The sequence below is a fragment of the Hyalangium gracile genome (genome assembly GCF_020103725.1).
Classification (GTDB): Bacteria; Myxococcota; Myxococcia; order Myxococcales; family Myxococcaceae; genus Hyalangium; species Hyalangium gracile.
Map to the genome: position 1 here is coordinate 339542 of NZ_JAHXBG010000001.1, position 229177 is coordinate 568718.

Here is a 229177-nt window from a genome sequence, read left to right on the forward strand (position 1 = left end):
CGGGTTCTTCCAGTAGATGTGCCAGTCGGGGTCCATCCGGAAGCGGACGCCGACACGGAAGGTGTCTCCCGGCTTCACCTGGGAGGCGTCGAGCAGCAGCTCTCCCTCCACGCGCGGGTTGCCCTCATCGGGCGCGCCGGAGCCCACGGCCGAGGACGGAGGCCCCGCCCACGCCACCGCGGATGCCACCAGCCCACACAGGAGCAGTCCCCACCTCGATCGCCGCTGACGCCTCATGCGCCTCCCGTTAACCCGTCGGCTCTGCCCCCGCCACCCCTACTGTCCGGTCCCTCGCAACCCCGCGAGCGGGCAGGCATTCCCGGGAACATTGAGTGACGGGAAGGTAGCGGAAGTTTCAGCGCAGGAGGCCCGCCTTCCGCTGGGAACGGATCTCCAGCAATTGAGGCTGGTTACCGGCCGCGTCTGGCGAACAGGGCTTCCAGCGCCTCGAGCTGGGTGCTGTTCGAGCGTCCCTGCGGCTCCGAGCGGAACACGGTCTTCAGCCGGGCAAGCACACGGTGCACGGTGGCGCGTTTCCGTGTGGACTTCCATCGGGCATGAAGGACTCGGAGTGCGCTGGCGAGCTTAGTCGAGGAAGCGCCTCTCCCACCGGCGGGTGTCTTCCTCGGACTGGCCGAGCATGCGCCCATCTGGATCGCGGAAGAGCCAGGGCTCCAGGACACGGGCCAGTTCCCGGTAGGCTGGCAGCGTATCCCCGCGCTCTGTGTCGCCCGCTTCGGGCCATGCGCCCAGGGTGATGAGCACCTTGTCCCTGGCCAGCTCCTGAACGGTTGTGCCAGGACTGTGGAGCCGTGCGCGCAGCCCCTCGGCGCCACCAAGCTCTCCCAGCACAGGCTGTCCCAGGAACGTGAGCCAGGAGGGGCCTCGCACACGGGTTCCAATGTCCCAGGAGTGATCCGAGGGTGAGTCGTAGACGTCGATGCCCGGATACCGGAGCCAATACCGGGCCACCTGCTGTCGGATGCCTACCAGGGAGTACTCGGCATTGAAGGACAATCCTCCGTGCCCAGAGCAGAGGGGCAAGGGAGCCGCCCACTCCATGGCGAGCTCGCGAACACGCGCTGGACCATGCTCCTCCAGGAACTCCGTAGGGAGCCAGAAGGTGGCCGTGCAGACCGCGCCCGGATTCTTCGCGACATGAGGAGCTTGGAGCTCCTTGCCCCAGTAGTTGAAGCGATAGCGGTTGTCGTTGTCGGATCCGTCTCTCAGCGGGATGATGGGAAACTGGCGCTCGCGGAGTTCCTTCCGTGTGAGCTCCCAGCCTCGTTCATCCAGCGGCTGTGGCTCTCCCTCTTCATCCAGGTACCAGCCCAACGCTTGCGGCCCTACGGCACGGACATAGGTCTCCAGCGACTGCAAGATGTTCTCACCGAGCTCCCGATGGGAATGCCGCATGTAGAAGCTGATGCTCAACCCTTCGCGCATCAGCTCGAAGTCCTCCTGGTCGCGGAGGCGTATCCGAGGGTAATGCTCGGTCATCGGTAGACTCCCAGGTGAGGCTGAACCCGTGCAAGCTCACCACCCAAGGCCTTCTGGTACACCTCACACTGGAGTGCGAGAGCATGCTGCTCCAGGTCCAGCTGCATCGCTCGTGTGATGGGCTGCCCCTTGCTGTCGGTGCCGACGACCTCCTTGCACTCCTCATGTGTGGGGGAGCGCCCAGGATGTTTGAGCATCCCCTCGGAGCGTGCCGCTATTCGAAACGGAATCCGGGACCTGAGCATATTGGCGAGGCACTCCGTCGCTGGCTGTGCCACAGGCCGTGAAGAAGAGGACAGCGCTAAGCGCCCGCCACACCGCCTCCCAGATGGATCTTTTCGCTTCATGAAGGACCCCTTCCCAAGGCTCTCGCGCTTCTACCGAAGTGAGGGACGCCGCGATAACGAGCCTGCTGCGCACGGACGTCATGTTCCGGCCTTGAGGGGCTCGGGGAAGATAGCGGCACGGCTCAGTAAGAGGCGTCGGTCCCGCCCGCAGTGCCGCTCCTCAGCGTGTCGCAGTTGAGTGCCCCCGCATCGATGCCATCCGGACATTCTCTTGCCCGCCACAAGGTTGTAGGGTTATGCGCAAGTCTGTGTTGGCAACGGGGAGGATGACAGCATGAGCAACGGAACGCACGACCCTGCGGACAAAGATGAATACAATCGCAGAGCCGCGAACTCCGCTCCTGAACTCGTCATTGGTCTGGTGGGCGCCATCGGCACAGATCTGACGGCAGTTGCCAAAGCACTCTCCACGGCACTGATGGCGGAGGCGAACTACGATCCGCGGACCATTCGCCTCTCGTCATTGCTGCACGAAATCGAGGGCTTGGAGACCCGTCTCAGCTCTCATGGGGACAAGCACCTCTACTACAAGGAGCACATGCAGGCGGGGACCGAGTTGCGCCGGAAGATGGGATGTGCGGATGCGATGGCATGGCTGGCTTTGAGCGCCTTGCGGGCCGAGCGAAACGAGATGCTCAAGGCGGAGCGCCGCAGTACGCGCCGCGCGTTCATTCTGCATTCGCTCAAACGCCGGGAAGAGATCGAATCCCTCCGGAAGATCTACGGTCCCGCATTCTTCCTCCTGTCCGCATACGCCCCGAGAGACAAGCGCGTCGACAAGCTCTCCCGGAGCATCTCCGAAAGCAGAGGTCTGTGGCGCCCCATGGAGCTGCGCAGCGAGGCCGAGGATCTCGTACGCACCGATGAGCGCGACATGGGTGAGCCCATGGGCCAGGACGTTCAACGGGCCTTTCCCGAGGCGGATGTCTTCATCGATGCCACGAACCCCAAGGAGATGGAGCACAGCATCCAGCGCTTCGTCCGGCTCATCTTCGGCCACCCCTTCCATACGCCGACCCGGAGTGAATGGGGCATCTTCTTCGCGAAAGCCGCCGCCATGCGCTCTGCGGCACTGGGGCGGCAAGTGGGCTCGGCCATCGCCTCTCCCTCGGGAGAACTGATCGCTGTCGGTACCAACGAAGTGCCCAAGGCCGGAGGAGGCTTGTACTGGGAGGGAGACGAGCCAGATGGACGCGACTTCGTGGGCGGCGAGGACACCAGCGACCGGCACAAGCACGATCTCATCTCCGAACTGCTCCGGCTCTTGCAGGAAAAGCAGTGGCTGGCGGAGTCCTACCGCGAACTGGATGTCCAGAAACTGCGCGAGTGGGTCCTCCACAAAAAGACGGGGCCGTGGAGTGACTCCCGGGTGATGAACCTCATTGAGTTCATGCGCCCGGTTCACGCGGAGATGGCCGCGCTCATGGAAGCAGCCAGGCGCGGTGTATCGGTGCAGGGTGGTGTGATGTACGTCACGACGTTCCCCTGTCACGAGTGTGCGCGCCACATCATCGCCGCAGGCATCTCGCGGGTCGTCTACATTGACCCCTACCCCAAGAGTCTGGCCGCGGGCCTCTACTCAGACTCCATCGCCTTGGAAGGCTCTGAGGGAGGGTCCACCGGCAAGGTCATCTTTTCACCGTTCGTGGGCATCGCGCCCAGGCGGTACATGGAATTCTTCGAACTCAAGGGCGAGCGCAAGGACCAGAGCGGCAGTGTGCTTGCCTGGGTACCTACGAAGGTAGTTCCGAAGCATCCAGGAAACTACACTGTGTACAACTCCCTGGAGATTGAACATCTCGCGCGATTCGGCTCCATTGTGGAAAGCATCGGCCTTAAACTCCGAGGAGCGGTGCAACCGCGTGAGGAGGAAGCCAGTGAGAAAGCCGGGATGGCTCAAAGCGCAGATCGATGACGCCAGGGAGGAGATTCGTCACTGGCCGCAATGGCTGCGGCAGGCCCGAGGTCTTGAAACGCTCGACGATAACCGCCCGAAGCAGTCCCAGGCTTCTTCCGAGGAAAAGATCTCCAGCGAAGTTCCCGAGGGCCTGAAGGCCTGAAGAGCAGCAGGCTCGACTTGCTCGGGACTCATGCGCTCTCGCAGTGTCCCGGGAGTTCTGGAGACCGCGGTTTGCCGCGAGGCAAACGTGCAGGACCCGGCCGCGTGGGTGGCGGCGAGCGCAAACTCAGTGCACGCCCAACCGTGACAGGAGTCCGTCGACCCAATCGGCGGCTCTCACCCGGTCCAGCAGCTCGTCGACCCGAGAGGCTCCCGTCAAAAGCTCGTCGGTCAGGAGTTGCTCATCCGCGTTCTTGCCGCCCTCGAGCTTGATCTCCTCGGGCGTGCAGTCGTTGGCGCACTTGGGCACGAACGTACCGGGCGTGTCCCATTCGGAGATGTCCACCGAGCTCAACCCGTGCACCGAGCCGTTTCCAAACTGGGACCGGCAAGCCCGAGCCCACACCAGAACAGTGGCTATCGCCTCTTGCCGGCGCTCTTCTTCCGGACCGGAGCGGCCATCTTCGCCTTCGCGGCCGACTCCATCACCTTTCGTGCCTCGGTCTTCTCGCCTCGCCGCAGCGCGAGCGACGCCGCGATCCACTCCGGCGCGTAGCTCGATCCACCGCACCTGCAGCGCCTCGGCGATGGGCGCATGCACGAGCACGCGTCCGACGAGCTCGTCCACCAGGGTCGGGTTCGACAGCGGCTCGAGGAGCGCGCCCCTCCTTCTCGGTGAGCGCCGAGGGATCGAGCAGCATGCACGCGAGGATGCGCGCCTCGTGGTTGCCCGTCGCCCACGGCTCCAGGCCGAGCCCGTGGTTCGTCCCGAGCTCCTCCGCGAGGCCTCGGAGCTTGCTCGACGTCGTCTCGAGCGTGGGGCCTTGGCTCGAACTCTCGCTCTCCAGCGAACCGCATGCGACATGCACCGAAGCCACCACCACCATGATTCCTGGGATTGCTTTCACGTGAGCCCTCCATGGAGCACGGCACCTGATGGCCGCGCTCGACAGGGAGCGACTCCGCGTTAGAGCGTGGTGACACTCGCTGTGCGAGCGTCATCTCGCTCACGCAAATTTTCGGATGCCTCGGAGGGTAAGATGCTGTCCGTCCTGAGAATGCCCCCGCCCTCCTCCTCTGCCCTGCATCCGTCGACCTGGGCCGCTCTCGAGAAGTCGGGGGTCCTTCAGAGCATGGAGCACGGGCTCATCCAGGACTTCTACGGTACGCAGCGCGCCAGGCGCAGCCAGATGCCCCTCATGAGCCACATCCATGAAGGACTGGCGGTCATTCTGTACACCGGGGCGTCGCTTCAGGCCATGCGAGCGTTCTGCCTGCACCCGCTCGTCCAGAGTGACACGGACCTGAAGCGCCAGTACGCCCACATCACCCAAGCGCTGGAGCCGATTCCCGACGGGGCCTTCGTGTTGGGACTCGCGATGGAATACCGCTCCGTCGCCAACGAGTACCTCTCCCATCAGCCCATGCCCCCGGAAGGCATCCGGCTCTCGCCGCTGGAGGAAGTCAACGCCATGCTGGTGGGAGACAAGGTCCAGAACCGCAAGGACTTCGAGCTGTACCACGCGGAGACGCACGAGCGCCGCGCCCGGCTCGCAGAGTACTTCCAGCAGTGGTGCCAGGCGCTGCGGATCGAGCCGCTCTACCCACGGCTCAAGGAGATGTTGCAAGGCGCGGCGTGGTCGAACCCGTGAGCAGGGGCACCGTGTGGCAGGCTCCAAGAGCCACTACTTGTGGGGTGAGACTCAACGCGATCAACGAGCAGCAGGTTCACGCTTACCTCTTCTACCTCTGCGGGGAAGACCTCCATGCCAAGCGGGTGCTGTCGCTGGCGATGGCCACCTTCGGCGTCATCCACGCGGCGAGCCTGTCGGTATACGCCATTGGTCAGGCGCTGGCGGTGGCCCGAGGCACCAAAGGAAAACACGGTGTGAAACAGGTGGACAGGCTGCTGTCCACCGAGGGCATCGACCTGTGGCACCTGTTCTCTTCGTGGGTGCCCTACGCACTCCGCTGGTGTGGCTGACGGTCCGCTGGGGGAAGCCGGGGAGCGCCTTGGCATGGAGCGCTACCTCAAGGCCAACACCTCCAAGCGCCGCACCTGCTCTCCGTTCCGCCAGGGTTTCATGTACTACCAGGCCATTCCCAACATGCCCGAAGCTCAACTGCGCCCGCTCATAGAACTCTTCGCCCAACTCGTGCGGGAGCAGCCCGTCTTCCTCGAGGTCTTCGGTGTCATATGAGGGGAGCCTCAGATCCTCCCCAGCTGTGGAATCCGCTTCGCCGCTCGGGCCGGCTCGAAGCCTCCAGCGGCTGGACACCTCACGGTGTGCTCGTGGGGCTGGAGGTGGGCTGCCGTCCGGGTCGTAGGACTGGCATGTAGCACCTGTTCCTGAACATGCGGCCCATGTGCCCGCTGAGAGACACCGCCTCGCAGGTCTCCCGATCCAGAGACATCTCCACCCAGCAGCCCCCGTTGAGCGCCACCTGCTTCTTGTGAGGGCAGCGACCCTTGGAGTCGGGCCGGAGCTGGTTTGGAAGTGGAGCAGGCAGCGTGTCCTCCGCCACCCCTTTCGGCGCTGGAAATTCAGCAGCGGTCCTCGTGGCCATGAGCGCGGCCGCCTCGCCAAGCCCCGCCGTCCCCACAGCCAGACGGCCAGCGGCGGCAACCTCGACTTGGACGAGAGAGAACGTGTCCACCCTCGCTCGGATCCCCATCCACCCCGCCCCCACGGCCACAGCGAGTGCCGCCGCCAGGGCGAACCAGGCCAGGCTGCTTCGCGCGCTCACCATGGGCATGGTCGCCACGGTCGCTGGCGCCTCGGGTGCCCGTGATGGGCCATGAGCCCGGCTGACCTGCGGAGCGGGCGCGTCCGCGAAGCCCGGCGCTGAGTCCTGCTCCAGAGCCTCGGCCAGCTGCTCCGCCGAGCCGCGCTCCTCCGGTCGCACCGACAGCAGGCGCAGAATCCACGTGCGCAGCAGCGGCTCGATGCGCCCCTTTCTCCGCAGCGCGGCAGGAAGCATCACGGAGTCCACATGCCACAGCCCACGCTCATCCCTCCGGGGCTCACTCAGCTCCGGGTACTCGCCGGTGACGAGCCGGCACGCCGTCACGCCCAGCGCGAAGAGGTCATCGGTCGCTTGCGCCCGGTACTGCACCGAACGGTGGCGGTTGAACTCCACGCACCAGGCCTCCGGAGATCGGTAGGCGGGAGTGCCTGGGTGCACGGTGAGAGGCGTCAGGGTGGCGGCTCCCGGGTAGTGGCACGCTCCGAAGTCCGTGAGCAGCGCTCGGCCATCGGCGTAGCGCACGAGGATATTGTCGCCCTTGATGTCCCGGTGGACGGCACCCTGAGCGTGGATCTCCTGGAGTGCGCGATAGACGGCACCGTGGACACCTCGGCCGGCCCAGGCCACCACGCGCCAGCGCCCCACCACCGTGCCCGCCGGAAGCAGGGCCGGGTGCGGCGCGAAGTCAGGCGCGCGCTCCATGGTATGGACCTCGTGGGGAGCAACTCGCCCCCGGCGGACCCACGCAGCCTACTTCACGAGTAGGCTCACGTCAGCGAACGGCGGGCCACTCCTCGAGGGTGCGCAAGCTCAGGTTCGTGCGCACCATGGACATATCCTCTCTCGTTTCGACTCATTGGGGGTGTCCACGAAATCGGGGCAGGCTCACTTCCTGGCTGCCCACCGAGGGCTCCTGAGCGTGCTCCTGGCGGTACCGCCCCGGGGATACGCCGATGACCCGCCGGAACACCTTGCCGAAGGCGCCCTCGGACTCGTACCCCACGGCGGATGCGATGGCCGCCAGCTTCACGGGACGCCCCTCCCGCATCATCCCCGCGGCGCGGACCATCCTCCACTGCGTCAGATGCTCGAGGGGCGTTACCCCCACCAGCTCGCGGAACCGCGCGGCGAACGCGGACCGCGACATGGATACGCGGCGCGCGAGCCCCGGCACCGTCCAGGCATGGCCCGGCTCGGTGTGCATCAGCCGCAGCGCCTCGCCCATCCGCGGGTCGGCCAGCGCACGCAGCCAGCTCGGGCTCTCGTCCCCGTAGGGGACGCGGATCCGGCTGCGCACGGCGTGGATGAAGAGCACATCGGCCAGCCGGTCCACGACCGCGGAAGTTCCCGGCAGGTTCTCCGTGAGCTCCGCATCGATGAACTGGAGCGTTGATTGAAACCGCTGGGGCGCGTGCGCACCGGACGCAGACACGTGAATCACTGGAGGGAGCTGCCGGACCAGCCACTCACTCTCGGGTGTCGCGAACGTGAAGCACCCGGCGATCAGGGAGACGGACGTGCCGCTGCCGCCCCTGGCCCCTCCGTCGTAGGTGATTTCCCGCAGGCGCTGGAAGGTCTCGGCAGAGACCACTGACTCCATGGGACGCACGGGGGCCTCCGGAGTGCTCCGCAGGGAGTAGCTCTCCGGCGAGGACAGGAAGACGAAGTCACCGCCTACCAGAGCGACCAGCGGCTGCTGTCCGTCCACGCCCAGGAAACAGGAGCCGCGAGTCACCATCAGGCTGATGCCCTTGCCCCCGGGGAACTCGAAGCCCCAAGGAGCGGTGAACTCCAGCCGGCCATAGAGCTGCCCCTTCGTTCGGAGCAGGCTCACGGTCTCGGATAGAGCATCCATCACAGCCCTCGCTTCCTGGCGTTTTGAACCATGAATGCGGCGTATCCGACGCTGAAACTCCAATGGACATGGCGCATATCTGGAGTGCCACTTCCCATCAAGGGAAGTACAGAGGAGTCATCGATGCGCTACAGGATTTTCGGCCGGCGAACCGGCCTCAAGGTCTCGGAGCTGGCCCTCGGGGCTGGCATGTTCGGCACCGCCCTCGGCTACGGCTCCCCGCCAGACGAGGTGCACCGCATCCTCCAGGGCTACGCCGAGGCGGGTGGCAACTTCATCGACACCGCCGACAACTACCAGCATGGCGAGTCCGAGCGGCTGATCGGCGAGTTCATCCGTCCCCACCGCGACGGCTTCATCATCGCCTCCAAGTACAGCCGCGGCGCCTCGTCCCATCCCGCGCTGGCCGAGCTCGGCGCCAACCGCAAGGCGATGGTGCAGTCGGTCGAAGCCAGCCTGAAGCGACTGGGGACGGACCGCATCGACCTGTACTTCGTCCACATGGACGACGGCGTCACCCCCATGGAGGAGATCGCTCGCGGGCTCGATGACCTGGTGCGCGCCGGGAAGATCATCTACGGCGGCCTCTCCAACTACCCGGCATGGCGCGTGGCCCTGGCCGCCAACACGGCGGACCTGCGCGGCTGGGCCCCCATCACCGCCCTCCAGGCCGAGTACAACCTTCTCCAGCGCACCACCGAGCGCGAGCTGCTGCCCATGGCAGAGGGGCTGGGCCTGGGGGTCATGGCGTGGTCCCCCATGGCGGGTGGACTGCTGACTGGCAAGTACCGCCAGGGGGAGAAGGGACGGGCGACGAATTTCAAAGGGAGCGTCCTCCACCAGGAAGCGGAGAAGCGCGATGCCGTGCTCGATGCCCTGTCCGCGGTGGCCCAGGAGCTCGGAGCGACTCCTGGGCAGGTGGCGATCGCCTGGGTCCGCGCCAAGGGCGTCCTCCCGGTCATCGGACCGCGCACCCGCGCCCAGCTCGACGACAACCTCGCCTCTCTCTCGGTGCGTCTCGGCCCGGAGCAGCTCCGGCGGCTGGACGAGGTCAGCGCCGTCCCCCCGGGCTATCCGCACGAGCTCAACGCGGCTCCGGAGCAGCGCGCGATCATGACCGGTGGCCGTTGGGAGCAGCTCGAGCTCCCCCGGGGGACGGTCGCCTGACCTCCCAGGTGCCTCCCGCCCGGGACATGGCGCGGTCTGAGCCAACCGGTATGCCTGTCATACCAGTTCGGTTCATGTCCGCCCCAGGTTCAGGGCGATGAGTGCGAAGTCCTGTCGAGCCTGGCGCGCGATGTCAGCGCGCCCCCTTCGAGGCAGATGGCCTCTTGCCGGCGGTCTTCTTCCTGGCCGGAGCGGTCTTCTTCCTGGCCGGAGCGGCCTTCGCCTTCGCGGCTGACTCCATCGCCTTGCGTGCCTCGGTCTTCTCGCCTTGGCGCAGCGCGAGCGACGCCGCGATCCACTCCGGCGCGTAGCTCGACGTGCAGCCCTTCGGGATCGGTCGCGTGTCCCACCGGCCGAGGCGCTCGCCGATGGCGATGGCCTCTGCTCTGTACTCGGGCAGGTGGATGCCGATCCAGACGAGGCAGAAGTTGATGCCCTCCTTCACCCGGTACGGTGCGGGCGGCAGCTCACGCTCGATGCGCGCGAGCGTCGCGGGGACGTCGAGGTCCTTCGCGAGCCCGCGCGCGATGCGCCCGGCGAGGAGCTTCCACCCAGCGCGGCGGGGAAGCTCCTTGCTGCCGTCCATCCACCGCACCTGCAGCGCCTCGGCGATGGGCGCATGCACGAGCACGCGTCCAACGAGCTCGTCGACCAGGGTCGGGTTCGACAGCGGCTCGAGGAGCGCGCGCCCCTCCTTCTCGGTGAGCGCCGAGGGATCGAGCAGCATGCACGCGAGGATGCGCGCCTCGTGGTTGCCCGTCGCCCATAGCTCCAGGCCGAGCCCGTGGTTCGTCCCGAGCTCCTCCGCGAGGCCACGGAGCTTGCCGAGCAGCACGCCGAAGACGTTGTCCCCCGCGCCATCGCGCACGTAGCGCTGGCGCACCTTCTCGTCGGCCTGGGACTCGAGCTGCTTCATCACCTGGGACAGCGTCATCGTCTTCGGCATGAGTGTCTCCTCGGGTGCAGTCTCCTACCCGCTCGCCTTGGCGTCATGTTCGTTTTCGCGGCGGACAAGGAGTTCCCGGCGCCTCAAGGGTTCATGAGCGTCTCGACAATGCCGTCATGGATGCGGATGGGGACACCGTTGAACCGGGTGAACTGGAAGAAGGCGTCATCCTCGTTGAAGGCAAGGCTCATCTCCTGGAGCAGGCCGATGGCCACCGCCTCCCCCAGCGGGAGGGACTCAGTGTAGTCGCTGCGCCAGTGCATGCCGGCCGCGCCGCGGAACAGCGCGATGTTATCCGCCAGCTTGTTGAGCTCGCCCCCACCGTCATCTGCGTCGAGCCCGCGCCGGTGTAGCCCACCAGCGCGGCCGTTCGAGCATCCCCGCGGCTCGGGCACGGCGTGGGCGCTCCGCGGCTCCACACAGCGGGAGGAGCCGACGGAGCAGTGCATCAATCCCCGCGGCTCACGGGACGGACGGGCGATCCAGCGAGCACGCTCCCGCGCCCACCCGGGTGGCGCAGTAGTGGGGGAACTTGATGATTTCCCGGTGGCGCAGGTCAGGGTCGTTTCCGCCCAGGTAGCGCGTGCGGTGGCGCCCGTCCCCGACGCCCACCTCACGGCCGACGGCCCGGCCCTCGATGCGCAGGATGCCGGCGCTGTCCAGGTACCAGTCCTCCCGGTGCCCGCCGGTGCCAGCGAAGTCGAGGTAGCCCTGATCGCCCTCGTAGTACTTGAGGTGGAGCACCGGCCGGGCCGCGCCGGTGATGCCGGGCAGCTCGTTGCTCATGAAGATGTTGGCGTGCACGGCCCAGAGCGCGGAAACGCCGTTGCGCAGGTGGTTGACCACGATGCCCCAGCCCCGGCCGACATACTCGGGCGCGAGGATGTAGTTGCGCAGCTCCGAGTCGTTCGTCGCGGGAGCGTCGAACCAGGTGCTGGTCGCGTCGGGGCCGCTGGTGGTGCCATCCCCGTAGACGCGGATGGGCGCCTTGCCCAAGAACTGCGCGTCCGCGTTCTGCCAGGAGCCATAGAGCGGGTTGTAGTACTCGGTGGCGTTGGACCACAGCCACCGCTCTGCGGCGGGCCCGGTGTACGGCTGGACATCCTGCACCCAGAAGAGGTTGCTGGAGGCGCCCTGGCCCCACAGGGGCCCCGCGTTGTCTCCCGGCCAGTTGTAGTAGGGGTTGTGGTAGCCGTAGGCGTTGTTCTTCACGAAGTACATGACGACGCTCGCCTGCGTCGTCGGGAGCGTCTTCCCAGAGTGGAAGTAGCCCGGATCGCGATAACCCACCTCCGCGGAGAAGGCCTGGCCGTGCACGAAGTTGGTGCCTTGCAGGACTGTCGGCTCCCAGCCGTAGATGTACGAGGGCGGCGTGGTGCGCCAGAACTGGTTGGCCTGCAGCAGGCCGTAGCGCGTGTTGTAGTTGACCTGAACCCAGTCACTCCACTCCACGCCGATGGGCTGGCGGTTGGCGTCCACGGGCCGCGCGCGGAAGAGGGTGACGCTGTTGTAGACGCCCGCGCCCAGGTGGCTCAGGCTGGTCACGCTGACCGGGTAGGTGCCGTTCGTGACGCTCACGTAGAAGGTGCCCTGCAGGTTGAAGGGGTAGCTGCCGAGCGCCACGTATCCAGGAGTGTTGGATGCGTTCGTGATCGTCTTGTGCTCGTACTGCACCTGGCCGGTGAAACCCTCCACGGGGAAGCGGTCAGACAGCCCGTCCCCGTTGGTGTCCTGGCAGCGCAGGATGCCCATCGTGAAGGCATAGCGGCTGGGCACCGCCACATAGCTCTTGCTCGCCCGCATGATGAGCTTGTTGCAAGGCGGGTTGCCGGCACTGTTCAGCGCGGCCTCGGCGGAGGCCTCGCTCCCGGCGCTCGGAGCAGCGGGGCCCTCCGTCTGCGGCGCGGGGCCACAGGCCGACGCTCCCAACAGGCTGCAGAGCGTCAGGGCGACCATCGTTGTCATGCGTGTGTCTCTCATGGCTCTTCCTTTCTCCTCTTTCTCGAAGCGCGCTGCCCGCGCGGACCGCCGGCCCTGTACTGCCCGGTCCCTCGCCACGGCAGGCGCCCTGGTGACTCCCCCCGCCATGTTGTCGCATGCAGTTCGTCGGAGTTGCTGGGCGCGCACAAAAAAAGGCCGTGAATTCAGATACTTAGAAACCAATCCACCCATGTCCCAGAGAGGGGACAGCTCACTATCTCCGAACGCCTCCGACTTCGACGTGTGGAAACCTCTTTCATGCAGCGGCCACCTCTGGGCTCAAGACATCAGCTCGCTCCGGTTGAGGAGGTGGGTACCGCCCCCGGGCATTGCCCGTCTTGGTGACGAGGCCCTTCTACACGCGCCCGAATCTCTTTCGGATGCGCCAGTTCTACGAGGCCTACCGCTCGAACCGAAGGCGTTGATTCTACCGGCGCCGGTCCGGCTCGCTCCGCCCAGCCGCTTGTGTTATAGAGCAGCTACCGGTCTGCAGCTCACCGAGGCGTCGCCGCCCCGCAAGGGGAGCTAAACCTGCACTCTCTTGTGACACGCACTTATCCCCGTGCCGAGTCGTAAGCCGGCGACCACCGACATCCTGATTGGAACGGCGCATACGAGGATAAGCCATGTCCCGACTCGCCCTCCCCTTGGAGGTCGCCGATCTCTCGGCGTTCGCCCGCTCGCTCCGCGACCAGCTCGAAAAACTCGAGCACAAGCCGAGCCACGTGGAGATGCTCAACCTGCTGTGCCGCGCGGCTGGATTCCGGAACTACCAGCACTTCCGCGCCGACTCGGAGGCCAGGCAACGCCTCGCCTCGCCACAGGAAGTGAAGCCCATTCCCGACCACCAGCTCATCGAAAAGGTCGCGCGACATTTCGACGAGGAGGGGCGCCTGCTGCGCTGGCCGGCCAAGGCCCCTCACCTGAAGCTCTGCCTCTGGGCGCTCTGGGCGCGCATTCCGAGCAGCCGCGTCCTCACCGAACGCGAGATCAGCGAGCTGTTGAACCGCTGGCACCTGTTCGGCGATCCCGCCGTGCTGCGCCGGGCGCTGTTCGAGGCCGGCTTCGTCGACCGGACCCAGGACGGCCGTCAGTACCGGCGCATCGAGCAGAAGCCACCGGTCGAGCTCAGCGCGTTGCTGGCCCGTGTGAGCACCCTCGCCGCCTAGACACGTCTCCCGTCGAGCCGCGAGGACACGACAACGCCCCCGGTCGCCAGCCTGGAGGCGTTGGGTGCGAGCATGAAGATCATCAGCCCGCTGTGGCCACCTGCGGCCAGCGTGTTGTGCTCGATTGGAGACTTCGTCATTCCGGCCAGGCGGGAAAGATCTTTCGGCTTTAATCAGGCTCGCATCCGGACACGGAGCACCCCCCATGCCGACTCGAACGAAGCGTCCTCCCTCCAAGCCGCCTCCCCGCCGTACGAAAGCCACCCTTGAAGCGTCCGCCGGCAGCAAGCCTGAACCCGGTGGTTCGCGGACGGACCCGGACGTCATCGCGTTTCTGCGCGAGCTGGATCATCCGCAGAAGAAGGAGATCGAGGCGGTGCGGCAGCTCATCCTCGGCATCAGCCCGGAGATCCGCGAAGGCATCAAATGGAACGCGCCGAGCTTCCAGACGACCGACCACTTCGCGACGTTCAACCTGCGCGGCAAGGAAGGCGCCCGGCTCATCCTCCACACAGGGGCCAAGACGAAGCAGACCGCGACCACGGGGATGAAGATCGCGGACCCCTTGGGCCTGCTGGAGTGGCTTGCCAGGGATCGCTGCCTGGTGACGCTCGGCACCCTGAAGGACCTCCAGGCACGGCGGGCCGCGCTGGAGGCCATCGTGCGCGAGTGGATCGCGCAGCTGCCTTCGCCCTAGCCCAGGCTGGAGCAGAGGGGTTGTCCGTCAGCGAGGCTCGACAAGCAGATGCTCGCGCGCGCTCAGTGGGACCGACCGTCGAAGTGCTGGACGGGAATGGCCGTGAAGTCCACGCCCTCCAGGCAGCGGACGTTGATCGCGGCCATGCGGTTGCCGGACGGATCGGTGCCCTCGCCGAACGGGTGGATGCCGCACTTCGCGCAGAACCGGTGCTGGATGACATGCTTGTTGAACGTGTACGTGCTCAGCTGCTGCTCGGGCGTCTTCAGGCGCAGGCTGTCCCGGGGGACGAACCAGAGCAGCGAGCCCCTCCGCGAGCACATGGAGCAGTTGCACGAGATGACCTGCTTGATGTCCCCTTCCACCTCGAAGGCGATGCCTCCGCAGTGACAGCTTCCCTTGTAGTTCATGGCGCGTCTCCTCCCGTCTCGATGGGCCGCGGAGGGTACGCTCCACTCTCCACGTCCGCCATACTGGAGTAGGGGCGGTGCTGGGGCGTGATGTGGATTCAGACGTTGAATCGCGAGTTTGGCTGGTTCTCCGTGAAGTCAGGGGAGGCGTGGGCTGGGACATCGAGGGACGCTTCGGGGACAGGACCGGGTCGTAGCACCTTCCCTTGAACAGCTTGCCGTTGGAACCGAGCGATTCGCACTGCTCGGGAACCGCGATGAGCGCAGGTTGATACGCAGGGGCCGACTGTGTTGAGCAAGAACGAGCATGTCAGGGTCATCGGATAGGAATAGCAGCCGTTCCACTCATCCGAGCATCGTGCGTGCCCCGCTCGGCCATCTGGCTGGCGGCGCTGTCCCCAACTCCCAAGGAGTGGCTGTCCATGAGAATCCCCTGCGCCCGCGTCATTGGAATCCTGCTGTGTACCCTGGCCTTCGTGGGCTGCGGCCCCCTCGACGAGGCCCGTGCCGTACCGGAGCAGGGCACCCTCGACGAGTCCAAGGCCCTCGTCGCCCAGGGCCTGGTCGGCACTTCGGCGCTGACCGGCTCCTACAGCTACAGCGCGAGCAACACCGACAGCGCCTACCAGAACACCGTGAACCAGGTGGTGACCCTCACCGCGGGGCAGACGCTCACCGTGGCCACCTGCGGTCTGCCGGGCGCCACCTTCACGGGCGACACATTCCTGCGGCTCTACGGGCCCCTCATCCAGCTGGCCTTCAATGACGATGCCTGCGGCGGCACTGGCTCCAGCCTCACCTTCACCAGTACCGCTGGGGGCACCTACGAGATCCGCGGCGGCTGCTACGCCAGCAGCAGCTGCACCGCCACGGTCGTGTGGCAGATCACCTATGGGGGCTCGTACGCCTTCAGCGCGAGCAACACCAACGACGCCCGGCAGAACACGGTGAACCTGAACGTCCCCCTCACCGTGGGCCAGAAGATCGACGTGAGCACCTGCGGTGGCGCCACGGGCGACACCTACCTGCGACTCTATGGCCCTTCCGCCACGCAGGTTGCCGCCAACGACAACAGCTGCTTCAACGGTGAAGGCTCGAGACTGAGCTACACCACCCTCACCAACGGCACGTTCCAGATCCGCGCGGGCTGCGCCTCCTCCGGCAGCTGCAGCGGCACGGTGACCTGGTCGGTCGAGTAGCGTCCATCACACGCGGCCAGCTCGGGAAGGCTTCGCCGGCTATCTGCTCAAGAGGTGGACTGCCAGAGGTGAGGCCTACCGAAGCAGGAGCTCGGTTCAGGGGGGGTTGGTGGGTTGGGACGTCGAGGGACGCTCCGGGGTCAGGACCGGGACGTAGCACCTTCCCTTGAACAGCTTGCCGTTGCCGCCGAGTGACTCACACTGCTCGCGCGCTGCATCGAACGGAACCCAGCACGCCCCGTTGAGCACAACCTGGGCCTTGCGAGGGCATCGCCCTCTGGCATCGGGGCGCAGTTGCCCCGGTTGCGGCTCCGGGAGCGAGTCCTCCGCGAGAGGCGCTGGGGCTGAGGGCTCCGGCGCCTGGGCGGTGGAGGCGCTGGACACAGCTTCACCCAGCCCCGCCGTGCCTGCATCCCGCGGGCCCGCCACTTCGATTCTCACCTGCGCGGGGGTGGGCTTCTCCGCGAGTCGCTCGGAAACCGCCCACCCCGTCCACACGCTCAGTGCCAGCCCTGCCGTCATCGCGAGCCAAGGCCACCCCAGACGCGCGGACCCTCGGGGCCCGGTCCGCTCGAGCGGCTGGCGCGACGCTCGCTCCAAGGCCTCGGCATGCTCCGCTGCGGTGCCGCGCTGCTCGGGGCGTACCGCGAGCATGCGCAGAATCGAGGCACGCACCGTGGGCTCCACGCCACGGAGCGAAGCGGGAGTGCGCACGGTACGCACCCGCCACCTCCCATGCTCATCCTGCGCCGGGTCCACCCATTCCGGGTACTCCCCCGTGAGCAGCCGGCACGCCGCCATGCCCAGCGCGTAGAGGTCATCGGCGGGCTGGTGGACGAAGCGAACCGAGCCGTCTCCGCGGGAGTTGACCTCGAACATGCCGGCTTGGGGAGAGCGGTAGAGCGGAGTGCCAAGACACGCACCGGGAGGCGTGAGCAGCTCAGCCCCCGGAAAGGAGCCCAGGCCAAAATCCGTGAGCATGGCGCGGCCGTCGGAGGAGCGCACCAGCACGTTGTCGCCCTTGAAGTCCCGGTGGACGGCGCCCTGGGCATGGAGCGCCTCCAGCGCACGGGCGAGCTGGGCCAGCACGCGGAAACACTCCCGGGAGGAGACATCCGGGTGCCCGCCCCAGCGGTACAGGGGCACACCCTCCACCCACTCCATGGCCAGCCACGGGAAGAGCGTGCCGGCTGGAGACTGCCAGGTACCGGAGTCCCACAGCCGAGGAACACTGGGGTGGCGCACGCGGGAGATCAGCTCCGCCTCGCGAGCAAACCGAGGGTCTCCGGGCCGCAGCGCCACCTTGAGCGCCACGGGCAGGCCCTGCGCGCAGTGCCGAGGTTCGGCGCGGTACACGGCGCCATGAACGCCCTGGCCCGCCCAGGCCACCACGCGCCACGGGCCCACCTCCGTGCCCGGAGTCAGCCGTGCCGAGACCGGTGTCTCCGTCCCGCTCTGTGCATGCCCGTCAATGATGAGCGCAGGTTGATACGCCGGGGCAGGCCTTGTCGAGGGTGAGCGGTGCGGTTCGTCACGGTGCCCCTCAGGGCGTGTGCGTCTCTCGCAGCGCGTAGAACACGGGCTGGAACGTTCGAGGGACGAGGCGCTTCGCCCTCTCGGGCTGACCTCGCCTCAGTGAGGTGACCTGGAGACGATCCGCGGAAAGCGCGGGCTGTCGATCGCGCCGAGCCCGAAGTAGGACACTCGTGGGTACCCCCTCCTTTTGGACCGAGCCCCTGCCTGTCGGCCGGACGGGTTGCGAACTGGTATGACAAGCATACCAGTCGGCGGCGCGCTGGCCCGACACGGACCCCTCCCTGACAGGCGGTGGAGGCGGAAGCGGCGCGAATCCCCGCGCTGCTGGTCCGATGTGCCGACGCCCTCGGTTCCACCGACCGGGGCTGAACGCCCGAAGGCACGCGGTGGCTGCGGCGACTAAAAGGGTCTGGGAGCCACGGCCCGCCCAGCCCACCACACGCCGGTGGCCCACGAGCGTGCCCACCGGCAGCATGGCAGGGTGAAGCGAGCACGGCGGAGCACCCGGCATGCGCGACAGCCGGCCCCATGGCTCGCAGCAAGAAAGGGAATGGCATCTGATCCAGGTGTCCTCACGGCCCCGTGATTGACGTGCCTGTCACGGCGCCCGTGTAATTCCGGCGAGGCTCCCGGCACACAGGGGCCGTGGCCAGGAGGCTCCACATGAGGCGCTGGGCGGTTCTTCTGCTGTTCGCATCCCTCTCGGCGTGCGCCCCCAAGAAAGTCGTCCGCCTGAACACAGGCCAGGGTGAGCCCATCGTCCTCGTCCCGCGCCGCGACGTGGAGCCAGTGGAACTGAACGAAGAGGAGTTCCGACAAGCCGTCATGAGGCACGCTCCGTCCGTGCTGGTCACGGAGCGTCCCCTGGAGTACGCAAGGAAGCTGTTCGGCGTGCCCGAGCGAAGCGGCTGGTTCTGGTACGAGAGCAGAAACAGTCGGCTCATGGCTTCGGAGCCAGACGCCCACCCGAACGTGAGGTTGTTGCCCGAGCAAGCAGAGTTGAAGCGCTCCTACCTGCAATGGTGCGAGCGGAGATGGGGTGGCGGAGACTGTCTGCGGCTGCTGGTGGACAAGCCCTTCCTGGACAGCGACGCCAGATACGCGCTGGCCATGGCCATTGCCCACACGCGGGTGCTCGGCGCCATGAAGGAGGAGCTGGCGCAGCAGGTGAACCCTCAAGCCATCGTGGCCACAGTCGTCGGCGGCCTGACCATGTATGCGCTCCTGCTCGCGCTGCCCGAGCCGGTGAGCAAGGGTGTAGCCGCGCTGCTGACGGTGGGCGCCATGGCCTACTTGGGCTGGGACACGGTGTGGCTCCTCATCGATGGGTGGTTGGTTCTGATGGAGGAAGTGGATGCCGCCACCACCTTCGAGGCCATCTCCGCGTCCGGAGAGACGTTCGGGGACACGATGGGAGAGAAGGCGGCGCGAGCCTTCGTCATGTTGGCGATGGTGGCAATGGGGAACTCCACCTCGAGCATGGCGGCGACGCTGCCCAAGCTGCCGGGAGCTGGTCAGGCGGCGGTGGTGGCCGAGACGCAGTTCGGCATCCGTTTCACGGCTCCAGCGCTGGCTCAGGTGGAATCGGCTGCTATCAGCGCCGAGGGGATCACCCTCGCGCTGGCTCCCAACGCAGTCGCCATGGCGGCACGTGATAGCTCAGGCGGCAAGGCTGGCGCGCAGGCTCCACCGCCCAACTCCAGTGGCCCGGGGGAATGGGTCAAGGCGAACGAAGGCATGCCCGAGCAGTCGCGCCGCTATCAGGCGCAGGTGACGGGCGCACCTGAAGGCTACGTCTACCGCGTCAAGCTGGGCGACAAGTTCGTGAAGTTCGACGGCTTCGATAAAGGAGTTCTCCTCGAGACCAAGGCCACAGGCTACGCGCAGTGGATCAACAAGAAGCTGGAGTTCTTCGGGAACTTCGAGGGGCGTGACCAGATGCTCGAGCAGGCGAGACGTCAGTTCAAGGCCGCCAACGGGACCCCCATCCGGTGGATCGTCGCCGAGGAGAAACTCGCGGGCGCACTCCGAGTGCTGTTCAAGGAAGCGGGCCTCAAGATCGAGGTCACTCACGTTCCCCCCGCTCCGTGAGGAGTCGCCATTCCATGACAGATACCTACTACGCTGCCTCCTATTGGCTCGCCCGCGCGGAATCCGTCGAGGCTTGCGCCCGACGCGCGGAGCATTTCTTCCACCTCCTGGGCCGCTGCGACCCGGCATGGGCCCGCTGGTATGAGAAAGCAAACTCCTTCGAGGCGGCGCGCAAACTCCAGTTCGGCACGGATGCGACGAGCTTTCGGAAGCTGTTCGCGCGCGAGGAGAACCACTTCGATGACGACTTCTCGTTTCACTTGTGGACGGGTGACAGCCTGGAGGAAACGTCCCTGGTCGACGGAGCGTGTGGTTCGTCCTCTCTTCAGCTCCCGTCTCGCTGCGTGCTCCGGCCCTATGATGAGGGGCCCATTGGGGATCGGGTGCTGACGGCTCCCGTCATGACAGCGGTGTCGCGCGCCATGGCCCTGGCATGGGATCCGGAGTGGGGAGTGGCTACCTCTCGCGAGCACCGCGACAGCGTCACAGCGGACGCTGATCCCGGCACATTCGTCGGCTGGGTGATGTACTTCTCGCGGCTGCGCGGCACGGTGCCAGCCCTGCCTGCTCCCGTGCGTGTCGAGCCCGTGGAAGACAAGGGCTCCCTCGTCATCCTCACTCCCGAGCGATTCACTGTCTCCAACCCGGAGCACGTAGCGCTTGCCGCCCGCGTCCACGACCTGCTGGACCGGGCCAAGCTACTACGGCCTTTGCGGCCCTGGCCGGCAGGCTGACTGGAAGTGCTGGAACCTCGCGCTTTCCGAGGGTCGTCTCCAGGCTACCCGCCGCGCCCGGCGAACAGGGCTTCCAGCGCCTTGAGCTGCGTGCTGTTCGAGCGTCCCTTCAGCTCGGAGCGGCAGACGGTCTTCAGCCGGGCGAGCACCCGGTACGCGGTGGCGCGGGCCAGGCCCTGCTCGCGCGCCCAGTCCTCCACCGTGCCCTCCTCCATCAGCAGGTGGCGCAGCAGGTGGCGCTCCTGCGGCCTGAGCACCTCGAGGAGCTGGCGCGCCAGCTGCTGCGCGTCCATGCGACGCCGCAGCGCCTCGGGCGGATCATGCAGCCCGGTGTCCTCATGTGTCGGCGTGGGAGCGTCCAGCGCGTAGCGGCGCATCAGCTCGCGCAGGGCCTCCGCGGGCTGGGGCCAGCGTCCCAGCTCCGCGGCGTAAGCGCGAAGGGCCTCCTCGACGAGGGCGCGACTGAAGCGCTCGCCCTGGGTGAGGAGCGCGGGCCAGGCCACCGACTCGGGTGCGGCGCTCGCGACGCGGCCGAGCACCTCGCGCACGTGCGCCCCGAGCGCATGCGCGACGTCGTGGTCGTCCCGCTCGTCCGCGACCACCTGGCGGAAGCGATGGCGCAGGGCTCGCGTCAGCGCCTCGTCCTCCATGGCGAGCAGCTCCCGGCGGCGCGTGCCGTGGAGGATGTGGCGCTCGAAGAAGAGGCCGAGCAGGCCGTCCACCAGCTCACCGGGAGCGGTGCCGGCCAGCAGCGTGCGGAGCGCGTCGAAGGCGGGCTCGGAGAAGGCTCCACTGGCGTCGAACTCGCGCAGGGCGTCGCGCACGATGGCCAGCGGTGCTGCCATGACGTCAGTGCTCCACCTTCTTCTTGGGATTCACGGGCATGCGGATGACCTGACTGACGGAGGTGCGCGCCCCCTCGGCCTTCGCGCGGCGGAGCATGAGGGCGGGCAGCTCGGCCACGCGGCGCTCCACGGCCAGGCGCAGGTCCGCGAGGCGCTCCAGGTGACGGCGCGCGGGCACCTCGTCCACGGCCAGGCGGACCAGCTCGTGCAGCGCGGCCTCGGCCTCGTTGAGCGAGCGGCCGGCGGCCTCGACATCGCGGCGGGAGAGGGCCTTCCAGGCGGCGCCTTCGGCGGCGACGAGATCCAGCTCCACGGTGACCGCGCGCACCAGCTTGCCCTGGGGGCTGTCGGGGAGCACGCGCGTGACGGGCACGGTGGGACGGCGCGTGTCGCCGCGCTCGAGGAAGGAGGCGGAGACGGTGAGGTTCCAGTCGGCGGAGGCCAGGCGCCCGGTGAAGAGGGCGCGGCGCAGACAGGCCTGGGAGATGGCGCCGAGCAGCACGCTCATGGCGTCGCCCTCGACGCGAGCGGGGTAGCGGTGGCGGCAGCGCAGCTCGTTGAAGCCGGAGGGCAGCACGTGAATGCGGGCCTCGGAGGCCACCTCGCCGAACAGCTCGGTGACGATGCCGGCCACGGTGGTGGGCAGGGCCTCGGCGTCATCGGCGTGGGAGAAGCCGGTGCCGGAGGGGCTGGTGAGGGCCTCGAGGATGTCCGGCATGTAGTGCCGACCGAGGCCGAGCGCATGGAGCGTCAGCCCGGACTCGGCGACCTTGGAGCCGAGCTGGCGGAAGTCCAGGACGGAGGCCAGGCCGACGGAGGGCTCGCCATCGGTGAGCAGCAACAGCTTGGGGCGGGCGCCGGGGATGAGCACGCGACGCAGCGAGGCGGCGCCGAGGTCCACGGCTTCATGAAGCGCGGTGCCGGAGCCGGTCTCGAGGGCGGAGAGGCGCTCGGCGAGCTCGGCCTTGGCATCGGGCTCCATGGCGCGCACGGGGAGGATCTGCTCGGGCATGCCATCGAAGGCGAGCAGGCCGATGTAGTCGCGAGGACCGGCCTGGGCGACGAGGGCCTGAGCGGCCTCGACGGCGGCGACGAGGGGCGCGCCGCGCATGGAGGCGCTGCGATCGATGAGGAGATTGATGGCGACGGGAGCGCGCGGGGCATCCGCATCGGCCTCCAGGGTGACGAGCAGGGAGACTTCCCTCCCCTGCTCGTTGTCGCGCTCCACCGCCCAGGCCATCAGCTTCATTCAGTTCCCCTCGCCGGATGAGGGCTATTCTGCCGTGTTCCTAGACAAGACGGCAGGTCCACCCACCGCGTCTCACTGCCTGATGCGCTTCAAGAATTCCAGGGGGTTGCGGTACCGCGCGGAAGAGCCCGGCCGACCCGAGACAGGGAAAACGCGAGGAATATGAACCTCGCCTCAGGTTGGAGCGCCACAAGCGGCACAGTGCCGAGCCTGAGGGGTGCGCAGCGGCTTGCCGCAAGCGGCGCACGGCGGTCCGTAGAGGGACAGCCGATGGTGCACCACCGCATTGGGGTTCGTCTCGGCCATGCCCGTGAGCCGCTTGTACTCCTCGAGCATGGGGAGGAACCGTTCCCGAAGAGGCGAGTTCTCCTCTTGTCGGAGCCCGTTCGCCCCGGGCGCACGCTCCGAATACAGGCGCCACATCGCCTGGAACTCGTCCTCATCGAGCATCGGGACATCCATCTGGCAGCGCCAGCACCAGAGCACCTTCATCGACGACTCTCCTGATTCACGCCACGAGCCTGCCTTGCGCGCGGCTTTCGCACCACCGGGCGTGGACGCCGGAACGCGTCTCTGTCTGAGGGAAGGACGGGGAGCTCTCCTGGAGCTACGACCCGGGTACGACGCTTCTTTCGACGACTCGACTTCGGGGGCCCCCGCGCGAGCACGGCCGCGGGGGCACTCGACACTATTCTGGATCCCAGCCGCCCCACGATTCTTCGCTGTACGTCCACTGCCGGCCGCCAGCCGTGACGGTCACGGGAAGCACACCCTCGCTCTCCCCGTCATCCCCCAGGACGACAAAGCCCATGCTGTCGTCGTCCACGTACGTCGTGTCGTCGTGCCTCATGGTGCACCTCCGGACGCTCCGCATTCATGGATCGGGTAGACGGCGGTAGACCGCTCGCCCCCCGGCGGGCGCCCCCCTGTTCGGTCGACGGAGGCCCGCCCCATGCGGTACCTCCACAGCGCGTTGACCGATTTACCGCCAAGGTGGGCATGTACCCCGGCCATGTAAACCGGTTGAGCTATCCGGCCTCCAGGCACGTCGGGCAGCGCACGGCCGCCCGGTCGCTCTCGTCCGCTGCCGGATGCTTGATGGCCCTTCAGGGCGGGTCGAACCCGCGCGGGATCAGCAGCCGCAGTCGCAGTTGGCCAGGTAGCTGGCCGCCAGCGGAGAGCCGTCCTCGCGCACGATGGCCGTCCGGCCCTGGCTGTCGCCCGAGTCCAGCGTGAGCAGCTCCACGCGCCCGTCGCCCTCGAGGTCGATGACTGCCTGGACGCTCTCGCCTTTGACTTCTCCAGCGACGAGGGACTCCTGGCCGCCCTCTACCACCACCGCCACGCGCGACACCGTGGCCGTGAAGTCCGGTCCTCCACACACGTCGTTGCCCTCGCCCGTGTAGAAGTGCGCGAGCCCCACCACCACCTGGCGCCCAGCCGCGGAGAACACGCGGAACTCCACGGACTCCTGCAGCGGCAGGCCCTGCTCACGGGCGTGGGACTCCCCCTCCGCGCGCGTCTTCGCGAAGGCCGGCAGGGCCCGAAGCGCCGCCTCCTGGGAAGCCCTCAGCGGCTCGGGCAGCGAATCCGAGCGGGCGAAGTACCGGGGCGCCGGAGCTCCTCCGGGCAGGACGAAGGCGATGGCGTCCGACTGCATCGCCCGAGTCTCCACGAGCGAACAGTCCAGCTCGGCCACGGGCCACGCGCCGCCGCACCCCGGCTCCTTCGGGGGCTCCGCGTCCTGGAAGTAGCCGAAGTGCGGGATGCCCCGGTTGAGGGAGGCAAAGCCCTTCACGCGGCACCCGGACTTGAGCAGCCCCTGCCTGTCATACACGTCGACAGTGGCGCCCTTCTGGAAGGCCCCGTTGGGGTCCTCGCGGAGTGTCGCCATCCAGAAGCCGCGGTCCTCGCCCACCTGGCGCAGCGTGGCGCCCGGCGTGTCCTTCGGCTCGCTGCTCAGGAGCACGAAGCTCTGGGGCCCGCGCAGGTCCATGAGGCGAGGCTCCCCAGGCGAGCCAGCCCGAGCCGCCACCGCCGCCTGAGCCTGAAGCTGGCGCTGGCAGTCGGCCTCGCGCCGCGCCCGGTCCTGGGCGAGCGCTCCCGCGTTCTTCAGGTAGTGCTTCACGCCCGCCTGCTTCAGGCGCCCGGCCAGGGCGATGGCCGCCTCCTTCTCGGCGAAGGCCCCGGCCACCACCACCTCCAGACAGGGCTTCAGGGAGGCGAACGGAGTGCTCGACAGCCGCTTCACCCCCGAGCCGAGCCCGGCCGCCCCCAGCTTCTCGATGACGTCCTTCCCCTCGCCGGGCATGGGAGAGGAGTGGACGATGACGAGGTACTTGCTGGCGAAGTCCGCCTCGAGCGACGCGGCGGAGTCCTTCGAGCCGGAGGCCGAGGGAGACGTGGCGGAGGCCGGGGTAGCAGCGGGAGCGGAGGCCGAGCCGCCACACCCCTTCATCGAGCCACAGCCCGCCAGCAGAACGAGCACCAGGAAGGAGACCAGGGAGCGCATGACCCCGGCTGCTTACCACGAGCCCCCTACCCTCCTGTGCCGGGTAGCCGACGGTTGCCCCGGGGGCAGGCACGCACGCGGTGTCGGGCTCGGTCGCGGCAGCCACCTCCGTGCTTGATTCGCGAGTCAACCTTGTTAGGTTTGGAGCCAGTCCTTGCCGCATCGCGGCAATGAGCCACCCGTCTCCCCGGCTTCCGAGCGCCCCGAGCCCCCATGAGCCCCATCATCACAGGCCTGCTCATCGCTGTCGCAATCTCCTTCTTCGTCATGACCATGGCAGGCCGCGTCGGCGCCCTGCTCGCGATGAAAGGGGAGCACCGGCTGGACAACATCCCCTTCCGCGTGAAGCAGCTGCTGCGCTTCGGCCTCGGGCAGCAGCGCATGGTGGATCCGGAGGAGTTCACTCCGGGCCTGATGCACGTCTTCATCTTCGCGGCGTTCCTGGTGCTGCAGCTGCGCAGCATCTCGCTGTTCGCGATGGGCTTCAGCGAGACGGCGCTGGAGGTGCTCACGGACCTGGGGCACCCGTTCTGGCTGAACAACCCGGCGGTGCTCCACATCTACCGGGGCTACCTGCTGGTGAAGGACGTGGTGGCCACGCTGGCGGTGCTGGGCGTGCTGTACTTCGCCTTCCTGCGCGCCAAGGTGAAGCCGGACCGCATGACGCCCTCGTGGGAGGCCTACCTCATCCTGGGCTTCATCGGCGGGCTGATGGTGACGGAGTTCGCCTTCGGCGGCAGCCACATGGTGGAGCAGAACGGCAGCTTCGTGTGGTGGGAACCGACCACCAGCCTGGTGGGCCTGGGGATGATGGCGCTGGGCACCACGGGCGCGCACGTGGTGGGGCTGGCCGGCTTCTGGCTGCACCTGACCATCATCCTGGTGTTCCTGAACTTCCTGCCCCACGGCAAGCACTTCCACATCATCACCGGCCTGCCCAACGTCTTCTTCCAGCGCACCCGCGCCAGCGGCAAGCTGGGCACGCCGAACCTCGAGAAGGAGGAGTTCGGCACCGCGACGGTGAAGGACCTGACGTGGAAGCAGGGCATGGACCTGTACTCGTGCACCGAGTGCGGCCGCTGCCAGACGCACTGCCCCACGTACATCACCGGCAAGCCGCTGACGCACAAGGGCGTGAACCAGGACCTGAAGCACTGGCTCTGGAACAACCAGCAGTGGGTGGAGGAGGGCTACGGCCCCAGCGGCGTGAAGGAGCCGCTGCCTGAAATCATCGGCACGGCGCTCAAGGCCGAGACGGTGTGGGCGTGCACCAGCTGCGGCTGGTGCGAGCAGGCCTGCCCGGTGTTCATCGAGAACATCCCGCGCCTCATCGACATGCGCCGCTACCAGGTGCAGGTGAAGGCGGAGTTCCCGCAGGAGATCCAGCGCGTCTTCGAGGGCATCGAGCGTCAGGGCAACCCGTGGGGCATCGGGCAGGACCGGCGTGACGAGTGGGCCGAGGACCTGCACCTGCCCACGTGGGGTGATGGCGGCGGCCCGTACGAGTACCTGTTCTTCGTGGGCTGCGCGGGCAGCTACGACGACAAGCAGAAGAAGGTGAGCCGGGCGCTGGTGAAGATCATGCGCGAGGCGGGCGTGAGCTTCGCCACGCTGTCCAAGCAGGAGATGTGCAACGGCGAGACGGCGCGCCGCATGGGCAACGAGTACCTGTACCAGACGATGGCGAAGATGAACGTGGAGGCGTGGAACGGGCTGGGGGTGAAGGCGGTGATTACCCAGTGCCCGCACTGCTTCAACACCATCAAGAACGAGTACCCGGAGTTCGGCGGCGAGTACCGCGTCATCAGCCACACGGAGCTCATCAACGAGCTGCTCAAGGACAAGCGCATCAAGCTGTCCGCGGTGATGAACTCGAAGCTGACGTACCACGACCCCTGCTACCTGGGCCGGCACAACGGGGTGTACGACGCGCCGCGCGAGGTGCTCAAGGCCATCCCGGGGCTGGAAGTCGTCGAGATGCAGCGCAGCAAGCGCGAGGGCTTCTGCTGCGGCGCGGGTGGCGGGCGGATGTGGATGGAGGAGCACATCGGCACGCGCATCAACCACAACCGCATCAACGAGGCGGCGCTGACGCTCCAGCACGCGGCCCAGCCGAGCACGCCCTACCCGGACGCAGCGGACAAGAAGAAGCCGGGCCAGGTGGGCGACTACAAGGAGAAGGGCGGCTCGGGCGTGGTGGCGGTGGCCTGCCCGTTCTGCTCGACGATGCTGCGCGACGCGGTGAACGACACGGGCCGCGAGGAGAACATCAAGGTGAAGGACATCACCGAGCTGGTGGCCGACGCGCTGGAGACGAAGTCCGGCCCGGCCACGGTGACGCCCGGCACGACGGTGAGCGCCAAGCCCGAGTAAGGAGGCCTCGGGCCCTTCGGCGCTCCGGAGGCCCGAGCTACTTCTGCTCCTCCTCGGTGACGCGGGCCTCGATGGTGGAGGCCGCCTGGGCGTCCACCATCTGGAGCAGCTTCCACTCCAGCTCCCCGTCGCGGCTGAAGCTGCGCGTCAGCTGCGCCGGCGAGCGGGTGAGGGGCGTGTGGTCCGCCGAGGTGTTCAGGAACTGGTTCATCTTGATGGGGTCCTCGGCGCCCGCCAGGATGTCGCCCTCCGCGGCCACCGTCAGGCTGTCGGTGAACGAGTTGTCATGCGCCGTCATCGGCCCCTTGTTGCCGGTGAAGATGGTCTGCCGGAAGATGCGCACGGTGCTGAAGCCGCCCTGCAGGCGGTAGCCCTCGACATAGAGCCGGGAGGCGGAGCTGACCACGCGCGAGGCCATGGTGTCGTTGCGCCACTCGGTGATGAGGACGAACTCCTGATCTCCCTTGCGGTGCCCGTAGCCCTGCGCCGCCACGAGCCTCACCACCTCGGGCCAGACCTGCTCGATGGGCTGCTTGTACATGTGCTGGTGGGCATGCTCGTACAGCGCCTCGCGATGACGCGCCGAGGCACAGCCGGTCAACGCCATCAGCAAGCCCAGGGACAGACACCAACGAACGACACGGGGATTCATCGCGGCTCCTCCGGAGACTCCGGTTCAGGGGCCTGCCTGCCAGCTCCGTGACGATGGAGCCCGCCTGCCCCCAGCAAGAGGAGAACGCGCGGCCTGGGCGCGCATATCGCCCAGGCCTGGGAGCCCGCCTACTTGCGCCCCTTCTCCGAGCGCAGCAGCCGCGCCAGCCGCTTCGTCGGCCCGTCATCGCCCAGCTTGCTGGCCACGTACGCGCCGGCCGAGGCGAGCTTCCGGCTGCGCTCGCTCGGCGGGGAGCGATCATCCGGCGGGCCGGGCGGCACATCCAGGATGCTCCCGCCGGAGGTCCTCAGCAGCGTCTTCGCCATGTCCCGCTCGTCCTCGCTCGCGTGAGGCATGAGCAGCTTGCACACCGCCGGGTGGCCATGGGCGGCGGCCATGAGCAGCGCCGTCTCGCCCGCGTCGTCGGTGAGCATGGGCTCGGCGCCGCCGTCCAGCAGCACGCGGACCACCTCCTCGTGCCCCCGCTCGGCGGCGACCATGAGCGGCGTGCGACCGCGCTCACCCAGGGGGTTGGGGTCCTCGCCCGCGGCGAGCAGTTCCTCCACACGGGCCACATCACCGGCCATGACGGCATCGAAGAGGGACATCGGCTACCTCCAGGACTCCGAGCATGGCGCCTTCTCGGGAGGAGCGCCAGCGGCCCTGCTCGCCTGCTCACCGCGTCAAGGCCAGCGGAGCGAGGCTAGGTGCCTCCATAGGCAGGGTCACCCGCGCTGGGGACCAGCAGCGTGCCAGGGCCCACCGTCGTCGCGGGGATGCTGACGCGGTAGATGTTCGTGGCGCCGCCCGCGTTGGAGAGGAAGCCCACCTGGCCGGTGCCCATCCAGGACGGGAAGGTGTCCTGCGCACCCGACTCGCCGGGGTGCTCCGTCACGCGCGTGGGCGGGCTGTAGGGGCTCAGCGAGCCCACGAAGATGCGCGAGCCGCCCGAGGACAGACGCCCATCCAGCGCCACCTGCCGCCCGTCCGGGGACACCACGGCCCGGTTCACCACCCACAGCACCTCGTTGCCCAGGTTGTTGGCGACGGAGGTGACCGCTCCTCCAGTAAGCGGCACCCGCGCGAGCTGGGTGAGCTGGGTGCTGCTGCTGCCCGCGGGCGCCAGCACGCTCTGCCCGTCCGGGAAGAACGAGGGCGCGCCGAAGGAGGTGCCCGGCTCGTTGGTGAGCACCTGGAAGCCGCTGCCGTCGGCATTCACCCGGCCCAGCGCGAAGTTGCTCCCGCCGCGGGTGAGCGCGAAGACGATGACGTTGCCGGCCGGGTTGAAGGTGGGGTAGCGGAAGTTGCCGCAGTTCGTGCACCCCGCCGCTCCAGAGGAGAACAGCGTGGAGGGCGCGGCGCTGCCATCCGTGGGTACCGTCTGCAGCTCGGTGCCCGTGCCCGCCTGGTGCACGAAGACGATGCTGCGTCCGTTGGGCGACACCGCCGGCTGGGAGGCTCCGCCGGTCGTCGTGAGCCGCTTGGGGTTGTTGGGGTCCCCGTCGTCGTCGGCCACGTAGATGTTCTCGCCGCGGACGAAGACAAACCCCTTGGTGAACAGCACGTTGCCACCGCCGCCGCCGCCACCACCATCATCGATGTCGATGGGTTCACAGGCCGCGAGGCTTGCGGCCAGCACCAGCGCGCCGACCATCCGACTCATGCGCTTCATAGGCTCCCCTGCTCTGCTCTTGACGTAGGCGCCCACACTCTGGGGGCACACCTTCGAGACGTCAACGCGAGCACCGCATTCATTCCCGGAGGAGGAGCGACACCTACCTGTTGAGCTTCGCCAGCTCGTTGCGGCACACGTTGCACAGCCCGAGCTGCTTACGGTCGCAGTCCACCGGCGTCTGGGCGAAGAACATCACGCAGCGAGGGTCCTCGCAGTAGGACAGCCCCAGGAGGTGCCCGGCCTGGTGCACGCCCTCCACCTGGACGCGGCGGCGGAGCTGATCCGCGTCGCCTCCGGCGCGCAGCCGGGCCGTGCTCACCACCGCGCTGTGGGACTCGCGGTCCGCCTCACCGAAGACGAAGGGCGAGTCCGGCACGAACAGGTCCACGTCCGTGATGCCCATCACCATGGACTGGCCGGGCTCCAACAGCGTCACCAGCCGCCGCATGATGGCGTTGCAGTGGTACTGGGAGCGGTCCTTGTTGAAGGCGTAGTCGGGACGCTGCAAGGCCACCTTGGCCACCACGGGCGTGATGCCCATGTGGGTGGCCAGCGGCTCCTCGAGCTCCTTCACGAGGGTCGGTGGCGGATTGCCCACCGACACCAGGAGGAGGACCTTCTGCGGCATCGGTACACCCCCCATTTCGCTTCACAGGCGTCGGAGGCACACCGCCCGAGAGCGAGGTGGCTGGGGCGCAAGGATTCGAACCTTGATAATCAGATTCAAAGTCTGACGTCCTGCCATTAGACGACGCCCCAGCAAGTTCGCGTTGTCCGAGACGGGATTGTAGGCCATCCACGTCATGGCGGGAACTTATCTCGCAAGCATTGCTGACGAACCGTCGTGTGGGAACTGACCCTGAGCCCACACAGTGCGTTCATTGGAGCACACCTGGCCCCCCTCCCGGGGCGGGCAGGGCTCGGATCGGCCCCCTGCCCGCCCGGCGCTCCCTCCCCGGCTCAGCCCTTGAGCACGGCGATGGGGGTGAGGCGGAGCAGCGGCGTGACGAGCTCCTCCTCATCCTCCAGCACCTCGGCGATGTCCCGGTAGGCGGCGGGGGCCTCCTCGACGAGCGAGGCCGCGCCCCGCGTCGAACACCACCCGGCGCATGGCGTGCTCCAGCGCCGCCGGGCGGATGTGGGCCCGGGCCTCCTTGCGGCTCATGACGCGGCCCGCCCCGTGCGAGCACGAGCAGAAGGCCCGGGGGTGTCCCCTGCCGGCGACGAGATAGGAGGCCGTCCCCATGCTCCCTGGGATGAGGCCTCGCTGTCCGGCGGCCAGCCCCACGGCGCCCTTGCGATGGACGAGCAGCGCGCGGCCGAAGTGGGGCTCGGCGGCGACGTGGTTGTGATGCACGTCCACCCGCGAGTCCAGGTCCGGCCACTGCCCGAGCGCCTCGGCGAGCACCTCCACCGCGCGCGCGGTGAGCGTGTCCCGGTTGGTACGGGCGAAGCGGCACGCCAGCTCCGTGTCGGCGAGGCAGGCGGCTCCCTCGGGCGTGTCCGTGCGCAGGCCGGGCAGGGTGCCCTCTTCGGAAGCCTGGGCGACTCGCAGGTGGTGCGCGGCGATGGCGGCGCCTACTCCCCGGGAGCCCGTGTGGAGCGAGCTCCGGCGGGAGGGTGAAGCCTATGCGGGCGTTGCGCCCGTCCGGCGTCAGCTCGAGCGACGTCACCGAGACGCCCTCGAGCAATGGGTCCGACAGCTCTCCACGGAAGAGGCGCGACACCTCCTGGAACAGGGTGGACTGGATGCGCAGGTGGCGCGCGGGGATGGACTCGACTTCGGAAGACAGCAGGGAAGACTCCTCGCTCCGGCGGGATGCGCGGCTACGGCGATGCATGGAAGAAAACATGAGGACGAACGGTTCCCGTCAGGCCGCGCGAGGCCCCGACGGCTCCGGCTTCGGAGCTCGCGGGACACACGTGGGCCGAGTCAGCTCGACAGAGCTCCGTGCCAGCACCCGCGCGCCGGAGGCGGCAGGCCCGTTCGTCTCGACTTCAGCGAGGGAGCGGAGCGCGCCCGATCAGGCGAGCGTCAGCGCGGAGAGACCCGAACCTCATCCGAGTCAACGGCCCGACGAACCAGGGCGGACTTAACTCTCCCCGCCTCCTGGAGCATGCTCCCCCCATGGCCACCTCCGACGGGCCTCTCTCCGAGCCTCGTCCTTCCTCCGCCGCGCCGGAGTGGGCCTTCCGCGTGCTGCTGCTGGGGCTCGCCGTGCTGGCGGTGGTGCTGGGACAGCACCCTCGGCGAGGGTTGGACTTCCGCGTGTACCTGCTCGCCGCCGAGCGCTTCCTCGCCGGCGCCGACCTCTATCCCGTCAGCGATGGCTTCATGCCCTTCAAGTATGCGCCGCTGACGGCTCCGCTGTTCCTCCCCTTCACGCTGCTGCCCGCTCGCGTCGCGGCGGCGCTGTGGAACCTGGGCTCGGTGGCGGCGGTGGGCGCCCTGGCCCGACTCGTCTCTCGCGCTCGGCCCGGTGCCGCGGAGCGCGCTGCCTGGCCCTGGGCCCCCGCGCTCGCCACGCTGGCGCTGCTGCCCGCCTTCCACCTCGAGTTCTTCTACGCCCAGGTGGATGGCGTGATGCTGCTCCTGCTGGCCCTCACCGCCCTCGGTGCCGAGCGCGGACACCTCTGGGGCCCTGCCGCCGCCTTCGCCGTGGCCGTCCTGCTCAAGCCTCCCGCGGCGCTGCTCGCCCTCTTCCTGCTGGCGCGCGGGCACTGGCGGGTGCTCGGTGCCAGCGCCGGTGTGGGGCTCATGCTCGCCCTGCCTTCCGCCGCGCGCTACGGGCTCGAAGGGTTGCTCTCCCAGGGACAGGCGTGGCTGGAAACGCTCGCGCGGACCACCCCGCCGTGGGCGCTCGGGCACAACCCCCAGGGCCTTCCCACGCTGCTGCTGTCCCTCATCAGCCCCCCGGACACCGTGCCCTCCGGCTCGGCGCTCACCGGGGCTCAGGCGCTCGCGCTCATCCTCTTCATCGCGGTGGTGGCCTGGAGCCGAGCCGGACCGGTGGACCTGCTCGCGCTGTGCTGCCTCGGCGTGACGCTGCTCTCGCCTCTCGCGTGGCGCGCGAACTTCGTCATGGCGTGGCCCCTGCTTCGAGTCGCCGCCGAGCACAAGTCTCGCGGAGGGCTCGCGCTCGTCGTGCTCGCGGGCCTCACCGCCGTGCTCACCTCGGACGTGCTGCTCGGCGCCGAGGCGGCGCGCCAGGTGCTCCTCTGGCGCCCCCATGCGCTCGTCTTCACCGCGCTGATGCTGTGGACGGCCTGGCAGTCACGCCAGGCCCTCGCTCCCGGCGCCTCGCTCCCCCTCCCGCGCGGCTTCAGTGCGCCGCTTCCCGAGGCGGCTCGTCACTGACGCTCGCCACGTAGGCGTCCCTCGCCCCGCGCAGCCGCTCCAGCTCCGCCGCCACGTCCTCGTCCGCTCGGCCCTGCTCCTCGGTGTCGAGCCCACCGAACTCCAGCACGCCCATGTCCGCGAACGCCCCTCGCAGGCGCTGCCCCCACAGCCCGATGTCCTTCAGCGTGGGCACGATGCGCGAGAACAACATCTTCTGGTACTCGCGCATCAGCTCCGACGAGCGCATGTGCGCCGTGCACGCCTCCACGTCCAGCCCCAGCCTCTCGAACACCTCCTGCCCCTGGAAGCGATCCCTCATCAGGTAGCACGCCTCCACGGCGAACTCCTCGCGCTCGTCCCGCTCCTTCTCCGTCAGCCGCGGGTACAGCTCCTTGAGCGCCAGCCGCCCGAAGGCCACGTGCCGCGCCTCGTCCTGCATCACGTACGCCGTCAGCGAGCGGCCCAGCGGCTCGGTGGCGAAGTCCCGGATCAGCCCGAAGGCCGCCAGCGCCAGCCCCTCCATCAGCACCTGCATCGCCAGGTACGTCAAATCCCACCGCGCATCCCCGAGCGCCTGCCCCAGCAGCGTCCTCAAGTCCGGGTTGATGGGGTACATCAGCCCCAGCTTCTGGCGGCAGTAGCGCGAGAACACCTCCACGTGACGCGCCTCGTCGAACACCTGCGTGGCCGCGTAGAACTTCGCGTCCAGGTCCGGCACCGTCTGGACGATGCGCGAGGCGCACACCAGCGCTCCCTGCTCGCCGTGCAGGAACTGGGAGAAGCGCCAGGCGTCCAGGTGCAGGCGCACCTCGCCGCGCTCCTTCGCGTTCATCCGCTCCCATATCTGGGAGCCGTGCAGCACCACGTAGAAGTCCGGGAAGCCCAGCGGGTTCTCCGGATCCACCTGCAACGACCAGTCCAGACGCGTGTTCGCGTCCCACTGCTTCGTCTTGCCCTTCTCATAGAGCGAGAGCAGCCGGCTGCGCCCTCCGTCGTACTGCCAATGGAAGACGGAGTTCACCTCCGGAGAGGGAACGGACCACCGCGAACCATCCAACGAATCCGTGGATGAGGGCGTCTTCATGATCTGGCTCCTGTCTGCCCAGGGGGGCGCGCCTGGAGTCCAGACGGTGTGTATGAACCTTTTCCGTGGCAACGCGGCACGGAGCAACGACTGTCCGGGATCCGATGCCGGCTCGCACGCCGAGGACACGACGGCCCGGAAGCTCCCATGGAGCCCCGGGCCGCGGTGTTCCTCCCGCATATAAGGATGCGGGCGCTCAGGCCGTGTGCAACGTGCCGTTGGCCGACTCGGCCTCCACGGCGGCGATCGCCTCGGGCGACGCCCCTTCCGCGAACAGCGGCGCGCTCGTCCGAGCCTTCGGCGGACGGCCACGACGACGCGGCGCGCTCTCCTCTCCCTGCACCGCCGGAGCCTCCAGCGCCATGGCTCCGTCCGCCCGCGGCGCCTTGCGCACCGGACGCGGCAGGTTGATGCCGTCCAGCTTCGCGCTCAGCTCCGCGTCCTCCTCGGCGAAGATGCGCGCGTAGGCCAGCGCCCGCTGGCCCTTCTGCAGCAGCGCCTCCTGGCTCTCGAAGAGCGACTGGCGCGCCGCCTCCAGCACCGCCTGCGCCTTCGCCACCGCCTCCGCCTTCTCCTTCACCCGCTCGGCCGCCTCCTCCAGCACCTTGCGGTCCAGGTCCGGGAACTTCACCTGGGCCAGCTCCTGGCCGAACAGCTTCAGCAAGTCCTGCAAGGCAGGAGAGATGGGATCGTTTCCAGATGGATCGAACATGGCAGACCTCCGAGGTAGGGTTCCCTCTATCTGCACAGATGTTCAGTCCCGTTTCAAGAGGCTCCTTCCCCAGGCCGAAAAATCGGCCCTGGCGCTCGCGCCGCCCCCGTTCGCCAGCGGCGTGTTCACCAGTGGAGCTCCAGCGTGAAGTCCAGGTAGGGCACGAACGCCTCCGGCGCCAGCTCCACCGTGCCGGCGCGTCCGGCGATGCGCTCGAGCTCCGCCCTCAGCAGCCCGGTGGCCCAGGATGGGCCCGGGAGCTCCCCTTGGAAGGTGAGCCGGCCCCGGTCGTCGGCCACACGCTGGTACTCGCGCCTGCCGAAGATGGAGATCATCTTCGTGACGGCCGGCACCTCCGCCAGCCCCGCGTGCACGTCCTTCTCCGCGGCGGCCACGAGCATCTTCCCCATGGACGAGGCGAACAGCGCCTCCGCCGTGCCGTAGCCCAGCTCCTCCAGCGCCGCCGGGAACGTCCGTCCCCGCTCCACCAGCGCCTGCGCCCCCAGTTGCAGCAGCCGCAGGTAGTCGGACGCCGGATAGAAGAGGACCGGCAGCAGCGGCTTCTCCGTGGACTTCACGTGGGAGCGCAGCTCATTCGTCACCTCGCCGCCGATGAGGCGCTCCAGGTGCTCCAGCGTCCCCTGGAAGAACAGCCCCATCAGCTGGTGCGCCGGGCGACACCGCTTCAGCCGGGCCTGGAGGTTCAGCGCTGAGTCCATCCGTGCATGCCTCCCCAGACACCCCGACTCACGCCCCCCACTCTACCTCGCCCGGCCTCCTCGCCTCAGTCCACGCGCACCACCGCCACGTCCCTCACGCCCTCGGCGGGGTGCACGTCCACCGTGAGGTAGTGCCGCCCCAGCCCGTCGAAGCGCTCGGGGATGGCCCCACCTCCTCCGGAGATGTAGGCGGGGATGCCCGCATTCGAGTACGCGTAATACGAGTGCACGTGGCCGTAGAGGGTCAGGTCCACCTTCTTGCGCGCCATCTTGCCCACCAGCGCCGCCGCCTCGTTGCGGCTGGAGAACGAGCCGTTGCGCAGCCCCACCGGATCCAACGGCGCGATGTGCATGCCCACCACGTGCACCGCGTCCTGGCCCTCGTCCAGCCACCCGTCCAGCCACTGCTCCACCAGCGGATCCACCGTGCCGTTGCCCGTGTCCAGCTGCGTGAAGTGCACCCCCTGGAAGGTGAAGTGCTGGCTGCCGCGCCCCACGAACTCGTAGTACGGCAGGTCCAGCGTGAACGTCTCGTGGTTGCCCAGCGTGGCGTACAGCGGGATGCGCGATGTCGCCTCCAGCCGCTCCTGGAACTCCTGGAGCTCCTCGCGGCTGCCCCGCTCCGTCAGGTCTCCCGAGAAGAAGATGAAGCGCAGCGACGGGTCCTGGTTGATGCGCGCGTAGATGTCTCCCACGCGCGGCAGCGCCTCCTGCACGTCCGCCAGCGCCACGAAGCGGAACGGCTCGGGCGCGTCCCAGCCCGGAGGCGCCACCAGCAGCCGCGCCTCGCTGCCCGGCCGCAGGCGCACGCGCCACGTCCTCGTCGTCGGCACCGGCGTCGGGCCCGCCTCCACCTCCAGCAGCTCGCCTCCCGCCTCCGCCGTCAGCCGCGCGTCCGGCATGGCGTTGCGCACCACCACCGTCCACCACTCGGGCGCGGCGGCCGCGGGGGTGGCTCGCACGCGCAAGACGGGCGCATTGCCCCACAGCGTCAGCGCGCCGGACTCCACGCTCCGCACCGCCCCCAGCCCGTCCTCCACCACCACCGCGAGGCCGGCGCTCTCGGCCTTGCCGATCTCCAGGTCCTTCAGCGCGCGTCCCTCGGCCGGCCGCACACACCCGGCCAGCGGCAGCACCGCCAGCAGCAGCCCCAGGTACCTCACGGCTCACCTCCGATCGTGTACACCGCCGACAGCCTGGCCACGTACGCGGCGCCCACCTGCATGTCCGCGGACACGCCCCAGCGCTCGGTGAGCAGCACGCGCCCGCGCAGCCCGACATACCCCGGCACCCCCGCTCCGCTCTTCACGCCGCCGGCGTAGTCGTCCTTGCGGTGGTCGTAATAGAGCATCGCCTCGCCACGCAGCGGCCCCGCGCGCCCCAGGTACACGCCATAGCCGAAGGTGAACAGGAGCTGCTCGTGGAGCGCGTCATCCGCCGCCGGGCCGAAGAAGCTGTAGCCCTGGAAGGCCAGGCCCACGCTCGCCTCCGCGAACGAGCCCTCCAGCCGCGGGCTCAGCCGCGCCATGGCGTAGCGGCCGCGCAGGCCCAGCTCGGGGCCCCACAGCGCCATGCCCTCGGTGGGGAAGCGCTGATAGACAAGCCCCGCCTCGAAATCCACCGCCGTGCCGTCCGCGCCGCCTCGCGCCTGCTCGGGCTCGCCCAGCAGCCGGTACGCTCCGCCCAGCCGCACCCGCGTGTTGCCCTCGTCGGGAGACAGCCGCGCCGTGGCCTCCAGCCGCGCCGAGGACAGCCGCGCCGTGGCTCCCAGCGCCAGCAGGTGGCTGTAGTCGAAGTTCGGGTCCCCCACGTACTGGTAGCCGAAGTCCAGCTCCAGCGGCGGCAGGCTCGGCGCGGCCACCCCCGGCGTGAAGGCCGGCGACACCACCGAGTAGATGTTCGCCATGGCCGAGATCGAGAACAGGCTCGCCCCCGCCAGCGACAGCGCATACAGCGGGCCGATGACGCGCCGCGAGGCCCCCGTCAGGGCGATGGGCACGCCCCCCACCGCGAGCAGCCCCAGCCCCGTGCCCTCCAGGGCGAAGAGCCGTCCCGCCGTGCGCGTGTCCCCCGCCGCCAGCGGACCGAGCCCGTGGAAGAGCAGCCCCGGCACGATCGACGCCACCACCGGCAGCACATGGAAGTTCGGCCGCGGCTGCAGCGACACGGACGCGGGCGAGGCCAGCGGAGGCAGCCCCACCAGCGGCCCCTCGATGGCGCCAGCGGAAGGCGCCAGGGCCGGGGCCTGAAGCGGCGCATCGGAGGCCGCGACGGCCGCGCCCTCCTCCAGGGCCGCGGAGGGTGAGTCCCCTTCCGCGACCGCCATCCCGGGCCACAGCGCCAGGACGCAGGTGAACCCCACCCCACGCAACAGGGACATCAGCGGGTGTGACATTGCCTCGCCTCGAGTCCTCTCCAGGAGGACACCGGCCATGTCCTCCACTCCAGATGCGTCCGGCTCCACTCGCCCGGAGGGCCCCCAGGACGAGCCGCGCACCGCACGAACCCTTGAACACCCCTATGAGGAAGCAAACCGGGGTCATGGTCAACCCCAGCCCCCGAGGGGCCCCGGTTTCCATGACTCCCGCCTGGTTCCTTGCTCCCCAGGGAAGGTAACCGGGGTCCGCCCGCGGTTCTTTCTTATCGTCCGTCCAACTTCCGGTTTCCGCACGGGAATAGGGTATGCTGCGAAGTCCCTACCCCCTTCCTGCACCTTGGCGGAAAACGGCCCCCAGCCTCAGGTTTTTGGCAAGTACGTCCTGCTGTCCAAGCTCGCCGCGGGCGGCATGGCCGTCACCTACCGCGCGCGACTGACGGGCGCGGCGGGCGTGACGAAGCCGTGCGTCATCAAGCAGATCCTCCCCCACTTCGCCGACGACCCGGACTTCGTGGAGATGTTCGTCAGCGAGGCGCGGGTGGCCGCGGGCCTGAGCCACGGCAACATCGCCCAGGTCTTCGACTTCGGCGAGGTGAATGGCCAGTACTTCATCGCCCTGGAGCTCGTCCACGGACAGCCCCTGTCCAAGGTGCTGCGCCGCGCCGCCAAGGAGGGCATGGGCTTGTTCCCCATCCCCCTGGCGCTGCACATCGTCAGCAAGCTGTGCGACGGGCTGGACTACGCCCACCGCCACGTGGGCGAGGACGGACAGCCGCTGGGCCTGGTCCACCGGGACGTGTCCCCGGACAACGTCCTCATCTCCTATGAGGGCGAGGTCAAGGTCATCGACTTCGGCATCGCCAAGGCCACCAGCGTCGTGGAGCAGAAGACGTCTCCGGGCGTGGTGAAGGGCAAGTACCCCTACTTCTCCCCGGAGCAGGCCCAGGGCCGGCAGGACCTGGACTCGCGCACGGACGTGTACGCCGCGGGCGTGGTGCTCTACGAGGCGGTGTGCGGCAAGCGCCCCTATGAGGGCGAGTTCGTCGCCGTGCTGCCGCGCATCCTCGCCGGGGACTACACGCCTCCGTCCGAGGTGAACCCCGCCGTCAGCCCGGAGCTGGAGGACATCATCACCCGGGCCCTGGCGCTGCGGCGCGAGGACCGCTTCCAGACCGCCAAGGCGCTCAGCGAGGCGCTGGTGGAGCTGCTGTACCGGGACAACCCGCGCTTCACCCCGTCCCTGCTCTCGCAGCTCGTGGCGCACCTGTTCGCCGAGGAGCTGAGCGCCGAGGGCCGCAAGGTGGAGCTGCCGCCCACCTTCGCCGATCAGCTCTCCGCGTGGCAGAGCGCTGGCCCCGCCTCCTCGCCTGGCCGCACCCGGACGCCCTCGGGCGGCGGAGCGCGCAGCGCGGGCAGCAGCAGCCGGCCCTCCTCTCCGGGGCGCTCGACGGGCAGCCGCGGCGCGCTGTCCTCGGGGGGCGGCAAGGCCCCGAGTGAAGGGGGCGCGCGTCCGCAGAGCGCGGGCGGGCCCCGGGTCAACACCACCGGCATCCGCCGGGTGTCCTCGAGCGGCGCGGGAGGCCCCAGGCGCGTCACCAACCCGGGCATGCCCACGACGGGCTCGCGCCGGCAGCTCACCGGCGAGCGCCCCAACCTCCCGGAAGCCCCGCCGCGCTTCCTCAAGGAGGAGTCCACGCCTCCCCACGGCCTGCCCTCGCTGGCCATGCCGGTGGACGCTCCGATCGACGAGGGCAACGAGCCGACCGGGCCCGTGGCGGAGGAGGCCGGCCACACCGCGGTCGCCGAGCCCGCCACCCGGGTCTCCCCCCAGCGCCCCCCCAAGGAGAACAACGACCACCTGGCCGCCGTGAGGGCCGCCAAGGCCAAGGAAGAGGCCGAGCGCAACGAGCGCACCCAGAAGCTGGTGCGCAACATCAGCCTGGGCATCTTCGGGGTGGTCGTCGTCCTGATCCTCGTCCTGGTGCTGCGCCCCAAGCCCGAGGAGCCCCCTCCGCCCAGCACGACGATCTGGGTCACCTCCACGCCCTCGGGCGCCACGGTGAAGCTCAACGGGAAGGACGTGCGCGGCAAGACGCCGCTGTTCGTCGACGGCTTCACCATCGGCGAGGCCAACACGCTCGTCCTCACCCTGCCCGACCACCTGGCATGGACCAAGCGCTTCACCCCCTCGGGCAACAATGATCCGCCCATGCACGCGGACCTGAAGCGCGCCGTGGTGGAGGAGCCTCCGCCCACGCCGCCCGTCGCCACCCCGGTGGTGGACGCCGCGGACGGCGGCACGGATGGCGGAACCTCGGTCGCCGCGGCGCCCGCTCCGGAGGAAGAGAAGAAGGAGCTCGACTTCAACGAAGTCATGTACCCGGCGCGCCTGCTGGTGCTGCGCACGGCCTTCAACGCCGTGCCCATCCCCGAATACGAGACGGCCACCATCGAGCTGAGCCCGGGCGCCTCCTACACCGTGCGCACCCAGGGAGGCGCGGCGTACACGGAGCGCGGCCCCACCTCCAGCTCCCTCGCCTACTTCCTGGAGGGGGACATGCCGGTGGATGACTCCTTCGGCGTCATCACCAGCTCCCCGCGCACCATCAAGGGCGCGCGGCGCATGCACGTCTTCGCCATCGACGAGACGCCGCTGAGCGACAACCGCGGCACCGTCCGCGTCGAGTTCAGCGAGTCCAAGTACAGGCCCCCGCGCTTCCTCACCTTCGATGCGCAGAAGCACGCGCTCTGGCTCAAGCGCGAGCACCAGGTGTGGCTGCACGGGCTCAACCCGAAGTCCACCTACCTCTTCACCGTGCGAGACGCCTTCGCCGAGCTGCGCCGGGACGCCAAGGGCCGCGTCCACCGCGCCCTGTGCATCGACCACGACGCGAACCGCGCCACCTCGCGCCCCACCTACCGCCTCCTCGAGACGGGCAAGCGCTACCAGCTCTCCGGCCTGGAGACGCTGCGCTGCACCTTCCCCGACACCAGGCTGACGGACAACGAGGGCGCGCTCGAGGTGGATCTCGTGGACATCACGAACATGACGCGCAAGGAGCGCGAGGAGTACATCCGCAGCAGCCGCCGCTGAGCGCTCTCCCCGGGCAGCCAGCCAGCCGGGCCCTGGGCGCTCCAGCCGAGCCACGGCCATGCTCCTCACCCCGCGCGGGGCGCTCCCCTCGCCCGAGCCGCGTGTGACTACCTTGTAGGGTATCCCGATGGGGGAGTCCCGCCGACACCGGGGACACTCCTGCCACCTGGATGGGCCTCAAGAACGATGAAAGCCACGCTCTTCCTGGATATGATCAAGGTGCAAGCACGCGGGGATGATCCATCCCCTGGCTCCAGATGAAGGCCGGTACGTCCCCGAGGGGACGAGCGGTCACCCGGTTCCTTCCGTAAGGGCCCCGAGGGTCTCCCCCTCGGTCAGTTCGACAAGGACGGGAAAGGCACGTGGGCGCGGCGCCGAGGTGGGCACCGGGCCCACGGGTCTTTCTGGGCCCAAAAAAAACCGCACCCGAGCCCGGACTGGCGCCTCGAGTGCGGTCCGCATCCCGGTACGGAGGGGTTGGAAACCGGGACACGTCACAGCATTGCAAGTTCCCTCACGGTAACCTCCAGGTCTGACATTCGCTGGGCATTGGCGGGTGCGCTCACGTGGGGGCGGGCAGGTATTCTCCGGGCGGCGTCGTTGCCCACGGCCAGCGCACCGGCCGAGTCGCGCCCCCCTCTCAGGAGAAACCGAACATGATCGACGCACTGGCTCGCATCATCTCGGAGGTCATCGAGCCCCAGGCCTTCGCCGTCGATCAGAACGGCATGTTCCCCCGGGCGGCCGTGGAGGCGATGGGGCGTGAGGGCGTGCTCGGGATGATGAGCGCCAAGGGCGTGGGCGGCTCGGGGCAGGGGCTGCGGGCGGCCTCGTGGGTGGTGGAGCAGGTGAGCGCGAACTGCGGCTCCACCGGCATGGTGCTGTGCATGCACTTCTGCGCCACGGCCGTCATCGAGCAGCACGGGCCGTGGGCGCTGCGGCAGGAGATCGCCGCGGGGCGGCACCTGACGACGCTGGCGTTCTCCGAGATGGGCTCGCGCAGCCACCTCTGGGCGCCCCTGAGCACGGCGGTGCTCTCGGCCGGGAGCGACACGGTGCGCCTGGACGCGGACAAGAGCTGGGCCACCTCGGCGGGCCAGGTGGACAGCTACGTCTGGTCCAGCAAGCCGCTGGCCGCCAGCGGACTGAGCACGCTCTGGCTGGTGCCGGGCAAGGCCTCCGGGCTGACGTACCCCAAGCCCTTCGACGGCCTGGGCCTGCGCGGCAACGCCTCCAGCCGCATCGAGGCGCGCAACGTCGTCATCCCCCGCTCGGCGATGCTGGGGACGGATGGGGGCGGGCTCGACATCATGATGGGCATCGTCCTGCCCCACTTCCAGGTGCTCACCGCCAGCTGCTACCTGGGCATCATGGACGCGGCGACGAAGAAGGCCGCGGCGCACGTGGCGAGGACGCCCCTGGAGCACCTGGGCGAGAAGCTGGCGGACCTGCCCACCATCCGGGCGTACCTGGCGCGCATGCGCCTGAAGACGGACATGGTGCGCGGGCTGCTGCGAGACACGCTGGACGCGCTCGAGGAGGGGCGCGAGGACGCCCAGCTGCGCGTGCTGGAGGTGAAGGCGGCGGCGGGCGAGCTGGTCGCCGAGGTGACGGAGCTGGCCATGCGCATCTGCGGCGGCGCGGCCTTCCGCAAGGAGGTGGGGCTGGAGCGGCACTTCCGGGACGCTCGGGCGGCCACCGTCATGTCGCCGACCACGGACCTGCTCTACGACTTCATCGGCAAGGCGGCGGCGGGGCTGCCCCTGTTCGAGTAGGACGCGGGCGGCTCACGCCTTGCCCGGGGCGCTGCGCGCGACGCGCCCCCGCTCTCCGAGCCCGCGTCGGCCCCGGCCCAGGCCAGCCTCCGCCGGGGACGCGGGCAGGGCCCACGGAGCGGGCGGAGACATGGGCATGCCTCCACCGTTGGGCGACACCTCGATGGCGTCACGGGCCATCTCGCGGTAGCGCCCGGGCGGCACTCCGCGCAGGCGGTGGAAGGTGCGGTTGAAGGCGAACTCGGAGGCGTAGCCCACGCGCTCGGCGATGGCGGCCAGGGGCTGATCGCTGTCTCGCAGCATGCGCGCGGCGACGTCCATCCGCAGCCGCGTGAGGTAGACGAGCGGCGGCTCACCCACCAGCTCGCGGAAGCGCCGGGCGAAGGTGGCGCGAGAGCAGGCCACCTCGGCGGCGAGCGACTCCACCGTCCAGTCCCGCCGGGGCTCGCCGTGCATGAGCGCCAGCGCGCGGCCCACCTGCGGATCCCTCACCGCGCCCAGCCACCCGGCGCTGCCCTCGGGCTGCTGCTCCAGCCAGCCGCGGATGATGTGGATGAAGAGCACGTCCACCAGCCGGGCCGTGACGGTGATGGTGCCGGGGCCGGGCTGGGTGTACTCGGCCACGAGCAGGCGGAGCACCGACTCCAGCGGCCCGGACATGACGCCCGCGTCCGCGCGCAGGTGGATGACGGATGGCAACAGGCTCAGCAGCGGGTGGATGCCCTCGTGCTCGAAGCGGTAGGCGCCGCACAGCAGCACGGTGGAGGGCCCCTTGCCCTCCAGGTTCATGCTCATTCCATGCGAGCCCTGGGACACCTGGCAGCGGCCCACCAGCTTCAGGAAGGGCAGCGGCTGGACGTTGAGGGCGCTGGTGAGGCTGTGCCCCGCGCCGTGCGGCAGCAGGACGACATCCCCCTGCGCCAGGTGCACGGGCTCGCCCCGGCCCTGGGTGCGCAGCCAGCAGGAGCCTCGCGCGATGATGTGGAGGCCCGCGCGGGGCGCTGCCTCGAAGAGCATGCCCCAGGGCGCCGACAGCTCGGAGCGGCAGAACAGCGTGCCTCCGATGCGGGTGGCGGCGAGAACGTCAGCGAGCACATCCATCGCGGTGGGTTGCGAACGCTGCATGGTGATCCGGAGGCTATCACGCGTCCCCCGCGCGAAACGAACCGGCCCCGGCTCCGGGAGAGCGCTCCCAGCAGCCAGGGCCGACGTGGCTCCCCCCACCTCACGGGGAAGGAGCCTGTGGGGACGCATGCGCCCTTTGACGATGCGCCTGCTCGCCCTACTCGCCAGCGGCCGTCTTCAGCTCCGCGAGGGTGCTGGTGTTGCCGTGGCCACCGGTGACGGTGGTGACGTCCAGCTGGTGCGTCTGGGTGATGGACCGGTACAGCTCCTTGGGGCCGTTGCCGATGCCACCCTGGCCCGGGTTGTAGAGGTCCGAGGCGAAGACGACCTTCTCATTGGGCAGGTAGAACAGCAGCATGTCCGCCGCGTGCGCGTTGGTGAGCTCATAGGCGACGACGGGGTGCGTGGCGTCGTCGAGCCGCAGCGAGCCGCCCGTGGGCACCGTCCTCAGCTTGATCTGCGCGGGGGTGCGCGACAGGGTGTCCGGACGGATGGTGGACGGAGCGCGGAAGATGTCCGGGTAGTAGCTGGCCGCGGCCTCGTGCACCACCACCGTGGCGCCCGCCGCCACGAAGGAGCGCAGGCCCGCCGTGTGGTCGGTGTGGTGGTGGGTGGCCAGGACGTGGGTGATGGGCTTGGTGGGGTACTTCTGCTTCGCCCAGGCGATGATGGCATCGCCGCGCTCCGGGTAGAGCGGCGCCTCGATGACGACGAGCCCGCTGGCCTGCTCCACGACGATCGAGTTGTGGGAGAAGCCCCTCAGGTACCAGACGCCCGGCGCCAGCTGCGTCTCCGCCAGGGAGAGGTCCTGCCCATCGATCGGGACGCCGAACGAGGAGAAGATCATGTGGAACTGGTGCTGCGAGGCGCCGCGCGCCGCGTCCTCGGCGTTGTAGGGCGGCAGGTTGCTGGCCGGCAGCTGGAAGAGCGAGGCCTCCAGGGTGCCGTTCACGGTCACCGCCTTGCGCGTCTCGGAGTGGACCAGGTGGCCGTCGACACCGATATAGGCGTTCTTCGGGAAGAGCAGGCCGCTCGGCGTCGTCTCCCAGCCGTCGTAGAAGACCTCGACGGGGACGTCGCGGTGGAGCGGCTCGTTCTCCACGGTGGACAGCTTGGAGAGCTGCCCGGTCTGCGCGTTCACGTAGAGGGTGAGATCGTGCACGGCATCATCCACCACGAGCAGGTTGTGGAGGACGCCGCCCAGCAGCGCCGCGCCGCCGTCCTTGGCGAGGCTCGGGTTGGCCGCGATGTCCTTGAAGATGAGGTGCGGGTTGAGCAGCCGCTGCTGCCGGCGGATGGCGGCGACGCGGTCCGGGAGCAGCCCGCCACCGGGAATCCCGAAGATGCTCTCGGTGCCGTTGAGGTAGCCCTGGTTGCCGTTGATGATCTCCTGGTAGTCCTGGGCGACGGGGAAGAAGAGCGTCAGGTTGCGCTTCTGGTGGATGTTGATCTTGTCGCCCGCCACGTCATAGCGGATGACGGTGCCGTCCAAGGTGCTGCCCAGCAGGGGCGCATCCGTGGGGCGGAAGCCCTCGCCGGCGGCGTAGTTCATGCCGGAGATCTGCAGCTCGAAGCTCCGCAGGTCCTGGACGGCCTGCTTGCCGCCGATGCCGACGAAGGCCTTGTCCGCGGTGCCGAGCGACGGGTCGAGGACGGCGGAGTCACCCTTGGGGCCCGCGGGGCCCTGGTCTCCCTCGCAGCCAGCGGCGACGAGGGCGATGCTCAGGGTGGCGGCGCGCAGGGTGCGCAGTGGAGTCCAGCGGGTGGGGTTCAGCTTTCTCATGGCACGGCTCCGGGGAGATTGGGGGCAGCGAAACGAGTGGCGACAGCGGGCCACTGAGTAGCGCTGGAGCCGTCCGCCGAGCCATGCCCGGGAGAATCAATGTTTTGTCCGTTCGTCTCACGTGTCCCGCTCGCGCATCAGTGCGCCGACGGCGCGCTGCTCGGGGTCGTCGCTGCGCTCGAGGCGCTCCATGACGGCGCGGCGATCCTCGGGCGTGCGGTTCTGGTTGAGCTTGAACTTGCCCTCCACGCGCGAGACGGAGATCTCGAAGGCGACGGTGCCGGGGAGGATGCGCGGCACGTACTCGCCCGCGCGCTCGACGGACCACGGCTGCTCGAAGCCGGACTCGTAGGTGGTGACGAGCTCGCGGATGACGCGCATCCACTCGTCCTGCTCGGTGATGATGCGGGGCCGGCCGTAGACGTGGACGGCGGCATAGTTCCACGTGGGGACGTTGGGCTCGGTGAGGTACCAGGACGGGGACACGTAGGTGTGCGGCCCCTGGAACATGACGAGCACGTCCGTGTCCGGGGAGAGCGCGCGCCACTGCGGGTTGGCGCGGGCCATGTGGGCCAGCAGCCGGACCTGGGAGCCCTCGGGGCCGGGCTCGACGAGGAACGGCAGGTGGGAGGCGAACGGGGCGCCCTGCTCCACCGTGACGAGGGTGGCGAAGCTGTAGCGCCTCATGAAGGCGAGGAGGCGCTCGGGATCCTGCTCCTGGAAGTGACGCGGGAGGTACATGGAGCACGGACGTGCCCCAAGCCTCCCGCGCCGTCAACCCGGCTGGTGCTCGGGATCAGTCTCAGGGCTCACTGTGCGGAAACGTCGGGACTTTTTGAGGCGCAAAACCCCCGACGTTTCCGAACAGTGTCGGCCGGGACCGCTCCGCCGAGTGTCGGTCGCTGCCCAGCCGCGTCTTCCACCCGTGCAGTGTCGCCAGGAGATCGCCATACTCCGGGCAATGGGGTTCACCGAATACCTCGAACAGGTGCGGACCGAGACAGAGGGCGATGCCTTCTTCCGCCTGCTCAAGTCGCACCTGGCCTCCGGGCACCGCGTGCAGAAGGTATCCTTCGTTCCCGCCGAGGGCAGCCAGCCTCCCCGGTACCGGTTCCTGCTGGCCAGGCTCGGGACGCTGACGACGGTGGACGTGCCTGCGGGCCAGGAAGCCGTCGAGCACTTCCTCGCCCAGACGAAGCAGCAGCTCGCCTCCCGCGACGACGAAGTGCGGCGCTGCCACCTGCGCCTCCATCGAGCTGTCGAGGAGCTATCCCGGGTTCTGGGCAGAGAGACCGCGAGAGACGCGGCACTGAGCGTGTCACGGGAGGTCGGCGGGCCTGAGTCGGCGCGGTTCGCCGCATCGGCGACACGGGGCAGTTCGAGCAGTGCAACACGGCTGGCGACGGAGCAACTGCGGCGAGCCTTCGATGCGAACGTCCGAGACCTCTACGTCGAGCGTGGCTACCCCCTCGCGGAGGCAGGAAGCATCGCAGACGAAGCCCTCGCACGGCTCATCGAAGCTGGCTGAAAAAGTCAGCGAAGCTCGGGCTCACCTCGGCGAGTGCATTCACATCGAGTGACTCGGCGATGGGAAGGGCAGCGCTCCGCATGGTGTCTCGATCCGGGTGCTCCATCCCGTAGAGCAGGCGCTTGAGCTTCGCTCGTCCAGGCTGATCGCGCCCCAGCGTCTCGCTCTCTCCCTTGAAGTCATGCCCACGCGCGAGGAGCAGCCACGTCTCGAGCGTCTGAACTGGGACCGCAAACAGGTAGCGCAGTGCCGGCAAGCCCTGACGCGGCCAGGAGAGCGGCTCATGGATCCTAGCCGCAGTGCGCAATTCACAAAGCCGGCAGCCCTTGGCCGCATCGTTGTGGGTCACCGAGTGCGTAGGTGCAGCGCCATCATTGTCGATGGCGAAGAGAGCCCCATCGAGCCCTTTATGGTACGCGTCCTTGGCGATGATGGGAGCCAGGCGGAGCGCGTTGGTCCACCCTCCGCGTGCGAACCGATACTGCGTCTCGCTCGGAACCACCTCCGTACCGAGAGCTTTCGAGACCAGGACTCGAAACACTTCCTCGTCGGTATCATCCTCGACGCAGAAGGCGAGCTTCATCGGCCCGGCACGCCCCCTAGGACCCCCGAGTACCAGAGTTCTCCCAGGGGAGCCCCCTTGAGCTGCTCGGCCCAGTCCGGGCGGTCCGAGAGATGGGTGACGTGGGTACCTTTCTCGTCACGGTCGAAGATGAGAACGCTTTCGGGTGTATCCCGGAATTCGTCAAGCAGTGTTGGAGAGTGCGTCGTTAGCACTACCTGGACGCCAGACTTTGTCAGCCGGAGCAGGTGATCGACGAGATCGCGTAGCCTGCGTGGATGGATCCCTCTTTCTGGCTCTTCGATGGCCAGAATGCAGGGTGTGCTGGCCCTCAATTGCGCGGCAACCGCCACGCCAATAAAGAGAAGGAGCCCGTCCGACACGTCCTCCGCTCCATAGACCCTACCGTCTTTTTCCTCGACCCCCAGGACCTTGGTCCCTGGCTCTGGGCCTGGTCGAGTCACAATCCGCTTCACTTCGTGGGCAGCGCGTTGGACGGTTTCATCAATTGCGTCTCTCAGCGATGGATGCTCACCGGCGAGCCTGTCGAGTACAGCCGCCGCATCCTTCCCGTCGGTTCCCAACTTCGCGTCTTGCCGCACAATGGCTGGAGCTCGGAGTGCCGCCACGGAGAGATCGTGAACGGTCGTGGCCTCCAAGAATTTTCGCAGGTGCTCCATCCATGTCTGCTCATGCCGCAAATCCAGTCGATCCCATTGCATCTGGCCATATCTGAATTGCGGTTTGGCGAGCCATTCTCCTGCTTTGCGCCCATCAGGCGTCAGTTGAAAGCCGTAGATGCGCTCCTCCTCCATAGGTCGCCGGGTACGGAGGACGACTCTCACTGGGTCTGCCGCGTCCCGTGCGAGGACAGACTGCATCCCTCCCAGTGCAGATGTCGCAGCAAGATAATCGAGATGGCGCTCCCCCTCGCTCAGCAGCTTGAGCACCGCGAGCGCGTTGGACTTGCCGCTGTTGTTCGCACCCACCATCACGGTGATGCCCGGCGCGAGCGGAATCTTCACGTCTCGGAGGGTCTTGAAGTTCTTGACCTCGATCTCGGTAATCAAGCTTCACCCCTCCTCTCACCCCTCTCCCAGCGGGAGAGGGGCGCCTGACTCCCGGCTCAGATGTCCAGGTTCTGCACGTCCAGCGCGTTGCGCTCGATGAACTCGCGCCGCGGCTCCACCGCCTCGCCCATCAGCAGCGAGAAGATTTCGTCGCTCTCCACCGCGTCCTTGAGCTGCACCTGCAAGAGCGTGCGCGTGGCCGGGTTCATCGTCGTGTCCCAGAGCTGCTCCGGGTTCATCTCGCCCAGACCCTTGTAGCGCTGCAGCCCCAGCCCCTTCTGCGCGTCCTTGCGCACCGCCGCCAGCACCTCCTGCACCGAGTACGCCGTCACCTCGCCGCCCTCCAGCTTCACCGTGTACGGCGGCCGGCCCAGCGACGCGAACGCCTCGCGCAGCCCCACCAGCTCCAGGTACTCCGGAGACGACAGGAACGCGTAGTCCAGCACCGTCTCGCGCATGCTCCCGTTGATCTCCGTGTGGAACACCAGCTTCTTCGTGTGGTGCTCCGGATCATCCCGGCGCTCGTGCTTCACCCGCCCCAGCACGTCCGGCATCCGCGTCCGGAAGTAGCTGTACATCCGCTCCACTTCCGCCTCGATTGCCTTCTCGTCCGACAGCGTCTCCGCCGTCACCCGCGCCGCCTGCACCAGCGCGTCCACCACCCGCGCATCCCGGCGCTTGGCCTGCTTCTCCAACTTCTCCTCGTAGGTGATGACCTTCTCGAGCATCGCCTTCAGCTCGTTGCCGCCCAGCTCCCCAGCCGGCGTCACCACCCGCGAGTGCTCCGAGGCGCTGCGCAGCAGGTACTCGTTCAGCGCGCGCTCGTCCTTGACGTACATGTCCTTCTTGTTGCGCGTCACTTTGTAGAGCGGCGGCTGCGCGATGTAGAGGTACCCACGCTCCAAGAGCTCGCGCATCTGCCGGTAGAAGAACGTCAGGAGCAGCGTGCGGATGTGGCTGCCGTCCACGTCGGCGTCCGTCATCAGGATGATGCGGTGGTAGCGCGCCTTGTTCGGATCGTAGTCCTCCGCCCCAATCCCCGTGCCCAGCGCGGTGATGAGCGTGACGATCTCCGCGCTCGTCAGCATCTTCTCGAAGCGCGCCTTCTCCACGTTCAGGATCTTGCCGCGCAGCGGGAGGATGGCCTGGTTGCGCCGGTCCCGCCCCTGCTTCGCCGAGCCACCTGCGGAGTCACCCTCGACGATGTAGAGCTCGCTCTCGCTCGGGTCCCGGCTCTGGCAGTCGGCCAGCTTGCCCGGCAGCGAGCCGCCATCCAGCACGCCCTTGCGCCGCACCGTCTCGCGCGCCTTGCGCGCCGCGATGCGCGCCCGGCACGCGTCGCCAATCTTCGCCACCACCTTCTTGCCGTTGACGGGGTTCTCTTCCAGGTACGTGGCGAGCTGGTCGTTCACCATCTGCTCGACCAGACCCTTGATTTCGCTGTTGCCCAGCTTCGTCTTCGTCTGCCCCTCGAACTGGGGGTTGGGCAGCTTCACGGAGATGACGGCCGCCAGGCCCTCGCGCGCGTCCTCGCCGGTGGGCGTCTCCTTCAGGTCCTTCCACAGCCCGCTCTTCTCCGCGTAGCTGTTGAGCGTGCGCGTCAGCGCCGCCTTGAAGCCGGACAGGTGGCTGCCACCCTCGTGCGTGTTGATGTTGTTGGCGAAGGTGTAGATGCGCTCGTCGTAGCCATCGTTCCACTGCATGGCCAGCTCCAGCGACACCCCCTCCTTCTCCGCGCGGAAGTAGATGGGCTTGTCGTGCAGCGCCTGCTTCGACTTGTTCAGGTACTCCACGAACGAGCCGATGCCGCCCTCGAACTTGAACTCGTGCTCCTTGTTGGAGCGCTCGTCCCGGATGGTGATGCGCAGGCCGGCGTTGAGGAACGCCAGCTCGCGCAGGCGCTGGCTCAGCGTCTCGAAGTCGAAGTCGCGGACCTCCATCACCTCGGGGTCCGGCTTGAACCACACCAGCGTGCCCCGCTTGTCCGTGGTGCCCACCTCCGACACCTTGCCCTGCGGCACGCCCCGGGCGTAGCTCTGCTCGTACACCTTGCCGTTGCGCTGGATGCGGACCTTCAGCCACTCGGACAGGAAGTTCACGCACGTGACGCCCACCCCGTGCAGGCCGCCGGACACTTTGTAGGCGCCGTTGCCGAACTTGCTGCCGGCGTGCAGCTCCGTCAGCACCACGTCCACCGTGTCCTTGTCCTGGAACTTCGGATCCGGGTGCGGCCCCACCGGAATGCCACGCCCGTTGTCCTGGACGCTCAGCGAGCCGTCCACGTGGATGACGACGTCGATGTCCGTGCAGTAGCCCGCCAGCGCCTCGTCCACGGAGTTGTCCACCACCTCGTACACGAGCTTGTGCAGCCCGTACGTCATGGTGTCGCCGATGTACATGCCCGGCCGCTTGCGGACCGCCTCGCGGCCCTCGAGCTTGGTGATGCTGTCGGTCCCATACTCCACGGGCGGCGGCGTCGGTGAGACACCGGTCGAGGGAGTCTTTTCCATGCTGGGTTTTCCTTCGAAATGCTGCCTGGGATCAGGGGTGTGTGCCTATCACCTCGGGCCCCCTCGGACAAGGAGGACGACCAGACGCAAGGCAGCGGAAATATTCAGAAAAGTCGTTCGGTTGCCTGCTCGCCGTTTCAGGGCCGGAGAGGGTGTCTTCCCCACGCCGTTCAGGCGTCGTGTCGAGGGGGTGGAAGCCGCTCCTCCAGCGCGGAAATCAGCTCTTCGAAAACAGCCTTGCGGGCAAAGAGATGCCGGGGAATCAGCACCCGGCCCTGCTCGTGGAAGAAGAGCCCCAGCACGTCCCCCTTGCGGCCGAGCCGGCGCAGCGAGCCGATCTGCGCCCACGTCAGCTCCATGGGCGGGGCGTTGCTGAAGGGCCGGGCCACGCGCACCCCCATGGCACTCAGGGTGACGCCCCACTCGGGCCGGGGGCGCAGCCGGTGGAAGGCGTAGAGGAAGACGAGCATCAGCCCCGCGGTGATGCCGGCCCGGGCCTCGGCGAAGGGCTCGGTGTCCTGGCGGGCCGCCGCCAGCGCCCAGGCGGTGAGCACCGCGAGCGCGCACGCCCCCACCACGAGGGCCAGCCGGGTGGGGCGGGGATTGAAGGCGAAGAAGCGCGAGTCCATAGGGTGAGTTTCTTCAACCTAACCGTCCTGCCACCCCTCGCGAGGACTTTCCACGAGAGGGTTGTTCTCCAAGAGGCGGAGTCGTCCTACCCTGCTGGTCGTGACGGACGCCGAGCTCTCCGCGCGCCTGCGCGCCAACATCGTGGCCTACAAGAAGTTCCAGGCGGCCCAGGGGGGCCTGCTCCATCTGGGACTGCCCGGGCTCTGGGCCTTCGCCCAGCCCAGCCACCCCGAGACGCTCTCCCAGCAGCAGGCCTTCTTCGAGAGCCTCGAGGCCCTGGAGGCAGGGCTGCCCCGGCTCGAGGACTTCTACCGCGCCCACGGCATCCGGCTCTGGCGGGTGCCGCTGCCCCCGGGGACGACGGCCGCCGAGCAGCTCCTGGCCCGCGCCGGCTACCGGAAGGAGGACGGCGGCACCTTCGCCATGGGCCTGGGCTTCGAGGACGGGCCGCTCACGCCCCCCAGCATCCCGCTCGAGGAGCTCACCTCCCAGGAGGAGCTCATCCCCCTCAACGCGGCGGCCTTCGGCCCCAGCACCTCCATCCACCTCGAGCCGTGGCACGCCCGGCACTTCCCGGAGCTGCACATCCGAGGCATCCGCGAGGGCGGCCAGCTCATCACCGGCGGGCTGACGCATGACGCGGGAGACACCGCCGGCGTCTTCCTGGTGGCCACCTCCCACACCGCGCGAGGCCGCGGGCTGGCCACCGAGGTGATGCGCGGGCTGCTGCTCGACGCGCAGCGGCGGGGCCGTGTCGCCGCCGTCCTCCAGTCCACCGAGCAGGGCTACGCCGTCTACCGCCGCCTGGGCATGAGGGACCTGGGCCTCTGGGTGGACTGGGTGCGCCGTTCGGGCTGAGCCCCGCTCAGGTGAGCGCATGCTGGCTGACGACCTCCAGCAGCGCCTCCAGGTCCACCGGCTTGCGGACCCACCCGCGCGCGCCCAGCTCCTGGAGGTTGGGGCTGGCGCTGGCCGAGAAGACGACCACCGGCACGGCCGCGAACTGGGGATGCTTGCGCACCTCCGCCAGGAAGCCGGCGCCATCCAGCACCGGCATCATCATGTCCAGCAGCACCAGCCCGGGCAGCGGGTTGCTGCGGGCCAGCACCTCCAGCGCGTTGCGGCCGTTGCTGGCGACGATGACTTCGTAGCCCGCGTCGCGCAGCACGTCGGTGATGGCCTCGCGCAGGTCCGCGTCGTCGTCCACCACCAGCAGCGGTCGAGCCTTCATGCGTGCACCTCCGCCGACTCCAGTGGCAGCTCCAGGGTGAAGGCGGCGCCTCCGCCCGGCCGGGCCTGCGCCCACACGTGCCCGCCGTGAGCTTCCGCCACGCGGCGCGCCAGGTACAGCCCCAAGCCCAGCCCTCCATAGGAGCGCGAGGAGACGGCGCGCTCGAAGCGCTCGAAGATGCGCTCGAGCTGCTCCGGCGGAATGCCGATGCCCCGGTCCCCCACCTCCACGCGTGCCACGCCTCCAGCGCCTGTCACCCGCACCTCCACCGGCTGTCCCGAGCCGAACTTGAGCGCGTTGCTCAGCAGGCTCGACACCGCCTGGTCCACGCGCAGCCTATCCCACTGGCCGTACAGGCCGGGGCGCGCTTCGAGGCGGACCTCGCAGCGCGCCCCCTGGGCCTCCGCGGCGTGCCGGTCCACCACCTCCGCCACCAGCTCCCCCAGGTCCACGCGCTCCGGCTGCAGCAGCATCTGCCCGCTGGACAGCCGCGACACGTCCAGCAGCGCCTCCACCAGCGTGCCCAGGCGCCGCACCTGGCGCTGGCAGCGCTCCAGGCGCTCGGAGAAGTCCGGCGCGGCGCTGTCCCGCCGGGCCCGCTGGGTGAGCGCGCCCAGCTGCAGCTGCAGCGTGGTGAGCGGGGTGCGCAGCTCGTGGGCCGCCACGGTGAGGAAGTCGTCGCGCAGGCGCACCGCGTCCTGCATCTCCTGGAAGAGCAGCGCGTTGTCCAGCACCAGCGAGACGCGGCGGGCCAGCTCCTGCGCCATCACCAGGTCCTCCCTGCCCAGCCGCCTGCGCCCCAGCGTGCCCAGCGCGAGCACCCCCAGCGCCCCCGGGTGGCCCCGCAGCGGCACGTAGAGCGCGGAGCGCAGCCCCAGCGCGCTGACGAAGCGCTGGTGCGCCGGGTCCTGCGTGAGCTGCGCCTGCCGCTCGGCCACGTCGGCGATCAGCTCGGGCTGCCCGGTGCGCAGCACGTGCGAGGGCCCGATGGAGGCCTCCGGGCTGCGCCGCGTGCGCGGCTCGTGCTCCAGGCGCTCGGCCTCGGACTTCTCGTGGGCCAGCGCCGCCAGCCGCAGGCTGTCGCCCTCCTCGCACAGGAAGATGGCGCAGCAGTCGGCCAGCGTGGGGATGGGCAGCCGCACCAGCCGGGCCAGCCACTGCTCGAAGTCCATGGGCGCGGTGAGCACCTCGCCCACCCGGGCCAGCAGCGCCCGCTCCATCTCCGCCCGCACTCTGGCCCGCCGCGCCTCCGCCTCGGCCAGCTCCCGGGTGACGGCCGCCGCCAGCCGGGCGATGCGGTCCTTGGGGAAATAGTCCCGCGCCCCCGCCCGCATCATCTCCAAGCCCTCCTGCTCTCCCACCGTCCCGGAGACGATGAGCAGCGGAATGTCCAGGCCCGTCTCGTGGAGCACCCGCAGCGCCTCGGGCGCGCTGAAGACGGGCAGCCGGAAGTCGGAGAGGATGACGTCCCAGTCCCGCCCCCGCAGGGCCTCGCGCATCTCCTCCTGCGTCTCCACCCGGAGCATCTCCGGCGCGAACCCGCCACGCCGCAGCTCATGCTCCACCAGCATGAAGTCTTCCGGGTCGTCCTCCACCACCAGCGCCCGGAGCGGTTTCATGAGGCGCCTCCCACCGGCGGCGACATGGAGCGCGGAGTGTGACTCATGGAGTGACCTCCCCGAGTGTCAGGCGGAATGGGGCCAGAACGGTTGCCCACGCGGACCAGAACCCCTCTCCCCGGTGACCCGCACAGCGTACCGGCATTCCCCGACTCGAATCTCCGCGAAGGCCCGAGCGCTCGCCCCGGGCATCTCCTGGTGAACTTCCAGGGCGCGGCACGCGTTCCCTCCGCCGCCGGCTTCTGTACTTCTTTCGACAGAACGCCCGTCATTTTTTCAGCCTGAGCCCCCGGCGTCTCCCCAAGTGCTCGACATCCCGAGCCCCCAGATTGGCACGCAGCTCGCATTTCGGGTGGACCGGTCCGCTATGTTTCGTCAACACACACGGGTCGCTGGCGCCTACCGCGTCACCTTCAGCGCCGAGGCGTGGAAGGAGATCGGCCGACTCTCCAGCAATACCTTCGTGGCGCTCCAGGAGGCGCTGGAACAGCTCGCGCAGCAGGCCCGGCCGCTGGCCGCCGCCGACCTGCTGCCCACCCCCATCACCTTCACCGTGGACTCCCTCGTCATCCACTGTGAGCGGGATGACCGGGCTCGCACCCTGACGCTGCAGCACGTCACCACCGCCCTGCCCGCGGCCGAGCGCAAGTAGCGCCGTGATATGAGGCCCAGCATCGCCGGGCTCCCGCCTGCTTCATCCCACGGCATCCGAGCGGCCGTGCCATGCCTGAGCAGCCTCGGGATGCTCGCGCCCGGGTGTTCATCCATGAAACTGTGCGCCGAACCTCTTGGTAGCAGAACGGAGCCCCCCCACCGTGCTGTCCGTGAACGACCGACCTTCCCTGGACGCCGATGGCGTGTCTTCGCTCCGAGAGCGCTACCTGGCCGCCCAGCTCGCGGGGGACCGTCGTGAGGCGCTGCGCCTGCTGGTGGATGAGGGCCTGCTGCGCGGCATCCCCCTGCAGGACATCCACCTCAAGGTCATCCAATCGGCGCAGTACGAGATCGGCCGGCTCTGGCAGGAGAACCGCATCTCCGTGGCGCAGGAGCACCTGGCCACGGCCATCTCCCAGCTCGCGCTCTCGCACCTCTACCGCCACCTGCCGAGGGATCCGTCCAACGGCAAGGTCGTGATGATGTCGTGCGTGGAGGGCGAGCTGCACGAGGTGGGCGCGCGCATGGCCAGCGACTTCCTGGAGATGGCGGGCTTCGACGTGCGTTTTCTGGGTGCCAACGTTCCCACGGACCACCTGGAGCGCATGGTGCGCGAGCAGACGCCGGACCTGCTCGCCCTCTCCGTGACGATGACGTACCACCTGCCCGCGCTGCGCGCCGCCGTGGACCGCGTGCGCGCGGTGGCGCCCCGGCTCCACATCGCCGTGGGCGGGCTGGCCTTCACCTGGGCGTCGGGCGTGGAGAATGACCTGAACGTCTCCTTCCATGGTAGGGATGCGCGCGAACTGGTCGCCGCGGCCTGCCGCATCCTCGGAGTTTGAGTCCCCGCATGGAAACGCTCAGCCACCAGCTCGAGGCGCGCGCCGACCGGCTCGCCCGCTCTTCCGTGGAGTGGATGTACCAGGACCCCTTCTGGGAGGCGCGCTATGGCGCCGAGCGGGCCCGGCGCTTCGGAGGCGAGGACGCGCAATTCCACGTGCGCTACCTGGTGCAGTCGCTGGCGGAGCAGCGCCCCTCGGTGATGGAGGGCTACGCCACGTGGCTGCGCACGCTGCTGGCCTCGCGCGGCATGTGCACGCTCCACCTGGATCAGAACTTCGCCGGGCTCCAGTCCGCGCTGGCCGCCGAGGGCTTCACGCAAGGCTCACAGGCCCACGACTACGTCCAGGCGGCCCGCGCCGCGCTGCGCTACACGACCGAGCCCGCGCGCACCCTGCAGCAGCGGGCCCCGGAGCTGGCGCGCCGCGCCGCCCAGGAGCTGCACGCGGAGGTGCCCGCCGAGCTCCACCGCCGGCTGGAGGAGGAGCTGCTGCTGCACCTCTCCTACCTGGAGGACGCGGTGGGGCTGGGGCGCCCGGAGTTCCTCGCGCGGCACCTCGAGTGGTACGCGGGCTTCTGGCCCCTGCGCCAGCTGGGCGCGCTCCCCTTCCCCCGGCTGCTGGCGGCCCTGGAGGCGGCGCTGAGCGCTGGCCTCGAGGCCCATGAGGCAGTCACGGCCGTGCTCGTCGCGGCACGCCCCCCCAAGGAGAAGTCCTCATGATGATGCCTCCCCCTGTCGCGCATCAGCTCGACGAGCTGAGCCGCGAGGTGGCGCTCGTCTGCGACGCCTCCGGCACCATCACCTGGGCGGACCTGCGGGCCGAGAACGTCCTCGCGGCCCAGCGCGGGCAGAAGCTGCGCGCCCTGGCCGCCCAGGGCACCGAGGAGAAGGTGGACCGGCTGCTCTTGCAGGCGCGGGACGAGAAGGTGGTGGGCTGGGAGCTCATCCTCTGCCGCGACGGCCAGAAGCCCACCACCTTCGCCTTCTCCGCCCAGCCGAGGGACGGGCACCTGGTGCTGGTGGGCAGCCTGGTGCCGGAGGACTACGGCGCGGCGCTGGCCCAGGTGAGCTCCACCCTGAGCGAGCTGTCCGCGCTCCACCGCGAGACGGAGCGCCAGCAGCGCGAGCTGCACCGGCGCGCCGAGGAGCTGCAGCGCGTCAACCGGGACCTGGAGGAGTCCAACCGCGGCGTGCGCAGCCTCCACGCCGCCCTGGACGAGAAGGCCGAGAGCCTCCAGCGCGCCGCCGAGGTGAAGAGCCGCGTGGTGGCCAACGTCAGCCACGAGTTCCGCACCCCGCTGCACTCCATCCTCGGCCTGTCCAAGGTGCTGCTCAACCCGCTCAACGGCCCGCTGTCCGCCGAGCAGGAGAAGCAGGTCCAGTTCATCCGCACCTCGGCCGAGGCCCTCTACGAGCTGGTGAACGACTTGCTCGACCTGTCCAAGGCGGAGGCCGGCAAGGCGGTGCTGCGCCCCAGCCGCTTCGCCACCGACGAGTTCATGCGCGGCCTGCGAGGCATGATGCGGCCGCTGGTGCCGCTGGAGTCCTCGGTGGAACTCTTCTGCCCGGAGCCGCCCGCGGGCCTGGAGCTGGAGACGGACGAGGCCAAGCTCAGCCAGGTGCTGCGCAACCTGGTCTCCAACGCGGTGAAGTTCACCGAGCGCGGCAACATCACCGTCACGCTCACCCAGGGCCCGCGCGACACCGTCTCCTTCGCCGTGAAGGACACCGGCATCGGCATCCCCCCGGAGTACCACGAGCGCATCTTCGAGGAGTTCGTCCAGGTGGACACACCCATCCACAAGAAGGTGAAGGGCACGGGCCTGGGCCTGCCGCTGGCGCGGCGCCTGACGGAGATGCTGGGCGGCTCGCTCACCGTCCAGAGCGCGCCGGGCCAGGGCGCCACCTTCACCGTCACCATCCCGCGCGTGCACCCGGAGGTGAAGGAGATGACGGGGCTGACCGAGCGCGCCGAGAAGCTGGATCCGGCCAAGGCGCCCGTGCTGGTGCTGGAGGACGACCGGCAGACGCTCTTCCTCTACGAGAAGTACCTGGAGCGCTCCGGCTTCCAGGTGCTCCCGGTGCGCTCGGTGGAGGAGGCGCGCCGCACCGTGCAGCGGGTGCGCCCGGCCGCCATGGTGCTGGACGTGATGCTGGAGGGCGAGACGAGCTGGAACTTCCTGGCGGAGATGAAGACGAAGGAGGAGACGCGGGACATCCCCATCCTCGTCGTCACCATCACGGACCGCGAGCAGAAGGCGCGCGCCCTGGGCGCCGACGAGTTCTGGCTCAAGCCGGTGGAGGCCACCCAGCTCTTGCGCAAGCTGGGCGAGCTGGCCCACCGCGGCCCCGTGGAGCGCATCCTCATCATCGACGACGACGAGGTGCACCGCTACCTGCTCAAGCAGCTGCTCAAGGACACGCCCTATATGTTGATGGAGGCCACCAGCGGTAAGGAAGGCATCCGCCTGGCCCGGGAGAAGGCCCCGCACCTCATCTTCCTGGACTTCCTGCTGCCGGAGATGACGGCCTTCGACGTGCTGGACGAGCTGAAGGCGGACCCGCGCACGCGCGACATCCCCGTCATCCTCCAGACGGCCCACGAGCTGAAGGAGGACGAGCGCTCGCGGCTGGCCCGGGAGACGGCGGCCATCCTCGCCAAGCACACGCTGAGCCGCGAGGTGGCCATCGCCCGCATCCGTGACGCGTTGTCCAAGGCGGGCCTGGGTTCCCGTGTGGAGGAGCGGGAGGTGCGCCGTGGTTGAGCCTCGAACCGGTGCCATCCTCGTCGTCAACGACGACGACGCCAGCCGCTACATGGTGGGCCGCATCCTGGAGATGGCGGGCCACCGCGTCGTGGAGGCCGCCACGGGAGGCGACGCGCTGCGCCTGGCCCAGCAGCTGCGCCCCGACCTCATCGTCCTGGACGTGAAGCTGCCGGACATCAGCGGCTACGAGGTGGCCGCGCGCCTGCGCTCCAGCCAGGAGACGGCCTCCATCTCGGTGATGCACACCTCGGCCACCTTCGTCACCGCGGACAAGCGGGTGCTCGGCCTGGACAGCGGCGCGGACGCCTACCTCACCGAGCCCTTCGAGCCCGCCGAGCTCATCGCCACGGTGAAGAGCCTGCTGCGCCTGCGCCACGCCGAGCGCGAGCTGCGCCAGCGCGCCAACCAGCTCGCCGAGGCGGACCGGCGCAAGGACGAGTTCCTCGCCATGCTCGCGCACGAGCTGCGCAACCCCCTGGCCGCCATCATGACGGCCATCGGCATCCTCGAGCGCAAGCCCACGGATGACTCCAAGGAGGTGCGCATGCGCTCCATCATCCAGCGCCAGACGCACCACCTGGCCCGGCTGGTGGATGACCTGCTGGACGTCAGCCGCATCACCCGGGGCAAGGTGGAGCTGCGCCGCGAGCGGGTGGACCTGGTCGCCGTGCTCCAGCAGGTGCTCGCCCTCATGCAGCCGGTGGCCGACGGGCGCAAGCTGCGCATGGACAGCGCGCTGCCGGACCGGCCCCTGTGGCTGAACGCGGACGCCACCCGCCTGGAGCAGGTCTTCACCAACCTGCTGGACAACGCCACCAAGTACACGGACGCCGGCGGCTCCATCTGCGTGCAGGCCTTCCAGGAGGGCGTGGACGGCGGCGCCCGGGCGGTGGTGCGCATCGCCGACACGGGCATCGGCATCCCCGCGCACAAGCTGCCCTCCATCTTCGAGCTGTTCGCCCAGGTGGACGAGTCCCTGGAGCGCACCCGCGGCGGCCTGGGCATCGGGCTGACGCTGGTGCGCAACCTGGTGGAGATGCACGGCGGCGTGGTGTTCGCCACCAGCGCGGGCGAGGGGCGCGGCAGCGAGTTCGTCGTGAAGCTGCCCATGACGATGCCCCTGCCGGCGCTGGCCCGAACCACCCTGGCCCTGGACGACAAGCCGCGCCAGCGCCGCATCCTCCTGGTGGAGGACAACTCGGACGCGCGTCAGGCGCTCAAGGACCTGCTGGAGCTGTGGGGGCACCAGGTGGAGGTGGCCCACGACGGCATGGACGGGGTGGCCATGGCCCTGGAGGGCCGGCCGGACCTGGCGCTGGTGGACATCGGCTTGCCGGGGTTGGACGGCTACCGCGTGGCGCAGGAGCTGCGGGCGCGGGTGGGCGAGGAGATCCGACTGGTGGCCATCACCGGCTATGGCGGGCCCGAGGACCGGCACCGGGCGATCCAGGCGGGCTTCGACCACCACCTGGTCAAGCCCGTGAAGCCGGACGAGCTGGACCGGCTCCTCACGGACCTCTGAGGAGTACGCTCAGCGCCGCAGCAGCGCCTTGGCCACCAGCCCCAGCAGCTTGATGTGAGAGGAGTCCAGCTGACGCAGGCTGCGCAGCAGCCGGCGAATCTCCGGCCTCTCACTGGGCGCGGAGGGTGCCTCGGCCGGCGCGCTCCGCGGGCTGGGGCCGTGCGGCGTGAGGCCCAGCGGCTCGTCCGAGGAGACGTTCAGCTCGTGGCAGAGCTTGAGGAGCGTCTGCACGCTGGGGAGCATGCCTCCGCGCTCGAGACGACCGTACACCTCCGTCGCCACGTCGATGCGCTCCGCCACGTCTGCTTGCGTGAGCTCCAGGCGCATCCGGGCGGCACGCGCCGCAGCGCCGATAGTCGATGCGAGTTTTTTGTCCATGCTTCCTACCCGACCCGAAAGGTGCGGTTGACGGCTTAGGACGTATGGAGGCAGACAGACAGAACTTGCCGGGTAGATCTGCGCGTCTTCACCTGACAGGTCGCGAACTCCAGCAGGATGGCGCAGCGCGGCGTCAGCACTCCGTGAGCGACTCGTCAAGTCGGGTCCCCGGACATGACGGTGTAGGACAGCTGCGGATCATCCTCCCCCGGGTCCGATTTCCCTCGGAGCCGGGCCCTCCTTCGGAGCGCCGCCGCCGGGCCGCCCAACCCAGGGTGGCTCGAGCCACGGCTGTAGCGGACGGGCCGTGAGCGTCGGATCCACGCTCGAATCCAACGAGGTCTTGGACGCGAATCCGACCCAGCAGGTTGCCCCCGCGGGGCCCCCAGAAGGCGTCCTGGAGGCTGTCCCGAATCCCTCCCGAAGGCTCCCCCACGCTCGCGGGCCAGGGCGGGCGACCGACCGAGCACCCTCCCGAGGCCAGAGTGCCCTAGGCTTGGAGGTGATGGCGCTGGCACTGAGACACCGCAGTCTTCTGACGAAGTTGTACATCGCGATGGGGGTGGTGGCGCTGCCGCTGCTCCTGCTGCAGCCGCTGTACGTGCTCCCGGCCATACGGGCGCAGCTCGAGGAGGACCGCTCGCGTGGACTGCGGCAGGTGGTGGAGACGGCGTACGGCGTGCTGGAGACCTACGAGGCCCGGGTGCGTGCCGGCGAGCTGACGACGGCGCAGGCCCAGACCGAGGCGGCGCGGCTGCTGCAGCAGCTGCGCTACGGGCGCGTGGAGTACTTCTGGATCAATGACTTGTCGACGCGGCTGGTGATGCACCCGTACCTGCCGGCGATGCTGGGCAAGGACCTGACGGGGTATCGCGACGCGGACGGCAAGGCCGTCTTCGTGGACATCGTCAAGCTGGCGCGAGACAAGGGCGAGGGCTTCATCCCCTACCTGGCCACGCGCCCCGGAGAGACGACGCCGCTGCCCAAGGAGTCCTACGTGAAGCTCTTCGCTCCGTGGGGCTGGGTGGTGGGCACGGGCGTGTACGTGGAGGACATCGACAAGGAGATGCTGGGGCTGCAGCAGCGGCTGCTGCTGGCGGTGTGCGCGACGCTGGTGCTGGCGCTGCTGGTGGGAGCGGCCTTCTCGCGGGCGGTGGTGAAGCCGGTGCGCGGGCTGGCCGCCGCCGCGCGCAGCGTGGAGAAGGGAGACTTCAGCGTCACGGTGCCGGTGCAGTCGCAGGACGAGCTGGGCAAGCTGGGGCACGCCTTCAACACCATGGTGTACGGCGTGCGGGACATGGTGAAGGGCCTGGCGGACGTGGCGATCGCCACCGTGGCGGACGCCGACCGCATCCGGCGCTCGGCGGACGCGCTGTCCAAGGCCACGCGCGAGCAGTCCGACCAGCTCCAGCAGCTGGCGGAGTCCGTCCAGCAGATGAGCCGGGGCCTCTCCCAGGACGCCGAGCAGGCGCTGACCACCGCCGAGGTGGCCGCGAGCAACGGCCGGATGGCGGAGGAGGGCGGCGACGCGGTGAAGCACGCCTCGCGGAAGATCTCGGAGATCGTCGAGGTGGTGCAGAAGTCGGAGGAGATGGTGGTGCGGCTGCAGACGTCGGGCGCGGCGGTGGCGCAGATGCTCCAGCTCATCCAGGACGTCTCCAACGAGACGAACGTGCTGGCGGTGAACACGGCCATCGAGGCGGCGCGCGCGGGCGAGCACGGCAAGGGCTTCGGCGTGGTGGCCAACGAGGTGCGCAAGCTGGCTCACCGCTCGCGCGAGGCGGTGGAGCAGATTGAGCACCTGCTGAAGAAGAACCAGGAGGACACCTCCAACGCGGCGGCGCTGATGCGGCAGGGCACCCTGCGCGTGGAGGAGGGCATGCAGCTGTCCTCCACCACGGCGGAGGCGCTCTCGCGCATCGTCACCGGCACGCGGGAGATCCACCTGCGCGTGGGTCAGCTCGCCGTGGACGGGGCCCGGCAGTCCAGCTCGGGAGAGACCATCGCCGAGCGCATCAAGACGCTGTCGAACAACTCCCTGGAGGCGGTGCAGGGGGTGAACCACATCGCCCAGGCGGTGGTGGACCTGCACGCGCAGGCGCAGCAGCTCTGGGCGCTGGCGGCGCGCTTCTCCCCCGAGCACCGGGAGCCGAAGGGCGCGGAGAAGAGCTGAGCCCTCGGGCGCACCGGAGGCTCAGGGAGCGCCGTGCCGGGCGGCCAGCTCGCGGCGGTCCACCTTGCCCGCGGCGGTGCGCGGCAGGACGTCCACGAAGCGCACCGTCCTGGGCGTCTTGTACCGGGCCAGCCGTCCCTGGCACCAGGCCAGCAGCGCCTCGGCGGTGAGCGAGGTGCCCGGCCGGGAGACGACGAGCGCGCGCGGCACCTCGCCCCACTTCGGGTCCGGCACGCCGATGACGGCCACCTCCGCCACGTCCGGGTGCCCGGCGAGCACGCTCTCCACCTCGGAGGGGTAGATGTTCTCTCCGCCGGAGATGATGAGGTCCTTCACGCGGCCGACGATGCGGTAGCAGCCGTCCGCGTCGCGCTCGGCCAGGTCGCCCGTGTGGAGCCAGCCGCCCGCCAGCGCCTTCGCGCTCTCCTCGGGCCGGCGCCAGTAGCCCGCGCACAGGTGGGGCCCGCGCAGGAGCAGCTCGCCCGCGGCACCGTCCCCGTCCAGCCGGACCTCGACGTGGAAGAGGGGCACACCCACGGCCCCCGGCTTGCGGCGCACCTCTGCCGGGGGCAGCCAGAAGTTGTTGGGCCCGGCCTCGGTGAGCCCGTAGCCCGTCTTGAAGTCCACGCCGCGCTCGAAGAAGCGCTCGAAGACGGGGCCGGGGCACGGCGCGCCGCCGCTGATGAGCAGCTTGAGCCGGGAGAAGTCCACCGTGTCGAAGCGCGGGTGGCGCTGCATCTCGATGAACATGGTGGGCACGCCGAACATGAGGCTCACCTCGCCCCGCTGCACCCGGTCGAACACCTGCTCCACGTCGAAGCCCCGGCACACCACGGAGGCGCCGCCCACGTACACCAGGGGCGTGGTGAAGACGTTGAGGCCTCCGGTGTGGAAGAGCGGCGCGTTGAGCAGCGCCACGTCATCCGCGGTGAGGCCCCAGCTCACCACGGTGTTGGCCGCGTTGGCGGTGATGGAGCCGTACGTGAGGATGGCCGCCTTGGGCAGGCCGGTGCTGCCTCCCGTGTAGCAGAGCACCCACGCATCGCTCGCCTCCAGCTCCACGGGCGGCAGCGGCGTGTCCGGCAGCGAGTCCCTCGAGGAGAAGAGCACGTCCGAGGCCGCGCGCGAGGGCGAGTCCTCCAGCGACACGACGTGGCGCACGCTCCGGGCGTGGGGGCGCACGGCGTCCACCTGCGCCTGGAAGTCCGGGCCGTAAATGAGGACGACGGGCTCCGCGTCCGCGAACAGCCCCTTGAGCTCCTCGGGGCTGAGGCGCCAGTTGAGCGGCTGGAGGATGGCCCCCAGCTTGGCGCAGGCGAAGACGACGTCCAGGTACTCCACGCAGTTCATCGCCAGCACCGCGACGCGATCGCCCCGCCTCACCCCGAGCGTGTCGTGCAGCAGCCGGGCGGTGCGGTGGGCGGCCGCGTTCCACTCGCGCCAGGTGACGCGGCGGTCCCCGCGAAGGGCATCGATGAGCGCGACGCGGTCCGGCGAGAGCTGCGCGCGGCGGGCCAGCCAGTCATGAACGATGGGCATCGCTCGGGAGGGTAGAACTTCGCGGTGGCTTGCTCCACCATGCCGAGCACCGAGGGAGGGCCCATGGGAGAACTGTCGGAGAAGTGCGCACTGGTGACGGGGGCGGCGGGCGGCATCGGACTGGCGGTGGCGCAGGCGCTGAGCGCCCAGGGTGTCCGGGTGCTGCTGGCGGACATCGACGAGGCGCGAGGCCACGCGGAGGCGCTGAGCCTGCCCAACGCGGTGTTCCAGCGGGCGGACATGGCCTCGCGGGAGGACTGCCGGGCCGTGGTCGCCCGCGCGGAGAAGGAGTGGGGGCGGCTGGACATCCTGGTGAACAACGCCGGCCTGCAGCACGTGTCGCCCGTGGAGGAGTTCCCGGAGGACCGCTGGGAGCACCTCATCCGCGTCATGCTGATTGGCCCCTTCCTGCTGACCCGCTACGCGCTGCCGCTGATGTACGCCCGGGGCTGGGGGCGCATCATCAACATGTCCTCGCTGCACGGGCTGGTGGCCTCGCCGTACAAGTCCGCCTACATCTCGGCGAAGCACGGGCTGATGGGGCTGACGAAGACGGTGGCGCTGGAGGCCGCGGCCAAGGGCGTGACGGTGAACGCGGTGTGCCCCAGCTACGTGCGCACGCCGCTGGTGGAGAAGCAGATCGCGGACCAGGCGCGGGTGCACGGCATGTCGCAGAGTGACGTGGTGGAGAAGGTCATGCTCGCACCCGCGGCGGTGAAGCGGCTGCTGGAGCCGAGCGAGGTGGCGGCCTACGTGAGCTTCCTGTGCTCGGAGGCCGCGGGAGGCATCACCGGCTCCGCCCAGGTCATGGACTGCGGCTGGACGGCACGCTGAGCGCCAGCCTCCCTGCCTGCCATGCCTCGCCGGGACAGGGTGTCACCGGCAGTCAGCGCGGATGGGGGCGGGCGAGGCCGCATGTTACGTTCGGAACCCCCTTCACCCAGTCACCCCTCCTCATGGCCGTCAGCGCTTTCGAGCTCTTCAAGATCGGGATCGGTCCGTCCTCCTCCCATACGGTGGGCCCCATGCGGGCGGCCCGACGCTTCGCCGAGGCCCTGGTGGAGACCGAGCTGCTCGGGCGCACCCACTCCGTGAAGGCGGAGCTGTTCGGCTCCCTGGGCGCCACGGGCAAGGGCCACGGCAGCCCCAAGGCGGTGATTCTCGGGCTGATGGGTGAGCTGCCGGACCAGGTGGACACGGACGCCATCCCCGCGATGCTCGAGCGCGTGCACGCCGAGCGCACCCTGCGCCTGCTGGGCCGCCACCCCGTCACCTTCAACGATGCGGAGGACATCGTCCTGCACCGGCGCGCGTCGCTGCCCAAGCACCCGAACGGCATGCGCTTCTCCGCGTTCGACGCGTCCCGCCAGGAGCTGCTCTCGCGCATCTACTACTCGGTCGGCGGCGGCTTCGTGGTGAACGACGACGTGAGCGCCGAGCTGCCCTTCATGGAGGACAAGACGCCCCTGCCCTACCCCTTCACCAGCGGGGGCGAGCTGCTCGGCCGGTGCAAGGTGAACGGCCTGTCCATCTCGACGCTGATGCTGGAGAACGAGAAGGCCTGGCGCCCCGAGAGCCAGGTGAGAGAGGGCCTGCTCACCATCTGGAAGACCATGGAGGCGTGCGTGAAGCGCGGCTGCGAGCGCGAGGGCGTGCTGCCCGGCGGGCTCAAGGTGGTGCGCCGCGCCCCGGCCCTGTTCCGCAAGCTGAAGACGGACACCCGCGCCGGAGGAGATCCCCTGCTGGTGCTGGACTGGGTCGACCTCTACGCCCTGGCGGTGAACGAGGAGAACGCCGCCGGCGGGCGCGTGGTGACGGCTCCGACCAACGGAGCGGCGGGCGTCATCCCGGCCGTGCTGCACTACCACATGCGCCACGTGGCCGGCTCGGACGAGGACGGCGCCGTCCGCTTCCTGCTCACCGCCGCGGCGATCGGCATCCTCTATAAGGAGAACGCCTCCATCTCCGGCGCCGAGGTGGGCTGTCAGGGCGAGGTGGGCGTGGCGTGCTCCATGGCCGCCGCGGGCCTGGCCGAGGTGCTCGGCGGCACCCCCGAGCAGGTGGAGAACGCCGCCGAGATTGGCATGGAGCACAACCTGGGGCTCACGTGCGATCCGGTGGGCGGCCTGGTCCAGGTGCCCTGCATCGAGCGCAACGCCATGGGCGCGGTGAAGGCCATCAACGCGGCGCGGCTGGCGCTGCGGGGCGATGGCTCGCACAAGGTCTCGCTGGACAAGGTCATCAAGACCATGCGCGAGACCGGCGCGGACATGAAGACCAAGTACAAGGAGACGGCTCGCGGCGGCCTGGCCGTCAACATCATCGAGTGCTGAGCGGCAGGAGCGCGCGGGCGCCCTCGCCTCTTCGAGTGCCTCAGGCGGCATCCCGCCCGGAGGCGGAGCCCTGTCCCGTGGAGGCCGTGTCCGTGCCCTCCTCACCCAGCCGCGCGCGGAAGGTCTCCGCGGAGAGGTACACCGCGACGAGGGTGATGGCGATGAGCACGAGCAGGTAGACGGAGATGGGCCAGGACTGGCCGCCGTACTGGCGGAGAAGGTCCGTGGCGATGATGGGGGACAGGCCGCCGGCGAGCACGGAGGCCAGCTGGTACCCGAGCGACGCGCCGCTGTAGCGCACGCGCGTGCCGAACAGCTCCGAGAAGAAGCTGGCCTGCGGGCCATACATGGCCGCGTGGGCAATCATCCCCAGCGAGATGGCCAGCCAGACGAGCCCCACCTGCTGGGTGTCGAGCATCCAGAAGAAGGGGAAGGCCATCAACCCCGCCACGGCCGCGCCCGCCAGGTACACCGGGCGGCGACCGAAGCGGTCCGAGGCGGCGCCGAACGCGGGGATGGCCACCAGGTGGACCGCGCAGGCGATGAGCACGCCGTTGAGCACGGTGAGGCGGGGCAGCTTGAGCTTCTCGGTGCCGTAGGTGAGGACGAAGGTGGTGATGACGTAGAAGAAGCCGTTCTCCGCCATGCGCGCCCCCATGGCCAGGAGGACCTCGCGGGGGTGCTGGCGCAGCGCCTCGAGCGCGGGGATGCGGGGCTCCTGGGCCTCCTTCTTGCGCTGCTCGAAGACGGGAGACTCGGCCACGCTCAGGCGGATGAACACGCCGATGCCGATGAGCACGGCGCTGAGCAGGAACGGCACGCGCCAGCCCCACGTGAGGAACTGCTCCTCGGGCAGCCGCGAGAAGAGGGAGAACACGAAGTTGGCCACCAGCATGCCGGCCGGAGCGCCCATCTGCGGCCAGCTGCCGTAGAAGCCTCGGCGGTGCGCGGGCGCGTGCTCCACGGCCATCAGCACCGCCCCGCCCCACTCCCCGCCCAGCCCGAACCCCTGGAGCACTCGCAGGAAGACGAGCAGCGCGGGCGCCCACACACCGATGCTGTGGTAGGTGGGCAGCAGCCCCACGGCGAACGTCGCCACGCCCATGATCATCAACGTGGCGCTCAGCATCGTCTTGCGGCCGAGCTTGTCCCCGTAGTGACCGAAGACGACGCCTCCGAGGGGCCGGGCGACGAAGCCCACCGCGTACGTGGCGAACGCGGCCATGGTCCCCAGCAGCGGGTCCACCGAGGGGAAGAACAGCTTGTTGAACACGAGCGCGGCCGCCGTGCCGTAGAGGAAGAAGTCGTACCACTCGATGGCGGTGCCGATGAAGCTGGCCACCGCCACCTTCACGATGGAGTCCGCCGGCTTCTTCGAGGAGGCCGAGGCATCGGCCGAGTGAGGCTGCATGGGCTTTCCTTCGCGGGGAACGTCGTGCCTGTCGTGCGCCGGCTCCTCTCCTACAGCACCCTGAGCGCGGGGAGGAAGTGGGGAGCCGAGATATCGACCGGCCAGGTTGAAGCCTGATTCAGCTCCGCGGCGCGTCATCCGGGCGCACTGCCGGTGCCGGGAGCGCGACACCGACGCACGGAAGGCGTTGAGGGAGCCCCACCCGTCGTGTGTAATTCGCCTCCTGCACGAGGACACTGCCGCGCCCACCCGGGCGCGTCCCGGTCGCGCCAGAGGAGGGCACCATGAAGCGCCGCAAGCCGAAGCAGCACGTGTCCTTGAGCGAAGCGGCCGTGCTGCACCGGCGCGCCTCGCGGATGAACAAGCCGGCCGAGGCGAGGGCCTCCCTGGAGCTGCTGGACGAGGTGCTGGAGACGTGCCCGGCGTACGTGCCGGCGCTGCTGCTGGCGGGCCGGCGGCTGCAGACGAGCGGCTCGGCGGGGCCGGCCGAGGCCCGTTCGGGGATACGCAAGGCGCGCCGGTACCTGCAGCAGGCGGTGCTGGCGTCGGACCGCTCGGCGGCGTCCATGGTGGAGCTGGGCTACTTCCTGCACTCGGCGGAGGGCGCGTCGGAGGCGGCGGAGCGCTACCTGCGCGCGGGCGTGGACAAGGCGCTGACGGTGCTGGAAGACGGGTGGAGCGGGCTCATCGACGTGCTGTACGCGCAGGGCCGGCTCGAGGAGGCGGTGGCGCTGGGCAAGCGCGCGCAGCAGCTCTTCCCGGGCTCGGTGCGCATCGCCACCGCCCTCACGCCGGTGCTGGCGGAACTCTCGACACCGAAGCGCGAGCCTGCTCGGACCATGGGTCGCCGCATCTCCTTCGAGTAGCGGCGCCTACGCTCCGAGGCCCGAACCCTCGAGCCAGGGGAGCCGCCTGGCCAGGCAGGCGCCCTGTGAGCGAACCGGTCCCCAACTGGTATGACAAGCAGACCAGTTCGGACAGCGTGCGCCGACTCAGGGGCCGCCGTCCGCCCCGCCATCGGACGGGCCCGCGTCCGGGGTCTCCGGCTCGTAGCAGTCGAACGAGCCGTCCTCGCAGGGCGGAGCGCCGTAGCAGGCCATCAGGGTGAGCGCGGCCACTCCGGCACTGGCCAGCGCCCACCAGCCCACGGTCCAACGCGGTGCCGGCCCCGGACGGGACTCGAGCGCCTGCCCGCAGTGGAGACACGCGGTGGCGGAGGGCGGATTGAAGCCCTGGCAGGACGGGCAGCCGGACAGCTGTGACATGAGGTGACTCCTGGAGAGCACGAGGAGTCTGCCACAGACGCAAACCCCATGCCGTTGAAGGCCCCTGGCACTCCAGGCGAGGGCGTGGCTCACGAGGCCCGAGCAGGAAGCCGGGCAGGACACGCCTGTCACACCTGCGGGCCCCTCTTCAGTTCCGCTAGGCTCGAGGCGCATGGTCCTGCGGCGCATCGACACCTCTCCCGAGGACTTCCACCCCGCCTATGTGGTGTGGGAGCTGACGCTGGCGTGCGACCAGCCCTGCACCCACTGCGGCTCGCGCGCGGGGACTGCCCGCCCAGGCGAGCTGAGCACGGAGGAGGCGCTCGGCGTGGTGGCCCAGCTCGCCGCGATGCGCGCCCGCGAGGTGGTGCTCATCGGCGGCGAGGCCTACCTGCACCCGGGCTTCCTGGACATCATCCGAGCCCTGAAGGCCGCGGGCGTGCGCCCCATGCTGACGACGGGGGGACGCGGCATCACCGCGGAGCTGGCGCAAGAGATGGCTCGGGCAGGCCTGCACGGAGCCTCGGTGAGCGTGGACGGCCTGGAGGAGACGCATGACCTGATACGCGCGGCCCGAGGCAGCTTCGCGTCGGCCACGGCGGCGCTCGGCCACCTGAAGGCCGCGGGCGTGCGGACGGCCGCCAACACCCACCTCAACCGCCTCAACCAGGGAGACCTGGAGGGCCTGTACGCGCACCTGAAGGCCCAGGGCATCGGCGCGTGGCAGATCCAGATCACCGCGCCGCTCGGGAGGGCCGCGGACCGGCCGGACCTGATGCTCCAGCCGTGGGACCTGCTGGACCTGATGCCGCGCATCGCCCGCCTGAAGGAGCAGGCCTACCGCGAGCGCATCCTCATCATGCCGGGAAACAACCTGGGCTACTTCGGTCCGGAGGAGGCGCTGCTGCGCTCGGTGCAGGCGGGCGGGCGAGACCATTGGCGGGGCTGCCAGGCGGGCCGGTACGTGATGGGCATCGAGTCCAATGGCGCGGTGAAGGGCTGCCCCTCGCTCCAGACGGCCCACTACGTGGGCGGCAACCTGCGCGAGCAGCCCCTGGAGCGCATCTGGAACGACAGCCCCGAGCTGGGCTTCACGCGCGCCAGGACCGTGGAGGACCTCTGGGGTTTCTGCCGCACCTGCCCCTTCGCCGAGGTGTGCATGGGCGGCTGCAGCTTCACGGCGCACTCCCTGCTGGGGCGGCCGGGCAACAACCCGTACTGCCACTACCGGGCCAGGACGCTCGCCGCCCGGGGAGAGCGGGAGCGGCTGCTGCCGAAGGCGCCCGCGCCCGGAAGGCCGTTCGACAACGGCCTGTACGAAGTCGTCCCCGAGCCCTTCGACGCGCCCGACCCCAAGCCGGAGCTGAAGCGCGAGTACGTGAAGACGCGCCGCTGGCCGAAGTGAGCCGCCACGGGCCTCAGGCGCTCTTCGAGCCCTCCTCGTAGTCGAGGTCGCGGGTGAACGTCTCCTCGATGCGCGTGAGTGACAGGAGGGCGAGGCTGAAGCAGATGCTGCCGACGACGAGCGCCGCGTGGGCCACGGGCATGTGGCCCTTCAGGGCCGCGAAGCCGCTGGCCGCGAGCGCCGCCGAGCCGCGCACGAAGTTGGGCACCGTCGTCGCCACGGTCGCGCGGATGTTGGTCCCGAACTGCTCGGCCGCCATGGTCACCAGCACGGCCCAGTAACCCACGGTGATGCCGATGAGGAAGCTCAGCACGTAGACCATCGTGCTCGTGAGCCCCGGGACGAGCCCGTAGACGAGCATCAGCCCGAAGCCCACGCTCAGGTTCAGCGCCACCGCGCGCTTGCGGCTCCTCAGCCACTGGCTGAAGAGGCCGGCCAGCAGGTCGCCGATCGTCAGGCCGATCGAGCCGTACAGGATGGCGTTGCCCGCCGTCACCGCGCCCTGGACGTTCAGGCCCTTGGTCAGCTCCGGGGCGAAGGTGAACAGGATGCCGGTGGTGAAGTAGATGGGCACGCCGATCAGGATGCAGGAGATGTACTTGATGAAGCGCCCGCCCTGCAGCAGCAGGAAGGGGTTGGCGCGAGAGGGGTCCGTCTTCTTGGTGAAGAGCTCGGACTCGGAGACCTTGAAGCGCGCGAACAGCAGCGCCAGCCCCATCACGCCGCCCGTCAGGTACGCCGTCGTCCAGCTCATCTTCTGACCGACGAACGCCGCGGCGACGATGCCCAGCATGCCGAGCGTCGCGACGATGGTGGTGCCCAGGCCGCGCTTCTCCTTCGGCAGGGACTCGGCCACCAGGGTGATGGCCGCCCCGAGCTCGCCGGCGAGCCCCACGCCGCCCACGAAGCGGCACACCGCGTAGCTCGTCACATCCCAGGCGAACGCGTTGACGATGTTGGCGAACGAGTACATGAGGATGGACCCGAACATCACCGACAGGCGGCCCCGGCGGTCGGCGAGGATGCCCCAGAGCAACCCGCCCACCATCATCCCGACCATCTGACTGTTGTAGATGAGGAGCCCCTTGGCGAGGATCTCCCCCTCGTCGGTGAGGCCCAGGGCCTTGAGCGAGGCGACGCGCACCACGCCGAACAAGGTGATGTCGAAGAGGTCCACGAAGTAGCCGAGCCCGGCGACGAGGACGGTCAGGTTCAGGACCGAGCGGAGATCACGCAGGAATTTCATGGGGGCGATTCACGGGGTTGCGACGGGAAGAAGAGAAGGAAGGCCTCAAGGCACGAGCACGAGCTTGCCCACGGTGGTGCCCGACTCGAGGGCGCGGTGGGCGTCGGCCACCTGGTCTAGCGGGAAGCGTGACACCGGCGGCGCGACGAGCTTGCCCTCCTCGACCCACGCGAGCATCCGGGCCATGGCGCTGGAGAGGATGTCGCGCTGCTCGAAGAGGTAGGAGAGGTTGAAGGCCAGCACGCTGGTGTTGTCGTTGGTGAGGGTGAGCGGGTTGTAGCGCGGAGTCCGCAGCCAGTCCCAGGCGAGCTTCAGCCAGCTGGGCCATCCGCCCTGGCGAGGCAGCATGGAGTGGAACCCATAGATGACGAGCTTCCCCAGCGAGGCCAGGTGCGCCGGCAACGGAAAGAGCTGGTGCCGAGGCACCACGACATGGGTGGAGTACCCACCGAACAGAGTGACGCCAAACACCTTGGCGCCCTGCAACTCGAAGCCCGGAGTGATGGGCCAGCCGACGAACTCCTTGGCCGAGGCATACAGGCCCATGCGGATGACGCAGTCGGCATAGTTCACGCCGATGGCCTCGGTGGCGACGAGCACCTCGCCCGCCTTCGGAACGGGGATGGCCAGCGGCTCCCGGGTGAGTCGTTCGTAACCTCCTGGGCGGTGAATGACCACCTGACGCGCCGTCATGCGCCGCGCATTATGACCGATGACGCAGCGCGCAGCTGAATGAACCTTCACGTTTTCCGCATGACGCACTGCAAAGGTGAATCACGTTTCAACTTCGCGGCCAGTTGCCTGACGGTGTTTTCAGCGCGAGCCCGTACACTCCGGAGCACGCCCGCCACTCACTCTCTCCACGCGCGGGCGAATCCCCCACACTCCAAGGAGAAACACGATGCGTCTGCGCTCATCCCTGTCTTTGCTGGGTGCGCTGTGCCTGGGCTCGCTGTCCGTCGGCTGCGGCGAGGGCACCGAGCTGGCGGAAGTCTCCACTGAAGTGCCCGAAACGGAGCTGGCCACGCAGGAGTCAGCGGCCACGACGACGGGCGTCACCCCGCACTTCCGCGCCTGGCTCGAGGCCAACGGCTACGAGCCCCAGTACAACCTGGTCCGCGCGGACCTGTCGGGCGGCAGCTACGGCGGCAAGGCGAGCAGCACCGACACGGTGGTGAACCAGCCGGTCATCTTCATCCACGGCAACTCGGACAAGGCCATCGGCACGGGCACCGTGGGCCAGACGGGCTGGAACGCCTCCATCGATTACTTCGTGTCCCGGGGCTACAAGCCGAGCGAGCTGTACGCGACGACGTGGGGCCCGGCGAGCGCGGCGATGTCGCCCTACCAGTACCACTCGAAGACGAACGTGATGAAGGTGCGCAAGTTCATCGAGGCGGTGAAGGCGTACACCGGCGCGGCGAAGGTGGACATCATCGCGCACTCCATGGGCGTGACGCTGGCGCGCAAGGCCATCCTCGGCGGCTACGCGACCGACGCGCTCGAGGGCGGCAAGTACTACGTGGGCGCGCCGCTCACCGCCTCGGTGGACACCTTCGTGGGCATCGCGGGCGCCAACCGCGGCCTGACGAGCTGCTACCAGTCGGGCGGCTCGACGTACACCTGCGCCGCCACCAACGGCCTGTACCCGGGCTACTGGAACGGCGTCGGCGTCTCGGGCCGCTCGGCGTTCCTGACCGACCTGATGGCCAGCAGCGGCTACGAGGGCGCCTACCGCTACTCCATCTGGTCCACCGTGGATGAAGTCATCGGCTACGGCAACGTCGTCTACTACGACTACACCTCTCGCCTCCCCGGGCAGACGGGCGAGAAGGTGTACTCGGCGGTGCCGTACGGCCACTTCAACTCGAAGGACCTCACGCAGGCCGTGCAGTACAGCATGGTGCGAAACCACACCGTCCCGTAGCCCGCGCGGCTCAAGGCGAGGCCCGGCTCAAGGCGTCGGCGGCGGCTGCTCTCCCGCCGCCGCCGGGGCCGTCGCCGGCTCGGTCGCGGGGGGCGTCTCCTGCGTGGGCGCCCCGCTGGCCGGCAGCTTCTGGAGGAACGCGCTCACCGCCGCGTTGTACTCCTGGGGGCAGTCGAGCTGCACCGAGTGGCCGCAGCGATCCAGCCCCACCAGCTGGGAGCCCGGGATGCCCGCGTGGCCGTACTCCATGATGGCGCGGGCCCGCCCGCCGTGGAGGAACGGGTTGGGGATGAGCCGGTCATCCTCGCCGAAGACGATGAGGGTCGGCGCCTGGATGTGGCCGAGGTTGTCGCGCACGAAGTCGTTGTGGGACAGCCCGTCCACGGTGCGGACGTTGGCGTAGGCGTACGAGTCGAAGTCCGGCGTGGCCACCACGCGCACGCGCTCCTCGATGAGCCACTCGAGCTCCGGGCGCCAGCGCGCGAAGTTGGCCTGCCGCACGCTGCCCCAGATGGCGTACTCGGGCGAGCTCTTGATGAGGGTGGAGCTGAAGGCGCGCTTGAGCCACGCCTTGTCCTTCCAGGTGAACTTCTCGAAGCCGGCCGGCGAGGTGAGCACGAGCGCGGCGGGCTCCTCCGGGTAGCGGATGGCGTAGGAGAGCGCCGTCTGCCCGCCCATCGAGTGGCCCACCAGCACGGGCTTCTGGATGCCGAGCGCCACCACCAGCTCGCGCACCGCGTCCGCCATGGCCTCCATGGTGTACGGGAACGTGGCCGGCTTGTCGGACTTGCCGTAGCCGGGCAGGTCCACGGCGATGACGCGGTAGCCCTGCGCGGCGAAGGCGTCGAGCTGGTAGCGCCAGAACTTCAGGTACGAGCCCAGCCCGTGGATGAAGACGAGGGTGCGAGCGCCCTCGGGGTTGAGCTCCACGTAGGCCATCTCGGGGACGGTGGCCACCCCATAGGTCTGCGCCGTCTTCGGCAGGGCCACGCGCTTCATCGGCCACGGCTGGCCCTGGAGCGAGGTGTAGGGGAAGTCCTGGAAGGGCAGCGGCGGCTCGTGGCGGTAGGAGCGGACACAGCCCGAGGCGAGCGCGGCGGAGAGCAGCAGGAGCGCGGCGGCGCGAGGAGTCTTCATGGTCAGAACGCGTACCAGGTGAAGGTGGTGAAGGCCGCCCACGGGTTCTTCGTCACGCGCGGCGCGCCGTCATAGAAGCTGCCCTTGAACATGTAGCCGGTGTGCAGGCCCACCGTCATGAGGTAGCGGATGGTGTAGCGCAGCTCCGCGTTCACCTCGGCGCCGATGAAGCGCCCGCGCTCCACGTCATCGACCCAGCGCGGCGGCGTCACGTCGCTGGTGGCCAGCGCACCGCCCAGCTTCAGGTTCAGCTTGTTGGGGATGAGGTCCATCGCGCCGGTGGCAATCACCGAGCGCAGGCCGAAGCCCTGGTTGGAGATGTCCGAGACGGCGCCCGTGTAGTTGTTGGCCGTGCTGGTGAAGGGGAACAGCACCAGCGTCTTGTGGTTGAACCACACCGCGCCCGGCAGGCCGTACATGTTGAGGGTGAAGGCGCCCTTGTACCGGTCGTCGCTCAGGTCGCTGTCGCCCGTGGTGTAGATGCCCTCGAGCGTCACGATGTCGTTGGCCGTGCGGCCCCAGTTGTAGAGCAGCTCCGCGTTGGCGGCCAGGCCGCTGATCTTCACGTCGCGGTTGAACGTGGTCTCCGGGTTGCTGCTGGTGTACTTGCCCCCGTTGTACATGACGAAGCCGGAGGCTCCGAAGGGGCCGGTGCGGAAGTCGATGTTGTGGTTGAAGTGCGCGCCCGCCCAGAACACGGTGCCCGTGGGCCGCTCGATGTTGAAGGCCGAGGTGCCGGTGAAGCCGCTCAAGCCTCCGGAGGAGGGGCCGCTGCGCACCAGGCCCTCGAAGGCGAAGGCCTCGCCCTTGGTGTCGTCGCGCAGCGCCCAGGCGGACACGCCCACGTTCGTCCCCGGCTGCACCGGGTAGGTGTAGTCCCCGGTGATGAGCCAGATGTACTTCAGGCGCGGATCATCCTTGGCCACCTTGTCCGCCTGCGCCGTGCCCAGGGGCAGCAGGCTCAGCTTCGCGTGGCCCTTGTAGCTGCTGTAGAGCGACAGGCCCGTGGCGTCGCTGCCCAGGAAGGTCAGCTTGTAGCCGGTGCGGATGATGTCGTTGAGCGGCGTGCGCGTCGGATCCTGGTAGGTGTCGTAGACGGGCTGGCTGCCGATGATGAGGGCCAGCTTCGTCGGATCCCTGAACGGATAGAAGGCGACGTTGATGTTCTTGGTCTGGAGGTTGACCTGGTCGGCGTTGAAGCCGCCGCCCTCGTTGGGCTGGATGGTGTTGGCCGCGCGGCCCCAGAGGAAGTCCACCTCGAACTGGGCCCGGAAGCTGGCCAGCCCGTCCACGAACCACGGGCTGTACTCGATGACGGGAATCCACCGCTGCTCGATGTAGTACGCGTTCAAGTCGCTGACGCGCACCGCGCTGCCGATGGGGCTGCCGATGGGCCCCAGCGACACACCCTTGAGACCGCTCGGATCGCCCACCTGGTTGGTGAGCGAGAGGCGCGAGAAGAAGTAGTTGATGAGGACGAACTCACGCGGCTCGGCGTCCTCGTCGCGATTCTTCTCGTCCTCCCACTTGCCGTGATACGCGCCCGGCACCGTCGTCGGGCTCGCACCCGCGGAGAGTGAGAACCCGGCCACGAACAAGGTGAGCGCCGTCGCGCCACCTCGCAGGGCCCTGCCTGCTTCAGCCTTCGACCACCACGTCATAAACCCCTCTCGAATGGGAAGAAGCCAGGGCGCGCGAGGCGCGCGGGCGTGCTACTGCGCGGAGACGGTGTAGACCTGCTGTGCGTTGCCGGTGAAGAGACCCTGGCTCGTGGAGACGCTCTTCGAGCCCACCGCCCCGTTCTGGCACCGGATGCCAGAGTGCGCGGTGCCCAGGTACAGCTCCAGGGTGAGCGTCTTGCCATCCGCGCTCAGCTTGCCCCGGCCCGACTGCGAGAAGCCGTTGAAGCTCACGGTGATGTCGAAGCAGTTGGCATCCGCCGCCACGTTCTCGATGAGGACGTTGGTCGAGTCGAACTTCTGGTTCCCGCTGACCGTCGTGCGGTCACAGTCGCTGGTGGCCGGATCCGTGGGGTTGCGCAGGGTGCCCAGGTCGCTGTCCACGTGGAAGACGCGGCTGGCGACGGTGATCTCCACCTGGTTGTAGCACTGGGTGGAGGCGCCGAAGTTGGTGTCCTCGTTGAAGCCGTTGGGGTGGGTGGGGATGTTGTTCCCCTCCATCACCATCTTCTTGCCCTCGAGGTAGTTGTAGATGTTGTCGGCCGTGTCGAACTTCGGCACCGTGGGCTGAGGGGTGGTGTCGTCGTCCCCGCCACAGCCGGCCAGACCCAGGGCGCACACCATGACCGCGGACAGCAGCTGCTTCTTCATACGCGTACTCCTCATGTTCTCCGGCGGGACTGCCGGGAAAGACGTGATGCGGGAGGCCTCCCGTCGTGCGCCCCCTGCGAGGTGCTTCACTTGCGGGCTCACCCGCCCTGCGACTGCCCCCGTGCGTCCGCCGCGATGGCGGCCTCCCTCAGCTCTCGCTTGAGGATCTTCCCGGCGGGAGACACGGGCAGCCGCTCCATGAGCTCCACCCGCTTGGGCACCTTGAAGCGCGCCACGCGCTCGCGCAGGTGCGTCAGCAGCTCCTCCGGAGTGGCGGTGGTGCCGGGCTTGAGCACCACGAAGGCGCGCCCCACCTCGCCCCACTTCGCGTCGGGCACGCCCACCACCGAGCACTGCTGCACGCAGGGGTGCTCGTAGAGGGCCGTCTCCAGCTCCAGCGGGTACACGTTCTCGCCGCCGGAGATGAACATGTCCTTCTTGCGGCCGGCGATGGTGAAGAAGCCGTCCGCGTCCTTGCGGGCCAGGTCCCCGGTGTGGAACCAGCCCTGCGCGTCGATGGCCTCCTTCGTGGCGGCCTCGTCGTTGAAGTAGCCGGAGCACATGGAGGGGGCCTTGAGGACGAGCTCACCCACCTGGCCCACGGGCACCTCGCGGCCGTCGTCATCCACCAGCCGCGCGTCGATGAAGTAGTTGGGCCGGCCGATGGAGCCCGCCTTGGAGATGGCGAACTCCGGCCCCATGCTGAAGATGCCGGGGCCGAACTCGGTCATCCCGAAGCCCTGCTTGAAGGGCACCGAGTGCACGGCCTGCCACGCCTGGATGAGGGGCACCGGCAGGGGCGCGCCCCCGCTCGTCATGAAGCGCACGCTGGAGAAGCTGGTGGAGCGGAAGCTGGGCGAGTCCAGCAGCTGCTGGTACTGCGTGGGCACCGCGAAGAAGAGCGTCACCTTCTCGCGCTGGACGAGGGAGAGCAGCTCCTCGGGGTCCCACCGGCGCATGATGACGACGGTGCCGCCCACGGTGAGCAGCGGCACGGTGTACACGAGCAGCCCGCCCGTGTGGAACATGGGCGTGTGGGTGATGGTGACGTCCGCGGGCAGCACCTCGTGCACCAGCGTGTTGAGCGTGTTCCACGCCACCATGCGGTAGGACACCATGGCGCCCTTGGAGCGCCCCGTGGTGCCGCCGGTGAAGAGCAGGCAGAGGATGTCCTCGGCGTCCACCGCGTCGTTCTTCACGGGCGTGGCGGCGCGGTGCAGCAGCGTCTCCGCGTACGGCATGCTGCCCGGCAGGCTGCTGGACTCCAGGTGGACCAGGCGCAGCGAGTCGCCGATGCGCTCCTTCACCTGGCGCACGTTGTCCTGGAAGTCGTCCCCGAAGAGGAGCACGCGCGGCGTGGTGTCACGCACCAGGTCCGTGAGCTCGTTGGCGTGCAGGCGCCAGTTGTAGGGCACGAAGACGGCGCCGATCTTCCCGCAGGCGAAGAGGACGTCCAGGTACTCCACGCCGTTGTGGGCCACCAGGCCCACCCGGTCCCCGCGCTTCACGCCCGCCACGTCGCGCAGCCAGCCGCCCAGCGCCTCGGCGCGAGCGTTGAGCGCGCGGTAGGTGAAGCGGCCAGCCTCGCCCCGAGCCACATCCACCACGGCCACGTGCTCTGGCCAGTACAGGGCCCCGCGGCCCATCCAGTCGCCGATGAACATGTCCCCTCCTCCCAGGTTCGTTCAGCGCCGTGCGGCTCAGGCCGTCCAGCGGTAGAGCGCCGAGGCCATGGAGAGCCCGCCGCCGCTGGCGCAGAAGGCCACCAGGTCCCCGCGCCGCACCTTGCCCTTCTCCACCGCGTCATCCAGCGTCATGGGGATGCAGGCCGAGCCCGTGTAGCCCCACTTGTCCATGGTGTAGTGCGCCTTCTCCATCGGCTGGCCGAGCACCTTCATGGTGGCCTCGATGGTGCGCAGGTTGAGCTGGGTGAAGACGAACTGGCCCACGTCGTTCAGCGTCAGCCCGGCGCGCTTGAGCAGGATGTCCAGCAGCTGCGGCCAGCGCTCGGTGTTGAAGGTGGCGGGGAACTTGCGGACGAACTGCACCGCGGGCTTGCCGCCGGTGAGCGGCAGCGTCTCGGCGGTGGCCGGACGGGACGTGCCGCCGGTGTAGATGCCGAGCGCGTCGTGGTACTCGCCATTGGCCAGCAGCCGCGCGCCCATGAAGCCGGGCTTGTCACCGGCGCCCAGCACCACCGCGCCCGCGCCGTCGGCGAAGAGCGTGCAGGTCTTCTTGTCCTTCCAGTTCACGTAGCGCGTCATGCCGTACGCGCCCACCACGAGGATGCGCTTGTAGCTGTCGTCCGCGGCGATGGTCTTGCTGGCCACGTCCAGCGCCGTCACCCAGCCGGCGCAGGCGCAGTTGAGGTCGTACGTGCCCGCGTTCGGCGCCCCCAGCTTGGCCTGCACCACCGAGGAGGTGGCCGGGCTGAGGTAGTCCGGCGTGTCCGTGGCGACGACGATGAGGTCCAGCTCCTCGGGGCGGGTGCCCGCGCGCTCCAGGGCCTGCTTCGCGGCGGCCACGCAGAGGTCCGAGGTGGCCTGGTCATCCGCCATCACGTGCCGCTCGCGGATGCCCACGTTCTGCACGAGCCAGTCGCCCACGGACTCGCCCAGCATGCGGTCCATGTCGGCGTTGGTGATGACCTTCTCGGGGACGTAGCGCCCGGTGGAGAGGATCTGCGCGTATCTCATGTCGTGCTCCGGAGGGTGTTGCGCGCGGGACGAGCGCCGCGCCTGGCGGAAGGGGTGGTGGCCTTGGCGGCCGACTTCGCGGGGGCCTTGCCGGCCCGAGGGGCCGGGCGTGGATCCAGGCCATGGCGGATGAGGGACATGGCGGTGTCCAGCACGCGCTCCAGGCCGGGGTCCTCTTCCCAGATGATCCAGCGCATGCCGAGGAAGTCGCCGATGCCCATCAGGCAGTAGGCGAGCGTCTCCGCATCCATGTCGCGGATCTCCCCGGCCTCCATGGCCTGGGTGAGCCCGCGCACGTAGCCCTTGGCGAAGCGGTCGTAGTAGCGGCGGTAGCAGGCCTCGTCGACGAACTCGGCCTGGCGGACCACGCGGTAGAGGTTGGGGTGCTCGCGGGCGAACTCGAAGAAGGTGCGCAGGCCCTCGCGCTCCACGTCGATGCGGTGGGTGAGCCCGGCCACGGCCTCGGCGATGAGGCGGCGCAGGCGCTCACCCAGCTCGTCCACCACCTCCACGAAAATCGACTGCTTGTCCGGGAAGTAGACGTAGAAGGTGCCGAGCGCGACGCCGCTCTTGCGGGTAATATCCGCGATGGATGCCCGCTCGTAGCCCTTCTCCCCGAAGATGGCCTCGGCAGCCCGCAGCAGCTTCTGGCGGGTCTTCTGGCCCCGAGGCGTCACGGGGAGCATGCGCTCGGATGAAGTTGAAGGGCGATTCATGTTTCATATACGGGTAGCACCGCGCGGACGGGCTTGTCAAAACCTCCCGCGCGGGACTTGCATGGCCTCGTGCGTCATGGGCTCGGAGTGCGGCGCACCGCGCCACTGCGTGTCCCGGAGTAGTCTGCCGGCCCCATGCTCCAGACCGCTCTGCTCGTCCTGCTCACGGCAGCTCCCTCCGGTCCCGACTCCCTGCGCGACGCTCTCCAGGAGCGCATCGCCCAGGTGAAGGGCGCCTCCGTGGCCGTCGTCTATCGGAACCTGGGCAACCCGAAGGACACCGTCTCCCTGGAGGCGGAGCGCTCCTTCCACGCCGCCAGCACCATGAAGGTGCCGGTGATGATCGAGTTCTTCCGGCAGGTGGACGCCGGCAAGCTGTCGCTCGAGCAGCCCGTCCCGCTCGTCAACCAGTTCCACTCCATCGTGGATGGCTCGCCGTACGCGCTGGACTCGAAGGAGGACGAGGACGCGGCCCTCTACGAGCGCCTGGGCAAGCCCGTCCCGGCGCGCGAGCTCGTCCAGCGGATGATCACCCGCTCGAGCAACCTGGCGACCAACTCCGTCATCGCCCTGGTGGACGCGAAGCACGTCACCCAGACGGTGCGCGGCCTGGGCGCCGCGAAGCTGACGGTGCTGCGCGGCGTGGAGGACGGGAAGGCGTACCAGAAGGGGCTCAACAACACCGCCACCGCGGGCGACCTGGCCACGCTGCTGGCCGCCATCGAGCAGGGCAAGGCGGCCTCGGCGAGCTCCACCCAGGCCATGCGCGACATCCTCCTGGCCCAGGAGCTGAACGCGGAGATTCCCGCCGGCCTGCCGCCGGGCACGCGCGTGGCGCACAAGACGGGGCAGATTCGCGGCGTCCTGCACGACGCGGCCATCGTCTACCCGGCCGGCCGGGCGCCCTACATCCTGGTGGTGCTCACCAGCGGCATCCCGGACGAGAAGGTGGCCCGCGCCCTCATCGTGGACCTCTCCCGGAGCGTGTACGCGCACGCCTCCAGGCCCTGAGCGGCGGGTGTGGGCGTACCCGGGCTCATGGGAAGTTGAAGGTCGATTCAGGTTTCATGAACCTCCCCCCTGGTCAGCGGCCCCGCGTTGGGCGTACCCTCCGCGCACTTTTTCCGGCGGCCCCAGTCCGCGTGCCGCCTTGCTCCACAGGAGAAGCACATGCAGCTCAAGGACCTGAAGGTGGTGGTGACGGGCGGTGCCCAGGGCATGGGTGCCCACTTCGCGCAGCGGCTCCACGAGGCCGGCGCCCAGGTGGCCGTGGGTGACATCAGCGAGGAGAAGCTCGCCGCGCTGCCCGCCGGCATCCACCGCCGCAAGCTGGACGTGTCCAACGAGGAGGACTGCATCGCCTTCGTGAGCTGGGCGCACCAGGCCATGGGCGGCCTCAACGGCCTCATCAACAACGCGGGCATCCTGCGCGACGCCCTGCTGGTGAAGAAGGACAAGACCACCGGCCAGGTGAAGAAGCTCAGCACCGCGGACTGGAACGCCGTCATCGGCGTCAACCTCACCGGCGCCACCTTCATGGTGCGCGAGGTGGTGGCCAAGATGGTGGAGACCGAGCAGAAGCCCGGCGTCATCGTCAACATGTCCTCCATCGCCCGCCACGGAAACCGCGGCCAGTCCAACTACGTCTCCGCCAAGGCGGCGCTCGCCGCCAACACCGTCACCTGGTCCAAGGAGTTCGCTCCGTTCGGCATCCGCGTGGGCGCCATCGCCCCGGGGATGATCGAGACGCCGATGACTCAGGGCATGAACCAGAAGGCCCGCGACGCGCTGGTGGCCAACATCCCCGTGGGCCGCATCGGCCTGCCCGAGGACATCTGGGTCGCCGTGAAGTTCGTCCTCGAGTGCGACTACTTCAACGGCCGCACCATCGACGTGGACGGCGGCCTCGCCTTCTGAGCCGGCGCGGTGTCTGGCTGCCCTGTGAGCAACCGGGCAGCCAATCCCTCTCTCATTCCTATCGGTCGATTGGCCGCCTCGAGAATCGGGAAAAAAAGGCCGTTCGCGAGAGAACAAAACATGCTCTCGCGTGTCTAATGAATGACAGGGATTTAGGACTTCCTGCCCCCTGGCAGGTTGCCGGGACAATCCTGAGTTTCTAGTTTGTTCAGGAAGGCAGGAGACGGAGCGTCAGTTCCATGGGACGAGAACTCACAAGAGCCGCGGACTTCCGGGAAGCGGCGTCCCGCAAAGCGCCGTCAGGGCCGTCCTTCCGACAGATGAAGGAGGGCCTCCAGAGGAGTGGGTGGGTGTCTCCCTACGAGTGAAGCTCGAGGGGCATCGTCGTGCCCGCTTCGAACTCAGGCGTACGCCGCAGCTGGTCCAGCACGCGGGGCGCACAGCGAATCGTCAGCATGGGCAGTGAGCCGCCCGGCTCGCTCACGGAGCGTACGGCTCCCTGGAGCTTGTGGGCCTCGATCCAGCGCATGAAGCTGTCGCGAAAGCGCGCGTTCTCCGCCAGGCCCGCCTGGTAGAGCTCCGCCCGACTGCGCGGCGCATGTGAGCGCTGCGGAGGGCTGCTCTCCGCCGGCATCACCGTGACGTCGATCCACTCGGACGTCGTGGACTCCTCGTGGCCCCTCCCCGGCAGGCCTCGAACCGAGGGGACCGCCCGCAACGTGAAGACGCCGCTGGCGCTCTTGCCCGGCCCATTCTGCTTCCTGCTCATGGCCCTTCCTCCCCCAGGCCCGGCGCTCCCATGGCGCCGGCCCCGGACGCTACGTCGTCAGCGATAGACGGCCAGCCCCTTGCCCGTTCGGTGCACTGCCGAGCGCTTGAGCTTGACCGCGTTGGCCAGAATCAAATCCTTCACCTCGAGCGCCGTCAAGTCAGGCGCACGGCAACGATACAGTGCTGCGATACCAGCAACATAAGGGGCAGCCATGCTGGTGCCACTCATTCGCTCGTAGAACGCCTGGTTGTTGCACCGCCGCTCGGTGCTTGAATAAATGTTAACACCGTAACCCATGACATCCGGCACGGAGCGCTTCCCTACCGCTCCGCTGGCCGAGAAGCTGGCCACTTTCCTGTCGAAGTCGACTGCACCGATGGCCAGTGCCTCGGGAAAGCCTGCTGGGTAACCGACCGTGTTCGGCCCACTGTTGCCTGCCGCGACCACGGGCAGGACGTTGCTGTCGAGCAGGCGACGAATCATGGTCTGCAGGGCGCGCAGGTTGAGGCGGTAGTCCGCCTCGCCGATGCCCGGCGGGCACTGCACCGGGAAGCCCAGCGACATGTTCACCACCGCGGGACGCGTGGAGTTCTCCGGCCGCGAGAACTGGTGCAGCAGCCACTCCATGCCCGCGGCCACGCGGCCCAGGCTGGTGCGGATGGTCTCCGACTCGATGACCGAGGCGACGTAGAGGTCCACCTCCGGCGCCACGCCGTGGTGCACGCCCGCGGCGATGCCCGCCACGTGGGTGCCATGGCCGTCCGGATCAAACCCGCGCACGTCTCGCGCCGGGGTGTGCGGCGAGTTGGGGAAGAGCGAGACGTAGCGGAACTGGACCACCTTGCTGGCGTGCTCGGGGCGGTCGGCGTCGATGCCCGTGTCGAGGATGCCGAGCATGACGCCGGCGCCGCGGATGCCCTGGGCATGAGCCAGGGGCACGCCGCACTCGGCGGGCCACTCGCGCTCGGCCAGCGAGGCCATGCCGCGGTTGCGCGGGCCCGTCTCTCCGGCCACCGGGCCGGGGAAGGACAGCGGCACCACGTCCGGGATGAACTCGAAGTCACGCGACAGCTCGCCGCGCGCGGAGCGCTCCGCCGTGTCCGAGTAGAAGTGCGCCATCGTCGCGCCGATGAGCGGCATGTAGCGGTACGAGCCAGCCTCCGAGCCGGTCAGCTCCTGCACCGGGCCGGGGATGGGCGTGGCGGCCACCTTGTTGCTGGCGCCGCGCCTGCCGCGCTTGCCGCGCTTGCCGCCGCTGGGTTCGCTGACCGAAGGCCGCGCGCCGGGCAGTGTCGCCGAGCGCAGGCCGAGCTGCTGCAGGGCCTCGGCGGCGCGCTCGGCGCCGACGAAGCGAAGCGCCGTGGAACGCTGGAGCTGCCGCTCGCCCCGCGTCGTTCCCCTCACCCCCACGCGCGCCTGGGTCTCGATGCTCTCCTTGGGAACCAATAGATAGGACTTCATGGGAATTTCACTCCTTACTGGGGACTGCGACTGCGGGGGACTGCTGACTGCGCGGGGACTGCGACGGGAGGAGGAGAGAGGCACCTCCCAGGGGTTTCATGGAAGCTCCAGCCGTGCCCGGAGCCTCTCGGACACGACGGGGGCAATCGAGGCCTGAGCGGCCTGCTGTACGCCGGCGGTGTGCGTGGCCCAGAGCAGTTCAATCTGGTCCGCGTCCACCTGGGAACCGGAGGGGGCGACGGGAAGCCCGACGCCCAGCAGCTTCAGCAGCGCCCAGCTCACGTCGTCCCGAGGCTGGGGCTGCAGGCCGCGAAGGGGTTTGATGCGCAGGGTGGCCTCCACGTTCAGTCGGCCGTCTCCGAAGTACTCGTTGTGCCTGCGAGACGGCTCTTCCGGTCGAGGATGATACGGGTAGGGTCCCACGTCGTCGGCGCCCAGCAGCAGCGCGCGCCGGCAGGCCTCCACCCGCTCGATGGGCGAGAAGTCCTCGAGCGCCTGGCGGTGGAAGGAGAGCCAGAGCGCCGCGGCTCCGGCCACCTGGGGAGTTGCCGTGGAGGTGCCTCGCCCCAGCCGGTACTCATCGGGGGGGAAGGCCCACTGCACGTCGGGCGTGGGCGCGCACAGGTCCACCTCCGGCCCGTCGTTGCCCGACATGCGATCGTTGAAGCGGTAGCGCTTCAGCTCGTGGGTGATGCCCGACACGGCAAGCACGCGGTGGAACCGCGCCGGGTAGACGACGCTCGTCGGCGTGCGCAACGAGCCCCGGAGGGGGAAGTGGTTTCCGGCCGCCGCGCAGATGACCACGCCCCGCTCATAGGCGTGGTTCACCGCGTCCGCCCACAGCCGGCTGGGCAGCCCGCCCATGCTGATGGAGATGACCTGGGCGCCCTGGCTGACGCAGTGGAGGATGCCCAGCGCCAGCGAGTGCGTGGCCACCTGCACCACCGAGGCAGACACGCGCACCGGCAGCACCGAGGCGTAGGTGGCGATGCCCCGGTAGTCCTCGTGGTTGGCCGCCAGCAGGCAGAGCGTCGCCGTGCCGTGCCCGGGAGAGAACCCCAGGCCCGTCTCGAGCGGATCCCTCGCGTCCGGCCGGTGCCTGTCCCACAGGTCCACGCCGGGCATGAGCCGGTCCGGCCCCGGCACCGCCGGGTGCGCCGTCCACCCGGTGTCCAGGTGGCCGATGAGGACGCCCTCGCCCGGAAGGCGCCCGGCCTTCTCCAGGAGCCGCCACGCCTGCGGCACGCGAATGGCGCGCAGGTGCCAGTCCTTCGGGAGGTTCTTCCCCTTGGGCTCCGGCAGCTCGACGACGGGGTGCACCATCACCGCGTCCGGCTCGGCGTACTCCACCTCCGGCTGCTCCATCAGCGCGTGCACCGCGGCCCAGACGTCATCCGCGGAGGGGCCCGCGGGCGCAGCGGGTGCCGCGCCGCCGCGCATCGCCATGGCCACGCCGTGGGGGCCGCCCTCGGAGCGCGTGCTCTTCGACTTCCTCGAGCCGCCGCCTCCAGGGAGCTTCACGGTGTGCCAGCGCGCCAGCTCTCCACCCGGCTGCACGAGGGGCAGGTCCGCCGAGAGCCGGGTTCCGTAGGAGGTGGAGGTGGGCAGGGCGTCCACCACGGAGCCCACCGCGCGGACGCCCGCGGAGCGGGCAATGGCCGTGAGCGTGCGACGGCGCGGCGCTCGCGCCATCGCCAGGCGCGCCACCGGGGCGGTCTCTCGCAGCTTCACATGGATCTCGCCGGTGAAGTGCACCCCCGGCGCAGTCACGGCCTTCATGTCATCCCCCACTTCGGACTTCAGCGGCCCACGGTGGAAATAGACCTTGGACCCCTGACAAATAATTACGGATTTCCCTTAGTAGACGCCAATCCATGACGTACAGGTCCTTCGGCTCATTCCTGGAACGTCGGGAATCGGGAACGATTCCATGGAAGGTGCGCGAAAGTGACCGATCGCGTACAGAAGCGGTGTCGGCCAAAGAACCTGGGTGTATTCAGGGCACCCAAGCCCTCGCGCCGGAAGCCGGCATCGGGGGTGGATGATTCAGCGCCACGAATTGTTCGTCAGGCTCGTGGCATGCGGGTATGGGGGGAATCCCCGCCCGCCGGAGAGCTCTCTTGATTCCTTATGTGGACCCGCACTCGCTGAAGCTCGGCCCCATCGAGCCGTTCGGCGTCTTCGTCGCGCTCGGCATCTTCCTGGCGGCGCGCATCGTGGTGAAGCAGTCAGCCCGCCAGGGGCTCGACCCCAATCCGATTCACGACTACGCCCCGTGGGGCGTGGGCGCGGGCGTCGTGTCGGGCCACCTCGTCCACCTGCTCTTCTACCACCCGGAGGAGCTCAACAAGAGCCCGTTCCAGATCTTCAAGGTGTGGGACGGCCTGTCCTCCTTCGGAGGGCTGCTCGGCGGCGTCATCGCGGCCATCATCTACTTCAAGATTCGCAAGGTCAGCTTCGCGAAGTACGCCGATGCCTTCGCGCTCGGCGTGGCGCCCGGCTGGGGCGTGGCGCGCATCGGCTGCTTCGTCGCCCATGACCACCCCGGCGTGCGGACCGACTTCTTCCTCGCGGTGAACTTCCCCGCGATTCCCTACGGCGGGCCCCGGCATGACCTGGGCATGTACGACGCCATCCTCCTGTTCGCCATCACCGGGCTCCTGTTCGCCCTGCGCAACACCGGCAAGATGCAGAACCGCCTGCTGCACCTGCTCGCCATCATCTACGCCTGCGGACGCTTCTTCTTCGACACCCTGCGTGCGACCGACCTCAACTACGTGGACGCGCGCTACCTCGGCCTCACCCCCGCCCAGTACGGGTGCATCCTCCTCATCGTCTACGGCCTCTGGGGGCTCATCACGAAGCGCTCGTCCCAGACGGGTGCGACTCCCGCCTCCAGTGGCTCGGTAGGCACCGCACGGTAGACAGGAGCCGGGGTCATGAAGGCGCTCATCTATGACGCGCTGATGGCCCCGCTCGGGTGGATGGGGCTCACCCAGGCCCGCCAGCGGCTCGTGGCGGGTGTCCATGGGCGCGTGCTCGAGGTCGGCACCGGCACCGGGCTCGCGCTCCCCGGCTACCCCCAGGACGTCGACTCCATCACCGCCCTCGACATCGACCCCGAGTCCCTCATGCGGGCCCGGCAGCGCCGCCCCGGCGTCGGCATCGTCCTGGGCAACGTGCAGCAGCTGCCCTTCCGGGACAGGTCCTTCGACTTCGTCATCTCCAGCCTCGTCTTCTGCAGCGTGGACGAGCCGGCGCTCGGGCTCTCGGAGATCCACCGCGTGCTGCGGCTCGGCGGAGAGCTGCGCATGCTCGAGCACGTGCGCGCGCCTTCTCCCAGGCTGGCCCGCCTCCAGGACCGCGTCACCCCTCTCTGGAGCCGGATGACGGGCGGGTGCCGGCTCAACCGCGACACCTTCTCGCTCGTCCAGGCCGCGGGCTTCGATGTCACCCGCCGCGCCCAGCTCCTCGACGGCCTGGCCGAGGAGCTCACCGCTGTCCGTGTGAAGAAGTGACCGTGTGACGAGGCTCCCCATCCTTATGAAGAACCTCACCGCCCTCCTGCTGTCCCTGTCGCTCCTGTCCGCCTGCAGCCACACGCCCGGCTCCGAGGGAGCCTCGGCGAGCTCCGATGAGGCGAGCGCCGCGCCCCGCGAAGGCTCCGTGCAGCTGAGCACCGGCGTCGAGCTGCGCTACCTGGAGCAGGGCTCTCCGGAAGGGGTGACGCTCGTCCTCCTCCACGGCTACACGGACTCGCATCACTCCTTCGATCTCACCCTGCCGCTGCTTCCTCGCCGCTTCCATGTCTATGCGCTGGATCAGCGCGGCCATGGAGACTCCCAGCGCCCCGAGTGCTGCTACACCCAGCAGGACTTCGCCAGGGACGTGGTGGCCTTCCTGCAGGCGAAGGGCCTGCGGCATGCCACGCTCGTGGGCCACTCCATGGGCAGCTTCATCGCGCAGCAGGTGGCCCTGGACTCTCCCGGCCACGTCCGGGCGCTGGTGCTCGTCGGCTCGGCGCCCACCGGGAACAACGAGGTGGTGCGTGGGCTGCGCGACTCCGTCAACGCGCTGCAGGATCCGATCGCTCCCGCCTTCGTCCGCGAGTTCCAGGCGAGCACCGTCGCCAGGCCCGTGCCGGACTCCTACCTGAACACGCTCGTGTCCGAGAGCCTCAAGGTCCCCGCCAAGGTCTGGAAGAGCGCGCTGGAGGGGCTCATCGACGAGGACCACTCCACGCGGCTGAACGCCATCGGCGTGCCCACGCTCGTCATCGGCGGAGAGCGGGACTCCATCTTCTCCGTCGGCGAGCAGCGGGCGCTCGCGGAGGCCATCCCGGGCGCCACGCTCAAGCTGTACCCGGAGGTGGGCCACGCCCCTCACGCCGAGGTCCCCCAGACGTTCGTGGAGGACCTCTCCAGCTTCCTCAAGGGCATGCGCTGAGGCCCAGTCCTCGGGCCCGCCTGGCCTACCAGTACGCGACGGACTTCAGGTCGAAGACGTCCGGGTAGCCGCTGCGCATCAGCAGGCCGGCGGCCATCGCGCTGCGGCCTCCGCTGGCGCAGTACACCACCACCTTCGTCCCCGGCGGGCCCACCTCGGCCAGCCGCTGCGGCAGCTCCTGCACGGGGATGTTGCGCGCGGCCTCGGGGTGGCCCTGACGGAACTCGTCCGGCGTACGCACGTCCAGCAGCACGGCACCCTCGGAAACGAGCCGCCGCGCCTTCTCTGAGAGCTCTTTCGGTGTCATGGGGCCGGGACTGTAGACCAGAACCCGGCCGCCGACGCTCAACCGATGGAGGGGATGATGGGTAGCTGCCCCCGAGGCAGCTCCAGCGTGAAGGTGGAGCCGTTGCCCGGGCTGCTGGTGACGCGCACCGTGCCGCCGAACGCCTCGACGATCTGCCGGGTGATGTAGAGCCCCAGCCCCAGGCCGCCGTAGTGCCGGTCGCTCACCGCGCGCTCGAAGCGCTCGAAGATGCGCCCCAGGTCCTCCTCCGCGATGCCGATGCCCTGGTCCTCCACCGTCAGCCGCGCTCGCTCCCCGTCCTCCTCCACCCGCACCACCACCGGCCGCCCCGCGCCGTACTTCAGCGCGTTGGACAGCAGGTTCGTCACCACCTGCTCCACCCGCAGCCTGTCCCACCGGCCGAACACCGGCTCCGGCGCGTGCAGCTCCAGCGCGCAGCCCAGCTTCTCCGCCGAGGGCGCGAACCGAGAGAGCAGCTCGGCCGCCACCGAGGACAGGTCCACCTCCTCCAGCTCCAGCCGCAGCCGCCCCGCGCTGATGCGCGACACGTCCAGCAGGTTGTCCACCAGGTCCGTCAGCTTGCGCACCTGGCGCAGCGCCACGTCCAGCGAGTCCGACACGCGCTCGGCCGACAGCGGCGTGCCGCCCACCATCGCCTCGCTGGCCTGGCGCTGCATCGCCTGCAGCTTCAGCCGCAGCGGCGTCAGCGGCGTCTTCAGCTCGTGGCTGGCGATGCCGAGGAACTCGTCCCTCAGCCGCACCGCCTCCTCCGCCTCGTGGTAGAGCCGGGCGTTGTCCACCGCCGCCACCACCCGCCGGGACAGCTCCTCCACCATCTCCAGGTCCTCGGGCCCGTAGCGCCGGCCCGCATCACACGAGGCGAAGGTGAACAGCCCCACCGCCTGCCCGCGCGAGCGCATGGGGATGAGCATCACCGAGAGCGCCTTCAGCTTCTCCAGCTGCGCGAGCTGCTCCGGGCTGCGCGTCATCTGCTCCAGGTGCTCCGGCAGGAAGTCCGGGTAGAGCCGGGACTCGCCCCGCGCCAGCGCCTGGAAGAGCGCGCTGCCCGCCTCCAATGACGCGGAGTAGCGCGGAGCATCGCGCAGCAGCGCCTCACGCTCCGGGTCCCGGTGCGCCGCCGCCACCCGCCGGAACGTCCCGTCCTCCTCCAGCAGGTCGACGAGGCACCACGTGGCCACCGAGCTGGCCGCCAGGTGCGCCACACCCGCCAGGATGGCGTCGGGCTCGGCGCGCACCTCGGCCAGCTCGCGGCTGGCGTCCGAGAGGAAGCGCAGCGCCTCCTCCGCCCGGCGCCGCGGCGTCAGGTCCTGCACCAGCACCAGCGTGCGCTCCGGCCCCTCGAGCCCCAGCGCCGCCAGCATCACCGGCACGCGGATGCCATCGGTGCGCACGTACTCCGTCTCCAGCGGGCCCGCCGTGCCCAGCCGGCGCAGCGCGTCCACCGCCTGCGCTCCTGCGGACGGCGTCTCCGGCGCCGCGAGCGCGTCCCAGCGCACCTGCCCCGCCTCCACCGCCTCGCGCGTCAGCCCCGTCAGGCGCAGGAAGGTGTCATTGGCGTCCAGCAGCCGCCCGGTGGGGTCGGTGATCAGCAGCGCCGGGAGCGGCACGCGCAGCAGGCGCCGCAGCAGGCTCCCATCCACGGCGCGGCTCCGCCTGGCGCGTGGCACCGGCGTTCCAGCCTCTACTGCAGTCTCGGGCGCTTCGGCCTCTACCGACGCGGCCAAAGGAGCGCGATCCAATGCCATTCAGACGATCCCCCCAGGGGGCGCTCCATCTTGCTCGACGAACCGGAGGTTGCGGAAGACACCCCCCCACCCTCATCCGGATGCAGGCCTGGCACCTACCCATGCCGACATGGCACAGCGAGCGCAGCGGCTGGCCTCTCTCCCGGCAGCCTGACGGGTGCCCCGTGACCCAACTTGTCGTACATCGGATTTTCGGGGACGTTCGGATCCCGTCTACCCGCTGCCGATCAACCAGCGGCATCAGCCCCCGCAACCGTGAGATACTGGGGGTCTGACCTCCGAGGCTTCTAGAGCCATGTCTCCGGCCCCCCCTGCGTCCAGCCCCAGCGAGCGCCTCTACCGGCAGATCATCGATAGCCTCAAGGAAGTGGTCTTCCAGACGGACCTACAAGGCCGCTGGACCTTCCTCAACCCGGCGTGGGCGGAGCTGACCGGCTTCACCCCCGACGAGGCCCTGGGCCGAGAGTCGCTGGAATTCGTCCACGCGGATGATCGGCCGCGCACCCAGGAAATGCTCCAGTCCGTGCTCGCGCGGAAGGTGGAGCACGCCCGCCACGAGGTGGGCTTCCGCAAGCGCGACGGCAGCCCTCTCTGGGTGGAGGTGTTCGCCCGGCCGCTGCTGGGCGAGGACGGCTCGGTGCAGGGCCTGCACGGCACCCTCACCGACGTGAGCGGGCGGCGGCGCACCAGTGACGCGCTGGCCCGGCGCGAGCGCTACCTGAGCGCGCTGGTGGAGATGCAGCAGCGGCTGCTGGCCGCGCAGCAGGAGAGCAGCCTCTACCAGGAGGTGCTGGAGCCCATCGGCCGGGCCTCGGGCGCCAGCCGCGTGTACCTCTTCGAGGTGCGCCGGGGCGAGGGCGGCCAGCAGCTCATGAGCCAGCGCGCCGAGTGGTGCGCTCCCGGGGTGAAGCCGGTGTCCGGCGGCTCGCAGCAGAACGTGCCGGTGGAGAAGGACTTCAAGCGCTGGGGCGAGCTGCTGTCGCGCGGCGAGGTGGTGTCCGGGCGGGTGAAGGACTTCCCTCCCAGCGAGCGCGCCGTCCTCGAGCCGCAGGGCGTGCAGTCCCTGCTGGTGCTGCCGCTGCGCATCAACGACGCGTGGGCCGGCTTCATCGGCTTCGACAACTGCGCCGAGGAGCGCGAGTGGGACCGGCTGGAGGTGGATCTGCTGTCGGCCGCGGCCGGCGCCATCTCGCTGGAGCTGGAGCACCGCCAGTCGGAGAGCGCGCTGCGCGAGCGTGAGACGCGCTACCGGCAGCTGGCGGAGAACGCCTCGGACATCCAGTACCGCTACCAGCTCGAGCAGCCGCGCGCCTTCGTCTACGTGAGCCGCGTGGTGGGCGACAGGCTGGGCTACAGCCCGGAGGAGCACTACGCCAACCCCGAGCTGTGGCGGCAGCTGGTGCACCCCGGGGACCTGCCCACGCTCACCCAGCTGCTGGAGTCGCCGCAGCAGGTGGGCTCCAAGCCGATGGTGCTGCGCTTCACGGCGCGCAATGGGCGCACGCGGTGGCTGGAGCACACGGTGGCCCCGGTGCTGGACAGCGCCGGCCGGCCCATCCTGGTGGAGGGCATCGCCCGCGACATCACCGAGCGGCGCGAGGTGGAGGAGGCACTCAAGCTCTCCGAGGCCAGCTTCCGCATCCTCCTGGAGGGCGTGCCGGACGCGGCGGCCATCCAGCGCGACGGACGCATCGTGTACGCCAACATGGCGCTCGTCTCCGCGCTGGGGTTCGACCGGCCGGATCAGCTCGTCGGGCGCGTGCTGGCGCAGTTCGTCGAGGACGACATCGAGGAGGTGCCGGGCCCGCCGCCGGACCCCAGCGGCATCAAGGGCATGGTCACCGGCGAGCGGCGGCTGGTGCGCCGTGACGGCAAGACGCGCGTGGCGGAGATCGTCTCCCTGCCGCTGCTCTTCGACGGAGCGCCCGCGGTGGTCTCCATCGCCCGTGACGTCACCGAGCAGCGCCAGCTCCAGGCGCGCCTGACGCTGGCGGACCGGCTGGCCTCGGTGGGCACGCTGGCGGCGGGCATCGCCCACGAGATCAACAATCCGCTGGCCTTCGTCATCTCCAACCTCAGCTTCCTGTCCGAGGAGATGCGGCGCAGCCAGCTGGCGCTGGAGGCCAGCGGCGCCGGCTCGGGCCACGCCATGGGCGCGCCGCGGCTGCGCAGCAGCGCGGAGATGGACCTGGTGGAGTGGCAGGAGGTGCTCAGCGAGGCCTACGAGGGCGCCGAGCGCGTGCGGCAGATCGTCCGCCAGCTCAAGACGTTCTCTCGCCCGGACGAGGAGCGCCTGTCGCCGGTGGACGTGCACCAGGTGCTGGACTCGGTGGTGATGATGGCGGCCAACGAGATCCGCCACCGCGCGCAGCTGCACAAGGACTTCGGCCCCGTGCCCAACGTGATGGCCAACGAGAGCCGGCTGTCCCAGGTGTTCCTCAACCTGGTGGTGAACGCGGCGCAGGCCATCCCCGAGGGCCAGGCGCACCAGAACGCCATCCGGCTCATCACCCGGCGGCTGGACCCGGGCCGCGTCCTCATCGAGGTGCAGGACACGGGCTCGGGTATTCCGCGCGAGGCGCTCAGCCGCATCTTCGATCCGTTCTTCACCACCAAGCCGGTGGGCGTGGGCACGGGCCTGGGCCTGTCCATCTGCCACAGCACCATCACCAGCATGGGCGGAGAAATCTCCGTCGAGAGCGAGCTGGGCAAGGGCACCACCTTCAAGGTGGTGCTGCCGTCGCTGGAGCCGCGCACCCGCTCGCGGCCCACCAGCCAGCCGACGCCGGTGCACCTCACGCAGCGCCGCGGGCGCGTGCTGGTGGTGGACGACGAGCCCGGCGTGGGCAAGGTGCTGCGGCGCATCCTCAAGGACCACGAGGTGGAGGTGGCCGCCGGTGGCCGTCAGGCCCTGGAGCGGCTGCAGCGCGAGCCGGACCACTTCGACGCGGTGCTGTGCGACGTGATGATGCCGGACCTGGGAGGCAAGGACCTCTACGAGGCGGTGCGGCGCACGCACTCCGGGCTGGAGCGGCGCTTCATCTTCGTGTCGGGCGGTGCCTTCACCGCCAACGCTCGCGAGTTCCTCGAGGCCATCCCCAACCCGAAGCTGGAGAAGCCGTTCAACGAGCCTGCCCTGCGGCAGATCGTCCAGGAGCTGGTGAGCCGAGGCCCCTCCTCCACCGGCGGCAGGTGAGGCGCTGAGGGCGGGGGCCCTCCTCCCGATGACCGATGCGGCAAGGTGGGAGGAACCCGTGCCCTCCTCCCGCTGTCCGATGCGGCGGGGAGGGAAACTCCCTAACCTGCGCCCCATCTCCGCCATCCGAGGTGTGTCCTCATGAACCGCACCACCCTGCTGCTCACCGCCGCTGGACTGCTCGCGCTCGTCGCGCTGGCGCTGGGGCTGCCCAAGCCCCCTCCCACCACCGACACGACGCACACGATGGCGCAGCCGGGCGAGCAGGAGCCCACGCTGACGCTGCCGCTGGTCACCTCGGGCGATGGAGCGCTTACGCTGGAGGGCAAGCTCTCCGGAGGCTACGTGCAGTCCGGGCCCAGCGAGGCCTTCGCGGTGCTGGAGGTGAAGGCGCACGCTCCGAAGGAGCAGCACCGGGTGCCGGTGAACATGGCGCTGGTGATTGATCGCTCCGGCTCCATGCGCGGGCAGAAGCTGGATGACGCCAAGCGCGCCGCGCGTGAGTTCGTCCAGCGGCTGACGGAGGTGGATCGGCTGGCGCTGGTGCACTACGGCACGAGCGTCACCAGCTTCCCGAGCACGCTGGTGACGCAGGAGGCCCGGGAGCGGATGCTGGCCTTCGTGGACGCCATCGAGGATGACGGCTCCACCAACATCAGCGGCGGCCTGGAGGCGGCGGTCCAGGAGCTGCGCCCGTACGTGAGCCAGTTCCGAGTGAGCCGCGCCATCCTCATGAGCGACGGGCAGCCCACCGCCGGCCTGGTGCGCGAGGAGGAGCTGACGGCGCTGGCGCGCCAGCTGCGCGCCGAGGGCGTGGCCGTGAGCGCCCTGGGCGTGGGTGGGGACTTCAACGAGAACCTGATGCAGGGCATCGCGGACCAGGGCGGTGGCTTCTCGGGCTTCCTCAACTCCCACCAGCTGGCCGAGGTGTTCAGCCGGGAGCTGGAGCAGGCCACCAGCACGGTGGCTCGCGCGGTGGAGCTGCGCCTGGAGCTGCCCTCGCAGGTGGTGAGCGCGGAGGTGATGGGCACCCAGGCCATCCGCGAGGGCCGCACGGTGCGCGTGCCGCTGTACGACATGGCGGGTGGCCAGTCCGCGCGCATGGTGGTGAAGCTGATGCTCGACACCCCGGCGTCCGAGCAGCCGCTCGAGCTGCTGTCCGCCCGGCTGACCTATATGGATGTGGAGAAGGACCGGCCGGCCGAGGCGCGGGTGGCGCTGAGCGCGCGCTCCACCGGGGATGCCCTGGTGGTGCGCAACAACCTGGACAAGGACGTGCGGGTGCACGCGGTGCGGGCGCTGGGCACGCAGCACCTGCGCGCGGCGGCCGAGGAGATGAAGAAGGGCAACAAGCAGTCGGCGCTGGGGCTGCTGGACAACGCTCGCACGATGTTTGGCAGTTCGGCCTCGGCGCTCTCGGGGGAGCTTGCGGATGTGGACCAGACCCGTGCAGCCTATGAGCGTGCCCAGGACGAGGAGAGCCAGCGCAACGAGGCGCGGCAGCTCCAGAAGAAGGCGATGAAGAGCTTCGGGTACAACAACTCGTACTGACGTAGGACGTGAACGCCATGGCCTTCTCCCTGCAACTGCTCCACCGAGAGGACTTCGAGGGGCGCACGCTGCGTGCGCTGGCGGGAGGAGGGGCCGTGGGCGTGCTGGCGGCCCTGGCCCGGCGCTTCCACATCGACGTGGACCCCGGCTTCGCGGTGGTGGCGGCGGCGCTGGCCGGGGCCATGCCGGTGGCGGGGTACACGGTGGCGCTGCGGCTGGCGCTGGCGGTGCTGCCCGCGCTGCCCTACTTCTACGAGGCCGTGACGCCGGTGCCCCAGGCGTTCTCGGCCGCCATCGCGGCGGCGCTGGTGGCGTGGGTGGGCCAGGGTGGCGAGCGGTTCGGCAAGCCCTCGGAGATCGCCGCCGGAGCGGTGGCGGCTGGAGGGCTGGTGCCGCTGGGCATGTACGTGCAGCAGGTGCTGGATGCCCGGTTCTTCCCCCAGGGCGGGCTGCTGGGGGCGCTGGTGGGCTTCACCGCCGTGGCGCTCTTCTGGAGCGTGGGCACGCTGGCCTCTCACGTGGCGCTGCACATGGATCCGGTGGAGTCTCGCGGCGGGACGCTGGCGGACACGCTGACTGGGGAGGCGAAGGACCTGGTGGGGCGCACGCTGACGCTGTACCGGCAGTGCCGCGCGGTGGCGATGAAGATGGCGGCGGGCCCCGGGCGCTCGGAGCTGGTGGAGGTGCTGCGGAAGATGGCTCGCGAGGCCTTCAACCTGGCTGAGTCCCACGGGGGCCTGGAGGCGCAGCTGCAGTCCGTGGCGCAGGGGGATGTGGACGCGCAGGTGAAGGATCTGCGGGCGCGCGCGGCGGCCACCGAGGATGCGGTGGCGCGGCGGCAGCTGGAGCTGGCGGCCTCGTCGCTGGGCGAGGAGCTGAACCGGCTGGACACGCTGTCGCGCAAGCGGGAGCGGCTGCTGGCTCAACTTCATGCGCAGGTGGCGCTCCTGGAGCGCGCGCGCGTGTCGCTGGTGGGCGCGGCGGGCACGGAGGCCAGCGCGAAGGGTGCGCAGGCGGCCCAGCTGGCCAAGAGGCTTGCGGCACTGGGGGAGGAGACTCCTCCCTCGCCCGAGACGGAGCAGGCGGCTCCGCAGGCGGCCTCGCGCGTCTCGAGCTGAGCCGCGCCTGGTGGGCTAGACTTCCTCGAACTTCGTGCCGGTGGCGCCCATGCGGTCCAGGGCGTCCTTGATGGTCTCCGAGACGATGAGGGTAACTTCCCACCCTTGCGGCCGGAAAACCTGAGCGTTGCCCACGCTCGCCTTGTCGATACGCAGGCCTCGGATATCCCGGTACTGGCCCACCTTCTCGGGCAACCCATCCTCCTGCGTCCAGAGACGGATGCGAGAGGCCTTCTCATCGATGCAGCGAATCAGACGCGTCACCACGAGGACGAGGTACTGATCCGGGTAGCCATCGATCTCCGCGGGGAGGAGCTGCACGTCGTTGGCAGCCCGCTCCGCCAGCATGGACGCCACCCGGACGTGGACGACCGGAATCATGATTCCCGCCTCCGAGAAGTCCAGGGGTCTACCCGCGCTCTCGATGGGGATCCTCAAGCGCCCCGTGATGTCCACCCGTGTGCCTCGCTTGAAGTCCCAGTCGTGCACCTCGTGGCCGTGACTGTCGATGGGCGTATTCAAGTGCCAGCGACGAGGGACGTAGACATCGTCGTAGAGCTTGAAGAACCGCTCGGGCATACGGGCCCCTCTATCGTGGTTTGCCCTGGGTGACGAGGTGGTTCAGCTCCGTGCCTGGCGTGGCTATCTCCGTGGCGAGATCAGCGAGCTCTCTCGTCAGCACCGCCTTGCACTCCGCTGCAGTCCTGCAGTCTCCCATCGCCTTGCTCAAGCGTTCGTAGATGGCTCGATGGTACTGCTCGGGGTGCGGTCCCTTGTGCCCCTCGATGGGAACGATGTTCTCGGGATCCTTCAACCGCATTCCTGCCTTGGCGTAGAGCTTCCTGAGCCGCGGTGTCCATGGTCCCCCTCGCAGCGCGGACTTCTCGTTCGCGATGGTGCCGATGTGATGCTTCTCGATGCGATGTCCGCGCCCGTCCCGCGCCGCCATCGCCACCGCGCCCCGAGGCACCACCACGAGGAAGCCCTCAGCCGTGACAGCGGCTTCCTCCACCGCGCCCACCTCGGACAGCATGAGGCCTTCCTGGGTTGCGGCCCGCATCGACACCTGGGCCGAACCGGGCAATGTCGCCACTTCCGCCGCGAAACCCTGCGCCGAGTGCGTGAGCACCGCCATCGCGATCATCGCGAATGCCCTGGCCGCTTCACGGGAGAACAGCTTGCCAAACCTCTCGCCCGCCTCACGGAGCTGCTCGAAGGTGGTGGCGACCTTCACCTCCTCCATCAACTGGAACCAGCCCGTGATGAGGTTGTAGAGCGTGGAGGCGCCTATCCAAAGAACCAGCGCGACGGTCGCCCAAGCAGCCAGGAGCTTCGTCACCGGCTCGGGCAGCGCGAGCAAGAACAGCAGCGTGCCCACCGTCCACAGCGCGGCTTGCACCACGGCCTGCATGCTCACCATCTCCCCCAGCGCCGTCTCGAACTCGCTCAGCACGGGGCTTCTGCTCAGGGCCAGCGCCCACATGTAGCGGCCTTGCTGATCCAGGTACTTCCCGGCAACCAGTGCGCCCCCCAGACAGTCACCCGCGACGCCGTGTGCACTCCGGCACCAGAGCTTGTAGCGGCTCGCCAGCGCCTCCTCCGCCTCGGACAGTCCTCCTGCCAGGGGAGTGCCCGACTCCAGCGAGACGAGCCTCCGCTCCCGAAGCAGGTACAGGTAGTCGCCATAGAGCGCGTCGAGCTGGAACAATCGCTCCACCGTCTCGCGAGGTGAGCCAGAGAGGCGCACCTTCCGCGCCGCTCTCCGGATGGCTTCGGTGGCGTCCTCCTGTGTCACCTTCACGGGTTCCGCCGAAGCAGCCCGGGGGATGAAGAGGATGGTTTCCCCAGCCGCGCCAGTGTCCATCCTGACCACTTGCGGCGTACCACTGCACCCGACCATCAACGCCATCAACAGCGCGGCCGTTCTTGGAAGCATCGTGTTGCTTCCTCAGTCCACCGAAGCCTGGTCCACGAAGAAGACCACCCGGCCCCCCGTGGCGGGGTTGGTGATGCCGTTGACGCCCTCGGTGACTGTCCAGAGGTTGGTGCCGGAGGCCGTGGCATGCATGCCCTCGGGCATCAGCGCCCACTTTGCGTCCGTGGCTCGGTACGCCGTGCGCGAGCTGGTGGTGGACACCTTGTAGAGCGCCCCGCTGGAGCGCGTCGAGCTCAGCCAGTAGGAGGTGGTCGACGTCGTCGTCATGATCGGCGCCACGCCCTGCACGTTCGGCTCGTTCATGACGTAGGCCTTCTCCGGCTTCACCACGCCTCCTACCGCCTTGAGGCGGCTCGTCGTGGAATCCAGGGGCCAGCGGTAGAGCCGTCCTCCCAGCCCCGGCGTGGTGCCGTCGTAGGGACAGGGCGTGCTCCCGTTGTTGCAGTACTCGCCCGAGAGGATGACGTCCACAGAGCCCCTCGTGTCCTTGCCCAGGAAGGAGAACGTGGGCCGGCACGGACTGGTGATGCTCAAGGGCACCACGTAGGCGCTCACCTGCGGCAGCACGTACTTGTAGCCGTACGCGCACCACACCGTTCCGGACGCCGTCGCCGTCTTCCCGATCGTCGCCTCGCACGCAGCGCTCGTGTCCACCTCGCGGATCTGCGTGAGGTCGAACACGCGGATGCCGTCACCCGTGTCCGCCATGAAGAGGTAGTCGCCGAACCACGTCAGCCCGCCGCCGTGCTCGGGGACCGTGGTGAAGTTGCCCGACGCCGTGGGGCGCACCAGGAGCAGGTGGCGGTAGTTGACCGCCGTGCCGGACATGTCCGTGACGTCCGCCACCGAGACGCGCACACCCTTGTCCGGACTGAGCCCGTAGTGCCACGAGACCATGACGACGTTCTTGCCGCCGGAGACCCCCGCCGTCATTCCCTGGGGAATCCACTCCGTGGTGGCCATGTCGCCGTCATTCCAGCGAAACCCGCCCTTGTAGCCGGTGGCCGGGGGGTGGTTGAGGCTCGTGAGCACCGGTCCCGCTCGGTTCAGGTCGAGCAGCACGTCCGAGAGGCTCCGCGCGTTGGGCACTGCCGTCAGATAGGAGGCGTAGGTGCTCCAGGTGTTCTGGTCCACGAGCTGGAGACAGCTCGCGTCATGGACGCTCAGCGGCGCGCCCTCCGTCAGCGCCTGGGCTTCTCGGGAGACGTGCTCTTCCTCATGCTCGCTGGCCCCATCCGTTGGCCCACAGCTCGCCAGACAGACAAGGCCCGCCACGGCGAATCGCCGCAGCTCACTCTGGAAGACTCCAGACATGTTCTTCTCCCCTCGGGACGCACTCGGCGTCAGCGGCTCGTCGGACCGGCCGCTCGGAACATGCCAAGAATTCTCCGTATCGAGGAGTTCATTGTCACGTGGGTGGACTCACGGCCCGACCCGAGCCAGCTCCTCGCGGCACCTCCGGAGGCGCTACCCGCACCGCCCTGGAAGCACAGGTGCGGAACCCCGAGGAACCGCAGCCCTATACGAGGTGGCGCACGGTGTGCCACGGCACCTCGCACTCGCGCCCGGCTCAGGACTTCGCGCGACGACGACGCCCGCCCTTGGCCGCCGCCCCTGCCTTGGGCGCGGGCCGGTTGTGCCACTGCGTCTCGATGCGCGCCTCGATCTCCTCGCGGATGCGACGCCCATCGGCCAGCGCTGTGTCGATCTCCTCGCGGACCCGAGCCGCCTGCTCCTGCGCCGCCGCCCGGTACGCCGCGGTGTCCCGCCGCACCTGGATGCGGCCCGTGCTCCGCTTCGCGCGCCCCGACTCGCGCTTTCCCGCCGTCTGCCCCTTGTCCGTCTTGGAAGTCTCCGCCATCGACGCCTCCAGAGTCTGCTGCTCTCCGGAAGGTGGAGCACCCCTCCCTCCCCGGGAACCCCCGACTCCAGGGCCAGGCGCCTCGTGCCTGGTGGACAGCCAGGCTCACACGCCCGCCCCGCACACCGCTGGACTGCCGGCCCCTTCCCTTCATCTACGAAGACCTTCGTTGACATCTACGAATGGCTTCGTATATTCATCTCCGTAACGCTGGACGTCGAGGGAGCCATGAGCGAGTCGAAGCTGCCGAGACCCACTGACGCCGAGCTGGCCATCCTCCGCGTCCTGTGGGGGCGAGGCCCCAGCACGGTGCGTGAGGTGCACGAGGCCCTCCAGGATGGAAGCGGCTACACCACCGTCCTCAAGCTGATGCAGATCATGACCGAGAAGGGGCTCGTGGTGCGCGACGAGTCCCAGCGAGCGCACGTGTACAGCTCGCGGGTGACGCAGCAGAAGACGCAGCACCAGCTCGTGGTGGACCTGGTGGACCGCGCCTTCGGTGGCTCGCCAGCCCAGCTCGCCATGCAGGCGCTGTCCGCGAAGAAGACTTCTCCCGAGGAGCTCGCCGAGCTGCGCCGGCTCCTCGATTCCCTGGAGCAGGAGGTGGAGCCGTGAACGGTCTCGTCCTGGAGTCCCTGGGTTGGGCGCTGCTGCACCTGCTGTGGCAGGGAGCGCTCGTGGCGGTGGTGCTGGCACTCGCCCTGCGCGTGCTCGGTCGTCGCGCCGCCAACGCGCGCTATGCCCTGGCCTGTGGCGCGCTGGTGATGATGCTCGCGCTCCCCCTGGCCACCGGCTGGCGTCACTATCAGATGGCGTCACCCGAACGCGCGGAGCGCTCCGCCCCGGCTCCCTCGATGCTCGCGCCAGCTCCGGCCACCCTCGGAGGACCGAACCTCGTGGCGCCCCGAGGCTTCCCCGTGGCCGCCGCTCCCGTGGTGCCCTCCGTGAAGGAGTCCGCGCCCACCTCCGAGCCGCTGCTGGCACGTGCTCGCGCGCTCGTGGGGCAGCACCTGCCCTGGCTCGTGCTCGCCTGGGGCCTGGGTGTGGCCACGGGCTCTCTGCGCCTGCTGACGGGTTGGTTGCGTCTGCGCCGGCAGGTGCTCGCGGCGACTCCCGCCCCCGTGGAGTGGCAGGAGCGCCTCGACGGGCTCGCCCGCCGCCTCGGGCTGAAGCGCGCGGTGCGCCTGCTCCAGTCCGCCGCGCTGGAGGTGCCCTCGGCCGTGGGCTGGCTGCGCCCCGTGGTGCTGCTGCCCGCCTCCGCGCTCACCGGCCTGTCCGCCCGGCAGCTCGAGATGATCCTCGCCCACGAGCTGGCCCACATCCGCCGCTACGACTTCGCCATGAACCTGGCGCAGACGCTGGTGGAGACGCTGTTCTTCTACCACCCGGCCGTCTGGTGGGTGTCCCGCGTCATCCGCGTGGAGCGCGAGAACTGCTGCGACGACATCGCCGCCGGTACCAGCGGCAGCTCCATCTCCTACGCCCGGGCGCTCACCGCGCTCGAGGAGCTGCGCGTGCTGCCCACGCTCGCGTCCACCCCCGCCCTGTCCGCGCTGGGCGGCTCGCTGCCGGAGCGTGTGCGCCGCCTGGTGGCCTCCCCGGCCTCGCGCTGCTCCTCGCGCTGGGTGGCGGGCGCCTCCGTGCTCACGCTGATGAGCAGCCTCGCGGTGGCCGCTCCCGTCACCGCCCTCATGCTCCCGGCCGAGAACTCCCGCGTCGTGCTCGCCGCGAGCCCGGCCTCCTCCATCACCGACGAGCAGGCCGAGCTCCCCATCGTTGCCCCGGTGCCCGCGCCCACCCCGCCGTCCGCGCCTGTGCCCGCTCCTGTTCCCGCTCCCGCGCTCGCGCCGCTCCCGGTCCCCGGCCCCAGGCTGGCCGCGGCCCCCAGGCCCGGCCCGAACCCGAACCCAACCCCGAATCCCCAGCCGCTCCGGGACAGGGACCATGACGATGACGACGAGGTGGATGAGCGCACGATCGTGGGCCAGGGCCCGCTCTCAGTGAACCAGCTCGTCGCGCTGAAGATCGCCGGCGTCTCCCCGGAGCTGGTCGAGTCGGTGAAGGGCCTGGGCTACGAGCCCACCGTGGGCAACCTGGTGCAGTTCGGCCACGCGGGCATCACCCCCGAGTACGTGAAGGAGATGAACGCCCGCTTCGGCCAGAAGCTGTCCGCCGACGACCTGACGTCGATGAAGCACCTGGGCATCACCATCGCCTGGCTGGATGCAATGAAGGCCCAGGGCTTCACGAAGGCCACTCCGGACGATCTGGTCTCCGCCAAGGCGGTGGGCGTGGACGAGAAGTACCTGAGCGAGCTCAAGGCCGCCGGCTACTCGGGCCTGAGCCTGGAGGACGTCACCGAGATGCGCGCCGTGGGCGTGAAGCCGGAGACCATCGCCGAGCTGTCCAAGGCTGGCTTCACGAAGCTGGACGCGGACACGCTGGTGGAGCTGCGCGCCGTGGGCGTGGACGCGGACTTCATCCGGCAGATGCGCGAGGCTGGCCTGGAGACGCTCGACGTGGAGCAGCTGATCCGCCTGCGCACCAGCGGCATCGACGCGGACTTCATCCGCCGCATGAAGCAGCCGAAGAAGTAGTCCCTCCTCGCCCTTCCCACCCACAGCGAGCCCACGGCCGCGCTCCTCTCGAGCGCGCGCCCAAGGGCCGCGCCTTGCCCGAAGGAGCCCGAAGCCATGAATCCGAAGCCGCCTCTCTCCCTGCTCGTCGCGCTGCTCCTGGTGGCCGCGCCCGTGCTCGCCGCTCCCACGCACACCGGCACGTGGTCGGCCAGCGTGAAGGACTCCCAGCTCCAGCTCTCCTTGCGGGCCAAGGACAAGCCCGGCAGCCAGATGGGCTTCCCGGTGCCGCTCACCGCCTTCCAGGGGCTGTCCACCGCCAACGGCGGCACCGCCCCCTTCCAGCTCATCCGAGAGGCGGGCACCTTCCAGTTCGAGGGCAGCTTCTCCGACGGCGAGGGCGCGGGCCACTACCGCTTCGAGCCCAACGAGGCCTACGCCCGCTCCATGGCCTCCCTGGGCTACCCGAAGCTCACCCCGGACGAGCACTACCAGCTGGCCCTCTTCGACGTCACCCCCTCGCGGGTGAAGGAGCTGGCGGCGCTCGGCTACAAGGACATCCCCCTCTCACAGCTGGTCGAGGTGGGCATCTTCCAGGTGACGCCCGAGTACATCCGCACGCTCGCTTCGCTCGGCTACTCGAAGCTGTCGCTCGAGCAGCTCATCCAGAGCCGCATCCACGGCGTGACGCCGGAGCGCATCCGCGCGCTGGCCGCCGAGGGCTACAAGAACCTGGACATGGACTCGCTCATGGCCATGAGCATCCACGGCGTGTCGCCGGAGTTCATCCGCGAGATGCGCGGCATGGGTTACCCGAATGTGACACCGGAGGACCTCGTCAAGCTGCGCATCCACGGCATCGACCCGGAGTTCATGCGCTCCATGTCCGGCGGCAAGGCGGGAGGTGACACGCGCAAGAAACCGTGAAATGGATTCCGCGCTCGCGTGTTCAGCGGGCCGCACCGGGAGAACCCCGCGCTGCGTCGCAGGGGAGCACGTCGTGAGAACAGGGGGGGCTGAGATGCTGCGTCGGGGGCTGGGGCTGGGGCTGCTGCTGTGCGCCATGACGGCGGAGGCAGCCGTGGAAGGCCCCGGCCGCAACCAGTTCATCCAGGCAGCGCCCGCCCACGGAAAAGTCCACATCGACGGCAAGCTGAACGAGGAGGCCTGGTTCCAGGCTCCCGTCTTCGACGCCTTCGTGCAGCGCTTCCCCACCGCCGGAGCCATCCCCAGCGAGCGCACCGAGCTGCGCGTCCTCTACGACTCGGACTTCGTCTACTTCGGCATCGTCTCTCGGGACTCGAAGCCGGAGCTCATCGACCGGCGCCTGGGCCGCCGGGACACCTCGCTCACCACGGACATGGTGCAGCTCATCATCGACTCCACGCACGACCACCGCACCGCGTACTCCTTCTCCCTGAGCGCGGGCGGCGTGCACGGCGATGGGCTCTTCTACGACGACCGCAACTACACCGTGGACTGGGACGGGGTGTGGGACGGCGCCACGAGCAGCCTGCCGGACGGGTGGGTGGCGGAGTTCGCCATCCCCCTGTCCGTGCTGCGCTTCCCCGCGTCGGAGGTGCAGACGTGGGGCTTCTCCGTGCGCCGGCAGATCGCCCGGCTCAACGAGGAGATTGAATCCGTGGACAACCCGCGCACCAGCAACGCGAACGTGTCACGGCTGGGCCACCTCACGGGCCTGAAGGGGCTCAAGCCCCAGCGCGCGGTGGAGCTGGTGCCATACCTGGCCACGCGCGGCATCCTCCGGCCGCAGTTCTCGGACGAGTCCGTGCCCCGCCCGCGCCTCGTCGATCCGACGTTGGATGTGGGGCTGGACATGAGGGCGGCGCTCACCAGCGAGCTGGCGCTCACCGCCACCTTCAACCCGGACTTCGGCCAGGTGGAGGCGGACCAGCTCATCCTCAACCTGTCCACCTTCGAGGCCTTCTTCCCGGAGAAGCGCCCCTTCTTCACCCAGGGCCTGGAGCTGTTCCAGGCGGTGGGCAGCTCGACGGGACAGGTGCCGCAGTCGCTCTTCTACTCGCGGCGCATCGGCCTGGAGACGCCCATCCTCGGCGCGGCGAAGCTGACGGGCACGGTGGCCAAGGGCGTGGAGGTGGGGCTGCTGGATGCGCTCGTCACCGGGCCGTGGCTGGAGCAGGACGAGGAGCACCCGGACCGGCACTGGCGGATGTACTCCTCCCGGCCGCTGCACGTGGGCCCCAACAGCTCGCTGCCCACCAACCCGCAGCCTCCCACCAACTTCCTGGCCGCGGTGGCGCGAGGCTCGGTGGGGGAGAACTCGCGCATCGGCGCCACCTTCACCTCGGCCACGCCCCTGGCGCGCAGGTGCACGCCAGAGGAGGCCGCGCTGGACGAGGACGATCAGCCCGCGGAGTGTCTGGCCCGCGGAGGCCTGGCGGCGGCGGCGGACTTCGACCTGGCCACCTCCAACGGCGAGTACGGCGTGCTGGGGCAGGTGGACGGCAGCCGCACCGTGGGAGGGCTCCCGGAGCGCCTCCTCCCGGACGGGACGGTGCTGCGCCCGGGCACCACCGGCTATGGCGGCTACCTGCGCGCGGGGAAGTTCGGCGGCGAGGGCTTCCGCTGGGACGTGGCCTACGACTTCTCCTCTCCCACGCTGGATTTGAACGCCACCGGCTACCAGCGCACGCAGAACGAGCACTCGGCGCAAGGCTGGCTGGGCTACCAGCGCCCCAACGGCATCGGCCCGCTCCGGGGGCTCTCCGTCAACCTCGGGGGCGGCTCGAGCCTGACGTCGGACGGACGAGGCATCAACCGGGGAAGCTGGATGAACTTCAACTCCACCCTGACGCTCCCCAGCTTCGACTCGGTCGGCCTGGAGGCTGGCACGAACGTGGGCGGCTACGACATCCGCGAGCTGGACGACACCGGCGTGCCGCTGCAGCGCGAGGTGTCCACCTTCGCCGCGCTCTTCTGGGAGACGAATGGCAACCGGACGCTCTCCCTCAAAGGCTTCCTCGCCCTGGGCCACCACGACCGGGGCCCGGCACCGGGCGCCTGGGGCTGGGGTGGGAACCTGGCCCTCTCGCTGCGGCCCCACCCCGCGCTGGAGACGCGGCTGGAGGTGACGACGGACCGCACCGAGTTCGCCCCGCGCTTCGTGGATCGGCTGGGGGACTTCCGCTTCCTGCTGGGCAACCTGCAGTCCAACTACCTCTCCTTCACCCTGCGCCAGCAGTGGGTGCTGCGCCCGCACCTCACGCTGCAGGGCTATGCCCAGCTCTTCACCGACTACGGCGTCTACGGCCCCTTCTTCGAGGCCGAGTCCGACGCGGCGCGCAGCCCCATCCGCTTCTCCGCGATGCGGCCCACCGAGGGCGGCCCGGGGGACAACTTCTACGACGTGGCGCTCAACCTCAACGTGGTGCTGCGCTGGGAGTACCGGCTGGGCTCCACCCTCTTCTTCGTCTACACGCGCTCGCAGCAGGGCCTGCCCACCCCGGAGGACGTGACGGCGCCGGCCACGCTGCTGCCTCGGCGCATGTTCTCCGGCCCCGCCACGGACGCCGTACTCCTCAAGTGGAGCTACTACTGGACGGCCTGAGCGGCGGGCCGGCTCAGAAGCCGTTGCAGGCGCTCTGCACCTGGGCTCGCAGCGGGTTGAGGGCGGCCGCGTGGTCCAGCACGCCGCGGCTCAGCGCCGAGTGCACCCGCTGGGCCTCCTCCGGGGGCAGTTCCTGGCTGTTGCGGTACGCGGCGGCCAGCCGCTCATAGGCCTCGGCCAGACGCTCCACCTCCAGCCGGTAGGCCTCCACCGACGGGCGGAGCGAGCCATCCCGCGCCTCCAGGGCGCGCAGCTCCTTCGCCAGCTCGCGCAGCCGCAGCGCCCTCCACTCACACGACCAGGGGTCCAGGACATAGCGCGCCGTCCAGTCCGAGGTGCGCAGCTCCTCCAGGACGCGCGCATGGATGGTGGTGCAGAGCTCCGTCCGCACGCTGCCGCACGCCGCCAGCGAGGCGGCGCTCAGCAGGCCCCACGTGGCGCGGAGCCAGCCAGCGGCCACACATGTGCAGCCCCGGTCGCGAGAACTCCCCAGGTGCATGGTCCGGTCCCCCGTGTGGCCGGATGAGCCGTGGCACTCCCAGACAGCGCCCCCGACGGCGCCATCCAGGTGGGACATTCCATGGATCCGCTTCGCGTACACAGGGACGCGGTGTGAAACGTTGGATACCGGGGGTTCTGCCCGCGAGGCACCTGTGCCAGCGTTGAGGGGTGCTCTCCGGGAGGACCTCCTTGCCACTTGTCCGCCTCGCTGCTGTTGGATTGCTCGTGCTGACGGCCTGCGGCTCCACGCCCAAGGCCCCGCCGCGAGCACGCGCCGCGCATTCCCAGGGGTGGCAGCCCGACTGGCGCGAGACGGAGAGCTACGGCCTGTCTCCCGAGAACCCCATCCAGGTGGGAGGCGGCCCCGAGGGTCAGGAAGCCTTCCTCGAGTCGCTGCGCGGCCCCGAGGGTCAGCCCCTGGCCTGGCGTCGGCTGGGCAGCTGCTGCCAGTTCGAGACGCCCAACGGCGTCCTGGGCATCGGGTTGCTGGACATGTACGAGGTGATTCACGAGGGCCAGGAGCACTCGGTCATCCTCTACCTGGACATGTATGACTCGGGGCCGCTGGCGGCGCCCGCGGGCTTCACGCTCCTCGAGGAGAAGCCGGCGCCCCAGGAGCGCCCCAGCTCGCCCAAGGTCATCGAGCTCTGACCGAGGCGCGGACTCTCATGCGCCGGCTCCACAGGCCGCTCGGCAGGCATCCCTGCTACCCCCCATTACCCCGGGAACCGTGAAGTCTTTCGCGTCCCGCCACGTCAGGGGCTGTAGGAGTTACCAAAGGTGGTTAGGTTCCGCCCCCGACAGGCCAGCCCGGGCCGCGCCGGAGGCTCCGGGACTGGTTGCAGGAGGAGGTAGCAAGCGATGGAGGCTCAAAAGAAGAGGCGCTGGCCCTATGTGCTCGGGGGCATCGTCGTCCTGCTGGTGGCCATCGTGGCCATCGTGCTGTGGCGGCTGGATGCCATCCTGCTGACGCAGGCGAGAGCCCAGGCCGCGACGCTCTCGCAGCAGCTCGGGCGCCCGGTGGAGATTGGCGACATCTCCACCAAGCTGTTCCCGCACGTGGGCGTGGACGTGGACGCCGTCACCGTGGGCCCCGCCGAGGGCGAGGAGCTGCCGCTGACGCAGCTGAAGAACCTGGACGTGCGCGTGGCGGCCATGCCGCTGCTGCGCTCGCGCGGCAAGGACATCCAGGTGCTCAACGCCGAGGTGACGGGGCTCACCGTCAACGTCATCCGCCTGCCGGACGGCACCACCAACGTGCAGCGGCTGATGGACAAGCTGGCGCAGCAGCAGAAGCCGGAGCAGCCGCCCGAGGAGGAGAAGCCGCCCGCGGACCTGTCCGGCGTGCGCGTGGAGCGCGCCGCGCTCACCGACGGCACCATCCGCTTCGTGGACCGCTCGGGGGGCAAGGCGCAGGAGCTGGCCATCTCGGACCTGGACATCGAGGTGAAGGACTTGCGCGTGGGCCAGCCGCTGGAGGTGAAGCTGGCCGCGGCGGTGCTGGCGCAGAAGCAGAACCTGTTCGCCACGCTGGCGGCCGCGCCGCTGCCGCCCACGCTGGTGCCCACGCCGGAGCGCCTCACGCTGAAGGCCGAGACCATCGACCTGGCGCCGCTGGGCCCGTACCTGCCGCCGAGCGTCGGCTTCCAGGCGGGCACGCTGACGGCGGACTGGAAGGCGGAGCTGGGCGGGGTGGTGCCCGGGGGCAAGGGGCCCACGCGGCTGGAGGGCGTCATCAAGGCGCTGGGCCTGCGCTTCGCGGGCGCCGCGGGCGGCAAGGCGCTGGACGTGGTGCTGGACACCGACGTGAAGGCGGACCTGGATGCGGGCGACCTGGCACTGGACCGCTTCAAGCTGGACTTCGGGCCGGCGGGCATCAGCGGCAAGGGCCGGGTGAAGGGGATGATGGGGAGCTCGCCCGCGGTGGAGGGCTTCGAGCTGACCAGCCATGACCTGGACCCTGCCGTGCTGGCCGAGTACTACCCGCCGCTCGAGAAGCAGCTCAACGGGATGATCGCCGGCCCGGTGGGGCTGTCGGTGAAGGGCAGCGGCACCCAGGAGGCGCAGGCGCTGAACCTGGAGGTGGACCTCACGCCAGTGCGCCTGCGCGTGCCCGAGCAGCTCTCCAAGGAGGCGGGCACGCCGATGCGGCTCACCGCGAGCGTCAGCGGAGCGGCGGCCAGCGGCGGGGCCCTGCGCTTCAACGCGAAGGCGGACCTGGACGGCGCGGATCTGCGGCCGGGCCTGCTGCTGAACAAGGGGCCGGGGCAGCGGCTCGGCGTGGCGGCGGCGGGCACCTACCAGCCCACGAAGGACGGGATGAAGGTGGACGTCGGCCAGCTCACGGCGAACGTGCTGGAGGACACGGTGAGCGGCACGGCCTCGTTCGCGCTGGCCGGCAAGGGCAAGAAGCAGACGACCACGTTCGCCCTGGACATGAAGAGCCAGCGGCTGAACGCGGACGCGCTGCTGATGAAGGAGGAGGAGGTGCTCGCGCGCACCAACGGCGTGCCGCCCCCCGTGCCGGATGACCCGACGCGCTTCAACGGGATGCGCGGGGACATGAAGTTCCAGGTGGCCTCGGTGCGCTACAGCGAGATGGACCTGTCCAACCTGGTGGCCCACATCACCATGGTGGATGACCTCATCAAGATCGAGAAGCTCTCCTCGGTGGCCTACGGCGGCACGGTGGTGGCCGACGGCACGCAGGTGAACCTGGGGCCGTTGCCGGAGAAGCGGCCGTTCGTGGCCAAGGTGACGATGCAGCAGGTGGACGTGGCCCAGGTGCTGGAGTCGCGCACGCCCAAGAAGGTGATGACGGGCAGGTTCAACGGGAACATCGACCTGCAGGGCGTGGGCTACACGCCGGACAAGCTGAAGGAGACGCTGCTGGGCGCCATCAACGGCAGCCTGCAGGACAGCACCTTCATGGGCGTGGACGTGCTCTCCAAGGTCTCCGAGCCGCTGGCCAAGGCGCTGCCCTTCGCGGCCAAGGCGCTCAAGAGCGAGGACCTCACCTCGCTGGGCGAGAACCTGCCGTTCGGCGTGGAGATCAAGAACGGCGTGGCGCAGCTGGAGAAGCCCATCACCTGGACGCGCCCCGAGGCGGCCATGCGCTTCGAGGGCGGCATCCGGCTGGACGGCGTGCTCGACTTGAACGGCACGGTGAACCTCACGCCGCAGACCATCAACAAGCTCACGCTGGGCAAGGTGACGCCCGGCGAGGACATCCCCGTGACGCTGAAGGTGACGGGGCCGGCGTGGAGCCCGGACGTGACGGGGCTGGACGTGAAGCCGGCGGTGACGGCCATCGCGAAGCAGGCGGCGGCGGGGCTGGCCGGACAGCTGCTCGGCGACAAGGCCAAACAGGCGCAGCAGCTCATCACCGGCGGCGAGCAGGCCGCGCGCGAGGAGGCCGAGCGCCGGAAGAAGGAGCTGGAGGCGAAGGCCGCCGAGGAGAAGGCGAAGCTGGAGGAGGCGGCCCGGGCCGAGCAGGAGCGGGCGAAGAAGAAGGCCGAGGAAGAGGCCAAGAAGCGCCTGCGCGGCCTCTTCGGCAAGTAGTGAGCCGCCCTGGCCCGAGGCCCCCTGCGCTCGATGCGGCGCGGGGGTCCGGGACCGGGGGGTGGCTCACTGTTCGGAAACGTCGGGGGTTTTGAGCCGTAAAAGTCCCGACGTTTCCGCACAGTGACGAGCAGGACTGCTCCCAGCCGGGGGCCCTACCGCACCGTCAGCGCAGGCGACGCTTCAAGCAGTCCGCCAGGGCGGCGCGGACCTCCTCCGGGAAGCCCGAGTACCCTGGCGTGTCGTTGCTCTCCAGCACGACGAACTGCCCGCCCTCCTGCTCGAGGAAGTCGAGCGCCAGCGTGTCCGCGCGCAGGTGGTTCATCGCCGCGCGCGTCTGCTCGACGAGCACCTCGGGAGGCTCGATGAGGCGATACTTCCGGGTGTCCACGTTCGCCTTCCAGCCGCGGCCCTCGCGCTCCATCGCCCAGAACCGGTCGCCCACCGCCAGGCAGCGCACGTCGCGCCGGTAGTCGATGAAGGGCTCGACGGTGACGTACTCCTCGACGGCGAAGAGCAGGTCCGCCACGTCGCCCCAGGCCTCGCTGTCGCGAACCAGGACCTTGCCGTAGCCTCCATGGTGGTTGCCGGCCTTGACCACCAGCGGGAACGTCCTCCCCAGCCGGCGCGCCATGTCGTCTCCCTGGGCGACATCGAACGGGATGACCCGCAGCCCGGCCGCACGCAGCTCCGCGAGCATCGAGAGCCGCTCGAAGCCACGCAGCAGCACGTCCGCCGGGTTCACGCACGGCACGCCGCTGAGACGGATGACCTCCAGCGCCGTCCGGTAGCGCTCACTCGGACGGATGGCGCCCACCCGCCAGAGCACTCCATCCAGCCGGGTCGCATTCTCCCGATCGATGCACCACAGCTCCCCGTCGCGGAGCACCCACGCGCAGTCCTGGATGCGGCGATAGACGACCTCATCCCCAGGGAAGTAGGAGTGCCAGTACTGCTCGCCGTTGATGACCGCGATGGTGCGTCCCATGACCGGAAGGTAGCAACACACACCACCCGCCGAGGAATGCTGACTCTCCGCCCCCTTCGTCCGACAGGGAGCGAGCGGCTACACCCGGAACTCGGAGACGATCTTCCGCAGCTGGGACACCGTGGCGTTGATCTGCCCCACCGCCTCCTCCGCCGTGGAGGTGGCCTGCACCACGTCGCCCATCATGCCCGACAGCTGCGTCATCACGTCCGTCATCTGCGAGATGCCCGCGTTCTGCTGCGTCACCGAGGCGACGATCTGCCGAGCCGCGTTGCTGCTCTGCTGCATGACGTTGGTGATCTCCTTGAGCTTGTTGGCCGAGGAGAGCACCTGCTCGATGCCCTCCTCCATCTGCTTGCTGTCGCCCTCGGCCGCCGTCACCGCCTGACGGATGGCCGTGTTGATGTCGAGGAGGATCTTCCCGATGCGCTCGGTGCTCTTGAGCGACTCGCCGCTCAAGGAGCGCATCTCGCGCGCCACCACCGCGAAGCCTCGGCCGCCCTCGCCGGCGCGCGAGGCCTCGATGGCGGCGTTGAGCGCCAGCACGTTGCTCTGGTCCGCCAGGTCCTTCACGCTGCCGATGATTTCGCGCGCGTGCACGGCCTGCTCGGACAGCTGGCCGATGCTGCCCACCATCGCGCTCACGCGCTGGCGGATCTGCTCCAACCCCTGCGCGCTCTGCTCGATGGTCTGCTGGCTGGCCGCGGTGAAGCTGTCGGCCTGCTCGGCCACGTTGAGCACCATCTCCGCGCGGCTGGAGGCCATGCTGGACGTCTGGGCGATCTCCGCCATCGTCGTGCCGGCCTCGGACAGGCTGCGCGCCTGCTCGGTGAGGAAGTTGATCTGCTCCTGGCTCACCTTCGTCAGCCGCTCGGAGGCCGTGGTCAGCTCACCCACCAGCCCCTGGAGCGCCACCGGCACCGAGCGCAGCCGGTTCACCAGCGCCTCCAGGCTCGTGGCCAGGCTGCCCACCTCGTCCTTGGCGGTCACGTCGATGGTGAGCGTCAGGTCCCCTTCCACCGCGATGCGCTGGGCCGTCTCCGCCAGGCGCACCAGCGGCTCGGCCACCTCGCGCACCGTCCACCACGTGAAGCCGGCCAGCGACAGGATGCACAGCGCCACCAGCACCGCGATCAGCACCCGGCCCCGAGAGCCCGAGAGGCTCGCCCGGTAGAAGGCGTCCGCCAGCCCTCGCTGGTGCTCCTCCACCATGAGCTGGAGCGCCCGGTGCAGGGACTCGAAGCGCGTGTTCACCCGGACGAGCGCCGCGGAGGCCTGCGCGTCGTCGCGGGCGTGCAGCTCCACCGCCTTCTCCATCTCCTGCGTGTACAGGCTGAAGTCCTGCTGGAGCACCGAGAGGTGCTGCGAGCTGAGCACCGGGTTGCGGTGCGCCGTCTCCAGGCTCGAGGCCAGCTTGCGCGCCAGGGCCCGCATGGGCTCCAGCCGGCGCGTGTCCTTCGCTGTCACCGCGTCCTGCAGCTCGTGGTGGAGCGTCTGCAGCTCCGTCATCAGCTCCTGGCTCCGGGCGAGCGCCGGCGCGTAGCCCTGCTCGATGCGGGCATGCGCGTTGGCCGCCCGGACGCCGATCACGATCGAGATGGCCAGAATGGCCAGCAGGAACACCGCCGCCAGCACCGGCAGCAGCATCATCTTCTGCTTGAACGTCAGCGTCATCGCCTCTCACCTGGCACGAGGGAGCGCTTCGCAGGGAAGCGCGCCCCCACTCGAGGCCTGCTGCGCCAGACCATGTCTCGTTTCCTTCCAGGGCTGCCGGCGCCCGTGGCTCCGACAGCGCAGGACCATCCTACCCCGCAGGATAGCCGTCTGATCCCCCCACCACTCAAGGACTCCCCAGCGCGCGTGCCGGGCATCCAACCCTCGACAACACATCTCCTTACAGCCTTTGAGGGAGGGGGCAGGCAAGCCCAACCCCTCGGGTCGCCTGGACGCCGGGCAGGCAGCCAGGCCCCGCTCCTCAAGCCAGGGCGTCCAGCCGCCGACACCCATCAATGGAGAGCACGAAGTCCGCCCCGAAGGCGCCCGCCGGGGTGAGCGAGCCCTGCGGCTTGCGCGCCAGCACCTCCTCCACGGCGCGCGCCGCGGCCACGGCGGTGAAGGCGTAGGCCTCGGGCAGCTCCAGCCAGGCCTGGGCGCGCCGGCCATCCGCCGCGCGGGCCTCGGCCCAGATGTGGGTGCGGCTCTCGCTGCGAGCCGTCTCCCCGGGCCCGTGGACGCGGGACTCGATGAGGCGCTCGGCCCCGTGGCGGACGGCGTCCACCGAGAGCACCCGCTTGAGCAGCGGGTAGGTGAAGCGGATGAACCGGGCCGCGGCGCGCGGCAGCGTCATATAGGTGGTGATGTTGGGGATGCCCGTGGTGTGCCAGGCCGTCACCAGGTCTCCCCAGGGGATGGGGGCCACGGTGTGCTCGGCGTCGGAGAAGCGCACGCGGCGCAGCCCCTTGCCCATGGGCCACGGCTGGAGCGCTCCGCCGCGCCGCACGCGCCCGCCCTGGGGCAGCTGCTCCAGCATGGACTTGGCGGTGCCGGGGCTCGCCACCCGCTCGGTGATGGAGAGGGCCAGGTCCAGCTCGTGCGCGCCGGGCACCTTCTCGGCCACGTGGCGCGCCAGGCAGTCGGTGGGCACCACGTCGAAGCCCACGCCGGACATGAGGGTGAGGCCGCGCGAGCGGGCCTCCGCGTCGTGCTGGAAGATGCTCTCGAAGACGGGAATCTCCCCGGTGATGTCCAGGTAGTGCGAGCCCGCGGCCAGGCACGCCTGCACCATGGGCTGGCTGGTGCGGACGAAGGGGCCGGCGGCGTGGAGCACCAGGGGCAGGCCCTCCAGCGTGGACACCAGGGTGCGCACGTCCTCCAGCCCCACCACGGCCAGCTCGAGGCCCAGCCGCTCGGCCAGGGGGGCCAGCTTCTCGTGGGAGCGGCCGGCGAGCACGGGCCTGTGCCCGCGACGCACGGCCTCCTCGGCGATGAGCCGGCCGGTGTAGCCGGAGGCGCCATACAGCAGCCAGCGAGGCGAGGAGGACGGAGGAGCGCTCACGTCGGGCAACCCTACCAAAGCTGGCGCCAGCGGAAGGTGCCCTCGGGAACACCCTCTCGGGGTGCTCAGGGCGTGGTGGGCTGGAGCGAGGGAGCCAGCTCCGCGCGGCAGGCCTCGTCGCACTGGGGGAAGTTCAGGAGGAACTCGGCCCGCTGCCGGCAGCGGCTCGGCGTCTCCTGCGGGCCCTCGCCGCCGAGACAGTGCGCGCGCTGATCCGCCCACGCCTCCTTATAGAGGGCCGCGCGCTGGGCCGGAGACATGGCCCGGACGGCGCCCTCCGTCGAGCGGTTCACCCACACCCACACGATGAGGGACATCACGGCGATGCCGCCGATCAACGCGAAGCGGGGCCACCTGGGCGCGCGCGACGGCGGGGCCAGGTCCCTCGAGAACAGTCCTCCACCCGACGGGTCCGTGTCTTCCGTCATCGCACGCTCCAGCGCATGCCTCCTCATGCCGCAGGGAGCGGGCGGTTTCCAGCGCTCTGAAGTCCGGCTGTACGGGAGATGGCAGCCAGGGCGGACCCGGCGCACGGGGGGTGAATAAGATGGGACACATGGAATCACGGCCCGAAGCCGAGCCTGTCGCCCCCAGCCCCATGCGGGTGCTGGTGGTGGACGACGAGCGCAACATCCGCCACACGCTGCGCATCTGCCTGGAGGGGTTTGGCTGCGTGGTGCGAGAGGCCACCACTCCGGAGGCGGCGCTGGCGGCGCTGGCCCAGGGGCCGGCGGACCTGGCCTTCGTGGACCTGAGGCTGGGCACGGCGAGCGGGCTGGAGCTGGTGCCCCGGATGCTGGCCGAGTCACCGAGCCTGGACATCGTGCTCATCACCGCCTACGCGACGTTCGACACGGCGGTGGAGGCGGTGAAGCGCGGGGCGCGCGACTACCTGCCCAAGCCCTTCACCCCGGCGCAGATTCGCCATGTGGTGGACAGGGCGCGGGCGCACCGGGAGCTGAGCTCGCGGCTGGGGGACCTGGAGGGGCAGCTGGCGCAGACGGCGCCGGAGGCCACGCTGGAGACGGCCTCGCCGGCGATGCACGCGGCCATCGGGCTGGTGGAGCGGGCGGCGGCCTCGGACGCGGCGGTGCTGCTGCGAGGCGAGAGCGGCACGGGCAAGGGAGTGCTGGCGCGGACGCTGCACTCGCTGAGCCCTCGGCGGCGGCGGCCCTTCGTGACGGTGAACTGCCCCACGCTCTCCGAGCAGCTGCTGGCCAGCGAGCTGTTCGGCCACATGCGGGGGGCCTTCACGGGGGCGGTGAGGGACCAGCCCGGACGGGTGGAGCAGGCGGAAGGGGGCACGCTCTTCCTGGACGAGGTGGCGGAGATGAGCCCGGCGCTCCAGGCGCAGCTCTTGCGCTTCCTGCAGGACAAGCAGTTCGAGCGGCTGGGCGAGGGGCGCACGCGGCGGGCGGACGTGCGGGTGGTGGCGGCCACCAACCGGGACCTGGAGAAGGACGTGGCCGAGGGCCGCTTCCGCGAGGACCTGCTGTACCGGCTGAACGTGGTGGAGGTGAAGCTGCCGGCGCTGCGGGAGCGGCCGGAGGATGTGCTCATGCTGGCGCGGCGCTTCGTGGCCTTCTTCGCGAGGGCGGCGAAGCGGCCGGTGCCGGAGCTGTCGCCAGCGACGGAGCGGATGCTGCTGGCGTACGGGTGGCCGGGCAACGTGCGCGAGCTGCGCAACGCCATCGAGCGGGCGCTCATCGTCTGGCCGGCGAACGTGCTGGAGCCGCAGGCCTTCCCCGACCGCATCGCCGCGGCGGTGGGCCCGGTGATGGTGCTGGGCGGGCCGCACACGCTGGAGGAGGTGGAGCGCGAGCACATCCTCCGGGTGCTGGCCAGCGCTCCCACGCTGGAGGAGGCGGCGCGCATCCTCGGCATCGACGCCTCCACGCTGTGGCGCAAGCGCAAGAAGTACGAGTCGGCGCCCACGGAGTAGTCCGGCGCGGAGTGCTTCCGCTTCGCTACTCGTCGAGTCGTTCCAACTGGCCTTCAGCGATATCCCGATAGTGTGGCACGACTTCCACGGCGAGCACGTCCCGCATCTGTTGGCGCGCCCCTTCGAGGTCTCCCGCATCCCGCAGGCGGTACATCCGGTTCAGGGCCGCGCTGAGTCTCCGTGAACCATCGTGGACACGTGTATCGATTCTCTGGATCAGCGCAGAGGCGCTCTCCGCGCTGTTGAGGGCCGTTTCTATCTCGGCACTGCTGAGGGCTACCGTTGGGCCGGTGCGCCGCAGCAGCTCGCGCACCTCTTCGGTGAGCACCAGCGCCTCACCCCGCTGAATCCGCTGGTTCAGCTCCCAGACTTCATTCCAGTCCGCGTCGAGCCCCTCCATCATCTCACCTCTTCTTGCTCGAGCGTGGCGAACACGTGGCGAACGGCCACCGCTGCTGCCCCTCGCATCGTCGGAGGCAGTCATAACAAGGGCCAGTCCAGTCTGATTCGCTCTTGCAGGCTACGTAGTTGCTGATGCATTCCTGCTTCCACTCTGGAAGGTGAGCGTTATTGGCGAAGTCATCCTCTTTGTCCTTCGCCGCGCCATCGTCTGAAACACCCTCCGCAGTGGTCTGCGTGGCTTCGTTGAGACCCCTGATGCCATTGAGGACTTCAGCGGCTTCTGCCGCTGTGGCACCGCAGCTCTCCACAGGGGTGAGGGGGAACTTCTTGATGCAGCAGACCATCGAGGAGTCCCCAGGCCGACAGTCATCCACTGCCGATTGCGCCAGATAAGTAGGAGGGGATTCCGACAGTTCAGTTGGCGGGACAGCTGCCGGACGCCCCACCAAGGCGCAGCTCGAGGCGATCATTCCCACAAGGGTGGCAAGACCGAGCAAGAGGGCGCGACACCAAGTCTCCATGTGAACCACGATAGCCCATGGGCCCTCCTGCGGTGCGCCTGTGAGCCGCGACACAGCTTCGCAGTGAACCGGCTCACAGCGTCCATTCGGTGGAAGGGCCAGGATTCGCGGTGCCTGGGCGATCCGCGCCAGGCGAATCCAGACGTGTTGCCCTCTTCCGAGGACCGCACGCCTCCACGAAAGGCCCCCCCCGTGTCCACCTCAGACGAGTCTCCCTGCGTTCCCCTCATGCTCCGACTGTCTCGGTCGCGCCGCCTTCTCACGGCCCTGCTCGTCACCGGCCTGGCACCGGTCGCGGTCGCCGAGCAGCCCTCGAGCACGCCAAACTACGCCGGCTATACCGCCGCGCGGTTCATTCCCTACGCGAACGCCGAGACCAACGTCCCCGCCTTCACCCACGCGCTGGAGTTCAACCTCTCGGTCGAGGGCAAGCCCGCGTGTGGAGCGGCTCCCTCGGGAGCCACGAAGGACCCCGCGAAGCCCTGCCTGGTGACGATGGACACGGGGACCACCGGCATCATGGTCTCGGCGGCGGACCTCGCGGGCTACTCGGCCAAGGCGGCGGAGAAGTACCCGCTGGGCCGGGAGTTCCTGTCGAGCAGCAAGCTGCTCTGGGTCGGCCGGTGGATCCCCAAGAACGTGACCTTCCACGATGCCAAGGGCGCGCCACTGGCCACCGCGACCGTGCCGGTGCTGGTCGTCGAGAAAGAGGCCACCTGCCCTCAGTACAACGAGCAGACGGACAAGGAGACCTGCCCGGGCACTCCGCTCAAGCCCGCGAAGCCCGGCATCTTCTACATGGGCGTGGGCTTCGGCCGCGAGCACGATGGCCAGCCGCAGGGCACGCCGGACAAGAACCCGTTCCTCCACATCACCCAGATCAACGGCGCGCCAGTAGCGAAGGGCACGATGCGGAGCGGCTACATCATCACCGAGAAGGGCGTGCACGTCGGTCTCACCTCCGAGAACGCGGGTGGCTTCGCCTTCACCCAGCTGACTGGCCCGAAGTATTCGAAAGACCCGCAGGACTGGCCGGAGGCATCCATCTGCGTGGCCGTGGACCAGTCGCCCTGCATCCCCGCCAAGGTCCTGATCGACACGGGGATTCCGCAGATGTACCTGACCGTCACCTCCGAGGTGCCCGTCCAGACGGTCCTCGCGCCTGACCTGAGCAGCCCGAAGAGGCAGGTCCCCGTGCTGAAGGACGGCAGCCAGGTCACCGTCCGATTCCCGGGCAACGACCACCCCATGGCGTTCTACACCTTCAAGGTCGGGGATAAGGGCAGCGACATGCAGCCCGCGCAGGTCATCACGACGAAGAACGGCAAGAACGCGTTCGTCAACACCGGCCGCCACTTCCTGCGCAACTTCAATGTCCTCTACGACGCCGAGGGAGGCCTGTTCGGCCTGAGGTGGGTCGGACCTGCCAACTCGCCCTATGGCGGGCTGACGCCGACGCGCTGAACCCGCGTCCGGTCCGCCCTCCCTGCCGGGCGCAATCTGTGCGAACTGGTCTGCTTGTCATACCAGTTCAGTACCGGTCCGCGGACAGGGCACCTCCCTGGCCAGAGGGAACCTGGTGCTCACGGTTCCTCCGTGGGACCAGAGGTGGAGGGACGCTTCTTCCCGGGAAGGAGGACGGGCAGGTAACAGGTGCCCTTCACCATCTCGCCACCGAACTCCTGGCACTTTTCAGCGTCCCATGTGGTCTCGACCCAGCACCCACCATTGAGGGTGAGCATCCCCTTGCCAGGGCAAAGCCCCTTCCTATCGGGCCGTATCTGTCCTGGCTGGGGTTCTGGAATGTCCGCGACCGGGTCCTGCTGGGTGGAGTCGGCAGGTTCCTTCTCCAGGGCTGCGGGGGTTGCGGTGTCCCCGAGCCCTGCAGGCCCTGCGTCCACTGAGTCCGCGACCGGGGGCTCTGCTCGCGTGACAGCGCCCTCCTGAGGGGGCGTGCTTGAGAGCACCCGCCATGTCCCGATGACCAGGGCCAGGCTCGCTGCGGCCAGTGCCCACCAACGCCATCCGAACCGGGTGCGTGCTCGAGTCCTCACGGTTGCCGAGGGAGCCGTGGAGCTGTGGCGCCGAAATGGCGTGAGGGTCTGCTCCAATTCCTGAGCCAGTTGAGCCGCGGTCCCCCGCTGCTCGGGCTTCACCGAGAGCAGTCGAAGGGTGATGGCACGCAAGGCGGGATCCACATGGGGATGCCGCAGGAGCGCACGCGGAAGAAGCACACTGTCCAGGTGCAAGGTGCCGCGCTCGTCCCGAGAGGGCACAGCGGGCTCCGGGTACTCACCGGTGAGCAGCCGGCAGGCGGTGACACCCAGGGCGTACAGGTCATCGGCGGCGGAGGGACGGTAGCGGGCCGTGGACGATCTGTAGAACTGCATCTCGAAGAGCCAGGCCTCTGGCGAGCGGTAGATCGGAGTGCCCGGGAAGCCCATGGCCGGAGTCAGGGGAGCGGCACCCGGGTAGAGGCCGGTGCCGAAGTCCATGAGCATGGCTCTGCCGTCGGAGCGGCGCACCAGGACGTTGTCGCCCTTGATGTCGCGATGGACAGCGCCCTGGGCATGGAGTGTCGCCACAGCCTGAGACAGCTGGAGCAGCCAGCGCCGCAGCTCCGGCGGAGAGGTCGGGTGGAGGCGGTGCTGATCATATAGAGGAACGCCATCCACCCACTGGAGGACCAGGAAGGGGTGGACGGTGCCAGCGGGAGACTGCCAGGAGCCCCGATCGAGCAGGCGAGGGATGCTGGGGTGGAGGCACCGGGAGAGCAGCTCCGCCTCCCGAGCGAAGCGAGGATTCGACGGGTGAAGCGCGAGCTTGAGCGCGACGGGAGAGGCAAGCTCATCGAGAGCGGAGACGGCGCGGTAGACGGCGCCGTGGACGCCGCATCCGGCCCAGGCCACCACGCGCCAGCCCTCGAGCACCGTGTTCAGGGGAAGCAGGGCAGGAGGAGGCGTGAGGGAGGAGGAGCTGTCCATACGTGCCTGGAAGTGAAAGAGGGGGCGGTGGTCTCCCGTCCACAGCCTACCTCACACGTAGGTGCGCGTCGGTCCTCAAAGGGCACTGTGCCCACGGCCATCGGCCCCTGTGTCCAGCAGCTATGGCAGGTCGTCCAGTTCCGCCAACTGACCTTCCGCAATCTTCCGATAGTGAGGCACGCTCTCCACGGCGAGCACGTCTCTCATCTGTTGGCGCGCACCCTCCCTGTCCCCTTTCTTTCGAAGCTGGCCCGTACGGTAGAGCGCATCCATGATCCGGTTCGAGCCGTCGCGCATGCGCTCCCGGATCTTCAGGAGCAACCGGGTAGCGTTCTCCACGTTGTCGAGAGCCGCGCGCGCTTCAGCCTCGCTGATAGCCACCGTAGGGGCGGCCCGTAAGAGGAGATCACGCATGTTGTCGGTGAGTACCAGACCCTCGCCTTGATTGATCCGGTGTTCGATTCCCCAGAGCTGGTTCCAGAGGGCATCCAACTCCGCATCCAAGTACTCCATCGGATCATTTCCCTGGTGAGCGATTACCTCAACTCTTGAATCACCCGCTGGACCCGTAGACTTGACACAGCGGGGGGAGACCAACGGTGCTCTTCGAGTCCTGAGGCATCCCCTCATAAAAGTCCGAAACTCTCGCGGAAGATGGGCTGCTCGCAGACGAGTTGGGCGAAGCGCTCCACCAGTGGGCGCAGGCGGTGCTCGGGCATGTTGGGGATGGCTTGGTAGTACATGCAGCCCTGGCGAAAGAGCGAGTAGGTGCGGCGCTTGACGGTGTTGGCCTTGAGGTAACGCTCCATGCCCAAGCTTTCGCCTGCGGCGCCCAGCAGTGTCAGCAGGGCACAGGCCAAGGCACTGAGCAGTAGCAACCTGTCGCGGCGCTCCGCGTCGGCAATCCGCACAGAGGACAGGCCCATGCCAAACCTCAGGTCCTTGATGTCGCGGAAGCTCTCCTCGATAGAGAAGCGGCGGCTGTAGAGCGCCACCACTTCAGCCCCCGAGGCGTGCTCCAGGCTGGTGGCCAGACACCACGGCTCCTTCATTCCTTTCTTCTTCACGCACACCACCGCGCCTACCTGGCACTCGTCGGCGGTCACCCGCGATTGAGGTAGGCAGCGCAGACGGCCCGCCTTGGGCACCCAGTCGGCTGCCGTGCGGCGCTCGCCCTGGTGGCTGGTCACGGCAATGCACTGACGGAAGCGAATCACGTAGTCAAAGCCCACCTGGTGCAGCAGCGCGTAGAGCTTCTGGTCGGCAAAGCCCCGGTCGGCCAGCACGGTCACCTTCACCTCGGCGGGGATGAGCTCGCGCAGCCGCAGCACCACCGCATCCTCCACCTCGTTGCGCAGGCCTTGGAGCGCTGACTTCTGCACCGTCAGCCATACCAAGGGGGTGGGCCGTCCATGTGTCGTGATGAGCGAGGCCACCAAGGTGGTCTGGTCGTCCGGCTCGAAGTCGGTCCAGTCCAGCGCCACCAAGGCTTCGGTGCGTTGGCCCAAAACGTACGGCACCCACAAGGCCAACAGCTTCCATACGGCAATGCCCGGGTTGGACAGCAGTCGGTCCACTTGCTTCACCCCATGCTTGCCCTGAGTCCCCCGCGCCAGCGCTACCGCCTGGCCGATGGCGTACACCGACAAGCTGGCTGCGTGGAGCACTCCCAACGTGGCCAAGGCCAACGACAGCACGCGCTTGGCGTGGAGATCCTGCCCGAAGAGGCCTTCGAGGAAGGTATGGACCTGCGCTTCGTGGAGGGGGGAGGAACTCACCGGCCACGTAGTATGCACGCCACCCTACCTGTCGCATCAAGCGTTCCACTCACCGCTTGCCTGCCTGCCCGCAAGATGAGGGGATCCCTCAGCTTCGAGTCCCCTTATAGTCTAAGCCATGCTATCCAAGGCCCACTCTGAGAACGGCACAGATAGTCGGCTCGAATGTAGACCAGACGTGTAGGACGTCAACGCTTAAGCCAAGTGTCCCACGTAACGTCTCAAGCACCGGTGTTAGGATACTCGGTAAGTGCCTTTGCTCTGGAGGGAGCGCACACTGCTCAGCAATAAACGCCAACTGCTCCGTAGCTTCGTCTTTCTTCGCAGGTGACAGTTGCTGGCTCGCCTGAACAGCCGCCATTATTCGCTGGAGGGCAGTCTCCCAGTCTCTATTGCGCTGCGTATCTGTAAGAGCAACGTCAACTCGTTGTTGCACACTGGCTCTACTTTTCGCTGTAGTAACGGTCGCTCCAGGTGAACTATCTGCCATGGCGACACTCGCATGGCTCCCCTGGATGAGCGCTCCATAATTGAGGATAGTGACACCGGCAGCCGCCTGCGTTTCCTCCTTGGAGAATGTCATTCCTGCGCCCAAGATGCCTTGTCTCTCCAATTGCAGCGCCCAGTCCAGAATCTTGTTTCGCACTGAATTCAAGACGTTTGCCACCCCGCTTCTGCTCACGTGCCGTGAGACGGGGATGATCCTGAAATCATCGCTGACCTTAAGAAGTGCCGCCATCTCACTGGGGCTAACCAGGACCGTTATTTCACCTCCCGCCGCAAGCATGTGCGCAAGTTCCCCAACCGACTGCCGTGCATTGATTGAGGCGAAATGTTCCGCTAGTTCTCGCAGGCCCTCCCCCCACCGCACGGCTTGCGTCCCGAAGATGGTCTTTTCCATCACCAAGTGCGTTGCGATCTTTCGGTATTTTGGAACTTCGATACCTTCATGGTACCCGTTCATTTCGTGCTCAATCCAAGCTTCGACCTCCCCAAGTCGCAATTTCGCCGCCACAACCTTCGCACGCCGCAACAACTCGGCTAGGTCTGTGGCATTTTCTTGTGCCAAGCTCTGCAGCTCTAGCACCAGGGACTTGTCAGACATTAGTGCTCCTTTTCCCGCCTAATTCCCTCGCACCCAAGTCATCCGAGCGTAGTTGGCCAAACCGGGTGATACCAGAGGTCTCCCCAATGCGCTCCATGTCTGGGCTCTAGTTTGCCCGCGTTAGCCAGGAACTTGTCGGAGTACCACCGAAAATCGGTTCCTGCATACGGCCCAGGGGAGCGCCAAAATCGTACCCGTCCATCATGTAACATGTAATGGGTTGTCGAGGCTCTCGGGCACTTAAGGACTCCATCGTACCAGTATTGCAAAATCGTTTGACGCCGTGGTGAAAATCAGCGAGGAGGCACTTTGGACCGAAGCAGGGTGGAATATCTCAAACCTTGTATTCAGGGAGGATGGAGAGGATGCCCCAAACGTCCTTGGTTATCGAATTGCAGGCACTGGCGCAGGAGAGTGCGACGGATGTAGTAGAATTGGTGCGGAGAGCCAAGGTCGTTGCTGTGAAGTTGCAACAACCAGAGTTCGCGGCTTGGCTCGAATACGAGCTGAATGGCTATCCCTCAGATGACAAGATCCCGGACTACCGCAAGATCCCTACAGCTCTCGTGGTGAAGAACCCCTTCCACGGTCCGCAGCCAGTTGTTTGGAGCGATAGCAGTTGGATTGCCGAGCACTTCTCTTCCTACATGGTCAATTCGCCTGTAGGTCAACTTGCTTCGTTAGTGGCCCGTGGGGATGGGCCGTTCGAGCTTTCCATTTCCCCTCCAGAAATGGAGTTACTGCTCAAGCTCAATCGTACCTTCGGTCGGTTGCCTACCGCGCGCCGCTTGGACAAGAGTGCTGTAGTTGGCATCTTAGATGCGGTGCGAAACAAGATTCTCAACTGGTCGTTGGAACTCGAGGCCCATGGGGTTCTGGGGGATGGAATGACGTTCAGCAATAAAGAAAAGGAAGCCGCCTCAACAATCACCATCCACAACTATGGGTCGTTCGTACAGGGTGATAACGCAAGTGTGGCCACCGCTCACAACTCACAGGGGGCAAACGTAACTTCTGCAAGCGGGAGGGCTGATGTGCGACAGCGGCTCACCACGGCTGTCACGCAAGTCAATTTGAACGATGCTGAGGTGGCGAACGCGCTTCAGAAGATCCTGACTGCTGTTGAGGCCAGCCCGCAGCTCACTCCAGAACGGAAGAGCGAGGCGACGGAGCAATTGGCCTTCGTGGCTGAGCAGTGCGTTTTGCCAGCAAAGGACCGGCAACCACCGACAGTCCTCAAGTCGGTGTTGGTCGGGTTGCGTGATACGCTAGGGCTCTCGGCGGACGTGCTCCAAGTCTGGGGCTCCTTCGGCCCTATCATCTGTGCCAAACTGGCTGTCCTCGGCCTCTTTTAAGAGCGACATCATCGACTATCTCTAAACTGGCAGGCCTGCCACAATAGCAAGGCCCCTTTGGGGTACCGTGAAGGTACTCAGGCCCGCAGGCGTCGCACAGTGGCCTGGGAGGCTCTAGGAGCCACGGCAGCCCACACACGGGACTTGGGGGCCGGAACATTCCGACGCTTGGCGGGCCCTTTCCGGCCACCTGGAGGGCATCCGCGACCCTGTACGGAACTCAAGGAGCCCGAGTTTTTGCTGGCGATTTCTCAGGGCCTATCGTGACTCTCTCGGACCGCAGTTTCCCCCAGTGCTCCCAAGAGTCCGCCTCCCGTTTCCACGGCCCCTGGCGTGAGGTGAAAGCCGGGGAGACACCGGGGACTGTCTGAGAGGGAACGCGGCGCAGCTCACGCCCCACAATGCGAGAGGAATCAGGGTCCTTTGCGAGACCTCTTTTTTTGTTATTTAGGTCCCCACGGCATGTGCTTGTTCAAGGTCGGGCCGCCAAAATCTGGACCTATCCTGGCGTGACAGGTCCGGCAGGTCACTAACCGGCTCAAGCTGACTGCGGCAGGGTGAACCAGAACGTGCTGCCCTGACCCGGTGCGCTCGTCACGCCTATCTCTCCCCCGTGCGCCTGGACGATGTCTCTCGCGATGGACAGGCCCAGTCCGGCTCCGCCGGCCGGTGCTCCCGGCGCTCGGTAGAACTTCTCGAAGATGCGCGCCTGCTCCTCGGGCGGAATCCCCTCGCCCGTGTCCTTCACCTCGAAGCGCACCCGGCCTTCCTCTCGCACCACCCGCACCGTCACCTCTCCCTCCGAGGGCGTGTGCCGTACGCCGTTCGCCACCAGGTTCGACAGCACCAACTGCACCCGGTCGGCATCCACCTCCACCTCCTCCACCTCGGGCGCTATCTCCTGGGTCAGCCGCACATTCCGGTCCTCCGCCGCGACCCGATGCGCGCCCAGCGCGTGCTCCACCAGCATCCCCGTGGAGATCCGCTGGAGGTTCAGCAGCAGTCTCCCCGCCTGGATGCGCGAGAGGTCCAGCAAGTCATCCACGATGCCTTGCAGCCTCTCGCAGTCCTCTCGCGCGGCGAACAGCAGGTCCGCCTGCTTCTCCGTCACCGGCCCCACCACGCCCTCCAGGCACAGGTGGATGGCCATGCGCAGCGACGTCAGCGGCGTGCGGAACTCATGCGCCACCGTCGCCACGAGGTCATTCTTCAGCTCGTCGAACCTTCGCAGGCGCGTCACGTCCTGGAGGATGACCGTGGCGCCCGCCACGTCACCGCTCTCGCCGTACACGGGGCTGCCTCGCGGCAGCAGCCACCGCTGCCCCTCTGGCACTGCCACCGACACTGCCTCCTCGTAGCCGCGCGGCTGGTAGGCTCCCTTCCCTCCCAGCACGTGGGTCCGCACCCGCTCGAGCACCTCGCGTACCTCCGGTGCGGTGCGCCCCAGCGCGTCCCCTCCGGACTCCAACGAGAGCCTCAGCACGTCCTCCGCGGCGCGGTTGACGTTGAGCAGCGCGCCTCCCGCTCCGAACACCATCACCGGATCCGGCAAGCTGTCGATCGCGGCCTGGGAGGCGGCCTGCGCCTGGAGCAGCTCGCCCAGGCTGCTGCGCTGGTACTGCTCGAGCCGCTCCGCCATGGTGTTGAAGTCCCGGCTGAGCGAGGCGATCTCGTCCCGCCCCTCCACCACCGCTCGCGCCGCCATGTCCCCCTGCCCCACCCTCCGCACCGCCTGCGAGAGCACGGACACCGGCCGCAGCGCCCGGTGCGTCAGCGTCGCGGAGGCGAACAGGCCCACGACGAACGCGGCCAGCACCGCCGTCACCATCAGCGTGTTCACGCGCTGGCTCTGCCTGCGCAGGGAGTCGCTCTTGCGCGCCATGGCGTCCTGGTTCAGCTCCATGATGGCGGCTGCCGCGGCCTTGGCCTCCTGGAAGGCCGCCGCCAGGGACGAGAAGTAGCGCTCTCGCGTGGGCTCCGTTCCGTCCAACGCGAGGAACTCATCGTAGTCGGCCTGGTAGCGCGTCCAGGCCTCGCGCAGGCGCTGGGTGGCTTCCACCTCGCCGGGCTCGGTGATGTTCTGCTCCTGGACGCGCAGCTCCGTCTCCAGCAACTGGCGCTGCACAGCCTGCTGCTCTCGTCCGCGCTGGCGCTCGCCCACGACGATGAAGAGGGCGGCCCGGTCCATGCGCTCGAGCTCCTCCGTCATCCGCTGCATGGCCAGCACGCTGCGGTAGTTGTCCTGGAGGATCTCCTGTCCGGAGCGCCCCACTCGCCCCAACGTCACCACGGCCACCACGCCCACCAGCACCAGCGCGAGCGCCAGCGGAGCCTGGGCCAGCAACAGACGGCCACGCAGCGTCATGGGCGGCGCTCCTCGGGCGGCGCGTCGAAGGAGACGACGTGGATGTCGAACCCCGTGCCCTCTCGCAGCAGGCGCACGTCCGCGCCCAGTCCCAGCCGCTGCCTCCACCACGACTGATGCGAGCGCCCCACGATGATGAGCCCCACTCCATGCGAGCGCGCGAAGTCCAGCAGGGCCTCCACCGGATCCTTCCCTCGCAGGCGCACCACCTCCGCGCCCAGCTCCCGCGCCCGCTCGATGTTCGCCAGCAGGTGTCGCTGCGCCTCCGCGTCGATGAGGTGCGGCGCCTCCCGAGGCGTCTCCACGTAGACGACGAACCAGTCCGTGTTCAGCCGGCCCGCCATGCGAGAGCCCCGCCGCAGCAGCGTCGCCGCGCGCGGCGGGTAGCTGGAGAGCGCCACCAGCACCCGCCCCCACCCTCCCGCCTTGGCCGAGGCCTCTTCGCCTCCTCGCGCTTGCTGGCCGGTGGCGCGGTCCAGGCTCTCGGCGACCTCGCGCAGGGCCAGCTCTCGCAGCGTGGAGAGGTTCTCCTGCTTGAAGAAGCTCTCCAGCGCGTGCGCCACCTTCTCCGGCGCGTAGATCTTCCCCGCCTTGAGGCGCTCGTGGAGATCCTCCACGGCGAGATCCAGGTTCACCACCTGGTCCGCGCTCTTGAGGAAGCTGTCGGGGATCGTCTCTCGGACGATGACGCCGGTGGCTCGCTCCACCAGGTCGTTGAGGCTCTCCAGGTGCTGCACGTTGAAGGCCCCAATGACGTTGATGCCCGCCGACAGCAGCTCCTGCACGTCCTGGTAGCGCCGGGTGTTGCGGCACAGCGGGACGTTGGTGTGGGCCAGCTCGTCCACGATGGCCACCTGGGGCTTGCGAGCCAGCACCGCGTCCAGGTCCATCTCCTCGATGGTGACGTCGCGGTAGGTGAAGGCCTTTCGCGGCACCGCCTCCAGGCCTGCCACCAGCGCCTCGGTCTCCGAGCGGCCGTGCGTCTCGATGAAGCCGAGCACCACGTCCACCCCGCGCTTCTTCAGGGCGTGGGCCTCCTCCAGCATGCGGTACGTCTTGCCCACGCCGGCGGCGAAGCCGATGTAGAGCTTGAGCCGACCGCGCCGGCTCCGCTCCACCAGCTCCAGGAAGTCCTCCGCGCGTGCGCGCCGCGTCCTCACGCCGGTACCCTCTCCTCGCCTCACTCCCCAACCCGTGTGTGGAGAGAGGTCTTCACCCGTGTGTAGCGCCTCTGCGGCACCGAGGCCATGCTCGCGTGACGGGCCCTCACGGTGACGCTCCCACCGAAGGCCCCGGAAGCACGGGCCGGCCGAACTGCCGGTCCAGCGCGAGGTTCAAGGCCAGCACGTTCACCCGAGGCTCTCCCAGCACGCCCAGGGTGCGGCCCTCCGTCTCGGTCTCCACCCAGGAGAGGATCCGCTCGGGGGCTACACCACGCGCCCGGGCAACCCGCGCCACCTGCCAGCGCACCGCCTCGGGAGACAGGTGTGGATCCAACCCCGAGCCGGACGTGGTGACGAGCTCCGCGGGAACGGGGCCCGGAGCCTCGGGATTCTCGCGGCGCAAACGCTCCGTGTCGGCCAGGACGCGGTCGCGAAGCTTGCTCGAGGTAGGCCCCAGGTTGCTGCCGGAGGACGCGGCGGCATCGTAGCCACTGCCCGCGGCGGAGGGACGCGGCTGGAAGTACGCGGGGTGGGTGAAGCCCTGAGCGATGAGGGCACTGCCCACCACCTGGCCCTGCTCATCCATGACGAGCGAGCCATTCGCCTCATGGCGGAAGAGGAGCTGGGCTCCCCCCGTGACGACCAGCGGGTACAGCCCCCCGGTAAGCACCAGGGTGACGACACAGACACGCAGCGCGGTGACGAGTACGGACAGCATGACGGAATCCTTTCCGGGACGGGCGGCCTGTGCCGATCCATCCCTCAAGCCAGCCCCACGGCGGTCAGCAGGACATCGAGGAGCTTGATGCCGACGAAGGGGACGATGACGCCGCCCACGCCATAGAGGAGCAGGCTGCGCCGCAGCAGCGCCGCCGCGCCCAGCGGCCGGTAGCGCACGCCCCGGAGCGCCAGCGGAATCAGGGCGATGATGATGAGCGCGTTGAAGATGACCGCCGCGAGGATGGCGCTGTAGGGCGACGTCAGCCCCATCACGTTCAGCGGAGCGATCTCCGGGAACACCCCCATGAAGAGCGCGGGGAGGATGGCGAAGTACTTCGCCACATCATTGGCGATGGAGAACGTGGTGAGCGTGCCCCGCGTCATCAGGAGCTGCTTACCCACCTCCACCACCTCCAGCAGCTTGGTGGGGTTGGAGTCCAGGTCCACCATGTTGCCGGCCTCCTTCGCGGCCTGGGTGCCGGTGTTCATCGCCACGCCCACGTCCGCCTGCGCCAGCGCCGGCGCATCGTTGGTGCCATCGCCGGTCATCGCCACCAGCTTGCCTCGGGCCTGTTCGGCGCGAATGAGCGCCAGCTTGGCCTCCGGCGTGGCCTCCGCCAGGAAGTCATCCACGCCCGCCTCCCGGGCAATGGCCGCCGCGGTGCGCGGATTGTCTCCAGTGATCATCACCGTGCGGATGCCCATGGCGCGGAAGCGCTCGAAGCGCTCGCGAATGCCACCCTTCACCACGTCCTTGAGGTGGACGATGCCCAGCACCCGCGCCCCGTCCGACACCGCGAGCGGCGTGCCTCCCGCGTCGCCGATCCGCCCGGCGGCCTGGGCCATCTCGGCGGGAACGGTGCCACCCTGGCTCTGCACGTGCTTGACGATGGCGTCCACCGCGCCCTTGCGGATGCTGCGCGGTGCAGGGTCCACGAGATCACAGCCGCTCATGCGCGTCTGCGCGGTGAAGGGTACGAAGGTGGCGTGGTGCGCCTGCAGCTCCCGAGGGCGCATCTTGTATGCGTCCTTCACCAGGGTGACGATGGAGCGGCCCTCGGGCGTCTCGTCCGCGAGGCTCGCGAGCTGCGCGGCCTCCGCCAGCTCCTCCATGCGCACGCCCGGCATGGGCAGCAGCTCCGTGGCCATGCGGTTGCCCAGGGTGATGGTGCCCGTCTTGTCCAGCAGCAGCGTGTCCACGTCCCCCGCCGCCTCCACCGCTCGGCCGCTCATGGCGAGCACGTTCTTGCGCAGCAGCCGGTCCATGCCCGCGATGCCGATGGCGCTCAGCAGGCCGCCGATCGTCGTGGGGATGAGGCACACCAGCAGCGCCACCACCGCTGTGCCCGACAGCTTCACCCCCGAGTAGAGCGCCAGCGGCACCAGCGACACGCACGCCATCAGGAAGACGAGGGTCAGCCCCACCAGGAGGATGTGGAGGGCGATCTCGTTCGGTGTCTTCTGCCGCGCCGCGCCCTCCACCAGGCCGATCATCCGGTCCAGGAAGGACTCTCCCGGGTTGGCGGAGATGCGCACGACGATGCGGTCCGAGAGCACCTTCGTGCCGCCCGTCACCGCCGAGCGGTCTCCGCCAGACTCACGGATGACGGGGGCGGACTCGCCAGTGATGGCGGACTCGTCCACGCTGGCGATGCCCTCCACCACCTCGCCATCACCGGGGATGACGTCCCCCGCCTCGCACACCACGAGGTCCCCCTTGCGCAGCTGGGGCGCGGGCACCCGCTCCTCGCGCCCGTCCACCTGCCGGCGGGCGGTGGTGTCCTTGCGCATCTTCCGCAGCGCGCCGGCCTGGGCCTTGCCTCGGCCCTCCGCGACAGCCTCCGCGAAGTTGGCGAACAGCACGGTGAACCACAGCCACAGCGTCACCGAGACGGTGAACCACGCCGGCGCGGCCGTGGGCCCGGACCCGAGGAGATCCTTCACCACCAGCACCGTGGTGAGCAGGCTGGCCGCCCACACCACGAACATGACGGGGTTGCGAGCCACGTCTCGCGGGTGGAGCTTGCGCAGGCCGTCCACGGCGGCCTGCCGGAGGAGCGTCGGCTCGAAGAGCGACGTCGGCTTCGAGGAAGAGGAGGCCATGTCAGAACACCTTTCCGGCCCCGGCGAGGTAGTGCTCGACGATGGGGCCCAGGGAGAGGGCAGGGAAGAACGTGAGCGCTCCGACGACGAGGATGACGCTCACCAGCAGCCCGGTGAACAGCGCGCCGTGGGTGGGGAAGGTGCCGGGGCCTGGCGGCACGTCCTTCTTGCCCACCATGGAGCCGGCGATGGCCAGCACCGGCAGCATCATCAGGAAGCGGCCCATCAGCATGGCCACCCCCAGGGTGAGGTTCCAGAAGGGCGTGTTGGCGTTCAGGCCCGCGAAGGCGCTGCCGTTGTTTCCCGCGGCGCTGGTGTACGCGTAGAGGATCTCCGACAGGCCGTGCGGCCCCGCGTTGGCGAGCGAGGAGGTGCCCTGGGGCAGCACGGCGGCCACCGCGCTCAGCCCGAGGATGACCAGCGGGAAGACGAGCACGTACAGCATGGCGAGCTTCATCTCTCGCGCTTCGATCTTCTTGCCGAGGTACTCGGGCGTGCGGCCCACCATCAGCCCGGCGATGAAGACGGCGAGCACCGCCATCACCAGGATGCCGTAGAGGCCCGCGCCCACGCCGCCGAAGATGACCTCGCCGAGCTGGATGTTCACCAGGGGCACCAGCCCGCCCAGCGCGGTGAAGCTGTCATGCATGGAGTTCACCGCGCCGCACGAGGCGTCCGTGGTGACGGTGGCGAAGAGCGCCGAGCCGGCGATGCCGAAGCGCGCCTCCTTGCCCTCCATGTTGCCGGCCTGGGCCACCTGCGCCGAGGCCACGGCCGGGTTGCCGGAGGACTCGGCGGCGTAGAGGCCGGCCACGCCCACGAAGAACAGCAGGCTCATGGCGGCGAAGAGGGCCCAGCCCTGGCGCGTGTCCCCCGCCATCTTCCCGTACGTGTACGTGAGGGCCGCGGGCAGGGCGAAGATGGAGACCAGCTGCACCAGGTTGGTGAGCGGCGTGGGGTTCTCGAAGGGGTGGGCGCTGTTGGCGTTGAAGAAGCCGCCCCCGTTGGTGCCCAGCATCTTGATGGCCTCCTGCGAGGCCACCGGGCCCATGGCGAGCGTCTGCTTCACTCCCTCCAGCGTGGTCAGCTCGCGGTAGGGCGCGAAGTTCTGCGGCACGCCCTGGGACACGAGGAAGAGCGCGTAGACGACGCACAGGGGCAAAAGCACGTAGAGCAGGCACCGGATGAGGTCCACCCAGAAGCTGCCCAGCGTCTTGCGTCCCTCGAGGCCCGGGCGCCGGGTGAAGCCGCGAGCGAGCGCCAGCGCCACGCCGAGCCCCGCCGCCGCGGACGTGAAGTTGTGCCACGTCAGCCCCACCATCTGGGAGAGGTAGCTCAGCGTCGACTCGCCCGCGTAGGACTGCCAGTTGGTGTTGGTGGTGAAGCTGGCGGCGGTGTTGAAGGCCAGCGCCGAGCCCACCGCCGGGAGCCCCTGCGGGTTGAGCGGCAGCACGTGCTGGAGCCGGAGGATGAGATAGGTGATGAGCAGGCCGCCGAGGCTGAAGGCCAGCAGCGCCAGCGTGTACTGGCTCCAGGTCTGCTCGTGCTTCGGGTCGACTCCACACAGCCGCAGCAGCAGGCGCTCCACCGGCCCGAGCACCCGTGGCAGGGGCTGCCGCTCGCCCTCGAAGACGCGGAACAGGTATCCCCCCAGCGGCTTCGTCAGCGCGAGCACCAGCGCGAAGAACAGGAGGATCTGCAACCAGCCGATGACGGTCATGGCAGCCTCCTAGAAACGCTCGGGCTGAAGGAGGGCGTAGACGAGGTAGCCGGTGAGCAGCACCGAGAGCACGACACCGGCTGCGTATTCGAAGGTCATGGCGTTGAGGTCCTTTCCCAGACCTCAAAGCACCCGCCGTACCGAGGACCTCACCCTGGACTGCTCAAGGATTCCAAGGGGTTACGCGGCTCCCTGCCCCGCTGCCATTGCAATCTGCACGAACGGGCGCCCGCGGCCCGTGCGCGGTGAAATGAGCCCAGCGCTCGCCTGGCGGGCGCTCAGGCCTCGAGTGCCGGATCCCAGCCGTAGAAGCGCTTCAGCTCCTCGTACAGCTCCGGCGTCTTCTCGCGCATCTGCCGGGGCTTCTCGAAGAAGGACTCGGTGGCCACGGCGAAGAACTCGGCCTCGTTCTGCGAGCCGTAGTCGTCCAGCACCTTGCGCTCGTGAGGCCGGCCCTTGCGCAGGGCGTGGTAGTGCTCGTCCATCACGGCGGCCCAGGCCTGGTAGTGCGAGTACTGCCGCAGCCTGGGCGTCCCATCGAAGGCCCCGTCCGCGCGGTCCAGCACATGGGCGAACTCGTGCGCCGCGGTGTCGTGCCCGTCCCGCGGGTTGTGGAGCCCGGCCAGTACGGCCTGCCACGAGAGGATGACCTGGCCCCAGTGCTTCGCCTCGCCGAGCACGATGCCCGTGCGCTCCGGCAGCTTGAAGGCGCCCGGGTAGACGATGACTTCTCGCAGCCTGTCGTAGTGCCCGAGGCCCAGGTGCAGCACGAGCTGCACGGCCGTGGCCGCCACCACCACGCGGACCTCATCGGTGATGACGAAGCCGTTGGCGCCGATGAACTCCTTCTCCCAGGCGAACACCTTGAGCTGGTCGAGGCAGCGCTGGCGCAGCTCCGGGGACAGCTTGCGGAAGAAGGGCACCCGCGCCTCGAGGTAACCGAGCCACTCGGGAGGAAACGGGCGACGCATCAGCCGGCGGCGCCGGAGCCAACGGAAGGGTGCAACCATCGTCCCGGTAGCTTGCCACCCCGCGCGGGACGTCACCACCGCGCCGCATCAGGGCGACACGACGCGGAGCGACGGCGACGACTCCGGGAGCCGACGCACCAGCGCCGCGTCGAGCGCCTCCACCACCCGGGCGAAGCGCTGGTGGTCCCGCGTGTGGAACACCTCGCGGTCCCCCTCGGCCGTGCGAAGGATGAGCCCGTACCTCTCGCAGGCCACCACGGCATGGAGCAGCGAGGCGAACACCAGGCCCGTGATGCCCGTGAGCGCCGCGTACACGGGGCCCGAGTCCGGCTGAGCGAGGAGCAGGGGCACCGCCAGCGTGACGCAAACTCCGGCCAGCAGCAGCGGCAGGGACAGGCGTGGGGACTCGCGGCGCGTCCGGAAGCCACGGAGCTCCGCCAGCCGGTACGTCTGGCCGCCGACTTCGAGGCACTCACGCGTCAGCCGCAAGCCCCACGTCTCGATGAGGACACGCTCCACGGGAGGCGCGGGAGGTTCGGGAGGAAGAGGAGGCACCAGCCGCAGGACGACGCGAGGACGCTGCGGCGCGAAGGTCGAGGGCTCCTGGTCGCTCATCCTGCCTCCCTCGTAACGTTGTAGGAGGCGAGTCTGACATGGGTGCGGAGCGCCGCGAGAGCCCCCCGCCAGCCGCCGCCGTCACGATGCGCCGAGGACTCGACGGTCCAGATGCCGAGCTGTCCAGCAGGTGACGGGACGCGGCCGTCCGAACCTCAGTAGATCACCCCGCCCAGCTTCTCCACCGTGGCCCGGATGTCCTGCTCGCTGGCATCGTATTTCTCCGCCAACGCCGTGGCCGAGTACGTCACGGCCGACAATGACTCTGGATTGCGCGCCAGGACCTTGATCAGGGTCTGGACCTGCCCGGGCCAATGCAGTGCATTCAACTCGTGTAGCCGCCGAACCGGGTTCAAGAGGGTAAAGCACGGCCAGGAAGGAAACCGGAGTGTCGTCGTGTCACAATCGATGAATCTGCACCCATGCAGCTGCGCTGCCGTGAAGTCACACTCCTCGATTGCACCTTCTTCGGCCTCATCGGGCCAGCTCCCGAAGTCGTTGCCTGAAAGGTGCCCCGTGAAGCGACAACCTCTCAAGAGGGCTGAGCTCCAATGGAAGTTCTTGAGCTCCTGCTTGACCTCGATGACGCAGCCAATGAGCCGGGCCTTGGTGATGACCAGAGCCTTCGCTGGCACTTTCAGGACGAGGATGCAGTCCCGCAGGGTCAGGTCATGGCCGAGGTAGTAGAGCTCGGTCTTGCTGTCCAACACGAGCCGTTCGTTCGTGAGTTCCCGGTCCCTGAACTGAATCATGATGCTCCCGGGCTCCAAGCCGATCAGAACGTGATCATCCGGAAGAGTGTGTCCCTCATCCGTCTTCCGTGGTCGGCCATGTTGGACTGCGTCCCCGAGAGAATCTCGTATCGACAGCCTGTTGCCGGGTCAAGCGCGTCGACACCTGTCCGGCTCCATCGCAGGTGACCGAACTGCTTTCTCAATGCCTCCTCCACGAACTTCCCGCGTGCGGCACGTTCCCAGAGCTTCGCCTTCCAGTACTCTCCTCGAGAGACGGCTCGCTCAATGGCCGCCGCCTCGTCTTCGGAAAGATGGCGAGGGTTCCATCGCCGGGCAGCTTCGGTCGCGGCAGCCTGGAGCTGATCGCCCACGGGATCGGTCGCTGGCACCTCCTTGATCGATCTTCCTGCGGGAACGTGCCACCGCTGCCCGTTCAGGGTGACCTGTCGATTGCCCTCGCGATGGCGCATGATGGTCGTGGCAGGAGCCCCCTGGCTGGCAGTCCCCCTCTTGCCACGCACGCTGCGCGCCGCGATGGAGAACGCTCCCTCGGGAGAGGCTGCCACGGACTCCACCAGTCCCGCCTCCGCCAACTGGATGCCCGCTTGCGCCTCGATCTGCACCGCCGCGCGCGAGAACCCTGGCAGCTGCGGGAGCCTCTTGGTGAAGGTCGCCGCCGTTCCGCCGAGGGCCACTGTGATCAGCATCACCAGCACACGCGCCGCGTTCTGCCCCAGCACTCGGCTGTACTTCTCTCCCGCCATGCGCAGCTGAGCGAACGTGGTGGCTCGATGGGTCTCCTCCACCAGTTGCACCCAACCACTCATCAGGCTCCACACCGTATCCACACCCAGCCAGGCCAACATCGACACGGTCAGCAGCGCGGCAAGCCCTTTGGACAAGGGCTCGGGTAGCACCCACAGCATGAGGTACATGGAGGCTGTCCACACCACCATGGCCAACAAGGCCTGGGGTGACACCATCTCCTTCAGAGCGTGCTTCGTCTCCTCGAGCACCGGTCCGAAGGCCAGCGCCAGCGTCAAGGTGCGCAGGTCATCTCGACGCAGCGTGGCTCCATCCACCAGCAGACCGAGACAGTCTCCACGCTCGCCCTGCTTCGCGCACCACCCGAGATACTCGCGCGTCACCGCCGCCGCGGTGGGTGCCAGCAGAGGCGTATTCTCTTCCAGCGGTGTCATCCGGACGACGCGTCCGTGCTCCACCTCCGCCAGCAGGTCGGCTTCCAGCCCCATTTCGAAAGCCAGCCGGGCTGTCTCGTCGGGCCGCCCAGAAGTGGGGACGCTCACGGCCCACTTCCTCACGGCCCGCTGGAAGTCCTCCGCGTCCATGGGCACCGGCTCGACTTCCACCGTGCCTGGAATGAGCAGCCTCAGCTCGTACCGGACCGCTTCCAGCTCCGCCTCGTGCGGGTCCGGGTATGCCACCACTGTGTGCTGCGAGCCTGAGCACGCGGTCAGCAACGCCAGCAGCAGGGCACTCGCGCGGCGGGAAACCATGGTCATCCTCCCTCGCGGGAAGGGCTCCAGGATAGAGGAGCGTTCGACGAGCGAGGATGATGCCCTGGGTTGCCTCCACGTCACCCATCCCTTGGGTGGCAGGGCTCAGGGCGTTGTGACGGTCTGGTCCTGTGAGCCGCTCACACTCCCTCTCGAGACCGTGAGCGTCACCGTGCCGGGCTGGGTCGCCTTGAAGTAGAAGCTCGCGGTCGCCTCGGCCGTGGACAGCTGCACCGTGGTGATTGCCGGGCCCGCGCACGTGGCGTCCGCGTGGAAGGTCAGCCCCTGGGCCGCCGCTCCGCTCGCCGTCAGCTCGAAGGTGGCGGGCGTGGACTTCGACAGGTTGCCCTTCACGTCCTGGCTCTGCACCAGCACCCGCTCGGAGCAGGCTCCCGTGTCCACCCTCCTCGGGGGTGTGAGGAACGCCACCTGGGATGCCGGCCCCGCCACCACGTCCACATCGAAGGTGACACCCGGCTGCGTGGCGGAGTCATACCCCGCTCCCGTGAGCGTATTGGAGTGGATGGTGTTCCCACCTCCGAGATCCGCGATGCCCGCCTGGTACGGATACCCGTTCGTCACCGCGTTGTTCCGCAGCGTGTTGTCCGTCACCTGGATGCGCGTCGACGTCGCGGGAGCACTCCCGTCCGCCTCCGCCTGATCGAGATAGATGCCGACGTCATTGCCCGTCAGCGTGTTTCCCCGAATCACCGCATCCCGCACCCACGCGATGCCGAAGTACGGCCCTCCCGCCACCAGCAGCCCCGACGCCACGTCACTGCTCCCGGTGTATGCGTGGCCGGAGAGCTGGTTCTCCATCACCTGCCCCGTCACACCGTCACTGAGCTGCACGCCATTCTGCGCGATGTGCCCCACCGGCCCCGCCCCCGTCACCGTGTTCTGCGAGACGATGGCGCCCACGTGCCCCGCCACCAGGATGCCTCCCTTCTGGTAGCCGCTGACGAGGTTGCGCCGCAGGTCCACCTCCCGCCGCACGGAGGCATCGCGGTTGCGCACCTCGATGGCGTGCCCCTCCTGACAGCCTCGCGGCGTGCCCTCCGGATTGTTGGGGGCCGGCTGGTTCCGGCGGATGTTCAGCACCTCGCTGTCCAGCACGGACCCGGATGCCCCCTGCAACAGGATGCCGCGCAGCCGCCCCTCTTCCCCATCACAGGGCCCGTCCTTCAAGAGCCCCTGCGCCCGCACCTTCAGGTTGCGCACGTGCATCGACGTGCCGCGGTTGCGCACGATGGCCCCGAGGAAGTGGCCTCCCACGGGGTCCACCACCGTGAGCGTATGCCCCGTCCCATTCAGGGCGAGCCCATCCGGGATGAACACCGGCGTGCTCGTGGTGCAGTCGGCCTGCAGGGTGAGCAGCTCCCGCTCCAGCCGCGCGACACACGGAGGATGGCCGCACACCGGCCCGTTCCAGCTCACCGTGTGGCGAACCCGGATGCTGAGCCCCTCCGAGTTGGTGACCGTCACCTCGATCGTGGGCGTCACCCCCGCCGGCACGCAGGACAGCGCGGTCCACGGCACCTCGTTCGTGTCCCCCGTCTGCACGGGCGTGCCCAGGATGCCGGTGTTCGCCTTCCAGCTGAACGTCAGCGGCCCGCCATCGGGATCCTCGGCCGAGACGCTCAGTGGCACCAGCTCCCCGGGCACGGCACTCACGGCCTGGGGCGCGGGGCTCCGCAGCGCCGGAGGCGGCTTGTTCTTCACGCAGAGCCCCAGGCTGTAGCTCGTGCTGCCGCCCCGCGCATCCTCCACACGCGCGGTCACCTGGCAGTTGTCGCAAGCCGAAGTCTCGGCGGGGATGCTCGGCGTGAAGCGGAACCTCGCTCCCGAGCTCTCACTCCGGCTCCCCTCGCACGTCGCCGTCCATATATAGGTGAGCGCGTCCGAGTCCACGTCCTCCGCTCCCTGGAGCTCCACCTCCACCTCCTGCCCCAGCCCCACCGTCCGCGGACTCAGGGCCTCCAGGCCCGATGCCGTCGGCCATCGGTTGTGCACCACCGGCTCCTCATGGCTCAGCGTCCCGACTCCCGTGACGTCCAGCGTGAAGGTCAGGGAGGTGGCACTCCCCTGGGTGTCCCTCACCACGAGCGTCACCTTCCGCGGGCCGCCCGAGCCCGGAGCCTTCCACGTGGCCGCCGCCGCCTGGACGTCCTCGAACGTCCCCTCCTCCGCCTGCCACGTGTACGAGAGCCCCTCTTCCTCCTCCGCATCGCGCGCCAGCGCCCGCAGCCGGAGGGTGCCTCCCGGCTCCGCCGCGGCCCGCGAGCCCACCACCGCCTGGATGGACGGAGCCGTGTTGCCCGAGGATGACGCCGCTGCCTCCTGCCCCACGAGGATGATCAACCCCGGCCGGTACGGCTCGAGCCGCTCGCTGTCCGTCTCCAGCTCGAAGCGCCGCGTCCCACCCGCATCGAAGGCCTCCACGCGGAACCGGTACGGCTGCGCCTCTGGCAGCGAGCGCAGCCACCCACGCCACTGCGCCCCCGCTCCCTCCAGGTCCGTGGACACCGACGCACCGCTCCCGGACGCGCTGGCCGTCACCCGAGCCACCGCGCCCTCCGGTAGCGTCCGTGGCAGCACGAACACCACCCGTGCCGAGCCCGCCGGCCCCAGCGCCACGGGCGGAACCTCCTCCGTACAGCCTGCCCCCAAAAGCACCCACAACCCCACCAGCCACGTCAGGCGCCTCGCGTCTACCTGGATCATCTCTCGTGCCCTCCGGATCAGCGCTCCGGGATGGAGCCAGGGTATCGGCTCGATGCTATGCGTCGAAAAGCGCCTCCTTCCACCGTTGTCGCGGGTTTGACTTCCCACCGGCCCGGTGCCAGAGCATCCACCCATGCGAGTCCTCGTCACCGGCAGCTCGGGGCAGCTGGGCGCGGAGGTATGCCGGCCTCGCCGCACGCTCCCTACCGGGACCAGCTCCCCAGGACGCGCTTCGTCGACGTGAACGTCCAGGGCGCGCTCCACCTGCTCGAGGCCGCCGTGGCGCACCGCTGCCTTCACGCCTGGACAGGGTCTACGTCATCGCTCGGGCGGAAGCGGAGCTGGGCTACCACCCCCGCTTCAACGCGCTCGAGTTCCTTCAGGGCGAGTGAGTGCCTGCGCCCGCTCAGCGCACCGCCGCGAGCTGGTGGCTGCTGCTGGGGCGCGGCGAGAAGTTCCGGCGCCGCGAGTCGCGATCGGCCATCATCGCCATCATCGCCTGCATCCGCGTCTCGAACTGGTTCACGGGGTAGCCGTGCAGCACGCCGCTGGTGCTGAGGAACATCCGCGTCATGTCGTCGCCGCCGTAGCTGTAGGCGCGCTGCGCGTAGCGCTCCAGCACCTCGCGCCGGGCCTGGCCGAACAGCCGCCCCGCGGTGAACGTCACCTCCAGCCCGTCCAGGTCGATCAGCAGATCCACCCTGCGGCCGAACGGCGCCAGCTTCTCCTCCATATCCGCCTTCCACACCTGCACATCCGCGGCGCTCACCAGCAGGTAGCGCGTGAAGCGCGCGTGCACCACGTCGTTGTGCGGGTCGTACTCGAAGGCCATCCTCCCGGACATTGCTTCTCCTCCTCGGAGTCTTCAGGGCCAGAGAGGGTTGCGCCCATCGACTTCTCTAAGACCGGTTTGCACCGGAGACCCTGATATACAGCGACTAACAGAAATTCCTGATTCCAGTGTTTAACTCGTTTTGGCGGTTGGATCAACCACCACCCGCGGGAGCACCCACTGAGCAGATCGGGGCATAGTGTGTGCCTCATGTCCCCCCGCTGGGTGCTGCTCCTGCTGCCAGGCCTCTTCGGCTGCGCGGCGCTGACGCTGCCTCCGAATGAGCCCGTGGCCCGCTCGGTGCGCTTCCGCGGCGCTTATGAGGAGTTCCCCAGCGGCCTGCGGCTGGTGGTGCATGAGAATCCACGGGCTTCGCGGGTGACGATGGTCGTCTCCTACCGTGTAGGCGCGACGGATGAACCGGCGGGGAAGGAAGGACTGGCGCACCTCGTCGAGCACCTCACCTTCCTGGCTCGGCCAGCAGAGGCGCGGGCGCCCCGGCGCTCCAGCCGGCTGCTGGCCTCGGGCGCCGAGTCCAACGCCTCCACCTCTCATGATGGGACGGACTACTTCCTCACCGTGCCGCCCGAGCAGTGGGCTCCGCTGGTGGCGCTGGAGGCCGGGCGGCTGAGGGCGCCCCTGGAGAACGTCACCGAGGAGGACTTCCGGGTGGCGCGCGACGTGGTGGTGGCGGAGCTGCGCCAGCGCTACGAGGCGGGCCCGGAGGGCATGCAGCAGCGGTGGCTGCACGAGGCGCTGCTTCCGGGCAGCGCGTACGGGCGCCCGGCGGGGGGCACTCCCGAGTCCGTGCAGCACCTCACCCTGGAGGACGCGCGCGCCTTCGTGAGGGCGCACTACACGCCGGCGCACGCGGTGGTGGTGGTGTCCGGCCCGCTGTCCTCGGAGCGGGTGCGCGGCACCGTGCGCGCCGGCTTCGCGGAGCTGACGGAGTCGCGGCAGGCCATGCCCACGCCCCCCGTGCGCCGCGTGCCGCCCCCCTTCCCTCCCGAGGCGCCCGGCAATGCGCCCCTGGTGGTGAAGCAGGGCCCGGTGGAGTACCCCCGGCTGTGGCTGACGTGGACGCTGCCCGGGCTGTACTCGGGCCAGACGCCCCAGGCGCTCGCCGCCCAGGGGCTGCTGGAGGGCCGGCTCGTCTCCCAGCTCGCCCGCGAGGAGCGCGTCCACAACCTCTCCGTGTCCCTGGAAGTCATGGATGGCGTCGCGCTGCTCATCGCCCGCATCGACTTGATGAAGGAGGAGGACGCCGGGAAGGTGGCGGAGCGCGCGTTGGATCAGCTGATCGACCTGCTGATGAACCGGGGCATCGGCGGACTCACCGCGAGCGCGCGCGCCATGCTGCTCACCCAGGCCTTCGCGGAGCTGGAGCAGTTCCCCGTGAGGGAGGCGGCCCGCTTCCTGCGCGCCACCGGCCAGGCGGACTACGTGAGCGGCTGGCCGAGGCAGATCCGCGAGGAGCTCTCCAAGGACGTCGGCCCCTACCTCTACCAATACGTGCGGCGCGAGCGCGTGCGCAAGCTGCTGGTGGTGCCGGAGCCGAGCGGCCCGGGACGCACCGTCGTCGGCGAGCGCTTCGCGCCCCTGGCCGGCCTGGAGGACTTCGCAGACGAGGAGCTCCTCCTGCCGCCGGGTGCGCCGGACGTGCGCCAGGTGGCGAGAGCCCCCGGCCTCGACGAGGCCGAGCGCTTCACCCTCGGCAACGGCCTGCGCGTGGTGGCGCTGCGGCGCGGCCTCATGCCGCTGGTGGAGGCCCGCCTGTGGGTGCGCACGCAGCCTCCGGGCACCGAGGGCAACACCCTGGCGCTGTCCCGCCTGGCGCTCCATGGCTCGTACCTGTCGGCCAGCCGGCGGTGGCGCCATGGCGAGAAGGTGGGCGCGCGCACCTCGCTCCAGCTGCGCGACGAGGGCCAGCCGGTGCTGGCCGTGGCGGCGCCCTCGGGCAACCTGCTCCACGTGCTGGAGGACATGCAGCAGTGGATGAGGGACAGGGAGGTGGAGCCGCGGCCCTTCGAGTATGTCCACGCCTGGCAGCTGCGGCAGCTGGAGCGCGAGGCGGCCCTCTCGGACACGCGCGCGGAGCGGGTGCTCATGGCCCGGCTGTTCCCGGGCCACCCCTACGGCGCGGCGCCGAGCGTGGAGGAGGCCCGGGCGCTCGACGCCTCGAAGGCCAACGCCTGGGTGGATGCGGAGCTGAACCCGGACCGGGCCACGCTCTTCCTGGTGGGAGACCTGCCACCGGCGCCCAGGCTGCGCGCCCAGGTGGAGCAGATGCTGGGGGGCTGGCGTGGCAGGAGCAAGCCCGTGCAGCCTCCGCCCGCTCCGCCGCCGCCGAGCCGCCGCGCGGTGGTGGTGGTGGACCGCCCCGGCGCCTCCCAGGCGGAGCTGCAGCTGGGGCTGCGCTGGCCGGAGCTGTCGGCGCGGGAGGAGGCCACGGCGAGCGCGCTGGCGTGGCTGCTGGAGCACCGGCTGGGCCACCAGCTCCGCGAGCGCCTGGGCATCACCTACGGCGTGCGCGTGTCGCACGAGGCTCGCCCGCGCGCCTCCACGCTGAGGCTGCGCGTGGCGGTGGAGCGGAGCGCGGCGGCGGGCGCGGTGGAGCAGCTGCTGGCCGAGCTGGGCACGCTCGAGGCGGAGGCCCTCCCGCGCGAGGTGGTGGAGCGGGCGCGCTGGCAGGTGGCGCGCGGCTATGACTTGCGCTTCCAGACGACGGCCCAGGTGGCGGAGCGGCTGCTGGAGCTGGAGCGCCTGGACCGACCGCCAGACGCCTGGGAGCGCTACCCGGAGGCCATCGCGGCGGTGACGCCGCAGGCCCTGCAGGCGCTGGTGAAGCGGCTGAGCCTGGGCGCGGAGGTGGTGGTCATCCTCGGGGACGCGGCGGCGCTGCGGCCCCAGTTGCAGGAGGCGGGCTTCCCGGTGGAAGTGCTGGAGCGGCCCACGCAGGACAACCGCTGAGACCCAGCGGGCGGGAGGACACGTGGAGCAGCAGGGCATGGGTGGTGGAGCGCGGCGGCCTGGGGGCCAGCGGACGGTGGAGTGCGCCGACGCGCTGGCGTGGCTGACGGCCCGAGAGTCGCTGGCGGGGTGCTCCGTCATCACCTCGCTGCCGGACGTGTCCGAGTTCCCCGCGCTCTCGCTGGCCGAGTGGAAGCAGTGGTTCATCCGCGCGGCCGCGCTCGTCATGTCCAGGGTGCCGGCCGAGGGCGTGGCCATCTTCTACCAGACCGACGTGAAGAAGGCCGGGGCCTGGGTGGACAAGGGCTACCTGATCAGCAGGGCCGCGGAGCAGGCCGGCCTCGAGACGCTCTGGCACAAGGTGGTGTGCCGCACGGCCCCCGGGACGGTGACGTTCGGCCGGCCCGCGTACTCGCACCTGCTGTGCTTCTCGCGAGCCGTCCGCGTGGAGCTGGGCCGGGCCACTCCGGACGTGCTGCCCGAGGCGGGCGAGGTGACGTGGACGCGCGGCATGGGCGTGCAGGCCTGCCTGGCGGCGTGTCGCTTCATCCTCGGCCACACGCCCACGCGCACGGTGGTGGATCCGTTCTGCGGCCACGGCACGGTGCTCGCCGTCGCCAACGCGCTGGGGCTGGACGCGGTGGGCGTGGAGCTCAGCCGCAAGCGCGCGAAGAAGGCGAAGGCCCTGCGCGTGGCCCTGTCTCAGGGCGCGCTCACGCTCGTGCCCCCGACGACAGAGCCGGACCCGGCAGACGAGTCTTGAGGCAAACGAGCCACCTGTCTCTCCTCCCCGAGGGAGGGGCAGTGGTGACCCGGCCGACGCTCGTACCGGACGGCTGCCCCCTGGCCAACACTTCCACCCAGGGGGTGGTTTGACGCCCCCGTCGTAGCTCATGTCTCATCCCGGTGTCGGGGAGGCTCCGCGGCGCGGAGCGGGGAAGAACGTGTGGCGCAACAGCTGGGCCCGGGGGGGAACCAGCATGAGACCTCGAGACATCAACATCCTTCGACTCGGGCTCCTCCGTTTGGATGCGGGGGCGGCTGACGCTCGTGGTGCGCGCGGAGAGTCCTCCCCGATTCACCACAAGGGAGTAAGGAATGAACAACGGCAGCGAGCAGTCCGGCGTCGTCCAGGTCCCCTTCTCCTCCGCCCTGGCGGAGTACCTCGAGCGGATTCGAGCGTTGGGAGCCATGGAGGGCGTCGACGGTGCCGTCGCGCTCAGTCCCACGCTCAAGCCCGTCCTCGAGGCGATGCACCACGTCCTGGCTGGAGGCGAGGTGGAGGTGCGCATCCTGCGCGATGGACAGCAGGACATCTTCCAGGAGCTGCAGCAGCGCGCCGACCAGGCCACCGAGGCCACCAACGCGCTCAATCAGGGACAGGGAAGGATGGTCGTCACCGCCGTATGAGCCGGCTCTCCTCCATGGGCTGCGCCACCCGGACGGCCTTCCAGCGCTGGGTCAACGCCCAGAACGTCCCCGAGGTGCTGGCGGCCAGCAGCGTCAGCTCGTGGCTGGCGCTCGTCGCGCTGGTGCTGCTGCTGCTGGCGGCCGCCTCGTGGGCGCCGCGCGCCGAGCAGCTCTTCGCCCTGCCCGTGGGCACCGCGCTGCTCTGCTTCATTCCCGCGCTGGTGGACTTCGCCTTCGCCCTGCTGCACCGCAAGCGCCAGCACGTGGAGACGTGGGGCTGGCTGCTGTCGCTCGCCGGCACCACCGGCCTGCAGTTCTTCGTCGCCAGCCTCATGGCGCTCTCCGCGCCCCAGGGCGCCACCATCTTCGGCGGCTTCTTCCTCTTCACCGCCGCCTTCCACGGCCGGCTCTTCCGGGTGACGCCGCGCACGCCCTTCCTCGCGGTGGGCACGGCGCTGGCGCTGGCGCTGGCCGCCCTGCTCTTCGCCCGCCCGGAGCACACCGCCCTGTTCGCCGTCCTCGGCCCCGCGTCCCTCATGGCCGAGCTCTACCTGGGCACCTTCGCCATCCAGCATGACCGCACCGCCGCGGAGGCCGAGCGGCTGCGCGCCGCCGTCCAGGCGCAGATGCTGGCCCAGCAGGAGCGCGACGTGGGCCGCATGTCCCAGGCCCTCACGGAGATCCTCGGCCACAGCGAGGAGATCCGCGAGACGCTGCTGACGGCCAGCACCACCGCGGATCTGCTCACCGGGCAGCTGGTGCGCAGCCAGAGCCTGGCCCGCGCCGAGCCGGAGCGGCTCATCCGCCAGCTCCACGAGAACCTGGCGCGCATCCGGGACAGGGTGGCGGAGATCCACCAGAAGGGCCGCCGCTACATCGGGAGCGATCCAGAGGCCGTGGACCTGGTGCCCGTGCTGGACTCCGTGCGTCAGAGCGTGGGCCTGCGCTTCCCGGACGTCTCCATCGCCGTTCAGGTGAACCGGGGTGAGCCCCTGCGCGCCTGGGTGCGCGGAGGTGTCACGACCCTGCGGCGAGTCGTCGAGAACCTCGTTACCAATGCCTGCGAGGGCGATGGCTTGCGCGCCGCCGGAAGCGTGCGCATCTCGGCTCGCACCGAGCCGCTGAGCGGGAGGCTGGAGATGATCATCGCCGACGATGGTCCTGGTTTCCCACCGGAGCGGCTGGCCGCGCCTATCGTGGGCCTCTCCACCACCAAGCCGCGGAGCACCGGGCTGGGGCTGTACACCTCCGAGTGCTTGATTCGTGCCAGCGGCGGCACGCTGGAGCGCCAGAACGCGCATGAGGGCGGAGCGGTCCTTCGCGTCCTGCTGCCCCGGGAGCTGCGAACATGAGCGGGGGCGCCATCTACCAGGAAGCCCTGCGGGTGCTGCGGCGGCTGGGGCTGCCGGAGGCCGCCGAGCGGGACGTCGTCGCCGCGCTGGAGGCGGCGCAGCCCGGGCCCCTGGCACTTCTGTACGAGGCGGGCATGGAGGCAGGGCTGACGCGTGAGGCGCTGCTGACGCGCGGCTCGGGAATCTTCCTCAGCTTCGCCGCGGGCAACCTCGCGGACGATCTCACGGATGGCGAGTGCTCATATTACGCCCATCCATCACGGGTAGGACCCTACGTGCAGTTCCTCCTGCAGAACCTGGCCTGGGCCACGCTGGCCCGCGCGCAGGTGCCCGAGGAGGTGCTGGTGGAGGCGGCACGGGGGCTGGCGGAAGCGGCGGGGCCACAGGCCCTGGAGGTGCGGACGCGGGAGTGGACGGCGCCCGTCTTCCAGCGCGTGGCCGAAGGGCTGGCGGGGCAGCAGTGGGCGGTGTACCTGCGCCTGCTCTGGGCGGGCACACCGCTGGCGGAGTGCTCGGTGGCGGGGCGCGATCTGGGAATCGCGGCCCACGTGGCCGAGGACATCCGCTCGAGGGACCCACGGTTCTTCAGCATGCCGGAGGCGGACCAGCGCGAGGTGGTGCGCTGGGCACGGGCGGGGATGGATGGCGTGCGGCGTCAGAAGCTGCGTTGTCTGGACGCGGCGCTCAGGCGCATCGATCCGATTCTTCCGGAGGTAGTGCCATGAGGGTAGAGCCGCTGCGACAGGGAACCGCACGCGACGACGTTGCCGCGTACTACGACGCCAAGACGGAAGGCATCCTGCGCCGTTACGGCCCGGGGCCTCGCGTGCACTACCACACCGGCCTGGTGGACGAGTCGCCGCCGCCGGGAATGTCCGCGGAAGCGCTCAAGGTGCTCATCCACGAGTCCCAGGAAGCCCTGCTGCGCGAGATGGCGCTCGCGATGGGTGGGCCGAGCCGGGGCTGGGACGTGCTGGACGTGGGCTGCGGGCTGGGAGGCGGCTCGCTGTTCTGGGCCTCCGTCCATGGCGCGCGCGTCTCCGCCATCACCATCGCGCCGGAGCACCTGCCCTGGGTGGAGCGCTTCGCCGCCATGGCGGGCGTGGGCGATCGGGTGAAGCCCATGCTCTGCGATGCGCTCGAGGTGCCCGGCCAGGAGCGCTTCGATCTCGTGATGGCGGTGGAGAGCTCCTGCTACCTGCCGCGCCGCGAGTGGTTCCGCAAGGTGCACTCGCTGCTGCGCCCCGGCGGCCTGGTGGCCATCGCGGACTGCTTCCTCGGTCGGCCGGAGCTGGCCATGCCGTTCGATCGGTACTGGCGCACGCACATCGGCTCGGTGGAGGAGTATTTCCGCGCGGCCACCGCGGAGGGCCTGGAGCTGGAGCTCCATCAGGACCTGTCCGGGCGGGCGGTGAACTTCTGGACGCTGACGTTGGACTTGCTGGCGCGCGAGCGCGAGCTGTCGCTGCGCGGCGGCCAGGGAGGCATGGGCCGGACCGAGTCCCAGCGCGAGCACCTCCGGCTCCAGCAGGCGTTCCTGGATGGCGGCCTGCACTACGGGATGATGGTGCTGCGGCGCCCGCACTGAGCGCTCAGCCCGTCAACCTCAGCGTCAGCAAGGCCAGCCCTCGTCTCCTCGGCTGGTCTCGGAGCGTGTAGGAGCCATGGAGCCCGTGTCCCATGCCGTCCGGTCGGAGCAGCCCAAGCCTTTGGGGGCAAATCCAACCACGGAGACGAACATGAGCTTCAAGCGAATGATGGTGGTGGGTGCCATGGCCTCGGCGCTGGCGTTCACGGGTTGCCAGGATCGCCGCGGTGACGACACGGCCCCCGGCGGCGCGGTGGAGCAGCCGGAGGGCACGGGCGGCTCGGGCAACGTGGACTCCACCATCCCGGGCAGCAGCGACACCCTGGGCGGCGTCCGCCAGGATGATCGGCCCGGGGCGGACCTGGGAGGCACGGGCGGTAGCGGAGGAGAGGCGCTCGAGCCGAACCGCGACCTGGGGAACACGGGCGAGGTGAACGAGCAGGACAGCGCCGGCTCGCTGGACCACGGCGGCACCGGGGGCTCCGGCTCCATCAACGAGCACGACACCTCGCTGGACCAGGGTGGCACCGGGGGCTCCGGCTCCATGAACGACCAGGGCTCCAGCGCCACGGACCCGAGCTGGACGGGCAGCACCGACTCGGTGGATGACCCCAACCGTGTCGACAGCAAGGACGACCAGCGGATGGAGAAGTAGTCGGCCCGAGAGCGTCCTCGGCAACGCGGCGCTGGAGCAGCCAGGCACTCCCCGCCGTGTTGTCGCGGAGTGTGGGCATGCGGAGCTTCTCCGCGTGAAGCACCTGGATCTCCTCCGGAGGAACGGATGGCGCGGAAGCGGCGGACGAAGAAGGCGACACGGCAGGTGGGCTACGCGGTGGTGGGGCTGGGACACTTCGCGCAGGACGCGATCCTGCCGGCCTTCGAGCACGCGAAGGACAACTCGAAGCTGGTGGCGCTGGTGAGCGGAGACCCGGAGAAGGCGCGCGAGCTGGGCGAGCGCCACGGGGTGCCGGTGTTCGACTACGACAGACTCGAGGAGTGCCTGGCGCTGCCCGAGGTGGAGGCCGTCTACATCGCCGTGCCCAACGCGCGGCACGCGGAGTTCGCGGTGCGCGCGGCGAAGGCGGGCGTGCACGTGCTGTGCGAGAAGCCGCTGGCCATCACCGTGGAGCAGTGCCGGGAGATGATCCGCGCCTGCGAGGAGAGCGACGTCCGGCTGATGACGGCGTACCGGCTCCACTTCGAGCAGGCCAACCTCACGGCGGTGGAGGCGGTGCGCGAGGGGAAGATCGGCGATCCGCGCATGTTCACCTCGACGTTCACCTTCCAGATCAACGCACCCAACATCCGCCTGGAGCGGGACAAGGGCGGCGGGGTGCTGTGGGACATCGGCGTGTACTGCGTGAACGCGGCGCGCTACCTCTTCCGCGCCGAGCCGGTGGAGGTGTTCGCCTTCTGCGACAAGGGGAAGGATGCGCGCTTCACGGAGGTGGAGGAGGCCGCCTCGGTGGTGATGCGCTTCCCGGAGGGGAAGCTGGCGGCCTTCAACGTGAGCTTCGGCTCGGAGGCGGTGGCCACCTACCAGGTGGTGGGCACCGAGGGCACGCTGAAGCTGGACAACGCCTACGAGTACAAGGGTGACATCCGCTGGGAGCTGATGTCCGAGGGCAAGACGCGCAAGGGCAAGGTGCCGCCGCGCGATCAGATCGCTCCGGAGCTGCTCGCCTTCAGCGACTGCGTCATCGAGGGCCAGGAGCCCGAGCCGAACGGCTGGGAGGGGCTGGCGGACGTGCGCATCATCTCCGCGCTGTACGAGTCGGCGCGCACGGGCCAGCCGGTGCGGCTGGAGCCCTTCGAGAAGCCCCGGCGGCCGACGAAGGAGCAGGAGGAGCACCGCCCGGCGGGGGACACGCCGGAGCTCATCAACGTGGAGGCGCCCTCGCAGTAGCCTGCGCGCGAGGGACTACTCGGGGGCGGCGCACAGCGAGTGCTCCGTGCTGTACGCGCCCGACAGGGGCGTGAGGTCCTCACGCCCCTGGTACTCGTGCCACCAGCGCGCGGCCTGCCAGATGGCCTCGGGGCAGCTCGCGCTGCTGGCGATGCCCGGCGTCAGCTCGAAGCCGGCGGCGCCCAGCACCATCTCGGCCATGGCCGCCGAGGGCAGCCCGAAGCCGTCCAGCAGCGGGTTGGTGGCGCGCCCCGCTCCCCACACGTACGGCAGCCACCGCGTCACCAGGTCCACCGCGTCCATCGCCGAGCGCTGGCGCATGAAGGTGCGCAGCGCCTCGCTCACGGGCGCCTGCTCCACCGGCACGTGCAGCACGGCGATGTTGGGGTAGCGCTTCGCGTCGTCGTAGCGGCCCAGGTCCGCGCGCTGCACCCCGTTCGTGCTCGGCGGGTAGCCGAAGCCTCCGCCGGGGTCGAGGGAGATCTCCCAGGCGGTGGCGGCGGTCAGCTCGCCCTCGGGCGGCTCCACCAGCACCACGTGGCTCCAGTAGCTGGGCGTCAGGTCATGCCGCGCCTGGGACTGCGCCACCCGGAGCCGGAAGGACACCGGATCCGTGCCGCCGAGCAGCACCAGCAGCGGCGAGCCGCTGGCCTTCTTGCCCCTGGCCTTCGCCGCGCGCTGGAGCCAGGCGAGGTTCGTCTGGTTGCGCGAGCGTGTCTGGCAGACGAACTGCGGGTTGGGGGCGGAGGCGGGAGAGGAGCGGATCTGAAGCATGGTGGGGCCTCGCTAGCGGTGGCGGAGGACGAAGGGGGCGACGGCGGGCGGCGGACCGCCGGGCTCCAGCGGGAAGAAGCGCGGCGTCACCTCGAGGCTGTCGCCGTGGCGCCGGAACGACAGCAGGCACACGTTGTTGCCCCGCTGGCGGTAGAGGGTGTACGCGAAGAAGGAGGAGCGACTGCCCTCGAGCTCCAGGGCGCCTCCGATGAGCGTGGCGTCCGAGTGCCGGGGCCAGCGCTCCTTCTTGCCCGAGAGGTTGGCCTTGAGGTCGGCCAGCTGGTCCACACCGGGCGTCGTCACCAGCGCGGTGGGCGAGCAGATGACCTCGATCATCTGCATGCCGGTGGCCAGCGCATCCTTGGGCATGAAGCGGGCGATGCGGCTCCAGTGCATGTCGCCGGTGATGAGCAGCACGTCCCCGGCCTGGCGCATCAGCCGATCCAGCTCCCCCATGAGGAAGCGGAAGTCGGCGTAGTTGCTCATCGTCGAGTCGCCGAAGCGGCGGTTCAGCCCACCCGCCCTGGGCATGGCCAGCGACTGGCCGGTGACGAAGACGCCCAGCTTGCGCTGCTGGATGCAGCGCGACACCCAGGCGGACAGCGCCTCCCGGGCCAGGGGCGTCATGGTGGTCTGGAAGTTCGCATCGCGCCAGGCGCGCGCATCCAGGAGGAAGAAGGAGAGCGGCTCCACGTCGAACTGGACGGGCGTGCCCACGGGCGTGGGGTCCACGTGCTGGAAGTGGCCGTACAGCATGCGGGCCACGTCCGCCCACGCCGCGCGCCCGGGGCCCGTCCAGGTGTTCTGGGACTGGACCGAGGGCATCGGGAAGTTGTTCCAGTAGTCGTGGTCGTCCGGCACGCACGCGTACGGCGCGGCGTGCACCACCTTGGCGTAGGCGTGGTCGTCGAACCAGTTGCGGGCGTAGTCCTGCTCGAACTTGCGCGCGAGCGCCGGGCGCGCGTCCGGCAGGTTCTTCAGCGGAGGCAGGTCCAGGTACACCTGGTCGCCGGTGAGCAGCAGCAGGTCCGGCGTGTAGCCCCGGAGGATGGAGTCCATGGACGCGCCCGCCACGCCGCTCTTGTCCTCCTCCCAGTAGAAGCAGGAGGCGAGCATCAGGTGGAAGGCGCGATCCAGGCCGGAGGGCACCGAGCGCGGGAGGGCGCGCAGGGAGGAGATGACGGGAGGCGCGCCGTCCAGGCTCACGCCCACGCGGAAGGCCTGGGGCGAGGTGGCGTGGACGGGGAACTCATACAGGCCGGCGAAGATGCGGGGCGTGTCCACCCCGAGGAACGGGCCGGCGCGCACGCTCTGGATGGGACGCAGGGTGGCCGGCTGCGCGGGAAGCCCATCCAGGGTCCAGCTCAGGGCGGGCGCGGTGGTGCGCTCGCGGACTCCGAGCCAGACGCGAAGGCGCCCACCGCCAGCGGCACACGCATGCAGGACGACGTTGGCGCTCATGCCCCCTCGCGGTGCGGGACGTACGGACCACCTGCCCATGAATTAGCACGGGGCCCCCGCATGGCGGAACCCACGAATTCGCGGAATGTCCGGACCACGCGCTATCCTTCGCCTCGAAGTCTCATCGCATCGCCTCCGAGGAAACGTTCATGGCCGTGAAGAAACGTGCAGCCGCCGCCAACAAGGTCTCGAAGAAGAACGAGGTAGCCAGCGCGCCCGCCTCCGCGAGCCTCGTCAACCACATCGCCTTCGTGGTGGACCGCAGCGGCTCGATGCGCCGCATCAAGGACCAGGTGGTGCGCGTCTTCAACAACCAGCTCGACACCGTCCAGCGCAACGCGAAGTCGGCCGGGCAGAAGACGTTCTTCAGCACCTTCATGTTCCACACCACCGTGGACAAGCCGCGCCACCTCGCCGCCCCCGTGGAGAAGGTCCGCAAGCTCAAGGCGTCCGACTACAAGCTGGGCGGCAGCACCGCCCTGCTGGACGCGGTGGGCACCTCCATCACCAGCCTCCAGAAGGCCAAGGGCGCCACGAACAAGGACACCAGCTTCCTGATCGTCGTCATCACCGACGGGCACGAGAACTGCTCGAGTCAGTACAAGCGGAGCCTCAAGGGGCTCATCGCCAAGGTCCAGAAGACGGGCCGCTGGAGCCTGGCCTTCCTGGTGCCCCCTGGCAGCGAGAACACGCTCACCAAATTCGGCATCCCCAAGGGCAACGTCACCCGCTGGGACGCCACCGCCAAGGGCACCAAGGTGCTGGACGAGAAGCTGGCCGCGGGCCTCAAGACGTTCTACGCGGCGCGCGCCAGCGGGCAGAAGTCGGTGACGGCGTTCTTCACCACCGACATGAGCAAGGTGGATGTGAAGAGCCTGTCGGCCCTGAAGGACCTGTCCAAGGGCTTCGCGCGGTGGACGGTGGACAAGGAGCGCTCCATCCGCGAGTTCGTCAACACGAAGCTCCAGACCAGCTCCACGCTGCGCAAGAAGCTGGGCAACGAGTACCAGCCCGGCCGCGGCTTCTATGAGCTGACCAAGCCGGAGACGGTGCAGCCGCGCAAGAACATCGCCATCCTGGACAAGAAGACGAAGGCCATCTTCGGCGGGGACCAGGCCCGCAAGGTGCTGGGCATGCCGAGCGGCGCCAACGTCAAGGTGAAGCCCGGCAACCACATGGAGTACTCCATCTTCGTGGAGAGCACCTCCAACAACCGGAAGCTGGTGCGCGGCACCACCCTGCTCTACCAGCAGTAACGCTGAGCCCGGCTCGCGGCCGCGCGGCCGCCCGTCGCCCCGCCCACCGAGGCTCGAGGCGCCGGGTGGCCTCCCGCGTCCGTCACATCGCCCCCCGGCCATGTCCATCGTTGCCGGGGGCCGACCATGCCGCGCAGCTTCGCCATCACCACCTCCTCTCCCTCGGTCCAGCCGGATGGCTCGGGCCAGGGAGAGTTCACCTTCACCGTCTCCAATGGCCTGGGGCGCCCGGCTCGTGTCCGGGCCGTGCTCGAGCCAGAGGGCCAGCTCCAGCGTGGCTGGCTGGCGCTCACGGGAGAGCCCGAGCGGGAGCTCGCTCCGGATGGCACGCAGAGCTATGGGGTGAGGGTGTCCACTCCGCCGGGGACTCCCGAGGGCACCTATGCGTTCCGGCTCATCGTGGTGAACGTCGCCAACCCCGATGAGGAGTTCGCCATCGGGCCCTCGGTGGCCCTCCAGGTCCAGCGCCCGACGATCGCGCCCCCCAGGAAGTTCCCGATGTGGCTCGTCCTCCTCGCGGCCGGGGTGCTGCTCATCTCCGCGGGCGCCGTCGGCGCGGGGCTGCTGCTGCGGGACGAGCCCGGCACCGGGGGCTCGGGCTCCGCGCCCACGGTGTCGCTGGGCTTCAATGGCCAGAGCAGCTTCGTCGATCTGGGCGAGCCCGCCGAGCTCGAGTTCACCGGCACCGTCACCGTGGAGGCGTGGATCCGCCCCAGGACTACCGGGGGCTTCCACAACATCCTGGCCCAGGGCTACACGGTGACGCCGCCGGGCGAGTTCTTCTTCCGCATCTTCGCCGGGCAGTACCAGGTCGGCTCGTGGGATGGGATGAACCACGCCGTCTCCTTCCCCATGCCTCGGGAGGACGCCGGGCAGTGGGTCCACCTGGCCGGCGTGTATGATGGCTCGCGGTGGATCCTCTACCGCAACGGGAACGAGGTGGCCTCCAACCCGGAGCGCGTGGGCGTCATCGACGTGAAGGCCCCGTGGGCCATCGGCGCTCGCGGAGGGGGCCAGGAGCGCTTCTTCGATGGCGACATCGGCGCGGTGCGGCTGTGGCGCGTCGCGCGTGGGCCGGAGCAGATCCGCGAGGACATGCGGGGTGAGCCCAAGCGGGACGCGGAGGGCCTCCTCGGCTCCTGGTCCCTGAGCGAGGGCCGGGGCACCATCGCCGGGGACCGGGGCCCGGGCCAGTCCCACGGCGTGCTCCGGGGCGCCACATGGAACACGCCATAGGCGGCTTGTGCTAAACCCAGCGGCCTATGGCTCCGAGCGAAGAGCTGAGCACCGCAGACCTCCAACGGCTGGCCCGCGCCGAGGCGCCGGAACTGCCGGAAGCCGTCATCGCCTTCCTGGTCCAGCCGGAGAAGCCCCCCGAGAAGCCTCTTCCGGAGGGCGCCATCGACTTCCAGGGCCTGAAGTCCCTGCTGTGGCAGGCCCAGCACCGCCGCGACGCCAAGGGCCGCCGGGCCGCCTCGCACGAGGCCTGGCAGCGCTTCCTGGCCCAGAAGGACGTGCCGCTGCCGCCGCGCTTCACCCTGGCGGACCTGCTCGTCTCGCTCTACGAGCGCAACACCGACGCCAGCCGCGCCACCCTCTTCCAGCTGGTGCGCGGCGCGGACCTCCAGTTCGGCCTGTGGGGCGGGCTCAAGCGCATCTACAAGCTGGCCGAGCAGCGCCATGACGCGGAGATGTTCGGCGTGCTGGCCTGGCGCTTCGACGTGGAGAGCCAGACGCACACCACGCGCGAGGTGTCGCTCGGCACCATCACCTACCTGCGTCGCCGCGCGTGGCGCTACCTGCGGCAGCTGGGCGCCGCGGTGCCGGAGCTCTTCCCCCAGTTCGCCGTCGAGGTGCTGCGCCACTACACCCCGGAGACGCGGTGGCGGCAGACGTGGGTGGCGATGCACCTCTGGGCGCACGGCTCGGAGAAGTACAACGCGTACTCCTTCACCATCGACGTGCCGGCGGACATGGTGAAGTACCGCGCCTTCCCGGACGCGTGGAAGCGCTCGCCGGACGCGCTCATGCGGTTGCTGGACACGTGCCAGTCGGACCCGGCGGCGCGCTTCGCCATCCAGAACCTGCGCAAGGACTTCCCCGAGGCGCTGCGCCAGGTGACGCCCACGTGGCTGGACAGGCTCGCCCGGAGGCCGCTGGCCAGCGCGCACGAGTTCCTCGTGGAGACGCTGCAGGGCTCGCCTGAGTTCCACCAGGGCAAGCTGCGCGGGCTCGGGCTGCACGAGGCGGTGCTGGCGCTGCTGGTGTCGCCCAGCCCCAAGGCGCGCACCTACGCCATCGAGTATGCGCGGGCGCACGCGGCGGACCTGCCCGCCGAGCGGCTGGCGGAGCTGCTGGGCTCGGGCCTGGCGGACACGATGATGTACGCCGCCGCGACGCTGGAGAAGCGCAACCCGCGCGAGCTGGGGGCGGACTTCCTGGGGCGGCTGCTGGCCTTCAAGGCCACCAACGGCTTCGCCGCGAAGGCGCTGGAGCAGGCGTTCGACAGGGCGGAGCTGTCCCACCGCTTCCTGATCGACATGTTCTACGGGAGCAACGAGCAGCTCTCGTGGGTGAAGGGCTACATCGACTCGAAGTACGCCGCCGCCGAGCTGCCCGCCTCCTTCTATAAGGAGCTGCTGGCGGACGCGCGGCACAGCAAGTTCCCCACGTACTACGCCAGCCCGGTGGAGCAGTTCGCGCTCAAGGCGCTGGGGGCGTACTCGCCGGCGGCCATCGGCGCGGACTGGCTCCTGGACAACGCCATCCACCCGCGCCTGGGCAGCACGGTGCAGAAGTGGCTGATGCGCGCCGAGGCGCTGCCGGGGCTGGACGTGGAGCGGGTGAAGGGGCTGGTGTTCAACGCGAAGTACCGCGAGGTGGCGCTGGCGCTGCTGGGCAACCGGAAGCTCTTCAGCGCGCGGCAGCTCACCGTGCCCTGGCTGCTGGCGCTGGCGCGGCGGGCGGACCCGGCGCTGCACGGGTTTGCCCACCGCTACCTGCTGGAGAACCTCTCGCCGGGGGACTTCAGCGAGTCCGAGGACGCCGCGGCGGGCCTGGAGCGCCTCTTCGAGCTGGCGCTGGGAGCGAAGCAGCCGGTGCCGGTGCGGCAGTTCGCGCAGACGTACCTGCGCGTGCACCACCCCGTCATCGGCCCCGAGCAGCCCGAGTCCAAGTCCTACCAGCTCAAGCCCAAGGCGCCGCGCAAGGCGTACACGGCCGAGCGGCTGTGGCCGGCGCTGTTCGACGCGAGGGATGACGTGCGGCGCTTCGCGCTGGCCATCACCCGGGCGGAGCTGCGCGCGTGGGGCTACCACCCGCGCGTGTACGAGCTGGCCGAGGCGGAGGCCAAGGAGGTGCGCAACCTGGCCTACGACGCGCTGCTGCAGGCCGGCGAGGCGGGGGCGGACGAGCGCTGCACGCTCAAGCCCGAGGAGCTGGACGCGGTGAAGGTGTTCACCCTCACCGAGAGCACCAAGCGCAGCACGCGCGAGGTGGCGGTGGAGCTCATCCGCCGGCACTACGCGCGGCTGGGCGGGGCCGAGCGGCTGGCGTGGCTGATGGAGAGCGCGGACCGCGAGGTGGGCCTGTTCGCCGTGCGCCTGCTCTGGGAGAAGCACCGCCCCACGCACCTGCCGGCGGGGTGGAAGCCCGCCGGGGCGACGGAGGCTCCGGCCGTCAGCGGCATGGAGCGCTTCGCCAACGTGGACGCGCTGCGCACCTTCGTGCGGCGGATGCTCTTCGGCCTGCCGCCGGGGCGCTCGAAGGAGGGCCGCGAGGGGATGGTGCAGCGGCGGCTGTCGGCGAGCACCGCCAAGCGGCGCATCATCGAGCTGGTGAGGGACCTGGGGCTGGAGGACCAGGCCTTCGCGCGGGTGGTGGCGCCGGTGCTCAACGAGTTCACTGGCTCGCTGGCCAAGGGAGAGTGGCAGAGCTGCCTGGCCTCCCTGGTGCAGCTGCGGGCGGCACACCCGGGCGTCTCCCTGTGAGGCGCCGTCTATACTCCGCACCTACATGAAGATTCCTCTGAAGGAGCAGCTCCGGCGCACGCTGCGGCGCGACCTGTGGATCGCGATCGCGCCCGCGACGGTGCTCATCAGCATCGCGTTCGCGGTGACGTTCTACTTCGTCAAGCCGGCGCCGCCGAAGAAGCTCGTCATCGCGATGGCGCCAGACGAGGGTGGGTTCCGGTACTTCGCGCGGAAGTACCAGGAGGCCCTGGCGCGCGACGGCATCACGCTGGAGCTGAAGCAGACGCAGGGCTCGGTGAGCAGCGTGAAGCTCCTCACCGAGGAGAGCGGGGCGGTGGACGTCGCGTTCGTGCAGAGCGGCACGGTGGGCGCGGACAAGGCGGAGGGAGTCGTCTCACTGGGGAGCCTGTCCTATATCCCGCTGTGGGTCTTCTACCGGGGCGAGCCGCTGGAGGATGTGCGAGGGCTTCAGGGAAAGCGCATCGCGGTGGGGCCCGAGGAGAGCGGGACGCGCGCGCTGGCGATGACGCTCCTGGGGGCCAACGCGGTGGACAAGGCGCCGACGGAGCTCCTGCCGTTCGGGCGTGATGAGGCCATCGAGCAGCTGAAGCAGGGGAAGATCGACGCGGTGTTCCTGGTGGCTCCGGCGGAGTCTCCGGCGATCAAGAAGCTGGCGGCGGTGCCCGAGGTGCGGCTGCTCAGCTTCGGGCGGGCGGATGCGTATACGCGCCGGTTCCCGTACCTGTCGAAGCACGTGCTGCCGCGCGGGGTGTTCGATCTGGCCGCGGACGTGCCGGAGCGGGACGTGGTGCTGCTGGCGCCGACGGCGAACCTGGTGGCGCGAGACAGCCTGCACCCGGCGCTCGCGTACCTGCTGATGCGCACGGCGAGCTCGGTGCATGGGAGCGCGGGGCTGCTGGATCGCTCGGGCGAGTTCCCGGCGCCGCTGGAGGCGGGCTTTCCGCTGAGCAGCGAGGCGCGCCGCTACTACGAGGCGGGGGTGCCGTTCCTGCAGCGCTACCTGCCGTTCTGGGCGGCGAACCTGGTGGATCGGCTCTGGGTGATGCTGGTGCCGATCATCGCGGTGGTGGTGCCGCTGGGCCGAGCGGTGCCGGCGTTCTTCCTGTGGCGGGTGCGCTCGCGCATCTTCCGCTGGTACGCGCGGCTGAAGGAGATCGAGATCCAGCTCGAGGAGAACCCCGGGCAGGAGATGTTGTTGGACATGGTGAAGCGGCTCGAGGAGGCCGAGCGCGAGGTGAACCGCATCCCGGTGCCGCTGGCGTACGCGGAGAACCTCTACTTCTTCCGGGAGCACGTCGACGTCGTCCGGCGGCGGCTGCTCCGTCGCCTCTCGGGCGCGTCCGACAACAAGGACGTGAAGGAAGTGGTGGCGCAGCAGGCCAGCTGAGCGGCGGAGCAGACGCTGCGGCGAAGCAATAACGGGCCGTAAACCACCGTCATTGGCGACCACCCGCAGAGAGCGAAACGATAGAGAACAACGGAGTGTTCCTGCTCGAAGGAGGACACGCGTTGGCGCTCCCCTCCTCGTGGACCGGGCCCCACCTGTCGGCCCGACTTGTTGCGAACTGGTATGACAAGCATACCAGTCGGTGGCGCACTCGCCCGACACGGGCACCTCCCCTGGTCGAGCCCTACAGCCGAGGTCCCATCGCGAAGAAGATCCTGTCCGCTCCCGTCGGAACCCGGCTCGCGCCGTCGCGCTCCCCCAGACACTTGGCGCGGGACGGCCGAAGACAGGGCTCTTTTGGCGTGCTTTCCTGCCGCCATGTCTCGCGGCTCCTCCGTCTTCCTCGCGCTGCTCCTGCTCACCTCCAGCGCCGCGCCCGCCAGGGACAAGGCTCCTCCCAAGCCCGATGTCTCCTCGGACATGCCCGCGGACTTCCAGCTCATCGGCTGGTCCAAGGACGAAAAGCGGTTCGCCGTCCGCCGCTACGACCTGTCCGACTCGGAAGACGACCTGAGCGAGCCTCCTCCGTACTGCCCCGGCTACGTGAACCACCTGGGCAAGAAGTTCCGGGGCGGACTCCTGCTCCAGCTCTACGAGGGCACCACGGCCACGAAGACGTGGGGAATCCAGGACTCGGAGCCCTGCACTCCGCCCGAGACCGCGCGCGAGCGGCTCACCCAGGCGAAGGCGGCCCTGGCGGAGCAGGGTGTCGATCTGCTGGCCGTCGGCGCCGTGGTGATGCCCCGGAAGGGCGCTCGGAAGGCCACCCCGCGCGGCAACAGCAAGCTCGCCGTCGGCACGGCCACGACGACGCTGGTGCTGCCCTCGGGCCCCTGGGCCCGGCAGACCGTGGACGTCACCTGCCGCGTCGAGCGGCGCGATAGCGGCAAGAGCGAGGAAGACGGGATTGGCACCTATCTGTCTCGAGCGACGTTCACGGTGCGGCTCCGCACTGGCAAGAAGCCCGTTGCGCTCGGCGAGTTCACCCTGGGCCCCACCGAGTGGTCTCCGGTCATGGCCGGGCGCTGGGACCCCACCTTCGATCGCCTCTTCCTGTCCCCCAGCGGAAAGAGCTTCGTGCTGCTCGCTCGCCTGGACGAGGGCAACATGCACGACAGCTCCGTCTCCAGCGTGGTCCTCGGACTCGTCGCACTCCCCGAGCGTCCCGGGTCCGCCTCTCCGGCTCGCTGAGCCACGAGCTCGCGGGGCCTGCTTGGAGGCGGGCGGAGACACTCGCGTGTCAACCGCTTGCTCCTCGGACTCCGGTGTGAGCTATTGCGCGAGCCTCACCCGGCCATGCGCAAGACCCACCGCCCGCTCACCACCGCCGCACTCGCCCTGAGCCTCTTCATGGCGGCCCTGGAGATGACCGTCGTCTCCACCGCCATGCCCACCGTCGTCAGCGATCTGGGCGGCATCGAGCACTACGCGTGGGTCTTCACCGCGTACATGCTGGCCTCCACCGTCACCGTCCCCATCTTCGGGAAGCTGACGGACCTGTACGGGCGCAAGCCCATCATCCTGTTCGGCATCACCCTGTTCCTGGCGGGCTCGGTGGCCAGCGGCCTGTCCCCGTCCATGCAGTGGCTCATCGTCTTCCGCACGGTGCAGGGGCTGGGCGCGGGCGCCATCCAGCCCACCACGCTGACCATCATCGGCGACCTCTACAGCCTGGAGGAGCGCGGCCGGGTGCAGGGGCTGTTCAGCGCGGTGTGGGCCGTCTCGGGCCTGGTGGGGCCGCTGGCCGGTGGCCTCATCGTCCGGTGGCTGTCGTGGCACTGGATCTTCTACATCAACGTGCCGGTGGGCCTGGGCACGATGGTGCTGCTCTTCATCTTCTTCCACGAGCACATCGAGAAGCAGAAGCGTCCGCTCGACATCGTCGGCGCCGTGCTGCTCTCGCTGGGGGTGGTGGCGCTCCTGCTGGGAGCTCAGGGCCACGACAACCGGCTGGTGCCGCTCGTGGTGGCGGCGGTGCTGCTGGGGGCCTTCGTCCTCGTCGAGCGCAAGGTAAAGGAGCCCATCATGCCTCCGAGCGTCCTGGTGCGCCCGACCATCGCCATCGCCTCGGTGACGTCGGCGTTGTTCTCGGCGGCGATGTTCGGCGCCAGCACCTACGTGCCGCTCTTCGTCCAGGGCGTGCTGGGTGGCACGGCCACACAGGCCGGCGCGATGCTCACGCCCATGCTGGTGGCCTGGCCCGTCTGCGCCCTCATCTGTGGGCGCGTGATGGTGAAGGTGGGGTTCCGGCCGCTCATCATGGGAGGCCTGGGGCTGTCGGCCCTGTCGACGGTGGTGCTGGCGCTGGTGCTCAGGCCGGGCGCCCCGCTGCTGCTCCCCGAGCTGGCCATGGGGTTGTTCGGCGCGGGCCTGGGCTTCGCGGCTACCGCGCTGCTCATCGCCGTCCAGACGAGCGTCGGTTGGGAGATGCGAGGGGTGGCCACGGCGAGCAACATGTTCTTCCGCACCATCGGCGGGGCGCTCGGCGTGGGCGCCATGGGCGGGGTGCTGGTGGAGCGGCTGACGGCGGACCCGCGCATCCCCGTGAGCGCGGCCAACGAGCTGCTCGGGCCCGAGCACGGACGCGGGCTGGGCGAAGAGGTGCTGCGCCAGCTGAGCGGCTCGCTGGCCGACGGGCTCGCCACCAACTTCTGGATCATGGCCGCCATGTCGGTGCTCGCCTTCGCTTTCAGCTTCTTCTTTCCCCGGGTGAAGACCGGCGCCAAGGCGGAAGCGGGCGAGGCGGCGATGCACTGAGCGCTGGCCCTCGCCCCCGCGAGACAGGTGGCTTCCGCCGTTACTGCCCGGATGACCCTCCGGCAGGTGCCCGGATCCTTTCGATGGGACGCCTGTCGAAGCGAGGCTTGTGCTAAACCCAGCGGCGGGCAGTCGGCAGCCAGCAGGTGCGGCCTCTCGTGGCGCACCCCAGGGTCCGACTCGGAGGGTTCAAGAGCGTCATGGCCAACCTTGCCATCGGCAACATCGAGAAGGTACGCGCCCTCGCGGCCAACGGCCGCGTGCTCCTGGTCGGCGGTGCCCGCGTCGCCCCCGCCAGCCGGCTCACCGCGTACGACTTCACCGCCAACAAGGTCCTCTGGAGCGTGGAGCTCCCCTCCGCCGTGCAGGCCCTGGCGCTCGCCGGCGAGCGGTGGGTCGCCGCTGGCGCTGATGGCACCGTGCGCGTGGGCTCGCTGGGCGAGGGCAAGCTCGAGCGCGAGCTGACGGGCGCCCACCCCGGTGGCTGCACCGCCGTGGCGCTCAGCCCGGACTCACAGCGCCTCTATACGGTGGGCGTGGATGGCTTCCTGCGCGGCTGGGCGCTGGACTCGGGCAAGAAGGTGCACGAGTGGCAGGCCTCCCCGCAGCCCCTGCGCGCCGTCGCCGTGGACCCCGGCCACACCTTCGTCGCCTGCGCGGGCGATGACGCCGTGGTGCGCTCCTTCACCGTGGCCTCCGGCGCTCGCCGGGACATGGCCGGCCACGAGGGCCCCGTGCGCGCCCTCGCCTTCACCCCTCGCGACGGGCGCCTGGCCTCCGCGGGCGATGATGGCCGCATCCGCCTCTGGTACCTCGTCGGCGCTGTCGAGTTCGAGGTGCGCGGCGACAAGGACTCCGGCCACGCCGGCCCCGTGCTCGCGCTGGTCTTCCCTCCCACGCCCACCGCCGAGCCCGGCCAGGAGCCCAGCGATCGGTTCTGGACCGCCGGCGCCGACGGCAAGCTCAAGGTGTGGCGCCTGGACGAGCGCCGCAAGCCGCGCACCTTCGACTGCGGCAGCAAGCCGCTGACGGCCCTCGCCTTCGCCCCGCCGCCCAACGCCCGGCAGGCCAAGACGACGCTGGGCCACGTCTTCACCGGCGGCGACGACCGCCGCGTGCACCGCTTCACCCTGGAGCCGGACGGCAAGCCCACCGACGAGCAGCTCCACTACGCCCACGGCTTCGAGGCGCTCACCGAGTCCCTCGGCGGCGGCCGACCCAAGCGCGAGGCCGCCGTGCGCGAGGCCTCGGCGCTCGAGGAGCCGGAGGCGCTCGACTTCCTCCTCAAGGTGCTCTCCTCCGACAAGGAGGCCGAGGTCCGCAAGCTGGTCGCCTCCGAGCTGGCCGCCCGAGGCCGCACCGCCGCTCGCCCCAAGCTGCGCGAGCGCCTGGATGACGACCACCCCGCCGTCCGCACCGCCGCGCTCGAGGCGCTGACCACGCTGGAGGAGTCTCCGCTGGCCGCCCCCCGCGCCGCGCTCGACTCGCGCTTCGCGGACGTGCGCATCCTGGGCCTGCGGCGGCTGGCCAGGCTCGCGGGCACCTCGCCGCTGGTGCCGGGCCTCATCTCCGGCAAGCTCACCGACGGCGACGCCAACGTGGGCCTGGCCGCCCTGGACGCCCTCACCGAGGCCTCCCCCGCCGGCAGCACCGAGCCGCTGAAGACGGCCTTCGAGCGGGGCCCCGCCCACATCAAGGCCGAGGTGCTCATCCGCGCCGCCAGCGCGGGACAGCTCGGCGCCGCGCAGCTCCAGCCGCTGGTCGCCCGCGCCCTGGATGACGCGGATGCGGACGTGCGCCGCGTCGCCTTCACCGTGCGCGTGCTGGAGCGTCGGCCCCTGGCCCAGGTGCTCGATCAGAAGGACGAGGACTTCCGCCTCGCCGTGCGCGACGTGGCCCGCCGCATGGTGTTCTCGGCACGGCGCCTGTCTCCGGAGGGACAGACCGGCAAGTTCTCCACCGAGGGCGAAGTCACCGCCGCCCGCGACAAGCTCCTCGAGAAGCTCATCGGCTCGGGCAAGCCCGACGCCGCGCTCCCGGAGACGGACCTGGAGCCCCTGCTCGCCGCCATGGCCTGCCGCACGCCCGACACCGCCGTGCGCGGGGCCCGGGGACTGGCTCAGCTCGGCGACACGCGCGCCCTGGGTGCCCTGCTCCAGCTCTCTCGCGAGCCCGAGGCCTCCATCCGCCGGCAGGCGGCCATCGCGCTCCAGGCGCTGAAGGATCCGCGCGCCCGCGAGCGGCTGGTGTGGATGATGGATGACGCGGACGCGGACGTGCGCTCCTCCGCGCTCGACGCCGTCGTCGCGCTGGATGCGGACGTGCCGCTGTCCAGCGCCGAGGCCGCGCTCCGCTCGGGCTTCGAGGATGTGCGCGTCCGTGGCCTGGACCGGCTGGTGAAGCTGGGCGCGCAGGGCCAGCGTCCCGAGGGCGCGGAGCTGCTGCTCGGCAACGCCCTGGAGGATGAGGGCGCGAAGGTGCGCGGCGAGGCCTTCCGCACCCTCTGGGCCTGGAACGAGAAGCAGCCCCAGAAGGCGCTGGACCGCGCCCTGACGGGCCGCTTCCCGGACCTGCGCCTGCGCGCCGTGGAGGAGCTCGCCTCGCGCGCCAAGGAGGACTGGGCGCTCGAGCGACTGAAGAAGACGGTGCAGGACCGCGACGCGGGCGTGGCCACCGCCGCGTACGAGGCCTGGGTGAAGCTCGCCGGCAAGGAGAAGGCCGAGCCCCACCTCGCGGCGCTGGAGACGGCGCACGCCTCGCTGCGCACGCTCGCGGCGAAGAACGCCGTGCACGCCCCGGCCGAGGCGCTGCGCTCGCCGCTGCTCAAGCTCATCCAGGACGAGGAGGCCTCCGTCCACCTCCAGGCGCTGGAGTCGCTGGACAAGCTCGTCCCCAACGAGAACGGACCGCTGCTCGCCGGCCTGCTCTCCGCCGCCCTGCCGCTGAAGGTGCGCGCCGCGGAGCTGCTCGCCGCGCGCGGCGCCGAGGACATCATCGAGCCGATGCGCGTCCTCATCACCGACAAGGAGCTGGAGCGCCGCTACCCGCCCGCGTTCCTCAACCCGCTCCGCGCCCGCGCCTCGAGCGCGCTGGCCACGCTGGGCTCGCGCCGGCTGCTCTCCTTCCACGCCACCACGCTGCTCAAGCATGAGCTGGCGGAGGTGCGCGAGCAGGGCGCCCGGGGCCTGGCCACCGCCTCCCGCCGCGGGGACGAGGGCTACCTGCTGGACGCGCTCGGCCACGCGGATGTGGCGGTGCGCTCGTGGGCCGCGGATGGCCTCTCGCGGCTCGGGGACGCGCGCGCCCTGCCCGTGCTCACCGGCACGCTGCGCCATGAGCATCTGCCCATCCGCCTGGGCGCCATCCTCTCCTTCGCCGCGCTCGGCGTCGAGGGTGAGGGCGGCATGCTCCACGGCCTGGAGGATCGCGCCCGCGAGGTGCAGGAGATGGTGTTCGCCATCATCCTCGCCAGGGACTTGCGCGCCTCTCGCCGGGGCGAGCCGCCGGACCTGCTCACCAGCGCGCTCTCCAGCGCCCGGCCCGAGGTGCGCTACGCCGCCGCCCGCGCGCTGGAACTGCGCGCCGATCCGGAGGCCTACCAGGCCCACCTGGTGGAGGCGCTGCTGCCTCCCAAGCCGGAGAAGGCCGGCGACATGAAGGAGTGGCCCGCCGAGGACGAGCGAGGCCGCCGCATGGTGGGGCTGGCCGAGGCGCTCGCCAGCGACGTCTCCGAGCAGCGCTACGCCGCCGCCCAGGTGCTCAACCTGCGCCACAAGCCGCTGGACTACTTCCGCGAGGCCCAGAAGGTGGCGCGCCCGCGCTCGCTGGAGCAGCCGTGGAAGCCGGAGACGACGCCCAAGCCCCGGCCCGAGCAGGAGAAGCCCGCGAAGAACTGGCTGCGGCGCCTGTTCACCTCCGGCACCTCCGGCAAGGAGGCCACGCCCTCTCCCGACGCGCTCGCCTCCGCCGAGCGCCAGCACCTGCGCCGGCTGGCCTTTGGCGCCTACGTCGGCCTGCTGCGGCAGGTGTCCGCCGGGGACGACGAGGGCCACCGCGTCCGCCGCGACGCCGTGGACCGCGTGGTGAAGCTCACCCAGGAGGGCTTCGCCGGACAGCCCGCCGCCGTGGCCGCGCTCCTGCGCGCGCTGGAGGATCCGCACCAGCTCGTGCGCAAGGCGGCCCTGGCGGGCCTCAAGGAGCTGTACCCCGCCGGCTCGGACGAGCCGCTGGCCCTGGCCCTGGCCTCGCTCTCGCAGGATGTGGCCCGCGCCGCGCTGGACGAGCTGGCCTCGCGGGGTGAGGCGGCCCGGCCTCGCGTCACCGCCGCGCTGAACTCGCCGCTGCCGGACGTGCGCAAGTACGCCTTCGAGCTGCTGGAGAAGCTCAGCCCCGCCGGCAGCCTCGAGCCGCTGCTGGCCGCGCTCTCCAGCGAGCACTCGGACCTGCGCATCGGCGTCATCGAGCGGCTGTCCGGCGCCAACGACTCGCGCGTCACCGAGGCGCTCGGGCGCGCCATGGCCAGCGAGCACGAGGACCTGCGGCTGCGCGCCTCGGAGCTGCTCGCCTGGCGCAAGGATGACCGCTCCGTGGAGGTGCTCGGCACCTTCCTGCGCTCGGAGAACGCCGCCAGCGCGAAGCGCGCCATGGAGGCCCTGGCCCGGCTGGCCACTCCCGCCGCGGTGGTCGCGCTCGCCGGCCGGCTGCGCACCGCGACGAGCCTGGACGAGCGCAACCACCTGGTGAATGCCCTGGGCCGCACCCTCCACCCGGACGCAGTGGACGTGCTGGCGCGCCAGGTGCTCGAGGATGAGGCGCCGAGCGTGCGCCTGGCCTGCATCTCCGCCGCCATGGCGGTGGCGGACCGGAGCGTGAAGCTGCTGCCCGATGGCACCCGCGACATGACGCTGCGGGACGCGGCCCTGGCGGTGCGCTTCCTGGGCTCGGCGGCGCGCTCCTCGGACGTGGCGGTGCGGCAGGCCGTCCCGCGCGAGCTGGAGCACGGCGCCGACGCGGGCCAGGATGCGCTGCTCCTGAGCCTCTTCAATGACCGGGATGTGACGGTGCGCCGCGAGGCGGTGGCTCGCTACGCCCAGCGCGTGGTGCACCAGGGCGCCAAGGTGGAGCCCATCGAGGAGGTGCTGCGCGCCGGGGCTCGCGAGCTGATGCTGCCCGCCGCCGAGGCCGCGGCCTTCAAGAAGCTCCCGAGCGCCCTGCGCCCGCTGCTGCTCTACGCGCGGGCCGGTGAGACGGGAGAGCGGGAGCGGGCGCTGCTGGCGCTCGGCACGCTGGGAGACTCGCGCGCCCTGGCCGAGCTGGAGACGGTGGCCGCGGGTGGAACCCCCGAGGCTCCCGCCGAGCCGAGCATGGTGGTGGCCGCCATCGAGGGCCTGGGCCGGCTGGCCGCGAAGCTCCCCGAGGCCGAGGAGCGCAGGCGCGTCGAGGACAAGGTGGAGGCCGAGGCGATGGAGGCCGACTCCTTCGAGCAGCAGCAGGCCGGCATCCGGGGCCTGCGCTACATCGGCGGCGAGCGGGCCCGGGTGAAGATCGAGGCCCTGCTCACCGACGAGGGCACCTCTAGCCCGGTGCGCATCACCGCCGCGGCGGAGCTGGGCAAGCTGGGAGACGTGGCCTCCGAGCCCGCCCTGGCCACGGTGCTCGACTCGAATGACTTCACGCTGCGCAAGGAGGCGCGCAAGGCGCTCGACGTGCTCTTCCCGAAGGAGCGGGTGCGCGTGGAGTTCCTCGCCGTGGCGAGCCGCTACTCGGACATCTCCCAGCCCGCCGCCACGTACCTGGCCGAGGAGGCCGAGCCCGCGCTGCTCATCCCCCGCCTGGCCACGCTCAAGGACGAGCCGCTGCGCAAGCGTCTCCGCCGAGGCCTCGCGCGCCGGGGCGCCCTGCCCGTCCCCGAGCTGGCCGCGCTGCTCGCGCACGAGCAATCACAGGCCCGCGAGGAGGCGGCCCTCGTCATCGGCACGTGGACGGGCGAGCCGCGCGCCCCGCTGCCAGCCGCGGACGCGGCCACGCTCTCCGGGGCGGTGGTGAAGGCCGAGCGGCGCACCTCCTCCGAGTGGGCCTCGGCGACCGGCCCGAAGCGCCCTCCGCTGGCTCGCGCGTGGCAGCGGCTGCTCTGGGCAGGCTCCCGGCTGGGCGCCGCGGAGCTGGCGACGGGGGCTCGCGCCATCCTCCAGGGTGGTGAGGCCGGAGCTCCAGCCGAGGTGCGTCAGGAAGCGGCTCGCGTGCTGGGACACCTGGGCACGGCGGAGGCGGGAGCGAAGCCCGTCCTCTCCGCGCCGAAGGAGCTCAGCGCCGCGGCCGAGGCCCTCCGCGCCGCGCTCGCGGATCCGGACTCCCGGGTGCGCGAGGCCGCCGCGACCTCCCTGGCCCGGCTGGCTCCCGAGCGCGCCGAGTGGGCGCTGGCGGTGAAGCCGTTCGACCCGGTGGCCGTGGGCCCCATGGGCGCGGGACTGAAGGACGCGAAGTCGCTCGCCTCTTCCGAGGGGCGCCGGGTGGCGCTGCCGACGGTGATCGCCTCGCGCCAGCTCGAGCCCCTGCGCCCGCTGGCCACCACCGCCGCGCCCGAGGTGAAGCAGGACGCCTGGGCCGCGCTGGGACGCCTGGGCGGAGACGCCGCCGCGGAGTTGCTGCGCGGCCAGGCCTTCGACAAGGGCCAGTCGGTGGAGCTGCGCAAGGCAGCCTACCGCGCCCATAAACGTGCACGCCGGGCCGCCGAGCGCGCCCGGAAGGGAGGGAGCCCGTCGTGACGACCGCAACCCGCCACCCCGTCGAGCTACGCTACGCCACCGCGAGCGACGTGGAGGCCCGCCCCGAGACGTCCCGCGTGCTACTGGCCCTGGAGGGCTCTCGCGGCACCGTGGGCCTCCGAGGCCGGGTGCGCGAGCCCGCCCTCTTCCGAGACGCGCTGGCCGCCACGCTCGGCGTGCTCGCCAGTGACTTGCGCTACCGCGGCAAGGACCGCACCGCGTACCTCGCCTACCTCATGAAGCAGGGCAAGCGCGCCACCGCGCAAATCTGGGAGGCGCAGAAGGCCTTCCTGGACGCCTCGCTCCAGACCGAGGAGCAGAAGGACACGGTGCTCGACCCCGTGCTCACGGTGGATCCGGATCAGGTGTCCCTGGAGGTGTTCTCCCGCGACGAGAGCGCCTACGCGCGCCTGGCCTTCGACAACACGCTCTTCGACGGACGCGAGGCGGCGCACGGCTCCACCTTCCTGGACGTGCCGACCGAGCTGATGACCAAGGTGGATCGCCTGCGCACCTACGTGCCGCTCTCGCTGGAGGCCCACGTGGCGCTGCCCGCGCGCGAGGCTCGGGCCCCCCGCAACGTGGAGGTGCCTCACGCGTGGCTGCGCGGCTTCCTCCAGGTGCAGTCGGCCGCCACGCTGCCGGCGAACACGTGCACGCTGGCGCCCATCGACCTGTACAACCTGCTCTTCGCGCTGCGCACCCGGAAGGCGAAGAAGGCGCCGCGCGCGCTGCGCTTCGAGCTGGTGCCCGGCGCTCCGCCCCGGCTGGTGCTGGAGCCGTGGGAGCTGGTGCTGGAGTGCCACGCCTCCGTGTACACGGGCTCGGCGCCGGCGGTGGTGCGGACGTTCGGACGGCAGCGCCTGGCGGCCCTGGCGCGGCTGCTGCCTCACGCGCAGAGCGTGCGGGTGCAGCTGCTCGGCCCGGGCCTGCCGGTGTTCTGGGTGGTGGACATGGGCCCGGCCACGCTGACGCTGGCGCTCACCGGCTGGACGGAGAGCGGCTGGTCCAGCGCGGCGGCCTTCGACGTGCTCATGCCGCGCGCGGTGCCGGAGGGGCTCTCGGAGAAGCTGCGCCAGCGGCTGCGCTCGGAGGGCCCGCTCTCCTTCGAGACGCTGGTGACGGGCGCGGGCGCTCCCAAGGACGCGGTGCGCGCGGCGCTGCAGCTCGAGTGTCTGCGCGGGCGCATCCTCTATGACGTCGCCAAGGGCACCTACCGGCCGCGCGAGCTGATGCCCACCCCCGTGGACGAGGCCACCATCCGCTTCGGCAGCGAGCGCGAGGCGCGGGCCCACCGGCTGCTGGGCGACGGCGGCCCGGGCGCGGGCGAAGTCAAAGTCACCAAGGTGCACGAGGTGGTGGGCGAGGGCACCCGCATCCACGGCGAGGTGGTGGACCGCGAGGCCGTGCGCAGCTTCTTCCCCGCCTTCACGCTGGACCTCGAGGGCCGGGTGAAGGAGGCGAGCTGCGGCTGTCCGCACTTCCGGCGCTCCGGGGTGCGCGAGGGCCCGTGCGAGCACATGATGGCGCTGCGGCTGGCCTACGCCCGGCAGCGCACGGCCGAGGAGGCCCTGCGGCAGACGCCGGAGGGGCGCAAGCACATCCGCGCCGAGACGCGCTCGTACGTGCGGCGCGAGACCTCCGGGCAGGAGCAGGTGTACCGCGTCTCACTGGACGGCAAGGTGGTGGCGGTGGAGTGGGGCCCGCGCCTGGGCGAGCCGCGCCGGCAGAAGCTGTGGTTCGATACGGATGCCGAGGCCCGCGCCGCCTACTTCGCGCGCCTGGAGACGCTGGCCTCCGAGGGCTACATCGATGCGGCCTCGGCGATGGTGTAGCCACTGACGACACGCAACGGGCCGCCACCGCGCGGCCGGAAAGGGAGGTGGGACGAGACGACAGACTCTTCAGCGCGAGCGACCGGGAGAGGTCCCAAAGCCATCAGCCTCAGCGCCTCGAGCGCGGGAGCGGCGTTGCGCCGCTCTGGATGCAATGCAGGACACTCTCCGCAAGGTAGCCTGTTCTTGGCTCTCTTCCCTCGATCAGTACTATGACGGGGTGTAGAGCTGAGCCAACGACGCAACCGCCGTTTCTCCACCCCGTCATAGTACTGATCGAGGGGAGAGCCGGTGAGGCTACCGTGCCCCAGGTGAGCAGGTGGTGCCTTGGGGGCCTCCCTCGATTGCTCGCGCCCGTCGCACCCTCCCGCCAGTGGCCTCGGACACATCGACGGGGCCTCACGGGTGGTGTAGAAAACCGGACTGTCTGGCTGATTACCCCACGGCCAGCAGGGCGGGTACGACAGAGCAAGAGTCCTCACAACGCGAACGATCGAGAGAGGTCCCAAAGCCATCAGCCTCAGCGCCTCGAGCGCGGGAGCGGCGCTGCGCCGCTCTGGATGCAATGCAGGACACTCTCCGCAAGGTAGCCTGTTCTTGGCTCTCTTCCCTGCGCGGGCCCTCTAGCTCGCCGGGGAGCTGAACCAACGACGCAACCGCCGTTTCCCCAGCGAGCTAGAGGGCCCGCGCAGGGGAGAGCCGGTGAGGCTACCGTGCCCCAGGTGAGCAGGTGGTGCCTTGGGGGCCTCCCTCGATCGTTCGCGTCCGTCGCGCCCGCCCACCGCCGCCCCGCAGTCAGGAGCTGCCCATGACGTCCAAGCTGGAGTCGTACGTCCCCGCCGCGCCGCCGCAGCCCGCCACCGCTCCAGCGCCGGGCTCGCCCTCGCCGGCCACGCTCGCGCAGCGCGAGGCCCGCCGCCAGCAGCACGAGGCGCTGCTGACGCGGTGGAAGGCCATCCAGGAGGCGGGCGGCGCGGACGAGTGGGTGCGCGCGCAGCTGGTGGCCAAGGGCGCCGCGGCCGAGGAGGTGGACTTCGAGGAGCTCTCCGAGAAGCAGAAGTCCGCCTGGAAGGAGAAGAAGAAGGCGGAGGCCGTCGAGCGCCGCGCGCTGGAGCGCCAGGCCTGGGAGGCGTGGAAGGCCACGCACATCAATCACCTGGGCACGGGGGTGCACTGGGACGAGCAGGGCGGCCCGGACAAGTTCGACGTGCCCAACCGCGAGGAGCGGGCGAAGGCCAACGGGATGCCGGAGCTGGACTCGCCCGAGGCGCTGGCGAAGGCGCTCGGGGTGACGGTGTCGCGGCTGCGCTGGTTCGCCTTCCACCGCGAGGTGGACACGGGCACCCACTACCAGAGCTGGCGGATTCCGAAGCGGGACGGCGGGCAGCGGACCATCACCGCGCCGAAGAAGGAGCTCAAGGCGGCGCAGCGCTGGGTGCTGGCCAACGTGGTGGAGCGGCTGCCGGTGCACGGGGCGGCGCACGGCTTCGTGGCGGGGCGCTCCATCCTCACCAACGCGCTGGCGCACCGGGGCGCGGAGGTGCTGGTGAAGGTGGACGTGAAGGACTTCTTCCCCTCGGTGACGTGGCAGCGGGTGAAGGGGCTCTTGCGCAAGGGCGGGCTGCCGGAGGGCGCGGCGACGCTGCTGTCCATGCTGTCCACCGAGGCCCCGCGCGAGGTGATGGAGTTCCGCGGCAAGACGCTCTACGTGGCCAAGGGGCCGCGAGCGCTGCCGCAGGGCGCGCCCACCTCTCCGGCGCTGACGAACGCGCTGTGCCTGAAGCTGGACAAGCGGGTGTCGGCGATGGCGAAGCGGCTGGGCTTCACCTACACGCGCTACGCGGATGACCTGACGTTCTCGTGGCGGCGGGCGAAGGGCGCCAAGGGCAAGGCGCAGGCGGACGCGCCGGTGGCGGTGCTGCTGGCGCGGGTGAAGAGCATCCTGGAGGCCGAGGGCTTCACGATGCACCCGGAGAAGACGCGGGTGCTGCGCAAGGGCACGCAGCAGCGCGTGACGGGGCTGGTGGTGAACGAGGCCCCGGACGGAGTGCCCGCGGCGCGAGTGCCCCGGGACGTGGTGCGGCGGCTGCGCGCGGCCATCCACAACCGGGAGAAGGGCAAGCCGGGCAAGGAAGGCGAGACGCTGGAGCAGCTCAAGGGGATGGCGGCCTTCATCCACATGACGGATCCGGCCAAGGGCCGTGCCTTCCTGCAGCGGCTCGAGGCGCTGGAGAAGCTCGAGCCGCCGAAATGACGGACGTCCGCCCGTGGCTCGAGGAGCTGTTTCCCATCGAGTCCGACTTCTTCCGCCTGGAGTGGGTGCCGGACTCGGACTACCGCCCGCCGCACGCCGCGCCGGACGACCTCTACGTGCTGGTCCGACTGGTCTGCTGGTACCTCAACGGCGCCGAGATGCACATCCGGGACGTGAAGGAGCAGCCCGTGCTGCTGGTCTCGGCCGGGCGTCGCCAGGACCCGCGCATCGAGGCCTACCTGCGAGGCTGGAGCGCCGCGCTCACCACGGTGATGGAGAGCCAGGATCTCTCGGTGGGCCGGGATGACACCGAGGCCATGTACGCCGACAACGCCCTGGCCTGCCTGATGCCCATGGACCTGGTGCACGCGGACGCCCTCGAGCTCACGCGCCCCCAGACGGCGGAGGACTTCTCCCGGGCGCTGCTCGACTCGAGGAAGCGACTCGGGCGTTTCGTCTTCCCTCCTCCGAAGCCCTGAGGGTCAGTAAGCCCCGGTGCGGGCGAACCGACCTGACAGGGTGGCCTCGCGACGCCCAATGTCAGAGGTTGGATGTACGCTCCATCCATGACCAGAGACAAGAGCCGAGAAGCCTCTTTCGAGGACTTGGAGGGCATCCCGCCTCACCGCGTTGGCGAGATCGTCGACGGTGAGCTGTACGTGAGTCCGCGTCCAGCAGTGCTACACGCCCGAGCCAAAGGCCAGCTGTTCCATGCGCTGGAGCCCTTTGACAAGCCTCCGGGAACCAGAGGGCTCGGGGGGTGGGTGATCCTCATCGAGCCGGAATTGCACCTGGGCAAGGACGCACTCGTGCCAGACCTCGCGGGGTGGAGGCGGGAGCGCCTTCCGAAGATTCCAGATGAGGCCGCTTTCACGATCGCACCCGATTGGGTCTGCGAAGTGCTGTCACCCTCGACGGAGGGGCTGGATCGTGCACGGAAGATGGGGGCGTACGCACGGGAGGGAGTGAAACACCTGTGGCTCGTGGACCCACGACCTCAAATGCTGGAAGCGTACCGGCTCCAGGAGGGCCGCTGGGTGCACCTGGGTGCGTATCTGGGTGATACCTCCGTACGCGCCGAGCCCTTCGAGGCGCTCGAGCTGAAACTGGGCCTCCTCTGGGAGCGCTGATCTAGCCTGCGCTCATGACGAAGGACTCCGCATTCGACGAGCTCTGGAACGACCCCATCGCCCCGGGCGCTCCTTTCGATCCGAAGGATGTGGCGGGGCTACCCTCCTCGGCGCGCCGCTACCTGGAGCACGCCATCGCTCCGGGGACACCCCTGGCCTCGGCGGTCCGTCTGCGCATGACGGGCACGATCAAGCTCAAGGACCAGTGGCACCCCTTCGCAGCGGACCAGGTCATCCGCTGGAACCGTGGCTTCGTATGGCGCGCGAAGGTGAAGATGAACGGACTCCCGGTCACCGGCTCGGACCGCTGGATCGACGGCGAGGGAGCGATGCGCTGGAAGCTGCTGGGCCTCGTGCCCATCGTCACTGCGTCCGGGCCCGACATCTCGCGCTCCGCGGCGGACCGGGTGCAGATCGAGTCGCTCTGGCTCCCTTCCGTGCTGGTCGCTCCCAGCGTCTCGTGGACCGAGCATGACGCCACGCACGTGGGCCTGAACGTGAGCCTGCGCGATCGGCATGCGCACTGCGAGTACTCCCTGGACGAGCAGGGCCGCCTGCGCACGGTGTCGATGCTCCGGTGGGGAGACCCTCAGGGCCAGGGCTTTGGCTCGCTGCCTTTCGGCGGAGTGGCCGAGGAGGAGCGCACCTTCGGCGGCTTCACCATTCCCTCGAAGCTGCGGATCGGCTGGTACTTCGGCACCGAGCGCTTCGAGCCGGAGGGCGAGTTCTTCCGCTGCACCGTCGAAGAGGCCGTCTATCGCTGAAGCCTCCGGCTGGTCACTGCGCGACCAGGCCGTGGCACCGGCCTCCCGGACGGAACGGCAGCGCCCACAGCTCCTCGCCATGCTCGGCATCCGTGGCGATGAAGAAGACGTCCCAGCCCGCCCGGACGAACGTGCCGGGGTTCGAGGACGCCGCGCCCGGAGCAAGCTCCGTCAGCGGCACCGTGCCAGCCGCCGTGCCGTCGCTCATCCAGGGCTCGCGCCCGCTCCCCGGTGTCTCCGCGGAGAAGAACAGCAGGCCGAAGTGCGTCGTCAGCCCCTCGGGCGAAGAGCCCTGAGCCCCTGGCACCAGCTCCCGGAACAGGGAGGTGCCCCCAGGCGTCCCATCGCTGCGCCACAGCTCTCGCCCACGGGAGCCATCGTCCGCGGCGAAGTAGAGCCACTCCCCCTGCACCGAGAGGGCTCCAGGCGCCGAGCTGCCCGAGCCCGGCCGGAGATCCTTCACCATCGTCGAGCCCCCAGCAGTGCCATCGCTGACCCACAGCTCCTCGCCGTGAGGATCGCCCGCGAGCTCCTCCTCCCCGCCTCCGGCGCTGAAGACGAGCCTTCCGCCGAGTGCCGTCAGGTCATGCGGATACAGGCCCGGGAAGCTGCGCAGGGCCTCCGAGGCCCCATGGCTGCTGCGCCACAGCTGAGTCTCGCCCGCCCCGTCGCTGGCGAGGAAGAAGACGCTCGAGTCCACCGAGGTGAGTGAGAGCACGAGGTGACTCTCGGGAGCGGCGAAGACGCTGGTGGCCCCAGGCACGCCCTGGCTGCGCCAGAGGTAGACGGTGCTGCCCACGTTGGCCGCGAAGTAGAGCGCGTCTCCCGCGCGAGCCAGTCGTCGAGGGCTGGAGCTGCCCCCCGGAGAGAGGTCCTCGACGAGGAAGGTCCCCTCCGGCGTGCCGTCGCTGCGCCACAGCTCGATGCCGCTCACCCCATCGTTCGCGGCGAAGTAGACGACGTCTCCGAAGGCGAGGAGCTGATCGGGCGTCGAGCCCACGGCCCCGGGCCAGATGTCCTTCACCATCACCGTGCCGGCGGCCGTGCCATCGCTGACCCACAGCTCGCGCCCATGCACGGCGTCATCCGCGGTGAAGAAGAGCCTGTCCCCCGCCACGGTGAGGCGGCGCGGGTTCGAGGTGGCCTTCCCCGGTCGGATGTCCTTCACCAGGGAGGTGCCCGGCACGCTGGTGCCGGTGCTCACCCAGAGCTCGCGTCCGTGCGTCGCGTCCTCCGCGGTGAAGAAGAGCGCACCCGCGGCGTGGACGAGCTCGCGCGGCCTCGAGCCCACCGAGCCCGGGTTGATGTCCGCCAGCAGCCATGCGGAGGAGGTGCACGGCCTCCAGGCGGAGGCCTCTCGAGCGGCAGCGTCCTCCGAGACCGGGGCTGGCTCCACGAAGCCGTCTCCGGGAGGGAGTGAGCAGGCAGCCAAAAGGGTTCCCCACAGCGCGAACAGTCGCCGCTTCTCCATCACGCCCTCCGCCCTGGCCCCATCACAGCCGAGAGAGGAGGTGCACTCGGGGCCACCGAGATGGGAGCATCCCCGCGAGGGGGAGCGCCTGGAACTGGCGCTCACGCGACAGTCCGAGGGCTCGGAGCCATCCGAGATGTAGTGTTCTCGTCCAAGTCTTTCCCCGGGCGCCAACCCGTCTACACTCCGAGGCCGTGAACTTCTCCCGGAGTGCGCGCTCGCTGGCCCAGTGGCTCCTGCTCGGAGGCCTGGTCGGCGTGGTGTGTGGCGCGGCCTCGGCGCTCTTCCTGTTCCTGCTGGATGAGGCCACCGCCTTCCGCGAGCGCCACCCGGCCATCGTCTACACGCTGCCGGTGGCGGGGCTCGTCATCGGCGCGCTGTACGCGAAGTGGGGACAGCCCATCCGGGGTGGCAACAACCTGGTCATCGACACGGTGCACGAGGGGGACCGACAGGTTCCGCTGCGCATGGCGCCCATGGTGCTGGTGGGCACCGTGCTCACCCACCTCTTCGGAGGCAGCGCGGGCCGCGAGGGCACCGCCGTGCAGATGGGTGGGAGCCTGGCGGACGCCATCGCCCACCGCCTCCGCGTCTCGGCGGACACGCGGCGCGAGCTGCTGGCGGCGGGCATCGCCGGAGGATTTGGCTCCGTGTTCGGCACGCCCATCGCGGGCACCGTGTTCGGCCTGGAGGTCGTCGTGGTGGGGCGCATGGGCTACGAGGCGCTGGTGCCGGCGCTGGTGGCCTCGGTGGTGGGGGATCTCGTCACCCGCTCGCTGGGCATCGTCCACACCGTGTACCCGACACCGGGCGCGCTGGGGCTCTCGGGGTGGGTGCTGGCGAAGTGGCTGGTGTTCGCCGTGGGGGTGGCGGCGGTGGCTGTCGTCTTCGTGGAGGGAACGCACCGGTTGAAGCGGCTGCTGGAGGGGCGAGTGCCCTGGCTGCCGGTGCGGATGGCGGTCGGAGGGCTCGCGGTGGTGGGGCTGTGGAAGCTGGCGGGGACGGATGCGTACCTGGGGCTGGGGGTGCCCACCATCGTCCGGGCCTTCGTGGATCCGGCGCTGCCGGAGTCGGCGTTCGCGTGGAAGCTGCTCTTCACGGCCGTCACCCTGGGAGCGGGCTTCCTGGGCGGCGAGGTGACGCCGCTGTTCTTCATCGGCGCGGCGCTGGGGAACGTGCTGGCGCGGTTGCTCGGGCTGCCGGTGGACCTGGGAGCGGCGGTGGGCATGGCGGCGCTCTTCGCCGCGGCGGCCAACACACCGCTGGCGCTCTCCATCATGGCCGTGGAGCTGGTGGGCGCGAGCGTGCTGCCGCACGTGGCCATCGTCGCCACGGTGGCGTACCTGCTCACGGGACAGCGGGGCATCTACCCGGCGCAGCGCATCGCCAGGCTCAAGCATGGTGGACCGCTGCTGGCCCGGCTCATGCCGCTGCGAGAGCTGCCCGGCGAGCCCTCCACGCCCCGGGAGCCCCCGAAGCCACGGGTGCCACCGGAGTCCTCGAAGCACTGAAGATGCCTGGCTGCCCGCTCCCCCTCAGTTCCCGGAGCGCAGCGAGAAGACGACGGGGATGACGAACGCGGCATGAGGTCGGGAGGCGCTCTCGGGCATGGGCTCGAAGGGAGCAGCGGCCTCGACCATGCGGAGCGCCTCGACGTCGAGCACCTCCTGACCGGCGGACCTGACGAGCCGTGGCGGCTCCAGGAGGGTGCCATCGCCGCGGACGCGGAGCTGGACATGGGCCGTTCCCTCCATGCCGAGCCGGACCGCGTTCGCAGGATAGCGGCGCTGAAGGGCCACCCGCGAGGCCAGGCGGCGCGCATAGTCCTTCAAGTCCCCGATGGCCTTACCGCCCCCTCCACCGTTCCCAGGAGCAGCGACGCTGCTCGAGGCCACGTCTCCCATAGACGAGCCGCTCTCCGTGGAGGCCGACCCGACCGCCGAGGGCTCGGCAGCGGAGTCGCGAACCGCCGTCTCCGCGATGGAAGCGCCCGGAGCAGCCACCGCAGAGGGCGCATCCGCCTGAGCGGGAGGAACAGTCAGCGGCTCGACCGATGATGCGGCGACAGGAGCCTTGCGGCTAGCAGCCACCGGACGAGTCCGCTCGCGAGTGGCGCTGCGAGGAGCAGGTCGCAACTCCTTCTCCGGAACGGGAGGCTCCACGGGAGCTCGCGAGCCAGGAGCCCCACCGGTCCCCTCGAACCAGACCATCTCGGCTCGAGGAAGCGATGGCGCGGAGCTGGCAAGGCCCACCGGCGCACGAGGCGGGTCCGCATGTCCCAGCACCGCGGCGAGCAGCCCATGCAGCACCACGGACGCACCCAGGAAGCCCATCACACGAGCAGAGCGACCCACCGTCCACGATGTGGCGAGCGCTCCTCCGGATCTGCCTGGAACCTCTCGCGCCATGGAACGCATAGCCCTCGACTCAGCGTGTAGTTGAAAGGCCACGCATCATCAACTCGCCCTCCAAGCGCGAGCCGGGGACCGCGAAGCGCCATCACTGAGGGCTCAAGAAGGCTCCCCACTGGGATCCGTCACCCACTCCCACGCAAGCTCCGAGAGGGGCTTCTCGGAGGTCCTGGGCTTCAAGGCGGCCACCATTCGAGCATGCTCGGCAAGTGCCGCCCGGACGTCGGCACCGCGACGTGCCATGAGCACCTCCAGGTAAGGTCTGACGGTCTGGGCAACACGGCAGATGGTCGCGAAATGGAGGATGTCCTCCGGCGAGCAGCGCCCCGCCAACAGGGCCACCCTGAGCGCGCGGACCGCTACCGGGTAGCCGAGCTTGTTCCGGTACTTGAAAAGGTCCGCCACCGTCTTCGCAAGGCTGTAGACACGCACGGGGACACCCCGGTCGGAATGAGCCTCGACCCCTTCGGAGAGAGCGGCCCCGGAAAAGCGGACGACGTGAAGGGGTGGCTGCTGCCGGCACGGCCGTCGAGCCTTCTCACCGATGGCGAGGAAGACCTCAGAAGGCTCTTCGGGTATCAGCCCATGGAAGTAGAGCGCGGATGAGAGGCACACCACGGCGTGAGGAACGCACTTGGCGGCGATCGTCGTCTGGCTGAACGTCGAACTCCAATTCCCCCAGATTCCAGGTGCCACTTCCCGGAGTTCGAGCCGCAACCGTGGGCGCGGAACGCCATGGGCTTCCAGGTCACGCAAGCGTAGCAGCCCCATCTCCCTCACCAGCTCCGTCACTGAGCTCACCGTCCTCCACCTCCACCCATCCCAGCAGGAGCCCCTGCTCTACCTGCCTGGTCTGACATCCTCGACCGGCCCCACCAGGGTGGCTCCCGGACCGCATCCGCAGGTCACTGTTCGGAAACGTCGGGACTTTTCATCAAAACCCCCGACGTTTCCGAACAGTGAGCCACGCAACCAGGCCCTCTGCCGATGAAGGATGATGCCCATCCCACGAGGACCAGCTCCCCCATGGACAGTTCCTCCGGAGCAAATCGGCATCCACGGAAGAGCGCAACGACCTCCCCCCCGTCACACTGAAACCCACCTCCGCAGCCAGCAATACCTGGAGAACGCGATTGAAAGCCTTCGCATCCTCCAGCGCCTCCCGAACGACTGGCCGTTCCATCAGCTGCGGGTTGTAGGCGTCGCAAGCCGCAGGTAGCGAGACTTGCCAGCACCATTGGGCCCCGCCAGGACCACCATCTGCTGAAGGCCACGCAGCCTCGCAGGCTGCAGCCCTAGCAGGTCCGTGAACACCTTCGGGAACTCGAATTCCGTGAACATGCGCCTGAAGCCATACCACTCGGCAGGCCTTCAGGGGGCGGACTGGATCGCCACGCTCGCGGCGGACTCCACTCTCTGCCGCAGCTCCGGCGAGGCCACCTGATAGCCCTCCGGCAGCATCTTCAGGATGCGCTCGCGCCGGAACTTCTGCGTCGCCAGCCGCTGCTCCAGCACCGTCCGCTCCTTCTTCGCCTCCACCTTCTCCTTGCGGTCCGTCGGCTCGGGCCGCGCGTCCAGCAGCGACACCCGCTCGACGATGGCGTCCACCTCCCGGTCAATCAAGACCGGCTGGATGTTGCGCGCCTCCTTGCGCTTGCGCGTCCTCGCGTTGTTCTCGATCCACACCGGCAGCACCGACACCTCGTCCAGCTCCACCGCCCCGCCCTCCTCCCGCCGCACCCACGACACCCGCAGCAGCATCGAGTCCCGCGTGTCCCCCTGCTTGTCCGACCTGCCCGGCCGGTACGCGTAGAACCGCGACTGGTTCGCCACCAGGTTCCCCAGCGAGTATGCGATGAGCCCCTTGCGCCCATCCGCCGTCGTGTACGACTCCAGCGGCTGCAGCACGTGCGGATGGTGGCCGATCACCGCTCCTGCCCCCGCGTCGATCAGCGCTCGCCCCAGCTTCTTCTCGGACGCGTTCGGCTGCCCCATGTACTCCGTCCCCCAGTGCACCAGGACGATCAGCACGTCACACCGCGCCGACGCCATGCGCACCCGCTCCACCACATGGTCCTCCGTCACGCCCCGGTTCCTCACGTGCTCCGGGTACGGCACGTAGGCCACGTGCGCCTCCGCGGGGTCCTTCGGATTGCTGAAGCCGTTCAGCAGCCGCGTGAAGGACAGGAAGCCCAGCCGCACGCCCCGCACCTCCATCACCACCGGCTCCCAGGCCGCCTCCAGCGAGGCCCCCGTGCCCACGTGGTGGATGCCCGTCGCATCCAGGTGCCGCAGCGTCTCCAGCATCCCCGGCAGGTGCTGATCCCTCGCGTGGTTGTTGCCCGTGGAGACCAGCTTCACCCCCGCCGCCGCCAGCGCACGCACCATCGCCGAGGGCGCGTTGAACAGGAGCTGCCGCGTGACGGCCTTCGGGTTGTCCGTAACGGGCGTCTCCAGGTTCACCACCGCCACGTCCGCCGTGCGCAGCACGTCCGCGATGGGCCCGAAGATGTGGTCCCAGCCCTCGTTGTTCAGCGAGCGCGGCAGCTCCCCCTGCTTCTCCGCAGGCGCCGTCCGCGCGTGCTCCTGTGCCGCCTTCTTCACCTCGCCGTGGGGAATCACATCCCCACCGAAGACGAGCTCCACTCGCGTGGGAGCCACCGGAGTCGTGGCGAGCAGCAGCGGGGCAACCAGGAGGACGGACGCGAACACGCCCTCCAGCTTAGTCCACCCCCCGACACTCCCGGAAAGGTGGGAGACCCGCGCTCAGCTCATCCACGAGCCGTCGGTGCGCGCCGTCCACTTGCGCGTCACCTTCTTCTGGTAGCTCCAGAACTCGACGCCCGCCTGGCCGGTGATGTCCCCGTGGCCGAAGCGCGAGTCGTTGATGCCACCGAAGGAGAACGGCTCACGCGGCACGGGCACGCCCACGTTGATGCCCACCATGCCCGCCCGGGCGTTGTCCACCACGTGCTGGGCCACCGCGCCGTTGGTGGTGAACACCGAGGCCGCGTTGCCGTACGGCGAGGCGTGCTGCAGCTCCAGCGCCGCCGTCAGCGTCGGCACCCGCACGATGGAGATGACCGGACCGAACAGTTCCTTCTGCGCCGCCTCCATCTCCGGACGCACGTTGTCGAGAATCGTCGGGCCCAGCCAGTTGCCACCCGCCCACGCCGCGCCCGCCGGCTTCTTGCCGCGCCCGTCGAGCAGCACCCTGGCGCCCTCGGACTCGGCCTTGGCGATGGCCGCCTCCAGGCGCTCCTGCGAGGCGCGGTCGATGAGGGCGCCCATGCCCGGGCCCACCTCCACCGCGGCGGCGCGACGGACAATCTCATCGATGAGGTTCTGCACATCCCCCACCGCCACCATCACGCTGGCCGCCATGCAGCGCTGGCCCGCGCACCCGGTGAACGAGTCCATCACCGCCTGCGGCGTGAACACGGGGTCCGCGTCCGGCACGACGATGAGGTGGTTCTTCGCGCCGCCCAGCGCCAGCACGCGCTTTCCGCGCGCCGTGCCCTCCGTGTACACGCGCTTCGCCACGGACGTGGAGCCCACGAAGCCCACCGCCTGGATGTCCGGGTGCGCGAGAATCCCCTCCACCGCCTCCTTGCCACCGTGCACGATGGAGAAGACGCCCGGGGGCACGCCCGCCTCGAGCAGCAGCTCACCCAGGATGAGCGAGGTGAGCGGCACCTTCTCCGACGGCTTGAGGATGAAGGCGTTGCCCACCGTCAGCGCGTTGGGAATCATCCACAGCGGCACCATGGCCGGGAAGTTGAACGGGGTGATGCCGGCCACCACGCCGAGCGGCTCGCGCTTGAACTCGCAGCTCACCCCGCGGCTGACTTCCATGGCCCCGCCCGTGTCCAGGTTCTGGATGGAGAGGGCGAAGTCACACACCTCGATGCCCTTGAGCACCCCGGCGCGCGCCTCGGCGATCGTCTTGCCCGCCTCGCGCGCGGCCGAGTTCGCCAGCTTGTCCAGGTGCTGCTCGAGCAGCATGCGGAAGCGCAGCATGCGCGCCGTCCGGTCCCGCAGGCCCAGGGCCCGCCAGCCCTCGGCGGCCTTCTTGGCGGCCTCCACCGCTTGAGCCACATCCGCCGCGGTGGACTGGGGCACGCGGCCGATGACGCCGCCCGTGTAGGGGCTGCGCACGTCGATCATCGCGGCGCCCGCGGGCATCACCCACTCTCCACCTACGAGGTTGCGGCCAATGATCGGACTGTCAGGGAGCTGGACGTAAGACACGGACCCTCCAGGGGCACGGCACGGAGAATCCGTCGATCCTAACAGGGGCGCGCGGCTGATCCGCAACCGCTCCCCACCAGGAGGCCCCCGGAGGCCTGTCCGCCACCCAACCCGGCGCCCCGTGGCGAGCCGACCTCGACGCAGCGCGCCGTGCGCCTGCGCTGGCGGTCCACTCCAACATCCCCCTCGCCTCTCCCAGCGAGCCCATCCAGAGAGGGGAGGAGGGCGGAGAGAAACTTCCCCTGTCCTTTCAGGGGCTTGCGCAACCATTCCTTCGCCGCGGTCACCCGCCTGTAGCTGGCGGGGATGAGCCAGGGACTGAACAAGAGGGCGTTGGCTTCGCTCAATCCGTCCCGCGCCGCTCAATGTCTGCGATGGCCTGGAGCAGCCACGCCCGGTAGAAGAGCGTACTGGTGTACTCCGAGAACTGGACGAGGGCTCCGCCGCCGTAGTGCGTCTTGGCGATGCCGACCAGCTCCATGGCCCCATTGCTCTCGCGCAGGCAAGGGCCTCCGCTGTCACCCCCGAGGCTGTACGAGGCATCCTGCCTCACCAGGACGATCTCCTTGGGCTTGTACGGCCGACGCACTTCGATGGGCTTGCCTACCAGGAACGTGGCCCCATCTTCCGCGATGGTCGCCACCTCATTGACGCCGTACCGCCGCTCTTTCTTTTCTGGTTCCGCGAGCCTGCTCGCGCCGAAGCCCACGAGCGTGACCGCCTCGGCGTAGCGGACGTCCGCGCTGGCCAGCCGGATGGGCGTAATACCCTGGGGAGCCTTATCCAATGCAATCACCGCGAGGTCCGCCTGGCTGGCCAGTTCCTTCCCGTCATCGCCATAGAGGACCCTGAGCTTCTCATGCGGCCGGATGGCGCCTGTGAAGAACTCAGGGCGGGGCTTCTCCTTCGGCCGATAGGTGACCACCGTGATGGTCGCAGTCCGTGCACAGGTGCTCTTGTCGATGAGGGCTCTGGCTGGCGCGTCCGCAGGCGTCGCCTCGAGTGGGGAGCAGACGCAGTGGCCCGCCGTCACCACCACGCGAGGAGCCACCAGCACGCCACTGCAAGTGCCCCTGCCGCCGTCCACCAGCACCGTCGCCTTGTATCGGTTGCTCGTGTCGAGCGAGCCCTGGGAGATGATGGACTCCCCCAGCTCGGGCTGTATCTCCGCCGGCACGTAGGCAGGCGCAGTCTGTCTCTCTGATGGAGCACTCGCGCCACACGCGCAGCCCAGCAGCAGCGCCACGCGCCCCAGCCAGCGGATGAGAACAGCCAGGGGCCTGCATGACACCGTAGCGCTCACCGGGGCTCCTTCCTTGGGCGGGCCACCGCTTCAGCACGCCGCACCTCGTCGCGCAGCCAGCGGCGGTAGCCGTAGGTGCTCGTGCAGGCCGCACCTTCACCGAGCCAGCGGCTGGAGATCCCCACCAGCTCGGGGCCGTGCTGCCCCTGGCGCAGACAGGGGCCGCCGCTGTCCTGCCTGTAGCGGTGTCCCCCGGGCTGCCGGATGAGGACGCGCTCGTCCCCGGGCGTCCCAAGCCGGGTCACCGTGTTCATGCTGAAGCGCCTCTCGGAGCCAAACCAATCGACGGTCTCATCGTAGCCGTACCCCACGATGACAACCTTGTCGCCCACTCGAACCTCCTCGTTGGACAGGGGCAAGCCAGCAACCTCGAGCGGCTCGTCCAGCACGATGAGGGCGAGATCCGCATGGCTCTCCTTGACATGACGCTCCCCATCCACCACCACCTTCAGCTCGGGGTGCGGTCGCACCGTGCCGGGGGAGAACGGCCGCCTCGCTCCTTCGACTCTGCCATTGTCCTTGGAGGGGGGATCATAGTGCATCAGCGCCGCATCCACGGAGGTGGCGCAGGACGACGCATCGCTGATCTCCTGGCCCTGCTCGGCGCCAGGGACGGCCTGCCGCAGAGGGCACACGCAATGGCCCGCCGTCAGCACGACGCGTCGGCTGAGGGCCGCACCGCTGCAGATCATCACCTTCCGCTCTCCGGAGAACACGTTGACTTCGACCGCCGCGAGGTAGCGGTTGCTGTCATCTACCTCCCCAGACAGCAGCACGCGCCGGTCGTCCAACAGCAGGGACTCGGGTTGCTGTAAAGGCAGGACCGCCACCACTTCTTCCCGCACCGGCTCTTCGGTCTCAGGAGGGGCGACACGCTCCGCGCAGTCGCCGCAGCTCGCGAACACCCCGGCCCACACCGTGAGGCAGAGGGATACGTGGAGGCGCTTCATCGGGTTGAGGCTACTTCGGCTTCTGCCGCCCGATCCAGGCGCGGGAGCGGAAGGCGCTCATGCACCATCTGGACAGCGGATGGTCAGTGACGAAGCCATGGGAGAACGCGCGGCGCATGCTCGCTCGCTCATTCTGAACCGTGTAGCTACACGCACAGCTACATTGGCGGGTTGGCCTGCCGCTAGGCGCTTGAACTGGTGAGGAAAAGATCCAACTCACCCCCTAGCTATGAGGAAGGACATCAGCACGCGGACAGACTCAGCGGGGCTGCTAGCTGGTAAGTGAGCACCCGTGCCTTCTCTTGGAGGCAGGAGGAGCGCACTGCCAAACTGGAGGAGGACGCAAGGGGGCGTTGCGTCCGAGGCCTCCCGCGCGATGTCCCCACTCCACATGGAGCGGGTTGCCGTCTGGGTGATCCTGAACGGTGGCTACTCACCACCGAACAGGGCGCTCACTTCCTCAAGAGCTGGCGATGCCATGCCTTCCAGATCATGGCGAGATGCACCGTCATCGTGACCATCAGCATCAAGGCCATCATCTCGGTGAGGGTGAGTTTCTGGACTACCTGAACGGCGGTTTGGGTGAGTGTTACAGCAACGTCTGACTGCATGTGTGTTCTCCGGGGTTGAGGTGATGACCGACTTCCGTCGAGTCTTCTCCCCGTAGCCGGAGAATCTAGGCGCGGGTTCCAACTACCGTACGAAGTAATTTCAATAGCTTAGGAGCACGTAGGTTCGTTCATTACCTCCCGAATTATTCCGGAGATTTTGCCGGATTTTTATGGCTGGCTGCGTCAGCATGTCGTTAAGCTGGAGCCTTTGTGGGAGTTCAGTTTCTCCATTCCAGGGTTGAAACCCGTGCTGTTGGATGTAGCTGATGGTCGTACCTATCAGGTCATGTACCCACCTGTTGCGCGACTCCAGCCGGGCTGGCGGGTCCACTCGTGTCATCCGGCAACTGTGACCTGTTGGCTGGGGTCTTGGGTGCGGTGATCCTGTTGGCGGCCGGAGGGAGGCCGGGGTGTCGCCCCCAGGCGAACCACCCTGGCGGCGGCGGGGGACCCAAGCGAGCATCGAGCCTCAGAACGATTAAGCGACAATTCCCTGCGCCCCTCACCGGCACTCAATAAGGGTGGCCGAAGGGGGCAGAGAATCACCAGCGCTCTCCCGCCCCATCGGTCCGTCCACACCGGGCACTTGCTAGTGAAGCAAGGGGTTCGCTTCCTTCGACTTGGGGGCCTTGGAGGCGGGCTTCTTGGACCTAGGAGCCTTGGGAGCGGGCTGCTTCGAGTTCGGCCGCTTCGACTTGGGGGCCTTGGAAGCGGGCTTCTTGGTCTTGGTCTTCTTGGGTCCTCCTAGGTTCTCCGCTCCATCGACACGGAACCCCCACATGACCAAGGGCACCCGCCCGGACTCCCGGGAGAACAGAACGATGTCCTCGGGGAACTCGCCAGTGATCGCAGGGTCCGCGACGGCGTTGTGAGGGGCCCAGATGTTGGCGGGGTCTTCCTCGTTACGCACCACCCGCCTAAGCTGGTTTATGCGCTCTCGGACCAAAGCCAGGACGGAGTACACGCCCACAGGGGCATTCCGCTCCTGTTCCTCGTCCAGCTCCTTTCGGGACTGGAGGTCCGCGAGCATCTGGGCCCCCAGGGTTGCCCCCTAGAGGGTGAGTAACTCCAAGTCCAAGCTGACCACGGCGGGAGGAGGGATGAGGGTGAGCCGGTTCTCTTCGGGCATGTAGGCCGTCCTTTCGTCGATTAGGGCCTGCTCGCCATGGTAACTCATGAGTTGGGTAACTCAACAGTTTCCAGGCGCCGCTTCTTACCTCCAGGGTCGGCAACTCGTGAGTTGTGGTAACTTGAGAGTTGGGCTGGCCAAGGTCCACCCGTGGCCACACGCAAGTCACCCCACTCCCACGGGCGTTCCGAAGTCCGGACACGGAAGGATCTGGCACCTGCCATCAGGCGCGCGTTGAAGCGCCTTGGCAGCCGTCTCCGCGATCTCCGGGTAGAGCGGAGGCTCTCCCAGGAAGAGGCCGCAGAAGCCATGGGGATTCACCCCAAGTCCATGCCGCGACTGGAGGGAGGGACTACAAACCCCACCGTAGCCACGCTGGTAGCCGCATCCGTGGCCTACAAGGTGTCTCTCCGCGACCTGTTCCCGGACAGAGAGGAAGAGGAAGGAGCCAAGTGACGGGAGAGGCCCCTTGTTGCCGTCCGCCTCTGTCACGTGATTTCTAGCGGGCTATGAACCGCGAGCAGTTCGATACCTACCTAAGGCACGCCATCGACGACGTGACCGAAGAGCCGGACCATTCCCCAAGGTTGAGAACATTCATGGCGGAGTTCATGGAGTCTCTTGATGACAGGGCCCAGGACAGCATCATCGAGGACTACAAGAAACTAGCCCTGGAGAAGAGGGCCATCCTCCGTGATCGCGTTGAGACCATGGTGGCGCTCTGCCAACTCAGGGAGTTCGAACCGGAGCACTTCGTAGGAAAATCGAAGGCTCAAGGCGTGCTTGATTACCTTGGCCCCAGTCTTGAGGATGACGCCCAGAAGTACCTCAATGCCGAATATGTCGTGGGGGCGTTGATGGCCGCTTCCTCAGATATCCAGGTCCGCCGGTACCGCGCCTCTCAGCAGGCAGCGAAGCATCCTGTACCGCCTAAGCGCGGGGACAAAGGCCGCTGAGTAGGCCGCTACGTGACACCGGGCCGTTCCAAGGGCGGGAAGCTGCGAACTCAGGAGAGCCATACCCCTTCCGGCTAGGTGCGCTAAGTTGCTGCTGTGTAGCTGGTCCTGTAGCTTGGGGGCTTAGAGCGAATCAAATCTTTCAGGAATTCCGATTTTTTAAATCCAGCCAAGCCATCGGAATCACTGAGGATATCAATTCGATGGCCCTAGGAGAGGGGATGAGCCAGAGCGTCAGTCCAGAAGGAGCGCGGGTACGTTGGTTGGTGGCGGGGGCCTTCACCCCCGTGCCCTCGGGCCGCAGGTTCCTCCTCACCGGAGACTCCTTCGCCTCGGAGCTGGCCAAGGCCGCCGCCGGCCTGCGCGTCACCGTCCCGGACCGTCTGGGCGGGGCCGAGCACCGCACCTTCGAGGTGTCCTTCGACAAGCTGCGCGCCTTCCAGGTGATGGACGTCATCGCCGCCGTGCCCGAGCTCAAGAAGCTCCAGGGCCTCACCGAGGGCTTCATGAAGGCGGACCCCTCCCGCCCCCTCACCCCGGAAGAAGGCGCCGCGCGCATCGCCGAGGTGGTGGGCGCCGGCAAGCTGTCCGCCGCCGTCTCCGCCGCCCTCGGCGGCAAGCCCGAGCCCACCGCTCCCGCCGCGCCGAGCACCCCGGCCCCGTCCTCCAGCAGCGGGGGAGATCTCGTCGGAGAGCTGCTCGCCTCGGCGGAGGCCTCCTCTCCCACCGCCACCGCCAAGGCCGGCGTGGACGCCTTCGTGAAGGCCATGGCCCCCAAGACGGCCGGCCCCGCCCGCATGAGCCCCGACGCGCGCCGCGCCGTGCGTGACGCCATCGAGCTCGCGCTCATCAACACCGCGAAGGACCTGCTCGCCGCCGAGCCCGTGGCCCGCATCGAGGCCGGCTGGCGCGGCCTGAAGTTCCTCCTGGAGCAGTGCCCCACCGCCTCCGGCATCGCCATCGAGGTGGTGGACGTGGCCCCCGAGCAGGTGCCCGACGCCCTGGAGCAGGCCGTGAACGCCGAGCCCTTCGAGCGTCCGGACGTGTGCTTCGTCGTCGATGACACCGATGACGTGGCCCGGCTGCGGAAGCTGGCCTCGGTGGGCGAGGAGGCCCAGGTGCCCGTGGTGGTGGCGGTCACGCCCGCGCTGCTGGGCACGAACCTGGCCGGCCTCTCCACCGCGCTGGATGACGCCGCCACCGGCACCCAGGGCGACTGGGCCGAGCTGCGCAAGGACGACGCCACCCGCTGGCTGTGCCCCGTGCTCAACCGCATGGTGGCCGCCAGCGAGAAGCGCGGCGTGCTCAACCGCGCCAGCTTCGCCAGCCCCACCTTCGCCGTGGCCGCCATGCTCTCGGCCAGCTTCGTGGCCACCAGCGGCTTCGCGCGCATCACCGGCCAGGGCGGCGGCCTGCGCGCCCCCGGGACGTGGGAGCCCTCCAGCGGCAAGGACTCGGGCTCGGCCTACCCCACCGAGGCCTTCCTCTCCATCCGCGTGCAGACGCGCCTGTCCGAGCTCGGTGTCCTCGGCGTGGGCAGCGGCCGCAACACGGACATGCTGCTGCTCTCGGTGGCTCCCATGGCGTGCGGCAACCCCCACGTCATGCCGCTGCCGGCGCAGATCCTCACCGGCCGCATCGTCCGCTTCGCGCTCTGGGTGCGAGACCAGCTCCCCGCCGGCTCCAGCGCCCAGGAGATGTCCGCCCTGTTCTCCCAGGCCGCCGAGGTGTTCCTCTTCGGTGGCTCGCCGGAGCTCGGCAAGCTGGAGGCGCAGCTCGTCCCCGGAGAGGGTGGCAAGCAGCTCATCAAGGTGGCCGCCGCGGTGAAGCCGGAGCAGGCCGGCACCCGCTTCCAGCTCGAGTTCTCCCTGCCCATGCGCCACTGAGGCGCCGGCCCCGCGCACCGCGCCCGTCCTGCCTGGCGCGGACGGGCGCGAGTCACCCGCCCGAGGAGCCCGAAGGCCCCGCCTGGGCCGCCAGCAACCTCTGGTGGCGCTCGGACAGGAGCGTGGGCTCCACCCTCCGCCGCAGCCCGTCGAACACCCGTGCGTCCTCCCCTTCGAGCCTGGCGCCCAGCACCTGGGCCTCGAGGAAGAGCTCCAGCGCCAGCCCCCACCGCACCGAGGCGCGCGCGGGCTCTGCCTTCTGCTCGAACAGCTCGCCCTCCTCGGCCACCAGCCGCGCCAGCACCACCACCCGGAGCGGGTGTCCCAGCAGCCGGGCCGTCGACTCCGCGTCCGCCATCGTCAGCGTGCCGTACTCCATGCCCAGCAGGGACAGCGCCGTGTCGCGGATGAGCTGCTGGGCCTGCTCCGGCTTCCGCTCTCGCTTGAGCTTCAGGAGGGCCGCGAACGCGGCGGCGAACTGCTCGATGAGCCGCTCGATGTAGTCCTTGCGAATCATGAACCCTCGCCCGCCCGGGCCTCGTCAGTCACGCCACGAGGCGCGGTAGGTGGTGCCCTGCTCATCCGCGTGGATGATGTCCACGGTGCAGCCCGGAGCCCCGCTCGCGCGCAGCGCCGCGAGGAATACTCCCTGCACGAAGTAACGCAGCATGCCCGGGTCGTTCATCCACAGCTCCATCACGGTGGGCGCCAGGTCCTTGACGCGGACCTCCGAGTAGTTGTTGCCCGAGCGGAAGCTCTTCTGGGCGCGGGCCAGCATCCGCCGAGGCCCCAGCGCCTTGAGCATCGCGAACATGGAGCCGCCCAGCACCGTCTCCTGGTAGCCCTCCACCAGCCGCTCGCCGAGCAGCCGCCACCCCTCCGTCTCGGGCCGGTCCGGGTACAGCTCCCGCGCCGCCACGCCGATGCACTCCGTCCATGTGTCGAAGGGATAGGCGGGCAGCAGCTTGTGCTCGAGGTCCACCCCCGCAAGCCGCAGCTTCTCCTTCAGTCGCGGAGTCATCTGCCCCGCGAGCCCTCGCACGAAGAGTCCCTCGATCGTGTGATCGAAGACGAGCCTGTCCGCCATGGCGATCAGCGTCAGCGGCACGGGCGTCCCGGGTCAAGCCGCAAAGCGCCACGGCTCGCCACCCGAGGTGTCCATTTGCCTGGGATTCCAACCTGGGGTCTGCTGCACCCGCTTCCACTGAGGAGGGGTTCTGTGTCGGCACTCGGTCTGGTCTTCCTGATGGTCGGTGTGGGGTCGCTGATAGGCGGGCTCGTCGCGATGGGCCGCACCAAGAGCTTCCTCGCCCAGGCGCGAGAGGCTCGGGCCGAGGTGGTGGCCGTGCAGCAGCGCACCGGCAGCAACCGGCAGAAGTCGTACTACCCCGTGTTCCGCTACCGCACGGAGCAGGGCGCCACGAAGGACGTCGTCTCGTCCGTGGGCTCCAACCCGCCGCGCTACAAGGAGGGCGACAGCCTCGCCATCCTCTATGACCCGGCGAAGCCCGACAGCGTGCGCATCCACTCCTTCTTCAACGTGTGGGCCGGGGCGCTCATCCTCGGCGCCATCGGCGTCATCTTCCTCATCGTGGCCGGCATCACGATGGCCACCAGCGGCTGAGCAGCCCGGAGCCTTGGAAGCGCACGGGCTCCCTCAAGGCTCCTGGCCCGCGGGAGCCGAGGCGGACGGCTTCAGCGGGGCGGCCACGGGCCAGGGCCAGTGGCCTCTCGGAAGCGCGAGCGCCGCGTAGACGTCCCTCACCCCCGAGCCGAGCACGCCCACCGCCATGAGGCTGAGCACCGCGCGCAGGGCCTCGGGAACGGGCGCGGGCTCCACGACGAGCCCGGTGGGCAGCCGCCAGGCCTCGAGCAGCACCGGCACGAGGTGCGCCAGCACCGCGCCATAGAGGATGGCCATCACCGTGTGCATGCAGCGCTCGCCCGGATACACGCCTCCGAGCGGCTGGCGCACCCTGTCCTCCACGACGAAGTCCGCCAGGGTGATGACGATCTCCGCCGCGATGACGAGCCCGAGCACTCCCGCCCACGCTCCGCGCCAGGCCACCCACGGCAAGCTCCCGAAGAGCAGCGCATAGAGGAAGTCCCGCGCGGCATGGAGCAGCAGTTCCGGGCGGGTGCCCGGGACACCCGCGGGCAGGCGCGCGCGCCACTCGTGGTAGTAGAGCGTGTCGAACGCGCCGAGCGCGCCCTGGATGGCGAGCAGCCACAGCGCGGTGCTCATGGAGACGTCTCCTCCGGATTCACGAGGCCTTCGTAGGTGAGCAGCCAGCCCAGGACGGCGGCGCCAATCTTCACGTGCACGCGCATGCCCCTGGGAGCCTCGAGCGTCATCGCCTCGACGCGAGGCGCCAGCAGGCGCGGCAGCGGCAGGCGCCAGGAGCCCAGGCAGAGCAAGGCCCCCACCTGCTCGTAGGCGAGCCCTCCCTCCACGGGCCGCAGCCGGAAGACACACTCCACCGGACCGAACCGCTCGCCGAGCAGCTCCCGCGCGCACTCGCGCTGCCAGGTGACGAGCCGGTGGCCGCCGAAGCTGCGCTCCCAGCGCTGGCCCTCGCCCTCCCGCTGCACTCGGAGCACGGTGGGCACCGCGTCGCCGGCGGCGGGGAAGCGGCAGAGCCAGCCAATCACCCGGGACAGCAGGCCTCCTCCCCGGCGGACGGTGAGGCGCCCCGTGGCGCTACCCTCCTCGTGCATGCGACGGACGACGGGAGGCAGCCCCGCCCAGTGGGCGCCGAGCATGCCCGCGTAGAGCGACGGAGCCGGCATCGGCGCGAGCGCGCGGGCGGTGGCCACCACGAACCTGGACCTCCTGAACACCTCGGGTGCCCGCGCAGCATACGCCGCAAACACTCCGCGCCGGGAGCGGGGGTGCTCGCTCGCCCGGTGCCAGGCTCAGGGCTTCAGGCGCAGCAGGTAGGCCTCGAGGTAGACGGTGGACGTGTCCAGGTCTCCCTCGGGAGTGCGCACATAGCCGCGCTGCTGGTACATGCGGGCGACGCCCTTCACGCCCCGGCGCACGTGCAGCGTGATGGCATCCACGCCCCACTGGCGAGCCGTCGCCTCCGCCGTGTCGAGCAGCGGGCGGGACAGGCCCTTCCCGTGGTAGCGCACCGCCGTGGCGAGGTGCCGCAGGTCCGCGGCGTTTGGCAGCCAGGCCTCCGAGCCTGGAGCTCCCGGCGGGAAGAGCGCCACCGTGCCAGCCACCTCGCCGTCCACCTCGGCCACCCACACGCTGGCCACCGCGCGCTTGCTCGCCACATCGCGCAGGGCGCGCTTGCGCTCGTCGGTGTAGACGACCTCCGGCATCTTCAGGGCGTACTGCGTGACGTACGCGTCGACGAGGATCTCCCCGACGATGGAGTCGTCCTCGGGTCGGGCCTCCCGAATGATGGCCTGGCGCACCACATCCGTGTCGCTCATGGGCCGCGCTCTACCACGGCCCGAGCAGCCCGGCGCCACCTCTATAGGAAGCGGTCGATGAGCCGCGGGAAGTTCTCGGCCAGCTTGCGAATCCACCCGCGCTGCCGCCACCCTCGCGCGTGAATCTGTCGCGAGTGGACCAGGTCCTTCTCGAAGGCCGCCGCCACGGCCGCCGCCAGCGTGGCGTCCTCCACCACCAGCGAGCCCTCCTCCACGTCGTTGAGGGAGAGCGGGTCCATGTTCGTCGAGCCGATGACGCTCAGCTGGTCGTCCACCAGGATGACCTTGGAGTGCATCATCGACAGCTCGTACTCCCAGATGCGCACGCCCCCCTCCAGCAGCTTCGCGTACGAGGCGCGCTGCCCCGCGTGCACCGGAGAGACGTCATGGTGCCGGCCGGGCACCAGCACCCGCACATCCACGCCCTGCTTCACCTTCAGGATGAGCATGTCGCGGATGTCGTCGGTCGGGATGAAGTAGGAGTTGGCGATCCACAGCCGGTGCCGGGCCGCGGCGATCGCCACCAGCGTCATCCTCCGCCCGTCCGAGAGGAAGGACTCGCCCGTGCTGCCGATGAAGCCGGCTCGCGCCTCGCCCGCCGGAGCCAGCGCAGGGAAGCACTCGGAGGGCAGGAAGTCGCCGCCCGCCTCCTGCCAGTTCTCCGCGAAGGCCTGCTGGATCTGCCGCACCACCGGCCCCCACACCCGCACGTTCGTGTCGCGCCACTCCTCGGCGTTGCGCGCGTCTCCCATCCAGCTCTTCCAGATGCCCCACCCGCCGGTGATGCCCACCTCTCCGTCGCGCACCACCAGCTTGCGGTGCATGCGCGCCAGGATGCGCTTGAGGTTCAGCGAGGAGATGGAGCCCTGGATGGGGCGGAAGACGCGCGTCTCGCAGCCCACGGCCACCAGCCTCGAGGACACCGCCTCGAAGTTCACGCTGCCCAACGGATCCACGAGCACCCGGCAGGCCACGCCCGGCTGACGCTCGCTCAGGGCGCGGATGAGCCGATCCGAGGGCTCGCCCGGTCGCCAGATGTAGCTGAGGATGTGGATGCTGGAGCGCGCCGCGCGCACCTCCTCCTCGATGGCGTCGAAGATGCGGCCGTTGTTCACCAGCTCCACGCTGTGGCCGGGCTCGAGCGCCACGCCCGTGGACTGGAAGAAGGCCTGGGACACCCCATCCGGCCCCTCCGGCACGTTCCGGATGCGCAGATCATGCCGGTGGTTGCGGTAGGAACAGCCCACGCACGTCAGGAGGAGGATGAGGACGGGCCAGCAACGGATCACCCCCGGAAGCTATGTCCCGGGCCTCCTCCTGGCGCGAGGAAGCGTGCAGCCAGGTGGGCTCTTCGAAGGACAGCTGACACTCCGGGGAGTACGGCAGGAGACGACATCCCCCTCACGTCTGTCGGCTGGTCAGCCGCGGACTTCGGGGAGCCTTGGAAAGCCGGTGGCATCCGGCCCATACCGTGACCACCCCTTGAATCCCATGGACGCCCGACCTGTGAGGGCGTGTGCCGCAGAGGCTTATGCAAATCTCCCTGGTCGCTCTGGCGCGTGGCGCCATCCTGCTCTGGCTGCTGCTCTGCGCCTCCACGGCGTTGGCGCAAGCGGACGCTCCGCCTGTCCACTGGACGTCACCGGCGAGCAACGGGCCTTCCCAGCGAAGCCTCACCGATGCGCCGCTCTCCGCCGGGGCCTGGTGGGCCCATGGCACGCTGACGCTGGTGCCGCTGGGGGGTGTGTACGGGGCGAGCCGGGTGCGGGACGAGCGGCTCTGGGCCACCGGAGCCCAGGCGGGCGCGGGGATGCTGGCGGGGTGGTTACCGTCCCGGCTGCTCTTCTTCCGCGCCCAGGATGCGGGGCCGCGCTGGACGGAGTGGTCGGTGGCCACCTTCGGGGCGGGGCTGGTGCTCACACCGCCGCTGGCGGGGCTGGGCACCTGGGCCATGGGCGAGTGGGCCTTCCACGGCAGTCGGGACCGCGGCGCCGCGCTCCTCGGGGCGATGGGAGGCGCGGCGGTGGGCACGCTGCTCGGCGCGGCGGTCTTCGGGCTGCTGGAGTACGTCACCGGGCCGGGCCCGCGACTGCAGGCGTGGCGCCAGTCCATCGCGCTGGGCTTCGTGGGCGCGGGGGCCACCGCGGGCTACCAGTGGGCCGGCCGAGGCCCCCGGCCACGCTGACCCGCGCGAGCCCTCAGCGCAGCAGCTTCAGGGTGGACAGGGAGCGCTCGACGCGTCCCGAGCGGGGCCCATAGTCGCGCTCGGGAGCAGTGAAGCGGATGAGCAGGAAGCGGTCCTTCCTGGGCAGGAAGTACACGAAGGTCCGCGCATCCCCCTGGAGGAACTCGTAGCGCGCCACGTCCCCGGCCGGGAGCGTCCCCTTCGCGGTGTTCATCACCCGTCCCGGCACCGGCACGCCCGCGGCGCCCAGCACCGCCTCCGGGGGCGCCTCCAGCGGGGGAGGCGTTCCCGGCACCGAGCGCATCTCCAGCCCACCCTCGAAGAGGGCCACCGCGGGCGGGCCCGGCTCCTCCGAGGCGAGCTTCACGCCCGAGGGCGGCTCGTACTCGAGCCCCAGGGCCTGCGAGGAGACGGGGCGCGAGCACCCCACGGCGAGCAGCAGCAGCGGCAGCAGCGATAGCGCGGAGCGACTCATCCGGAGGACTCTGCCACGAAAGCCCGAGGGCGCCTCACTCCGTCGTCTGGAATTCTCCTCGCTGGTCGGGGCGGACGGCCCAGTACAGCAACATGTTGCGGTTCTCCACCGCCAGCTTCTCGAAGGCGCGCTGCAGGTGCTTCTTCACGGTGGCTTCCGTGCACCCCAGCTGCTGACCGATGTCTCGGTTGTCGAAGTAATAGAGCGCAAGCTCGACGACTTCGGCCTCGCGCGGGGTCAGCACCTTGCGCCACCTGGCGGGCATGGGCACGCCATGCAGGAGCTCCTCGAGCAGCAGCACCCAGGAGGAGGGCCTTCCCTCCTCCTCCAGGGGGGTGAAGGTGACTTTCAGGCTCCGGTCCTTGCCCTGCCGCTTCCAGGTGCGCTGCTCCTGCGTTCCCCCGCCCTCGAGGGTCGCCAGCAATGACAGACGTTCCCACAGCTCGGTGGGCAGGCCATGGGGGCCTCGCTCCTCCGGGGTGAACCATTTCTCCAGCATCGCCGAGGCGCACCTGGAGCGCGTCTGCTCGGCGGAAGGCAGCTTCACGATGAGGCTCCCCACTCTTTCATACAGGGAGAGGGCCTCCACGAGCTGGTGATTCCTTGCCAGCCTCTCCCTGAGTTCGACGGACCTGCACACCGCGGAGGCCAGAAGAGGTGCGAGCAATGCCAGCACGTCCTGCGCTCCCTGCCAGGCTGGCCCGGAGCGCTCTGGATGATTCGCGATTCCCAAGTCCACATAGCGCCGGCCCCATACCTCTGGGGGATAGGCAATAATGTCCGCGGGTACTCGTGTCACCCTTCCATTGCCTTGCGCAATCCCCTCTGGCAGGAAGACCACCGGGTCAGTGCCGCCCCACCCGCCTTGTCTGTCAAAGGAGTCCAGGAGCATTCCTGGCATTCCCAGCGAGCGGTTCAGCGCGCTCATCAAGGAGAAGATGAGCTTCAAGCAATTGTCCATGGCCTCTTCCAAGGCGGATTTCCGCTACCTGGAGGCCGTCTCCAGGCACGTCATGCATGGACTGTGTTGAAGCAATGGCGTTGCACCGTACATACTCCAGGAGTGGTACGGACCTCTCCCTCCTCGGTGTGTAGTTTGAGCGACCGCCCCGGCGTATGGGGTTGAGCACAAGGCAGACACATTCGGGGAGCGGGCCGGGGCTGGGGATCCCGGCCCGCTGCCAGGTTCGAGCGCGGGATGGGGCCATGGCCAGGGGGCCGCCCGCTCTCCCGGCTACCCGTTCCGGGACTGCTTCCCTAGGATGGGCGCGCACCCGCTCCCCGAGCCCCGCCCATGAACCCTGGTCAAGCGCTCCGCAGCCTCCTCGTCCCCTGGCTCCTGGTCACCGCCGTGGTCGTCGGCGGCTGCACCGATGAGGAGGTCCAGGTCTCCATCCTCCCCGCGTCCGCCACCGTCTCCGCGGGCGACAGCTTCCTGTTCACCACGGAGGTGAAGGGGGCGGACGATCCCTCCGTCACCTGGAGCGTGCCGGCGGGCGACGCGGCGGGCACCATCACCGACGCCGGCCTCTACACGGCTCCCATGACGGCGGGCACCTACGAGGTGAAGGCCACCAGCGTCGCCGACCCCACCCGGAGCGCCACCGCCACGGTGACGGTGCTCCCCCCCACGAGCGTGGCCGTCACCGTCACGCCCGGCCCCGTCTCCGTGCGGAGGGATGGACGCCAGACCTTCTCCGCCACCGTCACCGGCACCGAGGACCGGCGCGTCACCTGGCGCGTCCAGGAGGGGGCGGCGGGCGGCACCATCAACTCGGATGGCACCTACAGCGCCCCGGCCAGCGCGGGCACCTTCCACGTGGAGGCCACCAGCGTGGCCGACCCGCGCGCGAAGGGCTCCGTGACGGTGACGGTGACGACGACCGGCGTGGCGTCCGTGACCCTGGCGCCCATCAACCCCACCGTCGTCTCGGGCCAGTTCCTGCCCTTCAGCGGCGTGGTGTATGGCGTCCAGTACACCACTCCCATCCAGTGGAGCGTTGTGGAGCCGCAGGGAGGTGGCATCACCTCGGGCGGGCTCTACCTCGCCCCGTTGCGCGAGGGCCTCTTCCACATCACCGCCGCCGCCCGGGGTGACACCGGCAAGCGCGCCCAGACGCTCGTCGACGTGCAGCAGCCCACGGGCATCTCCGTCTGGATTGCCCCGCGCAGCCCCTCGGTGCCGCCCGGCGGGCAGCAGAGCTTCACGGCCAGCGTCTCCGGCACACCGAACCAGGGCGTCACCTGGAGCGTCCGTGAGACGGGGGGCGGCACCATCACGGACGGAGGCATCTACACCGCGCCGCAGCTCACGGGGACTGGCGCCTCCTACACCATCGTCGCGACCAGCACCGCGGACCCGACGAAGCGCGCGGAGATCGCCGTGCAGGTGACGAGCCAGCTCGCCTTCTCGGTCGCCATCAACCCGAGCACCATCACGCTGCGGCCCGGCGCCTCCACGGTCTTCTCCGCGTCCGTGTCGGCGGATGCCGGGAACGTCGGCTATACGCCCACGCTCATCTGGCGCGTGCTGGAGAGCGGAGGCGGCACCATCAACGCGAGTGGCAACTACACGGCGCCCTCCACCCCGGGCATCTACCACGTGGCCGCCGAGGCCTCGACCGCCTCGCAGCCCTCGAAGCTCAACGACACCTTCGCCACGGTCAAGGTGGAGTGAGCCCACGGGCACTCCGTGTGCCGGGAGCGCGGGCCGCGGCGGGCTTCGTCCTGTTCGTCCACCTCGCGCTCTCGCCTCTCGTCTTCTCGCACGCGACCACCGAGCACTTCGAGCTCAACAAGGTCGCCCTGCTGCTGCTCGCGGTGCTCGTCCTCGCCGCGCTGGGCGCCGTGCAGGTCCCTGTCCGCGCGCTGGGGCGTGACTGGCTCTCGCTGGGCGTGGTCCTCTTTGCCGGCTCCGCGCTCGCCTCCACGCTGGGCTCGATCAGCCGGCGGACGTCGCTCTTGGGGTATCCGGACTGCTTTGCCGGCCTGCCCACCGTGCTGGCCTGCGCGGGGCTCTTCTTCGCGACCCGCGCCGCGAGCCGCCACCCGGACACCGCGCGGCGGCTCCTCCTGGCGCCCGTGTTCGGCGCCGCCCTCGCCGCCGCCTATGCCGTGCTGCAATTGCTGGGGCTGGACCCGATGCCGTGGACTCGTGCCGCCTCGTTCGCCGAGGCCGTGCGTCCCTTCTCGACACTCTCCCACCCGAACTTCCTGGGCGCGTACCTGGCGATGACGCTGCCGCTCGGGGTCGTCCTCGGGGCGCGAGCCCGAGGCCTGGCTCGTGCACCTTTCGTCCTCACCGGTCTGCTCAGCGTGGTCGCCATCGCCGCGTCCCTCTCCCGTGCCGCCTGGGCCGCGCTGGCGGTCGCGCTGCTCGTCCTCGGCGTGGGCGCGCTCCGGCTCTGGGGACGAGGGACGGTGCTCCGGTGGGCAGTGGGACTGGGGACTCTCCTGGGAGGACTCGCCGCGCTGCTGCTCCTGCTGCCACGCCATGGAGAGCTGCCAGCCCTCGTCTCCGAGCGGGTCCGCCACATCAGCGATCCCGGCGCTCGACACTTCATCTGGCGCGCGGCCTGGAACATCTTCCTCGAGCATCCGCTGCTCGGCTGCGGGCTGGATGCCTTCGCGCTCGCCTTCCAACGCCACCGCGAGCCCGCGTACTGGCTCCTCGAGTGGGCCACCACGCCCTACCGGGCGCACTCGGATGTGCTCCACGTGCTCGCCACCCAAGGGCTGGTCGGGCTGGGCGCGGTGCTCGTCCTGGGCGTGGGGCTGGGGCGCTCGGCGATGCGGACCTGGCGCCAGGCGGCGCGCGAGGACCTGGCACTGGTGCTCGCCCTGCTCGCGGGCCTGGCGGCCTTCTTCGTCCAGGGGCTCGTCGGCTTCACCGTCACCGCGACCGGGGCCCTCTTCTTCACCTTCGCTGGCGTGCTCTCGGGGCTGGAGCCTCCTGGCGCGGAGGAGCAGACCTCCGTCTCCGTGGCGCCCGCCCCGTGGAGCTCAGCCGCCCTCGCGCTCGCGGTGTTCGCGTACAACTTCCTCGGAGGCCCCTGGAGCCGGAGGGAGACAGGGCCCGGTCCCTTCCCCGCGCTGCTCGTCCTGGTCGGCGTCATGGCCTGGATGCTCTTCGGCGTCCTGCGCGCGGCGCCGCCTCTCACCCACAGCACGGCGGCGTTCCCTCTGTCCCCATCGCGTCACCGTTGGATTCACGTGTCGGCGTGGGCGGTGGCCCTGGGAGCCGTATACCTCCTGGTGCTCCGCCCGTACCGGGCCAGCCTGGCTGCTCATGAGGGAGACCTCCTGCTGCCTGGTGCTCCAGAGCAGGCCGTGGCCGCCTACCAGCGGGCCGTGGCGTTGGACTCGCAGCGAGACCTCTACTTCGTGCGGCTGGGCACCGCGCTCCAGCACGCCGCCGTGCGCGCGAGCAACCCGACCGAGCGCACGCGGTTGCTCTCCCGCGCGCTGGAGTCCTTCCAGCGTGCCGTCTCGCTCGTGCCCGCGGATGCACGACACCGGTCGGACCTCGGAGCCATGCTCACCGAGTTCGCGGCGCTGAAGCTGGCAACCCCTGCCCAGGCCTATGCCGCGTTCGACGAGGCGCTGGCGAGAGACCCTCACGACGCCACCCTCCACGTCCGCGCCGCCAACGCCGCGCTGCGCCTGGGAGACTTGCCCACCGCCCGGCGCCATGCGTCGCGCGCGGCCGAGCTCTACCCCCGCTTCGGGCCTCCGCGCGCCCAGCTCGGCTACCTCGCGCTCACCGAGGGACAGGCCGAGGAAGCCACCCGGCTCCTGCGCGAGGCGCTCGAGGGTGACTGGCATGGCGACACGGCGGCCTGGGTCGCGGCGTCCGGCAACCTCGCCACGGCCCTGCTGGCGCTGGGACGCACCGAGGAGGCGCGTCAGGCGGCCTCGGCCACGGTGGTGGAGGCTCCCGAGAGCGTGGACGCCCGCCTCGTGCTCGGTCGGGTCCTCGAGCAGGTTGGAGCGCGGGAAGAGGCCCTCGAACAGTACCAGCGGATCCTCGCCCTCCAGCCGGAGCACGCCTCGGCTCGCGAGGCCCTGCGCAGGCTCGGCGTCAGTTCGGACCCACCCTGAAACACACAGGGGACCCGCGCCCGCACCCGCGTCCAGTCAGCCCGCCTGTCGGGCGCGTTCGGTGCGAACTGGTCTGCTTGTCATACCAGTTCGCGACCGGTCCGCCGACAAGCCCCCCTGGTCCGCCTCGAGACACCCTGTCCTACAGGTAGACGGGTTCGGCCAGAGGGTTCCGTGGCCTTGCGCCCCTGTCACCCAGCAGGCTGTCAGGGGCCCTGCATGCCTCTCCGTTTCGGCTACGCTCCGGGCGACTACGGAGGATCGTCAGAATGAGTCCGCTCAGTCCACGCATGCTGCTGTTGCTGGTGTTCACCTGGGGAATGGGCGTCCTGGCCGCGGAGGCGCCTGCTCCCGCGAAGCCAGCACCCACCCCTTCCGCGATCGACGATGTCGTCGCGAAGCTCCGCAAGGCAGGGAAGAACACCACCGCCACCCGCCTCGTCGCCGCGGTCGAGGCCGCGAAGGCGGAGCGCCAGAAGGAGGGCCGTGGCCACGTCCTCATCGGCCACCTCAACCTCAAGGGAGGCACCGGCCGCCTGACGCAGCTCAACAGCCAGGTCACCCTCGTGGAGGACGGCTGGTTCGTGACGGTGGCGGAGGATCTGCGGCGTCCCATCCCCGTGCGCCTGCACGGGTACGAGGCGGTGGACATCGCCCTGAGCAATCAGCCCAACAAGGAGCTGCTCCACCTGGGCGAGGTGTCCCTCAGCCCGGTGCCAGCCGACAAGCTCGGCACCGTGAAGGGCCGGGTGTCGAGCATGGATCCGAAGGCCCGCGTCCAGGTGACCGCCTTCATCAGCCAGGGGGACGTGAACACCCTCGGGAGCAAGGTGAAGGCCGACAACCCCGCCGCGAGGCTGGAGGTGAAGGTCGAGAAGGATGGCAGCTTCCAGCTCGCGGGGCTCTCGCCCTCGCCGGCCCGGTACGAGCTCTGGTTCAAGGCGCCGGGGCTCGTCACCCAGAGCCGGATCATCCTCGCGGACCCGGGCCAGACGGAGAACCTCGGGGAGGTGCGCCTCGAGAAGCCGAACCGGCTGCGCGTCCGGTACATGGTGTCCCCCACGCCTCCACCCTTCCAGAACTCCCAGGTGCAGGAGGCCGTGGTGGAGGGTGGACAGGCCTTCAAGGCCACGCCGACGCTGCAGGGCCCCACCTTCTCCTATCAGCAGCACCCGAAGGGAGGGCGGCTGCGCTTCCCCGTGCAGCCAGCCCGGCTCACGCAGCTCGGCAAGGGCCGGCTCGAGGACTACAGCTCCGTGGATCCCACCAAGGTGAAGTTCGTCTCCCTCTTCGAGGTGGGCTTCGAGCTCGGCCAGCTCTACCTGCTGGATCACCGCGGCGCCAACCAGTGGGTGCTCTTCGTGCTCGAGCCCGACACCGGCAAGCCGTAGTGCCGCCGAGGCGTGCGCTCAGCGCTCGCCTCCGCCCGTGGCCGCACGCCACGCCCGAGCCAGGGCCGAGGCCGCCACGTCCACCTCCTCCGACGTGGTGGCGTGGCCCAGCGTGAGCCGCACCGCGCCCAGCGCCTCCTCCGGCGCAATGCCCATGGCCAGCAGGATGGAGGAGGCCGTCTCTCCGCCCTCGTGGCACGCCGAGCCCGTGGAGGCCGCCACCTCCGGCGCTCCGGCCAGCACCGCGCTCCCTCGCGCTCCAGGGAACCGGACGTTGAGTGTGTTGGGCAGCCGCTGCGTGGGGTGCCCGGTGAGCCGCATGCCGGGCACCTCCGCCTGCAGCCGCCACCAGAGCCGCTCGCGCAGCTCCACCAGCCGCTCGGTGTCCTTGCCCAGCCGGCCGCGCGCCAGCTCGCACGCGGCGCCCAGGCCGACGATGTACGGCACATTCTCCGTGCCCGGCCGCAGCCCGTGCTCCTGTCCGCCGCCGAGCGCGAGCGGCTCGAGCCGCGTCCCCTGTCGCACGTAGAGCGCGCCCACGCCCTTGGGCGCGTACAGCTTGTGTCCCACCACCGTCAGCAGATCCACCCCGAGCCCATCCACGTCCACCGGCACCTTGCCCACCGACTGCGCCGCGTCCGTGTGCACCAGCGCCCCCTGCGCGCGCGCCAGGGCCGCCAGCTCCCTCACCGGCTGCAGCACTCCCGTCTCGTTGTTGGCGTGGATCAGCGTCACCAGCGCCGTGTCCTTGCGAAGCGCGGCGGTGGCCTCGTCCACGCGCACCCGGCCCTCGGCGTCCACGGCCGCGCGAGACACCGCCCAGCCCTGGCGCTCCAGGTGGCGACAGAGCCGCTCCGTGGCGGGGTGCTCGATGGTGGAGGTGAGCACGTGCCGGCGCTCGGGCCGCGCCTGCGCCACCCCGCGGATGGCCAGGTTGTTGGCCTCGGTGCCGCCGGAGGTGAAGAAGATCTCCTCCGCGCGCGCGCCCAGGAGTGCCGCCACCTGGGCCCGCGCCTGGTCCACCGCCTCCCTGGCGCGGCGGCCGTAGGGGTGGGTGCTGGACGGGTTGCCGAACTCGCCGCGCAGGTACGGCAGCATCGCCTCCAGCACCTCGGGCGCCACCGGCGTGGTGGCGTTGTAGTCCAGGTAGATGGGTTGCTCGGAGCTCGGCATGGCGTGGGTGGACGGCGGAGCGGCTAGCGCTCCAGCGTCACTCTGTCTCCCTGAATGGTCAGCTTCACGTCCGCGTGGTTGGGCAGCTTGTCTTCCTCATCGATGATGTTCTGGTTGTCCACCGACACGCGCAACGAGTACGTGCCATCCGCCACGTCCGTCACGTCCAGCCACTGGCATGGCAGGTCCGAGGTGTAGATGTCCGACCAGCCCGGAGAGATGACCAGGTCGTCGTCGAGGATCTCCGCGGGGGCCGCGGCGTCCATGCAGTAGGGGTGGAAGTCGATCAGGTAGAAGCCCTGCTTGCGCCCGGTGGCCGTCACGATGCCCAGCGAGTCGCGCAATTCGTAGCTGGCGAAGCCGATCAGGTGGTCATGCGCATGGCACGAGTCGTACTGGTACAGCGACGGGTCTCTCGACACGCCGGGGATGCGCACCTGCCCGGAGCCGAAGTTGGGAATGGAGACGCTGAAGCGCAGCAGGCGCCGCTCGCCGGTGCCGCTCACGCAGCCCTCGAGCATCTCGCAGGACGTCTCGCTGAAGTGCTTCCGCTCCAGGTAGAGCGAGCGGCCCAGCACGTCGCCATCCACCGTGATGTCCGGCTTGCCGCTGGTGGCCGTGACGCAGTTGCGCTTCTCGGGCAGGAACGGCGCCGTCGTGTCCCTGGGCACCTTGCCTCCGTTGAAGACGACCACCCGCCCCGGCTCCGTGGACTGCGGAAGCGGAGGCATCCCGACGACCAGGTCCTCCAGCCCATCTCCGTCCAGGTCCCCGGCGCGCAGGGGGATGAAGCTCCTCAGGCCCTGCTGCTTCTCCTGGAAGCCGTCCGAAGCGGGCCACGCCCAGGTGGGACGGAGATCCGCGGAGATGCCCTGCTCCGGGGTGTACAGGTACATGCGCCCCAGCGCGGTGATGAGAAACTCGGAGCCCTGGCCGTTCCCATCCAGGTCGCCCATGGGAATCACGTGGCGGCCGAAGCCCGGGAAGACCGGATCGCCGCCCACCGCCCAGGTCGCCACCGCTGACGGCGCCCCCGTGGCGCCCTCCGAGAAGTGCAGCCACATGCGCCCGTCCATGGCGTCACCGATGAAGTACTCCACATGGCCGTCCCCGTTCTGGTCCGGGAAGGTCGCCTGGATGGAGCGCGAGCTCTTCCAGACGGGCTCGGCCGACAGCGGCCCCTCGCAGGTCAGCGCGCTGCCCTGCTTGCAGCCCAGATAGAGGCTCGACTCGCCTTCGTACTCGATGACCAGGTCCGCCGCGCCATCCCCGTTGGTGTCCCGCACCGCAATCGCGGTGAAGGCCGGGAGCGAGCGCGCCAGGGTGAACGGGCCCTCCGCGGCCTGGGGGGTGGAGAGATAGATGGAGGCCATGCCTCCCCGGAGGTTGACGATGTCATCGCGTCCATCGCCGTTCACATCGCTCAGGAAGGCGTTGCTGAAGATGCCGTTGCCCGGCACGCGGAAGGCAGGCTCGGCGAGCATCGCGCCCAGGTCCGCCTTGCCGGTGAAGAGCTGCGCGCCATACAGGCCTCGGACGAGCAGATCCGCGAAGCCGTCTCCGTCCACGTTGCCGACGGCCACCGTCAAGCCGCGGCCGGAGGTGTTGGGGCTCGTGTTCTGCCAGCGAACCTCGGCGGACACGGCCTCCTGCGAGAAGAAGGACTCGGCGCCAGCGTGGATGCCCACGCGGCCCATGCTCCGCGCCGCCAGCGTGCCGCAGCCAGGCAGCGCGGCGACGAGGTCCTTGCGTCCGTCTCCGTTGAAGTCTCCGAGCCCGATGGAGGTGCCGAAGCAGGAGGCTCCGTTCTGGGTGTCCTTCTCCAGGGTCCAGAGCGGCTCCTGGGACAGGAAGGGCCCCTTCTCCTCGGGGGCCGGCGTTGGATCGTCGTCGTCGCAGCCTGTCATGGCCACCAGGGATACGAGGACGAGCGCGCGTCTGAGGTGCATGCGGTGTCTCCGGTTCAGGACTCCGATGAGTCGAGTGCTTCGAAGGTGATCTTCTTCCCCTGGGGGCGGACGAAGTACTTGTGGACCTCGATGCCGGGGTGGGCCTTGCGCAGCTCCTCGGCGGCGGCCTCCAGGTCCTTGAGCTGCTGCTCCGCGACGAAGTCCGCGCCCAGGGCCCCGTGGCGGGACTGGTAGTAGCCACAGCCCGCATGGGCCAGCAGCAGCACCTCCACGATGTGGTGGCCCTGGATGAGGAAGTTCGCCGCGCGCGTCACCATGTCGCTCTCCAGGTAGTCGGCGGACCAGCGGTTGAGCAGCCCGGGGCCGCCCGGCAGGGTGAGCGTGTCGATGCGCTCATGCCCCAGGTGCTGCGCCAGCTCCTCCACGGCATCCGTGAAGCGCCCATCCGAGCAGTACACGGCGAGCACGGTGGGGTGGGTGGCCTCGTAAGGCGTCTTCGCGACGAAGGGCTTGGACATGGGAGGGCGAGCCTAGGCGCGAGTGCCGCTCCGCCCAAGAGGCTGGCTGCCCGCCAGCACGGCTGCCAGCCGGGTGCCGCTGGGTAGGTGCACCGAGCCCCCCTCCGTCTCCACCTTTCCTCCATCGCCTCTATGGACGCCGCCGCCTCCAGCTCTCCCCTGGCCGAAGCCTCCTTCGCCTTCACTCGGGCCGAGAAGGTCTTCACCATGCTGGGCGCGCTGCTGGGGATGCTGCTGGCCGCGCTGGACCAGACCATCGTGGCCACCGCGGGGCCGGCCATCCAGACGGACCTGGCCATCCCCGCCTCGCTCTATCCGTGGCTCACCACCTCGTACCTGGTGGCCTCCACGGTGATGGTGCCGCTGTGGGGCAAGCTGTCGGACGTGTTCGGGCGCAGGACGGTGCTCGTCATCGGCATCCTCATCTTCCTCGCGGGCAGCTTCCTGTGCGGGGTGGCGTGGGGGACGGTGCCGCTCATCCTCTTCCGAGCGGTGCAGGGGCTGGGCAGCGCGGCGCTCTTCACCAGCGCCTTCGCCGTGGTGGCGGACCTGTTCCCACCCTCCGAGCGCGGCAAGTACCAGGGGCTCTTCGGCGGCGTGTTCGGCCTGTCCAGCGTGGTGGGCCCGCTGGTGGGCGGCTTCATCACGGATGGGTTCGGCTGGCACTGGGTCTTCTTCATCAACCTGCCGGTGGGCGTGGTAGCGCTGGCCGTCATCTTCCTGCGCATGCCGTCGCTGCGGCGGCCTCGCACGTCCCGGCCCCGACTGGACCTGGCCGGCGCCGCGTGCCTGGTGCTGGCGGTGGTGCCGCTGCTGCTGGCGCTGAGCCTGGGACGGGGCCACGTGGCGCCCGGCGAGGCGGGCTTCTCGTGGGGCTCGTGGCAGGTGCTGGGCCTGTTCGCCCTGTCCATCGCGGGCGGGGTGGCCTTCGTCATCGTGGAGGGGCGAGCGGATGAGCCCGTGCTCGACTTGCGGCTGTTCCAGGGCAAGACGTTCGCGCTGGGCAACGCGGCGGTGTTCGTCATCGGCTCGGCCTTCCTGTCGGCCGTCACCTTCCTGCCGCTCTTCATGGTGAACGTGGTGGGACTGTCCGCGACGCGCTCGGGGCTCACCATCATGCCGCTGACGCTGGGGGTGGTGGCCGGCAACGTGCTGTCCGGGCAGATCGCCTCGCGGGTGGGGCGCTACAAGGCGCTGATGTTGATATCGCTGGTGGTGCTCACCGCGGCGTTCGCGGTGATGGGCTTCACGCTGTCACCGGACTCCACGCAGGCCTCGGTGACGGCGAAGATGGTGCTCATGGGCCTGGGGCTGGGGCCCTCCATCCCGCTGTACACCCTGGCCATCCAGAACGCGGTGCAGCCCCGGCAGATGGGCGTGGCCACCTCGACGGCGACCTTCTTCCGGCAGCTCGGCTCGACGGTGGGCGTGGCGCTGGCGGGCGTGGTCTTCGCCCACGTGCTCACCACGCAGATGCGCGAGCGCACGGAGCAGGCCTCGCACGGAATGGTCGCGGAGCTGCGCGAGTACCTGCCCGCGGGCGTGGAGGGCGCGGGCGGTGAAGGCATGGCGCCGGGTCAGGCCTTCCACGCCGCCGAGGTGAAGGCGCGGCTGCACGCCACGTTCGAGGCGCGGAGGCAGCAGGCCGGCGCGGAGCCGGAGGCGGTTGCGCGGGTGGACGCGCTGGAGCGCGAGGCGATGGCCGCCGTGGACCGCGTGGACCGCGCGATGAAGGAGGCGTTCACCGAGGCCACCGCGTGGGTGTACCGGCTGGCCATCGTGGTGGCCATCGTGGCGCTGCTGCTGACGGCCCGGCTGCCGGACCGTCCGCTGCGCAAGGGTCCCCTGCCCGCGCCACCGCCCGGGGAGTAGCGCTTCCGCTCAGTGGGTCGAGGACTTCGTGATGCCCGAGGCCGGAGCCTTCGGAGCGGACGGCGGAGCGCCCGGGGGCGGCGCGACCAGCGAGGGCGCCGTGGGCGGGGCAGTCGGCCGAGGCATCGCCGTGGGCATCTCGGCGAACACATAGGCCGCCCAGGCCACCGCCGCCGTGCTCCTGGCCAGCGACTCCGGGTCCACCTTGTCCAAGGTGTCCGCGTGGGTGTGGTGCACGTCGAAGTAGCGGCTGCTGTCCACCTTCACGCCGAAGAAGGGCACCTGCGCGGGCACCAGGGGCAGCAGATCCGCGCCGCCAGCCTCCGCCGACAGGAGCGTCCCGGCGCCCAGCGCCACCAGCGGACTCAGCCACGGCCGCACCAGCTCGGAGGCGCCCTCGCCGGCCCGGAGCGCCACGCCCAGCGGTCGCCCTCCGCCCGCGTCCATCTCCATCGCGGCCACGTGGCGGGGCAGCTCGGCGGCGTGCGCCGCGGCGTAGGCCCGGGCGCCGCGCAGCCCGTTCTCCTCGTTCATGAAGAGCACCACGCGCACCGTGCGCCGCGGCGCGGGCTTCTGCCGGGCAATCAGCCGCGCGGCCTCCATCACCATCACCACGCCGGCCCCGTCGTCGTGCGCGCCCGTGCCCACGTCCCACGAGTCCAGGTGCGCGCCGAGCAGGACGATCTCCTCGGGCTTCTCGCGGCCCTTCACCTCGGCCACGACATTGAAGGAGTCCGCGTCCGGCAGCGTCTTGCACCCGAGCACCACGCGCACCCGGACCGGGCCGCCGCCGGCCAGCAGGCGGTGCAGCAGCTCGGCGCCCTCCACGGTGACGGAGGCCGCGGGGATGGGCGTGACGCCGTCATCGAAGCGGGTCGCCCCGGTGTGCGGCGTCTCCAGCGACGCGGTGGCCAGCGAGCGCACCAGCGCCGCCACGGCCCCGGCCTTGACCGCCTCGGAGGGCCCGCGCCCGCGCAGGCCGGCGAAGCGCCCGTAGTCCTCGGCCTCCTTCATGGAGTGGTTGAAGAAGACGATGCGGCCCTTCACGCGCTCACCCAGCGCGGCCAGCTCCTCGAGCGAGGACACCTCCAGCACCTCGCCGGTGACGCCCTCGGGAGGCGTGGCCCCGCTGGCGCCCAGCGCCATCACCGTGAGCGGGTGGCCGCGGAAGCGCTCGGAGGGGAGCACCTCGGCGCGCTCCTCGCCTCGCACCCAGTGCGGCACCTTCACGGGCTCCAGCCACGCCTTCACGCCATCGGCCTTGAAGGAGCGCAGGGCCCACTGCACCGCGGCCTCGGCGCCCTCGGAGCCGGCCAGCCGCGCGCCGATGCCATCGGTGAGCTCGGCGAGGCGGGCCCAGGCATGCCCCTCGGTGAGCGCCGGCCCCACGAGCCGCTCGGCCACCTGGAGCTGGGCGGCCGTGGGCCCCGCCGCCTTCGTCGTGGTGGGAGGGGCGCTCACCGCGCCGGACTTGGGGGCCGGAGGCGCGGCGAGGAGGCTGAGCATCAACGCGGGAGTGAGGACGAGAGTGGTCGCGGACAAGAGGAGGCTCCGAGAGAGGCGCCGCACTCTCCGGCCTCACCCGCGTCCTCGCAAGCGTTTCGATGAGGGGCCCCGCACTCCGAGCCAGCTGCCCGGCTGCCCGGAGTGCGGGGGTGGGGCCCTGGCCTGGCCCCGAGGCGCTCAGTCCTCTTCCGTCGTGAACGTCACGCCGGGCGCCCAGGCCTCGCCGCCCTCGCGCTCGAAGAAGAACTTCGCGCGCTGGCGGGGCGAGTTGCCCACCTCGTTCATCGTCGCCGCGTCGAACAGCCGCCCGTTCACCATGGTGTAGCGCACGGAGTCGGTGTTGCGCAGGTCCTCCAGCGGGTTCCTGTCCAGGACGACGAGGTCCGCCAGCTTGCCCTGCTCCAGCGAGCCGATGTCCTTGTCCAGCCCCAGGTACCTGGCTCCCGACAGCGTCGCGGCCCGCAGCGCCTGCAGCGGCTTCATCCCGCCCTGGCCGAACATCCACGTCTCCCAGTGCGCGCCCAGGCCCTCGCGCTGCCCGTGCGCTCCGAGCTGCACGCTCACCCCCACGTCATTGAGCTCCCGCGCGGCGCGCGCGGCGTGGATGTGGTTGAACTCCCCGTCGGGAGCGATCGTCCGCCGCCGGCTGCGCGAGTCCACCACGCGCCGGGGCACCAGGGACAGCAGCCGCGGGTTCTCCCAGACGTTCGTCTTGGCGTACCAGTACTCCTCGCCGAAGAGGCCGCCGTAGGCGACGATGAGAGTGGGCGTGTAGCCCGTCTTGCTCTTGCTCCACAGCTGCTTCACGTCCGCGTAGACGCGAGCCACCGGCAGCGCGTGCTCCACGCCAGTGTGGCCGTCCACCACCATGGTCATGTTGTGCTGGATGAGCGAGCCGCCCTCCGGCACCACCATCATCTGCAGCTCGCGCGCCGCCTGGAGCACCTTCTGCCGCTGGTCTCGCCGGGGCTGGTTGTAGCTCTTCACGCTGAAGGCCCCCACCGCCTTCATCCGCCGCAGGTGCGAGCGCGCATCGTCCAGCGTCTCGATGGGCGCCTTGTACCCCACGCCCTGCGCTCCATAGAGGATGGTGCCGGTGGAGAAGATGCGCGGCGCGACGATGCGCCCGGCCTTCGCCAGCTCGCTGGCGGCGAAGATCTCCCCCGTGGAGTTCGAAGGGTCGTGCAGCGTCGTCACGCCGAACCCCAGCGAGGCGTAGTGGATCCAGCTCTGCTCGGGGAGGATGCCGTCGGAGCCCATGGCCCCGTGCCAGTGCACGTCCACGAGCCCGGGCATGATCGTCTTGCCGCGAGTGTCGATGACCTTCGCGCCGTCGGGCACCTTCACCTGGCCCTGCTTGCCCACGGCGACGATGCGGTTGCCGCGCACCACCACCACGCCGTCCTCGATGACTTCGTCCCCGCGCATGGTGACGACACGGCCGCCCACCAGGGCCACCGTGCCCGCCGGCACGTCCAGCTTCTCCTCGAAGCCGATGTTCACGCCCTTGGCGGGGGCCTCGGGCAGCTTCTCCGGCGCGCCCTCCACGAAGCGGAAGGCCTCGCGCAGCTCGCGCGTGAACAGCTCCGGCCCCAGGCTCCAGTGCAGGCGCTTGGAGTCCCCGGACCAGTGCAGGTACTCGCCGGAGTCCTTGGACACCTTCGCCACTGGCAGCACCTTGGTGTCCTTGCTCACCGCCACCGCCTTGCCGCCGCGCGGCAGCGGCATGAGGTACGCGTTGAAGCTCTCCCGGAAGGCCACCCAGCGCTCGTCCGGCGAGACGCGGAAGCCGGCCACCTCGGCGCTGGTGAGGTGCGTGCGCGGCTCGCTCGCGTCCAGGCGGATGCTGCGCAGCTCGCGCTTGTCCTCCTTCTCTCCCTCCTCCGCCGCCAGGTAGTACACGCGGTCCGAGGCCGCGCCGAAGTGCGGCTGCTCGCCGTCCTTCACCAGCCGCCGGGGCTTTCCTCCCTCGCGACCGATGACGTACAGGCCCTGCTCACGGCTCCACTGGCCGGGCAGCAGGTAGCCGCCTCCGCCCGCGCGATAGACGATGAAGCGCCCGTCCGCGGAGAACACCGGCTCGCGGTAGAAGCCCGGCTGGGCGCTCACCACCTTGCCCTCGCCGCCCGTGGCGGGCGCGACGCGGATGCTGCCGTACTTCTCGTCATCCCACGTCGTGTAGACGATGGAGCGCCCGTCTCGGGAGAAGGACGGGAACATCTCGAAGTGCTCCGTCTGCGTCGTCAGCCGGCGAGGCGTGCCGCTGGGCAGCTCTTTCACGTAGAGGTGGCCGAGCGCCTGGTACACCACGCGGTCTCCCCTGGGGGACACCTGCACCCAGCGCAGCATCCGCACCGGGAAGCGGTCCGGGGCCACGGTCTGCGGGAAGCGCACGGCCTCGGCGAGGGTGCGCGTGTCCTTCACATGAAAGGGGATGGGCGTGACGCGCCGGGTGGCCACGTCGATGCGCTGGAGCTTGCCGCCGGCCCAGAAGACGAGCGACCTGCTGTCCGGCGTCCACGCCATGGTCGGGTACACGCCGTGGATGGCCCACGTCTCCTGCATGTCGCGATCGAGCCCATCGAAGAGGGGCTGCTCCGCGCCCGAGGCGATGTCCGCGATGTACAGCACCGTCTTCTCGCGCACGCGCCGGACGAAGGCGAGCTGCTTGCCGTTCGGGGAAGGCGTGGGGCGGATGGAGCCGCCCGGCCCGGTGATGAACGGGTCGACCTCGCGCGTCTCCAGGTCCAGCCGCTGGATGACGTAGATCTGCGCGTTGGGGTCCTTGTTGTACTCGAACGTCCTGCCGGGGGTGACGTCCTGGCTGAAGTAGACGTAGCGACCGTCGGGGGAGACCGCCGGCTCGCCGACGTCCTTCTGCTCGTTGGGGCGCTCGGTGAGCTGGACGCCGTCGCCGCCGGAGCGGTGGTAGAGCCAGATCTCTCCTGCGCCCAGCGAGCGCTTGGAGCTGAAGTGCTTGCGGCCGACGAGGTACTGCCCGTCGGGAGTCCAGGCGGGGCTGTTGAGGAGGCGGAACTTCTCCTGGGTGACGGCCTGGGGGTCCGAGCCATCGCGCTTCATCACCCAGAGGTTGTCGCCGCCGCCGCGATCGCTGGTGAAGGCGATGGACTTGCCGTCCGGGCTGTAGCGGGGCTGGAAGTCCCAGGCCATACCGTGGGTGAGCGCCTTGGCCTCACCGCCGGTGATGGGCAGGGTGTAGATGTCGCCGAGCAGGTCGAAGACGAGCTCATCGCCGCCGGGGCTGACGTCCACGCTCATCCAGGTGCCCTCGGTGACGTCGATGGCGACTTCGGAGGAGGGCAGGTTGGGGGCGTTGACGTTCCAGTCGGCGCCGGCGTCGGGGGTGCCGGGGGGAGGAGGAACGCCCGCGTCCACCTGGGTGGCCTCGGCGGCGGTGCGCGCGGGGTCCTTCTTCGGAGGGGGCTGCGGATCGGGCTGAACGATGGGCGGAGTCTGCGCTCCAGCGGAGAGCACCAGGCCGGACACGAGGAAGACGCAGCACAGCAACGGCAACAGTCGATTCACGGGCTGTTCCTGGGAGTTCGAGGCGCGCGGATACTAGCCAAAGGAAACCGGCCGCGGCGTCCACCATTCCCAACAACCCCTTGCGGTTCGCCATGATGGTCAAACCGTGGAGCACCCTGGGATGCTCGATGGCCACCGTGCTGCCCATGTCCTCCGAAGCTCCTGCCTCCCCACTGTCCCGGCGCGTGACATGGGTGCTTCCCGCGCTCGCGGTGGGCACTGGGGTCCTCCACCTGCTCTTCGCCGGGCGCTATGGCTACTTCCGCGATGAGCTGTACTTCATCGCCTGTGGCCAGCACCTCGCCTGGGGCTATGTGGACCAGCCGCCCCTCATCGCCCTGCTGGCCCGAATCACCACTGCCCTCTTTGGTGACTCCGTCACGGGCCTACGCGTGCTGCCCGCGCTCGCCGCGGGAGGGCTCGTGGCGCTCACCGGGTGGCTCGCGCGGCGGCTCGGGGGTGGCACCCATGCCGTGGTGCTCGCGAGCGTGGCCGCCGCGCTGGCCCCTGCCTTCCTCGTCTTCGGGCACATGCTCACGATGAACGCCTTCGAGCCCCTCTTCTGGACGGGCTGTGTGGCGCTCCTCGTGGAGATGATTCGCACCGACGACCGGCGGCTGTGGCTCGGCGTGGGGGCGCTCGTCGGCGTGGGCTTGCTCAACAAGCACTCCATGGGCTTCTTCGCCGTGTGTCTCGCGCTCGGGCTGCTGCTCACGCCTCAGCGACGGTTGATGCGCAGCCGGTGGCTCGTGCTTGGTGGGGTGCTCGCCACGCTCATCGTCCTGCCCCACATGCTCTGGCAGTTCCAGCATGGCTGGCCCATGTTCGAGCTGCTCCGCAATGGCCAGCTCTACAAGAACGCGCCATTCGCTCTCGGGGAGTTCTTCTCCGGCCAGGTGCTCCTCCTCCACCCGCTCTTTGCTCCGCTGCACCTGGCGGGACTGGGCTTCCTGCTCTTCGCTCCGTCGGCGCGTCCGTACCGCGCGCTGGGGCTCGGCTTCGTGCTGCTGCTCGGGCTCTACATCGTCCTGAAGGCCAAGGCGTATTACATGGCGCCCGCCTACCCCATGCTGTTCGCCGCGGGCGCGGGTGTCATCGAGCGCGCCGTGCGCCGGACCCTGCCGCGGGCCGCCATGCTCGCGGTGGCCGTGGCGGGCGGTGCGGCCCTTGCTCCCATGTCGCTGCCGGTGCTCCCGGTGGAGGCCTTCATCGCGTACCAGCGCGCGCTGGGTCTCGAGCCCCCGCGCACCGAGCGTCACCGGATGGGCTCCCTGCCCCAGCACTACGCGGATCAGCACGGCTGGCGCGAGCTCGTCGCGGCGGTGGCGGACGTCTACCAGCGGCTTCCGCCGGAGGAACAGGCGCGGACGATGCTCTTCGCGCAGAACTATGGGCAGGCGGGCGCGCTCGACTGGCTGGGTCGCGCGTATGGGCTGCCGCCGGCCCGCTCCGGGCACAACAACTACTTCCTCTGGGGCTTTGGCGGCACGGAACCCTCCGTGTTGCTCATCCTCGGTGGCAAAGCCGAGGACCACTCCCAGGTGTGCGCGCGGCTCGAAGTAGCCGCGCGCCTCCCGCCCAACCCCTATGTCATGCCCTACGAGGACCAGCTGCCGATCTACGTCTGCCGAGGGCTCAAGGCGCCCATGGCCACGATCTGGCCGCGCGTGAAGCACTACGAGTGAGCTACCGGCCCGGCGTGTCCCGCACGGCCTCGGTCGACCGCACGGTGATGAGGTACGCGGGACGCACGTAGTCGACCGTCCAGATGAGCAGCGTCACATCCCCGGCGGCCAGCGCGCGCACGTGCAGCTGGTCCTCCTCGAGCTCCACGTCCACGACGCCCTCCTGCCCCAGTGCCATCTTCACCACGCCGGGGATGTGAAGGGTGCGCGTCTCCCCCACGGCGAGCGTCAACGGCACCCGGTCGTCGATCGGCGTGGCCACGGCGCGCTCCCGCCATCCCCATCCTCCAATCCCCGCCAGGCCCAGGCCCACCGCCAGCCCCAGCGCCCACCAGCGCCCCCGTGGAGCCGGTGCCCGGCTCAGCGCCTCGAGCAGCGCGTCCATGGAGGCAAACCGCTCTCCCGGCTCCAGCGCCAGGCCTCGGGCGAGCGCGGCCTTCACGGCTCTCGGCAGGCGCGGGCCCCGCTCCGGGCGCCGCAGCGTCCACCGGTGCTCGGCGGGCGCGTCCGCCGCGAAGGGCCGCAGCCCGTACAGCGCCTCGTACAGCGCGACGCAGAAGCTGAACTGGTCGCCTCGCGCATCCACGGGCCGCCCCGCGAGCTGCTCGGGAGACATATATGCGGGCGTCCCCGGCACTGCTCCGGCTCGGGTGAGCGAGGGCTCGGCGCCTGCCGCGAGCGCGAGCATCCCCGCGGGCTCCTCGGCGGCCTCCATGCGCACCAGTCCGAAGTCCGTCACGCGCGGCCGTCCGTCGGCGCCCACCAGCACGTTGGCTGGCTTGAAGTCCCGATGCACCAGCCCCGCCCGGTGCGCGGCGGCCAGCCCCCGGCCCGCCTCCAGGAAGAGGCCCAGCACCTGACGCCAGGGCCGCTGCCTGTCCCGCAACCACCCGGCCAGCGTGGGGCCCTCGACGAGCTCCATCGCCAGGAAGACCTGCCCACCCTCCGTGCCCAGATCGAAGACGGGCAGCACGTTGGGGTGAGAGAGGCTCGCCATGGCCTGGGCCTCGCGCAGCAGCCGCGCCTGTCGCTCGCCCGCGTCCGCCAGCGTCGAGCGCAGCAGCTTGAGCGCCACCTTCCGTCCCAGCCGCGGATCCTCCGCCGCGTACACCACGCCCATGCCGCCCACGCCCAGCACGCGGGAGATGACGTAGCGGCCCAGCACGGCCCCGGGCCGCAGCGGAGGCTCCTCCCGCGGCGTGGGCCAGGTCGCCGTGCCCGTGTCCAGCCGCGTCGGGAGGCTCCCCATGGAGGGGCCGGACTGCTCCGCCGCCACCGCCGCCACCAGCGCCCGGCAGTCCGCGCATGAATCCAGGTGGGCCTCCACGCCCGTGGCGCTCGGCCCGGCCAGGGCGCCACTCGCGAAGCTCGCGAGCGCGTTCTCGTCCGGGCAGCGCTCCGGCAGGGGGGACGGTAGAGCGGTCATGCGCGCGACATCTTCCCAGCCTCGGGCCTGCGCCGGAAAGCCACGGGGCTCCGGCGCGAGCCCTCACCGCTGGCTCAGGGCTGGACGACGATGCGGTACTCCTTGCGCTTACCGCTCCCGGTCCACACCAGGAGCGTCGTCTCTCCAGCCTTCAGGCCCTCGATGCGGATGAGGTTGCCCCCGGGCGTGGAGACTTCGGCGAACTCGACATTGCCGAGCGCCAGCTTCGTCAGGCCCGGGACGTTCAGGCTCTTCGAGTTCCCCGCCCGCACGGTGACAGTCTCCACCTTGGCCTCGGGCGCGGGCTTCGCGTTCTCCTCGGCGAAGACGGGAACGGAGAACAGCGACACGGCCAGCAGGGTGCTGCGAATGAGCTTCTTCATGGTTTCTTCCTCCCTTTCACCCAGATGACACCGCTGCCCGCGGGCGTTGCACACGGGCGCGAAAAACCTCGTGGCGCACCGCATCAATCCTCTCGGGGCAGGAGCGTGGAGAGGCTCGCATCGAGCTGGCTGCGCACCACCCGGAGCAGGCTCTGCAGCTCGTCGGCGGAGAGCTGGAGCCGCTCGGCCAGCTTGCCCCGCACCTGGGAGAGCACCTCCTCCCGCGCCCGGGCGAGCCACCGGGACACCGTGGACTTGTGCGTCTGGTACATGGCGCCGATGCGCTCCAGGCTCAGGCCCTCCACGAAGTGCAGGCGCAGCAGGGTGCGCTCACGGGCCGGCAGCGACGCGAGCGCCTCGGAGAGCGCGGCCCGGAAGTCCGCCTGGTGCCGCCGCCGCAGGTAGTCCAGCTCCAGGTCGCCGCCCGTCACCGAGCCCTCGGCGATCGCCTCCTCCTCGGCGTGGGCGCGACGGTGGGCGGAGCGCCGCAGGTTGAGGGCCGTGCGAACGGCCGCCGCGCGCAGCCAGGCCATGAGCGGACCTGTGCCCTGGTAGTCGGCGATGCGCGGGGGCCGTCCCTCCTCCGGAGTGAGCAGCCGCTCGCGCAGGTGCTGGCGGACCTCGGCGGCCCCGTCACCCGAGCCCTCCACTCGAGCCACCGCCGTATCCACCTTCGGCAGGAAGCGGGTATCGAGCGCGACATGCGCGAGCGGGAGCCCCTGGACGCAGGCGCATGCCAGGTAGAGGTCCGTGGCATGCAGCCCTCGCAGGGCTTCCGGGAGCGAGCCCTCCGCGGGGAGCCGCTCGGCCAGGTAGCGCAGGAAGGTGGCCTCCGGCACGGCCAGCTCCGGCCACGCCGCGCGAGCAGAGGCCAACAGTTCCGCCAGGAGCGCCTCGATGCCGAGCTGCTCGCCGGCTCCACGAGCTTCCGAGCGCAGGTGTGGGACGAAGAGTGAGGACAGAGAGGACTGTGCGGACATGCCGCTCCTCGAGACGGGGCCTCAGCCTACGCCGCCGGCAGAGGCGGTTGTCCATCCAACGCGCGGTGAAGCCGGGTTGGCGCCCGGAGCGCTCGGATCCACGAACCGCTTCCCTTTCCTTGTTACAGCGCCCGTTCGGACGCTTCTACAGGGTGAAGCGCAGCTCCACGCCGGATCACACGCAGTCGCACACATCCAGCGGGGCCCCCGAGCCGATCGCTGGTGGACATCCACGCCTTCTCGCCGTGCTGGCTCCGCCCACCACTGAACCCTTCCTGATCGCGCGCTGCTCGGCACATCGAATGCTTGCACTGTCGAGGTGCGCATCCACGGAGGAGCGCCGGGGGTAGGGCGTTCATGGGGCTGAGGGAGCTGAAAGAGACGGCGCACCAGCAGTTCGTGCGAGGCAGGTTCGCGCAGTGTGCGCAGACGTATCACCAGATCCTCCGTCTGGCGCCGAGAGACCCGAACATGCACGTGCGGCACGCGGAGGCGTGTCGGCGCGCGGGGGAGCGGCTGCAGGCCATCGCCTCGTACCGGACGGCGGCGGAGCTGCTGCTCGAGCTGGGCTGCGAGTCTCGCGCGCGCGGGGCGCTGAAGGCCGCGCTCGAGCTGGATCCGAACGATCCGTTCCTGCAGGCGGACGTCGCGCGTCTGGGTCCGCAGCACGAGGAGACGTTCCTGCCGCCTTCCTCCCAGCCGGACGAGCTGCCCCTGCTGCCGCCCCTGGAGCCGGTCGGGAATCCGGCACCCCCGGCTCCGTCGGCGCCTCGGGCTCTGCGGGCGACACGGCCGGAGGTGCTGCTGCGGACACCCGCTCTGCCGCCCATCCACAGGGCGCTGCCTTCCGCGCCCTCGGTGCCGCCGCTCGTTCCGCCCGTGCTCCTGCCCGCGCCGAGAGTGCCCTCCGCAAGCTCGAAAGCGGCTCCCACGAGCTCCAAGTCATCGACGGAGAAGCTGGGCGCGGCGATGGCCAGCGCGGCCGGGGCCCTGGTGCCCTCGGCGCCTCGCTCGACCACCGCGGGCCATGCGGCGCCGACTCCGCGGCCCACTCCGGCTCCGCTGCCGCAGCAATCGGCGACAGCTCAGGCCCAGCCTCCGGTCCTCACACCGGCGGCGCTCCCCGCGCTCCCGGCTCGCTCGGCGACGGCTGGCAACGCGGTGCCCAGCATCCCGCCGCGCGTGGCTCCTCACGCACCGAGGAACGTGCTGACTCCGCCGCCTCCGCCTCGAGAGGCCCTGTTCGACACGAGCCGTGCGCTGCCCGTGGCGCCTCCGGCTCCCGAGGCCTCGACGCCCGCGCCCTCGAAGGAGGCGGCTCCTCGCCTGGAGGTCCGCCGATTGTCGGCGACGGCGCTCGCGTTCCGCAGCTCGCCCCATGACAGCTGGGCGGTGATCCGTTCCCACTCGCCGCTCGAGATGCACCTGGTCGAGAGCCTGGATCAGCTCCCGCCGATGATGCGCGACTTCACGGTCGACATCACCGTGGAGCCGTCGGCCGAGCCTGCGCCGAGCGCGGTGCACTGACGGCCGGACATCCTCCTCGCGGCAACGGCATGCTCGCCAGCTCCGGCGAGCACTCCGCCCTCGACACCGAACTCGCGAGCCGGGCATGTGACGCCCTGGGCGCATGACTGTTCGGAAACGTCGGGGGTTTTGTGCCTCGAAAGTCCCGACGTTTCCGCACAGTGATGGTGCAGTGTCCCTCGGGACGCTCTCCCAGGAGCCAGGGAGCGGGCGGCGACACCGCCTGCTCGCTCCGGCTGCAACCGGGATCCACTCCCAACGATGCGCGGGTGCCCTGCTCCCATCGGCCGTGAAGCCGCCAGCCCCTCGTCCGAGGGGCAGCCAACCAGAGGCAGGGCCTGGAGAGACAGCCACTACATGGAGACGGGCTCGGTTTCCTTCTTCTCGGGAGCCGTGGCCTTCACGGGGGCCTCGCAGTGGTCGCTCTTGCGGTTGGGGTGGCAGTGCCGGAGGCCATACACGTGATGGCAGCCACACGCATCCACCCGCTTCTTCGCGCAGACGGACGGATTAGGAGTCTGGCCCGACAACTGGACCGGAGGAGCCGCATGCAACGCCATCGACAAGATCAACCCACCCAGAGACACCATCGCCCTACCCCCTGTTGCTATGGAGGATGAATGGGAATGCCGGCCGGCAGAGGCAAGCCCTCAGTCCCACCGAGCGGATCCAGATGTGCGCGAGCGAAACATCGCTCGCAGGGCACCCTGTCTCGTCCTCGAGGACAAGTCGCCTGTCCACCTACCGTCAGCCCTTCGCGGAGGGTACCGTCGCTGCCACGTGTTGAATGACCTCGGGAGGGCTTCACGATGAGCTGGATTCAAAGGCTGGAGAAGGTCTCGGAAGGGCACTACGTGCTGCCGAAGACCAAGACGATGCGCGTCGACGCGGACCTGTTCCTCTCGGACAAGCTCCTCTACGGCGACGGCGGCGAGACTCCCGGCCTGGAGGAGGCCGTCTTCGACCAGGTCGTCAACGCCGCGTCCTTCCCGGGCGTCACCCGCGTCGCGGTGACTCCGGACTGTCACGTGGGCTACGGCGTGCCCATCGGCACCGTGGTGGAGACCGACGGCATCCTGCTCCCCACCGCCGCGGGCTACGACATCGGCTGCGGCATGGTGCAGCTGAAGACGACGCTCACCGCCGAGGACGTGGCCGACAAGGAGAAGCGCCGGAAGTGGATCGACGAAGTCACCCAGCGCATCGCCGTGGGCGTGGGCGCCAGCCGGGTGCAGAAGCAGCGCCGCATCTCCCCCAGCACCTTCGCCGAGGTCGTCCGCCACGGCGCCAAGGCCCTGGGCCGCAACGCCTCCACCACGGAGCGGGACTTCATCCCCGTGGAGGATGACCGGGTGGACATCCCCGAGAAGGCCCACGACAAGCGCGACCAGCTGGGCAGCCTGGGCGGCGGCAACCACTTCACCGAGATGCAGGTGGATCAGGACGGGCGCGTGTGGGTGATGCTGCACACGGGCAGCCGCGGCTTCGGGTGGAACATCGCCAAGCACTTCTTCGTGGAGGGCGCGCACGCCCTGGGCCTGCGCAGCCGCAGCGAGGACTTCGTCTGGCTGGACGCCGAGTCCAAGCTGGGCCGCGAGTACTGGAACCTCCACAACATGGCGGCCAACTTCGCGGTGGCCAACCGGCTCATCATCGGCGAGGCCGTGTGCGCGGCGCTCGAGGACGTGTTCGGCGGCACCGCGGACATCTACTACGAAATCTCCCACAACCTCATCCAGAAGGAGGCCGGCAAGTTCGTGGCCCGCAAGGGCGCCACCCGCGCCTTCCCCAAGGGCCACCCCGCGCTGAAGAAGACGGCCTGGGAGCACACCGGCCACCCCATCCTCATCCCCGGCTCGATGGAGACCGGCAGCGCCATCCTCTTCGCCGAGGAGGGGGCCGCCAGGTCCATCTACTCGGTGAACCACGGCTCGGGGCGGCGGCTGTCGCGCGGCGAGGCCCGGCGCGTGCTCCGGCAGGAGGAGACGGATCAGCGCATGGCGCAGGCCGGCATCCTCCTCAACACCCGCCAGACGCCGCTGGACGAGTCGGGGCCCTGCTACAAGAACCTCGACGACGTGCTGGACACGGTGGAGATGGCGGGGCTGGCCAAGGTGGAGCGCCGCCTCAAGCCCGTGGCCTGCATCAAGGGCGCGGACTGAGGCCAGGCCCCCGCGGGCACCCTCTGTGCGGGAGGGTGCTCGCCTGCCTGCTCCAGGCTCCCCCGGGAGCAGGCGTTCAGGGGACTCGTGGCCGGGGCGCAGGGGCGCTAGAGTGGGCTACCTCCGGAGTCCGCCGAGATGAGCCCGTCGTCCAACACCCACCGTCCCATGGCCCGCGAAGCCGAGCTGGCTCGCGAAGAGTCCGAGCTGAGCTCCCAGGAGTCCCGGCTCGCGGATCAGGTCTCCCGTGCCACGCAGGAGGCCCAGTCGCTGGCCTCCCGACTGACCCAGGTGCGCACCGAGCTGGCCCGCGCCCAGTCCGAGCACTCCGAAGACGTCAGCATCCCGGAGATTGGCGCCCGGCTCCAGGCCGCCGCCATCCCCGAGCTGGCCGTGGACGCCGCGCGGGAGAAGGCGCTCTCGGCGCGAGAGAAGGCGCTGGAGGCCCGCCGTCAGGCCACCCAGGACATGACGATCGCCCTGCACGCCTTCCAGCAGCAGACCTCCGCGCTCACCCAGGAGCTGGCCGAGGCGGAGGCGCGGCTCAAGGAAGTCGCCGAGGCCGCCGCCCGCGCCCGCCGCGAGCAGGAGGCCGCCCGCGCCCGCGAGGCCCAGAAGGCCCGCGCCGGCAAGCCCCAGTTCTCGCCCCGAGCCGCCGCCGCGGCCTCCTCCTCCTCCGACACCTCGCCCACGTTCCGGACGCCGGCGCGAGAGCACTCCCGGGTGCGGCTGAAGACGAACATCAACCTGGGCAGCGACTCGAACTTCTTCACCGGCTTCTCCACCGACATCAGCGAGGGCGGCGTCTTCGTCGCCACGGTGGAGACGGTGCCCCGAGGCACGAAGGTGGACCTGGACCTCATGCTGCCGGGAGGCCGGCCGCTGAAGGCCAGCGGCGTGGTGCGCTGGCTGCGCGAGCCGAACGACCACACGCCGGACCTCATGCCGGGCGTGGGGGTGCAGTTCCAGGATCTGCAGCCCGAGGTGGCCTCGCTCATCACCGACTTCGTGCGCAGGCGCGAGCCGCTCTTCTACCCGGACTGAGCCACCCACCTGCCGGTCGCACTTTGTCCGAACTGGTCTGCTTGTCATACCAGTTGGGGACCGGTTCGCGCCCAGGGCGCCTGCCTCCAGGGGCGTGAACTTCCTTGGAATGACCTAGCTGCTCAGCCCGATCCACAGGCCTTCGAGCATGTCCCAGAGGTAGCGCACCGGCGTGCTGATGAGCCCCCGCCCGAAGAACACGACGGCAATCAGCAGGAACGGGCTGAACTGGACGATCTGCTCCCAGGCTCCCCGCATGCGGTAGGGCAGGAATCGCTCCACCACGCGGCTGCCGTCCAGGGGGGGAATCGGCAGCATGTTGAAGACGGCCAGCGACACGTTCCCGAGCACCATGAACTGCAGGAAGATGCTCAGGCCGGGGTTGGAGGCGATCAGGTGCGGCGCGAACCGGAGCGTCAGTCCGAAGGACAGCGAGCTGACGATCGCCAGCAGCAGGTTGGAGAGCGGCCCGGCCAGGGCGGTGAGCATCATCCCGGTCGACATGTTCACGCCGCGCCGGAAGCGCGCGGGGTTGACGGGTACGGGCCGTGCCCAGCCGAACGGCACTCCCAGCGCCGGCAGCAGCAAGGTCCCCAGCGGATCGATGTGCGCCATGGGATCGAGCGTCAAGCGCCCCTGCGACGCCGCGGTGTCATCTCCCAGCTTCCAGGCGCTCCAGGCATGGGCGAACTCATGCACCGTGAGCGAGAGGACGAGCGGGATGATGCGCATCACCGCTTCCAGGACGACGTGGCCGAGATCCATGGGCCCCTTCTTTAGAGCGGAGGCCTGGGGTCGCGCCAGTCATCCTTGCACCGGGGCCCACGCACCCTGCTCCGCCCACCACTCGACACAAGCGGCTGCCCGCCTGCTCGGGGGTGCTTAGCTTCGTTCATCATCTTCGGAGCAGGGGCCCGGCGCCCCACCGAGGGGGGAAGCATGCGAAGCGATACCGAAGCACCGCCCACCCAGGGGCTCGGAAAGACCGCGCGCCACCAGACCGGCCGGCGACCGCGCTGGGACTCACGCCGCTCGACGGAGGCCGAGGCGCCGGATAGACAGGCGCTCGACTCGACGTCAGGGCAGGAGGCCACCGTGGAGAAGGTCAACCTGGAGGAGAAGTTCTCGCGCTTCTCCGAGCACTGGAAGCCCAAGGTGGTGGGAGAGCTGAACGGGCAGCAGGTGAAGCTCGCCCGGCTGCTGGGCCCCTTCGAGTGGCACCACCATGAGCACGAGGACGAGCTCTTCTTCGTGGTGAAGGGCCTGCTCAAGCTGGAGCTGCGGGACAGGACGGTGGAGCTGAGGCCCGGCGAGTTCCTCATCGTCCCCCGAGGCGTGGAGCACCGGCCCGTGGCGGAGGAAGAGGTGCAGCTGATGCTCTTCGAGCCCGCCTCCACGCTGAACACGGGCAACCTCCGCAGCGAGCGGACGGTCGAGCACCCGGAGCGGCTGTAGTCCTCTGCGCCTCCGCGCGGGCAGGCAGGCTCCGTCGCGCTCGCCTCCCCTGCCCCTCCTGGATTCCTCCGACGCACCGCACGGCACACCTTTGCTCTGGACCCGGGCCATGCCGGCCCAGTTCCCAGGAGCCACGCCATGCCGCTGCGCATTCACCACCTCAACTGCACGACGATGTGCCCGCCCGGCCGGCGGATGATGGACGGACGCAAGGGCGTGTCCGGGCCCGCGGCGCTGGTGTGCCACTGCCTGCTGGTGGAGACGGACAAGAGCCTGGTGCTGGTGGACACGGGCTTCGGGCTGAACGACGTGAGGGACCCGCGGCCTCGACTGAGCCGCCTGTTCCTGGACGTGCTGTGCCGGCCCCAGCTCCATGAGGAGATGACGGCCATCCGGCAGATCGAACGGCTGGGCTTCAAGCCCTCGGATGTGACGGACATCCTGCTGACGCACCTGGACTTCGACCATGCGGGAGGGCTGGATGACTTCCCGTGGGCGCGGGTGCACCTGCTGGACGCGGAGTACCAGGCCGCGGTGGCGCAGGAGACGGCGCTGGACCGCAGGCGGTTCCGTCCGCGCCAGTGGATGCACCAGACGAACTGGGTGACGTACCCCACGATTCGAGGCGGCGATCGCTGGTACGGCTTCGAGTGCGTGCGGGAGCTGTCCGGGCTGCCTCCGGAGCTGCTGTTCGTGCCGCTCCAGGGCCACACGCTGGGGCATGCGGGCATCGCGCTCAACGTCAGCGGGCGCTGGCTGCTGCACGCGGGGGACGCGTACTTCCACCACGGGGAGATGGCTCCAGCGCGGCGCCGCTGCCCGCCGGGCCTGCGCTTCTACCAGACGCTGATGCAGAAGGACGCGCGCCTGCGCCGCTACAACCAGGAGCGGCTGCGCGGGCTGGCCATGCGCCACCGCTCCGAGGTGACCCTCTTCTGCGCCCACGACGCCGAGGAGTTCGAGCGGATGGAGGAGCAGGAGAAGGTGCCCGCCAACTTCCCGCTGCGCATGCCGCTGGCGGAGAGCGAGACACCGCTGCACGTCTGAGCCCGCTCGGAGCGGGCGCCCTCAGTGGGACACGGGCGCCTGCCCCGGCTCCAGCTCCAGGTTCGCTGGCGGCATCCGCGGCAGCTCCACCACGAAGGCGGCTCCCTGGTCCGGCATGCTCTCCACCCGGATGGAGCCCCCGTGCGCCTCCACCAGCTGGCGGACGATGTAGAGCCCCAGCCCGAACCCCGCGTGCCGGCCCGCGGACTTCTCCCGCTCGAAGCGCTCGAAGATGCGCCGCTGCGCCTCCACCGGGATGCCCACCCCGTGGTCCCTCACCATCAGCCGCGCCTGCCCGTCCGTCTGCTCCAGGTGAACCTCGATGGGCTTGCCCCGCCCGAACTTCAGCGCGTTGGACAGCAGGTTCGTCACCACCCGCTCCAGCCGCAGCCGATCCCACTGCCCCTCGATGCGCTGCGGCGACTCGAAGGTGATGGAGCACCCCGCCTCGGCGGCCTGCTCGGCATGGCGCTCCACCACCTCGCGCACCACCTCCGAGAGGTCCACCCGTGACAGCTCCAGCGCCAGCTTCCCCGAGGACAACCGGGACAGGTCCAACAGGTTGTGCAGCAGCTGCCCCAGCCGCTGCGAGTGCCGCAGCGCCGCCGCCAGCCCGTCGCTCAGCCGCTGGGGCTCGCGCTTCGGATCCATCCGCCGCAGCCGCGTCAACAGCAGCTGCAGCGCGTTGAGCGGGTTGGCCAGGTCATGCGACGCCACGCCGATGAGCTCCAGCGCCCGCTGCGCCTCCTGGAAGAGCCGCGCGTTGTCCAGCGCCAGCGCCGCCCGGCCCGCCAGCTCCTCCACGAACACCTGGTCCGTCATCGTGAAGCGGCGCTCCGGCTGACTGCACATCAGCACCAGCGCCCCGGACGTCTGCTCCCCCACCGACAGCGGGACGATGAGCGTCGAGGCCAGCCCCATCCTCCGCAGCATCCGCAGGTGCTCCTCGTCATGCGCCATCAGCTCCAGCGCCTCGTCCGTCACCCGCTCGACCCGCTCCGAGCTCCCCGTCCGCACCACCCGCAGAATGCCGCTGGGCCCGTCCAGCACCGTGCCATAGCGCTGGATCATCTCCCACATCAGCCGCTCCTTCTCCGCCTCGGCGTGCGCCACCGCCTGCGGCAGCAGCCGATCCCCCGAGGTGCGCATGAAGAGGAAGCACCCGTCCGCCAGCTCGGGCACCATCAGCCGCGCCAGCTCCGCCACCGTCAGCTCCGGCTCCAGCAGCTGGTTGAAGATGCGGCCCGCCTCCGCGAACAGGCGCTGGGTGCGCTCGGCGCGCCGGCGCTCGGTGACGTCGCGCATCACCTTGACGAAGCCCTCCAGCTCCCCGTTCTCGTCTCGCAGCGCGGTGTAGATGGCGTCAGCCCAGAAGCGGGTGCCGTCCTTGCGCACCCGCAGGCCCTCGGTGCGCAGCCGCCCGTCCCGCTCGGCGCGCGTCAGCTCCCGCTGCGGCTCTCCCGCCGCCACCGCCTCCGGGGTGTAGAAGATGGACTGGGGTCGCCCCAGCACCTCCTCCGCCCTCCACCCCTTGATGCGCTCGGCGCCCAGGTTCCAGCTCGCCACGCGCCCCTGCGCATCCAGCAGGTAGAGCGCGTAGTCCTGCACCCCCTCCACCAGCAGCCGGAAGCGCTGCTCGGACTCATGCGCCTCGCGGTGCAGCGGGCGCAGCTTGCGCACGAGCACCCACGCCAGGCTCATCATCCCCAGCAGCCCCAGCGTGGAAATCGTGAGGATGAGGGCCAGCGCCTGGCGATCCTCGAGGATCTCCCGCTGGATGTTGCGCACCAGACGCCCGTCACTGAAGGCGGCGAGCCGCTCCAGCGCCACCTCCACCTGCCCCCGCGCATGGCCCACCTCGGTGCGCAGCAGGGCGTCCGCCTCCTGGCGGCTGTGCGCGCGTTGCGGAGCCCACAGCAGCCGGCGCACGGTGTCCTCGTGCTCGCGCTCGGCGCCCAGCAGCTCCTCCACCAGGGTGACCCCCTCGCCCTCGGCCAGCCGCAGCCGCAGCCGCTCGGCCACCGCGAGGAAGCGCTCGCGGTCCGCCTCCATCTGCTCCTCGAAGAGCGGCTCTCGGGAGAGCGCGAAGCCCCGCTCACTGGCCACCTTGTCGAGGAACGCCCTGCGCAGCCGGTCCACCTCGAGCAGCTCCACCAACAGCTCCCGGTGGAGGTGCTCGTTGCTCGGGTGCACCGCACGGACAGCGAGCAGGCAGGTGACGAGGATGGCCGTCGCCAGGACCCAGGAGGCCACCAGCCCCGCGCCGACGCGGCGTGTGAACGTCCACGAACGCCTCATCCTCCTCCCCCCCTCGCCCCGCCCGCGTGGGGCGGGAGGACCAGCACAAGGTGTGCCAGTGCCGCGAGTGACAGAAGCCGTTCCGCCGGGCAGCAGCGTGTTGGATATCGGTCCGTGTGCGCCCCCGAGGCCCTTCCCTGGAGGTGGGGGCGATCCCAGGTTTGCCTCCGGGAAGGTGACGGGAGCATGGGGAGCGCAGGCGGAGCGAGGTGGGGGCTGTGGCTCGTGGCCCTATGGCTTGCGGGCTGCAACACCACGTTCACTCCGGAGGAGGGAGCCCAGGGCAAGCAGCGCTCCCGCTGCCAGCCGATGACGTGCGAGTCCCAGGGGAAGAACTGCGGCGTGGCCATCGACGGCTGCGGCGGCACGCTGCACTGCGGCGAGTGCCCCGAGGGCCAGGTGTGTGGCGGCGGCGGCGTCCCCCACGTGTGCGCGCCGCCGGTCTGCGAGCCCGGCACCTGCGCCTCGCTGGGGAAGAACTGCGGTGTCGCCTCGGATGGGTGTGGGGGGACGGTGCGGTGCGGCACCTGCAGCGCGCCGGAGACGTGCGGCGGTGGGGGGGTGCCCAACGTCTGTGGACAGCCCGTGTGCACGCCCACCACGTGCTCGGCGCTGGGGAAGAACTGCGGCTCGGTGCAGGACGGGTGCGGCGGCACGCTGGAGTGCGGCACCTGTCCCGAGGGCGAGGTGTGCGGTGGCGGCGGAGCTCCCAACGTGTGTGGGAAGGCGGCCTGTCAGCCCGCCACCTGTGCGTCCCTGGGGAAGAACTGCGGCACCGTGTCCGATGGGTGCGGCGGCACGCTCGAGTGCGGCGAGTGCCCCGAGGGCCAGTCCTGTGGTGGAGGCGCGGTCCCCAACGTCTGTGGAGGGCCCGCGTGCACGCCGGCCACGTGTGCCTCGCTGGAGAAGAACTGCGGCACCGTCTCGGATGGGTGCGGCGGCACGCTCCAGTGCGGCGAGTGCCTGGAGGGAGAGTCCTGCGGCGGAAGCGGGATTCCCAACCTGTGTGGTGCTCGCACATGTCGTCCCTATAGCTGCGGGCTGCTGGGAAAGAACTGCGGCCCGGTGTCGGACGGGTGCGGCGGCACGCTGGAGTGCGGCACGTGCGCGGCGCCGGAGACGTGCGGCGCCAGCGGCGTGTCGGGGGTCTGCTACACCTCGCAGCCCGTCTGCGTGGATGAGAACCTGGGCACCACGCTGCCGGTGACGGTGAAGGGCACCACGGCCTTCGGCAACAACGACCACCAGCTGTCGTGTGGCGGGGGCATGGCTCCGGACCGGGGCTTCCTGTGGACGGCGCCGAAGAGCGGCACGTTCACCTTCGACACGGCGCGCTCGGCGCTGCGCTCGCTGGTGGGGGTGCGGCGCGGGGGGTGTGGCGGGGAGGAGCTGGCGTGCGCCACCGAGGGCATCAGCTACGGCGGCGGAGCGCGCGCCACCGTCTCGCTGGAGGTGGGGCAGACGGTGCTGGTGGTGGTGGACTCGGCGAGCGAGGGCGAGTTCGGCGCGGGCTACTTCGAGCTGCACATCGACGAGAAGCGCGAGAGCGAGTCCGGGGCCTGCTTCGACGGCCGGGACAACGACGGGGACCGGTGGGTGGACTGCGCGGATCCGGACTGCCAGGTCGAGCCCGGCTGTGGCGGGCGCGGGTGCGCGAACCAGGACCTGGGCAGCGCGCTGCCCGTCACGGTGTTTGGGGAGACGGTGGACTCGGGTGACGGCTTCCAGGGCACGTGTGGCATGCGGCTGCAGCAGGACCGGGCGCACCTGTGGACGGCGCCGCGCAGCGGCACCTTCGTCTTCGACACGGCGGGCAGCGGCTGGGGCAACGCGCTCTACGTGCTCACGGGCTGCCGGGGCACGGAGCTGGCGTGCGCGGTGGGCCGGGCGGGAGGCCGGCAGGCCGCGGTGAAGCTGACGCTGGCGCAGGGACAGTCCGTGCTGGTGGTGGTGGATGGCATGTCCAACGACGATGCCGAGGAGCCCATCCGCTACACGCTCCACATCAGCGAGCACGCGCCCAACG

At 69.7% G+C, this 229177-nt stretch carries 189 protein-coding genes, 1 tRNA gene and 1 pseudogene (2 of these 191 cut by a window edge); 82 read left to right on the plus strand and 109 right to left on the minus strand.

What is annotated here, in order from left to right:
• A protein-coding gene (locus tag KY572_RS01450) for a protein-disulfide reductase DsbD family protein (RefSeq protein WP_224240318.1) crosses the window boundary here: on the minus strand, positions 1-237 show its 5' portion. It extends 2016 nt beyond the left edge of the window; 237 of the gene's 2253 nt are visible here — the first part of the coding sequence; its start codon is at positions 235-237; its stop codon lies beyond the left edge, outside the window.
• A 348-nt stretch (positions 238-585) separates the two neighbouring features.
• The gene (locus tag KY572_RS01455; RefSeq protein ID WP_224240319.1) at positions 586-1500 is read right to left on the minus strand and encodes a DUF3396 domain-containing protein; all 915 of its coding nucleotides are present in this window, start codon (positions 1498-1500) and stop codon (positions 586-588) included.
• A 621-nt stretch (positions 1501-2121) separates the two neighbouring features.
• Between KY572_RS01455 and KY572_RS01460 the strand changes: the two genes are divergently transcribed.
• Together KY572_RS01460 and KY572_RS01465 are read left to right on the plus strand one after the other, a co-directional pair.
• Positions 2122-3762, plus strand: a complete 1641-nt coding sequence (locus KY572_RS01460) for an anti-phage dCTP deaminase (protein ID WP_224240320.1) — start codon at positions 2122-2124, stop codon at positions 3760-3762.
• Complete coding sequence (locus KY572_RS01465) at positions 3725-3907, plus strand: hypothetical protein (protein ID WP_224240321.1); 183 nt, start codon at positions 3725-3727, stop codon at positions 3905-3907. Before KY572_RS01460 ends, KY572_RS01465 begins: the two co-directional genes overlap by 38 nt.
• 126 nt (positions 3908-4033) lie before the next feature.
• Here the strand turns inward: KY572_RS01465 and KY572_RS01470 are convergent, their stop codons facing one another.
• Positions 4034-4534 (minus strand): hypothetical protein, encoded by a 501-nt coding sequence (locus tag KY572_RS01470; RefSeq protein ID WP_224240322.1) that lies wholly within the window; start codon positions 4532-4534, stop codon positions 4034-4036.
• A 505-nt stretch (positions 4535-5039) separates the two neighbouring features.
• Between KY572_RS01470 and KY572_RS01475 the strand changes: the two genes are divergently transcribed.
• The 3 genes and pseudogenes from KY572_RS01475 (at position 5040) to KY572_RS01485 (ending at position 6107) form a co-directional block, all read left to right on the plus strand.
• Positions 5040-5558: a hypothetical protein gene (locus KY572_RS01475; RefSeq protein WP_224240323.1), complete on the plus strand. Its 519-nt coding sequence runs from the start codon at positions 5040-5042 to the stop codon at positions 5556-5558.
• Positions 5559-5602: 44 nt separating this feature from the next.
• Positions 5603-5866: pseudogene (locus tag KY572_RS01480) on the plus strand (IS4 family transposase); the annotation flags it as partial.
• A gap of 58 nt (positions 5867-5924) precedes the next feature.
• The gene (locus tag KY572_RS01485) at positions 5925-6107 is read left to right on the plus strand and encodes a hypothetical protein (RefSeq protein ID WP_224240324.1); all 183 of its coding nucleotides are present in this window, start codon (positions 5925-5927) and stop codon (positions 6105-6107) included.
• Positions 6108-6186: 79 nt separating this feature from the next.
• Here the strand turns inward: KY572_RS01485 and KY572_RS01490 are convergent, their stop codons facing one another.
• Both KY572_RS01490 and KY572_RS01495 read right to left on the minus strand, forming a co-directional pair.
• The gene (locus tag KY572_RS01490) at positions 6187-7356 is read right to left on the minus strand and encodes a protein kinase domain-containing protein (protein WP_224240325.1); all 1170 of its coding nucleotides are present in this window, start codon (positions 7354-7356) and stop codon (positions 6187-6189) included.
• 151 nt (positions 7357-7507) lie between these two features.
• Complete coding sequence (locus tag KY572_RS01495; RefSeq protein WP_224240326.1) at positions 7508-8509, minus strand: AraC family transcriptional regulator; 1002 nt, start codon at positions 8507-8509, stop codon at positions 7508-7510.
• A 123-nt stretch (positions 8510-8632) separates the two neighbouring features.
• On the opposite strand from KY572_RS01495, the gene KY572_RS01500 reads away from it, so the two are divergent.
• A complete protein-coding gene (locus KY572_RS01500; protein WP_224240327.1) occupies positions 8633-9676 on the plus strand; it encodes an aldo/keto reductase in 1044 nt (347 codons plus the stop codon).
• 133 nt (positions 9677-9809) lie between these two features.
• Here the strand turns inward: KY572_RS01500 and KY572_RS01505 are convergent, their stop codons facing one another.
• The 3 genes from KY572_RS01505 to KY572_RS01515 all read right to left on the minus strand — a co-directional run bounded on the left by KY572_RS01505 (position 9810) and on the right by KY572_RS01515 (position 12587).
• A complete protein-coding gene (locus KY572_RS01505; RefSeq protein WP_224240328.1) occupies positions 9810-10622 on the minus strand; it encodes a DNA alkylation repair protein in 813 nt (270 codons plus the stop codon).
• A gap of 83 nt (positions 10623-10705) precedes the next feature.
• The gene (locus KY572_RS01510) at positions 10706-11017 is read right to left on the minus strand and encodes a hypothetical protein (protein WP_224240329.1); all 312 of its coding nucleotides are present in this window, start codon (positions 11015-11017) and stop codon (positions 10706-10708) included.
• A 67-nt stretch (positions 11018-11084) separates the two neighbouring features.
• Positions 11085-12587, minus strand: coding sequence for a hypothetical protein (locus KY572_RS01515; RefSeq protein ID WP_224240330.1), 1503 nt, complete (start codon positions 12585-12587; stop codon positions 11085-11087).
• A gap of 641 nt (positions 12588-13228) precedes the next feature.
• On the opposite strand from KY572_RS01515, the gene KY572_RS01520 reads away from it, so the two are divergent.
• Together KY572_RS01520 and KY572_RS01525 are read left to right on the plus strand one after the other, a co-directional pair.
• Positions 13229-13771, plus strand: a complete 543-nt coding sequence (locus KY572_RS01520) for a DUF2087 domain-containing protein (RefSeq protein ID WP_224240331.1) — start codon at positions 13229-13231, stop codon at positions 13769-13771.
• 205 nt (positions 13772-13976) lie between these two features.
• Positions 13977-14468: a DUF1801 domain-containing protein gene (locus KY572_RS01525; RefSeq protein ID WP_224240332.1), complete on the plus strand. Its 492-nt coding sequence runs from the start codon at positions 13977-13979 to the stop codon at positions 14466-14468.
• 62 nt (positions 14469-14530) lie between these two features.
• On the opposite strand, the gene KY572_RS01530 is transcribed toward KY572_RS01525, so the two are convergent.
• A complete protein-coding gene (locus KY572_RS01530) occupies positions 14531-14878 on the minus strand; it encodes a GFA family protein (RefSeq protein WP_224240333.1) in 348 nt (115 codons plus the stop codon).
• 422 nt (positions 14879-15300) lie between these two features.
• On the opposite strand from KY572_RS01530, the gene KY572_RS01535 reads away from it, so the two are divergent.
• Complete coding sequence (locus KY572_RS01535; RefSeq protein WP_224240334.1) at positions 15301-16077, plus strand: hypothetical protein; 777 nt, start codon at positions 15301-15303, stop codon at positions 16075-16077.
• Positions 16078-16173: 96 nt separating this feature from the next.
• On the opposite strand, the gene KY572_RS01540 is transcribed toward KY572_RS01535, so the two are convergent.
• Positions 16174-17469, minus strand: a complete 1296-nt coding sequence (locus KY572_RS01540) for a serine/threonine-protein kinase (RefSeq protein WP_224240335.1) — start codon at positions 17467-17469, stop codon at positions 16174-16176.
• A gap of 807 nt (positions 17470-18276) precedes the next feature.
• Here KY572_RS01540 and KY572_RS01545 point away from each other — a divergent pair.
• Positions 18277-19704 carry a restriction endonuclease fold toxin 5 domain-containing protein gene (locus KY572_RS01545; protein ID WP_456077657.1) on the plus strand — a complete coding sequence of 476 codons (1428 nt, stop codon included), beginning with the start codon at positions 18277-18279 and terminating at the stop codon, positions 19702-19704.
• Positions 19705-19718: 14 nt separating this feature from the next.
• The gene (locus KY572_RS01550) at positions 19719-20438 is read left to right on the plus strand and encodes an immunity 52 family protein (RefSeq protein WP_224240337.1); all 720 of its coding nucleotides are present in this window, start codon (positions 19719-19721) and stop codon (positions 20436-20438) included.
• 44 nt (positions 20439-20482) lie between these two features.
• Here KY572_RS01550 and KY572_RS01555 read toward each other — a convergent pair whose 3' ends face one another.
• The 5 genes from KY572_RS01555 to KY572_RS01575 form a co-directional block, all read right to left on the minus strand.
• Positions 20483-21283 carry a hypothetical protein gene (locus KY572_RS01555; RefSeq protein WP_224240338.1) on the minus strand — a complete coding sequence of 267 codons (801 nt, stop codon included), beginning with the start codon at positions 21281-21283 and terminating at the stop codon, positions 20483-20485.
• A 4-nt stretch (positions 21284-21287) separates the two neighbouring features.
• Complete coding sequence (locus tag KY572_RS01560) at positions 21288-22532, minus strand: vWA domain-containing protein (RefSeq protein WP_224240339.1); 1245 nt, start codon at positions 22530-22532, stop codon at positions 21288-21290.
• 174 nt (positions 22533-22706) lie between these two features.
• A complete protein-coding gene (locus KY572_RS01565) occupies positions 22707-23024 on the minus strand; it encodes a hypothetical protein (protein ID WP_224240340.1) in 318 nt (105 codons plus the stop codon).
• A 196-nt stretch (positions 23025-23220) separates the two neighbouring features.
• Positions 23221-23382, minus strand: a complete 162-nt coding sequence (locus KY572_RS01570; RefSeq protein ID WP_224240341.1) for a hypothetical protein — start codon at positions 23380-23382, stop codon at positions 23221-23223.
• A 282-nt stretch (positions 23383-23664) separates the two neighbouring features.
• Positions 23665-25044: a hypothetical protein gene (locus KY572_RS01575; protein WP_224240342.1), complete on the minus strand. Its 1380-nt coding sequence runs from the start codon at positions 25042-25044 to the stop codon at positions 23665-23667.
• A gap of 213 nt (positions 25045-25257) precedes the next feature.
• On the opposite strand from KY572_RS01575, the gene KY572_RS01580 reads away from it, so the two are divergent.
• Complete coding sequence (locus KY572_RS01580; protein ID WP_224240343.1) at positions 25258-27417, plus strand: (Fe-S)-binding protein; 2160 nt, start codon at positions 25258-25260, stop codon at positions 27415-27417.
• Between the two features lie 37 nt (positions 27418-27454).
• Here the strand turns inward: KY572_RS01580 and KY572_RS01585 are convergent, their stop codons facing one another.
• The 7 genes from KY572_RS01585 to KY572_RS01610 form a co-directional block, all read right to left on the minus strand.
• Entirely contained in the window at positions 27455-28069 is a 615-nt protein-coding gene (locus KY572_RS01585) for a hypothetical protein (RefSeq protein ID WP_224240344.1), read from the minus strand.
• A 128-nt stretch (positions 28070-28197) separates the two neighbouring features.
• Positions 28198-28677 carry an ankyrin repeat domain-containing protein gene (locus KY572_RS01590; protein ID WP_224240345.1) on the minus strand — a complete coding sequence of 160 codons (480 nt, stop codon included), beginning with the start codon at positions 28675-28677 and terminating at the stop codon, positions 28198-28200.
• Between the two features lie 95 nt (positions 28678-28772).
• Positions 28773-29732 carry a TolB family protein gene (locus tag KY572_RS01595; RefSeq protein WP_224240346.1) on the minus strand — a complete coding sequence of 320 codons (960 nt, stop codon included), beginning with the start codon at positions 29730-29732 and terminating at the stop codon, positions 28773-28775.
• 112 nt (positions 29733-29844) lie between these two features.
• Positions 29845-30372 carry a non-proteolytic archaemetzincin-like protein gene (locus KY572_RS01600; protein ID WP_224240347.1) on the minus strand — a complete coding sequence of 176 codons (528 nt, stop codon included), beginning with the start codon at positions 30370-30372 and terminating at the stop codon, positions 29845-29847.
• A 57-nt stretch (positions 30373-30429) separates the two neighbouring features.
• Positions 30430-30503: transfer RNA gene (locus KY572_RS01605), tRNA-Gln, on the minus strand.
• Positions 30504-30704: 201 nt separating this feature from the next.
• A complete protein-coding gene (locus tag KY572_RS48035) occupies positions 30705-30785 on the minus strand; it encodes a hypothetical protein (protein WP_407659880.1) in 81 nt (26 codons plus the stop codon).
• Positions 30763-31314, minus strand: a complete 552-nt coding sequence (locus KY572_RS01610; RefSeq protein ID WP_317987803.1) for an RtcB family protein — start codon at positions 31312-31314, stop codon at positions 30763-30765. The genes KY572_RS48035 and KY572_RS01610 overlap by 23 nt, the downstream gene beginning before the upstream one ends.
• Positions 31315-31872: 558 nt before the next feature.
• Here KY572_RS01610 and KY572_RS01615 point away from each other — a divergent pair.
• Positions 31873-33102, plus strand: a complete 1230-nt coding sequence (locus tag KY572_RS01615; RefSeq protein ID WP_224240348.1) for a glycosyltransferase 87 family protein — start codon at positions 31873-31875, stop codon at positions 33100-33102.
• Here KY572_RS01615 and KY572_RS01620 read toward each other — a convergent pair.
• The 5 genes from KY572_RS01620 to KY572_RS01640 form a co-directional block, all read right to left on the minus strand.
• Positions 33068-34168, minus strand: a complete 1101-nt coding sequence (locus KY572_RS01620; RefSeq protein ID WP_224240349.1) for a ferritin-like domain-containing protein — start codon at positions 34166-34168, stop codon at positions 33068-33070. The genes KY572_RS01615 and KY572_RS01620 overlap by 35 nt on opposite strands.
• Before the next feature lie 196 nt (positions 34169-34364).
• Positions 34365-34880, minus strand: coding sequence for a hypothetical protein (locus KY572_RS01625; protein WP_224240350.1), 516 nt, complete (start codon positions 34878-34880; stop codon positions 34365-34367).
• A gap of 125 nt (positions 34881-35005) precedes the next feature.
• Complete coding sequence (locus tag KY572_RS01630) at positions 35006-35599, minus strand: TIGR02265 family protein (protein ID WP_224240351.1); 594 nt, start codon at positions 35597-35599, stop codon at positions 35006-35008.
• Between the two features lie 65 nt (positions 35600-35664).
• On the minus strand, positions 35665-36762 hold the full coding sequence (locus tag KY572_RS01635) for a metallophosphoesterase family protein (protein WP_224240352.1): 1098 nt from the start codon (positions 36760-36762) through the stop codon (positions 35665-35667).
• Complete coding sequence (locus tag KY572_RS01640; protein ID WP_224240353.1) at positions 36759-37994, minus strand: hypothetical protein; 1236 nt, start codon at positions 37992-37994, stop codon at positions 36759-36761. The genes KY572_RS01635 and KY572_RS01640 overlap by 4 nt, the downstream gene beginning before the upstream one ends.
• A gap of 319 nt (positions 37995-38313) precedes the next feature.
• On the opposite strand from KY572_RS01640, the gene KY572_RS01645 reads away from it, so the two are divergent.
• Together KY572_RS01645 and KY572_RS01650 are read left to right on the plus strand one after the other, a co-directional pair.
• Positions 38314-41070 carry a serine/threonine-protein kinase gene (locus KY572_RS01645; RefSeq protein WP_224240354.1) on the plus strand — a complete coding sequence of 919 codons (2757 nt, stop codon included), beginning with the start codon at positions 38314-38316 and terminating at the stop codon, positions 41068-41070.
• Positions 41071-41726: 656 nt separating this feature from the next.
• Positions 41727-42845, plus strand: coding sequence for an acyl-CoA dehydrogenase family protein (locus KY572_RS01650; protein ID WP_224240355.1), 1119 nt, complete (start codon positions 41727-41729; stop codon positions 42843-42845).
• Positions 42846-42857: 12 nt separating this feature from the next.
• Here the strand turns inward: KY572_RS01650 and KY572_RS01655 are convergent, their stop codons facing one another.
• The 3 genes from KY572_RS01655 to KY572_RS01665 all read right to left on the minus strand — a co-directional run bounded on the left by KY572_RS01655 (position 42858) and on the right by KY572_RS01665 (position 46494).
• Entirely contained in the window at positions 42858-43970 is a 1113-nt protein-coding gene (locus tag KY572_RS01655) for an AraC family transcriptional regulator (RefSeq protein ID WP_224240356.1), read from the minus strand.
• A gap of 157 nt (positions 43971-44127) precedes the next feature.
• Positions 44128-45753: an MBL fold metallo-hydrolase gene (locus KY572_RS01660; RefSeq protein WP_224240357.1), complete on the minus strand. Its 1626-nt coding sequence runs from the start codon at positions 45751-45753 to the stop codon at positions 44128-44130.
• Between the two features lie 117 nt (positions 45754-45870).
• Positions 45871-46494: an FMN-binding negative transcriptional regulator gene (locus KY572_RS01665; protein ID WP_224240358.1), complete on the minus strand. Its 624-nt coding sequence runs from the start codon at positions 46492-46494 to the stop codon at positions 45871-45873.
• A gap of 151 nt (positions 46495-46645) precedes the next feature.
• Between KY572_RS01665 and KY572_RS01670 the strand changes: the two genes are divergently transcribed.
• Positions 46646-47281 (plus strand): hypothetical protein, encoded by a 636-nt coding sequence (locus KY572_RS01670; RefSeq protein ID WP_224240359.1) that lies wholly within the window; start codon positions 46646-46648, stop codon positions 47279-47281.
• Here the strand turns inward: KY572_RS01670 and KY572_RS01675 are convergent.
• The 4 genes from KY572_RS01675 to KY572_RS01690 form a co-directional block, all read right to left on the minus strand.
• Positions 47265-47864: a hypothetical protein gene (locus KY572_RS01675; RefSeq protein WP_224240360.1), complete on the minus strand. Its 600-nt coding sequence runs from the start codon at positions 47862-47864 to the stop codon at positions 47265-47267. The genes KY572_RS01670 and KY572_RS01675 overlap by 17 nt on opposite strands.
• Positions 47861-48913 (minus strand): AAA family ATPase, encoded by a 1053-nt coding sequence (locus tag KY572_RS01680; RefSeq protein ID WP_224240361.1) that lies wholly within the window; start codon positions 48911-48913, stop codon positions 47861-47863. The genes KY572_RS01675 and KY572_RS01680 overlap by 4 nt, the downstream gene beginning before the upstream one ends.
• 56 nt (positions 48914-48969) lie before the next feature.
• Positions 48970-51423 (minus strand): DNA topoisomerase (ATP-hydrolyzing) subunit B, encoded by a 2454-nt coding sequence (gyrB, locus tag KY572_RS01685; RefSeq protein WP_224240362.1) that lies wholly within the window; start codon positions 51421-51423, stop codon positions 48970-48972.
• A 170-nt stretch (positions 51424-51593) separates the two neighbouring features.
• Positions 51594-52052 carry a hypothetical protein gene (locus KY572_RS01690; protein WP_224240363.1) on the minus strand — a complete coding sequence of 153 codons (459 nt, stop codon included), beginning with the start codon at positions 52050-52052 and terminating at the stop codon, positions 51594-51596.
• 61 nt (positions 52053-52113) lie between these two features.
• Here KY572_RS01690 and KY572_RS01695 point away from each other — a divergent pair, with 61 nt between their 5' ends.
• Positions 52114-52911, plus strand: coding sequence for a GNAT family N-acetyltransferase (locus KY572_RS01695; RefSeq protein WP_224240364.1), 798 nt, complete (start codon positions 52114-52116; stop codon positions 52909-52911).
• Positions 52912-52918: 7 nt separating this feature from the next.
• Here KY572_RS01695 and KY572_RS01700 read toward each other — a convergent pair whose 3' ends face one another.
• Both KY572_RS01700 and KY572_RS01705 read right to left on the minus strand, forming a co-directional pair.
• A complete protein-coding gene (locus KY572_RS01700) occupies positions 52919-53284 on the minus strand; it encodes a response regulator (protein ID WP_224240365.1) in 366 nt (121 codons plus the stop codon).
• Positions 53281-54903 carry a sensor histidine kinase gene (locus tag KY572_RS01705; protein WP_224240366.1) on the minus strand — a complete coding sequence of 541 codons (1623 nt, stop codon included), beginning with the start codon at positions 54901-54903 and terminating at the stop codon, positions 53281-53283. The genes KY572_RS01700 and KY572_RS01705 overlap by 4 nt, the downstream gene beginning before the upstream one ends.
• A gap of 367 nt (positions 54904-55270) precedes the next feature.
• On the opposite strand from KY572_RS01705, the gene KY572_RS01710 reads away from it, so the two are divergent.
• The 5 genes from KY572_RS01710 (at position 55271) to KY572_RS01730 (ending at position 60688) form a co-directional block, all read left to right on the plus strand.
• Positions 55271-55555, plus strand: a complete 285-nt coding sequence (locus KY572_RS01710; RefSeq protein ID WP_224240367.1) for a type II toxin-antitoxin system RelE family toxin — start codon at positions 55271-55273, stop codon at positions 55553-55555.
• Positions 55556-55760: 205 nt separating this feature from the next.
• Positions 55761-56399 carry a cobalamin B12-binding domain-containing protein gene (locus KY572_RS01715; protein ID WP_224240368.1) on the plus strand — a complete coding sequence of 213 codons (639 nt, stop codon included), beginning with the start codon at positions 55761-55763 and terminating at the stop codon, positions 56397-56399.
• 8 nt (positions 56400-56407) lie between these two features.
• A complete protein-coding gene (locus tag KY572_RS01720; RefSeq protein ID WP_224240369.1) occupies positions 56408-57118 on the plus strand; it encodes a hypothetical protein in 711 nt (236 codons plus the stop codon).
• Entirely contained in the window at positions 57115-59163 is a 2049-nt protein-coding gene (locus tag KY572_RS01725) for a hybrid sensor histidine kinase/response regulator (RefSeq protein ID WP_224240370.1), read from the plus strand. The genes KY572_RS01720 and KY572_RS01725 overlap by 4 nt, the downstream gene beginning before the upstream one ends.
• A complete protein-coding gene (locus tag KY572_RS01730; RefSeq protein ID WP_224240371.1) occupies positions 59156-60688 on the plus strand; it encodes a response regulator in 1533 nt (510 codons plus the stop codon). Before KY572_RS01725 ends, KY572_RS01730 begins: the two co-directional genes overlap by 8 nt.
• A gap of 9 nt (positions 60689-60697) precedes the next feature.
• On the opposite strand, the gene KY572_RS01735 is transcribed toward KY572_RS01730, so the two are convergent.
• Complete coding sequence (locus KY572_RS01735) at positions 60698-61066, minus strand: helix-turn-helix transcriptional regulator (RefSeq protein ID WP_224240372.1); 369 nt, start codon at positions 61064-61066, stop codon at positions 60698-60700.
• 505 nt (positions 61067-61571) lie between these two features.
• Here KY572_RS01735 and KY572_RS01740 point away from each other — a divergent pair.
• A complete protein-coding gene (locus KY572_RS01740; RefSeq protein WP_224240373.1) occupies positions 61572-63239 on the plus strand; it encodes a methyl-accepting chemotaxis protein in 1668 nt (555 codons plus the stop codon).
• A gap of 21 nt (positions 63240-63260) precedes the next feature.
• Here the strand turns inward: KY572_RS01740 and KY572_RS01745 are convergent, their stop codons facing one another.
• Positions 63261-64778: an acyl-CoA synthetase gene (locus tag KY572_RS01745; protein ID WP_224240374.1), complete on the minus strand. Its 1518-nt coding sequence runs from the start codon at positions 64776-64778 to the stop codon at positions 63261-63263.
• A 63-nt stretch (positions 64779-64841) separates the two neighbouring features.
• Between KY572_RS01745 and KY572_RS01750 the strand changes: the two genes are divergently transcribed.
• A complete protein-coding gene (locus KY572_RS01750; RefSeq protein WP_224240375.1) occupies positions 64842-65612 on the plus strand; it encodes a 3-hydroxybutyrate dehydrogenase in 771 nt (256 codons plus the stop codon).
• A gap of 122 nt (positions 65613-65734) precedes the next feature.
• Positions 65735-67111, plus strand: coding sequence for an L-serine ammonia-lyase (locus tag KY572_RS01755; RefSeq protein WP_224240376.1), 1377 nt, complete (start codon positions 65735-65737; stop codon positions 67109-67111).
• A gap of 40 nt (positions 67112-67151) precedes the next feature.
• On the opposite strand, the gene KY572_RS01760 is transcribed toward KY572_RS01755, so the two are convergent.
• Positions 67152-68522 carry an MFS transporter gene (locus tag KY572_RS01760; protein ID WP_224240377.1) on the minus strand — a complete coding sequence of 457 codons (1371 nt, stop codon included), beginning with the start codon at positions 68520-68522 and terminating at the stop codon, positions 67152-67154.
• A gap of 284 nt (positions 68523-68806) precedes the next feature.
• Here KY572_RS01760 and KY572_RS01765 point away from each other — a divergent pair, with 284 nt between their 5' ends.
• Positions 68807-69388: a tetratricopeptide repeat protein gene (locus KY572_RS01765; RefSeq protein WP_224240378.1), complete on the plus strand. Its 582-nt coding sequence runs from the start codon at positions 68807-68809 to the stop codon at positions 69386-69388.
• Between the two features lie 126 nt (positions 69389-69514).
• Here the strand turns inward: KY572_RS01765 and KY572_RS01770 are convergent, their stop codons facing one another.
• Complete coding sequence (locus KY572_RS01770) at positions 69515-69787, minus strand: hypothetical protein (RefSeq protein WP_224240379.1); 273 nt, start codon at positions 69785-69787, stop codon at positions 69515-69517.
• Positions 69788-69959: 172 nt separating this feature from the next.
• Here KY572_RS01770 and KY572_RS01775 point away from each other — a divergent pair, with 172 nt between their 5' ends.
• The gene (locus KY572_RS01775) at positions 69960-71192 is read left to right on the plus strand and encodes a radical SAM/SPASM domain-containing protein (RefSeq protein ID WP_224240380.1); all 1233 of its coding nucleotides are present in this window, start codon (positions 69960-69962) and stop codon (positions 71190-71192) included.
• A 13-nt stretch (positions 71193-71205) separates the two neighbouring features.
• Here KY572_RS01775 and KY572_RS01780 read toward each other — a convergent pair whose 3' ends face one another.
• Positions 71206-72438, minus strand: coding sequence for an MFS transporter (locus tag KY572_RS01780; RefSeq protein ID WP_224240381.1), 1233 nt, complete (start codon positions 72436-72438; stop codon positions 71206-71208).
• 45 nt (positions 72439-72483) lie between these two features.
• Entirely contained in the window at positions 72484-73131 is a 648-nt protein-coding gene (locus KY572_RS01785; RefSeq protein ID WP_224240382.1) for a zinc-binding dehydrogenase, read from the minus strand.
• Between the two features lie 208 nt (positions 73132-73339).
• On the opposite strand from KY572_RS01785, the gene KY572_RS01790 reads away from it, so the two are divergent.
• Positions 73340-74365 carry a lipase family protein gene (locus KY572_RS01790; RefSeq protein ID WP_224240383.1) on the plus strand — a complete coding sequence of 342 codons (1026 nt, stop codon included), beginning with the start codon at positions 73340-73342 and terminating at the stop codon, positions 74363-74365.
• A gap of 27 nt (positions 74366-74392) precedes the next feature.
• On the opposite strand, the gene KY572_RS01795 is transcribed toward KY572_RS01790, so the two are convergent.
• The 6 genes from KY572_RS01795 to KY572_RS01820 all read right to left on the minus strand — a co-directional run bounded on the left by KY572_RS01795 (position 74393) and on the right by KY572_RS01820 (position 81244).
• Complete coding sequence (locus KY572_RS01795) at positions 74393-75502, minus strand: alpha/beta fold hydrolase (protein ID WP_224240384.1); 1110 nt, start codon at positions 75500-75502, stop codon at positions 74393-74395.
• A gap of 2 nt (positions 75503-75504) precedes the next feature.
• A complete protein-coding gene (locus KY572_RS01800; protein WP_224240385.1) occupies positions 75505-77163 on the minus strand; it encodes a hypothetical protein in 1659 nt (552 codons plus the stop codon).
• A 51-nt stretch (positions 77164-77214) separates the two neighbouring features.
• A complete protein-coding gene (locus KY572_RS01805; RefSeq protein ID WP_224240386.1) occupies positions 77215-77832 on the minus strand; it encodes a hypothetical protein in 618 nt (205 codons plus the stop codon).
• A 98-nt stretch (positions 77833-77930) separates the two neighbouring features.
• Positions 77931-79496 carry an acyl-CoA synthetase gene (locus KY572_RS01810; protein ID WP_224240387.1) on the minus strand — a complete coding sequence of 522 codons (1566 nt, stop codon included), beginning with the start codon at positions 79494-79496 and terminating at the stop codon, positions 77931-77933.
• A gap of 36 nt (positions 79497-79532) precedes the next feature.
• Complete coding sequence (locus KY572_RS01815; RefSeq protein ID WP_224240388.1) at positions 79533-80528, minus strand: 3-oxoacyl-ACP synthase III family protein; 996 nt, start codon at positions 80526-80528, stop codon at positions 79533-79535.
• On the minus strand, positions 80525-81244 hold the full coding sequence (locus KY572_RS01820) for a TetR/AcrR family transcriptional regulator (RefSeq protein WP_224240389.1): 720 nt from the start codon (positions 81242-81244) through the stop codon (positions 80525-80527). The genes KY572_RS01815 and KY572_RS01820 overlap by 4 nt, the downstream gene beginning before the upstream one ends.
• 135 nt (positions 81245-81379) lie before the next feature.
• On the opposite strand from KY572_RS01820, the gene KY572_RS01825 reads away from it, so the two are divergent.
• The gene (locus tag KY572_RS01825; RefSeq protein WP_224240390.1) at positions 81380-82255 is read left to right on the plus strand and encodes a serine hydrolase; all 876 of its coding nucleotides are present in this window, start codon (positions 81380-81382) and stop codon (positions 82253-82255) included.
• Between the two features lie 159 nt (positions 82256-82414).
• Entirely contained in the window at positions 82415-83161 is a 747-nt protein-coding gene (locus KY572_RS01830) for an SDR family oxidoreductase (RefSeq protein ID WP_224240391.1), read from the plus strand.
• 358 nt (positions 83162-83519) lie between these two features.
• Here the strand turns inward: KY572_RS01830 and popD are convergent, their stop codons facing one another.
• The 3 genes from popD to KY572_RS01845 all read right to left on the minus strand — a co-directional run bounded on the left by popD (position 83520) and on the right by KY572_RS01845 (position 87173).
• Positions 83520-83930, minus strand: a complete 411-nt coding sequence (gene popD, locus KY572_RS01835; RefSeq protein WP_224240392.1) for a PopC secretion inhibitor PopD — start codon at positions 83928-83930, stop codon at positions 83520-83522.
• Between the two features lie 57 nt (positions 83931-83987).
• The gene (gene popC, locus KY572_RS01840) at positions 83988-85394 is read right to left on the minus strand and encodes a subtilisin-like protease PopC (RefSeq protein WP_224240393.1); all 1407 of its coding nucleotides are present in this window, start codon (positions 85392-85394) and stop codon (positions 83988-83990) included.
• A gap of 96 nt (positions 85395-85490) precedes the next feature.
• On the minus strand, positions 85491-87173 hold the full coding sequence (locus KY572_RS01845; protein ID WP_224240394.1) for a S8 family peptidase: 1683 nt from the start codon (positions 87171-87173) through the stop codon (positions 85491-85493).
• Positions 87174-87514: 341 nt separating this feature from the next.
• Between KY572_RS01845 and KY572_RS01850 the strand changes: the two genes are divergently transcribed.
• Genes KY572_RS01850 through KY572_RS01860 form a run of 3 tightly spaced genes read left to right on the plus strand, consistent with a single transcriptional unit; the run spans position 87515 to position 89840 of the window.
• Positions 87515-88318, plus strand: coding sequence for a prolipoprotein diacylglyceryl transferase (locus KY572_RS01850; RefSeq protein ID WP_224240395.1), 804 nt, complete (start codon positions 87515-87517; stop codon positions 88316-88318).
• 15 nt (positions 88319-88333) lie between these two features.
• A complete protein-coding gene (locus tag KY572_RS01855) occupies positions 88334-88912 on the plus strand; it encodes a class I SAM-dependent methyltransferase (protein ID WP_224240396.1) in 579 nt (192 codons plus the stop codon).
• 25 nt (positions 88913-88937) lie between these two features.
• Entirely contained in the window at positions 88938-89840 is a 903-nt protein-coding gene (locus KY572_RS01860; RefSeq protein ID WP_224240397.1) for an alpha/beta fold hydrolase, read from the plus strand.
• Between the two features lie 25 nt (positions 89841-89865).
• Here the strand turns inward: KY572_RS01860 and KY572_RS01865 are convergent, their stop codons facing one another.
• Both KY572_RS01865 and KY572_RS01880 read right to left on the minus strand, forming a co-directional pair.
• Positions 89866-90147, minus strand: a complete 282-nt coding sequence (locus KY572_RS01865; RefSeq protein WP_224240398.1) for a rhodanese-like domain-containing protein — start codon at positions 90145-90147, stop codon at positions 89866-89868.
• A 38-nt stretch (positions 90148-90185) separates the two neighbouring features.
• A complete protein-coding gene (locus KY572_RS01880; RefSeq protein ID WP_317987790.1) occupies positions 90186-91835 on the minus strand; it encodes a sensor histidine kinase in 1650 nt (549 codons plus the stop codon).
• A 373-nt stretch (positions 91836-92208) separates the two neighbouring features.
• Between KY572_RS01880 and KY572_RS01885 the strand changes: the two genes are divergently transcribed.
• From KY572_RS01885 to KY572_RS01895, 3 genes are all read left to right on the plus strand, one after another.
• On the plus strand, positions 92209-95109 hold the full coding sequence (locus KY572_RS01885; RefSeq protein ID WP_224240399.1) for a PAS domain S-box protein: 2901 nt from the start codon (positions 92209-92211) through the stop codon (positions 95107-95109).
• 141 nt (positions 95110-95250) lie between these two features.
• Positions 95251-96660: a vWA domain-containing protein gene (locus KY572_RS01890; RefSeq protein ID WP_224240400.1), complete on the plus strand. Its 1410-nt coding sequence runs from the start codon at positions 95251-95253 to the stop codon at positions 96658-96660.
• 17 nt (positions 96661-96677) lie between these two features.
• Positions 96678-97778, plus strand: coding sequence for a hypothetical protein (locus tag KY572_RS01895; protein WP_224240401.1), 1101 nt, complete (start codon positions 96678-96680; stop codon positions 97776-97778).
• Positions 97779-97793: 15 nt separating this feature from the next.
• On the opposite strand, the gene KY572_RS01900 is transcribed toward KY572_RS01895, so the two are convergent.
• From KY572_RS01900 to KY572_RS01915, 4 genes are all read right to left on the minus strand, one after another.
• Positions 97794-98357: an imm11 family protein gene (locus tag KY572_RS01900; RefSeq protein ID WP_224240402.1), complete on the minus strand. Its 564-nt coding sequence runs from the start codon at positions 98355-98357 to the stop codon at positions 97794-97796.
• A 10-nt stretch (positions 98358-98367) separates the two neighbouring features.
• Positions 98368-99714 carry an AHH domain-containing protein gene (locus tag KY572_RS01905; protein ID WP_263451273.1) on the minus strand — a complete coding sequence of 449 codons (1347 nt, stop codon included), beginning with the start codon at positions 99712-99714 and terminating at the stop codon, positions 98368-98370.
• A gap of 12 nt (positions 99715-99726) precedes the next feature.
• Positions 99727-101028, minus strand: a complete 1302-nt coding sequence (locus KY572_RS01910; RefSeq protein ID WP_224240404.1) for a hypothetical protein — start codon at positions 101026-101028, stop codon at positions 99727-99729.
• Positions 101029-101284: 256 nt separating this feature from the next.
• On the minus strand, positions 101285-101575 hold the full coding sequence (locus tag KY572_RS01915) for a hypothetical protein (RefSeq protein ID WP_224240405.1): 291 nt from the start codon (positions 101573-101575) through the stop codon (positions 101285-101287).
• Positions 101576-101803: 228 nt separating this feature from the next.
• On the opposite strand from KY572_RS01915, the gene KY572_RS01920 reads away from it, so the two are divergent.
• The 4 genes from KY572_RS01920 to KY572_RS01935 all read left to right on the plus strand — a co-directional run bounded on the left by KY572_RS01920 (position 101804) and on the right by KY572_RS01935 (position 107740).
• On the plus strand, positions 101804-102190 hold the full coding sequence (locus KY572_RS01920) for a BlaI/MecI/CopY family transcriptional regulator (RefSeq protein ID WP_224240406.1): 387 nt from the start codon (positions 101804-101806) through the stop codon (positions 102188-102190).
• Positions 102187-104172, plus strand: coding sequence for a M56 family metallopeptidase (locus KY572_RS01925; protein ID WP_224240407.1), 1986 nt, complete (start codon positions 102187-102189; stop codon positions 104170-104172). Before KY572_RS01920 ends, KY572_RS01925 begins: the two co-directional genes overlap by 4 nt.
• A gap of 96 nt (positions 104173-104268) precedes the next feature.
• On the plus strand, positions 104269-105078 hold the full coding sequence (locus tag KY572_RS01930) for a hypothetical protein (protein ID WP_224240408.1): 810 nt from the start codon (positions 104269-104271) through the stop codon (positions 105076-105078).
• A 94-nt stretch (positions 105079-105172) separates the two neighbouring features.
• Positions 105173-107740, plus strand: coding sequence for a DUF5916 domain-containing protein (locus tag KY572_RS01935; RefSeq protein WP_224240409.1), 2568 nt, complete (start codon positions 105173-105175; stop codon positions 107738-107740).
• Positions 107741-107753: 13 nt separating this feature from the next.
• Here the strand turns inward: KY572_RS01935 and KY572_RS01940 are convergent, their stop codons facing one another.
• The gene (locus tag KY572_RS01940; RefSeq protein ID WP_224240410.1) at positions 107754-108317 is read right to left on the minus strand and encodes a hypothetical protein; all 564 of its coding nucleotides are present in this window, start codon (positions 108315-108317) and stop codon (positions 107754-107756) included.
• A 149-nt stretch (positions 108318-108466) separates the two neighbouring features.
• Between KY572_RS01940 and KY572_RS01945 the strand changes: the two genes are divergently transcribed.
• Entirely contained in the window at positions 108467-108892 is a 426-nt protein-coding gene (locus tag KY572_RS01945; protein ID WP_224240411.1) for a hypothetical protein, read from the plus strand.
• A 210-nt stretch (positions 108893-109102) separates the two neighbouring features.
• Entirely contained in the window at positions 109103-111802 is a 2700-nt protein-coding gene (locus tag KY572_RS01950; protein ID WP_224240412.1) for a DUF748 domain-containing protein, read from the plus strand.
• A gap of 166 nt (positions 111803-111968) precedes the next feature.
• Here KY572_RS01950 and KY572_RS01955 read toward each other — a convergent pair whose 3' ends face one another.
• From KY572_RS01955 to KY572_RS01970, 4 genes are all read right to left on the minus strand, one after another.
• Positions 111969-112790 (minus strand): ATP-grasp domain-containing protein, encoded by an 822-nt coding sequence (locus KY572_RS01955; protein WP_224240413.1) that lies wholly within the window; start codon positions 112788-112790, stop codon positions 111969-111971.
• A gap of 78 nt (positions 112791-112868) precedes the next feature.
• On the minus strand, positions 112869-114464 hold the full coding sequence (locus KY572_RS01960) for a methyl-accepting chemotaxis protein (protein WP_263451274.1): 1596 nt from the start codon (positions 114462-114464) through the stop codon (positions 112869-112871).
• A gap of 301 nt (positions 114465-114765) precedes the next feature.
• Positions 114766-115845, minus strand: coding sequence for a saccharopine dehydrogenase family protein (locus KY572_RS01965; RefSeq protein ID WP_224240414.1), 1080 nt, complete (start codon positions 115843-115845; stop codon positions 114766-114768).
• Between the two features lie 65 nt (positions 115846-115910).
• Positions 115911-116273, minus strand: coding sequence for a hypothetical protein (locus KY572_RS01970; RefSeq protein ID WP_224240415.1), 363 nt, complete (start codon positions 116271-116273; stop codon positions 115911-115913).
• Between the two features lie 170 nt (positions 116274-116443).
• Between KY572_RS01970 and KY572_RS01975 the strand changes: the two genes are divergently transcribed.
• Positions 116444-117787, plus strand: a complete 1344-nt coding sequence (locus KY572_RS01975; protein ID WP_224240745.1) for a sigma-54-dependent transcriptional regulator — start codon at positions 116444-116446, stop codon at positions 117785-117787.
• Between the two features lie 25 nt (positions 117788-117812).
• Here the strand turns inward: KY572_RS01975 and KY572_RS01980 are convergent, their stop codons facing one another.
• The gene (locus tag KY572_RS01980; RefSeq protein ID WP_224240416.1) at positions 117813-118190 is read right to left on the minus strand and encodes a DUSAM domain-containing protein; all 378 of its coding nucleotides are present in this window, start codon (positions 118188-118190) and stop codon (positions 117813-117815) included.
• A 748-nt stretch (positions 118191-118938) separates the two neighbouring features.
• Between KY572_RS01980 and KY572_RS01985 the strand changes: the two genes are divergently transcribed.
• Positions 118939-120174 carry a hypothetical protein gene (locus KY572_RS01985; protein WP_224240417.1) on the plus strand — a complete coding sequence of 412 codons (1236 nt, stop codon included), beginning with the start codon at positions 118939-118941 and terminating at the stop codon, positions 120172-120174.
• Positions 120175-120293: 119 nt separating this feature from the next.
• On the opposite strand, the gene KY572_RS01990 is transcribed toward KY572_RS01985, so the two are convergent.
• From KY572_RS01990 to KY572_RS02005, 4 genes are all read right to left on the minus strand, one after another.
• On the minus strand, positions 120294-121694 hold the full coding sequence (locus KY572_RS01990; RefSeq protein ID WP_224240418.1) for a serine/threonine-protein kinase: 1401 nt from the start codon (positions 121692-121694) through the stop codon (positions 120294-120296).
• A gap of 120 nt (positions 121695-121814) precedes the next feature.
• The gene (locus tag KY572_RS01995; RefSeq protein WP_224240419.1) at positions 121815-122207 is read right to left on the minus strand and encodes a DUSAM domain-containing protein; all 393 of its coding nucleotides are present in this window, start codon (positions 122205-122207) and stop codon (positions 121815-121817) included.
• A 113-nt stretch (positions 122208-122320) separates the two neighbouring features.
• Positions 122321-123472: an IS4 family transposase gene (locus tag KY572_RS02000; protein ID WP_224240420.1), complete on the minus strand. Its 1152-nt coding sequence runs from the start codon at positions 123470-123472 to the stop codon at positions 122321-122323.
• 121 nt (positions 123473-123593) lie between these two features.
• Positions 123594-124577 (minus strand): AbiTii domain-containing protein, encoded by a 984-nt coding sequence (locus tag KY572_RS02005; protein WP_224240421.1) that lies wholly within the window; start codon positions 124575-124577, stop codon positions 123594-123596.
• Positions 124578-124942: 365 nt separating this feature from the next.
• On the opposite strand from KY572_RS02005, the gene KY572_RS02010 reads away from it, so the two are divergent.
• Positions 124943-125932: an AbiTii domain-containing protein gene (locus KY572_RS02010; RefSeq protein WP_224240422.1), complete on the plus strand. Its 990-nt coding sequence runs from the start codon at positions 124943-124945 to the stop codon at positions 125930-125932.
• 538 nt (positions 125933-126470) lie between these two features.
• Here the strand turns inward: KY572_RS02010 and KY572_RS02015 are convergent.
• From KY572_RS02015 to KY572_RS02075, 12 genes are all read right to left on the minus strand, one after another.
• Positions 126471-128297, minus strand: coding sequence for a HAMP domain-containing sensor histidine kinase (locus KY572_RS02015; RefSeq protein ID WP_224240423.1), 1827 nt, complete (start codon positions 128295-128297; stop codon positions 126471-126473).
• Complete coding sequence (locus KY572_RS02020) at positions 128294-129457, minus strand: sensor protein KdpD (RefSeq protein ID WP_224240424.1); 1164 nt, start codon at positions 129455-129457, stop codon at positions 128294-128296. The genes KY572_RS02015 and KY572_RS02020 overlap by 4 nt, the downstream gene beginning before the upstream one ends.
• 106 nt (positions 129458-129563) lie before the next feature.
• Positions 129564-130178 carry a potassium-transporting ATPase subunit KdpC gene (gene kdpC / locus KY572_RS02025; protein WP_224240425.1) on the minus strand — a complete coding sequence of 205 codons (615 nt, stop codon included), beginning with the start codon at positions 130176-130178 and terminating at the stop codon, positions 129564-129566.
• A gap of 44 nt (positions 130179-130222) precedes the next feature.
• Entirely contained in the window at positions 130223-132283 is a 2061-nt protein-coding gene (gene kdpB, locus KY572_RS02030; RefSeq protein ID WP_224240426.1) for a potassium-transporting ATPase subunit KdpB, read from the minus strand.
• Position 132284: 1 nt separating this feature from the next.
• A complete protein-coding gene (kdpA, locus tag KY572_RS02035; RefSeq protein WP_224240427.1) occupies positions 132285-134003 on the minus strand; it encodes a potassium-transporting ATPase subunit KdpA in 1719 nt (572 codons plus the stop codon).
• A 9-nt stretch (positions 134004-134012) separates the two neighbouring features.
• Positions 134013-134102, minus strand: coding sequence for a K(+)-transporting ATPase subunit F (gene kdpF / locus KY572_RS02040; protein WP_224240428.1), 90 nt, complete (start codon positions 134100-134102; stop codon positions 134013-134015).
• A 179-nt stretch (positions 134103-134281) separates the two neighbouring features.
• Positions 134282-135013: a M90 family metallopeptidase gene (locus KY572_RS02045; RefSeq protein ID WP_224240429.1), complete on the minus strand. Its 732-nt coding sequence runs from the start codon at positions 135011-135013 to the stop codon at positions 134282-134284.
• Positions 135014-135061: 48 nt separating this feature from the next.
• A complete protein-coding gene (locus KY572_RS02050) occupies positions 135062-135589 on the minus strand; it encodes a DUF6232 family protein (protein WP_224240430.1) in 528 nt (175 codons plus the stop codon).
• A gap of 155 nt (positions 135590-135744) precedes the next feature.
• A complete protein-coding gene (locus KY572_RS02055; RefSeq protein WP_224240431.1) occupies positions 135745-136341 on the minus strand; it encodes a hypothetical protein in 597 nt (198 codons plus the stop codon).
• A 23-nt stretch (positions 136342-136364) separates the two neighbouring features.
• Entirely contained in the window at positions 136365-137840 is a 1476-nt protein-coding gene (sitA5, locus tag KY572_RS02060; RefSeq protein WP_456077658.1) for a SitA5 family polymorphic toxin, read from the minus strand.
• A 105-nt stretch (positions 137841-137945) separates the two neighbouring features.
• On the minus strand, positions 137946-140564 hold the full coding sequence (locus tag KY572_RS46965; RefSeq protein WP_263451276.1) for a right-handed parallel beta-helix repeat-containing protein: 2619 nt from the start codon (positions 140562-140564) through the stop codon (positions 137946-137948).
• Between the two features lie 406 nt (positions 140565-140970).
• Complete coding sequence (locus KY572_RS02075; RefSeq protein ID WP_224240433.1) at positions 140971-141408, minus strand: hypothetical protein; 438 nt, start codon at positions 141406-141408, stop codon at positions 140971-140973.
• A gap of 198 nt (positions 141409-141606) precedes the next feature.
• Here KY572_RS02075 and KY572_RS02080 point away from each other — a divergent pair, with 198 nt between their 5' ends.
• The 8 genes from KY572_RS02080 (at position 141607) to KY572_RS02115 (ending at position 150622) form a co-directional block, all read left to right on the plus strand.
• Entirely contained in the window at positions 141607-144366 is a 2760-nt protein-coding gene (locus KY572_RS02080; protein WP_224240434.1) for a M16 family metallopeptidase, read from the plus strand.
• 37 nt (positions 144367-144403) lie between these two features.
• Complete coding sequence (locus KY572_RS02085) at positions 144404-145129, plus strand: DNA methyltransferase (RefSeq protein WP_224240435.1); 726 nt, start codon at positions 144404-144406, stop codon at positions 145127-145129.
• 335 nt (positions 145130-145464) lie between these two features.
• Positions 145465-145776, plus strand: coding sequence for a hypothetical protein (locus KY572_RS02090; protein WP_224240436.1), 312 nt, complete (start codon positions 145465-145467; stop codon positions 145774-145776).
• Positions 145773-147128, plus strand: coding sequence for a sensor histidine kinase (locus KY572_RS02095; protein ID WP_224240437.1), 1356 nt, complete (start codon positions 145773-145775; stop codon positions 147126-147128). The genes KY572_RS02090 and KY572_RS02095 overlap by 4 nt, the downstream gene beginning before the upstream one ends.
• The gene (locus KY572_RS02100) at positions 147125-147853 is read left to right on the plus strand and encodes a hypothetical protein (RefSeq protein WP_224240438.1); all 729 of its coding nucleotides are present in this window, start codon (positions 147125-147127) and stop codon (positions 147851-147853) included. The genes KY572_RS02095 and KY572_RS02100 overlap by 4 nt, the downstream gene beginning before the upstream one ends.
• A complete protein-coding gene (locus KY572_RS02105) occupies positions 147850-148716 on the plus strand; it encodes an SAM-dependent methyltransferase (protein WP_224240439.1) in 867 nt (288 codons plus the stop codon). Before KY572_RS02100 ends, KY572_RS02105 begins: the two co-directional genes overlap by 4 nt.
• A 151-nt stretch (positions 148717-148867) precedes the next feature.
• Positions 148868-149371, plus strand: a complete 504-nt coding sequence (locus tag KY572_RS02110) for a hypothetical protein (protein ID WP_224240440.1) — start codon at positions 148868-148870, stop codon at positions 149369-149371.
• A gap of 126 nt (positions 149372-149497) precedes the next feature.
• Complete coding sequence (locus tag KY572_RS02115; RefSeq protein WP_224240441.1) at positions 149498-150622, plus strand: Gfo/Idh/MocA family protein; 1125 nt, start codon at positions 149498-149500, stop codon at positions 150620-150622.
• A 15-nt stretch (positions 150623-150637) separates the two neighbouring features.
• On the opposite strand, the gene KY572_RS02120 is transcribed toward KY572_RS02115, so the two are convergent.
• Both KY572_RS02120 and KY572_RS02125 read right to left on the minus strand, forming a co-directional pair.
• The gene (locus KY572_RS02120) at positions 150638-151396 is read right to left on the minus strand and encodes a hypothetical protein (protein WP_224240442.1); all 759 of its coding nucleotides are present in this window, start codon (positions 151394-151396) and stop codon (positions 150638-150640) included.
• A 12-nt stretch (positions 151397-151408) separates the two neighbouring features.
• Entirely contained in the window at positions 151409-152857 is a 1449-nt protein-coding gene (locus KY572_RS02125) for a metallophosphoesterase family protein (RefSeq protein ID WP_224240443.1), read from the minus strand.
• Between the two features lie 149 nt (positions 152858-153006).
• On the opposite strand from KY572_RS02125, the gene KY572_RS02130 reads away from it, so the two are divergent.
• From KY572_RS02130 to KY572_RS02185, 12 genes are all read left to right on the plus strand, one after another.
• A complete protein-coding gene (locus KY572_RS02130; RefSeq protein ID WP_224240444.1) occupies positions 153007-154113 on the plus strand; it encodes a VWA domain-containing protein in 1107 nt (368 codons plus the stop codon).
• A 126-nt stretch (positions 154114-154239) separates the two neighbouring features.
• Positions 154240-155349, plus strand: a complete 1110-nt coding sequence (locus tag KY572_RS02135; RefSeq protein ID WP_224240445.1) for a LamG domain-containing protein — start codon at positions 154240-154242, stop codon at positions 155347-155349.
• Positions 155350-155375: 26 nt separating this feature from the next.
• Positions 155376-158102 (plus strand): hypothetical protein, encoded by a 2727-nt coding sequence (locus KY572_RS02140; RefSeq protein WP_224240446.1) that lies wholly within the window; start codon positions 155376-155378, stop codon positions 158100-158102.
• Between the two features lie 25 nt (positions 158103-158127).
• Positions 158128-159492: a TAXI family TRAP transporter solute-binding subunit gene (locus KY572_RS02145; RefSeq protein WP_224240447.1), complete on the plus strand. Its 1365-nt coding sequence runs from the start codon at positions 158128-158130 to the stop codon at positions 159490-159492.
• A 378-nt stretch (positions 159493-159870) separates the two neighbouring features.
• Positions 159871-160743, plus strand: a complete 873-nt coding sequence (locus KY572_RS02150; RefSeq protein WP_224240448.1) for a hypothetical protein — start codon at positions 159871-159873, stop codon at positions 160741-160743.
• A 105-nt stretch (positions 160744-160848) separates the two neighbouring features.
• Positions 160849-162309 carry an MDR family MFS transporter gene (locus tag KY572_RS02155; protein WP_224240449.1) on the plus strand — a complete coding sequence of 487 codons (1461 nt, stop codon included), beginning with the start codon at positions 160849-160851 and terminating at the stop codon, positions 162307-162309.
• 200 nt (positions 162310-162509) lie between these two features.
• On the plus strand, positions 162510-169073 hold the full coding sequence (locus KY572_RS02160; RefSeq protein WP_224240450.1) for a HEAT repeat domain-containing protein: 6564 nt from the start codon (positions 162510-162512) through the stop codon (positions 169071-169073).
• Entirely contained in the window at positions 169070-170908 is a 1839-nt protein-coding gene (locus KY572_RS02165) for an SWIM zinc finger family protein (RefSeq protein ID WP_224240451.1), read from the plus strand. Before KY572_RS02160 ends, KY572_RS02165 begins: the two co-directional genes overlap by 4 nt.
• Positions 170909-171716: 808 nt before the next feature.
• On the plus strand, positions 171717-173162 hold the full coding sequence (locus KY572_RS02170) for a reverse transcriptase family protein (RefSeq protein ID WP_224240452.1): 1446 nt from the start codon (positions 171717-171719) through the stop codon (positions 173160-173162).
• Positions 173159-173641: a hypothetical protein gene (locus KY572_RS02175; protein WP_224240453.1), complete on the plus strand. Its 483-nt coding sequence runs from the start codon at positions 173159-173161 to the stop codon at positions 173639-173641. The genes KY572_RS02170 and KY572_RS02175 overlap by 4 nt, the downstream gene beginning before the upstream one ends.
• A gap of 87 nt (positions 173642-173728) precedes the next feature.
• On the plus strand, positions 173729-174292 hold the full coding sequence (locus tag KY572_RS02180; RefSeq protein ID WP_224240454.1) for a Uma2 family endonuclease: 564 nt from the start codon (positions 173729-173731) through the stop codon (positions 174290-174292).
• A 14-nt stretch (positions 174293-174306) separates the two neighbouring features.
• On the plus strand, positions 174307-175056 hold the full coding sequence (locus tag KY572_RS02185; RefSeq protein ID WP_224240455.1) for a DUF6920 family protein: 750 nt from the start codon (positions 174307-174309) through the stop codon (positions 175054-175056).
• 13 nt (positions 175057-175069) lie between these two features.
• Here the strand turns inward: KY572_RS02185 and KY572_RS02190 are convergent, their stop codons facing one another.
• On the minus strand, positions 175070-176452 hold the full coding sequence (locus KY572_RS02190; RefSeq protein WP_224240456.1) for an ELWxxDGT repeat protein: 1383 nt from the start codon (positions 176450-176452) through the stop codon (positions 175070-175072).
• Positions 176453-176721: 269 nt separating this feature from the next.
• Between KY572_RS02190 and KY572_RS02195 the strand changes: the two genes are divergently transcribed.
• Positions 176722-178038, plus strand: a complete 1317-nt coding sequence (locus KY572_RS02195; RefSeq protein ID WP_224240457.1) for a chloride channel protein — start codon at positions 176722-176724, stop codon at positions 178036-178038.
• A 24-nt stretch (positions 178039-178062) separates the two neighbouring features.
• Here the strand turns inward: KY572_RS02195 and KY572_RS02200 are convergent, their stop codons facing one another.
• From KY572_RS02200 to KY572_RS02235, 8 genes are all read right to left on the minus strand, one after another.
• Positions 178063-178431 (minus strand): TonB family protein, encoded by a 369-nt coding sequence (locus tag KY572_RS02200; RefSeq protein WP_224240458.1) that lies wholly within the window; start codon positions 178429-178431, stop codon positions 178063-178065.
• Positions 178432-179037: 606 nt separating this feature from the next.
• Positions 179038-179730, minus strand: a complete 693-nt coding sequence (locus KY572_RS02205) for a type IV toxin-antitoxin system AbiEi family antitoxin domain-containing protein (RefSeq protein ID WP_224240459.1) — start codon at positions 179728-179730, stop codon at positions 179038-179040.
• A 579-nt stretch (positions 179731-180309) separates the two neighbouring features.
• The gene (locus KY572_RS02210) at positions 180310-181650 is read right to left on the minus strand and encodes a CapA family protein (RefSeq protein ID WP_224240460.1); all 1341 of its coding nucleotides are present in this window, start codon (positions 181648-181650) and stop codon (positions 180310-180312) included.
• Positions 181651-181704: 54 nt separating this feature from the next.
• Positions 181705-183189 (minus strand): CoA-acylating methylmalonate-semialdehyde dehydrogenase, encoded by a 1485-nt coding sequence (locus KY572_RS02215; RefSeq protein ID WP_224240461.1) that lies wholly within the window; start codon positions 183187-183189, stop codon positions 181705-181707.
• Between the two features lie 343 nt (positions 183190-183532).
• Positions 183533-184492 carry a trypsin-like serine protease gene (locus KY572_RS02220; protein ID WP_224240462.1) on the minus strand — a complete coding sequence of 320 codons (960 nt, stop codon included), beginning with the start codon at positions 184490-184492 and terminating at the stop codon, positions 183533-183535.
• Positions 184489-185442, minus strand: a complete 954-nt coding sequence (locus KY572_RS02225; RefSeq protein ID WP_224240463.1) for a trypsin-like serine protease — start codon at positions 185440-185442, stop codon at positions 184489-184491. Before KY572_RS02225 ends, KY572_RS02220 begins: the two co-directional genes overlap by 4 nt.
• Positions 185443-185894: 452 nt before the next feature.
• Positions 185895-186053 carry a hypothetical protein gene (locus KY572_RS02230; protein WP_224240464.1) on the minus strand — a complete coding sequence of 53 codons (159 nt, stop codon included), beginning with the start codon at positions 186051-186053 and terminating at the stop codon, positions 185895-185897.
• A 589-nt stretch (positions 186054-186642) separates the two neighbouring features.
• Positions 186643-187083, minus strand: a complete 441-nt coding sequence (locus tag KY572_RS02235; RefSeq protein ID WP_224240465.1) for a hypothetical protein — start codon at positions 187081-187083, stop codon at positions 186643-186645.
• A 249-nt stretch (positions 187084-187332) separates the two neighbouring features.
• Here KY572_RS02235 and KY572_RS48040 point away from each other — a divergent pair, with 249 nt between their 5' ends.
• The 3 genes from KY572_RS48040 (at position 187333) to KY572_RS02250 (ending at position 190024) form a co-directional block, all read left to right on the plus strand.
• The gene (locus tag KY572_RS48040; protein ID WP_224240466.1) at positions 187333-187638 is read left to right on the plus strand and encodes a helix-turn-helix transcriptional regulator; all 306 of its coding nucleotides are present in this window, start codon (positions 187333-187335) and stop codon (positions 187636-187638) included.
• A gap of 53 nt (positions 187639-187691) precedes the next feature.
• Entirely contained in the window at positions 187692-188138 is a 447-nt protein-coding gene (locus KY572_RS02245; RefSeq protein WP_224240467.1) for a hypothetical protein, read from the plus strand.
• 266 nt (positions 188139-188404) lie between these two features.
• Positions 188405-190024, plus strand: a complete 1620-nt coding sequence (locus tag KY572_RS02250; protein WP_224240747.1) for a type VI secretion system contractile sheath domain-containing protein — start codon at positions 188405-188407, stop codon at positions 190022-190024.
• A gap of 52 nt (positions 190025-190076) precedes the next feature.
• Here the strand turns inward: KY572_RS02250 and KY572_RS02255 are convergent, their stop codons facing one another.
• Together KY572_RS02255 and KY572_RS02260 are read right to left on the minus strand one after the other, a co-directional pair.
• Positions 190077-190541 carry a hypothetical protein gene (locus KY572_RS02255; RefSeq protein WP_224240468.1) on the minus strand — a complete coding sequence of 155 codons (465 nt, stop codon included), beginning with the start codon at positions 190539-190541 and terminating at the stop codon, positions 190077-190079.
• Positions 190542-190565: 24 nt separating this feature from the next.
• The gene (locus tag KY572_RS02260) at positions 190566-191132 is read right to left on the minus strand and encodes a DUF2378 family protein (protein WP_317987791.1); all 567 of its coding nucleotides are present in this window, start codon (positions 191130-191132) and stop codon (positions 190566-190568) included.
• Positions 191133-191243: 111 nt separating this feature from the next.
• On the opposite strand from KY572_RS02260, the gene KY572_RS02265 reads away from it, so the two are divergent.
• A complete protein-coding gene (locus KY572_RS02265; RefSeq protein WP_224240469.1) occupies positions 191244-191648 on the plus strand; it encodes a DUF3592 domain-containing protein in 405 nt (134 codons plus the stop codon).
• A gap of 33 nt (positions 191649-191681) precedes the next feature.
• On the opposite strand, the gene KY572_RS02270 is transcribed toward KY572_RS02265, so the two are convergent.
• From KY572_RS02270 to KY572_RS02285, 4 genes are all read right to left on the minus strand, one after another.
• Positions 191682-192269: a hypothetical protein gene (locus tag KY572_RS02270; RefSeq protein ID WP_224240470.1), complete on the minus strand. Its 588-nt coding sequence runs from the start codon at positions 192267-192269 to the stop codon at positions 191682-191684.
• Positions 192266-192844, minus strand: coding sequence for a DUF4166 domain-containing protein (locus KY572_RS02275; RefSeq protein WP_224240471.1), 579 nt, complete (start codon positions 192842-192844; stop codon positions 192266-192268). The genes KY572_RS02270 and KY572_RS02275 overlap by 4 nt, the downstream gene beginning before the upstream one ends.
• Before the next feature lie 96 nt (positions 192845-192940).
• On the minus strand, positions 192941-193468 hold the full coding sequence (locus KY572_RS02280; RefSeq protein ID WP_224240472.1) for a GNAT family N-acetyltransferase: 528 nt from the start codon (positions 193466-193468) through the stop codon (positions 192941-192943).
• Positions 193469-193509: 41 nt separating this feature from the next.
• Positions 193510-194757, minus strand: coding sequence for a phospholipase D-like domain-containing protein (locus KY572_RS02285; protein WP_317987792.1), 1248 nt, complete (start codon positions 194755-194757; stop codon positions 193510-193512).
• 242 nt (positions 194758-194999) lie between these two features.
• On the opposite strand from KY572_RS02285, the gene KY572_RS02290 reads away from it, so the two are divergent.
• Positions 195000-195653, plus strand: coding sequence for a hypothetical protein (locus KY572_RS02290; RefSeq protein WP_224240473.1), 654 nt, complete (start codon positions 195000-195002; stop codon positions 195651-195653).
• 13 nt (positions 195654-195666) lie between these two features.
• On the opposite strand, the gene KY572_RS02295 is transcribed toward KY572_RS02290, so the two are convergent.
• Positions 195667-196128, minus strand: coding sequence for a hypothetical protein (locus KY572_RS02295; RefSeq protein WP_224240474.1), 462 nt, complete (start codon positions 196126-196128; stop codon positions 195667-195669).
• A gap of 34 nt (positions 196129-196162) precedes the next feature.
• A complete protein-coding gene (locus KY572_RS02300; RefSeq protein WP_224240475.1) occupies positions 196163-196675 on the minus strand; it encodes a helix-turn-helix transcriptional regulator in 513 nt (170 codons plus the stop codon).
• A 747-nt stretch (positions 196676-197422) separates the two neighbouring features.
• Between KY572_RS02300 and KY572_RS02305 the strand changes: the two genes are divergently transcribed.
• The 3 genes from KY572_RS02305 (at position 197423) to KY572_RS02315 (ending at position 202619) form a co-directional block, all read left to right on the plus strand.
• On the plus strand, positions 197423-198805 hold the full coding sequence (locus tag KY572_RS02305) for an immunoglobulin domain-containing family protein (RefSeq protein ID WP_224240476.1): 1383 nt from the start codon (positions 197423-197425) through the stop codon (positions 198803-198805).
• Complete coding sequence (locus KY572_RS02310; RefSeq protein WP_224240477.1) at positions 198802-201228, plus strand: O-antigen ligase family protein; 2427 nt, start codon at positions 198802-198804, stop codon at positions 201226-201228. The genes KY572_RS02305 and KY572_RS02310 overlap by 4 nt, the downstream gene beginning before the upstream one ends.
• A 269-nt stretch (positions 201229-201497) precedes the next feature.
• Positions 201498-202619 carry a hypothetical protein gene (locus tag KY572_RS02315; protein ID WP_224240478.1) on the plus strand — a complete coding sequence of 374 codons (1122 nt, stop codon included), beginning with the start codon at positions 201498-201500 and terminating at the stop codon, positions 202617-202619.
• 18 nt (positions 202620-202637) lie between these two features.
• Here the strand turns inward: KY572_RS02315 and KY572_RS02320 are convergent, their stop codons facing one another.
• From KY572_RS02320 to KY572_RS02330, 3 genes are read right to left on the minus strand one after another with little or no spacing between them, the layout of a single operon-like run.
• Positions 202638-203792, minus strand: a complete 1155-nt coding sequence (locus tag KY572_RS02320; RefSeq protein WP_224240479.1) for a cysteine desulfurase family protein — start codon at positions 203790-203792, stop codon at positions 202638-202640.
• 23 nt (positions 203793-203815) lie between these two features.
• The gene (locus KY572_RS02325; RefSeq protein WP_224240480.1) at positions 203816-205741 is read right to left on the minus strand and encodes a lysyl oxidase family protein; all 1926 of its coding nucleotides are present in this window, start codon (positions 205739-205741) and stop codon (positions 203816-203818) included.
• 14 nt (positions 205742-205755) lie between these two features.
• Positions 205756-206220 (minus strand): carbonic anhydrase, encoded by a 465-nt coding sequence (locus KY572_RS02330; protein ID WP_224240481.1) that lies wholly within the window; start codon positions 206218-206220, stop codon positions 205756-205758.
• A 132-nt stretch (positions 206221-206352) separates the two neighbouring features.
• Between KY572_RS02330 and KY572_RS02335 the strand changes: the two genes are divergently transcribed.
• Positions 206353-208092 (plus strand): MDR family MFS transporter, encoded by a 1740-nt coding sequence (locus KY572_RS02335; protein WP_224240482.1) that lies wholly within the window; start codon positions 206353-206355, stop codon positions 208090-208092.
• A 9-nt stretch (positions 208093-208101) separates the two neighbouring features.
• Here the strand turns inward: KY572_RS02335 and KY572_RS02340 are convergent, their stop codons facing one another.
• Complete coding sequence (locus KY572_RS02340) at positions 208102-209634, minus strand: M20/M25/M40 family metallo-hydrolase (RefSeq protein WP_224240483.1); 1533 nt, start codon at positions 209632-209634, stop codon at positions 208102-208104.
• A 141-nt stretch (positions 209635-209775) separates the two neighbouring features.
• Complete coding sequence (locus KY572_RS02345; RefSeq protein ID WP_224240484.1) at positions 209776-213144, minus strand: amidohydrolase family protein; 3369 nt, start codon at positions 213142-213144, stop codon at positions 209776-209778.
• A 92-nt stretch (positions 213145-213236) separates the two neighbouring features.
• Between KY572_RS02345 and KY572_RS02350 the strand changes: the two genes are divergently transcribed.
• Positions 213237-214829, plus strand: a complete 1593-nt coding sequence (locus KY572_RS02350; RefSeq protein WP_224240485.1) for an ArnT family glycosyltransferase — start codon at positions 213237-213239, stop codon at positions 214827-214829.
• 1 nt (position 214830) lies between these two features.
• Here the strand turns inward: KY572_RS02350 and KY572_RS02355 are convergent, their stop codons facing one another.
• From KY572_RS02355 to KY572_RS02365, 3 genes are all read right to left on the minus strand, one after another.
• Positions 214831-216255: a protein kinase domain-containing protein gene (locus KY572_RS02355; protein WP_224240486.1), complete on the minus strand. Its 1425-nt coding sequence runs from the start codon at positions 216253-216255 to the stop codon at positions 214831-214833.
• A gap of 74 nt (positions 216256-216329) precedes the next feature.
• On the minus strand, positions 216330-216638 hold the full coding sequence (locus tag KY572_RS02360; RefSeq protein ID WP_224240487.1) for a pilus assembly protein N-terminal domain-containing protein: 309 nt from the start codon (positions 216636-216638) through the stop codon (positions 216330-216332).
• An 83-nt stretch (positions 216639-216721) separates the two neighbouring features.
• A complete protein-coding gene (locus KY572_RS02365) occupies positions 216722-217618 on the minus strand; it encodes a sigma-70 family RNA polymerase sigma factor (RefSeq protein WP_224240488.1) in 897 nt (298 codons plus the stop codon).
• 357 nt (positions 217619-217975) lie between these two features.
• On the opposite strand from KY572_RS02365, the gene KY572_RS02370 reads away from it, so the two are divergent.
• Positions 217976-219145, plus strand: a complete 1170-nt coding sequence (locus KY572_RS02370) for a hypothetical protein (protein WP_224240489.1) — start codon at positions 217976-217978, stop codon at positions 219143-219145.
• A gap of 353 nt (positions 219146-219498) precedes the next feature.
• Here the strand turns inward: KY572_RS02370 and KY572_RS02375 are convergent, their stop codons facing one another.
• On the minus strand, positions 219499-219705 hold the full coding sequence (locus KY572_RS02375; RefSeq protein ID WP_224240490.1) for a hypothetical protein: 207 nt from the start codon (positions 219703-219705) through the stop codon (positions 219499-219501).
• Between the two features lie 249 nt (positions 219706-219954).
• Here KY572_RS02375 and KY572_RS02380 point away from each other — a divergent pair, with 249 nt between their 5' ends.
• Both KY572_RS02380 and KY572_RS02385 read left to right on the plus strand, forming a co-directional pair.
• On the plus strand, positions 219955-221307 hold the full coding sequence (locus tag KY572_RS02380; RefSeq protein WP_224240491.1) for an RtcB family protein: 1353 nt from the start codon (positions 219955-219957) through the stop codon (positions 221305-221307).
• 138 nt (positions 221308-221445) lie between these two features.
• A complete protein-coding gene (locus KY572_RS02385; protein WP_224240492.1) occupies positions 221446-222351 on the plus strand; it encodes a TIGR02266 family protein in 906 nt (301 codons plus the stop codon).
• A 114-nt stretch (positions 222352-222465) separates the two neighbouring features.
• Here the strand turns inward: KY572_RS02385 and KY572_RS02390 are convergent, their stop codons facing one another.
• The gene (locus KY572_RS02390) at positions 222466-223116 is read right to left on the minus strand and encodes a site-2 protease family protein (RefSeq protein ID WP_224240493.1); all 651 of its coding nucleotides are present in this window, start codon (positions 223114-223116) and stop codon (positions 222466-222468) included.
• A gap of 174 nt (positions 223117-223290) precedes the next feature.
• Between KY572_RS02390 and KY572_RS02395 the strand changes: the two genes are divergently transcribed.
• Both KY572_RS02395 and KY572_RS02400 read left to right on the plus strand, forming a co-directional pair.
• Positions 223291-223806 (plus strand): cupin domain-containing protein, encoded by a 516-nt coding sequence (locus KY572_RS02395; protein WP_224240494.1) that lies wholly within the window; start codon positions 223291-223293, stop codon positions 223804-223806.
• Between the two features lie 144 nt (positions 223807-223950).
• Positions 223951-224853: an MBL fold metallo-hydrolase gene (locus KY572_RS02400; protein WP_456077659.1), complete on the plus strand. Its 903-nt coding sequence runs from the start codon at positions 223951-223953 to the stop codon at positions 224851-224853.
• Positions 224854-224874: 21 nt separating this feature from the next.
• On the opposite strand, the gene KY572_RS02405 is transcribed toward KY572_RS02400, so the two are convergent.
• The gene (locus KY572_RS02405; RefSeq protein ID WP_224240496.1) at positions 224875-227151 is read right to left on the minus strand and encodes a sensor histidine kinase; all 2277 of its coding nucleotides are present in this window, start codon (positions 227149-227151) and stop codon (positions 224875-224877) included.
• A gap of 225 nt (positions 227152-227376) precedes the next feature.
• On the opposite strand from KY572_RS02405, the gene KY572_RS02410 reads away from it, so the two are divergent.
• A protein-coding gene (locus tag KY572_RS02410; RefSeq protein WP_317987793.1) for a tryptophan synthase alpha chain crosses the window boundary here: on the plus strand, positions 227377-229177 show its 5' portion. Its footprint extends 77 nt past the window's final position; 1801 of the gene's 1878 nt are visible here — the first part of the coding sequence; its start codon is at positions 227377-227379; its stop codon lies off the right edge, out of view.

What these genes read in the sequence shown, in the direction of transcription:
- KY572_RS01455 (WP_224240319.1), bottom strand. Translation starts at nt 1,500, where the DNA reads ATGACCGAGCATTACCCTCGGATACGCCTCCGCGACCAGGAGGACTTC.
- KY572_RS01460 (WP_224240320.1), top strand. Translation starts at nt 2,122, where the DNA reads ATGAGCAACGGAACGCACGACCCTGCGGACAAAGATGAATACAATCGC.
- KY572_RS01475 (WP_224240323.1), top strand. Translation starts at nt 5,040, where the DNA reads ATGGAGCACGGGCTCATCCAGGACTTCTACGGTACGCAGCGCGCCAGG.
- KY572_RS01485 (WP_224240324.1), top strand. Translation starts at nt 5,925, where the DNA reads ATGGAGCGCTACCTCAAGGCCAACACCTCCAAGCGCCGCACCTGCTCT.
- KY572_RS01490 (WP_224240325.1), bottom strand. Translation starts at nt 7,356, where the DNA reads ATGGAGCGCGCGCCTGACTTCGCGCCGCACCCGGCCCTGCTTCCGGCG.
- KY572_RS01495 (WP_224240326.1), bottom strand. Translation starts at nt 8,509, where the DNA reads ATGGATGCTCTATCCGAGACCGTGAGCCTGCTCCGAACGAAGGGGCAG.
- KY572_RS01500 (WP_224240327.1), top strand. Translation starts at nt 8,633, where the DNA reads ATGCGCTACAGGATTTTCGGCCGGCGAACCGGCCTCAAGGTCTCGGAG.
- KY572_RS01505 (WP_224240328.1), bottom strand. Translation starts at nt 10,622, where the DNA reads ATGCCGAAGACGATGACGCTGTCCCAGGTGATGAAGCAGCTCGAGTCC.
- KY572_RS01515 (WP_224240330.1), bottom strand. Translation starts at nt 12,587, where the DNA reads ATGACAACGATGGTCGCCCTGACGCTCTGCAGCCTGTTGGGAGCGTCG.
- KY572_RS01520 (WP_224240331.1), top strand. Translation starts at nt 13,229, where the DNA reads ATGTCCCGACTCGCCCTCCCCTTGGAGGTCGCCGATCTCTCGGCGTTC.
- KY572_RS01525 (WP_224240332.1), top strand. Translation starts at nt 13,977, where the DNA reads ATGCCGACTCGAACGAAGCGTCCTCCCTCCAAGCCGCCTCCCCGCCGT.
- KY572_RS01530 (WP_224240333.1), bottom strand. Translation starts at nt 14,878, where the DNA reads ATGAACTACAAGGGAAGCTGTCACTGCGGAGGCATCGCCTTCGAGGTG.
- KY572_RS01535 (WP_224240334.1), top strand. Translation starts at nt 15,301, where the DNA reads ATGAGAATCCCCTGCGCCCGCGTCATTGGAATCCTGCTGTGTACCCTG.
- KY572_RS01545 (WP_456077657.1), top strand. Translation starts at nt 18,277, where the DNA reads ATGAGGCGCTGGGCGGTTCTTCTGCTGTTCGCATCCCTCTCGGCGTGC.
- KY572_RS01550 (WP_224240337.1), top strand. Translation starts at nt 19,719, where the DNA reads ATGACAGATACCTACTACGCTGCCTCCTATTGGCTCGCCCGCGCGGAA.
- KY572_RS01555 (WP_224240338.1), bottom strand. Translation starts at nt 21,283, where the DNA reads ATGGCAGCACCGCTGGCCATCGTGCGCGACGCCCTGCGCGAGTTCGAC.
- KY572_RS01560 (WP_224240339.1), bottom strand. Translation starts at nt 22,532, where the DNA reads ATGAAGCTGATGGCCTGGGCGGTGGAGCGCGACAACGAGCAGGGGAGG.
- KY572_RS01565 (WP_224240340.1), bottom strand. Translation starts at nt 23,024, where the DNA reads ATGAAGGTGCTCTGGTGCTGGCGCTGCCAGATGGATGTCCCGATGCTC.
- KY572_RS01570 (WP_224240341.1), bottom strand. Translation starts at nt 23,382, where the DNA reads ATGAGGCACGACGACACGACGTACGTGGACGACGACAGCATGGGCTTT.
- KY572_RS01575 (WP_224240342.1), bottom strand. Translation starts at nt 25,044, where the DNA reads ATGCGCTCCCTGGTCTCCTTCCTGGTGCTCGTTCTGCTGGCGGGCTGT.
- KY572_RS01580 (WP_224240343.1), top strand. Translation starts at nt 25,258, where the DNA reads ATGAGCCCCATCATCACAGGCCTGCTCATCGCTGTCGCAATCTCCTTC.
- KY572_RS01585 (WP_224240344.1), bottom strand. Translation starts at nt 28,069, where the DNA reads ATGAATCCCCGTGTCGTTCGTTGGTGTCTGTCCCTGGGCTTGCTGATG.
- KY572_RS01590 (WP_224240345.1), bottom strand. Translation starts at nt 28,677, where the DNA reads ATGTCCCTCTTCGATGCCGTCATGGCCGGTGATGTGGCCCGTGTGGAG.
- KY572_RS01595 (WP_224240346.1), bottom strand. Translation starts at nt 29,732, where the DNA reads ATGAGTCGGATGGTCGGCGCGCTGGTGCTGGCCGCAAGCCTCGCGGCC.
- KY572_RS01600 (WP_224240347.1), bottom strand. Translation starts at nt 30,372, where the DNA reads ATGCCGCAGAAGGTCCTCCTCCTGGTGTCGGTGGGCAATCCGCCACCG.
- KY572_RS01615 (WP_224240348.1), top strand. Translation starts at nt 31,873, where the DNA reads ATGGCCACCTCCGACGGGCCTCTCTCCGAGCCTCGTCCTTCCTCCGCC.
- KY572_RS01620 (WP_224240349.1), bottom strand. Translation starts at nt 34,168, where the DNA reads ATGAAGACGCCCTCATCCACGGATTCGTTGGATGGTTCGCGGTGGTCC.
- KY572_RS01625 (WP_224240350.1), bottom strand. Translation starts at nt 34,880, where the DNA reads ATGTTCGATCCATCTGGAAACGATCCCATCTCTCCTGCCTTGCAGGAC.
- KY572_RS01630 (WP_224240351.1), bottom strand. Translation starts at nt 35,599, where the DNA reads ATGGACTCAGCGCTGAACCTCCAGGCCCGGCTGAAGCGGTGTCGCCCG.
- KY572_RS01640 (WP_224240353.1), bottom strand. Translation starts at nt 37,994, where the DNA reads ATGTCACACCCGCTGATGTCCCTGTTGCGTGGGGTGGGGTTCACCTGC.
- KY572_RS01650 (WP_224240355.1), top strand. Translation starts at nt 41,727, where the DNA reads ATGATCGACGCACTGGCTCGCATCATCTCGGAGGTCATCGAGCCCCAG.
- KY572_RS01655 (WP_224240356.1), bottom strand. Translation starts at nt 43,970, where the DNA reads ATGCAGCGTTCGCAACCCACCGCGATGGATGTGCTCGCTGACGTTCTC.
- KY572_RS01660 (WP_224240357.1), bottom strand. Translation starts at nt 45,753, where the DNA reads ATGAGAAAGCTGAACCCCACCCGCTGGACTCCACTGCGCACCCTGCGC.
- KY572_RS01665 (WP_224240358.1), bottom strand. Translation starts at nt 46,494, where the DNA reads ATGTACCTCCCGCGTCACTTCCAGGAGCAGGATCCCGAGCGCCTCCTC.
- KY572_RS01675 (WP_224240360.1), bottom strand. Translation starts at nt 47,864, where the DNA reads ATGAAGCTCGCCTTCTGCGTCGAGGATGATACCGACGAGGAAGTGTTT.
- gyrB (WP_224240362.1), bottom strand. Translation starts at nt 51,423, where the DNA reads ATGGAAAAGACTCCCTCGACCGGTGTCTCACCGACGCCGCCGCCCGTG.
- KY572_RS01690 (WP_224240363.1), bottom strand. Translation starts at nt 52,052, where the DNA reads ATGGACTCGCGCTTCTTCGCCTTCAATCCCCGCCCCACCCGGCTGGCC.
- KY572_RS01700 (WP_224240365.1), bottom strand. Translation starts at nt 53,284, where the DNA reads ATGAAGGCTCGACCGCTGCTGGTGGTGGACGACGACGCGGACCTGCGC.
- KY572_RS01705 (WP_224240366.1), bottom strand. Translation starts at nt 54,903, where the DNA reads ATGAAACCGCTCCGGGCGCTGGTGGTGGAGGACGACCCGGAAGACTTC.
- KY572_RS01710 (WP_224240367.1), top strand. Translation starts at nt 55,271, where the DNA reads ATGTTTCGTCAACACACACGGGTCGCTGGCGCCTACCGCGTCACCTTC.
- KY572_RS01720 (WP_224240369.1), top strand. Translation starts at nt 56,408, where the DNA reads ATGGAAACGCTCAGCCACCAGCTCGAGGCGCGCGCCGACCGGCTCGCC.
- KY572_RS01725 (WP_224240370.1), top strand. Translation starts at nt 57,115, where the DNA reads ATGATGATGCCTCCCCCTGTCGCGCATCAGCTCGACGAGCTGAGCCGC.
- KY572_RS01735 (WP_224240372.1), bottom strand. Translation starts at nt 61,066, where the DNA reads ATGGACAAAAAACTCGCATCGACTATCGGCGCTGCGGCGCGTGCCGCC.
- KY572_RS01740 (WP_224240373.1), top strand. Translation starts at nt 61,572, where the DNA reads ATGGCGCTGGCACTGAGACACCGCAGTCTTCTGACGAAGTTGTACATC.
- KY572_RS01745 (WP_224240374.1), bottom strand. Translation starts at nt 64,778, where the DNA reads ATGCCCATCGTTCATGACTGGCTGGCCCGCCGCGCGCAGCTCTCGCCG.
- KY572_RS01750 (WP_224240375.1), top strand. Translation starts at nt 64,842, where the DNA reads ATGGGAGAACTGTCGGAGAAGTGCGCACTGGTGACGGGGGCGGCGGGC.
- KY572_RS01755 (WP_224240376.1), top strand. Translation starts at nt 65,735, where the DNA reads ATGGCCGTCAGCGCTTTCGAGCTCTTCAAGATCGGGATCGGTCCGTCC.
- KY572_RS01760 (WP_224240377.1), bottom strand. Translation starts at nt 68,522, where the DNA reads ATGCAGCCTCACTCGGCCGATGCCTCGGCCTCCTCGAAGAAGCCGGCG.
- KY572_RS01765 (WP_224240378.1), top strand. Translation starts at nt 68,807, where the DNA reads ATGAAGCGCCGCAAGCCGAAGCAGCACGTGTCCTTGAGCGAAGCGGCC.
- KY572_RS01770 (WP_224240379.1), bottom strand. Translation starts at nt 69,787, where the DNA reads ATGTCACAGCTGTCCGGCTGCCCGTCCTGCCAGGGCTTCAATCCGCCC.
- KY572_RS01775 (WP_224240380.1), top strand. Translation starts at nt 69,960, where the DNA reads ATGGTCCTGCGGCGCATCGACACCTCTCCCGAGGACTTCCACCCCGCC.
- KY572_RS01780 (WP_224240381.1), bottom strand. Translation starts at nt 72,438, where the DNA reads ATGAAATTCCTGCGTGATCTCCGCTCGGTCCTGAACCTGACCGTCCTC.
- KY572_RS01785 (WP_224240382.1), bottom strand. Translation starts at nt 73,131, where the DNA reads ATGACGGCGCGTCAGGTGGTCATTCACCGCCCAGGAGGTTACGAACGA.
- KY572_RS01790 (WP_224240383.1), top strand. Translation starts at nt 73,340, where the DNA reads ATGCGTCTGCGCTCATCCCTGTCTTTGCTGGGTGCGCTGTGCCTGGGC.
- KY572_RS01795 (WP_224240384.1), bottom strand. Translation starts at nt 75,502, where the DNA reads ATGAAGACTCCTCGCGCCGCCGCGCTCCTGCTGCTCTCCGCCGCGCTC.
- KY572_RS01800 (WP_224240385.1), bottom strand. Translation starts at nt 77,163, where the DNA reads ATGACGTGGTGGTCGAAGGCTGAAGCAGGCAGGGCCCTGCGAGGTGGC.
- KY572_RS01805 (WP_224240386.1), bottom strand. Translation starts at nt 77,832, where the DNA reads ATGAAGAAGCAGCTGCTGTCCGCGGTCATGGTGTGCGCCCTGGGTCTG.
- KY572_RS01810 (WP_224240387.1), bottom strand. Translation starts at nt 79,496, where the DNA reads ATGTTCATCGGCGACTGGATGGGCCGCGGGGCCCTGTACTGGCCAGAG.
- KY572_RS01815 (WP_224240388.1), bottom strand. Translation starts at nt 80,528, where the DNA reads ATGAGATACGCGCAGATCCTCTCCACCGGGCGCTACGTCCCCGAGAAG.
- KY572_RS01820 (WP_224240389.1), bottom strand. Translation starts at nt 81,244, where the DNA reads ATGAATCGCCCTTCAACTTCATCCGAGCGCATGCTCCCCGTGACGCCT.
- KY572_RS01825 (WP_224240390.1), top strand. Translation starts at nt 81,380, where the DNA reads ATGCTCCAGACCGCTCTGCTCGTCCTGCTCACGGCAGCTCCCTCCGGT.
- KY572_RS01830 (WP_224240391.1), top strand. Translation starts at nt 82,415, where the DNA reads ATGCAGCTCAAGGACCTGAAGGTGGTGGTGACGGGCGGTGCCCAGGGC.
- popD (WP_224240392.1), bottom strand. Translation starts at nt 83,930, where the DNA reads ATGAGCAGGAAGCAGAATGGGCCGGGCAAGAGCGCCAGCGGCGTCTTC.
- popC (WP_224240393.1), bottom strand. Translation starts at nt 85,394, where the DNA reads ATGAAGTCCTATCTATTGGTTCCCAAGGAGAGCATCGAGACCCAGGCG.
- KY572_RS01845 (WP_224240394.1), bottom strand. Translation starts at nt 87,173, where the DNA reads ATGAAGGCCGTGACTGCGCCGGGGGTGCACTTCACCGGCGAGATCCAT.
- KY572_RS01855 (WP_224240396.1), top strand. Translation starts at nt 88,334, where the DNA reads ATGAAGGCGCTCATCTATGACGCGCTGATGGCCCCGCTCGGGTGGATG.
- KY572_RS01860 (WP_224240397.1), top strand. Translation starts at nt 88,938, where the DNA reads ATGAAGAACCTCACCGCCCTCCTGCTGTCCCTGTCGCTCCTGTCCGCC.
- KY572_RS01865 (WP_224240398.1), bottom strand. Translation starts at nt 90,147, where the DNA reads ATGACACCGAAAGAGCTCTCAGAGAAGGCGCGGCGGCTCGTTTCCGAG.
- KY572_RS01885 (WP_224240399.1), top strand. Translation starts at nt 92,209, where the DNA reads ATGTCTCCGGCCCCCCCTGCGTCCAGCCCCAGCGAGCGCCTCTACCGG.
- KY572_RS01890 (WP_224240400.1), top strand. Translation starts at nt 95,251, where the DNA reads ATGAACCGCACCACCCTGCTGCTCACCGCCGCTGGACTGCTCGCGCTC.
- KY572_RS01895 (WP_224240401.1), top strand. Translation starts at nt 96,678, where the DNA reads ATGGCCTTCTCCCTGCAACTGCTCCACCGAGAGGACTTCGAGGGGCGC.
- KY572_RS01900 (WP_224240402.1), bottom strand. Translation starts at nt 98,357, where the DNA reads ATGCCCGAGCGGTTCTTCAAGCTCTACGACGATGTCTACGTCCCTCGT.
- KY572_RS01905 (WP_263451273.1), bottom strand. Translation starts at nt 99,714, where the DNA reads ATGCTTCCAAGAACGGCCGCGCTGTTGATGGCGTTGATGGTCGGGTGC.
- KY572_RS01910 (WP_224240404.1), bottom strand. Translation starts at nt 101,028, where the DNA reads ATGTCTGGAGTCTTCCAGAGTGAGCTGCGGCGATTCGCCGTGGCGGGC.
- KY572_RS01915 (WP_224240405.1), bottom strand. Translation starts at nt 101,575, where the DNA reads ATGGCGGAGACTTCCAAGACGGACAAGGGGCAGACGGCGGGAAAGCGC.
- KY572_RS01920 (WP_224240406.1), top strand. Translation starts at nt 101,804, where the DNA reads ATGAGCGAGTCGAAGCTGCCGAGACCCACTGACGCCGAGCTGGCCATC.
- KY572_RS01930 (WP_224240408.1), top strand. Translation starts at nt 104,269, where the DNA reads ATGAATCCGAAGCCGCCTCTCTCCCTGCTCGTCGCGCTGCTCCTGGTG.
- KY572_RS01935 (WP_224240409.1), top strand. Translation starts at nt 105,173, where the DNA reads ATGCTGCGTCGGGGGCTGGGGCTGGGGCTGCTGCTGTGCGCCATGACG.
- KY572_RS01940 (WP_224240410.1), bottom strand. Translation starts at nt 108,317, where the DNA reads ATGTCCCACCTGGATGGCGCCGTCGGGGGCGCTGTCTGGGAGTGCCAC.
- KY572_RS01950 (WP_224240412.1), top strand. Translation starts at nt 109,103, where the DNA reads ATGGAGGCTCAAAAGAAGAGGCGCTGGCCCTATGTGCTCGGGGGCATC.
- KY572_RS01955 (WP_224240413.1), bottom strand. Translation starts at nt 112,790, where the DNA reads ATGGGACGCACCATCGCGGTCATCAACGGCGAGCAGTACTGGCACTCC.
- KY572_RS01960 (WP_263451274.1), bottom strand. Translation starts at nt 114,464, where the DNA reads ATGACGCTGACGTTCAAGCAGAAGATGATGCTGCTGCCGGTGCTGGCG.
- KY572_RS01970 (WP_224240415.1), bottom strand. Translation starts at nt 116,273, where the DNA reads ATGACGGAAGACACGGACCCGTCGGGTGGAGGACTGTTCTCGAGGGAC.
- KY572_RS01975 (WP_224240745.1), top strand. Translation starts at nt 116,444, where the DNA reads ATGCGGGTGCTGGTGGTGGACGACGAGCGCAACATCCGCCACACGCTG.
- KY572_RS01980 (WP_224240416.1), bottom strand. Translation starts at nt 118,190, where the DNA reads ATGATGGAGGGGCTCGACGCGGACTGGAATGAAGTCTGGGAGCTGAAC.
- KY572_RS01985 (WP_224240417.1), top strand. Translation starts at nt 118,939, where the DNA reads ATGCTCCGACTGTCTCGGTCGCGCCGCCTTCTCACGGCCCTGCTCGTC.
- KY572_RS01990 (WP_224240418.1), bottom strand. Translation starts at nt 121,694, where the DNA reads ATGGACAGCTCCTCCTCCCTCACGCCTCCTCCTGCCCTGCTTCCCCTG.
- KY572_RS01995 (WP_224240419.1), bottom strand. Translation starts at nt 122,207, where the DNA reads ATGGAGTACTTGGATGCGGAGTTGGATGCCCTCTGGAACCAGCTCTGG.
- KY572_RS02005 (WP_224240421.1), bottom strand. Translation starts at nt 124,577, where the DNA reads ATGTCTGACAAGTCCCTGGTGCTAGAGCTGCAGAGCTTGGCACAAGAA.
- KY572_RS02010 (WP_224240422.1), top strand. Translation starts at nt 124,943, where the DNA reads ATGCCCCAAACGTCCTTGGTTATCGAATTGCAGGCACTGGCGCAGGAG.
- KY572_RS02015 (WP_224240423.1), bottom strand. Translation starts at nt 128,297, where the DNA reads ATGACGCTGCGTGGCCGTCTGTTGCTGGCCCAGGCTCCGCTGGCGCTC.
- kdpC (WP_224240425.1), bottom strand. Translation starts at nt 130,178, where the DNA reads ATGCTGTCCGTACTCGTCACCGCGCTGCGTGTCTGTGTCGTCACCCTG.
- kdpB (WP_224240426.1), bottom strand. Translation starts at nt 132,283, where the DNA reads ATGGCCTCCTCTTCCTCGAAGCCGACGTCGCTCTTCGAGCCGACGCTC.
- kdpA (WP_224240427.1), bottom strand. Translation starts at nt 134,003, where the DNA reads ATGACCGTCATCGGCTGGTTGCAGATCCTCCTGTTCTTCGCGCTGGTG.
- kdpF (WP_224240428.1), bottom strand. Translation starts at nt 134,102, where the DNA reads ATGACCTTCGAATACGCAGCCGGTGTCGTGCTCTCGGTGCTGCTCACC.
- KY572_RS02045 (WP_224240429.1), bottom strand. Translation starts at nt 135,013, where the DNA reads ATGGTTGCACCCTTCCGTTGGCTCCGGCGCCGCCGGCTGATGCGTCGC.
- KY572_RS02050 (WP_224240430.1), bottom strand. Translation starts at nt 135,589, where the DNA reads ATGAGCGACCAGGAGCCCTCGACCTTCGCGCCGCAGCGTCCTCGCGTC.
- KY572_RS02055 (WP_224240431.1), bottom strand. Translation starts at nt 136,341, where the DNA reads ATGATTCAGTTCAGGGACCGGGAACTCACGAACGAACGGCTCGTGTTG.
- sitA5 (WP_456077658.1), bottom strand. Translation starts at nt 137,840, where the DNA reads ATGGTTTCCCGCCGCGCGAGTGCCCTGCTGCTGGCGTTGCTGACCGCG.
- KY572_RS46965 (WP_263451276.1), bottom strand. Translation starts at nt 140,564, where the DNA reads ATGATCCAGGTAGACGCGAGGCGCCTGACGTGGCTGGTGGGGTTGTGG.
- KY572_RS02075 (WP_224240433.1), bottom strand. Translation starts at nt 141,408, where the DNA reads ATGTCCGGGAGGATGGCCTTCGAGTACGACCCGCACAACGACGTGGTG.
- KY572_RS02080 (WP_224240434.1), top strand. Translation starts at nt 141,607, where the DNA reads ATGTCCCCCCGCTGGGTGCTGCTCCTGCTGCCAGGCCTCTTCGGCTGC.
- KY572_RS02085 (WP_224240435.1), top strand. Translation starts at nt 144,404, where the DNA reads ATGGGTGGTGGAGCGCGGCGGCCTGGGGGCCAGCGGACGGTGGAGTGC.
- KY572_RS02090 (WP_224240436.1), top strand. Translation starts at nt 145,465, where the DNA reads ATGAACAACGGCAGCGAGCAGTCCGGCGTCGTCCAGGTCCCCTTCTCC.
- KY572_RS02095 (WP_224240437.1), top strand. Translation starts at nt 145,773, where the DNA reads ATGAGCCGGCTCTCCTCCATGGGCTGCGCCACCCGGACGGCCTTCCAG.
- KY572_RS02100 (WP_224240438.1), top strand. Translation starts at nt 147,125, where the DNA reads ATGAGCGGGGGCGCCATCTACCAGGAAGCCCTGCGGGTGCTGCGGCGG.
- KY572_RS02105 (WP_224240439.1), top strand. Translation starts at nt 147,850, where the DNA reads ATGAGGGTAGAGCCGCTGCGACAGGGAACCGCACGCGACGACGTTGCC.
- KY572_RS02110 (WP_224240440.1), top strand. Translation starts at nt 148,868, where the DNA reads ATGAGCTTCAAGCGAATGATGGTGGTGGGTGCCATGGCCTCGGCGCTG.
- KY572_RS02115 (WP_224240441.1), top strand. Translation starts at nt 149,498, where the DNA reads ATGGCGCGGAAGCGGCGGACGAAGAAGGCGACACGGCAGGTGGGCTAC.
- KY572_RS02120 (WP_224240442.1), bottom strand. Translation starts at nt 151,396, where the DNA reads ATGCTTCAGATCCGCTCCTCTCCCGCCTCCGCCCCCAACCCGCAGTTC.
- KY572_RS02125 (WP_224240443.1), bottom strand. Translation starts at nt 152,857, where the DNA reads ATGAGCGCCAACGTCGTCCTGCATGCGTGTGCCGCTGGCGGTGGGCGC.
- KY572_RS02130 (WP_224240444.1), top strand. Translation starts at nt 153,007, where the DNA reads ATGGCCGTGAAGAAACGTGCAGCCGCCGCCAACAAGGTCTCGAAGAAG.
- KY572_RS02135 (WP_224240445.1), top strand. Translation starts at nt 154,240, where the DNA reads ATGCCGCGCAGCTTCGCCATCACCACCTCCTCTCCCTCGGTCCAGCCG.
- KY572_RS02140 (WP_224240446.1), top strand. Translation starts at nt 155,376, where the DNA reads ATGGCTCCGAGCGAAGAGCTGAGCACCGCAGACCTCCAACGGCTGGCC.
- KY572_RS02145 (WP_224240447.1), top strand. Translation starts at nt 158,128, where the DNA reads ATGAAGATTCCTCTGAAGGAGCAGCTCCGGCGCACGCTGCGGCGCGAC.
- KY572_RS02150 (WP_224240448.1), top strand. Translation starts at nt 159,871, where the DNA reads ATGTCTCGCGGCTCCTCCGTCTTCCTCGCGCTGCTCCTGCTCACCTCC.
- KY572_RS02155 (WP_224240449.1), top strand. Translation starts at nt 160,849, where the DNA reads ATGCGCAAGACCCACCGCCCGCTCACCACCGCCGCACTCGCCCTGAGC.
- KY572_RS02160 (WP_224240450.1), top strand. Translation starts at nt 162,510, where the DNA reads ATGGCCAACCTTGCCATCGGCAACATCGAGAAGGTACGCGCCCTCGCG.
- KY572_RS02170 (WP_224240452.1), top strand. Translation starts at nt 171,717, where the DNA reads ATGACGTCCAAGCTGGAGTCGTACGTCCCCGCCGCGCCGCCGCAGCCC.
- KY572_RS02175 (WP_224240453.1), top strand. Translation starts at nt 173,159, where the DNA reads ATGACGGACGTCCGCCCGTGGCTCGAGGAGCTGTTTCCCATCGAGTCC.
- KY572_RS02180 (WP_224240454.1), top strand. Translation starts at nt 173,729, where the DNA reads ATGACCAGAGACAAGAGCCGAGAAGCCTCTTTCGAGGACTTGGAGGGC.
- KY572_RS02185 (WP_224240455.1), top strand. Translation starts at nt 174,307, where the DNA reads ATGACGAAGGACTCCGCATTCGACGAGCTCTGGAACGACCCCATCGCC.
- KY572_RS02200 (WP_224240458.1), bottom strand. Translation starts at nt 178,431, where the DNA reads ATGGGAGACGTGGCCTCGAGCAGCGTCGCTGCTCCTGGGAACGGTGGA.
- KY572_RS02225 (WP_224240463.1), bottom strand. Translation starts at nt 185,442, where the DNA reads ATGAAGCGCCTCCACGTATCCCTCTGCCTCACGGTGTGGGCCGGGGTG.
- KY572_RS02230 (WP_224240464.1), bottom strand. Translation starts at nt 186,053, where the DNA reads ATGCAGTCAGACGTTGCTGTAACACTCACCCAAACCGCCGTTCAGGTA.
- KY572_RS02235 (WP_224240465.1), bottom strand. Translation starts at nt 187,083, where the DNA reads ATGCTCGCGGACCTCCAGTCCCGAAAGGAGCTGGACGAGGAACAGGAG.
- KY572_RS02245 (WP_224240467.1), top strand. Translation starts at nt 187,692, where the DNA reads ATGAACCGCGAGCAGTTCGATACCTACCTAAGGCACGCCATCGACGAC.
- KY572_RS02255 (WP_224240468.1), bottom strand. Translation starts at nt 190,541, where the DNA reads ATGATTCGCAAGGACTACATCGAGCGGCTCATCGAGCAGTTCGCCGCC.
- KY572_RS02270 (WP_224240470.1), bottom strand. Translation starts at nt 192,269, where the DNA reads ATGAGCACCGCGCTGTGGCTGCTCGCCATCCAGGGCGCGCTCGGCGCG.
- KY572_RS02280 (WP_224240472.1), bottom strand. Translation starts at nt 193,468, where the DNA reads ATGAGCGACACGGATGTGGTGCGCCAGGCCATCATTCGGGAGGCCCGA.
- KY572_RS02290 (WP_224240473.1), top strand. Translation starts at nt 195,000, where the DNA reads ATGCAAATCTCCCTGGTCGCTCTGGCGCGTGGCGCCATCCTGCTCTGG.
- KY572_RS02295 (WP_224240474.1), bottom strand. Translation starts at nt 196,128, where the DNA reads ATGAGTCGCTCCGCGCTATCGCTGCTGCCGCTGCTGCTGCTCGCCGTG.
- KY572_RS02305 (WP_224240476.1), top strand. Translation starts at nt 197,423, where the DNA reads ATGAACCCTGGTCAAGCGCTCCGCAGCCTCCTCGTCCCCTGGCTCCTG.
- KY572_RS02315 (WP_224240478.1), top strand. Translation starts at nt 201,498, where the DNA reads ATGAGTCCGCTCAGTCCACGCATGCTGCTGTTGCTGGTGTTCACCTGG.
- KY572_RS02320 (WP_224240479.1), bottom strand. Translation starts at nt 203,792, where the DNA reads ATGCCGAGCTCCGAGCAACCCATCTACCTGGACTACAACGCCACCACG.
- KY572_RS02325 (WP_224240480.1), bottom strand. Translation starts at nt 205,741, where the DNA reads ATGCACCTCAGACGCGCGCTCGTCCTCGTATCCCTGGTGGCCATGACA.
- KY572_RS02330 (WP_224240481.1), bottom strand. Translation starts at nt 206,220, where the DNA reads ATGTCCAAGCCCTTCGTCGCGAAGACGCCTTACGAGGCCACCCACCCC.
- KY572_RS02335 (WP_224240482.1), top strand. Translation starts at nt 206,353, where the DNA reads ATGGACGCCGCCGCCTCCAGCTCTCCCCTGGCCGAAGCCTCCTTCGCC.
- KY572_RS02350 (WP_224240485.1), top strand. Translation starts at nt 213,237, where the DNA reads ATGATGGTCAAACCGTGGAGCACCCTGGGATGCTCGATGGCCACCGTG.
- KY572_RS02355 (WP_224240486.1), bottom strand. Translation starts at nt 216,255, where the DNA reads ATGACCGCTCTACCGTCCCCCCTGCCGGAGCGCTGCCCGGACGAGAAC.
- KY572_RS02360 (WP_224240487.1), bottom strand. Translation starts at nt 216,638, where the DNA reads ATGAAGAAGCTCATTCGCAGCACCCTGCTGGCCGTGTCGCTGTTCTCC.
- KY572_RS02365 (WP_224240488.1), bottom strand. Translation starts at nt 217,618, where the DNA reads ATGTCCGCACAGTCCTCTCTGTCCTCACTCTTCGTCCCACACCTGCGC.
- KY572_RS02370 (WP_224240489.1), top strand. Translation starts at nt 217,976, where the DNA reads ATGGGGCTGAGGGAGCTGAAAGAGACGGCGCACCAGCAGTTCGTGCGA.
- KY572_RS02375 (WP_224240490.1), bottom strand. Translation starts at nt 219,705, where the DNA reads ATGGCGTTGCATGCGGCTCCTCCGGTCCAGTTGTCGGGCCAGACTCCT.
- KY572_RS02380 (WP_224240491.1), top strand. Translation starts at nt 219,955, where the DNA reads ATGAGCTGGATTCAAAGGCTGGAGAAGGTCTCGGAAGGGCACTACGTG.
- KY572_RS02385 (WP_224240492.1), top strand. Translation starts at nt 221,446, where the DNA reads ATGAGCCCGTCGTCCAACACCCACCGTCCCATGGCCCGCGAAGCCGAG.
- KY572_RS02390 (WP_224240493.1), bottom strand. Translation starts at nt 223,116, where the DNA reads ATGGATCTCGGCCACGTCGTCCTGGAAGCGGTGATGCGCATCATCCCG.
- KY572_RS02395 (WP_224240494.1), top strand. Translation starts at nt 223,291, where the DNA reads ATGCGAAGCGATACCGAAGCACCGCCCACCCAGGGGCTCGGAAAGACC.
- KY572_RS02405 (WP_224240496.1), bottom strand. Translation starts at nt 227,151, where the DNA reads ATGAGGCGTTCGTGGACGTTCACACGCCGCGTCGGCGCGGGGCTGGTG.